Origin of the sequence: Microbacterium sp. Root280D1 (assembly GCF_001428975.1) — a bacterium.
GTDB lineage: Bacteria > Actinomycetota > Actinomycetes > Actinomycetales > Microbacteriaceae > Microbacterium.
The window spans coordinates 558679-726477 of sequence record NZ_LMJK01000001.1; the positions used below are offsets into that span (position 1 = coordinate 558679).

At 69.1% G+C, this 167799-nt stretch carries 156 protein-coding genes and 2 pseudogenes (1 of these 158 only partly in view); 91 read left to right on the top strand and 67 right to left on the bottom strand.

Going from position 1 to position 167799, the window contains the following annotated elements; genetic code table 11:
* Positions 1–589, bottom strand: partial view of a sensor histidine kinase gene (locus ASE34_RS02805; protein WP_053098513.1) — the 5' portion only. Its footprint begins 488 nt before the window's first position; the window shows 589 of its 1077 coding nt (coding positions 1–589); the start codon lies at positions 587–589; the stop codon falls past the left edge of the window.
* Between the two features lie 28 nt (positions 590–617).
* The gene (locus ASE34_RS02810) at positions 618–1289 is read right to left on the bottom strand and encodes a response regulator transcription factor (RefSeq protein ID WP_053098514.1); all 672 of its coding nucleotides are present in this window, start codon (positions 1287–1289) and stop codon (positions 618–620) included.
* 102 nt (positions 1290–1391) lie between these two features.
* Between ASE34_RS02810 and ASE34_RS02815 the strand changes: the two genes are divergently transcribed.
* From ASE34_RS02815 to ASE34_RS02825, 3 genes are read left to right on the top strand one after another with little or no spacing between them, the layout of a single operon-like run.
* A complete protein-coding gene (locus ASE34_RS02815; RefSeq protein WP_056276300.1) occupies positions 1392–2000 on the top strand; it encodes a M15 family metallopeptidase in 609 nt (202 codons plus the stop codon).
* Positions 1997–3145: an alanine racemase gene (gene alr / locus ASE34_RS02820; protein ID WP_082586483.1), complete on the top strand. Its 1149-nt coding sequence runs from the start codon at positions 1997–1999 to the stop codon at positions 3143–3145. Before ASE34_RS02815 ends, alr begins: the two co-directional genes overlap by 4 nt.
* Positions 3142–4137 carry a D-alanine--D-alanine ligase gene (locus ASE34_RS02825; protein ID WP_056276303.1) on the top strand — a complete coding sequence of 332 codons (996 nt, stop codon included), beginning with the start codon at positions 3142–3144 and terminating at the stop codon, positions 4135–4137. Before alr ends, ASE34_RS02825 begins: the two co-directional genes overlap by 4 nt.
* Here ASE34_RS02825 and ASE34_RS02830 read toward each other — a convergent pair.
* Together ASE34_RS02830 and deoD are read right to left on the bottom strand one after the other, a co-directional pair.
* Entirely contained in the window at positions 4134–6647 is a 2514-nt protein-coding gene (locus ASE34_RS02830; protein ID WP_056276305.1) for a DEAD/DEAH box helicase, read from the bottom strand. The two genes, ASE34_RS02825 and ASE34_RS02830, sit on opposite strands and share 4 nt — an antisense overlap.
* A gap of 206 nt (positions 6648–6853) precedes the next feature.
* Positions 6854–7567, bottom strand: a complete 714-nt coding sequence (deoD, locus tag ASE34_RS02835; RefSeq protein ID WP_056276307.1) for a purine-nucleoside phosphorylase — start codon at positions 7565–7567, stop codon at positions 6854–6856.
* A 106-nt stretch (positions 7568–7673) separates the two neighbouring features.
* Here deoD and putP point away from each other — a divergent pair, with 106 nt between their 5' ends.
* Positions 7674–9185: a sodium/proline symporter PutP gene (gene putP, locus ASE34_RS02840; RefSeq protein WP_056276310.1), complete on the top strand. Its 1512-nt coding sequence runs from the start codon at positions 7674–7676 to the stop codon at positions 9183–9185.
* Positions 9186–9256: 71 nt separating this feature from the next.
* Here putP and ASE34_RS02845 read toward each other — a convergent pair whose 3' ends face one another.
* Positions 9257–9925: a DNA alkylation repair protein gene (locus ASE34_RS02845; protein WP_056276312.1), complete on the bottom strand. Its 669-nt coding sequence runs from the start codon at positions 9923–9925 to the stop codon at positions 9257–9259.
* 100 nt (positions 9926–10025) lie between these two features.
* Between ASE34_RS02845 and ASE34_RS02850 the strand changes: the two genes are divergently transcribed.
* On the top strand, positions 10026–10223 hold the full coding sequence (locus tag ASE34_RS02850; RefSeq protein WP_053098521.1) for a hypothetical protein: 198 nt from the start codon (positions 10026–10028) through the stop codon (positions 10221–10223).
* A gap of 22 nt (positions 10224–10245) precedes the next feature.
* Here ASE34_RS02850 and ASE34_RS02855 read toward each other — a convergent pair whose 3' ends face one another.
* Positions 10246–11280 carry an FUSC family protein gene (locus ASE34_RS02855; RefSeq protein ID WP_056276315.1) on the bottom strand — a complete coding sequence of 345 codons (1035 nt, stop codon included), beginning with the start codon at positions 11278–11280 and terminating at the stop codon, positions 10246–10248.
* A 117-nt stretch (positions 11281–11397) separates the two neighbouring features.
* On the opposite strand from ASE34_RS02855, the gene ASE34_RS02860 reads away from it, so the two are divergent.
* From ASE34_RS02860 to ASE34_RS02905, 10 genes are all read left to right on the top strand, one after another.
* A complete protein-coding gene (locus ASE34_RS02860) occupies positions 11398–11853 on the top strand; it encodes an SRPBCC family protein (protein WP_056276318.1) in 456 nt (151 codons plus the stop codon).
* Positions 11854–12037: 184 nt separating this feature from the next.
* Positions 12038–12289, top strand: a complete 252-nt coding sequence (locus tag ASE34_RS02865; RefSeq protein WP_056276321.1) for a hypothetical protein — start codon at positions 12038–12040, stop codon at positions 12287–12289.
* Positions 12290–12357: 68 nt separating this feature from the next.
* Positions 12358–15270 carry a helix-turn-helix transcriptional regulator gene (locus tag ASE34_RS02870; protein WP_157538068.1) on the top strand — a complete coding sequence of 971 codons (2913 nt, stop codon included), beginning with the start codon at positions 12358–12360 and terminating at the stop codon, positions 15268–15270.
* Positions 15271–15347: 77 nt separating this feature from the next.
* Positions 15348–15551, top strand: coding sequence for a cold-shock protein (locus ASE34_RS02875; protein WP_042538190.1), 204 nt, complete (start codon positions 15348–15350; stop codon positions 15549–15551).
* Positions 15552–15853: 302 nt separating this feature from the next.
* On the top strand, positions 15854–16888 hold the full coding sequence (locus tag ASE34_RS02880; protein ID WP_056276328.1) for an iron-siderophore ABC transporter substrate-binding protein: 1035 nt from the start codon (positions 15854–15856) through the stop codon (positions 16886–16888).
* A 32-nt stretch (positions 16889–16920) separates the two neighbouring features.
* Positions 16921–17964: a FecCD family ABC transporter permease gene (locus tag ASE34_RS02885; protein ID WP_082586484.1), complete on the top strand. Its 1044-nt coding sequence runs from the start codon at positions 16921–16923 to the stop codon at positions 17962–17964.
* Complete coding sequence (locus ASE34_RS02890) at positions 17961–19043, top strand: iron chelate uptake ABC transporter family permease subunit (RefSeq protein ID WP_082586485.1); 1083 nt, start codon at positions 17961–17963, stop codon at positions 19041–19043. The genes ASE34_RS02885 and ASE34_RS02890 overlap by 4 nt, the downstream gene beginning before the upstream one ends.
* Positions 19040–19840 carry an ABC transporter ATP-binding protein gene (locus ASE34_RS02895; RefSeq protein ID WP_053098527.1) on the top strand — a complete coding sequence of 267 codons (801 nt, stop codon included), beginning with the start codon at positions 19040–19042 and terminating at the stop codon, positions 19838–19840. The genes ASE34_RS02890 and ASE34_RS02895 overlap by 4 nt, the downstream gene beginning before the upstream one ends.
* The gene (locus ASE34_RS02900) at positions 19830–20786 is read left to right on the top strand and encodes a siderophore-interacting protein (protein ID WP_056276330.1); all 957 of its coding nucleotides are present in this window, start codon (positions 19830–19832) and stop codon (positions 20784–20786) included. Before ASE34_RS02895 ends, ASE34_RS02900 begins: the two co-directional genes overlap by 11 nt.
* A 330-nt stretch (positions 20787–21116) precedes the next feature.
* The gene (locus ASE34_RS02905; protein ID WP_056276332.1) at positions 21117–21983 is read left to right on the top strand and encodes an alpha/beta fold hydrolase; all 867 of its coding nucleotides are present in this window, start codon (positions 21117–21119) and stop codon (positions 21981–21983) included.
* Between the two features lie 228 nt (positions 21984–22211).
* Here ASE34_RS02905 and ASE34_RS02910 read toward each other — a convergent pair whose 3' ends face one another.
* Positions 22212–23219: a LacI family DNA-binding transcriptional regulator gene (locus tag ASE34_RS02910; RefSeq protein WP_056276334.1), complete on the bottom strand. Its 1008-nt coding sequence runs from the start codon at positions 23217–23219 to the stop codon at positions 22212–22214.
* 215 nt (positions 23220–23434) lie between these two features.
* Between ASE34_RS02910 and ASE34_RS02915 the strand changes: the two genes are divergently transcribed.
* The 5 genes from ASE34_RS02915 (at position 23435) to ASE34_RS02935 (ending at position 32182) form a co-directional block, all read left to right on the top strand.
* On the top strand, positions 23435–25441 hold the full coding sequence (locus ASE34_RS02915; RefSeq protein ID WP_056276337.1) for a beta-galactosidase: 2007 nt from the start codon (positions 23435–23437) through the stop codon (positions 25439–25441).
* 115 nt (positions 25442–25556) lie between these two features.
* Positions 25557–26783: an extracellular solute-binding protein gene (locus ASE34_RS02920; protein WP_056276340.1), complete on the top strand. Its 1227-nt coding sequence runs from the start codon at positions 25557–25559 to the stop codon at positions 26781–26783.
* Positions 26784–26847: 64 nt separating this feature from the next.
* A complete protein-coding gene (locus ASE34_RS02925) occupies positions 26848–28470 on the top strand; it encodes an ABC transporter permease subunit (protein ID WP_056276343.1) in 1623 nt (540 codons plus the stop codon).
* Complete coding sequence (locus ASE34_RS02930) at positions 28470–29378, top strand: sugar ABC transporter permease (protein ID WP_056276346.1); 909 nt, start codon at positions 28470–28472, stop codon at positions 29376–29378. The genes ASE34_RS02925 and ASE34_RS02930 overlap by 1 nt, the downstream gene beginning before the upstream one ends.
* A 29-nt stretch (positions 29379–29407) precedes the next feature.
* The gene (locus ASE34_RS02935; protein ID WP_056276348.1) at positions 29408–32182 is read left to right on the top strand and encodes a glycosyl hydrolase 53 family protein; all 2775 of its coding nucleotides are present in this window, start codon (positions 29408–29410) and stop codon (positions 32180–32182) included.
* Positions 32183–32245: 63 nt separating this feature from the next.
* Here ASE34_RS02935 and ASE34_RS02940 read toward each other — a convergent pair whose 3' ends face one another.
* Positions 32246–33088 carry an alpha/beta fold hydrolase gene (locus ASE34_RS02940; RefSeq protein WP_056276350.1) on the bottom strand — a complete coding sequence of 281 codons (843 nt, stop codon included), beginning with the start codon at positions 33086–33088 and terminating at the stop codon, positions 32246–32248.
* Between the two features lie 94 nt (positions 33089–33182).
* On the opposite strand from ASE34_RS02940, the gene ASE34_RS02945 reads away from it, so the two are divergent.
* Both ASE34_RS02945 and ASE34_RS02950 read left to right on the top strand, forming a co-directional pair.
* Positions 33183–33746, top strand: coding sequence for a TetR/AcrR family transcriptional regulator (locus ASE34_RS02945; RefSeq protein ID WP_056277669.1), 564 nt, complete (start codon positions 33183–33185; stop codon positions 33744–33746).
* A gap of 98 nt (positions 33747–33844) precedes the next feature.
* A complete protein-coding gene (locus ASE34_RS02950; RefSeq protein WP_056276353.1) occupies positions 33845–34639 on the top strand; it encodes a TspO/MBR family protein in 795 nt (264 codons plus the stop codon).
* Between the two features lie 131 nt (positions 34640–34770).
* Here ASE34_RS02950 and ASE34_RS02955 read toward each other — a convergent pair whose 3' ends face one another.
* From ASE34_RS02955 to ASE34_RS02980, 6 genes are read right to left on the bottom strand one after another with little or no spacing between them, the layout of a single operon-like run.
* Positions 34771–35442: a response regulator gene (locus ASE34_RS02955; protein WP_053098537.1), complete on the bottom strand. Its 672-nt coding sequence runs from the start codon at positions 35440–35442 to the stop codon at positions 34771–34773.
* Positions 35439–37961: an ATP-binding protein gene (locus ASE34_RS02960; RefSeq protein WP_056277671.1), complete on the bottom strand. Its 2523-nt coding sequence runs from the start codon at positions 37959–37961 to the stop codon at positions 35439–35441. The genes ASE34_RS02955 and ASE34_RS02960 overlap by 4 nt, the downstream gene beginning before the upstream one ends.
* A gap of 14 nt (positions 37962–37975) precedes the next feature.
* Positions 37976–38575: a potassium-transporting ATPase subunit KdpC gene (gene kdpC, locus ASE34_RS02965; protein ID WP_056276356.1), complete on the bottom strand. Its 600-nt coding sequence runs from the start codon at positions 38573–38575 to the stop codon at positions 37976–37978.
* Between the two features lie 41 nt (positions 38576–38616).
* A complete protein-coding gene (kdpB, locus tag ASE34_RS02970) occupies positions 38617–40755 on the bottom strand; it encodes a potassium-transporting ATPase subunit KdpB (protein WP_056276359.1) in 2139 nt (712 codons plus the stop codon).
* A gap of 1 nt (position 40756) precedes the next feature.
* Positions 40757–42442, bottom strand: a complete 1686-nt coding sequence (gene kdpA, locus ASE34_RS02975; protein WP_056276362.1) for a potassium-transporting ATPase subunit KdpA — start codon at positions 42440–42442, stop codon at positions 40757–40759.
* On the bottom strand, positions 42442–42531 hold the full coding sequence (locus ASE34_RS02980) for a potassium-transporting ATPase subunit F (RefSeq protein WP_056276367.1): 90 nt from the start codon (positions 42529–42531) through the stop codon (positions 42442–42444). Before ASE34_RS02980 ends, kdpA begins: the two co-directional genes overlap by 1 nt.
* A 283-nt stretch (positions 42532–42814) precedes the next feature.
* Between ASE34_RS02980 and ASE34_RS02985 the strand changes: the two genes are divergently transcribed.
* From ASE34_RS02985 to ASE34_RS03010, 6 genes are all read left to right on the top strand, one after another.
* Positions 42815–43006 (top strand): hypothetical protein, encoded by a 192-nt coding sequence (locus ASE34_RS02985; protein WP_150115145.1) that lies wholly within the window; start codon positions 42815–42817, stop codon positions 43004–43006.
* 95 nt (positions 43007–43101) lie between these two features.
* A complete protein-coding gene (locus tag ASE34_RS02990; protein WP_056277673.1) occupies positions 43102–44376 on the top strand; it encodes an RNA polymerase sigma factor in 1275 nt (424 codons plus the stop codon).
* On the top strand, positions 44373–44729 hold the full coding sequence (locus tag ASE34_RS02995; RefSeq protein WP_053098543.1) for a YciI family protein: 357 nt from the start codon (positions 44373–44375) through the stop codon (positions 44727–44729). The genes ASE34_RS02990 and ASE34_RS02995 overlap by 4 nt, the downstream gene beginning before the upstream one ends.
* 33 nt (positions 44730–44762) lie before the next feature.
* Positions 44763–45941: an SLC13 family permease gene (locus tag ASE34_RS03000; protein ID WP_200955148.1), complete on the top strand. Its 1179-nt coding sequence runs from the start codon at positions 44763–44765 to the stop codon at positions 45939–45941.
* Positions 45942–46154: 213 nt separating this feature from the next.
* On the top strand, positions 46155–46895 hold the full coding sequence (locus ASE34_RS03005) for a GntR family transcriptional regulator (protein ID WP_056276371.1): 741 nt from the start codon (positions 46155–46157) through the stop codon (positions 46893–46895).
* A 1-nt stretch (position 46896) separates the two neighbouring features.
* Positions 46897–47598, top strand: a complete 702-nt coding sequence (locus ASE34_RS03010) for a GntR family transcriptional regulator (protein WP_056276375.1) — start codon at positions 46897–46899, stop codon at positions 47596–47598.
* On the opposite strand, the gene ASE34_RS03015 is transcribed toward ASE34_RS03010, so the two are convergent.
* From ASE34_RS03015 to ASE34_RS03025, 3 genes are read right to left on the bottom strand one after another with little or no spacing between them, the layout of a single operon-like run.
* Entirely contained in the window at positions 47562–48185 is a 624-nt protein-coding gene (locus tag ASE34_RS03015) for a GNAT family N-acetyltransferase (protein WP_056276377.1), read from the bottom strand. The genes ASE34_RS03010 and ASE34_RS03015 overlap by 37 nt on opposite strands.
* A 9-nt stretch (positions 48186–48194) precedes the next feature.
* Positions 48195–48806 (bottom strand): FMN-binding negative transcriptional regulator, encoded by a 612-nt coding sequence (locus ASE34_RS03020; RefSeq protein WP_056276380.1) that lies wholly within the window; start codon positions 48804–48806, stop codon positions 48195–48197.
* Entirely contained in the window at positions 48806–49753 is a 948-nt protein-coding gene (locus ASE34_RS03025) for a DMT family transporter (protein WP_056276382.1), read from the bottom strand. The genes ASE34_RS03020 and ASE34_RS03025 overlap by 1 nt, the downstream gene beginning before the upstream one ends.
* Here ASE34_RS03025 and ASE34_RS03030 point away from each other — a divergent pair.
* The gene (locus ASE34_RS03030; protein ID WP_056276385.1) at positions 49752–51158 is read left to right on the top strand and encodes a PLP-dependent aminotransferase family protein; all 1407 of its coding nucleotides are present in this window, start codon (positions 49752–49754) and stop codon (positions 51156–51158) included. The genes ASE34_RS03025 and ASE34_RS03030 overlap by 2 nt on opposite strands.
* A gap of 6 nt (positions 51159–51164) precedes the next feature.
* Here ASE34_RS03030 and ASE34_RS03035 read toward each other — a convergent pair whose 3' ends face one another.
* Together ASE34_RS03035 and ASE34_RS03040 are read right to left on the bottom strand one after the other, a co-directional pair.
* Positions 51165–53252, bottom strand: coding sequence for an APC family permease (locus tag ASE34_RS03035; protein WP_053098550.1), 2088 nt, complete (start codon positions 53250–53252; stop codon positions 51165–51167).
* A 91-nt stretch (positions 53253–53343) separates the two neighbouring features.
* Positions 53344–53703 (bottom strand): nuclear transport factor 2 family protein, encoded by a 360-nt coding sequence (locus ASE34_RS03040; RefSeq protein WP_056276387.1) that lies wholly within the window; start codon positions 53701–53703, stop codon positions 53344–53346.
* 108 nt (positions 53704–53811) lie between these two features.
* Here ASE34_RS03040 and ASE34_RS03045 point away from each other — a divergent pair, with 108 nt between their 5' ends.
* The 5 genes from ASE34_RS03045 to ASE34_RS03065 all read left to right on the top strand — a co-directional run bounded on the left by ASE34_RS03045 (position 53812) and on the right by ASE34_RS03065 (position 57555).
* Positions 53812–54510, top strand: a complete 699-nt coding sequence (locus ASE34_RS03045; RefSeq protein WP_053098552.1) for a GTP pyrophosphokinase family protein — start codon at positions 53812–53814, stop codon at positions 54508–54510.
* 83 nt (positions 54511–54593) lie between these two features.
* Positions 54594–54863: a hypothetical protein gene (locus ASE34_RS03050; protein WP_053098553.1), complete on the top strand. Its 270-nt coding sequence runs from the start codon at positions 54594–54596 to the stop codon at positions 54861–54863.
* Positions 54864–54947: 84 nt separating this feature from the next.
* Positions 54948–56588 carry a molybdopterin-dependent oxidoreductase gene (locus ASE34_RS03055; protein WP_056276389.1) on the top strand — a complete coding sequence of 547 codons (1641 nt, stop codon included), beginning with the start codon at positions 54948–54950 and terminating at the stop codon, positions 56586–56588.
* A 41-nt stretch (positions 56589–56629) separates the two neighbouring features.
* The gene (locus tag ASE34_RS03060; RefSeq protein ID WP_056276392.1) at positions 56630–57118 is read left to right on the top strand and encodes a molybdenum cofactor biosynthesis protein B; all 489 of its coding nucleotides are present in this window, start codon (positions 56630–56632) and stop codon (positions 57116–57118) included.
* The gene (locus ASE34_RS03065) at positions 57115–57555 is read left to right on the top strand and encodes a molybdenum cofactor biosynthesis protein MoaE (protein ID WP_056276396.1); all 441 of its coding nucleotides are present in this window, start codon (positions 57115–57117) and stop codon (positions 57553–57555) included. Before ASE34_RS03060 ends, ASE34_RS03065 begins: the two co-directional genes overlap by 4 nt.
* 125 nt (positions 57556–57680) lie before the next feature.
* Here ASE34_RS03065 and ASE34_RS03070 read toward each other — a convergent pair whose 3' ends face one another.
* The 4 genes from ASE34_RS03070 to ASE34_RS03085 are packed head-to-tail and all read right to left on the bottom strand — an operon-like array spanning position 57681 to position 60404.
* A complete protein-coding gene (locus tag ASE34_RS03070; protein WP_056276399.1) occupies positions 57681–57917 on the bottom strand; it encodes a MoaD/ThiS family protein in 237 nt (78 codons plus the stop codon).
* On the bottom strand, positions 57914–58393 hold the full coding sequence (gene moaC / locus ASE34_RS03075; RefSeq protein ID WP_056276402.1) for a cyclic pyranopterin monophosphate synthase MoaC: 480 nt from the start codon (positions 58391–58393) through the stop codon (positions 57914–57916). Before moaC ends, ASE34_RS03070 begins: the two co-directional genes overlap by 4 nt.
* The gene (glp, locus tag ASE34_RS03080) at positions 58390–59637 is read right to left on the bottom strand and encodes a gephyrin-like molybdotransferase Glp (RefSeq protein ID WP_056276404.1); all 1248 of its coding nucleotides are present in this window, start codon (positions 59635–59637) and stop codon (positions 58390–58392) included. Before glp ends, moaC begins: the two co-directional genes overlap by 4 nt.
* Positions 59634–60404 (bottom strand): HesA/MoeB/ThiF family protein, encoded by a 771-nt coding sequence (locus ASE34_RS03085; protein WP_056276408.1) that lies wholly within the window; start codon positions 60402–60404, stop codon positions 59634–59636. Before ASE34_RS03085 ends, glp begins: the two co-directional genes overlap by 4 nt.
* Positions 60405–60554: 150 nt before the next feature.
* Here ASE34_RS03085 and ASE34_RS03090 point away from each other — a divergent pair, with 150 nt between their 5' ends.
* The 5 genes from ASE34_RS03090 (at position 60555) to moaA (ending at position 64843) form a co-directional block, all read left to right on the top strand.
* Positions 60555–60947, top strand: coding sequence for a TOBE domain-containing protein (locus ASE34_RS03090; protein ID WP_056276411.1), 393 nt, complete (start codon positions 60555–60557; stop codon positions 60945–60947).
* Position 60948: 1 nt separating this feature from the next.
* Complete coding sequence (modA, locus tag ASE34_RS03095) at positions 60949–61728, top strand: molybdate ABC transporter substrate-binding protein (RefSeq protein ID WP_056276413.1); 780 nt, start codon at positions 60949–60951, stop codon at positions 61726–61728.
* On the top strand, positions 61725–62513 hold the full coding sequence (modB, locus tag ASE34_RS03100) for a molybdate ABC transporter permease subunit (protein ID WP_056276416.1): 789 nt from the start codon (positions 61725–61727) through the stop codon (positions 62511–62513). Before modA ends, modB begins: the two co-directional genes overlap by 4 nt.
* A complete protein-coding gene (locus ASE34_RS03105) occupies positions 62510–63571 on the top strand; it encodes a sulfate/molybdate ABC transporter ATP-binding protein (protein ID WP_056276419.1) in 1062 nt (353 codons plus the stop codon). Before modB ends, ASE34_RS03105 begins: the two co-directional genes overlap by 4 nt.
* 186 nt (positions 63572–63757) lie before the next feature.
* The gene (gene moaA / locus ASE34_RS03110; RefSeq protein ID WP_056276422.1) at positions 63758–64843 is read left to right on the top strand and encodes a GTP 3',8-cyclase MoaA; all 1086 of its coding nucleotides are present in this window, start codon (positions 63758–63760) and stop codon (positions 64841–64843) included.
* A gap of 117 nt (positions 64844–64960) precedes the next feature.
* Here moaA and ASE34_RS03115 read toward each other — a convergent pair whose 3' ends face one another.
* Together ASE34_RS03115 and ASE34_RS03120 are read right to left on the bottom strand one after the other, a co-directional pair.
* Positions 64961–66175, bottom strand: a complete 1215-nt coding sequence (locus ASE34_RS03115) for an amidohydrolase (RefSeq protein WP_053098565.1) — start codon at positions 66173–66175, stop codon at positions 64961–64963.
* 9 nt (positions 66176–66184) lie between these two features.
* On the bottom strand, positions 66185–66832 hold the full coding sequence (locus tag ASE34_RS03120; RefSeq protein WP_056276425.1) for a TetR/AcrR family transcriptional regulator: 648 nt from the start codon (positions 66830–66832) through the stop codon (positions 66185–66187).
* Positions 66833–66998: 166 nt separating this feature from the next.
* On the opposite strand from ASE34_RS03120, the gene ASE34_RS03125 reads away from it, so the two are divergent.
* From ASE34_RS03125 to ASE34_RS03150, 6 genes are all read left to right on the top strand, one after another.
* Positions 66999–68666, top strand: a complete 1668-nt coding sequence (locus tag ASE34_RS03125; protein WP_056276428.1) for an ABC transporter substrate-binding protein — start codon at positions 66999–67001, stop codon at positions 68664–68666.
* A gap of 71 nt (positions 68667–68737) precedes the next feature.
* Positions 68738–69562: an ABC transporter ATP-binding protein gene (locus ASE34_RS03130; protein WP_053098568.1), complete on the top strand. Its 825-nt coding sequence runs from the start codon at positions 68738–68740 to the stop codon at positions 69560–69562.
* Positions 69559–70365 carry an ABC transporter ATP-binding protein gene (locus ASE34_RS03135; RefSeq protein ID WP_056276431.1) on the top strand — a complete coding sequence of 269 codons (807 nt, stop codon included), beginning with the start codon at positions 69559–69561 and terminating at the stop codon, positions 70363–70365. The genes ASE34_RS03130 and ASE34_RS03135 overlap by 4 nt, the downstream gene beginning before the upstream one ends.
* A complete protein-coding gene (locus tag ASE34_RS03140; RefSeq protein WP_053098570.1) occupies positions 70362–71450 on the top strand; it encodes an ABC transporter permease in 1089 nt (362 codons plus the stop codon). The genes ASE34_RS03135 and ASE34_RS03140 overlap by 4 nt, the downstream gene beginning before the upstream one ends.
* A gap of 1 nt (position 71451) precedes the next feature.
* The gene (locus ASE34_RS03145) at positions 71452–72576 is read left to right on the top strand and encodes an ABC transporter permease (RefSeq protein WP_230100863.1); all 1125 of its coding nucleotides are present in this window, start codon (positions 71452–71454) and stop codon (positions 72574–72576) included.
* Positions 72576–74822 (top strand): glycoside hydrolase family 3 N-terminal domain-containing protein, encoded by a 2247-nt coding sequence (locus tag ASE34_RS03150; RefSeq protein ID WP_056276434.1) that lies wholly within the window; start codon positions 72576–72578, stop codon positions 74820–74822. Before ASE34_RS03145 ends, ASE34_RS03150 begins: the two co-directional genes overlap by 1 nt.
* A 17-nt stretch (positions 74823–74839) precedes the next feature.
* Here ASE34_RS03150 and soxR read toward each other — a convergent pair whose 3' ends face one another.
* Positions 74840–75316: a redox-sensitive transcriptional activator SoxR gene (gene soxR / locus ASE34_RS03155; protein WP_053098572.1), complete on the bottom strand. Its 477-nt coding sequence runs from the start codon at positions 75314–75316 to the stop codon at positions 74840–74842.
* 79 nt (positions 75317–75395) lie between these two features.
* Between soxR and fdxA the strand changes: the two are divergent.
* From fdxA to ASE34_RS03170, 3 genes and pseudogenes are all read left to right on the top strand, one after another.
* Positions 75396–75703, top strand: a pseudogene (fdxA, locus tag ASE34_RS03160) (ferredoxin).
* Positions 75700–76224, top strand: a complete 525-nt coding sequence (locus tag ASE34_RS03165) for a flavin reductase family protein (RefSeq protein WP_053098574.1) — start codon at positions 75700–75702, stop codon at positions 76222–76224. Before fdxA ends, ASE34_RS03165 begins: the two are co-directional and overlap by 4 nt.
* A gap of 10 nt (positions 76225–76234) precedes the next feature.
* Entirely contained in the window at positions 76235–76864 is a 630-nt protein-coding gene (locus ASE34_RS03170) for a superoxide dismutase (RefSeq protein ID WP_056276437.1), read from the top strand.
* Between the two features lie 173 nt (positions 76865–77037).
* Here ASE34_RS03170 and ASE34_RS03175 read toward each other — a convergent pair whose 3' ends face one another.
* Together ASE34_RS03175 and ASE34_RS03180 are read right to left on the bottom strand one after the other, a co-directional pair.
* Positions 77038–77442, bottom strand: coding sequence for an arsenate reductase ArsC (locus ASE34_RS03175; protein WP_053098576.1), 405 nt, complete (start codon positions 77440–77442; stop codon positions 77038–77040).
* A complete protein-coding gene (locus tag ASE34_RS03180) occupies positions 77439–78773 on the bottom strand; it encodes an NAD(P)-binding domain-containing protein (RefSeq protein ID WP_056276440.1) in 1335 nt (444 codons plus the stop codon). The genes ASE34_RS03175 and ASE34_RS03180 overlap by 4 nt, the downstream gene beginning before the upstream one ends.
* A gap of 83 nt (positions 78774–78856) precedes the next feature.
* Here ASE34_RS03180 and ASE34_RS03185 point away from each other — a divergent pair, with 83 nt between their 5' ends.
* The 3 genes from ASE34_RS03185 (at position 78857) to nhaA (ending at position 80768) form a co-directional block, all read left to right on the top strand.
* Complete coding sequence (locus ASE34_RS03185; RefSeq protein ID WP_053098578.1) at positions 78857–79198, top strand: ArsR/SmtB family transcription factor; 342 nt, start codon at positions 78857–78859, stop codon at positions 79196–79198.
* A 51-nt stretch (positions 79199–79249) separates the two neighbouring features.
* Positions 79250–79423, top strand: coding sequence for a hypothetical protein (locus ASE34_RS17965; protein ID WP_200955149.1), 174 nt, complete (start codon positions 79250–79252; stop codon positions 79421–79423).
* Positions 79424–79487: 64 nt separating this feature from the next.
* Positions 79488–80768, top strand: a complete 1281-nt coding sequence (nhaA, locus tag ASE34_RS03190; protein ID WP_056276443.1) for a Na+/H+ antiporter NhaA — start codon at positions 79488–79490, stop codon at positions 80766–80768.
* Positions 80769–81014: 246 nt separating this feature from the next.
* Here nhaA and ASE34_RS17975 read toward each other — a convergent pair.
* The 3 genes and pseudogenes from ASE34_RS17975 to ASE34_RS03205 form a co-directional block, all read right to left on the bottom strand.
* Positions 81015–81293 (bottom strand): annotated as a pseudogene (locus tag ASE34_RS17975) (SUMF1/EgtB/PvdO family nonheme iron enzyme); the annotation flags it as partial.
* 75 nt (positions 81294–81368) lie between these two features.
* Positions 81369–82379 carry a LacI family DNA-binding transcriptional regulator gene (locus ASE34_RS03200; protein ID WP_056276449.1) on the bottom strand — a complete coding sequence of 337 codons (1011 nt, stop codon included), beginning with the start codon at positions 82377–82379 and terminating at the stop codon, positions 81369–81371.
* 90 nt (positions 82380–82469) lie between these two features.
* A complete protein-coding gene (locus ASE34_RS03205) occupies positions 82470–84131 on the bottom strand; it encodes a glycoside hydrolase family 13 protein (protein ID WP_056276450.1) in 1662 nt (553 codons plus the stop codon).
* A gap of 139 nt (positions 84132–84270) precedes the next feature.
* On the opposite strand from ASE34_RS03205, the gene ASE34_RS03210 reads away from it, so the two are divergent.
* Positions 84271–84699, top strand: a complete 429-nt coding sequence (locus ASE34_RS03210) for a DUF1761 domain-containing protein (RefSeq protein WP_053098583.1) — start codon at positions 84271–84273, stop codon at positions 84697–84699.
* Here the strand turns inward: ASE34_RS03210 and ASE34_RS03215 are convergent.
* Complete coding sequence (locus ASE34_RS03215) at positions 84696–85145, bottom strand: VOC family protein (protein ID WP_056277679.1); 450 nt, start codon at positions 85143–85145, stop codon at positions 84696–84698. The genes ASE34_RS03210 and ASE34_RS03215 overlap by 4 nt on opposite strands.
* A gap of 155 nt (positions 85146–85300) precedes the next feature.
* On the opposite strand from ASE34_RS03215, the gene ASE34_RS03220 reads away from it, so the two are divergent.
* Positions 85301–86557, top strand: a complete 1257-nt coding sequence (locus ASE34_RS03220; RefSeq protein ID WP_056276453.1) for a hypothetical protein — start codon at positions 85301–85303, stop codon at positions 86555–86557.
* A 524-nt stretch (positions 86558–87081) separates the two neighbouring features.
* Here the strand turns inward: ASE34_RS03220 and purQ are convergent.
* The 3 genes from purQ to ASE34_RS03235 all read right to left on the bottom strand — a co-directional run bounded on the left by purQ (position 87082) and on the right by ASE34_RS03235 (position 88645).
* Positions 87082–87789, bottom strand: coding sequence for a phosphoribosylformylglycinamidine synthase subunit PurQ (gene purQ / locus ASE34_RS03225; RefSeq protein WP_053098585.1), 708 nt, complete (start codon positions 87787–87789; stop codon positions 87082–87084).
* Positions 87786–88034: a phosphoribosylformylglycinamidine synthase subunit PurS gene (gene purS / locus ASE34_RS03230; protein ID WP_053098586.1), complete on the bottom strand. Its 249-nt coding sequence runs from the start codon at positions 88032–88034 to the stop codon at positions 87786–87788. The genes purQ and purS overlap by 4 nt, the downstream gene beginning before the upstream one ends.
* Positions 88035–88114: 80 nt before the next feature.
* Entirely contained in the window at positions 88115–88645 is a 531-nt protein-coding gene (locus ASE34_RS03235; protein WP_056276456.1) for an adenine phosphoribosyltransferase, read from the bottom strand.
* Between the two features lie 181 nt (positions 88646–88826).
* On the opposite strand from ASE34_RS03235, the gene ASE34_RS03240 reads away from it, so the two are divergent.
* The 5 genes from ASE34_RS03240 (at position 88827) to ASE34_RS03260 (ending at position 94743) form a co-directional block, all read left to right on the top strand.
* A complete protein-coding gene (locus ASE34_RS03240; RefSeq protein ID WP_053098588.1) occupies positions 88827–90134 on the top strand; it encodes an ABC transporter substrate-binding protein in 1308 nt (435 codons plus the stop codon).
* Positions 90135–90246: 112 nt separating this feature from the next.
* The gene (locus ASE34_RS03245) at positions 90247–91362 is read left to right on the top strand and encodes a carbohydrate ABC transporter permease (RefSeq protein WP_056276459.1); all 1116 of its coding nucleotides are present in this window, start codon (positions 90247–90249) and stop codon (positions 91360–91362) included.
* Positions 91359–92249, top strand: coding sequence for a carbohydrate ABC transporter permease (locus ASE34_RS03250; protein WP_056276462.1), 891 nt, complete (start codon positions 91359–91361; stop codon positions 92247–92249). The genes ASE34_RS03245 and ASE34_RS03250 overlap by 4 nt, the downstream gene beginning before the upstream one ends.
* A 5-nt stretch (positions 92250–92254) precedes the next feature.
* Positions 92255–93691, top strand: a complete 1437-nt coding sequence (locus tag ASE34_RS03255; protein WP_200955150.1) for a GH1 family beta-glucosidase — start codon at positions 92255–92257, stop codon at positions 93689–93691.
* A gap of 56 nt (positions 93692–93747) precedes the next feature.
* Positions 93748–94743 carry a LacI family DNA-binding transcriptional regulator gene (locus ASE34_RS03260; protein WP_056276469.1) on the top strand — a complete coding sequence of 332 codons (996 nt, stop codon included), beginning with the start codon at positions 93748–93750 and terminating at the stop codon, positions 94741–94743.
* A gap of 97 nt (positions 94744–94840) precedes the next feature.
* Here ASE34_RS03260 and ASE34_RS03265 read toward each other — a convergent pair whose 3' ends face one another.
* Positions 94841–95644, bottom strand: coding sequence for a DUF1266 domain-containing protein (locus tag ASE34_RS03265; RefSeq protein WP_056276472.1), 804 nt, complete (start codon positions 95642–95644; stop codon positions 94841–94843).
* A 116-nt stretch (positions 95645–95760) separates the two neighbouring features.
* Between ASE34_RS03265 and ASE34_RS03270 the strand changes: the two genes are divergently transcribed.
* Entirely contained in the window at positions 95761–96426 is a 666-nt protein-coding gene (locus tag ASE34_RS03270) for a TetR/AcrR family transcriptional regulator (RefSeq protein WP_082297963.1), read from the top strand.
* Positions 96427–96460: 34 nt separating this feature from the next.
* On the opposite strand, the gene ASE34_RS03275 is transcribed toward ASE34_RS03270, so the two are convergent.
* Positions 96461–97117, bottom strand: a complete 657-nt coding sequence (locus tag ASE34_RS03275; protein WP_053098594.1) for a GntR family transcriptional regulator — start codon at positions 97115–97117, stop codon at positions 96461–96463.
* A 174-nt stretch (positions 97118–97291) separates the two neighbouring features.
* On the opposite strand from ASE34_RS03275, the gene ASE34_RS03280 reads away from it, so the two are divergent.
* From ASE34_RS03280 to ASE34_RS03300, 5 genes are read left to right on the top strand one after another with little or no spacing between them, the layout of a single operon-like run.
* A complete protein-coding gene (locus tag ASE34_RS03280; RefSeq protein WP_056276475.1) occupies positions 97292–98569 on the top strand; it encodes an NRAMP family divalent metal transporter in 1278 nt (425 codons plus the stop codon).
* 4 nt (positions 98570–98573) lie between these two features.
* The gene (locus tag ASE34_RS03285; RefSeq protein WP_053098596.1) at positions 98574–99338 is read left to right on the top strand and encodes a LamB/YcsF family protein; all 765 of its coding nucleotides are present in this window, start codon (positions 98574–98576) and stop codon (positions 99336–99338) included.
* Between the two features lies 1 nt (position 99339).
* A complete protein-coding gene (locus tag ASE34_RS03290) occupies positions 99340–100140 on the top strand; it encodes a putative hydro-lyase (protein WP_056276480.1) in 801 nt (266 codons plus the stop codon).
* Positions 100140–101729 carry an urea amidolyase family protein gene (locus ASE34_RS03295; RefSeq protein ID WP_056276483.1) on the top strand — a complete coding sequence of 530 codons (1590 nt, stop codon included), beginning with the start codon at positions 100140–100142 and terminating at the stop codon, positions 101727–101729. Before ASE34_RS03290 ends, ASE34_RS03295 begins: the two co-directional genes overlap by 1 nt.
* Positions 101726–103438 (top strand): acetyl/propionyl/methylcrotonyl-CoA carboxylase subunit alpha, encoded by a 1713-nt coding sequence (locus tag ASE34_RS03300; RefSeq protein WP_056276486.1) that lies wholly within the window; start codon positions 101726–101728, stop codon positions 103436–103438. The genes ASE34_RS03295 and ASE34_RS03300 overlap by 4 nt, the downstream gene beginning before the upstream one ends.
* An 81-nt stretch (positions 103439–103519) precedes the next feature.
* Here the strand turns inward: ASE34_RS03300 and ASE34_RS03305 are convergent, their stop codons facing one another.
* Both ASE34_RS03305 and ASE34_RS03310 read right to left on the bottom strand, forming a co-directional pair.
* Positions 103520–104875, bottom strand: a complete 1356-nt coding sequence (locus ASE34_RS03305; protein ID WP_056276489.1) for a uracil-xanthine permease family protein — start codon at positions 104873–104875, stop codon at positions 103520–103522.
* A gap of 222 nt (positions 104876–105097) precedes the next feature.
* The gene (locus ASE34_RS03310) at positions 105098–105976 is read right to left on the bottom strand and encodes a phosphoribosylaminoimidazolesuccinocarboxamide synthase (RefSeq protein WP_056276492.1); all 879 of its coding nucleotides are present in this window, start codon (positions 105974–105976) and stop codon (positions 105098–105100) included.
* A 99-nt stretch (positions 105977–106075) separates the two neighbouring features.
* On the opposite strand from ASE34_RS03310, the gene ASE34_RS03315 reads away from it, so the two are divergent.
* The 6 genes from ASE34_RS03315 to ASE34_RS03340 all read left to right on the top strand — a co-directional run bounded on the left by ASE34_RS03315 (position 106076) and on the right by ASE34_RS03340 (position 111515).
* On the top strand, positions 106076–106291 hold the full coding sequence (locus ASE34_RS03315) for a DUF2945 domain-containing protein (RefSeq protein WP_056276493.1): 216 nt from the start codon (positions 106076–106078) through the stop codon (positions 106289–106291).
* Between the two features lie 88 nt (positions 106292–106379).
* Positions 106380–106991, top strand: coding sequence for a PadR family transcriptional regulator (locus ASE34_RS03320; RefSeq protein WP_053098603.1), 612 nt, complete (start codon positions 106380–106382; stop codon positions 106989–106991).
* Positions 106988–108565, top strand: coding sequence for a DHA2 family efflux MFS transporter permease subunit (locus ASE34_RS03325; RefSeq protein WP_056276494.1), 1578 nt, complete (start codon positions 106988–106990; stop codon positions 108563–108565). The genes ASE34_RS03320 and ASE34_RS03325 overlap by 4 nt, the downstream gene beginning before the upstream one ends.
* 96 nt (positions 108566–108661) lie before the next feature.
* On the top strand, positions 108662–109192 hold the full coding sequence (locus ASE34_RS03330; RefSeq protein WP_056276495.1) for a GNAT family N-acetyltransferase: 531 nt from the start codon (positions 108662–108664) through the stop codon (positions 109190–109192).
* Positions 109193–109311: 119 nt separating this feature from the next.
* Entirely contained in the window at positions 109312–110790 is a 1479-nt protein-coding gene (locus tag ASE34_RS03335) for an amino acid ABC transporter substrate-binding protein/permease (protein WP_072590633.1), read from the top strand.
* The gene (locus tag ASE34_RS03340) at positions 110787–111515 is read left to right on the top strand and encodes an amino acid ABC transporter ATP-binding protein (protein WP_056276496.1); all 729 of its coding nucleotides are present in this window, start codon (positions 110787–110789) and stop codon (positions 111513–111515) included. The genes ASE34_RS03335 and ASE34_RS03340 overlap by 4 nt, the downstream gene beginning before the upstream one ends.
* A 61-nt stretch (positions 111516–111576) precedes the next feature.
* Here ASE34_RS03340 and ASE34_RS03345 read toward each other — a convergent pair whose 3' ends face one another.
* From ASE34_RS03345 to ASE34_RS03360, 4 genes are all read right to left on the bottom strand, one after another.
* A complete protein-coding gene (locus ASE34_RS03345; protein WP_056276500.1) occupies positions 111577–112896 on the bottom strand; it encodes an MFS transporter in 1320 nt (439 codons plus the stop codon).
* Complete coding sequence (locus ASE34_RS03350) at positions 112893–113357, bottom strand: winged helix-turn-helix transcriptional regulator (protein WP_056276503.1); 465 nt, start codon at positions 113355–113357, stop codon at positions 112893–112895. The genes ASE34_RS03345 and ASE34_RS03350 overlap by 4 nt, the downstream gene beginning before the upstream one ends.
* A 98-nt stretch (positions 113358–113455) precedes the next feature.
* The gene (gene purD, locus ASE34_RS03355; RefSeq protein WP_056276505.1) at positions 113456–114733 is read right to left on the bottom strand and encodes a phosphoribosylamine--glycine ligase; all 1278 of its coding nucleotides are present in this window, start codon (positions 114731–114733) and stop codon (positions 113456–113458) included.
* 47 nt (positions 114734–114780) lie between these two features.
* Positions 114781–115461 carry an NUDIX hydrolase gene (locus ASE34_RS03360; protein WP_056276510.1) on the bottom strand — a complete coding sequence of 227 codons (681 nt, stop codon included), beginning with the start codon at positions 115459–115461 and terminating at the stop codon, positions 114781–114783.
* Positions 115462–115658: 197 nt separating this feature from the next.
* Between ASE34_RS03360 and ASE34_RS03365 the strand changes: the two genes are divergently transcribed.
* Together ASE34_RS03365 and ASE34_RS03370 are read left to right on the top strand one after the other, a co-directional pair.
* On the top strand, positions 115659–116030 hold the full coding sequence (locus ASE34_RS03365) for a sterol carrier family protein (RefSeq protein ID WP_056276513.1): 372 nt from the start codon (positions 115659–115661) through the stop codon (positions 116028–116030).
* 65 nt (positions 116031–116095) lie between these two features.
* Entirely contained in the window at positions 116096–116410 is a 315-nt protein-coding gene (locus ASE34_RS03370; protein WP_053098612.1) for a hypothetical protein, read from the top strand.
* Positions 116411–116425: 15 nt separating this feature from the next.
* Here the strand turns inward: ASE34_RS03370 and ASE34_RS03375 are convergent, their stop codons facing one another.
* Positions 116426–117058 (bottom strand): hypothetical protein, encoded by a 633-nt coding sequence (locus ASE34_RS03375; RefSeq protein ID WP_053098613.1) that lies wholly within the window; start codon positions 117056–117058, stop codon positions 116426–116428.
* 62 nt (positions 117059–117120) lie between these two features.
* On the opposite strand from ASE34_RS03375, the gene purM reads away from it, so the two are divergent.
* Genes purM through ASE34_RS03390 form a run of 3 tightly spaced genes read left to right on the top strand, consistent with a single transcriptional unit; the run spans position 117121 to position 121034 of the window.
* The gene (purM, locus tag ASE34_RS03380; RefSeq protein ID WP_056276516.1) at positions 117121–118251 is read left to right on the top strand and encodes a phosphoribosylformylglycinamidine cyclo-ligase; all 1131 of its coding nucleotides are present in this window, start codon (positions 117121–117123) and stop codon (positions 118249–118251) included.
* A gap of 6 nt (positions 118252–118257) precedes the next feature.
* Positions 118258–119730: an amidophosphoribosyltransferase gene (gene purF, locus ASE34_RS03385; RefSeq protein WP_053098615.1), complete on the top strand. Its 1473-nt coding sequence runs from the start codon at positions 118258–118260 to the stop codon at positions 119728–119730.
* Positions 119727–121034: an MFS transporter gene (locus tag ASE34_RS03390; protein WP_056276518.1), complete on the top strand. Its 1308-nt coding sequence runs from the start codon at positions 119727–119729 to the stop codon at positions 121032–121034. Before purF ends, ASE34_RS03390 begins: the two co-directional genes overlap by 4 nt.
* A gap of 49 nt (positions 121035–121083) precedes the next feature.
* On the opposite strand, the gene ASE34_RS03395 is transcribed toward ASE34_RS03390, so the two are convergent.
* Both ASE34_RS03395 and ASE34_RS03400 read right to left on the bottom strand, forming a co-directional pair.
* Complete coding sequence (locus ASE34_RS03395) at positions 121084–121905, bottom strand: MOSC domain-containing protein (RefSeq protein ID WP_056276519.1); 822 nt, start codon at positions 121903–121905, stop codon at positions 121084–121086.
* A gap of 132 nt (positions 121906–122037) precedes the next feature.
* Complete coding sequence (locus tag ASE34_RS03400; RefSeq protein ID WP_042537993.1) at positions 122038–122226, bottom strand: DUF3073 domain-containing protein; 189 nt, start codon at positions 122224–122226, stop codon at positions 122038–122040.
* A 149-nt stretch (positions 122227–122375) separates the two neighbouring features.
* Here ASE34_RS03400 and ASE34_RS03405 point away from each other — a divergent pair, with 149 nt between their 5' ends.
* Positions 122376–122918, top strand: a complete 543-nt coding sequence (locus ASE34_RS03405) for a universal stress protein (protein WP_053098618.1) — start codon at positions 122376–122378, stop codon at positions 122916–122918.
* A 106-nt stretch (positions 122919–123024) separates the two neighbouring features.
* On the opposite strand, the gene ASE34_RS03410 is transcribed toward ASE34_RS03405, so the two are convergent.
* The 9 genes from ASE34_RS03410 to ASE34_RS03450 all read right to left on the bottom strand — a co-directional run bounded on the left by ASE34_RS03410 (position 123025) and on the right by ASE34_RS03450 (position 130543).
* Complete coding sequence (locus ASE34_RS03410) at positions 123025–123651, bottom strand: PadR family transcriptional regulator (RefSeq protein ID WP_053098619.1); 627 nt, start codon at positions 123649–123651, stop codon at positions 123025–123027.
* A complete protein-coding gene (locus tag ASE34_RS03415) occupies positions 123648–124487 on the bottom strand; it encodes a DUF4097 family beta strand repeat-containing protein (protein ID WP_053098620.1) in 840 nt (279 codons plus the stop codon). Before ASE34_RS03415 ends, ASE34_RS03410 begins: the two co-directional genes overlap by 4 nt.
* A gap of 272 nt (positions 124488–124759) precedes the next feature.
* Entirely contained in the window at positions 124760–127225 is a 2466-nt protein-coding gene (locus ASE34_RS03420; RefSeq protein WP_056276522.1) for a glycogen/starch/alpha-glucan phosphorylase, read from the bottom strand.
* Between the two features lie 85 nt (positions 127226–127310).
* Positions 127311–127832, bottom strand: a complete 522-nt coding sequence (locus ASE34_RS03425; protein WP_056276525.1) for a hypothetical protein — start codon at positions 127830–127832, stop codon at positions 127311–127313.
* A 1-nt stretch (position 127833) separates the two neighbouring features.
* The gene (locus tag ASE34_RS03430; RefSeq protein ID WP_056276528.1) at positions 127834–128148 is read right to left on the bottom strand and encodes a hypothetical protein; all 315 of its coding nucleotides are present in this window, start codon (positions 128146–128148) and stop codon (positions 127834–127836) included.
* A complete protein-coding gene (locus tag ASE34_RS03435) occupies positions 128132–128497 on the bottom strand; it encodes a hypothetical protein (RefSeq protein ID WP_056276531.1) in 366 nt (121 codons plus the stop codon). The genes ASE34_RS03430 and ASE34_RS03435 overlap by 17 nt, the downstream gene beginning before the upstream one ends.
* Positions 128494–129552 (bottom strand): hypothetical protein, encoded by a 1059-nt coding sequence (locus ASE34_RS03440; RefSeq protein ID WP_056276533.1) that lies wholly within the window; start codon positions 129550–129552, stop codon positions 128494–128496. Before ASE34_RS03440 ends, ASE34_RS03435 begins: the two co-directional genes overlap by 4 nt.
* A complete protein-coding gene (locus ASE34_RS03445) occupies positions 129549–130304 on the bottom strand; it encodes an ABC transporter ATP-binding protein (protein ID WP_056276537.1) in 756 nt (251 codons plus the stop codon). The genes ASE34_RS03440 and ASE34_RS03445 overlap by 4 nt, the downstream gene beginning before the upstream one ends.
* A gap of 29 nt (positions 130305–130333) precedes the next feature.
* Complete coding sequence (locus ASE34_RS03450) at positions 130334–130543, bottom strand: hypothetical protein (RefSeq protein ID WP_198032368.1); 210 nt, start codon at positions 130541–130543, stop codon at positions 130334–130336.
* A 196-nt stretch (positions 130544–130739) separates the two neighbouring features.
* Between ASE34_RS03450 and ASE34_RS03455 the strand changes: the two genes are divergently transcribed.
* The 3 genes from ASE34_RS03455 to ASE34_RS03465 all read left to right on the top strand — a co-directional run bounded on the left by ASE34_RS03455 (position 130740) and on the right by ASE34_RS03465 (position 132894).
* Entirely contained in the window at positions 130740–131528 is a 789-nt protein-coding gene (locus tag ASE34_RS03455; protein ID WP_056276545.1) for a MerR family transcriptional regulator, read from the top strand.
* A 162-nt stretch (positions 131529–131690) separates the two neighbouring features.
* Positions 131691–132065: a hypothetical protein gene (locus ASE34_RS03460; protein WP_056276548.1), complete on the top strand. Its 375-nt coding sequence runs from the start codon at positions 131691–131693 to the stop codon at positions 132063–132065.
* A gap of 4 nt (positions 132066–132069) precedes the next feature.
* Positions 132070–132894, top strand: coding sequence for a nitroreductase family protein (locus tag ASE34_RS03465; protein WP_053098629.1), 825 nt, complete (start codon positions 132070–132072; stop codon positions 132892–132894).
* A 3-nt stretch (positions 132895–132897) separates the two neighbouring features.
* On the opposite strand, the gene ASE34_RS03470 is transcribed toward ASE34_RS03465, so the two are convergent.
* On the bottom strand, positions 132898–134427 hold the full coding sequence (locus ASE34_RS03470) for an FAD-dependent oxidoreductase (RefSeq protein WP_056276551.1): 1530 nt from the start codon (positions 134425–134427) through the stop codon (positions 132898–132900).
* Positions 134428–134513: 86 nt separating this feature from the next.
* Here ASE34_RS03470 and ASE34_RS03475 point away from each other — a divergent pair, with 86 nt between their 5' ends.
* From ASE34_RS03475 to ASE34_RS03490, 4 genes are all read left to right on the top strand, one after another.
* Positions 134514–134903, top strand: a complete 390-nt coding sequence (locus ASE34_RS03475) for a fluoride efflux transporter FluC (RefSeq protein WP_056276554.1) — start codon at positions 134514–134516, stop codon at positions 134901–134903.
* Positions 134900–135259 (top strand): fluoride efflux transporter FluC, encoded by a 360-nt coding sequence (locus ASE34_RS03480; RefSeq protein WP_056276557.1) that lies wholly within the window; start codon positions 134900–134902, stop codon positions 135257–135259. The genes ASE34_RS03475 and ASE34_RS03480 overlap by 4 nt, the downstream gene beginning before the upstream one ends.
* A gap of 99 nt (positions 135260–135358) precedes the next feature.
* Positions 135359–135949: a TetR/AcrR family transcriptional regulator gene (locus ASE34_RS03485; RefSeq protein WP_056276561.1), complete on the top strand. Its 591-nt coding sequence runs from the start codon at positions 135359–135361 to the stop codon at positions 135947–135949.
* A 21-nt stretch (positions 135950–135970) separates the two neighbouring features.
* On the top strand, positions 135971–139201 hold the full coding sequence (locus ASE34_RS03490; RefSeq protein WP_056276564.1) for an efflux RND transporter permease subunit: 3231 nt from the start codon (positions 135971–135973) through the stop codon (positions 139199–139201).
* Positions 139202–139313: 112 nt separating this feature from the next.
* Here the strand turns inward: ASE34_RS03490 and ASE34_RS03495 are convergent, their stop codons facing one another.
* Positions 139314–140210, bottom strand: a complete 897-nt coding sequence (locus ASE34_RS03495) for an aldose 1-epimerase family protein (RefSeq protein ID WP_056276567.1) — start codon at positions 140208–140210, stop codon at positions 139314–139316.
* Between the two features lie 292 nt (positions 140211–140502).
* On the opposite strand from ASE34_RS03495, the gene ASE34_RS03500 reads away from it, so the two are divergent.
* The gene (locus ASE34_RS03500) at positions 140503–142794 is read left to right on the top strand and encodes a DEAD/DEAH box helicase (RefSeq protein WP_056276568.1); all 2292 of its coding nucleotides are present in this window, start codon (positions 140503–140505) and stop codon (positions 142792–142794) included.
* A gap of 190 nt (positions 142795–142984) precedes the next feature.
* On the opposite strand, the gene ASE34_RS03505 is transcribed toward ASE34_RS03500, so the two are convergent.
* Positions 142985–143524 (bottom strand): YaeQ family protein, encoded by a 540-nt coding sequence (locus ASE34_RS03505; protein ID WP_053098637.1) that lies wholly within the window; start codon positions 143522–143524, stop codon positions 142985–142987.
* A 64-nt stretch (positions 143525–143588) separates the two neighbouring features.
* Complete coding sequence (locus ASE34_RS03510; RefSeq protein WP_056277685.1) at positions 143589–144650, bottom strand: Rv2578c family radical SAM protein; 1062 nt, start codon at positions 144648–144650, stop codon at positions 143589–143591.
* Positions 144651–144733: 83 nt separating this feature from the next.
* On the opposite strand from ASE34_RS03510, the gene ASE34_RS03515 reads away from it, so the two are divergent.
* Together ASE34_RS03515 and ASE34_RS03520 are read left to right on the top strand one after the other, a co-directional pair.
* Entirely contained in the window at positions 144734–145666 is a 933-nt protein-coding gene (locus tag ASE34_RS03515) for a M15 family metallopeptidase (protein ID WP_056277687.1), read from the top strand.
* Positions 145667–145829: 163 nt separating this feature from the next.
* Positions 145830–146993, top strand: coding sequence for an acyl-CoA dehydrogenase family protein (locus ASE34_RS03520; protein WP_053098639.1), 1164 nt, complete (start codon positions 145830–145832; stop codon positions 146991–146993).
* Between the two features lie 118 nt (positions 146994–147111).
* Here the strand turns inward: ASE34_RS03520 and ASE34_RS03525 are convergent, their stop codons facing one another.
* The 5 genes from ASE34_RS03525 to ASE34_RS03545 all read right to left on the bottom strand — a co-directional run bounded on the left by ASE34_RS03525 (position 147112) and on the right by ASE34_RS03545 (position 151842).
* Positions 147112–147750: an ECF transporter S component gene (locus ASE34_RS03525; protein ID WP_082586489.1), complete on the bottom strand. Its 639-nt coding sequence runs from the start codon at positions 147748–147750 to the stop codon at positions 147112–147114.
* Positions 147747–148622, bottom strand: a complete 876-nt coding sequence (locus ASE34_RS03530) for a siderophore-interacting protein (protein ID WP_056276571.1) — start codon at positions 148620–148622, stop codon at positions 147747–147749. Before ASE34_RS03530 ends, ASE34_RS03525 begins: the two co-directional genes overlap by 4 nt.
* A gap of 11 nt (positions 148623–148633) precedes the next feature.
* Entirely contained in the window at positions 148634–149452 is an 819-nt protein-coding gene (locus ASE34_RS03535) for an energy-coupling factor transporter transmembrane component T (RefSeq protein ID WP_056276573.1), read from the bottom strand.
* Positions 149449–151200 (bottom strand): ABC transporter ATP-binding protein, encoded by a 1752-nt coding sequence (locus ASE34_RS03540; RefSeq protein WP_056276576.1) that lies wholly within the window; start codon positions 151198–151200, stop codon positions 149449–149451. Before ASE34_RS03540 ends, ASE34_RS03535 begins: the two co-directional genes overlap by 4 nt.
* Positions 151201–151299: 99 nt before the next feature.
* Positions 151300–151842, bottom strand: a complete 543-nt coding sequence (locus ASE34_RS03545) for an ECF transporter S component (protein WP_056276581.1) — start codon at positions 151840–151842, stop codon at positions 151300–151302.
* Between the two features lie 241 nt (positions 151843–152083).
* On the opposite strand from ASE34_RS03545, the gene ASE34_RS03550 reads away from it, so the two are divergent.
* Positions 152084–155044 carry a S8 family peptidase gene (locus ASE34_RS03550; RefSeq protein WP_162253844.1) on the top strand — a complete coding sequence of 987 codons (2961 nt, stop codon included), beginning with the start codon at positions 152084–152086 and terminating at the stop codon, positions 155042–155044.
* A 126-nt stretch (positions 155045–155170) separates the two neighbouring features.
* Here the strand turns inward: ASE34_RS03550 and ASE34_RS03555 are convergent, their stop codons facing one another.
* Together ASE34_RS03555 and ASE34_RS03560 are read right to left on the bottom strand one after the other, a co-directional pair.
* Entirely contained in the window at positions 155171–156088 is a 918-nt protein-coding gene (locus tag ASE34_RS03555; RefSeq protein ID WP_056276585.1) for a pirin family protein, read from the bottom strand.
* Positions 156088–156405, bottom strand: a complete 318-nt coding sequence (locus ASE34_RS03560; RefSeq protein WP_056276588.1) for a GNAT family N-acetyltransferase — start codon at positions 156403–156405, stop codon at positions 156088–156090. Before ASE34_RS03560 ends, ASE34_RS03555 begins: the two co-directional genes overlap by 1 nt.
* Before the next feature lie 90 nt (positions 156406–156495).
* Between ASE34_RS03560 and recQ the strand changes: the two genes are divergently transcribed.
* Positions 156496–158556 (top strand): DNA helicase RecQ, encoded by a 2061-nt coding sequence (recQ, locus tag ASE34_RS03565; protein ID WP_056276590.1) that lies wholly within the window; start codon positions 156496–156498, stop codon positions 158554–158556.
* A gap of 13 nt (positions 158557–158569) precedes the next feature.
* On the opposite strand, the gene ASE34_RS03570 is transcribed toward recQ, so the two are convergent.
* Positions 158570–159841 (bottom strand): TetR/AcrR family transcriptional regulator, encoded by a 1272-nt coding sequence (locus ASE34_RS03570; RefSeq protein WP_056276593.1) that lies wholly within the window; start codon positions 159839–159841, stop codon positions 158570–158572.
* Positions 159842–159978: 137 nt separating this feature from the next.
* Here ASE34_RS03570 and ASE34_RS03575 point away from each other — a divergent pair, with 137 nt between their 5' ends.
* The 3 genes from ASE34_RS03575 to ASE34_RS03585 form a co-directional block, all read left to right on the top strand.
* Positions 159979–161277 (top strand): MFS transporter, encoded by a 1299-nt coding sequence (locus ASE34_RS03575; protein WP_056276597.1) that lies wholly within the window; start codon positions 159979–159981, stop codon positions 161275–161277.
* A gap of 2 nt (positions 161278–161279) precedes the next feature.
* On the top strand, positions 161280–163040 hold the full coding sequence (locus ASE34_RS03580; RefSeq protein WP_056276601.1) for a glycoside hydrolase family 3 protein: 1761 nt from the start codon (positions 161280–161282) through the stop codon (positions 163038–163040).
* A 331-nt stretch (positions 163041–163371) separates the two neighbouring features.
* Positions 163372–167799 (top strand): choice-of-anchor G family protein (locus tag ASE34_RS03585; protein ID WP_200955151.1); only part of this gene is annotated, 4428 nt, incomplete at its 3' end.

A 167799-nucleotide genomic window follows, 5' to 3' on the forward strand; every position in this document is an offset into this window, starting at 1 on the left:
GGCGCTCGGCACGGCTCAGCATCAGCAGGGCCTCGGTCAGCTCGATCGCGCGCGCATTGACCTCGTGCAGTCGGTCGATCAGCGCGTCGACGTCGCGGTCGGGGTCGTTGCGGGCGACCTCCAGCATCGCCTGCGAGATCGCGAGCGGGGTACGCAGCTCGTGCGAGGCGTTGGCGGCGAACCGCTGCTGCTCGCCCATGTGCGCCTCGAGCTGCTCGAGCATCGAGTCGAAGACATCGGCCAGATCACGGAACTCGTCGCGCGGTCCCTCGAGGGCGACCCGGTGCGACAGCGACCCCTGCGCGGCGAGCTGCGCTGCCCGTCCGATGCGGTCGAGGGGGGCCAGCATCCGTCCGGCGATGATCCATCCGCCGCCGATTCCGATCGCGAGCAGCACGAGCATCATCACGATCGCAGCCGGAATGAATGCGCGGATCAGGTCCGAGCGGTTCGGCACGAAGCGGTCGGCGATGATCGCGGCATCCGGTACATACCGCAGCAGGTATACGGCGACGGCCGCGAGCAGACCGATGCCTGACACGACCACGACGCCCGCATAGCTCAGCGTGAGCTTCCAGCGGGCGCTCATGCCTCGGCGCCTCACGGGCCGAACGGGATCAGCCATCGGCATCCGTTCCGATGCGGTAGCCGACGCCGGGGACGGTGAGGATCAGCCACGGCTCGCCCAGTCGCTTGCGCAGCGACGAGACCGTGATGCGCACGGCGTTCGTGAACGGGTCGGCGTTCTCATCCCACGCGCGCTCGAGCAGCTGCTCGGCGCTCACGACTCCGCCGCCCGCATCGACGAGCACCTCGAGCACCGCGAACTGCTTGCGCGTCAGGGCCACGTACTTGCCGTCGCGGAAGACCTCGCGGCGGAACGGGTCGAGACGCAGCCCTGCGACTTCGAGCACGGGCGGCCTGGCGCGGTGGCGACGACGGTCGAGCGCCCGCAGGCGCAGCACGAGCTCGCGCAGCTCGAAGGGCTTGGTGAGATAGTCGTCGGCGCCGATCTCGAAACCCGACTCCTTGTCGTCGAGGCGATCGGCCGCGGTGAGCATGAGGATCGGGATGCCGCTGCCCGAGGCCACGATCGACCTCGCCACATCGTCTCCCGACGGGCCGGGGATGTCGCGGTCGAGTACCGCGAGATCGTAGGAGTTGATGCTGAGCAGCTCGAGGGCCGTGTCGCCGTCGCCGGCGATGTCCGCCGCGATCGCCTCGAGCCTCAGGCCGTCTCGCACAGCCTCCGCGAGATAGGGCTCGTCCTCGACGATCAGCACACGCACGACACAGCTCCCATGTGCTCAGAGCTTACGCACCCGGACATATCGGGAGCATATGAGAAATCGCATACGTCGTCGCAACACGCCTCCTTCTTGACTGAGGACATGAACACTCGCTCCACCTCCTCACGGCGACGCCTCACCGCGATCGTCGGTGCCGCCCTGCTCGCCGTCGCTCTCACGGTCTCGGTCGTGCTGATCGGTCAGCAGTCTCTGGCGTCGGCATCCGTCGTGCCGACCGTCGCGCCGTCGTCCCTCAGCGAGGCGGACGGGATGATCCGCGAGGAGGGCGCCGTCTCGGTGTTCGACGACACGCCCGCCGTGACGAATCTCGACTCCGACCTGCTCGCCGCCGTGCGCGCTGCCGCATCCGCTGCCGAGCACGACGGCGTGCGGATGCATGTGAACAGCGGCTGGCGGTCGGCCGACTACCAGCAGGTGCTGCGTCAGGATGCGGTCGTCGAGTACGGCTCCGAAGAGGAGGCCGCGCGCTGGGTCGCCACCCCCGAGAACTCCGAGCACGTATCGGGAGACGCGGTCGACCTCGGCCCTCTCGCCGCTCAGGACTGGCTGGCACGCCACGGCGCGGACTTCGGCCTCTGCCAGATCTACGCGAATGAGCGCTGGCACTTCGAGCTGCGGCCGGCGGCCCCGGCGAACGGGTGCCCGCTGATGTACGACGACCCGACCACCGATCCCAGGACGCAGCGATGACCACGGCGCTCACCACTCCACGCCTCACCCTCTCGCGCGTTCACCCGCCGACATTGCACACGATCCCTGACGCGATCGGAGCGAACGTCGAGCGGATCCGATCGGCCACGGATGCCCGCATCATGGCGGTCGTCAAGGCCGACGGCTACGGCCTCGGCGCCGTGACCGTCGCTCTCGCGGCGATCGGGGCCGGAGCCGAGTGGCTCGGGATCACGGATGCCGAGGATGCCGCCCCGCTGCGTGCGGCGGGGATCGAGGTGCCGATCCTCGCCTGGCTCAACCCCGCCGGGGTCGACGTCGCGCAGGTCGTCGCGGATCGCGTCGATCTGGCTGTCGGCTCGGTCGAGGAACTGCGGCAGCTGATCGCGGATGCGTCGGCGCTGCCGAACGGGTGCGTTCGCGTGCATCTGCACATGGACACGGGCATGTCGCGGGGCGGCGTACCGCTCGAGGACTGGGCCGAGCTGCTGCGGGTGGCTCGCACGGGCCGCGACTCGGGTCGTGCACGCATCGACGTCGTCGGGGTGATGGGGCACCTGCCAGACGCCGACGCCGCCGACCCGGCGAAGAACGCGCCCGCTGTGCTCCGGATGCGACAGGCGAGGGATGCCGTGCTGCGTGCCGGATGCGGTCCTCTGCTCGTGCATCTCGCGGCGACGTCCGGGACGCTGACGGATGCCGCCACGCACTTCGACATGGTCAGGGTCGGCGCCGGGCTGGTCGGCATCGATCCGTCGGAGACGGTGCCGCTGCAGGGGGCGGCGCGGCTGACGGCATCGGTCGTGCACAGCAGTGTCGTGCCGGCGGGCACCGCGATCGGCTACGGCGGCGCATATGCGACGACGCGCACCTCGCATCTGAGCGTGATCGGGGTCGGGTATGCCGACGGCATCCCGCGGGAGCTCGGTGCGGGCGCAGGGGTGGCGGTCGACGGCATCCGGTGCCCGATCGTCGGTCGTGTGTCGATGGATCAGATCGTGATCGACACGGGTGACGTCTCGATGCCGAGGGGCACCACGGTCGTGGTCTTCGGACCCGAGGGGGGCGCGGTGCCGAGTATGCAGGAGTGGGCGCGGTGGGCGGGGAGCATCCCGCACACCGTCGTGACGGGCATCGGCTCCCGCGTCGAGAGGGCCATCGCATGAGAGTGCTGGTGATCGGGGGAGGGCAGAACGCCGAGCACGAGGTGTCGCTCGCCTCGGCGGCAGCGGTCGCAGAGGCCCTGCGGCTCGGGGGATACGACGTGAGCACGGTGACGATCTCGCGGCAGGGCGTGTGGGAGGTGGCGGGCGTCTCGGAGGGTGCCACCGCCGCCGGATCCCTCGCTCTCGCGATGACGCTCCTCGCCGACTGCGACGTCGTATTCCCCGCCGTGCATGGACCCCTGGGAGAGGACGGAGCACTCGCGGCACTGTGCGGTCTCGCAGGGGTGCGCGTGGTCGGATCGGGTCCGCGGGCCGGCGCCATCGGCATGGACAAGTGGGCCACCAAGCTCGTCGCCGAAGCGGCAGGGCTGCGAACGGCACGGGGACGCGTCGTCGATGCGGCGGACTGCGGCGATGCCGAGTTCGAGGGGCCCGTGGTGGTGAAGCCGGTGTCGGCCGGTTCGAGCTACGGTGTCTCGCTCGTGCGGGGAGAGCATGAACTGGGGCCGGCGCTCCGCGAGGCGGCGCGGTTCGACCGCCGCATCCTCATCGAAGAGATCGTGCAGGGGAGGGAGATCGATGTCGCCGTCCTGCGCGAAGCCGGTGGCGTGCGCTGGGCGGCCCCGCCGCTCGAGATCCACGCCGCCGGCCTCTTCGACACCGCCACGAAGTACGACGGCAGCGCGCGATTCACCGTGCCCGCGCAGCTGTCGACGGCCGAGACGACCTCGCTCACGCGTGCGGCACTGACCATGTTCGACGCCCTCGGATGCGCCGGGGTCGCCAGGATGGACTTCTTCCTCTCCGCCGAGGGCCCGGTGCTGAACGAGGTCAACACGATGCCGGGGCTCACCGCGGCCTCGCAGGCGCCGCGCATGTTCGCGGCGGCCGATGTGTCGTACGTCGACCTCGTGTCGCGCCTCGTGCGAGCCGCTGAGGTGCCAGGCGGTGACGGTGCGCGCCGGAGCGCCGGCCTCGAGCGGGTCGCCTAGAGGCGGTCGACGCCCGTCACCGTGACCACGGCCGCGCCCTCTTCGTCGGAGGCTGCGAGGTCGACGGTGGCCGAGATGCCCCAGTCGTGGTCGCCTGCCGGGTCGTCGAGGATCTGACGGACGGTCCACTCCGTCGCACCCTCGGTCAGGAGCAGCAGCTGAGAACTGCGGGCGTTCGCGCCCGTGAGGATCTCGTCGTGATCGGCGAAGTATCCGTCGAGCGCATCCGACCAGGCGTCGGCGCCGAAGGTCGGGTCGAGTTCGGCGAGGGCGGCGACGTCCTCGCGGGCGGCCAGCTGCACCCGACGGAACAGCTCGTTGCGCACGAGAGTGCGGAAGGCGCGGACGTTCGATGTCAGTCTCTTCGGCGCCGGCGGAACGATCGGCTCGTCGTCCGGGCCGTGGAGCACGCCGTTGACCAGCTCCTCCCACTCGTCGAGCAGGCTCGAATCCACCTGGCGCACCAGCTCGCCCAACCACTCGATCAGGTCGCGGAGATCCTCGTCCTTCGCCTCTTCGGGGATGGTCTGCGAGGCCGCCCGATAGGCGTCGGAGAGGTAGCGCAGCACGACGCCCTCCGACCGCGCGATCTTGTAGTACGCGACATATTCCCCGAACGACATGGCTCGCTCGTACATGTCGCGGACGACGGATTTCGGATGCAGCTCGAAGTCGCGGATCCACGGCTGCGCGGCGCTGAACGTCTCGAATGCGGCGGTCAGCAGCTCGTCGAGAGGCTTCGGATATGTGATCTCCTCGAGCAGCTCCATGCGCTCGTCGTACTCGATGCCCTCGCGCTTCATGACGGCGACGGCCTCGCCCCGTGCCAGGAACTCCTGCTGTCCGAGGATCGCCCGCGGATCATCGAGCGTCGACTCGACGATCGAGATCATGTCCAGGGCGTACGACCCGGTTCCGGTGCCGGCAGCCGGGTCGCGGTCGAGCAGTTCGAAGGCGGCGAGAGCGAACGGAGACAGCGGCTGGTTCAGGGCGAAGTTCGGCTGCAGATCGACGGTCAGGCGGATCTCGCCGTCGGCCGTCTGCTCGACGACGCCCGATTCGAGCAGCGTGCGGTAGATGCCGATGGCGCGCAGAGCGAGTTCGCGCTGTCGTTTGCGAGGTTCGTGGTTGTCGTAGACGAGTGCACGCATGTTGCCGAAGACGTCGCCGCCGCGCCCGATCACGTTGAGCATCATGGCGCTCGTGATCTGCATGTGCGAGGTGAGGGTCTCGGGCTCGGCGTCGATCAGCTTGCGGAACGACGGCTCGCCCCACGAGACGAAGCCATCGGGAGCCTTCTTGCGCACGATCTTGCGCTTCTTCTTCGGGTCGTCGCCGGCCTTCTTGATCGCGGCGACGTTCTCGCTCTCGTGCTCCGGAGCCTGGGCGACGACGGTGCCGGCCGTGTCGAAGCCCGCGCGGCCCGCCCGCCCGGCGATCTGGTGGAACTCGCGGGCGCTGAGCTGCCGCATCCGGGTGCCGTCGAACTTGGTCAGAGCGGTCAGCAGCACCGTGCGGATCGGGACGTTGATGCCGACGCCGAGCGTGTCGGTGCCGCAGATCACGCGCAGCAGACCTCGCTGGGCGAGCTGCTCGACCAGGCGTCGGTACTTCGGGAGCATCCCGGCATGGTGCACGCCGATGCCGGCGCGGAGGAACCGGGAGAGGGTCTTGCCGAAGGCGGTCGTGAAGCGGAAACCGCCGATCAGGGCCGCGATCTCGTCGCGCTGCTCACGCGTGGCGACCTTCGTGCTCGACAAGGCCTGGGCCCGCTCCATCGCAGCGGCCTGCGAGAAGTGCACGACGTAGATCGGCGCCTGGCCCGTGCCCAGCAGGTCGTCGATCGTCTCGTGGATCGGCGTCGTCTCATAGAAGTAGTGCAGCGGAACCGGGCGCTCGACGCCGGTGACGGATGCCGTGTCACGGCCCGTCCTGCGGGTGAGGTCGCTCGACAGCTGCGACACGTCGCCCAGGGTGGCCGACATGAGGATGAACTGCGCCTGCGGCAGCTCGAGCAGCGGCACCTGCCAGGCCCATCCGCGGTCGGGGTCGGCATAGAAATGGAACTCGTCCATGACGACCTGATGCACCGCGGCATCCGTGCCCTGGCGCAGTGCGAGGTTCGCGAGGATCTCGGCCGTGCAGCAGATGATCGGGGCATCCGGGTTGACCGAGGAGTCGCCCGTGATCATGCCGACGTTCGAGGCGCCGAAGACGTCGACGAGGGAGAAGAACTTCTCGCTCACGAGCGCCTTGATCGGGGCGGTGTAGAACGAGCGGCGCCCCTCGACCAGCGCGGCGAAATGCGCGCCGACCGCGACGAGCGACTTGCCGGTGCCGGTGGGCGTCGACAGGATCAGGTTGTTGCCGGAGACGATCTCGATGACCGCCTCGTCCTGGGCGGGGTAGAGGCTGATGCCGGTCGACTCGGCCCATTCGACGAACGCCGTGTAGACGGCATCCGCATCGGATCCGTCGGTCAGCGTCGTGTGGTCGAGGATCGCAGGCATGGTCTGTCGATCATCCCACCTCCGGCGGGGCACCTCCTGCGAAGGGGAACACATGCTGTGCAGGAGCGGATGCTGGATGCGGTCCTTCGCAGCGTGAGATCTCCTTCGCTGCAAGGGAGCGAGCGAGCCTGCAAGCGAGCGAGCCTGCAAGGGAGCCTGCGAGGGAGCCAGCGAGCGAGCGAGCGCGCCGGCCGGACCGCAACGACTCAGACGGACGTCGCGGCGCGCAGCGCGATGCGGATCATGTCGCCGAAGGTCTGCTCGCGCTCCTGAGCGGTGGTCTGCTCGCCGGTGACGATGTGATCCGACACCGTGCAGATGGCCAGAGCGCGACGCCCGTGGTACGCGGCGAGGGTGTACAGCCCCGCGGCCTCCATCTCCACTCCGAGGGCGCCGTGCTGCACGAACGGCTCGGTCAGCTCGGGTCGGGTGCTGTAGAACTGGTCGCTCGAGAACAGCAGACCGACGTGGACGGCCGAGTCCAGGGGCTCGGCCTCGCTCGCCTCGACCGCCGCGCGCAGCAGTCCGAAGTCCGCGACAGGTGCGTAGTCGAGTCCGTGGAAGCGCACCCTGTTGATGCCCGAATCGGTGCAGGCGCCGTTCGCGATGATGATGTCCCTCACCTGCAGCTTCTTGGTCAGCGCCCCGCACGATCCGACGCGCACGATCGTCTGCACGTCGTACTCCTCGAACAGCTCGGTCGCATAGATGGCCATCGACGGCTGACCCATGCCCGAACCCTGCACCGAGACGCGGTGGCCCTCCCAGGTGCCGGTGAAGCCCAGCATCCCGCGGGTCTCGGAGTACAGCTCGGCGGCGTCGAGGAAGGTCTCGGCGATCCACTTCGCCCGCAGCGGATCGCCGGGGAACAGGACGATGGGGGCGATCTGACCGGGCTGTGCGGCGATGTGCGTGCTCATGGCTTCAGCGTAACCAGCGGTCTCTGCGTGGCGCGCCCGGACCACAGCGTCCGCCTTGAGATCATCGGTACCGAGCGGTGATCGGCACCGCGGAAAAGGGACGACGATGTCCGATCAGATCTTCTTGTACGGGGCGCTCGGGCTGTACTTCGCCGGCATGCTGCTCATCGGATACTTCGCCTACAAGCGCACCTCCGACCATGAGGACTACATGCTCGGCGGACGCAACCTGCCGTCGTGGGTCGCCGCGATCAGCGCCGGTGCGGCCGACATGTCGGGCTGGCTCGTGATGGGTCTTCCCGGCGCGATCTACGCCGCTGGACTGATCGAGGCCTGGATCGCGATCGGGCTGACGATCGGCGCCTACCTCAACTGGCTGCTGGTGGCCCCACGGCTTCGCGCCTACACCGAGGTGTCGCGCAACTCGATCACGATCCCGAGCTTCTTCGAGAACCGGCTCCGCGACACCAGCCGGTCGCTGCGCATCGCCTCGGGGCTCATCATCCTGGTGTTCTTCACGCTGTACATCTCGTCGGGCATGGTCGCCGCCGGCGTCTTCTTCGAGAGCTCGTTCAACGGCGACTACCTGTTCGGGATGCTGCTGGTCGGCGGCATCACGCTGCTGTACACGCTCTTCGGCGGATTCCTCGGGGCCTCCCTCACCGACGTCGTGCAGGGGCTGATGATGGTGATCGCGCTGATCGTCGTGCCGGTCGCCGCCGTCATCGCGATCGGCGGACTCGAGGAGACGTCGACGCTCATCACCGAGAACGCCGGAGAGGGATTCCTGTCGCTGCTCGGCGGAGGGGCCGTCACCGGCGGCACCTTCCTCGCCATCGCCTCGGCCCTGGCGTGGGGCCTCGGGTACTTCGGGCAGCCGCACATCATCGTGCGCTTCATGGCGCTGCGCTCGCCGCAGGAGGCGAAGAGCGCGCGTCGCATCGGCATCTCCTGGATGGTCGTCTCGATGTTCGGCGCGATCATCTCGGGCCTCGTCGGCATCGCCTACATGGCGCAGCAGGGCATCACCCTCGACAACCCCGAGACCGTGGTGCTGCTGATGTCGCAGACGCTGCTGCATCCGTTCGTCGCCGGACTCGTGCTGGCGGCCGTGCTCGCGGCGATCATGAGCACCGTGTCGAGCCAGCTGGTCGTGTGCTCGTCTGCGCTGGTCGAGGACCTCTACAAGGTGGTGCGCAAGACCCCGCCGTCCGACAAGCGGCTGGTGCTGCTGGGCCGCCTGGCGGTGCTCGTCGTCGCGATCATCGCGATCATCCTCGCGATCACGCCGAACGACTCGATCCTCGGGCTCGTGTCGTTCGCCTGGGCAGGATTCGGTGCCGCGTTCGGCCCGATCATCCTGCTCAGCCTGTTCTGGCGCAAGCTCACGAACTGGGGTGCTCTCGCGGGCATGTTCGTCGGAGCGGTCACGGTGTTCGTCTGGAAGGCCCTGGACACCGACCTGTACGAGCTGCTCCCCGCGTTCGTGTTCGCGTTCGTCGCGGCCGTCGTGGTGAGCCTCGTCACCTACACGCGCAACGACGACATCGAGAAGGAGTTCACCGACGCCGAAGCGATGCTGACGGCACCGCGGGCCGCAGTCGGCAGCGCTCGCTGACGGACGCAGGGCTGAGTCGCGGGACGCAGGGCTGAGTCGCCGGATGCGGGGATCAGCCCTCGCGTCGGGTCTCAGCCCTCGCGCCGCCGCACGATCTCGCCGATCCAGATCGGCGCGAACGGCGAGGTGCAGCCGGGCGCGGTGGGGTAGTCGGCGAGCACCTGCAGGCGCTCACCGATCTCGAGCGCCCTGGACCGCAGCGCCGGGTGGAAGATGCCGATGTTGGCGAGCGTCTCGTTCATCGCCCACTGCAACCGCGAGGGCGCGTTCTGCAGATCGCGCTCGATCAGATCGAGCAGGTGATCGAGGTCGAGGCCCTCGGCATCCTTCGCGACGCGCACCGTCGTGAGCGACCATGCGGCCGCGGCGACGGTCGGGTCGGAGTCGTCGAACCAGCGCAGCCGCAGCTCCTCCGCGAGGGGGGTCTTCTTCGCGACGTAGTTCACGAACCAGTCGTTGACCTTGGGGGCCTGAGTCTGTCGCAGCATCGCGTCGAGCTCGTCGGCGGTGAACGCGCGAGGCGTGCAGATCAGCAGCGCCAGCAGCCGGGCGGCGGTGTCGCCGGTCGCCCACAGCTCTTTCGCCAGGGGCTGGTCTGTCTTGATGCGCTTCGCGAGGGTGCGCATGCGGCTGAGATTGATGCCGTGGTCGTCGTCGCGCTTCTCGTTCGCGGCGCGCATCTTCGGATCCTCGAGGGCGGCGAGCTCGGCCAGAGCCTCGGGAACGGTCATGTCGGACATGTCACCAGGGTAGGCCCGGAGCGCTTGTCAAGGCCCGGGCTTCTGCGGGCATGCGGCCCTAACCTCGCAGGAGATCGAACTCCGACGAAGGGAGAATGCCATGACTCGCGACAGCGACGACATCAGCACCGACCGCAACGACATCAGCACGGAGCCGTCGCCCGGCCCCGAGGAGAACGACAACCTCGGCGCCGAGGACAACAAGGGAGAGCCGCCGACGGTCGTCCCCTCCGGCTCGGGCGACGAGAGCGACGACGACGACGGCGACGTGCTCGCCGACGACCCCGAGCAGGACTGACCGGCGCCGCCGCGTCGCCCTGTCATTCCTCGTCGACGAGCTCCGCCCGGATGCGCCTGAGGTCCTCCATCAGCGACCCGATGAGGATCCAGTGCGTCGACGAGGGCGGCCGGATGACGAGAGGCGCGGTCAGTGCCGGGATCGCCGAGGTCAGTGTCTCGGGCTCCGGGGACACGTCGGCGATCTGCACAGCCAGTCGCACATCGTGCCCTGCGCGCCGCAGCTGCTCCGCGATGGCCGTGACGGCCGGCTCCTCCCCGATGGAGTCGTCGTAGTGGTCGAAGTAGGCGCGCGTCATCCCGATGGTCTGCGTCACGATGGGCGTCAGCCGTTCGAGCAGTGCGCGCATCTCGACGAGCTCTTCACGGTGCGTCGACCGGCGCGGGTTCAGAGTGAGGGATTCCTCACCCGCAGCGATGGATGCCTCTGCCGCGTCCTTCATCGGGCGCAGCAGTCTGGCTTCGAGCATGAGCTGATGCAGCCTGGCGGGAGTCTGGGGTTCGGGCAGCGCATCGGCGAGCCGGTCGAGGCTCGAGGCGAGCTCGCTGCCCAGCAGCCCGAGATCGCGTCGGGCCGGGGCGACCAGCACGGGCGGCACGATCAGGGCGTTCACGACGATGCCGATGACCACGCCGATCAGGGTCTCGAAGATGCGCGCTATCGCATAGTCGGGAGTCGAGCCCAGCGCGAGCACGAGCATCGCCGAGATGGCCACCTGGTTGCCGGTGCCGGGCGTCGCCCGGAAGGCCCACGCGACGAGCATGGCCACCACGATGGCGAGCAGCACGATCCAGCTCGGTGACCCCAGGAGAAGGCCCAGGGCGACCGCGATCACCACGCCGACGATCACGCCGATGCTGCGTTCGAGCGCCTTCGACAGCGACTGGTTGACGCTGGGCTGCACGACGAGCAGAGCGGCGATCGCGGCGAAGACGGGGAGCTGTCCCGGAACCACCCATCCCGCGAGCATCCATGCGGCGATCGTCGCCGCGGCGGACTTCACCACCTGCAGCAGGGGTGAGCGCTTCGAGGCGCGGATCGCGGCGTGGATGCGCATGCCTGCAACGCTACTCGGCTAGCGAGTGCCGTCAGGGGAGATGTCAACCCCGTCGCCAAGAGTCGTCGAACGCCGCTGAATGGGATGACACGACCGACGAACAGTGAGGAGCATCACATGGTGCAGATCATCGAGACCATCGACGTACACGTTCCCATCGACGTGGCGTACAACCAGTGGACGCAGTTCGAGAGCTTCCCGCAGTTCCTCGACGAGGTGGAGTCGATCGTCCAGCTGGACGACACGCACACCCGCTGGAAGGTGAACGTGGGCGGCGCGACGCGCGAGTTCGACGCGGAGATCACCGAGCAGCACCCCGACGAGCGAGTCGCGTGGAACAGCATCGGCGGTGAGACCGAGCATGCGGGCGTCGTGACGTTCCACAAGCTCGAAGACCTCACGACCCGCGTGACCGTGCAGATCGACTGGGAGCCCGAGGGGCTTCTCGAGAAGGTCGGCTCGCTCGTGGGCGCGGGCTCGCACGCGGTGAAGAAGGATCTCCAGAACTTCAAGGAGTTCATGGAGAAGCGCGGCACCGAGACCGGTGCGTGGCGCGGCGACATCGACGCCTGATCGACCCCTGAGCTGAGGTCCGAGCGGTGGTGCCCCCATCACCGCTCGGACCTCTTTCGCTGCCCGGACGACGGCACGCCCGGCGTCGACTAGGGAACTCACGAACGGAAGATAGGGCATCCTCCCGATGTCGTCGGGGCGACTCAGAGCGGATTCTGAGGACATCGCACACCGAGGAGATGTCATGTTCGAGCACCCGTATCTCGCCTACAGATCGACCGAGTTCGACCAGGAGCAGCTCGCTCGCGCGGCAGAACGCCGTCGCGTCATCGAGGAGCGCAGCGATCAGCTGGTCCGCAGGCAGCCCGGCCCGATCCGGCGTCTGGCCGGCCGGCTGCTGCACACGACCGACGCATCGCGCGACGCGGCGACGGATGCTGCACGGCAGCCCGAGCGCCGCGCATCCGCGGGCCGCGAACCGGCACCCGCCCGGTGATCGTCGCTCCGCTGCGGGCAGACGGCAGCGCGACGCCGGATGTCGGAGGGGAGTGGCACGATGAATTCATGCCCCCGTCCGCTCCCAGCGCCGCGATGGTCGGCCGAGAGACCGAGCTCGCGACCATCCGCGAGCTGTTCCGGCGAGCGGTCGACGGGGTCCCGGTGGCCGCGCTCATCGAGGGCGAGGCGGGCATCGGCAAGTCGCGACTGCTGCGCGAGTTCAGTGCCGAGGTGGCGAACCGCGCAGACGTGCATGTCGGCTGGTGCCTCGATCTCGGGGCGTCGCGCACGCCCTTCGGGCCGCTCGCCGGCATCCTCCGGTCGATCGTCGCGAGCATGGGCGCCGACCGGGTGCGGGAGGAGATCGGCGTCGGCGTCGAGGCGCTGGGCATGCTGCTGCCCGAGCTCAACCCCACCGAGCGATCCCAGACGAGCCCTGACCGCCTGCGCGATGCGATCGCGGCGCTCATCGAGGCGGCCGCCGAACACGCGCCGCAGGTGCTCGTCGTCGAAGACCTGCACTGGGCTGACGAGTCGACCCTGGCGCTGCTCTCCTTCCTGCTGCGCACCCTCGGGCACGGCCGCATCCTCCTGATCCTGACCTGCCGCTCCGACGACGTGCGACGCGGCGATGCCGTGAGCCGCTTCATCGGCGAGTCCACCCGCGCGCGTCTGCTCGAGAGGGTCGCGATCGATCGGCTCGACACCTCGGCTGTCCGTGCGCTCGTCGAATCGCTCACCGGGCAGCCCGTGACAGACGCGGCGCTCGATCGCATCCACGATCGAGCCGAGGGCGTGCCCTTCTTCGTCGAAGAGCTCGCCGGGTGCTCGACCGGTCCCCTGCCCGGCAGTCTGCGCGACCTGCTGCTCGCCCGATTCGACCGTCTCAGCGATGACGCCCGGCGGGTGGTGCAGGTCGTCTCGGGAGCCGAGCGTCCGCTGACCCACCCGCTCGTCACCCGCCTCGCGGGTCTGCCCGAAGCCCGCCTCGACGAGGCGATCCGCGAGGCGACGCTCAGCGGCATCCTCGTCGTGGTCGACGACGACTACCGGTTCCGGCATGCGCTGCTGCGCGAAGCCGTGCACGACGATCTGCTCCCGGGCGAGAGAGCGCGGCTGCATCGGGCGTATGCCGAGGCGCTCGAGGAGAACTGCTCAGGGGCCGAAACCGCCGACTCCGCCGCGCTCGCCTATCACTGGCAGCTCGCGCAAGACGACCGGCGAGCGCTCGCCGCGGCCGTCACCGCGATGGCCGACGCCAAGTCGCGGTTCGCCTTCGCGAGCGCTGCCCGCTTCGGCGAGCTCGCTCTCGACCTGTGGATCCAGGTGCCGGATGCCGAGGCCGTCGTGGGTGTGGCGCGCCTCGAGGTGCTGCGCACTCTCGGTTCCGTGCTGCGCAACGCGGGAGACGGAGAACGGGCGCTCGCCGTGGTCGACCTCGCGCTCGCCGAGGTCGATCCGACGACGGTCGACCCCCGCATGCACGCCCGGCTGCTGCGCGACAAGGCGTACTACACGATGAACCTCGGCCGCGCCGGCGCGGTCCCGCTGCTGCAGCAGGCGCTCGAGATCCTCGAGGCGGGCGTCGACGACGACCGGCTGCGCGCCTCGGTGCTGAACCAGCTCGCCAGTCGCTACATGATCTCGGGGCGACTCGACGAGGCGATCGCGTTGGCCGCGGAGGCGGGCGAGCGGGCCGCGCGCGCCGGGTCGGACGACGAGGCATCGATCGCCGCGAACGTCCGGGGCGGAGCCCGCGCGCACCTCGGCGACCTCGACGCGGGGCACCGCGAGTACGCGCTCGCCCTGCAGCTCGCCAAAGGCACGAACGCCGAGATGAGATACCGGGTCAACTATTCGGATCTGCTCGGCCTGCTGGGGCGCTATCGCGATGCCGTCAGGGTCGCCGAAGAGGGGCTCGCGCCCGCGCGCGCTTTCGGCGTCGAGCGCACCACGGGCGCGCTGATGACGCAGAACATGGCCGTGCCACTGCTCGAGATGGGCGAGATCGAACGGGTCGAGGGGATGCTGGCGCGCGAGCTCGCTCAGCGGACCCTGCGCATCTCGCACATGTACTCCACGATGACGCGCGTGCGGGTGCTCTCCTGGCGAGGCAGACACGAGGAGGCGGCCGAGATCCTTCGCGAGTGGCACCCCGCATTCGAGGAGACCGGTCGGGTCGAACGTCAGATCTGGTACGACGAGGTCATGATGCGCGTGGCCGTCGCCGAGGGGCGGGGCGACCTCGCGGGTGCTCTCGGTGAAGTCAGGGCGATGCTCGCCGATCAGGGGCCGGTGTCCCTGCATCAGCGTCGACTGCTGCTCGAGGCGGCATGGTTCATCGCCGAGCTGCGGGCATCCGGCGTCGAGGTCGAGGCGGCGGTCGCAGACGTGCGCGACGCGTGGCGCGCCCAACCTTCGCAGCTGCGAGGCGACAGGTGGGAGACGATCCTCGAGGCATTCCTCTTCCCGTCCGTCGCAGCCCTGCGCCAGGCGGTCGAGCACGCAGACGACCGCGATGTGCCCGTGACGTTCGCGGTGACCACGCGTCTGGCTCTCGCTCGCGCACTCGTCGACGCAGGAGACCGAGGGGAGGCGAGCGCCGTGCTCTCGGCCGCGATGCGCCAGGCGGAGCGCCTCGGCCACGTTCCCCTGGGGCGGATCGTCGGTGGTTTCCAAGCGGCGGCTGGCCTCGCCGCAGCATCCGGCACCGCATCCGGCACCGCAGCATCCGGCACCGCCGGCGTCGAACCGGATGCCGACCCGCTCACCGCCCGCGAGCGGCAGGTGCTCGAGCTGATCGCCGAGGGTCTGAGCAACCGCCAGATCGGGGAGCGGCTCTTCATCAGCGTCAAGACGGTGAGCGTCCACGTGTCGGCCGTGCTGCGCAAACTCGGGGTGAGCACCCGCACCGAGGCGGCTGTTCTTCAGAAGAATCCGAACTTCCGGGACACCGGTCAGCCTGCCGTGGTACGTTGAGCAGGCGCGTATGTCGGACGTTCCGTCACGGCGCGGGCCGCGCAAGCGGCCGTTTGAAAACAGAAAGTAGAAAACACATGGCCACTGGCACTGTGAAATGGTTCAACGCGGAAAAGGGCTTCGGCTTCATCGCTCCCGATGACGGCACGGACGACCTCTTCGCCCACTACTCGGCAATCACCGGCTCCGGTTTCAAGGAGCTTCGTGAGAACCAGAAGGTCGAATTCGACGCTGAGCGTGGCCCCAAGGGCATGCAGGCTGCGAACATCCGCGCTCTCTGAGCGCGCATAGGCTTCCTGAAGCCGGTCGGATCCTCACGGATCCGGCCGGCTTTCTGCATGTCCGGGTACTTTCTGCCCGTGCCCGTGCCCGTGCCCGTGCCCGTGCCCGTGCCCGTGCCCGTGCCCCTCCACATCGGGCGGATGCGGTGCGATGTCGACCCCGCACGAGAGGCGAGGATGCCGCCCGGGCTAGGGACCCAAGATGAGGCTTGCCTAACTTTCTGTTAGATTAGGCCAGGCTTACCAAAGCCTTGGCGCCCCTCCGCGCCGCACCCCCTCATCCCAACCCGAAGGGAACGCCTGTGCGCACCTCTCGTCTCATCGCCGCCGGTGTCGCCGCGGCTCTGGCCGTCGGCCTCACGGCCTGCGCGACGTCGTCGACCGACTCGAACTCCGACTCCGCCGGCGGCAACCCCGCCGATGACGGTGCCTTCCCCGTCACGATCGAGCACGTGTTCGGCGAGACCACGATCGAGGAGAAGCCCGAGCGCGTCGCGACGATCGCGTGGGCGAACCACGAGGTTCCCCTCGCTCTCGGCATCGTCCCGGTCGGCATGAGCAAGGCCACGTGGGGCGACGACGACGACAACGGCATCCTCCCCTGGGTCGAGGACAAGCTCGACGAGCTCGGCGGCGAAGAGCCCGTGCTGTTCGACGAGTCCGACGGCATCGACTACGAGGCCGTCGCCGACACCCAGCCCGACGTCATCCTCGCGGCGTACTCGGGTCTGACGCAGGAGGAGTACGACCAGCTCTCGAAGATCGCACCGGTCGTCGCCTACCCCGAGGTCGCCTGGGGCACCCCGGTCGACGAGATGATCGAGATGAACTCGAAGGCGCTCGGCCTCGAGGAGGAGGGCGACGCCCTCATCGAAGAGCTGCACGCCGACGCCGAGGCCGCCCTCGAGGAGAACAGCGCCCTCAAGGACAAGAAGGTGCTGTTCGCGTACGTCGACCCGAGCGACCTGAGCCAGGTCGGCTACTACACCGCGATCGACACGCGCCCCGGCTACCTGCACGACGACCTGGGTCTCCCGCTTCCGTCGATCGTCGAGGAGAACGCAGACAGCAAGGAGTTCTACCTCTCGGTGAGCTCCGAAGAGGCTGACACCTTCGACGACGTCGATGTCTTCGTGACCTACGGCGACGACTCGCTCATCGCCACCATGCAGGCCGACCCGCTGCTGTCGAAGATCCCCGCGATCGCCGCCGGCAACATCGTGATCCTGCCCGACTCCACCCCGATCGCGGCCTCGGCGAACCCGTCGCCGCTGTCGATCCAGTGGGGCCTGTCCGACTACCTCGGCCTGCTGGCAGCACCGCTCGCCGCGAAGTGACCGTCGGCGTCACCTTCGCACACTGAATTCCCGTGACCGTTGTCACCGTTCCCCTGCCGGGCGTCGCAGATCTGCGACGCCCGGCATGGGCGCGCACGCTCTGGCTGCTCGTCGGCCTGGGAGTGCTGTTCGTGCTCTGCATCCTGTCGATCTGCTTCGGCGTGCGCTCCGTGAGCATCGACGACATCTTCGCCGCCCTCGCCGGGCAGGATGACACCCTCGCCCAGGCGGCGATCATCAAGCGCCTTCCGCGCACGGTGCTCGCGATCCTCGTCGGTGCAGCGCTCGCACTCTCCGGCGCGACGATGCAGGCGGTCACCCGCAACCCGATCGCCGACCCCGGCATCCTCGGCGTCTCGAACGGCGCTTCGCTCGCCGTCGTGTTCGGTCTCGCCTTCCTCGGTCTCACCGACGCTTACAGCCAGATGGCGCTCGCGATCATCGGCGCCGCCCTGGCCGCGGCGTTCGTCTACACCGTCGGCTCGCTCGGACGCGGCGGTGCCACGCCCCTCAAGCTCGCGCTCGCCGGTGCCGCCACCTCGGCCGCCTTCGCCTCGCTCATCAGCGCCGTCATGCTGCCGCGCGTCGACCTGCTGCAGGCGTTCCAGTCGTGGCAGATCGGCGGAGTGGGCGGTGCCGAGTGGCCGCGCATCGCGATCACCGCCCCGGTGCTCGCGCTCGGCGCACTGATCTGCTTCGCCAGCGCCCGGGGCATGAACTCCCTCGCTCTCGGCGACGACATGGCGAAGGGACTCGGCGAGCACGTCTTCCGCACGCGCCTCATGTCGGCGGTCGGCGCCGTGATCCTCGCCGGAGCAGCCACCGCGATCGCCGGGCCCATCGGATTCGTCGGTCTCGTGATCCCGCATGTCTGCCGGATGCTGATCGGCACCGACCACCGCTGGCTGCTGCCGTTCTCGGCCATGGCCGGCGCCGCCCTGCTGCTCGCGAGTGACATCGTCGGCCGTGTCATCGCGCCGACCTCGGAGGAGATCCAGGTCGGCATCATCACCGCCATCATCGGCGCCCCGTTCTTCATCTGGATCGTCCGTCGTCAGAAGGTGCGTGAACTGTGAGCACCATCGACCGGGCTGCCGCCCACACTCCCGCAGCATCCGACCGCACCCGCGACGAGGTCGCCGCGCTCGTCGCGGGCCGCCGTTCGCGCCACCGCCGCCACGCCACGGCCACGATCGTGCTCGGTGCGCTGCTGCTCGTGCTGTTCGCCGTGGCGCTCATGATCGGCAACACGTTCTATCCGCTCGACGAGGTGATCCGCGTGATCCTCGGCGAGACCGTGCCGGGGGCGTCGTTCACCGTCGGCGAGCTGCGCCTGCCCCGCGCGGTGCTCGCGATCCTCGCGGGTTTCGCGTTCGGCATCGCCGGCGTCTCGTTCCAGACGCTGCTGCGCAACCCGCTCGCCTCGCCCGACATCATCGGCATCTCGAACGGCGCCGGCGCCGCAGCGGTGTTCGGCATCATCGTGCTGTCGCTCAACGGGCCGATCGTCTCGCTGCTCGCGCTCGGCGGTGCGATCGTCACGGCAGGATTCATCTACCTGCTGTCGATCAAGAACGGCTTCGCGGGCACTCGACTGATCCTGATCGGCATCGGTGTCGCGGCGATGCTGCAGAGCATCATCTCGTACATGCTGTCGAGGGCGGCGAACTGGGACATCCAGACCGCGATGCAGTGGCTCACCGGAAGCCTGAACAACGCCTCGTGGGAACGCGTGATGCCGCTCGCGATCGCCGCCGTCATCATCGTGCCGCTGCTGCTCCTGCAGGGCAGGGCGCTCGGGGCGATGCAGCTCGGCGACGATTCGGCATCCGGTCTCGGGGTGCGGGTCAACACGACTCGTCTGCTCTTCATCCTCGGCGCAGTCGCACTGCTGGCGTTCGCCACCGCCGCGACCGGCCCCATCGCGTTCGTGGCGTTCATGGCGGGTCCGATCGCGGCCCGCATCACGGGGCCCGGAGCGAACCTGCTCGTCCCCAGCGCATTCATCGGCGCTGTGCTCGTGCTCGGAGGCGACCTGATCGGTCAGTTCGCGTTCGGCGAGCGCTACCCGGTCGGCGTGATCACCGGCGTGCTCGGCGCTCCGTACCTCATCTACCTGCTCATCCGCACGAACCGCTCGGGAGGCTCCCTGTGACCGAGGCGCACACTCTGACGGCGGAGTCCGTCACTCTCGCCTACGGCGACCGGACGATCATCGACGGCCTCGATCTCGCGATCGCGCCGGGCAAGATCACCACAATCGTCGGCGCGAACGGATGCGGCAAGTCGACCCTGCTGCGTTCGCTCGCGCGTCTGCTCTCGCCGACGGCGGGTCAGGTCGTGCTCGACGGCAAGTCGGTGCACGCGCGCCCCACCAAGGAGGTCGCGCGCATCCTCGGCCTGCTGCCACAGTCGCCCGTCGCTCCCGAGGGCATCGCCGTCGCGGATCTCGTCGGCCGCGGTCGGCATCCGCATCAGAAGATGCTGGCTCGCTGGAGCGCTCACGACTACGAGGTCGTCGCGGATGCTCTGGCCGCCACCGGCACCACCGAGCTCGCCGACCGCAGCGTGGACGAGCTCTCGGGCGGCCAGCGTCAGCGCGTGTGGATCGCCATGGCGCTCGCGCAGGAGACCGACATCCTGCTGCTCGACGAGCCGACCACGTTCCTCGACGTCGCTCACCAGGTCGAGGTCCTCGATCTGCTCACCGACCTCAGCGTCTCGCGCGGCACCACGATCGTGATGGTGCTGCATGACCTCAACCTCGCCGCGAGGTATTCCGACGAGCTCGTCGCGATGAAGGAGGGCAGGGTGCACGCCACCGGCGCTCCGCAGGATGTCGTGACCGCCCAGCTCGTCGAAGAGGTCTTCGACCTCGCGAACCAGATCACCATCGACCCGGTCTCCGGGAAGCCGATGGTCACCCCGATCGGAAGGCATCATGTCCGCTGAGACCACGACCGAACGCCCCACCTACGTGCTCGCTCGCGCCGAGGTGCGCGGGGTCGAACGGGTGTCGCCGAACTTCGTGCGGATCACGTTCGGCGGCGACGACCTTCTCGAGTTCGGCACGCCGGGTGACGTCTTCGACTCTCGGATCAAGATCGTGTTCCCGCCGGCATCCGGCATCCTCCCCGATCTCGATCGTGAGACCGACGACTGGTGGGGTTCCTTCCTCGCCGTCCCCGAGGAGGACCGCGGATCCATGCGCACCTACTCGGTGCGTGACCTGCGGGTGAGGGATGCGGGCACCGAGCTCGACGTCGACTTCGTACTGCACCTGGCGCCCGGTCTCACGGGGCCGGCGTCACGATGGGCCGATGCGGCCGCCGTCGGCAAGGAGCTCTTCATCGTCGGGCCTCGGCGGGGCGTGCCCGCATCCGCTCATGGTGGTGCCGAGTACGAGCCGGGCACGGCGACGTCCGTCGTGCTCGCCGGCGACGAGACCGCGGCCCCTGCGATCGCGCGCATCCTCGAGGACGCCCCGAGCGACCTGCGAGGCTGCGCGTTCATCGAGGTGCCCACACCTGCCGACATCCTGCGCATCGATGCGCCCGCAGGCGTCGAGGTGCACTGGCTGCCCCGCGATGCGGGCGAACCCCACGGCGTGCGGCTGATCCCCGCGGTGCTGGAGTACCTGGGCGACGCAGACGCCGCCGACGAGATCGACGTGAAGGACATCGACACGGAGGCCCTGCTCTGGGAGACCCCCGACTACTCGGGTCTCGGAGAGGAGATCGCGGCGGCGGATGCTCCCGCCGAGCGCTACTTCTGGATCGCCGGCGAAAGCGGCGTCGTCACGACGCTGCGCCGCCACCTGGTCAAGGATCTCGGCATCGACCGCTCGCAGGTCGCCTTCATGGGCTACTGGCGACGCGGCGTCGCCATGCGCGGCTGACGCCAGTCGGTTCGGGGGGCCGTTCTCGTTCGCGTTCGCGTTCGCGTTCTCGTTCGCGTTCGCGTTCTCGTTCGCGTTCTCGTTCGCGCTCGCGCATCGCAGGAGATCTCACGCAACGAAGGAGCGGATCCGGCATCCGATCCTTCGCCGAGCGAGATCTCCTTCACGGGATGCGGTCGGCTGACACGGGAGGCGGTCGGCTGAGACGGGATGCGGTCGGCTGAGACGGGGTGCGGTCGGCTGTCACGAAGAAGTGTCGAAGCGCTGGCGCCAGCGGATGCCGCGCCGTAGCATCCCAGTGGAATCGTTCGACGCCGAGGAGGCCACCCGATGACGCAGCACACCCTCGAGCTCCCGGACGTCGACCTCGTCTACGACGTGCATGGGCCACTCCCGACGAAGGATGGCCGCCCTCCGCTGATGATGATCGGCCAGCCGATGGATGCGAGCGGCTTCCAGGCGCAGGTGAAGCTGTTCGACGATCGCACCGTGGTGACCTACGACCCGCGAGGGTTGGGACGGAGCACGCGCAAGGACGGCGGCGTCACGAACGAGCCGGATGTCCAGGCCGAGGATGTCCACGCGATCATCGAGGCGCTCGGCGCCGGCCCGGTCGACATGCTCGCGAGCAGCGGCGGAGCCGTGAGTGCACTCGCTCTGGTCACCGCGCACCCGCACGATGTGGCGACTCTGGTCGCCCACGAGCCGCCGATCGACAGCGTGCTACCGGATGCTGAGGCTGTGCATCGTGCGCGGGTGGCCTATACGCGGGCGTATCAGGACAGGGGATGGGGAGCCGGAATGGCGGCGTTCGTCGCGATGACCTCGTGGGAGGGCGAAGTCACCGATGAATACCTTGCTCAGCCCGCACCTGACCCCGCTGCATTCGGGATGCCGACCGATGACGATGGCAAGCGAGACGACCCGTTGCTGTCCGAACTCTCCTGGGCGGTTCCTCTCTACGTTCCGGATATCGAGGCTCTGAAGGCGGCGCCCACGCGGATCGTGGTCGCTGTCGGGGAGGAGTCGCTGAAGGTCTACACCGGCCGCACCGCGATCGCCCTGGCCGAGCAGCTCGGCCAGCAGGCGACGGTCTTCCCCAGTCACCACGGCGGCTTCATGGGTGGCGAGTTCGGCTATGCCGGGCAGCCCGAGGCATTCGCCGCCACGCTCCGCGAGGTGCTCGACCGGTCGTAGGGGGCGAGCGAGACCTCGTCGACGCGTCCTGTCGTCAGCGTCGCACGCACCGAAGGAGATCTCGCGCTGCGAAGGGCCTCACGCGGCCTTCGGCCCTTCGCTGCGGGAGATCACCTTCGCAGCGCGCGCACGAGCGGGGGCGGCAGCGGGAGCGCGAGCGCGAGCGCGAGCGGGAGCGCGAGCGGGAGCGCGCGCACGAGCGGGGGCGGCAGCGGGAGCGAATGCCGCCTACGCGGTCGCGCGCACCACGAGCTCGGTGTCGAGGATGACCGAGCGGGGGGATGCCCCGGCGATGACCTCGAGCAGCACGGCGACCATCTTCGCGCTGATCTGATCCCACGGCTGGCGCATGGTCGTGATGGGCGGCTCATGGGTGGCGGCGAGGCCTGAGTCGTCGAAGCCGGCGATCGCGATGTCCTCGGGCACGCGGCGCCCTGCGCGGCGGGCGGCGGCGATGGCTCCGGCCGCCATCCGGTCGGATGCCGCGAACACCGCGTCGACGTCGTGCTCGAGCATCCGCGTCATGGCGGCGAGTCCTGACTCGTACGAGTAGTCGCCGCGCTCGACCAGCGATTCGTCGTAGAGGTCGCCGAGCTCTTCGCGGAAGCCGACCAGGCGATAGCGACCACCGGGGGTGTCGTCGGGGCCGGCGATCATGCCGATGCGGCGGTGTCCCTGCGTCACGAGGTGCGCGGCCATGGTGCGGGCGGAGGCGATCTCGTCGACGGAGATCGTCGAGAGCTCGCGTTCATGCCCGAGCGGCACGCCGCAGCACACAGTCGGGATGCCGACCTCGATCAGCTGATCGAGCAGCGGGTCGGACTCGTGCGACGAGATCAGCATGACGCCGTCGACGTGTCCCGCGCTGAGGAACTTGGCGACGCTCTCGCGCTCGGCGGGGGTTCCGGCGACGAGCAGCACGAGGGTCATGGCCCGCTGGGCGAGTGCTTCGGCGGCCCCGCGCAGCAGCAGCGCGAAGGTCGGATCGTCGAACAGCAGCTGCTGCGGCTCGGTCAGGAGGAAGGCGAGCGATCCGGCGCGGCCGGTGGCGAGGCTGCGGGCATGGTGGTTGGCGGTGTAGCCGGTGGCGAGGATCGCCTCTTCGACGGCCTGCCTGGCGTCGGGGGACACCCAGTGCCCGCCGTTGATCACTCGCGAGACCGTGCTGCGGGACACCCCCGCCTGCGCCGCGATCTGGCGGATCGTCGGCTTGCGCTTCGCGCTGACATCACTCATCGCCTGTGACTCTACCCACAGCATCCCGTCCAGCGGTAGTCCAACCTGGGACCGGTCTCAGTTCGGTAACGGCGGTTGTGGTCGACGCCGAACCTGGGGTAGAACTGAGACCGGTCCCAGTCATGTCCCCGTGACAACCTGAGACCGGTCCCAGTCGAATGAGCGACAGCACGTCGGGACCCGCACCACGACCACACCGACCCGATGGAGTGCCGATGACCTCGCCCCACGCCTGGCCCGACCTGCGCGGAATCGCCTACGGCGGCGACTACAACCCCGAGCAGTGGTCGCCCGAGACGTGGCGCGAAGACGTCATCCTGATGCGCGAGGCCGGGGTGAACCTGGTCAGTGTCGGCATCTTCTCGTGGGCGCTCATCGAGGTCTCCGAGGGCGAGTTCGACTTCGCCTGGCTCGACGAGCTGCTCGACCTCCTGCACGAGAACGACATCAGGGTCGACCTCGGCACACCGACGGCATCGCCGCCCGCCTGGTTCTTCGCGAGCAACCCCGACGCGCACGTCATCGACCGCGAGGGCCGCACGATGGGCTTCGGCTCGCGCGGCATGGCCTCGCACTCGTCGCCGGCCTACCGCGAGGCGATCGTGCGGATCGCGGATGCTCTCGCGGCGCGTTACGCACAGCATCCTTCCGTCGTGCTGTGGCACGTGCACAACGAGTACGGCGTTCCCGTCGGCGAGGACTATTCGCCCAACGCGGTCGCCGCCTTCCGGCTCTGGCTCCAGGAGAAGTACGGCTCGCTCGACGCACTGAACAGCGCGTGGGGCACCGCCTTCTGGGGCCAGCACTACTCGGCGTGGGAGCACGTCGGCGCCCCGGCTATCGCCCCGAGCGTCGTGAACCCCGCCCAGCGCCTGGACTTCGCGCGCTTCACCGATCACCAGCTGCGCGCGTGCTTCATCGCCGAGCGCGACGCGATCCGCGCGCACGCCGACCAGCCGATCACGACCAACTTCATGGCGAACCAGAGCTGGACCACGGACCTCTGGGCGTGGGGCCGCGAGGTCGACATCGTCTCGGACGACCACTACCTGTGGGCCGCCGATGAAGACGCTCACATCGGCCTGGCGATCGCCGCCGACCTCAGCCGCTCGGTGGGCGGCGGCAAGCCGTGGATCCTCATGGAGCACTCGACCTCGGCCGTGAACTGGCAGCCGCGCAACATCGCGAAGCGCCGGGGAGAGATGAAGCGCAACTCGCTCACGCACCTCGGTCGCGGGGCCGACGGCATCCTGTTCTTCCAGTGGCGCGCCGGGCGCTCCGGTGCGGAGAAGTTCCACTCGGCGATGCTGCCGCACGCCGGCACCGAGTCGCGGGTCTTCCGCGAGGTCGTCGATCTGGGTGCAGCACTCGGCCGCCTCGACGAGGTGCAGGGCAGCGTCGTGAAGGCTGACGTCGCGATCCTCTGGGACTTCGAATCGTTCTGGGCGCAGGACCTCGAGTGGCGCCCGTCCGAAGACGTCACGCACGCCGCCCAGGTGCGCCGCTTCTACGAGCAGCTCTGGCGTGACGGCATCACGGTCGACTTCGCCCTGCCCGGCCAGGACCTCTCGGGCTACCGCCTGGTCGTCGCTCCGGCGCAGTACCTGCTGAGCACGGCGGATGCCGCCAACCTCACCGCCTACGTCAACGACGGCGGCACCCTGCTCGTGTCGTTCTTCTCGGCGATCGTCGACGAGAACGACGCCGTGCACGCCGGTGGCTTCGTCGCGCCGTTGCGCGAGGCGCTCGGCCTCACGGTCGAGGAGTTCCTGCCGCTGCGCGAGGGCGAGAGCCACGGCCTCGACTGGGTCGACCACGAGGGCATCGTCGCCGACGTCTGGCAGGAGGACATCGCGCTCGAAGGCGCCGAGGTCGTCGCGAACTTCTCGGGCGGACCCGGCGAGGGCGAGCCGGCGATCACCCGCAACGCGCATGGCGCCGGGACCGGCTGGTACGTCGGCACCCGTCTGGATGCCGCGGGCATGCGCGCCCTTCTCCACGAGGTCTACGCGGATGCCGACATCACCCCGTCGGGTGTCGCCGACGGCCTCGAGGTCATCACGCGTCACGGCGCCGACGCGGTCTACCGGATCGCCGTGAACCACCGTGACGACGACGTCGAGCTCGATGCCTCGGGCATCGAGCTCCTCAGCGGCGCCGAGGTCTCGGGCGCCCTGACCATCGCGGCGGGCGGCGTCGCCGTCATCCGCACCTCCCACTGACCGCACGAACCGCACGAACCGCTTCACCCCGCACCACCCGCTTCACCCAGCACCACCCACTCACCGGTCGCGATGACGCGCAGCGCATCGTCGGCCACGACAGATAGGAAAACGCATGCGCAAGCACATCGGAGTCGGCGCACTCGCTCTGGCCGCGGCCGTGGTCCTCGCGGGCTGCTCCGCCGGCGCACCCGAAGGCGGCGACGACGCCGCATCCGGCGACGGCGCGGAACTCGTCATCTGGACGGACGCCGAGCGCGAAGCCGCGATCACCGCCGCCGCAGAGGCGTTCGAGGAGGAGACCGGCGCGAAGGTCACCCTCGTGCAGAAGAACTTCGAGGACCTCCGCAACGACTTCATCGCACAGGTCCCGACCGGAGAGGGCCCCGACATCACGGTCGGCGCCCACGACTGGCTCGGCGCGCTCGTCGCGGCCGGTGTCGTCGACACGATCGACCTGGGCGACAAGGCGTCGGAGTTCGAGCAGGTCGCGCTCGACGCCATGACGTACGACGGTCAGCTGTATGCGATGCCGTACTCGCTCGAGACCATCGCCCTCGTGCAGAACGTCGACCTGGTCGGCGCGGAGGCTCCCGCCAGCTGGGACGACATGATCGCCAAGGGCGTCGCCGCCGGCACCGAGCGCCCGTTCGTCATCAACACGGGTGGCGAGACCGGCGACGGATACACGATGTACGGACTGCAGACCTCGTTCGGCGCCCCCGTCTTCGTGCAGGACGACACCGGCTCGTACACGAGCGAGGTCGGCATGGGCGGCGCGCCCGGCGAGGCGTTCGCCACGTGGCTCGGAGCCAACGGCTCGAACGGCACCGGCTACATCTCGACCACGGTCGACTACGACATCAACAACGAGCTGTTCGCGTCGGGCAAGGCCCCGTACACGATCCAGGGCCCGTGGGCCATCAGCGCGTTCGAGGGCGTCAACGTCGCCGTGAACCCGATCCCGTCTGCGGGTGGCGAGACCGCTGCGCCGTTCGTCGGCGTGCAGGGCTTCTACCTCTCGAGCAAGAGCAAGAACGCGCTGCTCGCGCAGGAGTTCCTCGTGAACTACCTCGGCACCGAAGACGCGCAGCGCGCGCTGTACGAGGCCGACCCGCGCATCCCGGCGTGGACCACGCTCGCCGAAGAGGTGTCGTCCGACCCGATCACGGCCGGATTCGTGGCCTCGGCGCAGACCGGCGTCCCGATGCCGTCGATCCCCGAGATGGGCTCCGTCTGGGACCTGTGGAACGCCGCGCAGGCGCAGATCATCAACGGCGCCGACCCGGTGTCGACGTGGAACACCATGGTCGCCGACCTCGAGACGACCCTCGCCGGCTGACCCCGCCGGACGGGGAGGGGCCCGAACCCCTCCCCGTCCTGCGATCCTCAGACAGGACGCACACATGACGATCCAGGCACCGCCCGCCGAGGCGCCCACTCCAGTGGAGAAGCCCTCGCGCGAGTCCCACGCCCGCCGCTTCCGCGGCCTCGGCTGGGGCTTCCTCATCAAGCTCGCGCTCATGGCGCTGGTCAACGCCTTCGGCATCATGACGGCCATCTCGGCCTGGAGCGCCGAGTCGTGGATCGTGCTCGGCGTCGTCGTGCTGCTGGTGATCATCGCCGACTGGGTGTACTTCACCCGCAGGGCGCTGCCGTTGAAGTACCTGCTGCCCGGGCTGATCTTCCTGCTCGTCTTCCAGATCTTCATCTTCGGCTACACGGCCTACATCGCCTTCACGAACTACGGCACCGGTCACGTCGGCACCCAGGAGCAGGCGGTCGAGGCCGCACTGATCCAGGGCGAGCGCCGCATCGAGGGCTCGTCCGACTACCCGCTGTCGATCGTGCAGCGCGGCGCAGAGCTCGGCTTCGCGATCGTCGACGACGACGGCGACGTGCAGGTCGGCTCGGCCACCGAGCCGCTGACCACCGCATCCGGTGCCGAGATCGGCGCGACCGGCGCCCCCAGCGAGGTGCCCGGGTGGGAGGTCGTCCCGAGGGCGACCGTGCTGACCGATCCGGCACTCGGCGCGACCATCAAGGACCTCAGGGTGCCCGTGTCGGACGACCCGAACGACGGCTCCATCCGCACACGGGAGGGCTCGACCGGCTCGGTGTACGAACCGACGCTGGTGTGGGATGCCGAGGCGCAGACCATCACGGACACGCAGTCGGGCACGGTCTACACCGCCACAGAACTCGGCGCGTTCGTGGCCGAGGACGGCACGGCGCTGCCGACGGGCTGGTCGGTCAACGTCGGCTTCGCCAACTTCCTGAAGCTCTTCACCGACGCGAATCTCGCGGGCACTCTGCTGAGCGTGACCGTCTGGACCTTCGCGTTCGCGATCCTCTCGGTCGTCCTCAGCTTCGCCGTGGGGCTCGGCCTCGCGATCGTCTACAACGACCCGCGGGTCAAGGGTCGCCGGTTCCTGCGAGCGCTGTTCATCCTGCCCTACGCGTTCCCCGCGTTCATGGCCGCGTTGCTGTTCCGCGGCATGTTCAACGCCGAGTTCGGCGTCATCAACGACCTGTTCTTCTTCGGGTCGCAGATCAACTGGCTCGGCGACCCGTGGCTGACCCGTGCGGCGGTGATCTTCGTCAACGTCTGGCTGAGCTACCCCTACTGGTTCCTCGTCTGCACCGGAGCCCTGCAGTCGCTCCCCGGTGAGACGCTCGAGGCCGCCGAGATCGACGGGGCCAACAAGCTGCAGCGCTTCCGCGCCATCGTGCTGCCGCTGCTGCTCGTCTCGACCGCTCCGCTGCTGATCGCCTCGTTCGCGGTGGCGTTCAACAACTTCACCGTGATCTACACCTTCAACAACGGCGGGCCGGCGATCGCCGGAGCGCCCTACGCACTGGGTTCGACCGACATCCTCGTCTCGGCCATCTACGACGTCTCAGGCGTCTCGGGTGGTGCGGCCGACTACGGCCTCGCGAGTGCGCTGTCGATCATCGCCTTCATCGTGGTCGGTCTCATCTCAGCGCTGAGCTTCCGACAGACCCGCAAGCTCGAGGAGTACCAGTGATGAGTGAGACCAGAGTCATCGTGACCGGTTCATCGAAGGCCGAGGCCGCGCGCGCGGGTGCACGTCGGCGTCGCTGGTGGGGCGAGGTCGGCTGGAAGTACATCCTCGCCGCCGGCGTGCTGTTCTTCGCCGCGTTCCCGCTCGTCTACGTCCTCTCGGCCTCGCTCAACCCGAACGGCAGCCTTGCGGCATCCAGTGCGCTGTTCAGCGCGTTCGACCCGGCGAACTACATCGCTCTGGGTGAATCCCGCTACTGGGTCTGGTTCGGCAACACCCTGCTGATCGGCGGTGTCACCGCAGTCGGCTCGGTGCTCATGGGCGCCTGCGGCGCGTACGCGTTCTCCCGGTTCCGGTTCAGCGGACGACGCGCCAGCCTCACCACCCTGCTCGTGCTGCAGATGTTCCCGCAGGCGCTCGCGTTCATCGCGATCTTCCTGATGCTGCAGACGATCGGCGACGTCGTGCCGGCGCTCGGCATCAACTCGAAGATCGCTCTGATCTGCGTGTACCTCGGTGGCGCGCTCGGCGCGAACACCTTCCTGATGTACGGGTTCTTCAACACGATCCCGGTCGAGATCGACGAGTCGGCGAAGATCGACGGGGCCAGTCACGCGCAGATCTTCTGGCGGCTCATCATGCCGCTGGTCGTGCCGATCCTCGCGGTCGTCGCCCTGCTCGCGTTCCTCGCGGCGTTCGGCGACTTCATCCTGTCGAAGATCATCCTCACGTCCGAGGACAACTGGACCCTCGCCGTCGGCATGTACCAGTGGGTCTCGAACCAGCTGACCTCACGCTGGGGGCTCTTCGCCGCCGGCGTCGTGGTCGCCGCCGTGCCCGTGCTCGCGCTGTTCTTCTCGCTGCAGAAGTACATCGTGGGCGGGCTCACCCAGGGATCCGTCAAGGGCTGATCCGCACCTCCACCGCTCGAAAGGCCGTCATGCACCGTCGCACGCGTTCCCTTCTCTCCACCGCCCTGGCCACGGTCGCCGCCGTCGCCCTGATCGGCGTCGCGCTGCCGGCGTCGGCCGCCTCGCCGGCGGCATCCGCTCTCGCTCCTGCGGCTGTCTCGGTCGACGGGCCGGTGGAGGCCACCATCACCGTCCCCCGGGTCGAGAACCTGCCGGACGACTTCATCGGCGGCGTCGACGTCTCGTCGGTGCTGTCGCTCGAGGAGTCGGGGGTGGTGTTCCGCGACGCCCAGGGCGCGCCGGGCGACCTGTTCGAGATCCTCGCGGACGCCGGGGTCACCGACGTCCGCGTGCGCGTCTGGAACGACCCGTTCGACGCGAACGGCAACGGCTACGGCGGGGGCGATGTCGACGTCGATCGGGCGATCGAGATCTCGCAGCGAGCGACGGATGCCGGCCTCGGCGTGCTCGTCGACTTCCACTACTCCGACTTCTGGGCCGACCCCGCGAAGCAGCAGGCGCCCAAGGCGTGGGAGGGGATGACCGCCGACCAGGTGGCGACCGAGGTGGGTGCCTTCACGCGCGATGCGGTGCGTCGCCTGGTCGATGCGGGTGTCGACCTCCGCATGGTGCAGGTCGGCAACGAGACGAACGGCGGAGTCGCCGGAGTGCGCGGCTGGGATGACATGGCGAAGGTGTTCTCGGCCGGTTCCGCCGCCGTGCGGGCCGAGGCGCCGGACACGCTCGTCGCCCTGCACTTCACCAACCCCGAGCGCGCCGGGTTCTACGCCGACGTCGCCGCGCAGCTCGATCGCCGCGACGTCGACTACGACGTGTTCGCGTCGTCGTACTACCCGTTCTGGCACGGGACTCCCGAGAACCTCACGGCCGTGCTCTCGCACGTCGCCGAGACCTACGGCAAGAAGGTCATGGTCGCCGAGACCTCGTGGGCGTTCACGCTCGACGACGGAGACGGTCACGGCAACGTCGTCGACCTGGCGTCCGAGGCGACGCAGTACCCGGTGAGCGTGCAGGGTCAGGCCGATGCCGTGCGCGCGGTCGTGCAGGCCGTCGCCGACGTGGGTGAGGCGGGACTCGGCGTCTACTACTGGGAGCCCGCATGGCTGCCGGTGGGTCCGCCCGCACAGCTCGAGCAGAACAGAACGCGGTGGGAGCGCGACGGATCGGGCTGGGCGTCGAGCTTCGCCGGCGAGTACGAGCCCGAGGATGCGGGGCACTGGTTCGGCGGATCGGCGTGGGACAACCAGGCGCTGTTCGGCTTCGACGGCACGGCATCCGATGCGCTGAACATCTTCTCGTACGTGCGCACCGGCGCCCAGGCCCCGCGGGCCGTCGAGTCGGTGCAGGCGGTCGCGCTGCAGGTGACCGAGGGCGATGCCGTCGAGCTGCCCGACGAGGTCACGGTGCTCTACAACGACGGGTCGTCGGAGCAGCAGCCCGTCACCTGGTCGTCGGCGGCCGGATTCATCGAGGGCGCCGGCGAGTACGTGATCTCGGGCGCGACGGATGCCGGCCTCGCGGCGTCGGCCACCGTCACCGTCTCGGCGCGCAACTACCTGCGCAACCCCGGATTCGAGGACGCGGACACGAGCATGTGGAGCGTCACCGGATCGGGACTCACGCTGCGCGCGTGGGACGACCCTCGGAGCGGCACGCACTCGGCGCACTTCTATGCGGGTACCGGATACTCGTTCGATCTCTCGCAGACGGTCTCCGGACTGCCCGCGGGGTCGTATGTCGCACGGGCATCGCTGCAGGGCGACGGGGAGGGTGCCGACGGGCGTGCGTCGCTGTCGCTGTCGTCTGCGTCCGTCGCCGGCGCCGCTGCGGCGTTCGGCTTCGACGGCTGGCGCGTGTGGTCGACGCCGACGACCGAAGCGCTGCAGGTGGGCGCTGACGGCACGGCTGTCGTGCGGGTCTCCGCGGCGCTTCCGGCGGGGGCGTGGGGGACGATCGACGATCTCGAACTCGTGCGCGCACCGGTGCCCGGTGCCGACACCTCGCAGCTGCGAGAGCGGCGCGATGCGGCCGCGGCTCTCGACCTCGATGCCTATGTCGCGTCGTCGACGGTCGCGCTGCCCGGAGCGATCGCTCGCGCCGACATCGTGCTGGCTGCCGCGAGTCCGAGTGCGTCAGCGGTCACGGGGGCGCTGGACGCACTGGCTGCCGCAGTCGACGCGCTCCTGCTTCAGGATGCGGCGACCGCCGCGCCCGCTCGCGGAGTGCTGTCGCACGACAACGGTCACGATACGGGGCTGCTCGACGGCGACTTCACGCTCACCATGAACCTGTGGTGGGGGCAGAACGCCACGAAGCTGCGGGTGTTCGAGAACGGTGTGCTGATCAAGACCGTGCCCCTCGCCTTCGGGGGCACCTCCGCGCAGAGCGCGCAGATCGCCGTGACCGGCAAGGCGAATGGCTCGTACGTCTACAGTGGCGAGCTGGTCAATTCGCGCGGTGTGACGGCGGTGAAGCCCGTGACGGTGACGGTGAAGGATGCCGCGCCCGGCACGCCCGTGCTCTCGGCCGACAACTGGGACGGCGACGGCTCATACACTCTCACCGCCGACATGTGGTGGGGCACCAATGCGACCTCGTATCGCCTGTATGAGGACGGCATGCTGATCTCCGAGGGCGACATGGTCGCGAACAGCCCCGCCGCGCAGCGGGTGACGGTGCCGGTCGCTGATCGCGCGGTGGGGAAGCACACCTACCGCGTCGAGTTCGTGAACGCGGCCGGGAGCACCCGGAGCAAGACGCTCACGGTGGCGGTCAAGCGCTGACGTCAACACGTCCGAGAGCCCGACATCCTGAGGCGGATGCCGGGCTCTCGGGCCGTTCGCGGACTACTTGCTGAGGAAGTCCTTCAGCGCGGCGTTGACCTCGTCGGCGTGGGTCCAGAGCAGACCGTGGGGTGCGCCCTCGACCTCGACGTAGGTCGCGGCGGGCACGGCCTGGTGGAACCGGCGGGCGGTGGCGTCGATCGGAAGGATGTTGTCCTTCGTGCCGTGCAGGATCAGGGTGGGCTTGCCGGCGTCGCGCACGGCGTCGACGTCGCCGCGGAAGTCCTCGATCCAGCTCGGGACGACCGCGTAGGCCGCGACCGGGGCGCTGGTGACCGAGAGGTTCCAGTTGGCGTCGACGACCTGCTGGCTGATGCGGCTGCCGAGGTTCTCGTCGAGGTTGTAGAAGTTGTTGTAGAAGTCGGTGAACCACGCGTAGCGGTCGCCCTTGGCTGCAGCCTCGATGCCGTCGAAGACCTCCTGCGGCACGCCCTCGGGGTTGTCATCGCGCTGCACGAGGAACGGCTCGAGCGAGGCGAGGAAGGCGAGCTTGGCGACCCGCTCGTGACCGTAGGTGCCGACATAGCGGGCGAGCTCTCCAGTGCCCATCGAGAACCCGACGAGCACGACGTCGCGCAGGTCGAGGGTCTCGAGCACGGTGTTGAGGTCTGCGGCGAAGGTGTCGTAGTCGTATCCGGTGCCGACCTTCGAGGACTGGCCGAAACCGCGGCGGTCGTAGGTGATGACGCGGTAGCCCTGAGCGAGCAGCTCACGGGTCTGGCGCTCCCAGCTGTGGCCGTTCAGCGGGTACCCGTGGATCAGGACGACGGGCTGACCCGATCCCTGGTCTTCGTAGTAGAGCTCGATCGGCGTGCTGTTCTCGTTTCCGACGGTGATGTAGCCCATGGTCCTGATCCTTTTCGGTCCGGTGAGAACGGTCGTTCTCACTGATGTCTTCACTGTAGAGAACGCTCGTTCTCATGTCAAGTACACTGGGGTGATGACCGACGACACAGTGCGTGAACAGATCCTCGCGGCGGCCGACGAGCTCTACTACCGCAAGGGATACGCGGCCGTCGGCATGGATGAGCTGCGGGCTGCGGCCGGCGTGTCGCTGCGTCGCCTCTATGCCCTGTTTCCATCCAAGACCGACATCGTCACGGCCGTCCTCGCGCGCAAGCATCGGGAGTGGGAGTCGGGACTCACGGGAGCCGTGGCGGATGCCGGGGCAGACCCCCGCGAACGCCTGCTCGCCGTCTACGGGTACCTCGAGGACTGGTTCTGCACTGACGACTTCCGCGGCTGCGCGTTCATCAACGCGTTCGGCGAGCTCGGTGGCACGAACCCCGAGGTGGCCGAGATCGTGCGCGATCACAAGGCGTCGTTCCAGGCGTACATGGCCGACCTCGTCGTGGCGGCCGGAGCGCCGGCATCCCTCGCCGCGCAGCTGTCGATCCTCGCCGAGGGTGCGCAGAGCACCGCGGCGATCGCCGCCGACCCACAGGTCGCCGTGCAGGCGCGCAACGCCGCCGAAGTGCTGATCGACGCCGCCGTCGCCGCCTGACCGCAACGGGAGAGCAGATTTAGCTAGCTTGGCTAGCGTTTATGCATCCCGGTGTCAAGGCTGGTGCGTTTGCGCCCTCGCGCGCGTATGTTGCGAGCATGGACTCCCGGACGCAGGACATCGCCCGCCAGACGATCATCATCGCCTCGGCCACCTTCATGCTCATCGCAGCGGCCGTCGGATCCGGTGCCTTCGGTGGCACCTCGGTCAGCGAGCTGCAGGATGGAGCGCTCTCGGCGCAGGGCTCATACCTCGCGCCGGCCGGCCCCGCCTTCTCGATCTGGTCGCTGATCTACATCGGCCTCATCGCCTACACGGTGTGGCAGGCGCTTCCGGCGCAGCGGGCGGATGAGCGCCAGCGAGCTGTCGGCGGATGGATCGCCGCGTCGATGATCCTCAACGGGCTCTGGCTCGTGACGGCGCAGTTCCTGTCGCTGCCGCTGACGGTCATCGTGATCGCCTTGCTGCTCGCGACCCTCGCTCGCGTCATCGTGATCCTCGGCCGCAGCCGTGCCCGCACCTGGCCCGAGCGCATCGTCGTCGACGGCGCGAACGGCCTGCACTTCGGCTGGGTCACCATCGCGACCGTCGCGAACACCACTGCCTGGCTCACGCAGATCGCGCCCGAGAGCTGGGCTGATCAGGCCGAGATCTGGGCGGTCGCCGTGCTCACCGTCGTGCTCGTGCTCGGGGTTGCCAGCGCCCTCGTCACCAAGCGCATCGCCCCTGCCCTCGCGACCGCATGGGGTCTCGGATGGCTCGCCGTCGGTCGTCTGACCGGCGAACCCGAGAGCACCGTGACCGCGATCGCCGCGATCATCGTCGCGGTCGCCCTCGTCGCCGCGGGTGTCTGGGGAGTGCTGCGCCGCCCTCGCGCCGACATCGCCCTCTGACTCTGCGCTCGGTCGGCGTTCACAACTCAGCACAGATCGTGCGTGCGACGAGGTGAACCCGCCGATTCCGTCGGTTGACAGCAGCTCATGCTGAGTTGTGAACCGAGAATGACGAGAATGGCAGAGGTGGCTCAGAGGACGAGCCGGTAGCCCATGCCCGACTCGGTGAGCAGGTGCACCGGTGCGCTCGGCTCTGCCTCGAGCTTCTTGCGCAACTGCGACATGTACAGCCGCAGGTAGCCCGAGTCGGACACCTGTTCGCTGCCCCAGATCTCCTTGAGCAGGTCCTGCCGGGTGACCAGGGCTCCGGGATGCCGGGCGAGGTGCTCGAGCATGCGCCATTCGGTCGGTGTCAGGTGCACGCGCGCACCCGCCCGGGTGACCGTCTTCGTCGCGAGGTCGACCACCACATCGCCGAATCCGACGGTGGATTCCCCGCCCGCGGGCACCGCCCGACGAGACAGCGCCCGCAGCCGCGCGAGCAGCTCGTCGACCTGGAAGGGCTTGGTGACGAAGTCGTCGGCTCCGGCATCCAGGGCCTCGACCTTGTCGGCGGACCCGGTGCGACCCGACACGACGATGATCGGCACGGTCGTCCAGCCGCGCAGCGCCTGGATCACCTCGATGCCGTCGAGCCGCGGCATGCCGAGGTCGAGCATGATGAGGTCGGGGTGAGTCTGTGCGGCGACGGCCACGGCGGCCGCGCCGTCGGGGGCGACCACCACCTCGTACCCGTGGGCGGCGAGGGTGATGCGCAGTGCGCGCACCATCTGCGGATCGTCGTCGGCGATGAGGAGCTTCACTCCGTCTCCTCCTGCATGATGTCGGGCTCTGCTGCGAGGGGCAGCGAGATGACCATGGTGAGTCCACCGCCGGGGGTGTCCTCGGGTGTCAGGGTACCGCCCATGCCCTCGGCGAATCCGCGCGAGAGGGCGAGGCCGAGGCCGAGGCCGGTGGTGTTGTCGGTGTCGCCGAGGCGCTGGAACGGCTGGAAGATCTCGTCGCGCTTCTCGGCGGGAACGCCGGCACCGCGGTCGATGATGCGGATCTCGGCGTGGTCGCCGATCGTGCTCGTCGAGACGATCACCCGGCTGTCGGCGGGCGCGTGACGGTGGGCGTTCGCGATGACGTTGACGAGCACTCGCTGCAGCAGCACCGGGTCGGCCGACACGGCGGGCAGCCGGGCATCGAGCGCGAGCTCGACATCCGACGGCCCGAGGCCGAGCTCGTCGACGGCCGCGAGCACGGGGCCGGCGACATCGAGCCGCATGGTCGAGACGGCGAGCACTCCGGCCTGCACCCGGCTGACGTCGAGCAGGTCGGTCACGAGCGACGACAGGGTCGCGAGGCTCTCGTCGGCGGTCGCGAGCAGCTCTTCCCGATCGGATGCCGACAGCGCGTGCGCCCCGCGGAGTCCGCCGATCGCGGCGACGGCTGAGGCCAGAGGGCGGCGCAGGTCGTGGCTGACCGCCGAGAGCAGGGCGCTGCGCACCTGGTCGGTCTCGGCGAGGGCAGCGACCTCGCGCGCCGTGGCACGCAGGTCGGTGTGCTCGATGGCCGCCGCCAGCTGCGCGACGATCGCGTCGAGCAGGCGTCGGGCGGGGGTGTCGAGGGGTTCGCCGTGCAGCTCGAGCACGGCGGGTGCCGATCCTCCGGCACCGACCGGGATGGTCGTGGCGCGTCCGTCGGGCACGGGTTCGCCGTCGCTGGCCAGCACCTCGCCGTCGGCGGTGAGCAGGCGGACCCCGGTGAGTCCGAACGCCTCGCGCGTGCGGCTGACGAGGGCGAGCACCGCGTTGTCGCCGCGCAGCACGTTGCCGGCCACGGCCGCGAGCAGCTCTGCCTCAGCGGCGGCGCGCTGGGCGGTGCGGGCTCGCCGGGCGGCCTGGTCGACGATGATGCTGACGAGGATGGCGATGGTCACATACAGCGCGAGGGCGAGCACGTGCAGCGGGTGCGCGATCGTGATGGTGAAGAGCGGGGCGACGAACAGGAAGTCGAGGGTGACGCCCGACAGCACCGCCGCGAAGACGGCAGGCCGCACGCCTCCCACCAGGGCCACGATCACGACGAGCAGCTGGAAGGCGAGCACTTCGACCGTGATCGACTCGGGGCTGCGGAACGCGAACATCGCCCACGAGAGCAGCGGGCCGACGACGAGCGCCAGTGCGAACCCGAGCGCTTGACGTCGCCAGCCGAGGGCGCCGCCGGTGATGCGGGGGAGTGCGACGCGGCCGCCCGCGGCGGCGTGGGTGACGATGTGCACGTCGATGTCGCCGGAGCGGCGGATGACCTCCGAGCCGATGCCCGGTCCCGTCAGCGCCGCCGCGAGACGCCCACGCCGGCTGACACCGATCACGAGCTGAGTGGCATCCGCCCCGTGGGCGAACTCGACGAGCGTGCCGGGGATGTCGTCGCCGATGATCTGGTGGAAGCTGCCGCCGAGGGATTCGACGAGCGACCGCTGCGCGGCGAGGGCGCCGGGCGTCTCATCGCGCAGCCCGTCCTGCGCAGCCACATGTACGGCGAGCAGTTCGCCGCCGGCCGAGCGTGCGGCGATGCGGGCCCCTCGGCGCAGCAGCGTCTCGCCCTCGGGTCCGCCGGTGAGGGCGACGACCACGCGCTCGCGCGCCTGCCAGGTGCCCTCGATGCCGTGGTCGGCCCGGTAGCTGCGCAGCGCGCTGTCGACCTCGTCGGCGAGCCACAGCAGCGCGAGTTCACGCAGAGCCGTGAGGTTGCCCAGACGGAAGTAGTTGGACAGGGCCGCGTCGATCCGCTCCGCCGGATAGACGAGTCCGGCGGAGAGACGGTCGCGCAGCGACTGCGGCGCCAGGTCGACGACCTCGATCTCGTCGGCGGCGCGCACCACGGCATCCGGGATCGTCTCCTGCTGCGCGATGCCGGTGATCTTCTCGACCACCGCGTTCAGCGACTCGATGTGCTGCACGTTCACCGTCGTGACGACGTCGATACCCGCGTCGAGCAGCGCACCGACGTCCTGCCAGCGCTTCGGGTTCTGCGAGCCGGGGGTGTTGGTGTGCGCGAGTTCGTCGACCAGCGCGATCTCGGGTCGGCGTGCGAGAACGGCATCCAGGTCCATCTCGCTGAGCGGCACGCCCCGGTGCAGATCGGTGCGACGGGGGACCTCGGGGATGCCGATGGTCTGCGCGGCGGTCGCCGCGCGCTCATGCGTCTCGACGATCGCGATCACGACGTCGCGGCCCTCGTCGAGCAGCCGACGCCCTTCGACCAGCATCTCGAAGGTCTTGCCGACACCGGGGGCTGCGCCGAGCAGCACGCGGAGTCGGCCGCGCCGCGGCATCCGCTCTGCCGTCATCAGCCCTCCTGCTCATCGAGCGCGAGATTGAGTTCGGCGACGTTGATGCGTTCTTCGCCGAGGAATCCCAGATCCCGCCCTTGAATCCTAGACTCCACGAGGTCGCGCACCTGCTGCTCGGGCAGGTCGCGCTCGCCCGCCACCCGCGGCACCTGCAGCAGCGCGTACGCGACGCTGATGTGCGGGTCGAGGCCGGACCCGGATGCCGTCACAGCGTCGGCCGGCACGGCATCCGTGCTCACACCCTCGCGCTCGGCGATGGCCGCCTGGCGCTCGTCGATCGCCGCGACGAGGTCGGGGTTCTCCGGTCCCAGGTTGCTGCCGCCGGACGCGGCCCCGTCGTAGCCGTCACCGGCGGCCGACGGACGAGCCTGGAAGTACTCGGGCAGCGCGTCGCCGTCGGCATCCGTGAACGACTGACCGATCAGCGAGCTGCCCTTGTCATCGCCCAGCGGCGAGCCGTTCGCCTGGAACGGCAGGAGCAGCTGACCGATGCCGGTGACGACGAGCGTGTAGCCGACGCCGAGCACGAGGGTGAGCACGAGCATCGCGCGGATGGCGACGCCGGTGGTGCGGGCGACGGTGCGGGAGGAGGACATGGAGTGCCTTTCGATGAGAGAAGGACGAAGACGGACGCCGGTCAGAAACCGGGGATGAGGGTGATGACGAGGTCGATCAGCTTGATGCCGATGAACGGTGCGATCACTCCGCCGAGGCCGTAGACGAGCAGGTTGCGCTGCAGGATCTGTGAGGCGCTCGCCGGGCGGTACTTCACCCCGCGCAGCGCGAGCGGGATGAGGAAGACGATCACGATCGCGTTGAAGATGATCGCGCTGGTGACCGCGGACGCCGGCGAGTGCAGCTGCATGATGTTGAGCGCCGCGAGGCCCGGGAACACCCCCATGAACATCGCCGGGATGATGGCGAAGTACTTGGCGATGTCGTTCGCGAGCGAGAAGGTCGTGAGCGCGCCGCGAGTGATGAGCAGCTGCTTGCCGATGCGCACGATGTCGATGAGCTTGGTCGGGTCCGAGTCGAGGTCGACCATGTTGCCGGCCTCCTTCGCGGCCGACGTGCCCGTGTTCATCGCGACGCCGACGTCGGCCTGGGCGAGAGCGGGGGCGTCGTTCGTGCCGTCGCCCGTCATGGCGACGAGTCGCCCGCCCTCCTGCTCACGCTTGATCAGCTCGAGCTTCTGCTCGGGTGTCGCCTCGGCGAGGAAGTCGTCGACGCCCGCCTCCTTCGCGATCGCGGCGGCGGTCAGCGGGTTGTCGCCCGTGATCATGACCGTGCGGATGCCCATGCTGCGCAGTTCCTCGAACCGCTCGCGCAGGCCGTCTTTCACGATGTCCTTGAGGTGCACGACGCCGAGCACCTCGCCGGATCCCGCCGGACGCTTCACGGCGACCACCAGCGGGGTGCCGCCGCTCGAGGCCACGCCGTCGACGAGGCCGGCGAGTTCGGCATCCGTGTCGAGCCCGAGCCAGGCGTCGATCGCCGACCCTGCGCCCTTGCGGATCTGCGTCCCGTCGGCGAGGTCCAGTCCCGACATGCGGGTCTGCGCGGTGAACGGCACGACCACGGCATCCGCCGGCTCGTCGACCCGGATGCCGCGGCTCAGCGCCAGCTCGACGATCGAGGCGCCCTCGGGCGTGGGGTCGGCGAGGGATGAGAGGGCAGCGACACGCAGCAGCTCGTCGGGGTCGACGCCGCCGAGGCGAAGCACCTCGTGGGCGCGGCGGTTGCCGTAGGTGATGGTGCCGGTCTTGTCGAGCAGCAGCGTCGTGACGTCGCCTGCGGCCTCGACGGCGCGGCCCGACATCGCGAGCACGTTGCGCTGCACGAGACGGTCCATGCCGGCGATGCCGATGGCCGAGAGCAGGGCGCCGATCGTGGTCGGGATCAGGCACACGAGCAGGGCGATCAGCACCGGGATGCTGACGGGCGAGGCCGCATACGAGGCGATCGGGTTGAGCGCGAGAACCACTACGACGAACACGATCGACAGGCTCGCGAGCAGGATGTTGAGCGCGATCTCGTTGGGTGTGCGCTGACGGCTGGCGCCCTCGACGAGCGCGATCATGCGGTCGACGAACGTCTCGCCGGGCTTCGAGGTGATGCGCACGACGATGCGGTCCGACAGCACGCGCGTGCCACCGGTGACGGCGCTGCGGTCGCCACCGGACTCGCGGATGACCGGTGCGCTCTCGCCCGTGATCGCCGACTCGTCGACGGTCGCGATTCCCGCGACGATGTCGCCGTCACCGGGGATCAGCTCGCCCGCCGTGACGATCACGATGTCGTCGCGCTGCAGCTCGGCCGATGAGACGTCGACCGCCTCGGTGCGCTCGGCCGTGGCATCCGTCGCCGAGTCATAGCGGACGACCTTGCGGGCCATCGTGCTGGTGCGGGTCTTGCGCAGACTCGCGGCCTGGGCCTTGCCGCGGCCCTCGGCCACGGACTCGGCGACGTTGGCGAACAGCACGGTCAGCCACAGCCAGATCGCGATGCCCCAGGTGAAGGGTGCGGGCACGGGTGTTCCGCCGGAGTCGGCCGGGCCGCCGAGGAACGGCTCGGCGATCGCGAGCACGGTCGTGAATGCGGCACCGACCCAGACGAGGAGCATCACGGGGTTGCGCACGAGCGACGCGGGGTTGAGCTTGCGCAGGGCGCCGGGCAGGGCCTGCGTCAGCTGTGCCCAGCCGAATGAGCGGGGCGGTGCGGTCGGGGCGGATGCCGGAGCATCCTGCTGTTCCGAGGGCGTGGTGGTGAGGGTCATGTCAGACGAGTCCTTCAGCGAGGGGGCCCAGTGCGAGCACGGGGAAGTAGGTGAGTGCCGTGATGATGACCGTGACGGCGGTGAGGAGGCCGACGAACTGCGGTCGGTGCGTGGGCAGGGTTCCGGTGTTCTCGGGCACGCGCTGCTGTGCGGCGAAGGATCCGGCCAGGGCCAGCACGAGCACGATCGGAAGGAACCGGCCGAGCAGCATCGCGATGCCCAGTGCGGTGTTGAACCACGGGGTGTTCGCGGTGAGGCCGGCGAAGGCGGAGCCGTTGTTGTTCGACGCCGAGGTGAAGGCGTAGAGCACCTCGCTCATGCCGTGCACGCCGGGGTTGAGGATGCTGGTCGCCTCGACGTCGGCGCGGATGCCGGGGATCGCGAAGCTCAGGGCCGTGCCGACAAGAACGAGGGTGGGCGTCACGAGGATGTAGAGGCTCGCGAGCTTGATCTCCTTCGGGCCGATGCGCTTGCCGAGGTACTCGGGGGTGCGGCCGACGAGCAGTCCGCCGACGAACACCGCGATGATCGCGAGCACGAGCATGCCGTAGAGACCAGAGCCGACGCCGCCGGGCGCGACCTCGCCGAGCATCATGTTGAGCATCGGCATCATGCCGCCGAGTGCCGTGTACGAGTCGTGCATCGAGTTGACGGCGCCGGTCGACGTCAGGGTGCTGGCGCTGCCGAACAGGGTCGAGCCGAGGATGCCGAAGCGCACCTCCTTGCCCTCCATCGCCGCACCCGCGAGTTCCGGAGCGCTGCCGCGGCCGGCCAGCTCGAGGGCCGAGAGCGCGAAGGTCGAGATCAGGAAGATCGTTCCCATCACGGCGGCGATCGCGTAGCCCTGGCGGTTGTCGCCGATCATGCGACCGAACGTGCGGGGGAGTGAGAACGGGATCACGAGGATCAGCAGGATCTGCAGCAGGCTGGTCCAGCCGGTCGGGTTCTCGAACGGATGCGCCGAGTTGGCGTTGAAGAAGCCGCCGCCGTTCGTGCCGAGCAGCTTGATGGCCTCCTGCGAGGCGACCGGCCCGCCCGGGATGGTCTGCGTGCCGCCCGAGACCGTGGTCACATCGGTGAAGCCGGCGAAGTTCTGCACCACGCCGCCCGCGATCAGGGCGATCGCGCCGAGCAGGGCGATCGGAAGCAGGATGCGTCCGAGTCCGCGGATCAAGTCGACCCAGAAGTTGCCGATCGTCGTCGAGCCACGGCGAGCGAAGCCGCGGATCAGAGCGATCGCGACGGCGAGGCCCACGGCTGCCGAGACGAAGTTCTGCACCGTGAGGCCCGCGAGCTGCACGGTGTATCCCATTGTCTGCTCGGGCGAATACGACTGCCAGTTGGTGTTCGCGACGAACGACGCGGCGGTGTTGAACGCGAGCCCCTCCGGCACGGCCGGGAGCCCGAGCGACTCGGGCAGGAAGCCCTGCAGACGCTGCAGCCCGTAGACGAGCAGCAGACCGACGACCGAGAAAGCGAGCACGCTGCGGGCGTAGGCCCGCCACGTCTGCTCGGATGCCGGGTCGACGCCGATCAGGCGGTAGAGCCCGCGCTCGGCTTTCAGATCACGCGGCGTGCTGAAGACGTGCGCCATGTAGTCGCCCACTGGGCGATACAGCAGCACGAGGGCGATGATGAGGACCGCGGCCTGCAGGATGCCGAACCAGAGGTCGGCGCCGGCGCCCATCAGAACTTCTCCGGGGCGACGAGAGCCACCACGAGGTAGACGACGGCGGCCACGGCGAGGGCGGCGGCGATGATCTCGAAGACGATCACAGTCGTTCCACCCCCTTCGCGACAAGAGAGACGAGGGCGAACAGCGCGAGAGTCAGCGCGATGTAGATGATGTCGAGCACGAGACTCGATACAACTCCCGTGCGGACCGGCATATGGCGATCCTCACGCTTTGCCTACGGGGCCGTGCGGGATGCATGCGACTTGCTCACATCTCGGGGTCGATCCGACTTTCTCGCATCTCGTTGTCGCATCCGTCGTTCGTCGTTCGTGGTTCGGGTAGGAGGTCCCCGATCGGGGGGCCTCAGACGCGAGAGGTGCGGTGGTGACTGTGTACAACGACCCGATGGTGGCGAACCTCGTCTACCGGCTCGAGGCTGAGCACGCCGAGGAGCAGATCGTGCGACGTCGGACGGCGCTCGAGCATCCTGGTCTGATCCGTCGTCCTTCCCTCCGTGTGCGCGCTCGCCGCCTCTGGGCGCGCATCTCTTCCGGCGGAAGCGGGGAACCGGGATGATCGTCCTGACGGCAGGATCGGAGCGGAACCTGCTCGATCGAGCGGACGGAGAGAGTCTGAGTGATGCAGCGCCGGAATCGAATCGAGGGTTCTCGGTGAACACCGACGTCGCAGAGCACGTCGCGCAGGTCTATCGCGACGAGTGGGCGCGCATCGTGGGAGGTCTCACCCGACGATGCGGTGATCTCGACCTCGCCGAGGAGATGGCTGCTGAGGCGTTCGCGTCGGCCGCTGAGCGGTGGCCGAACGAGGGAGTGCCGCCCAACCCTGCTGGCTGGATCACCACCACGGCCTACCGCAAGGCCATCGATCGGCTCCGCCGGGAGTCGTTCCGCGACGCCAAGCAGCGGGAGGCTCTCATGCTGCACGATCCCGAACCACCGGAGCCGACGGGCGTCATCGACGACGATCGCCTCCGTCTGCTGTTCACCTGCTGCCACCCGGCGCTGTCGCTCGAAGCGCGCGTCGCCCTGACCCTGCGGATCGTGGGCGGGCTCACCGTCGAAGAGATCGCCCGGGCCTTCCTCATCCAGGAATCCACGGTGCGGCAGCGCATCACCCGAGCCAAGGCGAAGATCAAGACCGGCCGGATCCCGTATCGGATGCCGGCTGCCGACGACCTCCGCATCCGGATCGACGGAGTGCTCGCAGTGCTCTATCTGATCTTCAACGAAGGGTATTTCGCGTCCGGGGCCGGAGTGCCCGCACTGCGTCGCGAGCTGACGGGCGAGGCGATCCGGCTCACCGGACTGCTCCGCGAGCTGCTGCCCGCCGACGAGGAGGTCACGGGTCTGCTGGCGTTGATGCTGCTCAGCGAGGCGCGCGCCGCGGCACGCGTCACCGACGGCGGCGAGCTGGTGCGCCTAGATGAACAGGACCGTGGCTCGTGGGACCACGAGCTCATCGGTCGAGGCCTCGCACTGCTCGACGAGCCACCCACCGCGGCCCCCGGTCGTCACCGACTGCTGGCCGAGATCAACGCGGTGCATGTGCGGGCGACGGATGCCGAGCACACCGATTGGGCGCGCATCGTCGGACTCTACGAGCAGCTCGAGCGGATCGATTCCAGCCCGGTCGTGACCCTCAGCAGGGCGGTCGCCGTCGCAGAGCGGGACTCGCCCGAACGAGCACTGCTGATCGTGGAGACGCTGCGCGATGCGCTGGATCAGTTCCATGCCTTCCACGTGACGCGTGCAGAGCTGCTGCGCGCTGCGGATCGGTCGGACGATGCTCGGGCCGCCTACGAGCGCGCGATCGCCCTCGCCGACAACACCGCGGAGATCATCCACCTGACCCGACGCCGCGACGAGCTCGCGGCGCCCCTCGCACCCGGGGAGCCCGGGCGCACGACGAATGGAGAGAGCAGATGAGCAACAAGTACCTCGTGATCCACATGACCGACCCGACCGGCGGCACGATGCCGCAGGGAGAGGATCAGCGCCTTCTCGAAGACTGGGCGGATGAGGGCAGGGCGGCCGGCAGCCTGGGCGAGGGCGCACCCGTCGCCGGGGCGGACCAAGCCAAGTCGGTGGCCGTGCGAGACGGCAAGGTGCTCGTCACCGACGGCCCGTTCCCGGAGTTCAAGGAATGGTTCGCCGGCTACGACATCGTCACCGCCGAGTCGATCGACGAGGCGGCGAGCTTCATGGCGAAGCATCCCACCGCCGTCATGGGGAGGGTCTACATCCTGCCGGTGGTGAAGCTCCCCTGGGACGAGGACTGAGGAACACACCCCCACCGGATCTACACTCAGCGAGTGAGTGCGACGCGACGGCGGCTGGGAGCGGGGACGATCATCGTCCTGGCGCTCATCGCCGTCGCACTCGTCTGCATCGTCACGGGCATCCTTCCACCCGCGGATGCCGGGGCGCTCGGCGCTCGCATCGCACCGGTGCTGGGGTTCGTCATCGCGATCACGGTCGTCGCCGAGCTGGCCCGGGACGCTGCGGTGTTCGACGTCGTCGCGCAGCGTCTTGCTCGATGGGGCCACGGGCGGGTCATCCTGCTGTGGCTGTCGGTCGTGGTGCTCGCCGTCATCAGCACGGTGTTCCTGTCGCTCGACACCACGGCGGTGATCGTGACGCCGGTCGTGGTCGTGCTCGCGCAGAGCGTCGGCATCCCCCCGCTGCCGTTCGCCCTCGTCACCGTGTGGCTGGCGAACACGGCGTCCCTCGCCCTGCCCGTGTCGAACCTCACCAACCTGCTCGCGGCACGGTCGATCGGTGACGACCCGCTCGCGTTCCTCGCGCTGAGCTGGGCGCCGACTCTGGTCGGGGTGCTCGTGCCCGTCGTGATCCTCACGCTGCGACACCGGCGCACGCTTTTCGGCGGGTATCGCACTCCGACAGGCGGTGCCCCTTCCGACCGGATGCTCTTCTGGGCGGCGTCCGCCATCCTGCTGCTCCTGATGCCGCTGCTCGCAGTGACCCATGACGTGTGGATCCCCGCGACGGTCGCAGCGCTCGTGCTCATCGTCGTGTTCGGCATCCGGCGTCGCCATGTGCTGCGACTCTCGCTCGTGCCATGGCAGGCGATCGGCCTGGCGGCGGCCCTGTTCGTCGTGGTCGAGACCGCGCACGCGAACGGCATCCTCGACTTCCTGTCGGTCCTCGCGACCAGTGGCCACGCGCCCGCAGAACTGCTGCGACTCTCTGCGGCGGGCGCGCTCGCCGCGAACGGGGTCAACAACCTGCCCGCCTACCTGATCCTCGAACCCACAGCCGGCGATCCGGTCGCGCTCATGGCGCTGCTGATCGGCGTGAACCTCGGCCCCCTGATCACCCCGTGGGCATCGCTCGCCACCCTTCTCTGGCATCACAGGGTGGTGTCGCTGGGTGTCGAGATCCGCTGGGGCAGCCTGATGCTCTGGGGAGCGATCGTCGCCGTGCCGACGGTGCTGGTCGCCACGCTCGTGCTCGCCTTGGTCGCAGGCTGAGATCCGGCATCCCGATCCCGGCCGCAGGGGAGGGAAAAGGGCAGCGACTCGCGTCACGGGATCTGGGGGAGGTCCGCGGCACGACATGGGGAGTGTGTGCCGGGTGAGGGTCGCTGCCCTACTCCACAACGCTACGCACATGCCGTCGGATCCGGTGAAACTTCAGTGCCTGATGTATGGTGCGTCGGCATGACAGCGGCATAAAGTGTGCCCGTGGGCGACATCAGCGCATCTCTGCCGATCCGGCCGCGGCAGCTGATCCGCGACCAGGTCTTCGCCACGCTCGCCGAAGAGATCATCTCTGGGCGCATGCAACCCCTCGAAGAGATTCGCGACCAGGACTTGCAGGCCGAATACGGCGTCTCCCGCACGCCCATCCGCGAGGCTCTCAACCGTCTCGCCGACCTCGGACTCATCGAGGTCAGCACCAACCGGTTCACACGCGTCGCGCCGGTCGACCTCGAGGCACAGGCGGAACGTGTCGAGACCGCCGTCGCCATGATCGGATACTGCGCCGTCAGAGCAGTGCCGACCTACACCGACGAGCAGGTCGCCTCTCTGCACGAGAGGATCGACGGACTCCTGGTCGCCGAGCTCGCAGGAACCTCGAGTCGCGAGGGGCTCAGCCTCTGGTACGCGCTGTGGGGCGAGATCGTGCTCAACGCCCACAACCAGACGATGATCGACATCCTCGACGGTCAGCTGGTGCTGCACCTCACCCGAACAGTGCCCGCGCAACGCGTGCCCGACGAACTCCTCGACTACATGCGCGCGGCCCTCGATCAGCTGCGTGCCCTGCTCGATCGGCGCGACGGCGTCGGGGTACGCGACCTCATCGAACCGCTGTTCCTGAGATCGACGATCGAACCTCTCCGCGCGGCGGCGGCGCTCGCCGCGGCATCCGCCTCCGTCTCCGCCGGCTCGACGCCCGCCGTCCTCTTACCCGGGGACTGACATGCCCGACCGGCGGATCGACAGGCTGAACTCCACGCGACTGCTGGGAGGGATCGAGCAGCCACCGCCCGTCATCACCTCCCGCGCGGATGCCGTCGTCGACTCGCTCGCGCACTCGATCGAGTCGGGCGAACTGGCGCCCGGCGATCCCTTATCGGTCACCGCCCTCGCACAGCGGCTCACCGTCGCCGCGGCGACCGTGCGATCAGCCCTCGGCACCCTTGAAGCGATGCATCTGATCGAGCACCGTCTGAACAGGGCGTCGGTCGTCGTGACGCCGACCCCCGCGTGGTTCGTCGCTGTCGCCGCTGAGTGCTCCGGCCTGTCGATCGCGGCGGCCGACCTCGGCATCGCGGAGGCGACCGAGGCGCAGATCGCCGATCTCGCCGAGCGGGCGGCGACCGTCCGCGAACTCTGGGCGTCGGACGAGAGCGATCAGGTCATCGGAGCGGAGGGGCTGTGGGAACTGCTCGACCTGCTCGCGGTGTTCTCGCGCAACCGACACCTCAGCGCCCTGCACGCGTCGAAGCGCACGGCGCTGGTGCTCGGCATCCGCTCGCTCAGCCGGCCCCGCAACCCCGCCATGCTCCGATCGGTCGTCGACGCGCTCGTCGCCGCAGCGCGCGATCGCGACCGCCTCGAAGCGACGGATCTGGTGAGAGACCTCTACACGTTCGTGGTCGACGGGGTCACAGAACTCTGACGCGTCGGTGTCCACTCCTCCGCGAGGATGCCATAGTTGAGCCCGTCGAGCCACTCACCCGACCGATGCAGAGCGGTCTTGCGGCTGAACTCCTCCCGGCGCATGCCGAGCCGCTCCATCAGACGCGACGAGGGCTCGTTGTCGGCGAAGCATCCGGCGTGCACCCGGCGCAGCCCCAGCGGACCGAAGCAGACGTCGATCACGGCGCGGATGGCCTCGGTCGCATAGCCGCGACCGGTGTGCGCGGGGTCGAGCACCCAGCCGAGCTCGGCCTCGACGCCCCTCGCCTGATCGGCGACCTCGAGCTGCGCCCAGCCGTCACCGATCCTGATCATGATGTCGCCGATCGGCGTGGGCCCGTCGTTCTCCGTGATCAGCTCGACGAGGTACATCGACGTGAGCCGGCCGGGGTCGAGATACCGCTCGCGGAACTCCTCGAGTGTGGCCGGCGCGAGTCCGAGCCACCGGTTCACCTCCGGCCGTCGACGCCACTCCCACATGACGTCGACGTCGGGTGCCGTCATCGGCCGGATCTGCAGCCGCTCGGTACGGACAGGCCAGACGTCGGTGTGCGGCGAATCGGTCATCTCCCCAGCCTATTGAGGGGCGTGGCCGGACACTCGACGCATCTCGGCCGCGAGTGCCGCGTTCGTCTCGTCGAACCGCCCGGTGATGGTGTCTCGCACCTCGGGAGACTTGTTCTGGCTCAGCTTGGCGCGCGCGTCGAACCGGTCGACACGCATCCTCAGCCCGACGGTTCCCTTCGCCGCTCGCCGGGTGCCGGCCTCGTCCTCCGACAGGCTGCGCCCGTGCGGCGTTCCCTTCTCGAAGTGGTCGGTCAGCTGCGCGAGCATGGCGTAGTTCTCCTCCTCGGTGAGGATCTCGGGAGTGCCGTGGAGATGAGCGGTCACGTGGTTCCAGGTGGGCACGAGGTCGCCGGGCGCATAGAGGCTGGGCGACACGTAGTCGTGGGGGCCCTGGATGATCACGAGCACCTCGTGCGCGCCCAGTTCATGCAGCTGCTCGTCGGGGCGACCGAAGTGGCTCGCGATCACGATCTCGTGTTCGTCTTCGATCAGCAGCGCGGGGTAATGCGAAGCGACCAGCCCTGTGCTCGCGGGGGACACGAAGGTCGCCCACGGGTTGCCGCGGATCAGGCGCTTCACCTCGAGCGGGTCGGTCATCAGGTAACGGGGTGTGTGGCGCATCAGAACTCCTCGTTCAGGGGGCGGGTGGTGGGTCGGGGATGGATCAGTCGGGTGCGCACCGCGAGCGCGGCGCACACGATGACGGCCAGGCCGCCGAGCGCGGTGGGCCATCCGATCTGCTCATGAAGAAGCAGCGCGGCCCACGCGATGCTCATCACGGGTTGGACCAGTTGGATCTGGCTCACCGGGGCCATGGGCCCGATCGCGAGCCCGCGGTACCAGGCGAAGAATCCGAGGAACATGCTCACCACGGCGAGGTAGGCGAAGGCGAGCCACTGCACCGGCGATGCCGTCGGCGGGTCGGCGACCGCCGAGGCCAGGGTCAGCACGAGCATCAGCGGCGCGGCGAGCACGAGCGCCCACGACACGGTCTGCCAGGCTCCGAGCTCCCGAGCCAGCAGGCCGCCCTCCGCATAGCCGACAGCCGCAGCGAGCACCGCGGCGAACAGCAGCAGATCGGCCCAGTGGAGTGCGCCGAGATCCCCGTTCTGCAGTGACGCGAAGACCACCGCCGTGATGGCGCCGAGTGCGGCGAACCACCAGAACGCACGTCCCGGCCGTTCGCGCGTGCGGAGCACGACGATGACGGCCGTCGCTGCGGGGAGCAGGCCGATCACCACGGCGCCGTGGCTCGCCGGTGCGGCGGTCATGGCAAACGACGTCAAGAGGGGGAACCCGGCGACGACACCACCGGCCACGATCGCGAGTCGCCACCATTGCACCCTGGTCGGCGGATGCTGCCGGGTGGCCGCCAGAGCGATGGCAGCGAGCGCTGCGGCGACGACCGCGCGACCGGATCCGATGAACAGAGGCGAGAGGCCGCCGACCGCGATGCGGGTGAAGGGGAGGGTGAACGAGAAGGCGGCGACGCCGAGAAGCCCCCACCAGAGGCCCGCACGGGATAGCGCTGTGCGAGCAGGAGCGATAACGCTACTCTGTTCTTTCATGAGTCAGGATAGCAGTGACCGGATCGTAGGAGAACTGCGTCGGTGGATCGAGGCGGCGCCTCCGGGGTCTCGGGTTCCCTCGAATCGAGCGCTCGTCGCGCAGTACGGAGCGAGCCCTGTGACGGTGCAGAAGGCGATGGGACGCCTCGCCCGGCTGGGCCTGATCGAATCCCGACCAGGCGCGGGGACGTTCGTGCGCGCGCAGAAGACGCCGCGCCCCGCCGACTACGGCTGGCAGACATCCGCGCTCGGGGCTCCTCCCGCGCGACTCGCCGGGCTCACCTCGACGCAGCGCACTGTCGCTCCCGACGCGATCGGCATGCATTCGGGGTATCCGGCGGTCGACCTGCTTCCCGAGCGGCTGGTCCGTCAGGCGATCACCCGTGCGGCACGCACCTCGTCAGCGCTCACTCGCTCGCCCGCGGCCGGGCTGCCGGAGCTGCAGGCTTGGTTCGCGGCCGAGCTCGCGGCATCCGCCCCCGCAGACGTCACACCGGCATCCGCCAGGGATGCGCTCGTGATCGCGGGCAGCCAGAGCGGGCTGAGCTCCATCTTCCGAGCCGTGGTCGGGGCCGGGCAGCCTCTGCTGATCGAATCGCCCACCTACTGGGGTGCTCTTCTCGCCGCCGAGCAGGCCGGGGTGGTGCTGGTGCCGATCCCGTCGGGGCCGGACGGGCCCGATCCGGATGCCGTCGAGCGGGCGTTCGTCGAGACCGGCGCTCGTGCGTTCTACGCGCAGCCCACATTCGCCAACCCGACGGGCGCCAGGTGGCCCGCGTCGACCGGCCTCGCCGTCCTCGAGACCGTGCGGCGGCATGGGGCCTTCCTCATCGAAGACGACTGGGCGCACGATCTGGCCATCGACGGCGATCCGCGTCCGATCGCGGCGATGGACGATGACGGCCATGTCGTCTATCTCCGTTCGCTGACCAAGAGCGTCTCGCCCGCGCTGCGGATCGCCGCGGTGATCGTGCGGGGTCCGGCGCGCGAGCGCATCCTCGCCGACCGTGCCGCCGAGTCGATGTACGTGAGCGGGCTGCTGCAGGCTGCCGCGCTCGACGTCGTGACCCAGCCGGCGTGGAAGAGCCACCTGCGTGGCTTCCGCGACCACTTGAGGGCGCGACGCGATCTGCTGCTCGCGAGCCTCGCCGAGCACGCCCCGACCGCGACGGTCGAGACGGTGCCGGCCGGTGGCCTCAACCTCTGGGTGCGGCTTCCGGAGGGCACCGATGTCGTCGGCGTGGTCCGAGGATGCGAGACCCGCGGCCTCATCATCTCTCCCGGATCCGAATGGTTCCCCGCGGAGCCCTCCGGAGCCTATGTGCGACTCAACTACGCGAACGCCGACCCGACGCGATTCCCCGAGGCGGCGGAGATCCTCGGCGGTGTGCTCGCGGCATCCTGACCGGCGTCAGCTCTCGGGCGGACCCTCGGGGCGGTGCGCGCGGCGGCCGTTCACGACGACCGGTCGCCCTGCGCGCTCCTGCCCCGGCAGCGGGCGCGAGCGTCGGCCGTAGATCAGCTCCGACGAGTCGAGCAGCCACGGCACGAGCGTGATCGAGACCCCGTGCACGAGCATCAGCTGGTTGGCCAGGCGGCGGGAGCGGCGGTTGTGCAGGAACGTCTCCCACCAGTGCCCCACGATGTACTGCGGCAGATAGACCGTGACCACGGACGAGCCGTGCTTCTCGCGGTACTGCTTGATGAACTGCGTCACCGGCTGTGCGAACGACCGGAACGGCGACTCGACGATCACCAGCGGGATCGGCACCAGGTGGTCTGCCCAGTCCTTCTGCAGCTGCGCGGCATCGTCGGATGCGACGGCGACGTGCACCGCCAGAGTCTTGCCGTGCTTGGCGGCGATCGCATAGTCGATGGCCTTGATCACGGGCTTCTGCAGGCGGTTGACGAGCACGATCGCCAGGTCGCCGGTCGCGCCGAACTTCGTCGTGTCGTCGATCGCGATCTCATGCTCGACGTCGCGGTAGTACCGCTTCACACCCATCATCAGGAACGCCAGCACCGGGATCGCGAAGAACACCAGGTAGGCGCCGTGCGTGAACTTCGTGATCGTCACGATCAGCAGCACCGCCACCGTCATCGCGGCGCCCACCGAGTTGATGACCAGCCCGATCTTCGCAGAGCGGCGGTCGGATGCCGAGGCGCCGTCGACGCCCGACCCGGGAGTCGTCTCGAGCGGCCCGCGCAGCACGCGGCGCCAGTGCCGGACCATGCCGATCTGCCCGAGCGAGAACGACACGAAGACGCCGATGATGTAGAGCTGGATCAGCGTGGTGAGCTTCGCCTGGAACACCACGAGCACGATGATCGCCGCGATCCCCAGCACGATCATGCCGTTCGAGAACACGAGGCGGTCGCCGCGGGTGTTCAGTGACTTGGGGGCGTATCCGTCACGGGCGAGCACCGAGCCGAGCAGCGGGAATCCGTTGAAGGCGGTGTTGGCCGCCAGCAGCAGCACGCAGGCGGTCGCCGCCTGGATGATGAAGAACAGGATGCTGCCGCCGCCGAACGTCGCAGACGCGATCTGCGCCATCAGGCTCGGCTGCGGGTTCGAGCAGTCGAAGCCGATCAGGTCGCACGGGTTCTCGGCGTAGTGCACGCCGGTGATCAGGGCCAGGGCGGTGAGCCCGGCGAACAGGCACGCGGCGATGGAACCCATCAGCACGAGCGTGGTCTGGGCGTTGCGGACCTTCGGGGTGCGGAAGGCGGGCACGCCGTTCGACACCGCCTCGACGCCGGTGAGGGCCGAGCATCCGCTCGAGAACGCCCGCAGGATCAGAAGGATCACCGCGGCCTGGCCGAGGTCTTCGGAGTGCACGGCGAACTCGGCGCTCGAGGCGACCGGCGCATCGCCGAGGAAGGTGCGGAACAGCCCGGTCACGATCATGAAGCCGACGGAGGCGATGAACACGTAGGTCGGGATCGCGAAGACGAGCGAGGCCTCGCGCACTCCTCGCAGGTTCACCAGGATGATGAGGATCACGAATCCGACCGCCAGCTCGACGCGCAGCGGATCGAGGCCCGGCACCGCCGAGATGATGTTGTCGACGCCGGATGCCACCGACACGGCGACCGTCAGCACGTAGTCGACCAGCAGCGCGGCCGCGACGATGACGCCGGGGATCTCGCCGAGGTTCTTCGAGGCGACCTCGTAGTCGCCGCCGCCCGAGGGGTAGGCCTTGATGAGCTGCCGGTAGCTGAGCACGACGACGATCAGCAGCACGACGACCGCGACCGCGACGAGCGGCGTGAACGACAGGAACGTCAGTCCGCCGATGAGGAGGATCATCACGAGCTCCTGCGGCGCGTAGGCGACCGAGCTCAGGGCGTCCGACGCGAAGATCGGCAACGCCATCTTCTTCGGGAGCAGCTGATCGTCGACCTGTGCGCTCGTCAGCGGGTCGCCGATGAGGATGCGCTTCACGCGAGGAGGAGCGTCGAGGTTGTCCCGGGTTTCATCTGACACGTCGGGCGACATTACGCCCGCGAACGGCTTCCTCACGCGTTCCTCACGGAATCCCTACGGGTGCCCCGGTGTCCCTAACGGAATCCTTACGCGGCCGAGGCGGTCACTCGGAATGAGGGCGCGGCATGTACCACTCGGTGAACGCGGTCGCCCGGCCCTCGGCATCCAGTCGGACGATCCAGAGATTGAGATAGTCCCTTTCAGACGGGTACTGCGTGCGCCCCTCGATCGCCACGAAGTCGTCATCCTCGCGGACGATCCACCACTCGAACGACCACGTGCCCGGATCGTCGAGGTCCTCGAGCCAGCCGGCGACGATGTCGGCCCGACCGACCCGCGGCTCGGCGTCGGGGCTCGTGAGGTAGATCGCGTCTTCGCTGAAGAGCGCCGCGATCTGCTGCGGGTCGTTCGATCGCCACGCCTCGACGTACGCCTCTGTCCACTTCTCGCCTGCGGTAGCCATGTCGTCCGTTGTAGACCCGGCCTCCGACATCGTCAAGACCGCGCCGGACCGAATTTCTCATCGGCGATGCACAGCCTGCGCCGATCACGAACGCGTAACGTCGGATGCATGACGTCCCTTCAGCTCACCGACGATGCGATCCAGCAGACTCGGGAGCTCCGCGATGAGTTCCAGCGGTTCCTGCGCGAGTACGAGTTCGGGATGCGGGAGGTGGAGACGAAGATCTCGATCCTGCGTGACGAGTTCACCCATCACCACGCGTACAACCCGATCGAGCACGTCAAGAGCCGGTTGAAGACCCCCGACAGCATCGTCGAGAAGATCGCCCGCAAGGGCATCGTCGAGCCTGACTTCGAACGCATCCGCTCCGAGATCACCGACATCGCCGGCGTGCGAGTCACGTGCAGCTTCGTCGCCGATGTGTACCGCCTGTTCGACCTGCTCACCGCGCAGGACGACGTCACCGTGCGCACCGTCAAGGACTACATCGCCACGCCGAAGGAGAACGGCTACAAGAGCCTGCACGCGATCATCGAGGTGCCGGTGTTCCTGTCGACCGGGGCGCTCGCGGTGCCGGTCGAGGTGCAGTTCCGGACCATCGCGATGGACTTCTGGGCCAGCCTCGAGCACAAGATCTATTACAAGTTCTCGAACCAGGTGCCCTCGCACCTCGTCGACAGCCTGACCGATGCGGCCGAGGCCGCCGCCGAGCTCGACAGCCGCATGGAGCGTCTGCATCGCGAGGCGCACGGAGTGCCGCAGCGCCAGCTCGCGCCGCCGCCCCCGCCGCACGTCGTGCAGGTCTGACCCGACGCTCGTCGTCTCCGGTGCGCGGCGCACGCGAGCGGCGCGGTGTTGCGCGCGGCGGCGGGCTCCGGGAGCATGGGCAGGTGGTGAAGACGCAGCAGCCCCCGGTCGCCGACCTCGAGCGCACCCTCGTCGAGCTCCCCGGTCTCGACCGCGGACGCCAGCTGTGCGAGTGCGACCACGGCGACGACGAGGCCTATGCCGCCTGCGGACGCAAGGCCAAGTGGCGCGTCACGGTCGACTGCGTCTGCGGGGAGAACCACCCGCGTCGCGTCGAGATCCTGTGCTCCCGGTGCCTGCGCACTCTGCGCCAGCTGCAGGACCGCGACACCATCACCGCGCGGCGTCTCTGACGCACCGGCGCTCGCGACCATCCGTTCGCGCCTTCGCTCCGAACAACCGCTGACCACACCGTCGGCGGTGCGAAGGAGCAGATCATGGCACAGCGCAGCAAAGACCCACAGCGCAGCAAGGGCAGACGATTCATCCTCTGGGCAGCACTCTCGGGTGTGATCAGCGGTGCCGTCTTCCTCGCCACCGCAGAGCTGTTCGCGCTGATCTTCGCGCGCTCAGCGAGCCCGATCCTCGCGGTCGGCGGTTTCGTGATCGACATCGTGCCGCAGCCCTTCAAGGAATTCGCGATCGCGACCTTCGGCGAGTACGACAAGATCGCGCTGCTGGTCGGTCTCGGTCTCGCGGTGGTGATCGCGTCGGCGATCGCCGGAATCCTTCAGCTGCTCCGTCCCCCGCTCGGCGTGATCGCCCTGGTGGTCGCGGGCGCGCTCTCCACCGCGGCGATCGTGACGAGGGCGGGAGTCACGCCCCTCGCCTTCCTGCCACCCGTGCTCGGCACCATCGCAGGGTCGATCCTGATGGTGCTCCTGATCCGCCGTCTGAAGACGTGGAAGGCCTCGGCGGTTCCCGCCGTGATGACCGACCGCAAGGGTGAGGGTCTCGCCGCGACCGGCACCGGGACGGTGGGCCAGGATGCCGCGCAGCCGCCGAAGGATCTGGGGCGTCGGCAGTTCTTCATCCTCGCCGGGATCGCGAGCGTCTCGGCGGTCGTCGTCGGCATCGCGTCGCGCACGGTGAGCATGACGGTCGCCTCCGTGGCGTCGATCCGGGAGGCGCTGAAGCTCCCGGCGCCGAAGTCGACGGTCACGGTGCCGAAGGGCGCCGAGCTCGACATCCCGGGCCTGAGCAAGCTGTTCACCCCGAACAAGGACTTCTACCGCGTCGACACCGCGCTGACCGTGCCCACGATCGACCCCAGCACCTGGCGTCTCGTGATCGACGGCATGGTCGATCAGCGCGTCGAGATGAGCTTCCAGGACCTCCTCGACATGGGGCTCGACGAGTATGCGATCACCCTCACCTGCGTCTCGAACGAGGTGGGCGGCGACCTCGTCGGCAATGCGAAGTGGCTCGGCGTCCCGCTGCGCGATGTTCTCAAGAAGGCAGGGGTGAAGTCCGGAGCCGACATGGTGCTGTCGAAGAGCGTCGACGGATACACCGCGAGCACGCCGCTGTCGGCGCTGACCGACGACAACCTCGATGCGATCCTCGCGGTGGGCATGAACGGCGAGCCGCTGCCGCTCGAGCACGGGTTCCCGGTGCGCATGGTCGTTCCCGGTCTCTACGGCTACGTCTCGGCGACGAAGTGGCTGACCGAGCTCAAGGTGACGACGTTCGACAAGGACGAGGCCTACTGGACCCCGCGTGGATACAGCGCCGAGGCGCCGATCAAGTTCGCCTCGCGCGTCGACACTCCCAAGGTCGGCGAGGCGGTCAAGGCCGGCCGCATCCCGATCGCGGGCGTCGCGTGGGCGCAGTCGGTCGGCATCGAGCGGGTCGAGGTGCGCATCGACGAGGGCGACTGGATGCCGGCGACGCTGTCGGCACCGATCAACGAGGACACCTGGGTGCAGTGGTTCATGGAGTGGGATGCCACGCCGGGCACGCACTACGTGGCCGTGCGAGCCATCAACAAGAACGGCGACCTGCAGATCGAAGAGCGGGCGCCGATCGCGCCGAACGGTTCGTCGGGGTGGCAGCGGTCGCTGATCCGAGTCGCCTGATGCCGGTGCGTGACCCCGGGTCTCGCCCTAGTGTGGGAGCCATGACGTCGCTCCCCGCCTGCGTGATCACTGTCTCGGATCGATCCTTCACGGGTGAACGCGAAGACAGGGGAGGGCCGATCGCGGTCGGGCTGCTGCGGGATGCCGGGTGGCACTGCCCGGATGCCGAGGTCATCGCCGACGGCGCCACCTCGGTCGCGGATGCGCTGCGCCGAGCGGTGGCCCGCGGCGTGAGGCTGATCGTGACGACCGGGGGGACCGGCGTCAGTCCGCGCGATGAGACGCCGGAGGGCACCCGTCGGGTGATCACCCGCGAGGTGCCCGGCATCGCCGAGGAACTGCGCCGCAGCGGCCTCGCCGACACCCCGCTGTCCGTGCTCTCTCGTGGCGTGGCGGGCATCGTCGACCCGGCCGGATCGCTCGTGGTGAATCTTCCCGGGTCGCCCCGGGCCGTGGCATCCGGTGTTCCCGTCGTGCTCACCGTCGCCAGACACGTCGTCGACCAGGTCGAGGGCGGTGATCACTCGTGAACGAGGTGCGGATCGCAGCGATCTCGGAGGAGAAGCTCGACGTCGACGCGCATCTCGCTGCGGTGGACGACCCGGCCCTGGGCGGGGTCACGACCTTCATCGGGCGCGTGCGCGACAACGACCCCGATGCGGCGACCCCGGTGGTCGGGCTCGAATACAGCTCGCACCCCGATGCGGAGCCGACGCTGCGACGCATCGCCGAGGAGGCGGCAGCGGATGCCGTCGGCGACGCCAGGGTCGTGGTCGCCGTGAGCCACCGCATCGGTCGCCTCGACGTCGGGGATGCGGCTGTGGTCATCGCGGTCGCGGCAGAGCATCGTGCTGAGGCCTTCGAGGTGTGCCGCGCGGTCATCGAGGACATCAAGACGTCGCTGCCGGTGTGGAAGCGCCAGGTCGAGTCGGACGGCTCGACCTCGTGGAAGGGCATCGGCGGCTGAGCCGAGTCGCGGCTGCTTCACGCGGCCATTCGCGCTTCCGAAGGCCGTTTTCGGCATCCGCGTCCTTCTGACGCGCAGATCGCCGCACGAAGCGCACGCCCCGCGGGCATCGCTTCGCCCGCGGCCTATCCCCCGGCGAACGGGGGAAGCACGTCGATCAGCTGGGCGTCGTCGAGCGGACGGTCGTCATCGCTGCGCACACCGTCGACCATGACCGCGCACCGCGGAAGGATGTCGGCGAGCGCCGGATGGTCGGCGACGACGGCGGCGCGCAGCTGCTCGAGCGAGTGCTCGCCGCGGTCCTCGGCGTCGGTGCCCGCGGCCTCGGCGGCCGCAGCGAAATAGCGGACGCGGGTGGTCACTGCGTCTCTCCCTCGCGCACCCAGTCGCCCGAGCGCCCGCCCGACTTCGCGACGATGCGCACGTCTTCGATCACGACCGAGCGGTCGAGGCCCTTGACCATGTCGACGATCGCGAGGGCGCTCACCGAGACCGCTGTGAGGGCCTCCATCTCGACGCCGGTGCGGTCGGCGGTGCCCACGGTCGCCTCGACGTGCACGCCGTCGTCGACGATGTCGAGCTCGACCGACGCGCGGTGCACGCCGATCACGTGGGCGAGGGGCAGCAGAGCGGGTGTCGACTTGGCCGCCTGGATGCCGGCGATGCGGGCGACCGCGAGCACGTCGCCCTTGGGTGCGGTGCCGTCGCGCAGGGCAGCGATGACTTCGGTGCCGCAGCGCACGAATCCGCGCGCGGTGGCGGTGCGGACCGTCGGCTGCTTGCCGGTCACATCGACCATGTGGGCGTGGCCGGCCGAATCGAGATGCGTGAAGCTCATCCGACCAGCATGACATCGATCGCATCGCCCACGGCGACGGCCTCGACCTCAGCGGGCACGACGGCGAACGCGTGGGCGCGGGCGAGTCCGCCGGCCAGGTGCGATCCCGAGCCGCCCGAGGTCGCCGGGCGCACGGTCCTGTTCACGAGGTCGACGACGGCGGGCAGGTACTGACGGCGTCCCGGCGGGGTGGTCCACGCGGCATCCGCGGTGAAGGATGCGCGCGGGCGGTGGATCTCGGAGCGACCCTGCAGCGCCAGCAGCGCGGGGCGCACGAACACCTCGAACGACACCGCCACGCTCACGGGGTTTCCGGGAAGACCGAACACCAGAGTGCCGGCGTCGAGCACGCCGAACGCCTGCGGCTTGCCCGGCTGCATCGCGACGCTCGCGAACTCGACCTCGCCCTGTCCGTCGAACGCGCCGCGCACGGGTTCGTACGCACCGGCGCTCACGCCGCCGGTGAACACGATCACGTCAGCGCCGCGTTCTACGGCGGTCGCCGTGACGGTGCGCACGGCATCGGCGTCATCCGCGACGCGGGCGACGAGCACGACCTCGGCGTCGGCATCGGCGACGAGGAGCTCGAGCAGCGGACCGTTGGAATCGGGGATGCGGCCGCGCGCTGCGGGCTCGCCCGGCTCGAGCAGCTCGCTGCCGGTCGATACGACGGCCACCCGGGGTGCGCGTGTCACCGTCGCGCTCTCGACCCCGGCGGCGACGGCGGCGGACAGCTGGAACGCTCCGAGGCGCTCGCCGGCGAGCACCACTGCGTCACCGGCGCGCAGGTCGGCGCCGCGACGGCGGATGAACGCTCCTGCGGTCGACGGTGCGCGCAGCACCCGCACCTCGCCGAGCGAATCGGCGAGACCGCCGACGGTGTCCTCGAAAGGCACGATCGCGTCCGCCGCCGTCGGGGCGGGTGAGCCGGTCATGATGCGTGCCGCCTCGCCGGCTCCGAGTGCCGGGTCGTCCGACACCCCGGCGGGCAGATCTGCGACGACGCGGAGCACGACAGGGTTCTCGTCGGATGCCGAGGCGACATCCGCCGCTCGCACGGCGAAGCCGTCCATCGCGGAGTTGTCGAAGAGCGGGATGTCGTGCGCCGCCGTCGCAGGCTCTGCGAGCGTGCGCTGGGCCGCGTCCCGGATCGCCCGTGTCTCGGCGGGCAGTGCGCGTACGGCATCCAGCACCCGCGCGAGCTGATCCTCGACGGATCGGCGGCCGCCGTCCGCGGCGCTCATGCCGACACCGCCGAACGGATGGCGATCTCGTGCTGTCTCGAGGTGAGGGAGTCGATCATCGCGAGCCGGCCGAGCAGCGGCTCGCCCGCCCCGGTGATGAGCTTCACGACCTCGCCCGCCAGCATCCCGCCCACCTGCACGCACAGGGCCCCGAGCACGCCGACCTGCGCGCAGCTGGGCGGCTCGCCCTCGGTGCCGAGCGGGAAGAGATCGGTGAGCACCACGGGCGTGTGGCCTTCGGGGGGATTCGACCAGAACACGGTGGCCTGCGCGTGCCACTCCTGCACGGCACCCCACACGAGCGGGATGCCGAGGGTCTCGGTCGCAGCGGCGACGTCGCGGCGGGTCGCGAAGGAGTCGCTCGTGTCGACCACGATGTCGGCCCCGGCGAACAGGCGCTCGGCGTTCTCGGAGTAGAGTCGCTCGGAGGCCGTCATGACCTCCGCCCCCGGTGACAGTGCGCTGATCGCGCGCGCCGCCGAAACGGTCTTGGGGCGGCCGATGTCCTCGACACGGTGGGCGAGCTGGCGCTGCAGATTGGTCAGCTCCACGATGTCGTCGTCGATCACCGTGATGCTGCCGATTCCTGCCGCGGCCAGTGCGAGGAGCACGGGGGAGCCGATGCCGCCGGCGCCGACCACGGTGACGTGGGCCGCGGCGAGACGGCGCTGCCCCTTCTCTCCGATGCCCGTGAGTACCGCGTGCCTGGCGGTGCGGACGAGTTCGGCCGGGTCGAGGGCGGGCGCGGGAGCGACGAGCGGCTGCATGGCACCAGGCTATGCCCGGGGTGAGCGATTGCGGCGGGCGCGAGGGTATTCGTCCGGAGTTCGCCGCGGACGGATGCCGCGCGAGCGCGTTGCTTCCGCGAATGCGGTGATTTACTGTGTCAGCATCCGCGTCTGCGGTAGTGTGCCCCCATGCAGAGCTTTCGGATCGCCCGCGCAGCACAGCTGCTCGGAGTGAGCGATGACACGGTGCGGCGCTGGATCGATCAGGGCCTGCTGCCGACGACGGATGCCGTCCCTGCCGAGATCCCCGGTGACGCTCTCGCCGCCCGCGCTGTGGAGCTCGCCGAGGAGGCGCAGGCGTCGGATCATGCTCTCTCGAGCGCCCGCAACCGCTTCGTCGGCATCGTGACGCGCGTGCAGATCGACGGAGTCATGGCACAGGTAGATCTGCAGTCCGGACCCCACCGCGTCGTCTCGCTCATGTCGGCCGAGGCCGCCCGCGAGCTGAACCTGGAGGTCGGCTCGCTCGCCACCGCATCCGTCAAGGCGACCAACGTCGTCGTCGAAGTGCCGAAGGGCTGACATGAATCGCGCCCTGCGTCGCACCGTCGCGGTCGTCCTGGCCGCCGCCGCTCTCGCCCTCACAGGGTGCACCGCCGAAGCCCCGGCCCCTGCCAGCTCGGGAGATGCACCGGAGAGTGCCGTCAGCGGCGAGCTCACGGTGTACGCCGCCGCGTCGCTGTCGGGCGCCTTCGACGAGATCGGTGCGGCCTTCACCGACGAGAACCCCGATGTGACGTTCAGCGGCGTCTACGACGGATCGTCGACGCTGGTCACCCAGCTGCGCGAGGGCGCTCCGGCCGACGTCTTCGCCTCGGCCGACGAGGCGAACATGGACAAGCTCGAGGATGCCGCGGTCGACCCGACCCTGTTCGCCTCCAACACGCTCGTGATCGCCGTTCCCTCGGGCAATCCGGTTCGCGTCGAGACCCTCGCCGATCTGGCCGACGTCACCACCGTGCTGTGCGCCCCCGAGGTGCCGTGCGGCGCCGCCTCGGCGACGCTGCTCTCGAACGCCGGCGTCGTGGTCGACGCCGCGAGCCTCGAGCAGAACGTCACCGCCGTGCTCACCAAGGTCGCAGCCGGTGAGGCGGATGCGGGCCTCGTCTACGCCACCGACGTCGTCGGTCGCGACGATGTCGAGGTGATCGTGCCCGACGGTGCCGACGAGGTCGTCAACCACTATCCGATCGCGACGCTGTCGGAGGCATCGAACTCTGCGGCCGCCGACGCGTTCGTCGCGTTCGTGCTGTCGGATGATGGCCAGAGCATCCTGGCCGACTTCGGCTTCGGAGCGCCGTGACTGCGGCCGCTTCACACGGATACGCGCCGCGTGCCCTGGCCATCCCGGCCCTGATCGGTCTCGCGTTCCTCATCCTCCCGCTCGCGGCGCTCGTCGCCCGTGTCGAGTGGTCGACCTTCATCGCCGACGTGACGTCGGAGGCCGCGCGCTCGGCTCTGCTCCTGTCGCTCGGCACCGGGCTCGTCGCCACTCTTCTGTGCATCGTGATCGGTGTGCCGCTGGCGTTGACGATCGCCCGCTCCGGGCCCCGCCTGGCCGCCGTGCTGCGGGCCGCTGTCACGGTGCCGCTCGTGCTGCCGCCGATGGTCGGCGGTGTCGCCCTGCTCTACCTGTTCGGGCGGGCGGGGTGGTTCGGCGGTCTCGGGATCTCCTTCAGTACGCCGGCCGTCGTGCTCGCGCAGACTTTTGTGGCGCTGCCGTTCCTCGTGCTGGCGGTCGAAGGGGCTGTGCGCACCTCCGGCGTCGAGTACGAGCGGACCGCCGCCGCGCTCGGAGCCGGCCGCTGGACGATCCTGCGCCGCATCACGCTGCCGCTCGCGGCGCCCGGGATCGTCGCGGGCGTGGTGCTGTGCTTCGCCCGGGCCATCGGCGAGTTCGGCGCGACGGCACTCTTCGCGGGCAACCGCCCCGGCGTCACGCAGACCATGCCCCTGGCGATCTACACGGCCTTCAACGGCGCAGGCGTCACCCAGGGGGCCGCGGTCGCCCTCGCGCTCCTGCTGCTCGTCACGGCGATCCTCGTGCTGCTGCTCGTGCGCGGCTGGCGGCCGGGTGCCGCTCGATGAGCGCGCCTACTGTCGCCGGGCTGCGCGCCCGCGTGGTCGTGCCGCGAGAGCACTTCACCGTCGATGTCTCGCTGCAGGTCGAGACCGGCGAGACGGTCGCCGTGATGGGACCCAGCGGAGCGGGCAAGTCGACGCTGCTGCAGGCGCTCGCCGGACTCGAGCCGCTGGGCGGGGGCGAGATCGCCGTCGAGGGTCGGGTCGTCGACCGGTTAGCGAAGCCTCGGATGAGGACCGAGCCGATGCGCCGCGGGGTCGTGCTGCTCGGGCAGAAACCGCGGCTGTTCCCTCATCTCTCGGCGCGCGAGAACGTGGCGTTCGGGCCACGGGCGGCGGGCACTGACGCCCGCGCGGCGCGGGCGGGGGCCGACGATTGGCTCGCACGGGTCGGACTCCCCGGCTCCGGTGAACGGATGCCGCACGAGCTCTCCGGCGGTGAGCAGCAACGGGTCGCGGTCGCTCGCGCGCTCGCGGCATCCCCTCGCGTCGTGCTGCTCGATGAACCGCTCGTCGCCCTCGACCCCGAGACGGCCGGCGACATCCGGCGGATGCTGCGCGACCAGCTCATCTCGACCACGACCGTCGCGGTCACGCACGATGCGGCGGACGCCGTCGCGCTCGCCGACCGGCTGATCGTCGTCGAGGCAGGCCGCGTCACACAGTCGGGGCCGGTGCGCGAGGTGCTCGCCGCCCCGGCATCCGGTTTCGTCGCGTCGATCGCCGGGGTCAATCGCCTGGTCGGCGTCGCACGCGGGGGATCGTGGAGCTGCGGCGACGCACGGTTGACCAGCGCCCAGCCTGCGTCGCGTGCTCTCGCCGCGACCGACGGCGTTGCGCTCGCCGCGGTCTTCCGCCCGGGCGATGCGCGGGTCGCCGAGGCAGGCCCGGGGTCGTGGACCGCTGTGGTGGCGCGCATCGAGCCCACGCTGGGTGGCGTGCGCGTGCACACCGATGCAGGCGCGATCGACCTGTCGCTGGATGCTGCCGGAGGCGTGGCGGTCGGCGACCGGGTTCGGTTGCGGGTGGACCCGGCGCTGGTGCGGTTCGTCGCAGTTCCGTGAGCTGCAGCCGTGCGCTGAGCTCGCCCGATGACTGGTGAACTCCCGGCTGAATCTCCAGCCAGGTGGCCTGGGCGAGCGCCGCGCGTCCCGAGAGGACCTGGCAATATGCCGGTCGTCGCGCCCGCATGGGCCGCGCGACGCGGGGCGCGGGTAGTCTCGGAACATGTCGGGGAGAGGGAAACTGCGATGACGGCCGTGCCGGTCGTGATCGGTGTGCGCTCGCCGCATCCCGTGGTCGCCACAGACCCCGCGCCCGCGTCGCAGGGCCTCATCGACACCCACGGTCGCGTGCACCGCGACCTGCGCATCTCGCTGACCGACCGCTGCTCGCTGCGCTGCACCTACTGCATGCCCGAGCAGGGAAACGAATGGCTCGCGCGCACCAGCATCCTGTCGACCGACGAGATCGTCGAAGTGGCGCAGGTCGCCGCATCGCTCGGCATCCGCACCTTCCGGCTCACCGGCGGTGAGCCGCTGCTGCGTGCCGACATCGTCGACGTCGTGCGACGTGTCTCGGCGATCGAGGGGGACGAAGGCCCTGTCGAGGTCGCCATGACGACGAACGGCATCACGCTCGCGAAGCACCTGCCCGACCTGATCGACGCCGGCCTCACGCGACTGAACATCAGCATCGACACGGTCGATCGTCAGCGCTTCGCCGACCTCACGCGTCGAGACCGCATCGACGACGTGTTCGAGGGCATCGCGGCAGCGGCGGCATCCGAACTGCGCCCGCTCAAACTCAACACGGTCGCGATGCGCGGCGTGAACGACGACGAGTTGCCCGACCTGGTCGCGTTCGCGATGGAGGTCGGTGCGCAGCTGCGCTTCATCGAGCAGATGCCGCTCGACGCCGGGCACACCTGGGATCGCGATTCGATGGTCACGCGCGAGGAGATCCTCGAGAAGCTCAGCGCGCGGTGGGATCTGGAACCGGTTCCCGGCCGCGGCGGTGCGCCGGCGGAGAAGTGGCGCATCGACGGCGGACCGCACGAGGTCGGCGTCATCGCCTCGGTCACCGCCCCCTTCTGTGGCGCGTGCGACCGACTTCGACTGACCGCCGACGGACAGCTGCGCAACTGCCTCTTCTCGAATGCCGAGTACGACCTGATCGGCGTGCTGCGTGGCGACGGAGCATCCGACTCCGCCCGGCGTGCTGGCGGGATCGCCGACATGCTGCGCTCCTGCGTGCACGGCAAGCTGCCGGGGCACGCGATCAACGACCCGTCATTCCTGCAGCCCGCCCGAGGCATGAACGCCATCGGCGGCTGAGTCAGCCCCGCTTCGCGTTCACAATTCAGCAGAGAACGTGCGTTCCGCGTGCTCAGGGCCTGAATCCGGCCCGATCCCGACCGTTCATGCTGAATTGTGAACGGCGACAGCGCCGCGTCAGTCGAGGAACTCCCGCGCGGCGGCCGACAGTGCGGTGACGCCGACCTCGATCGTCGGGTGGATCTCGGGCGCGAAGAACGGCGAGTGGTTGGTCGGGATGTCCTTGTCGAGCGTGCCGGCGGCGGCGGATGCCGCGAACTTCGCCGCATCGATGCCGCCCCAGAACCAGAAGACCAGCGGCGCGCCGGTGTCGCGGGCGAACCACGACACGTCCTCGCTGCCGGTGAACATCCCGGGGTCGACGACCGACGCCTCGCCGAGCGCGCGCTGCAGGGCGGAGGTGACGCGCGCGGTGGCATCGGCGTCGTTGATCGTCGGCGGCAGGGTGTGGTCAGTGCGGATCTCGGGCTCGCGCTCGGCTCCGGATGCCGCCGCCTCGGCCCGCACGATGCGCTCGACGCTCGCGAGCACCTTGTCGCGCATCTCGTCGTTCGGATAGCGCAGGCTGAGCTCGAGCTTGGCCTCGGCCGGGATGATGTTGTTCTTGAGGCCCGCATGGATCGAGCCGACCGTCACCACCGCGACATCGCGCGGGTCGACCTCGCGCGATGCGATGGTCTGGAGGCGCATGACGGTCGCCGCGGCCATGACGACCGGGTCGATCGTGGAGTGCGGGCGTGAGCCGTGGCCGCCGCGTCCGTGCAGCACGACGGTGAGTCCGTCGGATGCCGCCATCTGCGTGCCGGGGCGCACGCCGATGGTTCCGGCGGGCAGGGGAGTGACGTGCTGGCCGAGCACGACGTCGGGGTGCGGCACGAGATCGCGCAGTCCGGCGTCGAGCATGGCACGGGATCCGGCGCCGTACTCCTCGGCGGGCTGAATGAGCACGACCACGGTTCCCGACCAGTCGGCCTTCTCGGCGACGAGCTTCTCGACGGCGCCGATCATCGCGGTGACGTGCATGTCGTGGCCGCAGGCGTGCATGACGGGCACGGTGTTGCCGGCCGGATCGATGCCGGTCGCGGTGCTCGCGTACGCCAGCCCGGTCTCCTCGCCGACGGGCAGCGCGTCCATGTCGGCGCGCGCCCACACGACCGGGCCGTCGCCGTTGCGCAGGATGCCGACCACGCCGGTGACGCCGATTCCCTCGTGCACCTCGAGGCCGAGATCCCGCAGGTGGCCCGCGGCGATGCCGGCGGTGCGCGTCTCCTGGAACGAGAGCTCGGGATGCTGGTGCAGGTCGGTGTAGAGCGCTTCGAGGTCGATCGTCATGGCCCGAGCCTAGTCGCGGCGGTACGACTCCAGTGCCGGTCCTGGATGCAGTACGCCGTTGACGATCGACCGGATCGCGAACTCGCTCGCCTCGCCGAGGTCGAACACGTCGCGATGCAGCAGCCATTGCAGCTGCAGGCCGTCCATCACGGCGAGGATGCTGGCGGCGGCCGTCGTGATCGTCGAGGGCTCGGTCACTCCCTCCTGCGCGCACAGGGCGTGGAAGGCCTCCGTCACCTCGCGTCGCAGCGTCGTGTATCGCTCTTCGAAGTACTCGCGGCCGGGGTGGTTGTCGGTCACGGACTCCGATGAGAGCACGGTGTACGCCTGAACGATCCCGGGGCGCCGCTCGTTGGCGATGGCGGTGCGCACGAGGTGCAGGAAGAGCTCGGGTCCGCCGGGGATGTGCTTCTCGGCGAGCTCGGCGACGTCGGCCTGGTCGCGGTAGGCGAGCACCTCGAGCAGCAGCTTCTGCTTCGACCCGAAATGGTGCAGCACGCCGGCGTGGGTGATGCCCACCTGCTCGGCGACATCGGCGAGGGTGCCGTTGGTCGATCCTTTGTTGCCGAAGATCTCGACGGCGGCTTTGAGGATCTGCTCGCGCTTCTCGCGGGTGGCAGGCCGGACGGACGTGTGGGCGACAGCATCCTTCGACATGGTCCATCCTCTTCTGCACGGAATCCTGCACTGGATCGTACTTGCCAACTCTACTTACCAACGAGTAACCTCGCACCAGCTTACTTTCTCGCCAGTAAGCGAATGCAGTCGGATGCCCGGGCACCGACAGCCACACAGCACAACGACCCGTGCCCAAGGAGAAGCAATGAAGCTCAGAAAGTCCATGATCGTCGTCGCGGCGATCTCCGCCCTCGGCGTCTCGGCCCTCGCCGGCTGCGCAGCCGGCGGATCGAACGACGGTGACGCCGGATCAGGCGGCGCAGCACTGACGATCGCCAAGCCCGACGGCGCGATCACCACCGAGTCGAACAACCCCTACGTCGGCGACTCGTCGGCGTCGAAGTACGGCTACGGCAAGGTCATCTTCGAGACCCTCGGTCTCGTCAACCAGACCGGCGACCGCGAGGTCACCCCCTGGCTCGCCGAGAGCATCGAGTGGAACGACGACTACACGGCCCTCACCGTCGTGCCCCGCAAGGACGTCACCTGGAGCGACGGCGAGCCGTTCACCGCCGACGACATCGTCTTCACCTACGAGCTCGTGTCGACCCCCGAGCTCGACACCGCCGGCCTCAAGTTCGAGGGGGCGACCGTCGAGGGCGACGCCGTCACCCTGAACTTCGGCGAATCGAAGTACGTGAACCAGGCGCGCGTCCTGCACGTGCCGATCGTGCCGAAGCACATCTGGGAGAACCTCGACGAGCCGGCCACCGACCCCGTCAAGGGCGACGACCTGGTCGGCACCGGCCCCTACGCCCTGTCGAACTGGTCGACCGAGTCGGTCACGCTCGAGGCCCGCGACGACTACTGGGGCGGCGATCTCGCGGTTCCCGAGCTGCACTACGTCTCGTACGGCGACAACACCGCTCTGACGACGGCTCTCGCGCAGGGCGAGGCCGACTGGGCGCAGGCGTTCATCCCGCAGATCCAGGAGCAGTTCCTCGACGCCGACCCCGAGCACAACAAGTTCTTCGTCGCGCCGACCACGGGTTCGGCGACGCTGTTCATGAACCTGCAGCAGAAGCCGTTCGACGATGTGGCGTTCCGCCAGGCGCTCGCCTGGGTCATCGACCGCGACGCCTACGTCGACATCGCCCGTGAGGGCGCGAGCGAGCCGGTCTGGTCGGTGACCGGTCTGTCGTCGATCCTCGAGGACGAGATCCAGCCCGAGTTCCAGGGCGAGGAGTACTCGGTCGACGCCGAGAAGGCGCGCGACCTGCTCGAGAGCGCCGGATACACGTGGAAGGACGACGCGCTGATCGACCCCGACGGCACGCCCGTCTCGTTCACGCTCTCGGTGCCCTCGGGCTGGAGCGACTGGAACACCGCGCAGGAGCTCATCGCCGAAGACGTCACCGAGGCCATCGGCGCCGAGGTCAAGATCGACATGCCCGACTGGGGCGGCTGGGCAGGCCCCCGCGACGACGGCTCGTTCTCGGCCATCATCCACTGGCTGGAAGACAGCGGCACGGCCTACGGCCTGTACACGTCGACGATGGACCCGCGCTGGATCTCGCCCGAGGGCATCGCCGGGTTCAACTTCGGACGCTTCGAAGACCCCACGGCCACCGAGGCGCTCAACACCTACGCGAACGCGTCGTCCGATGAGGAGCGCACTGCGGCGATCACCACCCTCGAGCAGATCTTCGTCGAGCAGGTCCCGGCGATCCCGCTGGGCGCGCACCCGCTTCTCGGCGAGTACAACACCCGCAACTACGTCGGGTGGCCCTCGGAGGACGACCCGTACGCCTCGGGCGACCCGACGCAGCAGAACATCGTGCAGATCCTCACGAAGCTGAAGCCGGCCGAGTAAGCAGTCCCGGAGGGGCGGATGCAGCGGCATCCGCCCCTCCCACCGACCTCCCGACCGACGAAGGACCCCTCATGTCAGAACCACTGCTCAGCGTGCGCGACTTCTCGGTCGTGTACGACGTCGACCCTCCCGTAGAGGCGGTGAAGAACGTCACGCTCGAACTGCAGAGAGGCGAGATCCTCGGTCTCGCCGGGGAGAGCGGATGCGGCAAGACCACGCTCGCCTACGGCGTGCAGCGTCTGCTCCGGGCCCCTGCGGTGATCGCGGGCGGCAGCGTGACCTTCCACGATGCATCCGGTGTCGACGTCGACATCAACGCGCTCGACGTCGAGGCGATGCAGAAGTTCCGCTGGGACAAGGTCTCGATGGTGTTCCAGGGTGCGATGAACGCACTGAACCCGGTGGCGACGATCGGCTCGCAGCTCGAGGACGTGTTCGAGATCCACCGCCCTGACATGACGCGACGGCAGCGCAGGGCCGAGGCCGAGGAACTGCTCGAGATCGTCAAGGTCGGGCGTCAGCGCACCCGGTCGTTCCCGCACGAGCTCTCCGGCGGCATGCGCCAGCGTGTCATGATCGCGATGGCCCTGGCGCTGCGCCCGCAGCTGATGGTCATGGACGAGCCGACCACGGCGCTCGACGTGCTCGTGCAGCGGGAGATCCTCAAGCAGATCTCGCAGCTGCGGCACGAGTTCGGCTTCTCGGTGATCTTCATCACCCACGACCTTCCGCTGCTGCTCGAGATCAGCGACCGCATCGCCATCATGCGCGAGGGCGAGATCGTCGAGCTGGCCTCCGCCGAGCAGATCTGGACCGACCCGCAGAACGACTACACGAAGACCCTGCTGTCGTCGTTCCCCCGACTCACCGGTGCGAGAGGAGTGCTGACCCGATGACCACTCTCGAGTTCGCCCACGTCAGCAAGATCTACAACGTCCGCGGAGCCGGCCAGCTCAAGGCGCTCGACGACATCAGCTTCACCCTGAACTCCGGCCAGACCATCGGTCTCGTCGGCCAGTCGGGCAGCGGCAAGTCGACCATCGCGAAGATCCTCACCCAGCTCGAGACGCCCACGTCCGGCGAGGTGCGGCTCGACGGCGCACCCATCCCGCGGCACGGCAGGGGACTGCGGAAGTACCGCCAGCAGCTGCGGATGGTGTTCCAGGACCCGTTCGCCTCGCTCAACCCGTACCACTCGATCCGCTATCACCTCGAGCGCCCGATCCGTCTCGACGACGTCGTCCCCAAGAAGGACACCGAGGCCGAGGTGCGCCGACTGCTCGAGCGTGTGCGCCTCGACGCGGATGCCGTGATCGACCGCCGCCCTCATGAGCTGTCGGGCGGCCAACGTCAGCGCGTCGCCATCGCCCGTGCGCTCGCCTCGCGGCCGTCGCTGCTCGTCGCCGATGAGCCGGTGTCGATGCTCGACGTGTCGATCCGTCTCGGAGTGCTGAACCTGCTCGCCGATCTCCAGCGCGAGGAGGGCCTCGGCGTGCTCTACATCACCCACGATCTCGCCACCGCCCGTCACTTCAGCGACAAGATCATGGTGCTGAACCAGGGTCGGGTCGTCGAGTACGGCGACGCCGACGACGTGATCCTCACCCCGCAGGACCCCTACACGCGCGAGCTGCGGGCGGCGTCGCCCGACCCCGACAAGCACTTCGCGACGACAGGCTCGCACGGAGGTGCACTGTGACCACCGCATCCCCCGATCTGGGTCAGATCGACCAGGAGAACCGCGACGCGCTCGAGGTCGGCACCACCGCGACCGTCGCGCAGAAGGGGCGAGCCGTCGTGCCCTGGCGGTTCTTCGCCGGTCGGGCCGGCTTCTACCTGTTCACGCTGTGGGCGGCCATCACGATCAACTTCTTCCTCCCGCGGTTCATGAAGGGCGACGCGGTCAGCTCGTACCTCGCGCGCAACCGCAACATCAGTCCCGAGGCGGCGGACTCGCTGCGGGCGCTGCTCGGCATCGACACCGACAAGTCGATGTGGCAGCAGTACATCGAGTACTGGGCGATGCTGTTCCGCGGCGACCTCGGCATCTCGACACTGCACGGCCTGCGTCCGGTGAGCGAGGTGCTGGCATCCGCTCTCCCGTGGACGCTCGGCCTCGTCGGTCTCGCCACGATCATCTCGTTCGCGCTCGGCACGGTCGGCGGCGCGATCGTCGGCTGGAAGCGCGGCAGCAGGCTCGACGCCCTCATCCCGATCACGACGTTCTTCAACACGATCCCGTACTTCTGGCTCGGTCTCATCGCGATCGCGATCTTCTCGTCGACCCTCAAGTGGTTCCCGTCGTCGCACGCCTATGACAAGGGGCAGTCACCCGAATGGAGCCTCGACTTCATCGGCCAGGTCATCGTGCACGGCACCCTGCCGGCGGTCACGATCATCATCGCCTCGCTCGGCGGATGGATGCTGGGCATGCGCAACATGATGCTCACGGTGCTCGACGAGGACTACATCACCGTCGCCCAGGCCAAGGGCATGCCGAACAGGCGGGTGCTGTGGGCGTATGCCGCTCGCAACGCGGTGCTGCCGCAGATCCAGAGCTTCGCCCTCTCGATCGGGTTCATCGTCGGCGGCACGATCGTCATGGAGATGGTCTTCAGCTACCCGGGCGTCGGCAAGCTGCTGCTCGACGCCACGAACGCGAAGGACTTCGCCCTCATGCAGGGCGTGTTCCTCGTGATCACGCTGTCGGTGCTGGTCGCCAACATCCTGGCGGACATCGTCTACGCATACCTCGACCCGCGCACGCGCCAGACGGAGGCCTGACATGAGCGTTCCCACCTCGACCGACACGACCGCGCCCGACGGCACCACGATCCCCACCGGGATGCCGGAGACTGCCACGTTCCGCACGGCCCGCGGCGACCAGCCGAGCCGCAAGACGTTCTGGTCGCAGCTCGCACAATCGTTCGCGATGTTCCGCAACCCCAAGTCGATCGCCGGCCTGATCATCCTCGGGGTGTTCGTGCTGATCGCGATCTTCGCCCCGCTTCTCGCGCCCTACGGGGCCACGCAGAAGGACCGCACCGCGCTGCGTCAGCCGCCCTCGTTCGACCACTGGCTCGGCACCACCCACATGGGCGAAGACGTGCTCAGCCAGCTCATCTTCGGCACGCGCGGTGTCGTCGTGGTCGGATTCCTGTCGGCGATCATCGCCACCGTCATCGCGATCACGATCGGCGTCATCGCCGGATACGTGCGCGGGTGGAAGAGCGAGTCGCTGTCGGCGCTCACGAACGTGTTCCTGGTGATCCCCGGCATCCCGCTGATCATCATCGTGGCGTCGCAGTTCGAGAACCCGCCGCTGATCGTGATCGCCGCAGTGCTGGGCCTCACGGGCTGGGCATGGGGCGCGCGCGTGCTGCGCGCGCAGACCATGTCACTGCGCAACCGCGACTTCATCCAGGCGGCGCGCGCCAACGGCGAACCGCTGCACCGCATCATCACCGTCGAGATGCTGCCGAACCTCATGGCGCTGATCGCGTCGAGCTTCGTCGGCACCGTCACCGCCGCCATCCTCGGTCTGACGACCCTCGCCTTCATCGGGGTGATCCCGGTGAGCAACCTCAACTGGGGCACCATCCTGTTCTGGGCGCAGCAGAACGGCGCCTTCCCGAGGCTGTGGTGGTGGTACGTGCCCGCAGGACTCTGCATCGCGATCATCGGCGTCGCCCTGTCGCTCATCAACTTCGGCATCGACGAGTACGTCAACCCGAGGCTGCGGTCGGCCGGTGAGCGTGCCCGCGCGATGAAGAAGAAGGGGCTCGACGTGAACGATCCGGTGACGGCGGTGCGCAGCGCGCCGACGACCGACTCGGGTACCGTGCAGAGCGCGGCGACAGCGACGACGACCCATACGAAGACCGACAAGAAGACACAGAACGCCGAGTGATGACCTCTCAGACCCTGACCGAATCCCTGCCCTACCTCGACCCAGAACTGCCGATCGCCGCGCGCGTCGCCGACCTCCTCGACCGCATGACGGTCGAGGAGAAGATCGGGCAGATGCTGCAGCTCGACGCTCGCGACGACCTCGACGATCACGTGCTGGGCAAGCACGTCGGCTCGATCCTGCACACCTCGCCGGAGCGCATCATCCGGGCGAACGAGCTGACCGCCCAGACGCGACTGCGCATCCCGCTGCTCGTCGCCGAGGACTGCATCCACGGCCACTCCTTCTGGCCGGGAGCGACGATCTATCCGACGCAGCTCGGCATGGCCGCCACGTGGGACGCCGAGCTGGTCGAGAAGGTGGCGAGGGCCACCGCGGTCGAGGTCGCGGCGACCGGCATCCACTGGACCTTCTCCCCGGTGCTCTGCATCGCACGCGACCTGCGCTGGGGCCGCATCGACGAGACGTTCGGCGAAGACCCGTTCCTCATCGGCGAGCTCGCCTCCGCCATGGTGCGCGGATACCAGGGCGAGGGCCTCGACGACCCCACCGCGATCCTCGCGACGGCGAAGCACTTCGCCGGCTACTCCGAGACGCAGGGCGGGCGCGACGCCAGCGAGGCCGACATCTCGCGGCGCAAGCTGCGGTCGTGGTTCCTGCCGCCGTTCGAGCGGGTGGCCCGTGAAGGATGCCGCACGTTCATGCTCGGCTACCAGACCACCGACGGGGTGCCGATCACGGTGAACGACTGGCTGCTCAGCGATGTGCTGCGCGGCGAGTGGGGTTACACCGGCACGCTCATCACCGACTGGGACAACGTCGGACGCATGGTCTGGGAGCAGCATGTGCAGCCCGACTACGCGCACGCCTCGGCCGCGGCGGTGAGCGCGGGCAACGACATGGTGATGAACACTCCGGGCTTCTTCGCCGGAGCTCTCGAGGCGGTGTCGAACGGCCTGCTCGCGGAGGACGCCTTCGATGACGCCGTGGCGCGCATCCTCACGCTCAAGTTCGAGCTGGGGCTGTTCGAAGACCCGCGACTTCCGCAGGCGGACCTGGATGCCGTGGTCGGCAGCGCCGCCCACGCCGAGCTCAACCTCGAGACGGCCCGCCGTTCGATCGTGCTGCTCGAGAACGACGGCGTGCTGCCGCTCGACGCGTCGGCGCCGCTGACGGTCGCGGTCGTCGGGCCCCTCGCCGACGACGCCCAGACGCAGCTCGGCGACTGGGCCGGCGGATCGGGTCAGGCCGGATGGCTCGACGGACAGCCGCGCGAGATGATCACCACCGTGCTCGACGGTCTCGCCGGTACCGACGGATGGTCGGTGACGCACACGCGCGGCGCCGAGATCCTCACGCTCGACGACGATCCGCGGGGCACGAAGTTCCCCGACGGGCAGCCCCGGCCCTCGGTCGTCGTCCCGAGCGCACCCGACGACACGATGATCGCCGAGGCCGTCGCTGCGGCCGAGGCGTCCGATGTCGTGGTCGCCGTCGTCGGCGACCGTATCGAGCTCGTGGGCGAGGGCCGCTCGACGGCGACGCTCGAGCTGATCGGCGGACAGAACGCGCTGCTCGACGCGCTCATCGCGACGGGGAAGCCCGTCGTCGTGGTGCTCCTGGCCTCGAAGCCGCTCGTGCTGCCGGCATCCGCATCGAAGGCCGCCGCCGTGATCTGGGCGGCGAACCCCGGCATGCAGGGCGGCCGCGCGCTCGCCGAGATCATCTCTGGTGCGGTCGAGCCGTCGGGGCGCCTGCCGATCTCGTTCGCGCGCCACGTCGGGCAGCAGCCGACGTACTACAACCAGATCCGCGGCCAGCACGGCGACCGCTACGCGGACCTCACGCAGTCTCCCGCGTGGGCGTTCGGCGAGGGGCTGTCGTACTCGACGGTCTCGTACGGCGAGCTCTCGCTCGACACCGACCGGCTCGGTCTCGCCGACACGATCGTCGCCGAGGTGACGGTGACGAACACCGGTTCGCGCCCGGTGCGCGAGACGGTTCAGGTCTACGTCCGCGACTCCGTCACGAGCGTGAGCTGGGCCGACAAGGAGCTCAAGACCTACCGCCAGGTCGACGTCGCGCCCGGAGAGTCGGCGCGCGTGCGGCTCGAGGTGCCGGTCGCCGAGTGCTCGATCGTGGATGCGGCCGGCAACCGTCGCGTCGAATCCGGCGCGTTCGAACTGCTGGTCGGTCCGAGCTCACGCGAAGAAGCCCTGCGGAGTGCTGCGTTCACCGTGGCATGAGTCTGCGACGAGGGCGCTCAGGCGTCCTCGTCGCGGAGGCGCTGCGGCCCCGCGCCCTGACTTCCCAGGGCATCGTCGGGGTTGAGCAGACCGCACGCCTTCATCGACAGGCATCCGCAGCCGATGCATCCCGTCAGCTCTCGTTCGAGTCGCTCGATGCCCTCGCGGCGCTTCTCGAGTTCGCGCTTCCAGCGCCGTGACGCCCGCTGCCAGTCGGCGTGACTCGGGGTCTGCGTGAGCGGGACGTCGGCGAACGCGTCCTGCACATCCGACAGCGGGATGCCGAGGCGCTTCGCCACGGTGATGAGCGAGACCCGGCGCAGCATGTGTCGGGCGTAGCGGCGCTGATTGCCGGCGGTGCGCGTCGACGCGATGAGACCGAGGCTCTCGTAGAAATGCAGGGCGGACGGGGCGACGCCGGTGCGCCTGCTCATCTCGCCGATCGTCAGCGGCTCGTCGGGTCCGTGCGCAATCCGGTCCGGATCGGTGCTCATCGCGGCCTCCTCGATTTGACCTCAAGTGTACTTGAGGTCATACGGTGGCAACCGTGACCCGAACGGAGACCGCCACCCGATGACCTACGTGATCGCCCTGCCCTGCGTCGATGTCAAGGACCGTGCGTGCATCGACGAATGCCCTGTTGACTGCATCTATGAGGGCGAACGCTCGCTGTACATCCACCCCGACGAATGCGTCGACTGCGGCGCGTGCGAACCCGTCTGCCCGGTCGAGGCGATCTACTACGAAGACGAGACTACTACAAGGCCAACGTGGAGTTCTTCGATGAGCTCGGGTCGCCCGGTGGCGCCGCGAAGCTCGGCATCATCGAGCGCGACCACCCGATCATCGCCGCACTTCCGCCCCAGGAGGCACCCGAATGAGCAGTCAGCAGCACCCCGCCGCGCCGGTTCCGTCCGAGGTCGGTGAAGGGCTCAAGGCCGCGTTCCGCGCGCATCCGGCAGGGGTCGCGATCATCACGGCGATGACCCCTGCCGGTCCCGTCGGTCTCACGGCGTCGAGCGTCGCATCCGTCGCGGTCGACCCCGCGGCGATCGTGTTCTCGGTCACCAGGGCCACCGGCAGCGCGGGCTCGATCCTCAACGCCGAGTCGTTCGTCGTGCACCTGATCGACGACGAGCACTCGGCCCTGGCGCAGAGCTTCGCGGTGAGCGGCGCCGACCGCTTCACCCCCGAGCAGGGGTGGGGCACCCTTCCGACCGGTGAGCCGTACCTCGCCGAGGCGCGCGCCGCGATGCGCGGTCACACGATGTCGACGGTCGCGGTCGGCTCATCGACCGTCGTGGTCGCCGAGATCGACGAGGTGCTGCTCGGGCGGGCGGGCCGACCGCTCGTCTACCTCGACCGCCGATTCCACTCACTCCCCACCGATCAGAACGACTGAAAGGAACAGCATGCCCACTCCGTACACCCTTCCCGAGCTACCGTACGACTACTCGGCGCTCGCCCCGCACATCTCCGGCAAGATCATGGAGCTGCACCACTCGAAGCACCACCAGGCCTACGTCACCGGTGCCAACACGGCGCTCGAGCAGCTCGGCGCGGCCCGCGAGTCCGGCGACTTCGCCGCCGTGAACAAGCTCGAGAAGGACCTCGCGTTCAACCTCGGCGGTCACATCAACCACTCGGTGTTCTGGGAGAACCTGTCGCCCGACGGCGGCGGCAACCCCGAGGGCGAGCTGGAGGCCGCGCTGACCGACGCGTTCGGTTCGATCGACGCCTTCCGCGCCCACTTCACCGCCACCGCGCTCGGTGTGCAGGGTTCGGGCTGGGCTGTGCTCGCGTGGGACAGCGTCGGTGCGCGTCCGGTCATCTTCCAGCTGTTCGACCAGCAGGGCAATGCCCCGCTCGGCGTCACGCCGCTGCTGCAGCTCGACGTCTGGGAGCACGCCTACTACCTCGACTACCTCAACGTGCGCGCCGACTACGTCAAGGCGTTCTGGGAGCTCGTCAACTGGTCCGACGTGCAGCGCCGGTTCCAGGCCGTGCAGGAGAAGGCCGCGGGCCTCATCGTCGCCCGCTGAATCTCACGGATCTCCTCCCGGCGCCAGCGCGTCGGGAGGAGATTCGCGCCGCATTGCCGCCAGCCCGCCGCATTGCGGCCAACGCGCCGCATCGGGAGGAGATCCGCGATCCGGAGGAGGATGCCGCGGCATCCGCCCTCCGGATCGCAGATCTCCTCCCGATTGAGCGAGCGTCAGGCGAGCAGTTCGCCCGCGAGCGCCTCGATGCGACGGCGGATGTCGTCGCGGATCGGGCGTACGGAGTCGATGCCCTGCCCGGCCGGGTCGTCGAGCTCCCAGTCCTCGTAGCGCTTGCCGGGGAAGAACGGGCAGGCGTCGCCGCATCCCATCGTGATCACGACATCAGAAGCCTGCACGGCCTCGGTCGTGAGCACCTTGGGCTGCTCGGCGGTGATGTCGATGCCGAGTTCGCTCATGGCCTCGACCGCGATCGGGTTGATCTGGTCGGCGGGCATGGATCCGGCGGAGCGCACCTCGATGCGGTCCCCGGCGACCTCTCGCAGAAAACCTGCGGCCATCTGCGAGCGTCCGGCGTTGTGCACGCACACGAAGAGGACGGAGGGCTTGGTGGTGGTCATGATGTCTCCAGGGTAGGCGAGCGTGCGGGGTCGAGGGTCGTCAACGGTGTCCTGCCGATCTGCAGCACCGCCGGAGCCGCGCAGCAGCTGCCCGCGTTGTCATCGAAGTCACCGGACCCCCCGCATACCCCGGTCGCGGGCAGGGTGAGTTCGTTGCGGGCCGCGCCCTCGTGATCGCCGGCGAGGTGGGCCGCGACGCTGCGCACCTGCTCGTAACCGGTGAGGGCGAGGAAGGTCGGAGCTCGACCGTAGGACTTCGCGCCGACGATGAAGAGGCCCTCCTCCGGCTGCGTGAGCTGTCGGGCACCGGTCGCGCCCACCGAACCGCAGGAGTGGATGTTGGGGTCGATCTCGGAGGCGATGCCGGCGACCGCATCGAGAGCGGGGTCGAGATCGATTCGGAGTTCGCGCAGGATGCCGGTGTCCGGCCGGAATCCGGTGAGCGCGAACACGTGCGCGATCTCTGCCATCTCGCGTCCGTCTTCGGCGACGATCACCAGGCCCCTCCCGTCCCGCCGGAACTCGGCGACTCGGAATCCTGTCACCACCTCGACGACACCGTCATGGACCACCTTCGACACCCGAGAGCCGAGCGCTGCGCGTTCGGGCAGCTGATCTCCGGCGCCGCCCCCGAGAACGTTCGCGGCGCTCCCTCGGCGGAGCAGCCAGGTGACGCGGGTCCCCGGCGACCGGCGGGCCAGTTCGCTCAGGCGCAGCACGGCGTGCGTGGCGGAGTGTCCCGCTCCGACGACGACCACATGCGAGCCGGCGAGCCCGGACACGTCGTCGGGGATGCGGTAGGAGATCAGATCGGATGCCGCGGCCTCGCCCACGGCGGGGAAGCCGTCTGCGCCCGCAGGGTGGGGGAGACCCCAGGTGCCGCTCGCGTCGATGACCGCCCGGGCGAGGATCCGCGACTCGGTGCCGTCCGTGTCGAGGGTGTGCACGACGAACGGCTGGTTCCTGCGTCCGGACTCGACGACCTTGTCGCGACCCTGGCGAGCGACGCCTGTGACGGCGGTGCCGTACCGGATCCGCTCACCGAGTGCGCCCGCGAGAGGCGCCAGGTAGTCGCTCACCCATTCCGCCCCGGTCGGACAGCCCGCGGTCGGTGCGGTCCACCCGGTCGGCTCGAGCAGGTGACGCGCGGCGGCATCCGTCAGCTCGGGCCACGCCGAGAACAGGCGCACGTGGCCCCATTCGGAGACCGCGGCGGCAGGGCCGCGCCCGCGTTCGAGGACGACGACGTCTTCGCGGCGTTCGACGAGATGCGCCGCCGCGGCGAGACCCTGCGGCCCCGCGCCGATGACGACGATGGGAAGCTCGGACACGACATCTCCTCAGATCGAAACACTTCAATATGAGAAGCGTCGCCCACGTATCGAAGATTGTCAATACGTGAGAGGATGAGCGTATGACGCTTCCGGTGACGATCGAGCAGACGGGCTGCTGCACGCCGCGCGCGGCATCCGCTCTTCCGCTCGCCGAGGCTGAACGGATCGCCCGCCTGTTCAAGGCGCTCGGCGACCCGACGCGCATCCGCCTGCTCTCGCTGATCTCGTCGGCCGCGGGTGGCGAAGCCTGCATCTGCGACCTCACCGATCCGGTCGGTCTGTCGCAGGGCACGGTCTCGCATCACATGAAGCTGCTGGCGGACGCCGGACTCGTCACGCGTGAGCAGCGCGGCAAGTGGGCGTACTTCTCCCTCGCCGAGGGCGCTCTCGACGCCGCCGGCGACGCGCTGCGAGCCGTCTGATCCTGCTGCGCTCCTCAGGTCGGCGTGCGGTCATCCCGATAGGCTGATTCCATGGCCCTCCTCTCGATCGCCGGTTTGGCGCGCGCTCCGCATGAGCTGCGCTCGGCGACTCCGATGAAGGAATGGATGCGCGTCGTGCTCCACCCGGGCACGAACGGGTGGACCAGCGTCTGGGGCACTCTCTCGCACGGCGAGATCGCGGGCTGCCCGCCGCCACGCGACTAGACCGCGCCTCTGTGGGGTGCGGTCTTCCGCGTCGTTCACCCCTTCTCTCGCGTGAGGTCTCGTCATGTCTGCTTCTCCTGTCCGCACCCGTCCCCGTCTCCGCCTGGCTCCCCATGAGCTGTGGCGAGGCATCCGCTCCAACGCCCGCAGCGAGGTGCTCGGGGGTTCGCTGTTGCTCGCCGCCACCGTCGCCGCGCTGATCCTCGCCAACACCCCCGCCGTGTCGTGGTACGAGTCGGTGCGCGACTTCACGTTCGGCATCCCCGAGCTGCATCTCGATCTGAGCATCGGGGCCTGGGCCGCGGACGGCCTGCTCGCGATCTTCTTCTTCGTCGTGGGTCTCGAGCTGAAGGAGGAGTTCGTCACCGGCCGACTGCGCGATCCGCGTCAGGCGGCGCTGCCGATCGCCGCAGCCGTCGGCGGGGTGATCGTGCCGGCGATCATCTTCGCCCTGATCAACGCGGGCGACGGCGACGCCCTGCGCGGCTGGGCCATCCCGACCGCCACGGACATCGCGTTCGCGGTCGCCGTGATCGCCGTGGTCGGGAAGTTCCTCCCACCGGCGCTCCGTGTCTTCCTGCTCACACTCGCGATCATCGACGACCTGATCGCCATCACGATCATCGCGACCTTCTACACCGACTCGATCAGCTTCCCCTGGCTGACTCTCGCGCTGCTGCCCCTCGCAGGATTCGCGCTGCTCGTGCAGAAGGGCGTGCGGGCGTGGTGGATCCTGATGCCTCTCGCGATCGCCGTGTGGGTCTGCATCCATGCCGCCGGCATCCACGCGACCGTCGCCGGAGTCCTCCTCGGTTTCGTCGTTCCTGTCATCCCGACCGAGCGCGCCCGGGTGCCGCGGGGGACGGATGCCGACGGCGAGCCCCTCTACGACGGCCTCGCCCCGCACTTCGCCGACCGGTGGGGTGTCGTGGCGACGCTGTTCGCCGTGCCCGTGTTCGCCTTCTTCGCGGCGGGCGTCACGATCGGCGGACTCGCGGGGCTCGCGTCGGCGCTGACCGATCCGATCGCGATCGGCATCATCGTCGGCCTCGTCCTGGGCAAGCCGATCGGGATCCTCGCGACCACGTTCCTGCTCAGCCGGGTGCCCGCTCTGCGTCTCGACGAGTCGCTGCGCTGGCCCGACCTCGCCGGCATGGCATTCCTCGCGGGAATCGGATTCACCGTCTCGCTGCTCGTCGGAGAGCTGGCCTACGGGTCGAGTTCGGTCGCCGACGAGCACGTCAAGATCGGCGTGCTCCTCGGCTCCCTGATCGCCGCGGTGATCGGCGGGCTGATGCTCGCGAGGCGCAACGCTCTCGCCCGCCGATCGCTGCTCGACGCCTGAGGGCGACGGTCAGGAGCTGCCGACCGTCGACTGCAGCTTCGCCATCACCTGGGTGATCGTGAACGATGCCGATTCCTGGCGAGCGGGGAACTCGGCAAGGGTGTGCAGCATGTTCGCCACATACGCCTGGGCCGGGATGAACAGGAAGATGTGGTCGAGCACCCAGTCCCAGTAGGTGTTCGAGGTGATGTCGGCGCGCTCGAACGGATCGGTGCGCAGATTGAAGAGCTTCGGGAACCGCAGCTTGCGCCAGTTGCGCAGGTCGGTCGGGCCGGCGGTCGGCGTGAAGACCGTGGAACCGGGCACGAGGTCTTTCGGATCCGCATCCGGAAAGGCAGCCGGGTCGAGAGGCCGCTCGGCCACGGTGATATATCCCGTGGCATCGACGAATTCCGCGTACTGCGCGTTGGTCACCTGGTAGCGGTCGATCTCGAACGAGGCGACCTCGCGCTCGTGCACCGGGCGCTCGTCGGGGTAGAAGTCCCCGGACCCCATCCGGAAGGTTCCGCCGGGGATCAGCACCATGTCGCGAATGTTCGTCACCCGCGTCAGCGTAGCGTCCGGGTCGTCGCGCGGGGCAGGATGCTCGCCCGCGTGGGGCTAGCCGACCAGGCGCGCGGTCGTGCCTCGGACGTTCAGCTCGTAGGGGAGCTCGGCCGGTATTCCCGCGGCTTCGCCGTCGGCGAGCTTCGCGAGCACGGCATCCGCCGCACGCTCGCCCTGCCCGAGGGGGAACTGGTCGACGGTGCTGAGTCGGAAGAACTCGCCGAGCTCGTGACCGTCGATGCCGACGATCGAGAGGTCGTCCGGCACGGCGAATCCGAGGTCGCGGGCGGCGAGGATCGCCCCGATCGCCATCTCGTCGGATGCCGCGAACACGGCGGTGGGTCGCGGGCCGGGGCGTCCGAGCAGCTGCTTCGCCGCGCGGTATCCGCCCTCGACCGTGAAGTCGGCGGGCTCGAGGAAGGCCGGATTCAGAGGGATGCCGGCCTTCGCCAGTGCCTTCTCGAAGCCCAGGCGACGATTCGTCGGGATGTGGAAGTCGATGTCGAACTCGGGGTTCGCGCCGATGTGGGCGATGTCGCGGTGTCCGAGACCGATCAGGTGCTCGGTCGCCAGCTGGGCCACGGCGACGTCGTCGACGGTGAGGGTGTCGAGCTTGGGGTTCGGCCCGCCGATCGCGATCACCGGCAGGCCGAGGTCGAGCAGGTACTGCGTCTCGTCGTCGTCGAGCTCGATCGACACCGCGATCACCGCATCCACTCGCTGCCGCCGCAGGAAGGTGTCGAACACGTGGCGGCGCACGTCCTTGTCGGCGGTGATGTTGTAGAGGGTGATGTCGTAGCCCTCGCGCATCAGCGCGGACGATACCCCCGACAGCACGGTGCTGAAGAACCATCGGTCGAGGAAGGGCACCACGACCCCGATGTTGCGGGTGCGGCCCGATGCCAGGCTCGACGCGCGGGAGGACACGACGTAGCCGAGCGCCGATGCCGCCTCCTGCACGCGCAGGCGGGCCGACTCCGACACATGGCCTCGGCCGCTCAGCGCGCGCGAGACCGTCGCGGTCGAGACGCCGGCGAGCCGGGCGACCTCATCGATGCTCGCCATGGGGGATCCTCTCTGAGCCGTTCCGGTCGCAGTTCGTGCCGTCGGGCGGAGCCGGGGGCGGCGCGAACTGCGACCGGAACGTCGTGCGGCTTACGCCGTGGTGTACCAGACCGCGGTGTCGACCGGCACGGCGCCACCGTCGAACGGCTGGCTCTGCAGGATCACGAACGCGTCGGTCGGCAGCGGCAGCGGCGCGGTGCCGAGGTTCGCGAGCACGTGCACGTCGCCGCGGCGGAACGCCACCGCATCTGCGCCGGCGTCTTCCCAGACGAGCGATCCGCTGCCGAAGCCGTGCTCACGCCGTCCGGCGAGCAGGCGCTTGTAGAGCGCCAGCGTCGAGGCGGGGTCGACCTCTTCGACGTCGCGCGAGTACGACGCCCAGTCGGCGGGCTGGGGCAGCCACGACGCACCGGTCTCGTTGAAGCCGAACGCCGGAGCATCCGCCTCCCACGGCAGCGGCACACGGCATCCGTCGCGACCGTAGCGCTCGCCGTTGGTGCGGAACCACGTCGGGTCCTGACGGAAGGCGTCGGGGATCTCCATCGCCTCGGGCAGGCCCAGCTCCTCGCCCTGGTAGAGGTATGCCGAACCCGGAAGCGCGAGCATCACGGTCGTCGCCGCGCGAGCGCGCGCGAGTCCGATGGCGGTGTCGGGCTTGTGCGGGGTGTTCGGGCCGATGCCCTCGCCCTGCGGGTTCTCGGCCGTGAGCGCGAGTCGCGACGCGTGGCGCACGACGTCGTGGTTCGACAGCACCCAGGTGCTGGGTGCGCCGACCTCGCCGAACGCGTCGAGGGATTCGCGGATGACAGACCCCAGAGCCTTCGCGTCCCACTCGGTCATGAGGTAGGGGAAGTTGAAGGTCTGGTGCATCTCGTCGGGGCGCACCCACAGGGCGGTCTGCTTGAGCGTCGGCATCCAGGCCTCACCGCACAGCGCGCGGTCGCCGTCGTACTCGGCCAGCACCTTGTGCCAGTCGCGGTAGATGTCGTGCACGCCGTCCTGGCCCCAGTACGGCACGTTCGCCTCGCCGCCGCCCATCGAGTCGGCGTCTGCCGGGGGCGTGTAGTCGGGCAGGCCGTCGGCCTTGATCATGCCGTGGGCCACGTCGACCCGGAAGCCGTCGACGCCGCGGTCGAGCCAGAAGCGCAGGATCGAGCGGAACTCCTCGCGCACCTCTTCGTTGTTCCAGTCGAAGTCGGGCTGCGTCGGGTCGAAGATGTGCAGGTACCACTGGCCCGGCGTGCCGTCGGCCTCGGTCACGCGCTCCCACATGCCGCCGCCGAAGACGGACTCCCAGTTGTTCGGGGGCAGCTCGCCGTTCTTGCCCTTGCCGTCGCGGAAGATGTACCGCGCGCGCTCGGGGCTGCCGGGAGCAGCCTTGAGGGCCTCCTGGAACCAGGCGTGCTGCGCCGACGAGTGGTTGGGGACCAGGTCGACGACGACGCGGATGCCGCGGGCATGCGCCTCGTTCAGCATCGTGTCGAAGTCGTCGAGGGTGCCGAACAGCGGGTCGACGTCGCGGTAGTCGGCGACGTCGTAGCCGGCGTCCCGCTGCGGGCTCGTCATGAACGGGCTCAGCCAGATCGCGTCGACGCCGAGCTCCTTCAGCGAGTCGAGCCGGCTGGTGATGCCGGGCAGGTCGCCGATGCCGTCGCCCGAGGCGTCGGCGAACGAACGGGGGTAGATCTGGTAGATGACCGCGCTGCGCCACCACTCGGAACCGGGGGCTGCGATCTGCTCAAGCTGTGCCATGGCAACAGATTAGTGCAAACGCTTACATGATTGCCAGAGCGAGCATCGAATCGATTCGGTGAGCCGATATTCTGCGCCGGTCCGCAGCCGCTTGCAGGCCCGGGAGTATGCTTCGGGCATCCGACCACAGGAGGCTGTCATGGTTCCCGAGATCAACTACTGGGCCGTTCTGCTCGCGACCGCCTCGAGCATGATCGTCGGCTCGATCTGGTACGCGCCGAAGGTGTTCGGCACCCGCTGGTCGAAGCTCGCGAACGTCGACATGGACCGTCCGGGGGCGAGCGCGACGATGGCGATCATCACCACCGTGATCGTGAGCTTCGCGACGGCGTGGGTGCTCGCCGGAGCATCCGCGATCGCCTGGCACTTCTACGACGGATCGTTCTTCTGGGCCGCCGTCGTCACCGGCGTGCTGCTGTGGGCCGGGTTCACGGCCGCGCGGTTCATCACGCACGACGCCTTCGAGGGCCGCCCGACGGCGTTGACCACCATGAACATCGCACACGAGATCGTCACGATCGTGGTCATGGCCGTGATCATCGGCGTCTGGCCGCCGGCTCTCGGCTAGCTCGCCGCGGCATCCGTCGTGAGGTCCTGCGCGAACATGACGAGGATCCCGCTCGGGCCGCGCAGATAGGTGAGCCGGTAGACGCCCTGGTAGTTCGCGACTCCTCGCAGCGGGTGATATCCGTGCCGGGCAGCAATCGCCAGGGACTCGTCGATGTCGTCGACGGAGAACGCCACCCGGTGCATCCCGATCTCGTTCGGCAGGGTCGGCTCGGTCTCGATCGCGTCGGGATGGATGTATTCGAACAGCTCGAGCTGACCGTGGCCGTCGGGTGTCTGCAGCACGGCGATCTTCGCGTGGTTGCCGTCGAGGCCGACGGCGGTGTCGGCCCATTCGCCGCTGACCTCGTCCCGACCGAGCACGGTGAGGCCGAGATCGGTGAAGAAGGCGATCGTCGCCTCGAGGTCGCGCACGGCGATGCCGACGTTCTCCAGTGTGATGGGCATGGCTCGCATGCTACTCGCGGGGCGCGACACGCCGGGCGCCTCGAAAGACTAGACCTTCGCCACTTCCGCCGAGACTTCCTGGTATGCCAGCATTTTGCACGTGACCTCCTGGTCGCCTGCGGTCGCCGACTGCGGTTCAGACCGAGGGGGTCTTCATGTCGGGTTCATCGCGCCGTTCAGCGCCATGGATGATCGCCGCCGCACTCATCGCCGCCGCGATGGTCGCGGGCGTGACCACCGCGGCCTCCGGTGATGCCCCCGCCGACGACCCGACCGCCGCACCGGATCCGACTCTGTCGGTCGCCCTCGCCTACGAGTTCCTCGATGCGCGCGTCGACGAGTTCTGCGACGGCGCGGGGCACTGCCTTCCCCGCAGCTATCAGGGAGGCTTCTTCACCGACCTGCCGACCTGGGACTTCACCCCGTCGTTCGTCTACGACGACGCCCTCGTCGTGATCGCGTACACGGCACGCGGGCTCCCCGACGACATCCGTCGGGCGCGGACCATCGGCGACACCCTGCTCTTCGTGCAGGCGAACGACCCGATCGGCGACGGCCGAGTGCGCACCTCGTACGAGCCGCACGGCATCCGTCAGGGGAGGGTCGAGATCACCGGCCCCGGCACGTTCACCGGCAACCAGGCCTGGACCGGTATGGCGCTCGCGCGTCTCTTCCACGCGACCGGCGACTCGACGTACCTCGCCGGGGCGGTGCAGATCGCCGAATGGATCCAGAACAACACCGCCGACATGGTGCGAGCGCCCTTCGGCTACACCGGCGGTCAGCTCGAGAACGGCTCGTCGCTGGAGTGGAAGTCCACCGAGCACAACAGCGATATCGCCGGCTTCTTCACGCAGCTCGCACAGCTCACCGGCGACTCCGTCTGGGCCGATCGGGCGGGCGTCGCGTCGGCCTTCGTGGCCGCGATGCAGAGCGCCGACGGCCATGTCGACACGGGCACCCTGCTGGACGGGTCGACGGTCAACACCCGCCCCATTCCCCTCGACGCGCAGACCTGGAGCTCGCTCGCCACGCGCGACCCCCGCTACGACACCTCGCTGGACTGGACGCTGACCCACCTCATCGCGACGGACGGGCAGTATCAGGGCGCGTCGATCAGCGACGCCGACGTGTCGAAGGTGTGGTTCGAGGGATCCGGCCACCTGGCGCTCGCTCTCACGCTGCGCGATGCGCCCGGTGACGCCGAACGCGTGGAGTCGCTGCTGAGCAGCATCCGCCTCGGTCAGCGCGATGCGCCCAACGGCGACGGCAAGGGGATCGTGGCGACGTCGACCGACGGCCTCGACTCGGGCTTCGGCGACCTCTACTACGCCAGCCTGCACACCGGTGCGACGGCCTGGTACCTGCTCGCCGCCGCGGGCGACAATCCCTTCGCGCTGCCCGTCGACTGACCCGTCGCGCGCCGTCACCACTGCCGCCACGTCGGGCGCGGTGCGGGGTCACTTTTGCACCGGCGGCGCGGTGCGGGGTCACCATTGCACCTCCGGCGCGGTGCGTGGTCACTATTGCACCGGAATCGCCAGTTTCGGGTGCGGAACTGGCCCCGGCTGCGGGCGCGGGTGCGGAACTGGCCCCGGCTGCGGGCGCGGATGCGGAACTGGCCCCGGCTGCGCGAGCGGGATCGGAACTGGCCCCGGCTGCGCGAGCGGGTGCGGAACCGACCCCCTCGGTGCTGGGGCCGGCGTCATCGCCCCGGTGCGGGGCCAAAAGCGCATCCTCCGCTGATGCGGGGCCAATAACGCATCCGAAACCGGCGATTCGGGTGCAGAACTGGCCCCGGCTGTGCGCGCGGGTGCAGAACTGGCCCCGGCTGCGGGCGGGGTGCAGAACTGGCCCCGGCTGTGCGCGCGGGTGCGGAACTGGCCCCGGCTGTGCGCGCGGTGCGGAACTGGCCGCGGCTGCGGGCGCCTACCGCTTACGCGGCGACGCGGGCGACGGCGGCGATCGCGCTGGTGAAGAAGTCGACGCCGTCGATGCCCGAGCGCATGGCGGCCGAGGTGTCGGGGCCGAAGCCGGCCTCGGTCGCGTGCTCGGGGTGCGGCATGAGCCCCACGACGTTGCCCGCCTCGTTGGTGAGTCCGGCGATGTCGCGCAGGGAGCCGTTCGGGTTCACGCCCGCATAGCGGAATGCCACGAGGTTCTCGCCCTCGAGACGGTCGAGCGTCTCCTCGTCGGCGATGTACCCGCCGTCGGCGTTCTTCAGCGGGATCGTGATCTCCTGGCCCGTGCGGAAGCGGTTGGTCCACGCGGTGTCGGAGTTCTCGACGATCAGCTTCTGATCGCGCCGCACGAAGTGCTGGTGGTCGTTGCGGATCAGCCCGCCGGGCAGCAGGTGCGCCTCGACCAGCATCTGGAAGCCGTTGCAGATGCCGAGGATCGGCATGCCCTTGGCCGCGGCGTCCTTGACCTCCGCCATGATCGGCGAGAGCGCGGCGATCGCACCGGCGCGCAGGTAGTCGCCGTAGCTGAAGCCGCCGGGCAGCACGAGGGCGTCGACGCCCTCGAGATCGTGCGAACCGTGCCAGAGGGCGACCGGCTCGGCGCCGGCGATGCGCACGGCGCGCTGGGCGTCGCGGTCGTCGAGCGAGCCCGGGAAGGTGATGACGCCGATGCGCGTGGTCACTCGGCGACCTCGATGCCGACGACGTCCTCGATCACGGAGTTGGAGAGCACCTCATCGGCGATGCGGCGGGCCTCGGCGAGGATCTCGTCGGTGACCTCGCCTTCGACGGTGAGCTCGAAGCGCTTGCCGATGCGGACATCGGAGAAGCCCTCGACGCCCAGACGGGAGAATGCGCCGGACACGGCCTTCCCCTGCGGGTCGAGCAGTTCGGGCTTGGGCATGACGTCGACGACGATGGTGGGCATGAACGGCTCCGGAAGTCGCGGGCGGACGGGCGTGTCCAGTCTACCGGCTCGGGACTCGCCCGATTCCCGGGTGACGGGGCTCAGGCGTGGAAGACGGTGTGCAGGTCGCCGATCGCCTCGCGGCCGCCGAGGCCGTCGATCTCGAACAGCACGGAGATGCCGACGACGTGGCTGCCCAGGCGCTCGACCAGTTCGCGTCCGGCGGCGAGCGTGCCCCCGGTGGCGAGCACGTCGTCGATGAGCAGCACGCGGGACCCGACGGGCAGATCGTCGTGCATCTCGATCGTCGCGGTGCCGTATTCGAGGGCGTAGTCGACGGATGCCGCGGGGCGGGGCAGCTTGCCGGCCTTGCGGATCGGGATGAGGCCGACGCCTGCGGCGATCGCGGCCGCTCCGGCGAGGATGAAGCCGCGTGCCTCGATGCCCGCCACGACGTCGAACTGTCCGGCGAACGGCGCGATGATCGCGTCGGTGGTCGCCTGCAGGGCCTCGGCGTCGGCGAGCAGCGGGGTGATGTCGCGGAAGATGATCCCCGCCTCGGGATAGTCGGGGATGCTGCGGATCAGGGATTCGGCGCGGACGAGGGCGGGGGAGAGATCGGTGTCGGGCACCGGTCAAGGCTACGCGAAAGGCTCGGGCTTGACACCGTGGGAGCGCTCCCATAGAGTCACTGGACAGTGCATGGGAGCGCTCCCACAGGAATCCTCACGGGAAGCCATCACGGAAAGCCCCCGCACGACCCCGAGCACCACCCGCACCACCACTGCACGACCCACCACAAAGGAGTGAACTGTGAACACACGTGCCCGCAAGCGGATCCTGACGACAGCAGCCGTCGCATCCGTCTCCGCCCTGGCCCTCGCCGGCTGCGCCTCCGCCGATGCCGGCGACAGCGCTTCCGGTGACGAGAAGGTCACACTGACCGTCACCACCTTCGGCACCTTCGGATACGACGACCTCTACGACGAGTACGAGAAGGCGAACCCGAACGTCACGATCGAGGCGACCAACATCGACACCGGCGGCAACGCCCGCACCGACGCGTTCACGAAGATCGCAGCCGGCTCGGGTCTCAGCGACGTCGTCGCGATCGAGGAGGGGTGGCTCGGCGCGATCATGGACGTCTCCGACACCTTCGTCGACCTGCGCGACTACGGCATCGAAGACCGCAAGTCCGACTGGGTCGACTGGAAGTACGGACAGGCGACCGACGCCGAGGGCCGCGTGATCGGCTACGGCACCGACATCGGCCCGAGCGGCATCTGCTACAACGGCGCCGCCTTCGAGGCGGCCGGCCTGCCCAGCGACCGCGAGTCCGTCGCCGAGCTGCTGAACGGCGACTGGGAGAACTACTTCGCGGTCGGCGCCGAGTACACGGCCAAGACCGGCAAGGCCTGGTACGACCACTCCGGCTTCGTCTGGAACGCCATGGTCAACCAGCTCGACGAGGGGTACTACACCTCTGACGGCGAGCTGAACGTCGAGGACAACGCCGAGCTGAAGGAGCGCTTCGAGCTGCTCGGGGCCGCGACCGAAGGCGGTCAGTCCGCTGCACAGACCGCGTGGGACTGGAACGGCGGCAAGTCGTTCGTCGACGGCACCTTCGCCACGTTCGTCTGCCCGGGCTGGATGCTCGGCGTCGTGCAGGGCCAGGTCGAGGCCGGCGGCGGCGACGCCTCCACCGGCTGGGACTTCGCCGACGTCTTCCCCGGCGGCGCAGCCAACTGGGGCGGCGCGTTCCTGTCGATCCCCGAGAGCTCGCAGCACAAGGAGGCCGCGGCCGACCTCGCAAACTGGCTGACGCAGCCCGAGCAGCAGGTCAAGCAGTCCGCCGCCGCGGGCAACTTCCCGTCGACGATCAAGGCGCAGGAGACGCTCTCGTCCGAGGCGACTCCGAACGCGTTCTTCAACGACGCACCCACCGGTGCCATCCTCGCCGAGCGTGCCAAGGGCGTCGTCGCCCAGTTCAAGGGCGCCGATGACTCGGTGATCCAGGAGAACGTCTTCGGTCCGGCCCTCAGCGGCCTCGACCGTGGCGAGACCGACACCCAGGGCGCCTGGGATGCCGCGGTCGAGCTCCTGAACGAGCTGGTCGACTGACCCAGCCACCGCATCCGTTCCGGTCGCAGTTCGTGCCGCGCCGCCTTCACCGGGGCGGCACGGGCTGCGACCGGAGCACCACGGAAGCCCGGAACAGGACCAAGGAAGAGTCATGACCCTCACGCATGAGCGCTCGGAGACGGCATCCGCGTCGTCGAACGACGCGAAGAGCCCGAAGACGGATGCCGCGGCTCGGCGTCCCTGGCGGCACCGCATCTCGCGGTTCGACCAGAACGCCTCCCCGTACTTCTACATCTCGCCGTTCTTCCTGCTCTTCGGGCTGGTCGGACTCTTCCCGCTGCTCTACACGGTGTGGGTGGCCGTGCACGAGTGGGACCTGCTCAAGGGGCAGGGCGAGTTCATCGGCGCCGGGAACTTCGTCGAGATCCTCGGCGACCCGATGTTCTGGAACTCGATCTTCAACACCCTGAGCATCTTCCTGCTGTCGGCGATCCCGCAGCTCGCGGTCGCCCTGGTGATCGCCTACCTCCTCGACCGCGGCCTGCGTGCCCCGACGTTCTGGCGCATGAGCGTTCTCATCCCGTTCGTCGTGACCCCCGTCGCCGTCGCCATCATCTTCTCGAGCATCTTCAACGAGGCCGACGGCCTCGCCAACAACCTGCTCAATCTGATCGGCATCGCCGACCAGGAGTGGAAGCACAACACGGCGCTGTCGCACCTCGCGATCGCCGTGATGGTGAACTTCCGCTGGACCGGCTACAACGCCCTCATCCTCCTCGCCGCCATGCAGGCGGTGCCGCGCGATCTCTACGAGTCGGCAGCCCTCGACGGAGCCGGCGCTGCTCGCCGGTTCTTCTCGATCACGATCCCCACGATCCGCCCGACGCTGATCTTCGTGATCATCACGGCGACGATCGGCGGTCTGCAGATCTTCGCCGAGCCCCGGCTGTTCGACGTCTCGACCGCGGGCGGCATCGGCGGCAGCGACCGGCAGTTCCAGACAACCGTGCTGTTCCTGTGGGAGCTCGCCTTCTTCCGCCGGGACCTCGGCGAAGCATCCGCCGTCGCCATCCTGCTGTTCCTGCTCATCGTCGGCATCGGCGTCATCAACTTCCTGATCTCCCGACGCATCTCGACCGGGGATGCTCCGAAGAGCCGCGCCGCGCGCCGACGAGCCCGCACCGCCGCTGCCGCCGCTGCCGCCGCAGCCGCGACGGCCGCCGCCGGCACGACGATCGCCACCACGACCGAGGAGAATGCGCGATGACCGCCACCCAGGCGCTGAGCGTCCCCGAGAAGATCCGCCGCCGTCGAGGCGCCGTGGGCGGCAACGCCGGGATCGGCAGCCGCCCCGGCTTCCTCACCTACGGCCTGCTCGCCGCGTTCATCATCGGCAGCGTCTACCCGCTGTGGTGGTCGGTCGTCGTGGCGAGCGGCACGAACGCCACGCGTGGCGAAACCCTGCCGCTGATCCCCGGCGGCAACTTCTTCACCAACGCCGCCAAGGTGTTCGACGCGATCCCGTTCTGGCTCGCTCTGGGCAACTCGTTCCTCATCTCGGCGATCATCACGGTCTCGGTCGTCACGTTCTCGACGCTGGCCGGCTATGCCTTCGCCAAGCTGCGCTTCACGGGCCGCGACGGACTGATGATCTTCGTGATCGCGACCATGGCGATCCCGACGCAGCTCGGCATCATCCCGCTGTTCATGCTGATGCGGGAGCTCGGCTGGACCGGATCGATCGGCGCGGTCATCGTGCCGACACTGGTCACCGCCTTCGGCGTCTTCTTCATGCGGCAGTACCTGGTCGACGTGATCCCGGACGAGCTGATCGAGGCGGCGCGGATGGACGGCGCGAACCAGTTCCGCACGTTCCTCACCGTCGGCATCCCGGCCGCTCGCCCTGCCATGGCGATCCTCGGCCTCTTCACCTTCATGACGGCGTGGACCGACTACCTCTGGCCGCTGATCGTGCTCTCCCCGCAGAACCCGACACTGCAGACGGCCCTCAGCCAGCTGCAGTCCGGCTATTACATCGACTACTCCATCGTGCTCGCCGGTGCGGTGCTCGCGACCCTTCCGCTGCTCGTCCTGTTCGTCGTGGCGGGCCGGCAGCTGGTCAGTGGCATCATGGCGGGCGCGGTGAAAGGATGACCCCTATGACCCGTGCCTTTCCCGAGAACTTCCTGTTCGGCGCCGCGACAGCGGCGTACCAGATCGAAGGGGCGGCTTTCGAAGACGGGCGCACCGCGTCGATCTGGGATGCCTTCAGCAGGGAGCCCGGCGCCGTGATCGGCGGCGACAACGGCGATGTGGCGTGCGACCACTACCACCGCTATCCGCAGGACGTCGCTCTCATGAAGAAGCTCGGGCTGCAGACCTACCGCTTCTCGACCTCGTGGTCGCGCGTCCAGCCCGACGGCGGCGCGGTCAACGCGAAGGGCGTCGACTTCTACGAGCGCCTGGTCGACGAGCTGCTCGCGAACGACATCCTGCCCTGGCTGACGCTCTATCACTGGGACATGCCGCAGGCGCTGCAGGAGACCGGCGGGTGGACCAACCGTGACACCGTCGGACGCTTCCTCGAGTACGCCGGCACGATGCACGACGCCCTGGGCGATCGGGTGAACGTGTGGACGACCCTGAACGAGCCGTGGTGCTCGTCGTTCCTCTCTTATACCGGCGGCGAGCACGCTCCGGGTCACACGAGCGTCGCCGAGGGTCTGCTCTCGGCGCACCACCTGCTGCTCGCCCACGGCGAGACGGTCCGCGAGCTGCGTGGCCGGGATGCGAGCCTGAATCTCGGCATCACGCTGAACCACACGGTCGCAGACCCCGCCGATCCGACCAACCCCGCAGACATCGACGCCGCGCGTCGCGTCGACGGCCAGTTCAACCGCTGGTTCCTCGACCCGATCTACCGGGGCGTGTACCCGGACGACATCATCCGGGACATCCGGTCGGTGGATGCCGATGCCGTCGCCCGCTTCACGGATGCCGTGCACGACGGCGACCTCGACGTCATCTCTCAGCGCATCGACACGCAGGGCGTCAACTACTACCACGGCGACTTCGTCTCGGGCACGGCTCCCACCCCTGAGCGGACCCCGCTCAGCGGCGGCCCCGCGACCGACCGGGTCGGTCGAAGCCCGTATCCGTCGAGCGAGGGCATCCACCCCGTCGAACGCGGACTGCCCCGCACGGCGCAGAACTGGGAGGTGCAGCCCGAGGGGCTCACCCGTCTGCTGCAGCGCGTGTGGACCGAGTACGCCGAGCCCGCCGGAACCGTGCTGTACATGACCGAGAACGGTGCCGCCTATGACGACGTCGCGGTCGTCGAAGACGGTGAGACCCGCGTGCACGACGAGGACCGCACCGAGTTCCTGCGCCTGCACCTGGCCGCCGTGCTCGATGCGGCGGATGCCGGCGTCGACGTGCGCGGCTACTTCTACTGGTCGATGTTCGACAACTTCGAGTGGGCCTGGGGCTACGACAAGCGGTTCGGCATCGTGCGCGTCGACTACGACACCCAGGAGCGGAGTCTGAAGGACTCCGGTCGGGAGTACGCTCGCATCATCGCCGCTCGCGCTCTCTGACGCCGGGCGGCGTCACCAGGGAGCATCCGGCCTCGCTGCCGGACGGAGGGAGAGTCGTGTCGTCACGAGCGACCATCGAAGAGGTGGCATCGGCCGCCGGAGTCTCACGGTCGACGGTGTCACGCGTCGTCAACGGGTCGACGGCGGTGAGTCCTGAAGCCCTCGAGTCGGTGAAGCGGGCCATCGAGGAGCTCAGCTACGTGCCCAACCGCGCGGCTCGCTCACTCGCGTCCCGACAGACCCACGCGATCGCCCTGATCGTCCCCGAGGACACCACGCGGTTCTTCGGAGATCCCTTCTTCGCGGCGATCGTCGCGGGCATCACGGGGGCGCTCCGGGGCTCGGACTACCTGCTCAACCTGCTGATCGCGAGCGACGACCCCGGCGACAAGATGACGAGCTTCGTGCGCAACGGCGGTGTGGACGGCGCGCTCATCGTCTCGCACCACACGAGCGACGCGTTCATCGACCGGGTCGCCGATGCCGTGCCCGTGGTCTGGGGCGGCAGGCCGGTGCGCATCCGCGAGGGCGACTACGTGGTCGACGTCGACAACGTCGCCGGCGCCCGCACCGCCACCCAGCACCTGATCGAGACCGGTCGTACGCGGATCGCCACGATCTCGGGGCCCATCACGATGGTCTCGTCCGTCGACCGCGTGCAGGGCTTCCGCGGGGCACTGGCCGATGCAGGGCTCTCGCCGTTCGCCGAGGAGGCCGGTGACTACAGCGAAGCCAGCGGAGCGGATGCGGCGCGCCGCATCCTCGCTGCGGGGCGTCCGGATGCGATCTTCGTCGCCAGCGACCTCATGGCCCGTGGCGCGCTCACGGCGCTGCGCTCGGCCGGCATCCGTGTTCCCGAGGACGTGGCGCTCGTCGGGTTCGACGACTCGTCGGTCGCGCTGAGCACAGACCCGCCGCTGACCACCATGCGGCAGCCCATGTACGCGCAGGGCGAGGCCATGGCCGGAGTGCTGCTCTCGCGCCTGGCCGGACGCGACCCGGCGCACACGACGATCCTGCCGACGGAACTGGTGGTGCGCGCCTCGTCGTGACCTCGCGCGGGCCGGGATCGAACGGGGGCGACCGAAGAACACGGATGCGGACCATACGCCCCTCCAGGTCGGTCCGCATCCGTGGGTCTTCGGGCGATCAGCCGATCCGGTCTCGTGACCGCTGATCGATCGTCGCGGGCCACCGCAGTGTCGCCCACGGGCCGTTGCGCTTGGGCATCACTGCCGTCGCGAAATCCGTCCACACCTCGCCGTACTTCTCGAACGACTCCGCGTCGAGGTTCCCGTCGCTCCAGTGCATGACCCGTCCGGCGATGTAGCTCAGGCCGAAATCGACCCATGACACTAACGACGGGCGGGTGTCGACGTTGATCCGGTGGATGATGCGTCGGGCCTCTGCGACGTCGGCGTATCCGAGCGCAACACCCCACGTCGTCATCGCCACGGCCTGACCGAGCGCATACGCGTCGAGAGTGCGCACATAGACATCGGGCGTCACGACATCTTTTCCGACTCGTCTGCGCACCTCGCGCTCGATGCGCTCGATGCCGGCCACGAACGGCAACGCGTCGCGCGCGTCTCCGCCTTCGGCGACGATTCCCGCGAGCCACTCCCGCGTGGTCGGCACACGCCCGAGGGCGGTGTCCAGGTCGTTGCGGACCGCCAGACGGAGCATCCAGGCCTGACGTCGACGTCGCACGGTGCTGAGATGGTCGATCATGCCGAGCCAGTCGTCACGGGAGCGGATGCCCCACGTCTCGGCGACGAGCGCCCTGTCGTCAGGTCCCAGAGAGGGGGCCGTCGGGTCGTTCCAGGGCCCGGACGGGAGGGAGCTGATCTGCAGCAGGCCCAGCGCGATCTCGTTCGCCTCGGTGTCGGTGGTGGAGAACCGCTCGGATGGCGCGAGCCTCTGGGGACGCGTGAACCATGATGTCGGGCTCATCACACTCCTGAGGGTGGGGCCTGGGGCCGCTCATAGCTTGAACAGCTATTCAGTCGCTAATATATAGCCTCCGGGGGGAAATCCGAAGTCGTCCGATGCTGGGGAGCGGGACACCGATGGCACGTTCAGACGAACACAACCGGGCCGCGCGGGAGCGCGCCCGCGAAGCCATTCTCGAATCGGCCATCATCCTGTTCGCCGAACGAGGCGTCTCCGGCGCGAGCATCGCCGAGATCACCCGCCGCGCCGGGGTCGCGCAGGGACTCGTGAGCTACCACTTCGGCGGCAAGGACCAGCTCGTGGCCGCCGTGATCGACCGCTGGTACGAGGCGCTCTTCGCGATCCCGCAGGTCGAGGGGCCCGCCGACGTCCGGCTCGCCGGGATCATCGACGGTGCTCTCGCCGCCACGGGTTTCGCCCTCCCGGTGCAGCGAGCGGTGTTCGCGATGCAGCAGCAGCCCAGCACCCACCGCATGTTCGCCGAGGCCGAGACCCGGTTCGCGGAGCAGGCGATCGCATCGGAGAACGCCGTCCGCGAGATCTTCCGCGAGAGGGGTGCCGCCGATCCTCCGCTCGAGGAGATCATGCTGCGCACCACCCTCGAGGGCGTCTTCATGAAGTACGCCGTCTACGGCGACACCTACCCGCTCGAAGACGCCCGACGCTGGGTGCGGCGTCTCTACGGCCTGCCCGAGCCCGAGGCGCCGCTTCCGCTGCAACTCGCGCCCCGGGATCCGGACGCGAGGACCAGGGCGGCGGGGGCTCTGCGGGACGAGGAGTGACCGAGCTGCGGCCGACCCTCCACCGCGGACGGCGTCAGCCCAGCTGCATCCGGGCGAAGGCCCCGAGCACCACGCGCTCGGACTGCACGAGGTAGCGCTCGAGCTCGGCCGCGCCGGCCGCCGCACCGCGGGCGAGGAAGGTGTCGAGCACCGCGCGGTTCTTGCGCACGAACGGCTCGTGCAGCGAGCGAGGATCGTCGATCTTCAGGAACGCGAGTCTCAGCTCTGCCGCGAGGTCACGGTAGGTGCGGGCCAGGCGGGGGCTGTCCGCGAGCGACACCAGGGCGACATGGAACGCCATGTTGGCGCTGCCCACCGCGCGCCACGTCTCGGCGTCGTCGAGGAGTGCGTCGTGCGCCGCGGCCTCGGCGGCGAGCACGGCCTCCTGCATCTGCTGGACCGCCGGATGCTCCGGCTCGGAGTGCAGGAGCGCGGTGCACTCGATGATGCGACGTGCGCGATAGATGTCGATCACGTCGGCGATCGACGGCGAGGCGACGGAGACGCCCCGGTGCGGCACGTGCTCGAGCAGACCCTGCTCGGAGAGGGCGCGGAACGCCTCGCGCAGCGTGTTGCGTGCCACGCCGAAGTGCTCCGCGATGGCCGATTCCGACAGTCGGGAACCGGGTGCGAAGGCGCCGTCGATGATCTGCTGTCGGAGCGCATCGGCGAGCATGCCCTGCTGGTTCATGCCTTCATCGTAGGCGGCGGCCGGAGCGGATCGTTCGAGGAAGCGTCTCCGCCATCACGCGAATGCAACTCCGCCGTAGCACAGCGGAAACAAAGTTGTTGAACAATATTGCTCGATCCGTTCTACACTGGGTGTCACTCGACACCCACCAACGACGATGGGAATCCCCCCGCAATGTCAGAGAACACCGCAGCCCCGCTGTCCGCCGAAGACGAAGTCCGGCTCTCCGCCGCCAAGAGACGCGCCGGCCGCAGCGCCGTGATCGGCGCCATCTTCCTGATGGCCACCAGCGCCATCGGTCCCGGGTTCATCACCCAGACGGCCACCTTCACCGCGACGATGGGGGCGGCCTTCGCGTTCGCGATCCTGGTCTCGATCCTCGTCGACATCGCCGTGCAGCTGAACGTGTGGCGCATGATCACCTCCTCCGGCATGCGCGCCGGGGAACTCGCCAACAGGGCAATCCCGTTCTCCGGGCACGTGATCGCCGTGCTCGTCGTCATCGGCGGCCTCGCGTTCAACATCGGCAACATCGCGGGTGGCGGCCTGGGCATGAACGCGCTGCTCGGCATCGATCCCAAGCTCGGCGGAGCGCTGACCGCCGCCCTCGCGATCATCATCTTCCTCATCAAGAAGGCCGGTCCGGTGATGGACATCGTGCTCGTCGTGCTCGGCATCGGCATGATCGTGATGACCGTGATCGTCGCGGTGATCGCCCAGCCGCCCATCGGCGAGGCGCTGCGCCAGACGTTCGCGCCGGACGAGCTCAACTTCGCCACGATCACCACGATCGTCGGCGGAACGGTCGGCGGATACATCACCTACTCGGGTGCCCACCGCTACCTCGACTCGGGTCACACCGGTCCCGAGCAGGCGGGTCCTGTCATGCGCGCCGCGGCGAACGGCATCCTCGTCACCGGCATCATGCGCTACGTGCTGTTCCTCGCGGTCCTCGGCGTGGTCGCCTCGGGCGTCTCGCTCGACCTGTCGAGCCAGGCCGCGAACCCCGCGGGACAGGCCTTCGGCGCCGTGCTCGGCGACGCGGGACTCCGCATCTTCGGCGCGATCTTCTGGGCCGCCGCGATCAGCTCGGTGATCGGCGCGGCATACACGTCAGCGACCTTCCTCTCGACCTTCACGAAGAAGCTCCGGGGCGGATGGCCGCTGCAGCTGGCCACCGTCGCCTTCATCGTCGTGTCGCTGATCGTCTACCTCTCGATCGGCACCGCGCCGGCCGCGATCCTCGTCTTCGTCGGCGGCTTCAACGGGCTCATCCTCCCCATCGGCCTCACGGTGTTCATGTACATCGGCTGGTTCCGCCGTGACCTGCTCGGCTCGAAGAAGTACCCGCTGTGGCTGCTCATCGCCGGCACGCTCGTGACGCTGCTGACCTGGTACATGGGCATCGTCTCGGTCGGCCCCATCTTCGCCTTCCTCGGAATCGGAGCGTGACCCCATGACATCGATCGACCTGAACTCCGACCTCGGCGAGAACGTCCCCGACCGGGTGGTCAGCGACGACGAGAGCATGCTGCGCCTCGTGACGAGCGCGAACGTGGCGTGCGGGTTCCACGCGGGCAGCCCCGAGGGCATCCGATCGACTCTCGAGAGCGCCGTGGCCGGAGGCGTCGTGATCGGCGCGCACCCCGGCTACCGCGACTACGAGAACTTCGGCCGCACGAAGGTCGAGATCGACTCGGCCACCCTGCAGGCGCACGTCGAGTACCAGCTCGGTGCCCTGATCGGTCTTGCCGCAGCCGTCGGTGGCACGGTCGCCTACGTCAAGCCGCACGGAGCGCTCTACAACACGATCGCCCGCGACGAGCGGCAGTCGAAGGACGTGGTGGCGGCGATCCGCGCGATCGACCCGAACCTCGTGCTGCTGGGTCTGGCCGGAGGCGTCGTGCTCGACGTCGCCGAGCGTGCGGGCCTGCAGATCGCGGCCGAGGCCTTCGCCGATCGGGCGTATCAGCCCGACGGCCAGCTCGTCTCACGAACCGAGGCGGGCTCGGTGCTGCACGACCCCGTCGCGGTCGCCGAGCGCATGGTGCGCCTCGCCGGCGAAGGAGTGATCCGCGCGATCGACGGCACCGACGTGCCCGTCAGCGCGCAGTCGATCTGCGTGCACGGCGACAGCCCCGGCTCGGTGGCCATGGCCGCCGAGACCAAGCGGATGCTGCAGGACGCCGGCATCACGATCGCACCGTTCGCGGGAGTCTGAGATGACCGTTCTCGCCACCCCCGACCAGCTCGCCGCCGCGCGGGCAGCGCGAGCCGCCATCCGGGCGGGGCACGCCGCGCCGACCAGCGGCGTCGCCGTCGGACTGACGCAGGCGAACCTCATCTCGGTGCCCGCGGACTGGGCCTTCGAGACGCTGCTCTTCGCGCAGCGCAACCCGAAGCCGTGCCCCGTGCTCGAGGTCATCGAACAGGGCGAGGTGGAATCGCGGCTCGCCCCGGGCAGCGACATCCGCACGGACATCGGCCGGTACCGCGTCTGGCGCGACGGCGAACTGGTCGACGAGGTCTCCGATGCGACCGAGGCGTGGGAGGAGCAACCCGACCTCGTCTCGTTCCTGATCGGATGCAGCTTCACGTTCGAGTCCGGGCTCGTGCAGGCGGGCATCCCGATCCGCCATCAGGAACTCGGACGCAACGTTTCGATGTACCGCACCGCAGTGCCCTGCACCCCCGCGGGCAGGCTGAGCGGCGAGATGGTCGTGTCGATGCGACCGATCCCCGCGGACCGCGTGGCCGATGCCGTGCAGATCTCCGGCCGCACCCCCGCCGTGCACGGAGCCCCGGTGCACATCGGCGACCCCGTATCGCTCGGCATCGCAGACCTCGCCCGCCCGGACTTCGGCGATGCCCCTGAGGTGCGCGAGGGCGAGGTGCCGGTGTTCTGGGCGTGCGGCGTCACGCCGCAGGCCGCCATCATGGCCTCGAAGCCGCCGTTCGCCATCACCCACGCGCCCGGCTACATGTTCATCACCGATGTCCCCGATGCGGAGTACCTGGTCTGATGCGCATCCTCACGGCATCCGACCACGCGCTTCTCGTCGAGGCGGCCGACCTCGACGAGGCGATGCGTCTGAACCTCGCGTGGGACGGCGTGCACGGCGTGGTCGAGCGCATCCCCGGCGCTCGCACGGTGCTCGTGCGGTTCGATCCGCTGGCGGTGTCGGCCGCCGATCTCGCCCGCGCGCTCGCCGCGACCGAGATCGACACCGCTCATCTGCCGGCCACCGGCGAGGTCACTGTTCCGGTGCGGTACGACGGGGAAGACCTCGACGAGGCGGCATCCCTGCTGGGCGTCTCGGCATCCGAGCTCGTGAACCGCCACCTCGCCGCCGAGTGGACGGTCGCCTTCTCCGGCTTCGCCCCCGGCTTCGGGTATGTGGTGAGCAGTGATCCGCTGTTCGATGTGCCCCGCCGCTCGTCGCCCCGCACCCGTGTGCCGGCCGGATCCGTGGCCCTGGCCGGCCCGTTCACCGGCGTGTACCCGCGCGAGAGCCCCGGCGGATGGCAGCTCATCGGACGCACGGATGCCCTGATGTGGGACATCGATCGCGACCCTCCTGCGCTGCTGTCGCCCGGCACGACGGTGCGGTTCGAGCAGGTGCGGGCGCAGGCCGTGATGTCGGACAACGCAGACGATCGTGCCGACGCGCGGCGCGTCACCGAGCGAGACGCCGCGGCGAGCGCGACGGACCCGGGTTCTCCGGCGTCCCCGGCCGTCGAGGTCGTGCGTCCGTCGATGCAGCTGCTGGTGCAGGATGCCGGTCGTCCGGGATTCGCGGCGCTCGGTGTCTCGGCGTCCGGTGTCGCCGATCGCCGCGCCATGCGCGAGGCGAACCGCGCAGTGGGCAATGCGAGCGGCGCGGCGGTGCTCGAGAGCGTCGGCGGTGCCGTGCTGCGATTCCGGGGCGCCGGGGTCGCCGCTGTCACGGGCGCTGTCGGGGCGCTCGACTTGATCGACGCGGACGGTGTGGCGCGTCGCATCGCCCATGGCGCGCCCTTCGCCACCGTCGAGGGCGACGAGCTCACGCTGGGGCATCCGACCAGCGGGCTGCGCTACGTCATCGCGGTCCGTGGCGGAGTGGCCGTCGACACGGCGCTCGACAGCCGCGCGAGCGACACCCTCGCCGGGCTCGGACCTGCTCCGCTGGCTGCCGGCGACGTGCTGCGCGTCGGCGATTCCGCACGGCATCCGGTCGAGCCGGATGTCACCCCGCGGACGCTGCCGGCATCCGGTGACGTCGTCGACCTCGAGATCACCCTCGGCCCTCGGGACGACTGGTTCACCTCCGCAGCGCTCTCGACGCTCGCCGGCCAGGAGTGGACCGTGACCCCGCGGTCCGACCGCGTCGGCATCCGGCTCGAGGGCGACAGGCCCCTCGCACGCTCCGTCGGGGGCGAGCTGCCCAGCGAAGGGGCGGTCACCGGGGCGATCCAGGTGCCGCCTGACGGTCAGCCCGTGCTGTTCCTCCCGGATCACCCGCTCACCGGCGGGTATCCGATCATCGGCGCCCTCACCGATCGCAGTCTCGACCTCGCCGCGCAGCTGCCGCCCGGCGTGCGCATCCGTTTCATCGTCAAGGAGACCTCATGACCAAGGTGCTGATCGCGAATCGCGGAGAGATCGCCGTGCGCGTCATCCGCGCCTGCGCCGAAGCCGGGTACACGTCGATCGCGGTCTACGCCGACCAGGATGCCGATGCTCTGCACGTGCGGCTCGCCGATGAGGCCGTCGGACTGGGGGGAGACACCGCTGCGACGACCTATCTCTCGATCGATGCGCTGCTGGACGCCGCCCGCACGAGCGGAGCGGATGCCGTGCACCCGGGCTACGGATTCCTCTCGGAGAGCGCGGAGTTCGCGCGGGCCGTCGAGGGTGCGGGCCTCATCTGGATCGGCCCGTCGCCCGACAGCATCGATGCGCTCGGCGACAAGATGACCGCGCGCCGGATCGCGCAGCGCGTCGGGGCCCCCCTGGCCGCCGGCACCGATCAGCCGCTCGCCGGCCCCGAGGAGGCCGTGGCCTTCGCCGAGGAGCACGGGCTTCCGATCGCGATCAAGGCGGCGTTCGGCGGAGGCGGCCGGGGGCTGAAGGTGGTGCATGAGCTGTCGGAGGTCGCGGATGCCTTCGAGGCCGCGACGCGCGAGGCCATCGCCGCCTTCGGGCGGGGGGAGTGCTTCGTCGAGCGCTTCCTCGAGAGCCCGCGCCACATCGAGGTCCAGGTGCTCGGTGACGGACTCGGCGGCGTCGTGGTCGTCGGCGATCGAGACTGCTCGATGCAGCGACGCAACCAGAAGCTCATCGAAGAGGCACCCGCGCCGGGCCTGTCGAGGGATCAGCGCACGCGGTTCCACGACGCGGCCAGGGCGATCTGCGCCGAGGTGCAGTACCGCGGCGCAGGGACCGTCGAGTTCCTCCTCGCTGCCGACGGCACGATCTCCTTCCTCGAGGTGAACACCCGACTCCAGGTGGAGCACCCCGTCACCGAGGAGGTCACCGGCACGGATCTCGTGCGCGAGCAGTTCCGCATCGCCTTCGGCGAGGGGATCTCGTTCACCGAGACGCCCGTGCCGACCGGGCACGCCTTCGAGTTCCGCATCAACGCCGAAGACCCGGGTCGCGGATTCCTGCCCAGCCCCGGTCGTGTCGAGGTACTGCGGATCCCCGGCGGGCCCGGTGTGCGCTGGGACAGCGGCATCGAGGCGGGCGACGTCGTTCAGCCCGCCTTCGACTCGATGATCGCGAAGCTCGTCGTGCATGCCGACGACCGCGACGCGGCCCTCGTGCGGGCGCGTCGGGCGCTGCGCGAGCTGGTCGTCGAGGGGCCGGCCACGGTCATCCCGTTCGATCTGCTCGCGCTCGACGACGAGGCGTTCGCCACCGAGACCTTCGCGGTGCACACCCAGTGGATCGAGAGCACCCTGCTGCCGCGCCTCGAGCCGCAACTGCGTCCCGCCCCCGCACCGGACGCCGCTCTCCAGCGCTTCCCCGTCGAGATCGACGGGCGCCGTGTCGTGCTCGGGCTCCCGATGGCGCTGCTCGCGGGGCTCGGCGGCCTGGCGGATGCCGGAGGTGCGCCGCCCGCATCCGATCCGACCGAGCTGCGTGCTCCGGCACCGGGAACGCTTGTGCGGTGGCTCGCAGACGACGGGGCGAGCGTCGCCGAGGGCGATCCGATCGCGGTGCTCGACGCCATGAAGATGGAGACCACGGTCACCGCCCATCGTGCCGGCACGCTGTCGCACCGCGTGGAGCTCTCGGCCTCGGTCGCGCCCGACGCGGTGCTCGCCGTCATCGCCTGAGAGCTACCGCGCCCTGACACAGAGATCCCGAATGCCGCCGCAGCGGCATCCGGGATCTTCGCGTTCGCGAGTCGAGTGTGATTACGCGGGGTCTCCGCCCAGCGGCCCCACGGCCTCGAGGGGGCGAGGGTCGTCGGCGCCGGTCTTGCGGGCGCGGGCGATGAGGTTGCCCACGTGGTAGATCAGCAGAGCCGCGACCGTGCCGAGCACGATGCCGCCGAAGGCGAAGTCGCCGAGCTGCATCGAGAAGCCGGCGACGCCGATCACGAGCGAGACGGCCGCGGTGTACTGGTTGACCGGTCGTGAGAAGTCGACCTTGCTGTCGACCCAGATCTTGATGCCGATGATGCCGATGAGACCGTAGAGCGCGGTGGTCGCACCGCCGAGCACACCGGCGGGGATCGAGTTGAAGACCTCGCCGACCTTCGGGGAGAACGCCAGCAGGATGGCGAAGAGACCGGCGACCCAGTAGACGGCGGTCGAGTAGACGCGGGTCGCGGCCATGACGCCGATGTTCTCGCCGTACGTCGTCGTGCCCGAGCCGCCGAAACCACCGGCGATGGTCGTGGCGACCCCGTCGGCGATCAGCGCGCGACCGGTGTGCTTGTTGATCGCGGGGTCTTCGGTCATCGTCGCGACGCCGCGCACGTGCCCGACGTTCTCAGCGACGAGCACCAGGACGACCGGCAGGAACATCGCGATGGTCGACCAGGTGCCGGGAGCGACGAAGTCGGGAAGCTGGAACTCGGGCAGACCGACCCAGGGGGCGTCGGCGATGAGCTCCGCCGGCGTCTTGCCTCCGCGCAGCGCGTTGGGGACCTCGAACGAGCCCGTGAAGGCGGCGTAGATGAAGCCGACGGCGACGCCGAGGAAGATCGAGATGCGTCCGAGGAATCCGCGGAACAGCACCGCGAACAGGATGATCGCGACGAGCGTGATGGTCGCGGTCACGGGGTCGATCCGGAAGTTGTTCCACGCGGTGGGGGCGAGGTTGAAGCCGATCAGGGCGACGATCGCGCCGGCGACCACCGGGGGCATCAGAGCGTCGACCCAGCGGAGGCCGGCGAACTGCACGACCAGGCCGACGACCGTGAGCAGGATGCCGACCGCGACCACGCCCGCGAGGGCGGATCCGGTGCCGCCGGCTGCGACCGCGGCGGTGATCGGCGCGATGAACGCGAACGACGAGCCGAGGTAGCTGGGCAGCTGGTTCTTCGTGATCAGCAGGAAGATCAGGGTGCCGAGGCCGCTGAACAGCAGCGTCGTCGAGACCGGGAAGCCGGTCAGCGTCGGCACCAGGAACGTGGCTCCGAACATGGCGACGACGTGCTGGGCACCGATCGCGATCGTGGCCGGCCAGTTCAGGCGCTCTTCGGGCTTGACGACGGCACCGGGTTCGACGGTGCGTCCGTTTCCGTGGGTCTTCCACAGGGGCATGCGGGCTCCTCAGGATCGGGGGGAGTGGGAGTGCTGGAGCAACACTACCGATTCCTGAGTGTTGGCTGGGTGCGCGGGGACGGAGGAGCGGCGGGGTCGCCGCGCGCTACGAAGGAGAACTCGCGCAATGAAGGGCCGCATCCGCAGATCGCCCCTTCGCTGGGTGAGATCTCCTTAGCAGCGAGTGGGAAATGGAGTGAGGGACGGGGGCGGTACCGGGCCTCAGGCCCCGAGGCGCTCGATGAGCTCGCGATACCGGGCGGCGGTGCGCTCGACGATGTCGTCGGGCAGCACGGGCGGTTCACCCTGCTTGTCCCAGTTCGCGGCCAGCCAGTCGCGCACGATCTGCTTGTCGAAGCTCGCCATGCGCTCGCTCGGCGTGGTTCCGGTGCGCCAGGCCTCGGCATCCCAGTACCGGGACGAGTCGCTCGTGAGCACCTCGTCGGCCAGGTGCAGGACGCCGTCGGCATCCGTCCCGAACTCGAACTTGGTGTCGGCGAGGATCAGGCCCTTCTCCTCGGCGATCGCGGCGGCCCGTGTGTAGAGCGAGATCGAGACGTCGCGCAGCTCGGCCGCGCGCTCTGCTCCGACGAGCTCGACGGTCTGCTCGAAGGTGATGTTCTCGTCGTGCTCGCCCATGGGCGCCTTGTAGGCCGGGGTGAACAGCGGTTCGGGCAGGCGGTCGCCGTTCTGCAGGCCGGCGGGCAGCGGGATGCCGCAGACGGTGCCGCTCTCGGTGTACTCGGCCCATCCGGATCCGGTGATGTAGCCGCGCACGACGCATTCGACCGGAAGCATCTCCAGCGACTGCGCGAGCATGGCGCGGTCGGCGACGCTCGCGGGGATCTCACCCTCGGCGAGGTGGTTGGGCACATCGTCGAGCTCGCTGAACCACCAGCGGCTGAGACGCGTGAGCAGCGCGCCCTTCTCGGGGATGCCGGGCGAGAGCACGAAGTCGAACGCGCTCACGCGATCGGACGCGACCACGAGGATGCGGGTGTCGGCGGCGTCATCCGAGGCGTACAGGTCACGGACCTTGCCCGAGTAGATGTGGCGCCAGCCGGGGATGGTCTGCGCGTTGCTGTCCGAAGGTGTGCTCACCCGCCCATTATCCCGGGTCGACGTCGCCGGTGTCGTGTCAAGCCCTGGTGCGACCTCCGATGCATCGGCGAGGCTCGACGGAAGACGAACGGAGGAGTCATGACGAAGGATCTCTCCACGGGGGACCGGGTGAGCTGGAACACGTCGGAGGGGCGCACGCACGGCACCGTCGAGGAGAAGCGGACGAAGGACTTCCGGTTCGCCGGGCAGAGCTTCACCGCCTCCGACGATGATCCCGCCTACATCGTGAAGTCGGAGAAGAGCGGCGACACCGCGGCGCACAAGGGATCGGCTCTGCGCAAGCTGAGCAGCTGATGCTCGCGGGCGCCGTCTTGTCGATGACGCGTGCCAGGCGTATAGTCCACATGGACTATTTCAAGCGGAACCATCTGGGGAGGGGCCGATGCAGCGATTGACCCCGATGGGCGTCATGGTGCTGGCGCTGCTGCGCGAAGGCGACATGCACCCCTACGAGATGGTGCGCCTGATGCGCGTGCGCCGCGACGAACGGCTGCTCGCCGTCACGAACGGGACGCTCTATCACACGGTCGGCCGACTCCAGCGGGCCGGTCTCATCGACGAGGTGGGCATCGACCGAGAGGGCAACCGCCCCGAGCGCACCACCTACACGCTCACGGATGCCGGACGGGACGCGCTGATCGCCTGGCTGCGTCGCGAGCTGTCGATCATCGAGCGCCCGGCCGAGTTCCGCATCGCACTCGCCGAGGCTCACAATCTCGAGCGTCCCGACGTCATCGACCGCCTCCGCGAGCGCCGCTCCGCGCTCGCCGAAGGCCACGCGCTGCACCGTGACGGGCTGGTCGGCGCTCGCAGAAGGGGCGCCCCCGAGCAGGTGCTCGTCGAGTTCGAGCGCCAGGAGGTGCTGCTCGACGCCGAGCTGCGCTGGCTCGACTCGCTCCTCGATCGTCTCGAGGCCGAGGAGTTCCCCTGGGGGCCCACGGCTTTCGAGAACACCGACCGCTACCTCGCTCAGCGAAAGGCTGCACAGCAATGACCGATTCCCCTTCGACCGGAGGCCGGCCCACGGCATCCGGGTCATCCGGTCCCTCGACCGGCACCTTCGCCGCCGGGCATCGACCCGCGAGCCCCTGGCCCGCGCTCTGGGCGCTCGTCATCGGCTTCTTCATGATCCTCGTCGACACGACGATCGTCTCGGTCGCGAACCCCGCGATCAAGGCGGCGCTCGACCCGACCACCAACAACCTCGACAACGTCGTGTGGGTCACCAGCGCCTACCTGCTCGCCTACGCGGTGCCGCTGCTGATCACGGGCCGTCTCGGCGATCGGTTCGGCCCGAAGAACATCTACCTCATCGGCCTCGCGATCTTCACGCTCGCCTCGCTCTGGTGCGGGCTGTCGAACTCGCTCGAGATGCTGATCGCCGCTCGCGCCGTGCAGGGGCTCGGCGCCGCCTTCATGACGCCGCAGACCATGGCCGTGATCACCCGCACGTTCCCGCCCGAGCGCCGCGGCGCCGCCATGGGGCTGTGGGGTGCGACGGCCGGCGTCGCGACCCTCGTGGGACCGCTCGTCGGGGGCCTGCTCGTCGATGGCTTCGGCTGGGAGTGGATCTTCTTCGTGAACATCCCCGTCGGGATCGTCGCCTTCGTGCTCGCGTGGAGGCTCGTCCCGAAGCTGCAGACCAGTGCGCACCGGTTCGACATCCTGGGCGTCATCCTCAGCGCGGTGGCGCTGTTCCTCATCGTCTTCGGACTCCAGGAGGGCGAGAAGTTCGACTGGGGCGTGATCTGGGGACCGATCTCGGTGTGGAGCATCATCATCACCGGCCTCGTCGTGCTCGCGCTCTTCATCGTGCAGCAGGCGCGCACGCGCAGCGAGGCCCTGGTGCCTCTCGCACTGTTCCGCGACCGCAACTTCTCGGGGGCGAACGTCGCGATCGCCGCGGTCGGCTTCACCGTGACGAGCATGTCGCTGCCGATGATGTTCTTCCTGCAGACGGCGCGAGGGCTCACCCCGACGCAGGCCGCGCTGCTGCTGATCCCGATGGCCGTGCTGTCGGGCGTGCTCGCCCCGTTCGCCGGCAAGCTGCTCGACCGCATCGACCCGCGGATCATCCTCATCCCCGGTCTGCTCTGCGTGGTCGTCGCGCTCGTCTGGTACTCGGCCCTGATCAACATGGATACCGAGATCTGGATGTTCCTGCTGCCCTCGGCGCTCATGGGCGTCGGCAACGCCGGAATGTGGGGACCGCTCGCCACCACCGCGACGCGCAAGCTGCCTCCCCGCCAGGCCGGTGCCGGCGCGGGCATCTACAACACGACCCGCACCATCGGATCGGTCATCGGCTCGGCATCCATCGCCGCGTTCATGCAGTCGCGTCTCGAAGCGAACCTGCCGGGTCTCGCCGACGCACCCGCGGGGATCGAAGGCGGAGGATCGCTTCCTCCGCAGGTCGCCGAGGGATTCGCCGCCGGCATGTCGCAGGCGATCCTGCTGCCGGCGTGCGTGATGGTCATCGCTCTCGTGGCGTCGCTCTTCCTCGGTCGCTACGACAAGGCGGATGCCGCGGCATCCGCCCCCGCGGAGGCGCCCGCCCCCGCAGCGTGACCGGTCCGTCGGCGAGCCGGGTCGACTGCGCGATCGTGCAGCGGGCCCGGCTCTCCCGGTTTGCGGCCGTGACCGCGGATGTGATCTCATCGGGCGATGACGATCCAGCTCACGAGGCCCACCACCGACCTGTTCGACTCCTGGGCGGCTGCGGTCGCCGAGTTCGGTGACGGGCACGTCGACGGGTCGGGTCTGCAGGCGCCGGTCACCCCGGATCGGGCGACGCTGGACGCGCTGATCGAGAAGTCGGCGGTTCTCTCCGACACCTCCGCGCAGCTGCCCGAGGATGCCGTGCACAACGATCTGTACTGGATCGTGGATGACGGCGAGGTCGTCGGGTTCCTGTCCTTCCGGCACGAGCTCAACGAATGGCTGCGTGAGGCGGGCGGTCACATCGGCTACTCGGTGCGCGCCTCCCGTCGTCGCCAGGGCTACGCATCGGCCGCGCTGCGGCTCGGACTCGAGCGTGCCCGCGAGATCGGACTCGAGCGCGTGCTGGTCACGTGCGACGACGACAACGTCGGCTCCTACCGAACGATCGAGGGCTCCGGTGGCGTGCTGCAGGACGTCAGCGACCAGTCGGAGCGTGGACACGCCCTGCTCCGGCGCTACTGGATCACGCTCTGACGCCGATCCGCGAAGCGCCTCCGGGACAGGGGTGCCGGTCGTCGCCGGTTAGGGTTGATGGTCGACGACCATCCCGGTGGCAGCATCCTGCCGCCCGTCCCCTCTGAGGAGCATCCGTCGTGATCCGAAATCCCACCTCTGCTTCCGCGCGCCTGCGCGCGCTCGGACGCACCGCCGGGGCGATGGCGCTCACGGCGTTCGTCGCCGTCGGAGCCCTGCTCGGCGGAGCCTCCGCCGCGACTGCGGCCGATGACTCCGAGACCTACGTCATCGGCACGGACACCACGTTCGCGCCGTTCGAGTTCACCTCTCCCGACGGTGAGCTCGTCGGCATCGACATGGACCTGCTGCGTGCGATCGCGAAGGACCAGGGCTTCGAGGTCGAGATCCGTCAGCTCGGATTCGACGCCGCCGTGCAGGCCTTGCAGGCGAACCAGGTCGACGCGGTCATGGCCGGGATGTCGATCACCGAGGAGCGCCAGGAGACGTTCGACTTCAGCGAGCCGTACTTCACCAGCGGCATCCAGCTCGGAGTGCTCGAGTCGAGCGACATCCAGTCGCTCGACGACCTCGACGGCGAGGCCGTGGCGGTCAAGACCGGCACGCAGGGCCAGACCTTCGCGGAGGAGAACCAGGACGAGTACGGCTTCCGCATCACGCCCTACCAGGACACCACCGACATGGTCGACGCTGTCAAGGCAGGCCAGGCCGTCGGCTACTTCGAGGACTTCCCGGTGCTCGCCTACGGGATCCAGCAGGGGTCGGGCTTCCGCCTGATCGGTGAGCCCGAGCTCGGCGGCGAGTACGGGTTCGCCGTCAACAAGGGGCAGAACCCCGAGCTGATCGAGATGTTCAACGAGGGTCTCGCGAATCTCCAGGCCTCCGGAGAGTACGACGAGATCGTCGACAGCTACCTCGCCGGCGGCGAGGAGACCACGCAGGCGACCGACATCTTCTCCGTCGCCGTGAAGTACTGGCCCGCTCTCATGGAGGGCCTCTGGCTCACGATCCTCGCGACGCTCGTCGCGATCGTGGCCGCGTTCATCCTCGGCCTCATCTTCGGCTTCGGCCGCGTCTCGGCCTTCGCGCCGTTCCGCTGGGTGGCCACGGCCTACGTCTACGTCTTCCGCGGCACACCGATCCTCGTGCAGGCGTTCTTCGTGTTCTTCGCCATCCCGCAGCTCTTTCCCGGGCTCACGTTCAACCCCTTCGTCGCCGGAGCCATCACGCTCTCGCTCAACACGGGCGCGTACATGACGGAGATCATCCGCGGTGGCATCCAGGCCGTCGATCCGGGCCAGGCCGAAGCGTCGCGTTCGCTCGGTCTCGGACACTGGAAGACGATGCAGAAGGTCGTGCTGCCTCAGGCGTTCCGCATCATGGTCCCCTCGTTCGTCAACCAGGGCATCATCACCCTCAAGGACACGTCGCTCATCAGCGTCATCGGCCTCGCAGAGCTGACCTTCGTGTCGCGTCAGATCATCGCCTCGACGTACTTGTCGGCGCAGGTGCTGACGATCGTCGCCATCATCTACTTCGTCGTGATCACGCTTCTGACGCTGCTCGCGAACCGCCTGGAGAGGAAGTTCACCGCATGAGCAAGATCGAGGTCAGAGACCTGCACAAGTCCTTCGGCGACAACCACGTGCTCAAGGGCATCGACCTCACGGTCGAGGACGGCGAAGTCGTCGCGGTCATCGGCCCGTCGGGGTCGGGGAAGTCGACCCTGCTGCGCTGCCTCAACAAGCTCGAGGAGCCCACGTCGGGCCATGTCATCGTCGACGGCGTCGACCTGACCGACAAGAGCGTCAAGCTCGACGAGGTGCGCCAGCGCATCGGCATGGTGTTCCAGCACTTCAACCTGTTCCCGCACATGACGGTGCTCGAGAACATCACCCTCGCTCCCGTCGAGCTCGGCAAGCTCTCGAAGGCCCAGGCGAAGGAGCGCGCTCTGGCTCTGCTCGACCGAGTGGGCCTGGCCGAGAAGGCCGATGCCAAGCCGGCATCCCTGTCGGGCGGTCAGAAGCAGCGCGTGGCGATCGCCCGCGCGCTCGCGATGGACCCCGAGATCATGCTGTTCGACGAGGCGACCAGCGCCCTCGACCCCGAGATGGTGGGCGAGGTGCTGCAGGTCATCCGCGACCTGGCGTCCGGCGGGATGACGATGGTGCTCGTGACGCACGAGATGGGCTTCGCCCGCGAGGTCTCGGGCCGCACGGTGTTCATGGACGCCGGAGTCGTCGTCGAGGAGGCGCCGCCCGCCGAGCTGTTCGGCGCGCCGAAGAACGAGCGGCTGAAGGACTTCCTCTCGAAGGTCCTCTGAGCGGCACTCCGTGACGAAGGCCCCCATCCGGTTCCGGACGGGGGCCTTCGTTCGTGTCGGGTCAGGGCGTCGGAGTCGGCGTCGGCGCCGGATGCCGGCGGATCGTCGCGCTGACCAGCGCCGCGACCGCGCAGAGCCCGGCGGCGGCGAACCAGGCGAACGTGTACTGGCCGGTGTGGTCGCGCACCATGCCCGCGAGGAGCGAGGCGATGCCGGCGCCGATCTGGTGCGCGGCGAACACCCAGCCGAACACCAGAGGCCCTCGGTCTCCGAAGACCTCGCGGCACAGCGCGATGGTCGGCGGAACAGTCGCCACCCAGTCGAGGCCGTAGATCACGATGAAGACGATGATGCTCGGCTGCACCTCGGCCGACAGCAGGCTCGGCAGGAAGAGCAGGCTCACGCCGCGCAGCGCGTAGTAAGCGGCCAGCAGGATGCGGGGGTTCACCCGGTCGGTCAGCCACCCGGAGAACACGGTGCCGGCGATGTCGAAGATCCCGACGACGGCGAGCAGTCCGGCCGCGGTCGTCGTCGGCATCCCGTGGTCGTGCGCGCTGGGGATGAAGTGGGTGCCGATCAGGCCGTTGGTCGTGGCGCCGCAGATCGCGAACCCGATCGCGAGGGCCCAGAACGTCTTGGTGCGGGCGGCGTCGCGCAACGTGGTGAGGGCGAGGCGAGCGGCGCCCCACGCGTTGCCCTTCGGCCGCGCGGCCACGGTGACGGGGCCGGTGTCGCCGTAGCGGGTGACGCCGAGGTCGCTCGGTCGGTTGCGCACGAAGATCCAGACCAGGGGGACGACCGCGAGAGCGCCGCCGGCGATGATGAGAGATGCTCCGCGCCATCCGATGTACTCGGCCGCCGCGGCGATCACGGGCAGGAAGATGAGCTGTCCGGTCGCGCTGCCGGCGGTGAGCACACCCGAGACCAGCCCGCGTCTGGTCGCGAACCAGGTGTCGGTGATCGTCGCAGCGAAGACCAGCGCCATGGACCCGGTGCCGAGTCCGATCAGCACACCCCACGTGAGTATGAGCTGCGCCGGGGTGGCGACGAAGACGCTCAGCGCGGCGCCGGCGCCGATCACGAACAGAGCGGTCACGGTCACCGCGCGGATGCCGAAGCGCTGCATCAGCGCGGCGGCGAAGGGAGCGGTGAGGCCGAACAGCAGCAGGTTGACCGTGACGGCGAGGGAGAGCTCTGCGGTGGTCCAGCCGAACTCGTCCTGCAGGGGCAGCATCAGCACCCCGGGCGCGGCGCGGAATCCGGCGGCTCCGATCAGGGCGATCAGGGCCACGAGTGCGACGATCCAGGCGGGATGGATGCGGCGCTGCCGGAGTGCGGGTGTCGGGGTGCCGGTCGGCTCCTCGACCGAGTCTTCGGTCACGCTGCGTCGCCCGACGTCAGGGCGAACGGCTCGCCGCCCATGCTGCGGCGGGTCCATCGCGTGCTGTCGGCGTCGAGTGGGGCGGCGCAGGTCGCGCACCAGTCGGCGGATGCCGTCGCCTCGCCGCAGCGACCGCAGCTGACGGTCAGGCCCCAGGACCCGTCAGGATCGGTCGTGCTCGTGAAGCGCGCGTAGGCGTGCAGGATCGGGAGGGTCTCGCGTCCGGCATCCGTGAGCCGATAGCCGGGGTCACCGTGTGCGACGAGACCCGCCTCGCCCATCGAGGCGAGGCGCCGGGCGAGCACGGAGTCGGCGGCGCCGGTCGCATCGCGCAGCTCGTCGAAGCGCGAGCGGCCGGAGAAGAGCTCCCGCAGGATCAGGAGGACCCACGGGTCGGCGAGCACATCGGCGGAGCGGGCGATCGGGCAGGTGGCTGTCGACCAGTCGGAGCGGAGCGGCATCCGCCAACTTTCTTGAAGAAAGCTGGTGGTGTCAACAGTTCTCGGCCGAGTTGGCGGAGTACCTGCGCGAATCGGCAGGAAAGCGACGACGGGTCGGACTACTCCGCGACGCGGGCAGCGATGTCCGTGCGGAAGTGCGAGCCCTCGAGGGTGATGAGACCGATGGCCTCGTATGCCCGGTCACGCGCGGTGCGGAAGTCCGATCCCACGGCGACGACATTGAGCACGCGGCCGCCGGTGGCGATCAGCGATCCGTCGGGTGCGTCGGGGCTCGCGGTCGCCGCGTGCACGAGACGCACGCCCTCGACCGCGGCCGCATCGGAGAGGCCCTCGATCGGGCGGCCGGTCTGCGGAGCCTCGGGGTAGCCCTCGCTCGCGAGCACCACGGTGATCGCGACGTCGTCGCTGAACACGGGCTCGGGCTGGTCCTCGAGCGTGCCCGATGCCGCGGCGAGCAGCAGCTCCGACAGCGGGGTCACGAGACGCGGCAGCACGATCTGGGTCTCGGGGTCGCCGAAGCGGGCGTTGAACTCGATGACGCGCACGCCTGCGGGAGTAAGGATGAGGCCGGCGTACAGCAGGCCGATGAACGGCGTGCCCTCTTCGTCGAGCTGACGGATCACGGGCAGGGCGACGTCGCGGGTGACCTCCTCGACGAAGGCCTGCTCGCTGCCGAACTGGTCGGCGAGCCAGGGCAGCGGCGAGTAGGCGCCCATGCCGCCGGTGTTGGGGCCTTCGTCGCCGTCGAGCGCGCGCTTGAAGTCCTGGGCCGGGCTGAGCGCTCGGACGGTGTCGCCGTCGCTCAGGAAGAACAGCGAGACCTCGGGGCCCGAGAGGAACTCCTCGATCAGCACGGGACCGGACGGCAGGTAGTGCTCGGCATGAGCGAGAGCCTCGGCACGATCGGATGTCACGATGACACCCTTGCCGGCAGCGAGGCCGTCGGCCTTCACGACGTGCGGGGCGCCGAGGTCGTCGAACGCGGCCTCGACCTCTGCGGTGGTGGTGGCGCGCACTGCGCGACCGGTGGGGACACCGGCGGCATCCATGATGCGCTTCGCGAACGACTTGGACCCCTCGAGCTGGGCCGCGGCCTTGCCCGGGCCGAACACGGGAATTCCGTGGGCCCGGAGGACATCGGCGACTCCGGCGACTAGAGGAGCCTCGGGGCCGACGACCACGAGATCGACCGCATGCTCGTTGGCGAAGGAGGTCACCGCGGCGCCGTCGAGCATGTCGAGGGCGACGGGGGTCGCATCCTGGGCGATGCCGGCGTTGCCGGGGGCGACGAAGATCTCGTGCTCCGCGGTCTCTGCTCGCAGAGCGAGGATGATCGCGTGCTCACGGGCACCGGAACCGAGGACGAGAATCTTCACCCGTCCAGACTACCGAGGCGGGGGCGCGGGTTTCGGCGGGTTCCCGGTCAGACGTCGATCGCCCGCTCGATCGACGGGTCCCACGGCAGAGTCCACCCGGCTGCATCGAACAGCGCATCGAGAACCATCGCCGTGAACCCCCACACGATCGTGCCGTCGATGTCGAACGCGGGCCCCTTCCACGTGCGTCCCATGCGGTGGATGGTCGACGTGTGCCGATTGGCGGGGTCGAGCAGCTGCGCCACGGGGACGCGGAAGACCTCGACCGTCTCGGCGTGATCGACGGCGGCGACGCGCGACGGAGTGCGCCACCACCCGAGCACGGGGGTGACGACGTGGTTGCTGGCGGCGAGAGGAAGCTCGGGCAGCGTCGCGAGGATCTCGACGCCGTCCGGGTCGAGTCCGGTCTCCTCCTCGGCTTCGCGCAGGGCGGTGGCGACGGCATCCGCATCCGTGTTCTCGGCCCGGCCGCCCGGGAAGGACACCTGGCCGGGATGCGACGAGAGGGTCGCTGCCCGACGCTGCAGCAGTACATCGAGGTCGGCGGCGACAGTCGCCTCGTCGGTCCCGGCCGCGATACTGTCCAACCGCCCGAACAGCACGAGCACGGATGCCGGATGCGCACCGTCACCGACCGCCGGGAACGGCTTCGCCCACGCATCACCGCGCCGCGTCGCCGCGATCAGCTCGGCTCGCGCGCCACGCAGGGTATCGGGATTCTGGCTCATCGCCTCGAGCCTATTCCTGTGCGCGCGGGCGCCGGGCGACTATCGGTCCGATCCAGGTCGCCGGCGAAGGAGATCTCCGCGTGCGAAGGAGGGATTCGGGTGATCTGTCCTTCGGAGGCGCAGATCTCCGTCCGAGGCGCCCGCGCCTACGAGGCACCCCCGCCTGCGCCACACACGCCTCGGCGTACCCTTTCTCCATGCCCTCCAGGAAGATCGACATCATCGACGGACGCGCCGCCCTCGACGAGGTCAGGCGCGCGGATGCCGCAGGTGAGAAGCCGCAACGCGCTCCCCTCGCGACCGCCGTGCGCTACCTGCTGCAGCTGCTCGACGAGAAGGCCCCGGGCAACAGCGTCGAGGTGCGGGTGCCCCCGTTCGGCGCCGTGCAGGTGATCCAGGGCCCCCGTCACACCCGCGGCACCCCTCCGAATGTCGTCGAGATGGACCCGGCGACCTGGATCGCAGTCGCGACGGGCGTGGAGCACTGGTCGGATGCGGCGGGCTCGGGGCGCGTGAGCGCTTCCGGAACCCGCGCCGATCTCTCGGACGTCCTGCCACTGCGCCCCTGACCCGTCGCACGGCTGAGTGCGCAGGAGGGGGAGCGACCCGCAGCCAACGGTGGGACAATGGATGCATGTCCTCCCACGATTCCTCCCAGACGGTCGAGGCGACCGTCCGCCGCGTGCCGCGCTTCGGCGTGTTCATGGGCATCGGCGTCGTGCTCGGCATCATCGCCGCCGGCATCCTGACGATGATGGGCAGCTACGAGCCGTCCGAAGCGGTCAACGTCGTCTACCCGCCAGGGCAGGTGTTCGGATTCCTGCTGCTGTGGACGGTGCCGATCGGCTTCGCCCTCGCGAGCGTCGTCGCGCTGATCCTCGAACGCGTCGCGCGTCGCCACGACCACGTCGTCAGGGTCGAGCACGAGACGATCATCGCGAACGACTGATCACGCCCCGGGGTGTCACGCCAGTTCGGCGATGATGGGCCGGATCGCCGCGTCGAACGAGACCACGTCGCGGCGCAGGCCGTCGGTCACCGCGACGGTGAGCGCGCCGATCCACCAGATCCCCCGCTGCGAGAACGGCAGCACCTGCACGTTGAGCTCGAACGAGTGGGCACGGCGACCGATCTCACGCTCGAACTCGGCGATCGCGCTGGCATAGGCGCGATACGACTCGCCCCCGATCGTCCCGCCACCCGACCGGTTGGCGATCGAGCTGTGGATCGACGACACGTAGCGATCGTGTGCGACGCGGGCGTAGTGCATCGCCGATGCGGCATGCGGCGCGATCGCCTCGGCGAGCTGTTCGGCACCGGTCGCCGGCAGCGCCACCAGCGTGTCGAACCCGTCGACGAGCTCGAGCGGCACGCCGGACGGATGCGCTCGGGGCTCGACGGTCATGTCCCAGTAGTCGCGCCACTGCTTCTCGAGCTCGGGCGTCACCTCGGCGGCATCCGGTGCCCGGACGGGCAGATCGCGCAGGCTCGGAAGATCTTCCGGTGCGCGGATGCCGAGCGATTGCCGCAGCGCGAGCGCGACGAGCACCGGAACGCTCGCGTCCTCGCGGATCAACCACTGCGGCTTGTCGGCCATGGCCCCATCGTAGGAGATGGAGGGAGGGGAGAGGAGGTCTCCGCGGGCGGTAGGCTGGAGGTGTGGCTGCCTCCCCCACCAATCCCTATTCCGAAGCCGGCGTCGATACCGCTGCAGGCGATCTCGCCGTCGAGCTGATGAAGTCTTCCGTGCGCGCGACGCACGGCCCTGAAGTGCTCGGCGGTGTCGGCGGATTCGCCGGACTGTTCGACGCGAGTGCGCTGCGCGACTTCCGTCGTCCGCTGCTCGCCACGAGCACAGACGGCGTCGGCACGAAGGTCGCCATCGCGCAGGCCATCGACAAGCACGACACGATCGGCCAGGACCTGGTCGGCATGGTCGTCGACGACATCGTCGTGGTGGGCGCCAAGCCGCTCTTCATGACCGACTACATCGCGTGCGGCAAGGTCTTCCCGCAGCGGATCGCCGACATCGTGCGCGGCATCGCCGAGGCGTGCACCGCGACGGGGACCGCGCTCATCGGCGGCGAGACCGCCGAGCACCCCGGTCTTCTCGGCCCGCGCGACTACGACGTCGCAGGAGCCGCGACCGGAGTCGTCGAGGCCGACGGCATCCTCGGGGCCGACCGCGTGCAGGACGGCGACGTCGTCATCGCCGTCGAGTCCAGCGGACTGCACTCCAACGGCTATTCGCTCGTGCGCCACATCGTCACGAACGCGGGCATCGGCTACGGCGACAACGCCGCCGACTTCGGCAAGACGTGGGGCGAGGCGCTGCTCGAGCCGACTCGTCTCTACACGCTCCCGCTGCTGCGCCTCATCGAGCAGCTCGGCGGCGGCACAGGCTCGGGCGGGGTCCACTCGCTCAGCCACGTCACCGGCGGCGGCATCGCGGCGAACCTCGCGCGCGTGCTCCCGCAGGGCAGCTGGGCCGAGGTCGACCGCAGCACCTGGTCGCCGAGCCCGGTCTTCCGCGTGCTCAGTGACATCGCCGGGTCCACGCTGGAGTCCGCCGAGGGCACCTGGAACCTCGGAATCGGGTTCCTCGCGATCGTCGCAGCCGACAAGAAGGATGCCGCGATAGCAGCGCTCGCGGCCGACGGCATGCCCGCGTGGCAGGTCGGAACCGTGGGCTTCGGCGCGCGGCCGGCAGGAGAGTTCGAACAGGGCGCCAAGGGCGTCGACGGTGGAGCGGTGCGCCTGGTCGGCGCCTACGCGGACGGAGCGAAGTAAGAGTCCATGTGCGGCATCGTCGGAATGGTGGGCTCTGCCCCGGTCAATCAGGACATCTACGACGCACTCCTGCTGTTGCAGCACCGCGGTCAGGATGCAACGGGAATCGCGACCGCCGAGGCGAACGGCGTGATGCACAACGCCAAGGCGCAGGGCATGGTCCGCGAGGCGTTCCGCACTCGTGACATGCGCGGACTCCTCGGCAACGTCGGCCTCGGTCATGTGCGCTACGCGACCAAGGGCACCGCGTCGAACGAAGAGGAGATGCAGCCGTTCTACGTGAACGCGCCCTACGGCATCATCCTCATCCACAACGGCAACCTGACGAACACGCGCGAGCTCACGGCCGACATGGCCAAGCGCGACCGCCGTCACCTCAACTCGTCGAGCGACACCGAGCTGCTGCTCAACGTCCTCGCCGGCGAGCTGCAGAACACGACGTCGACGGTCGACCTCGACGCCGAGCGCGTCTTCGAGGCCGTAGAGCGCACGCACGAGCGCATCGAGGGCGCGTACGCCGTGATCGCGGTGATCGCGGGCTACGGCCTGCTCGCGTTCCGCGACCCGTTCGGCATCCGTCCCCTGATCCTCGGCCGTCGTCCTTCGACCGTCCCCGGCGCAGAGGGCCGCGACGAATGGGTCGTGGCGAGCGAGTCGCTGGTGCTCGAGAACGCCGACTACGAGGTCGTGCGCGAGGTCGAGCCCGGTGAGGCGATCTTCATCACCAACGAGGGCGAGCTGCACAGCCGGCAGTGTGCGAAGGAGACCACTCTCGCGCCCTGCGCGTTCGAGTACGTCTACCTCGCCCGACCCGACTCGGTCATGAACGGCGTCTCGGTCTACGAGTCGCGCCTGCGCATGGGCGACCGTCTCGCCGACACGATCGCGAAGCACGTGCCGATGGACAAGATCGACGTCGTCATGCCGATCCCCGACTCCTCCCGGCCCGCCGCCATGGAGGTCGCCCGCAAGCTGGGCATCGAGTACCGCGAGGGCTTCTACAAGAACCGCTACGTCGGCCGCACCTTCATCATGCCCGGGCAGGCCGTGCGCAAGAAGAGCGTGCGTCAGAAGCTGAACGCGATGTCGACCGAGTTCCAGGGCAAGAACGTGCTGCTGATCGACGACTCGATCGTGCGCGGGACCACGTCGAAGGAGATCATCCAGATGGCCCGGGATGCCGGTGCCACCTCTGTGACGTTCGCCTCCGCGGCTCCGCCGGTGCGTCACCCGCATGTCTACGGCATCAACATGCCGTCGCGTCACGAGCTCATCGCCCACGGCCGGACGATCCCCGAGATCGCCGCCGAGCTGGGCTGTGATCACCTGGTCTATCAGGAGGTCGAAGACCTCAAGGCTGCGATCACCGAGGGATCCGTGCTGAGCGACCTCGACATGAGCTGCTTCGACGGCCGGTACGTCACCGGCACGGTCTCCGACGAGTACCTGGCCTGGGTGGAGGGGTCGCAGACCTCGTGACCTCGGGTGCGCAGCCGCTCTGGCGTGGCCGTGCGCTCGCGCTGGTCGGCATCGTGCTGGTCGCGTTCTCGCTGCGCTCGGCCGTGGCGTCGCTGTCGCCCGTGCTCGACCACGTCGCCGACGACTTCCCGGTCTCGTCGGTCGTCGTCGGCCTGATCGGAGCCGCGCCGCCGGTGTGCTTCGCGGTGTTCGGGCTGCTGACGCCGCTGTTCGAGCGGAGATTCGGACTCGAGCGCGTGGCTGTCGTGGCGATCGCCCTGATCGCCGCCGGGCTGCTGCTGCGCAGCCTCGCCGTCGACTCGACATCGCTGCTCGCCGCGACGGCAGTGGTGTTCGCGGGCGTCGGCTCGGGCAATGTGCTGCTGCCGCCGCTGGTGAAGAAGTACTTCCCCGATCGCCTCGGCCTGATGATGACGGTCTACTCGACCACGATGGCGGTGTCGACGTTCGTGCCGCCGCTGGTCGCAGTGCCGCTCGCCGACTCGGCCGGGTGGCGGGTGTCGCTGGGGCTGTGGGGCGTGTTCGCCGCGATCGCGCTCGTGCCCTGGGTGGCGATGCTCGTCACGAGCCGGGCGGATGCCGTCGCCTCGGCCCCCGCGCGTACGGAGTCCGCCGCGACCGAGATCGAGCGCGACGGCTACGACGCAGCATCCGTGGCGACCGGACCGATCGCGACGACGCCAGCCAATCCGCGGGTCTTCGGTCGGCTGTGGCGGCTGCCCATGGCCTGGTCGATCGCGCTGGTGTTCGCGTCGTCGTCGACGCTGGCCTACGTCTCCTTCGCATGGCTGCCGTCGATCATGATCGACGTGGGCGGGGTCTCGCCGGCGAACGCGGGGCTGCTGCTCTCGCTGTTCGGCCTGATGGGCCTGCCGTGCTCTCTGCTCGTGCCCATTCTCATCGTCCGGTTCCAGGCGACCCGTCCTGTGTTCTTCATCTCGATCGCGTGCGGGCTCATCGGGCTGTTCGGATTCCTGTTCCTGCCCACGGTGGCGCTGCCGCTGTGGGTGGTCTTCTACGGCCTCGCACCCGGGCTCTTCCCGCTCGCCCTCGTGCTGCTCAGCATCCGGGCCCGCACGCCCGAGAGCGCGGTGGCGCTCAGCGGTTTCGTGCAGAGCATCGGCTACGCGGTCGCCGCGGTGTTCCCGCTGCTGATCGGCCTGCTGCACGACATGACCGACAGCTGGGAGATTCCCCTGTGGGTGCTCGTGGGGGTTCTGATCGCGGTGATCCCCGCCGGATGGATCGCCGGTCGACGTCGCACCATCGAAGAGGACTGGGAGCGTCGCCACGGTCGCTGGTGACTCGCGGCGGTGAAGCGGCGCCGGTGGATCGGCGTGGGCCCGAGGCCCGTCAGTGCGCTCGCACCTCGTCGCCGACGCTGATCGTCCCGCCGACCCACGGCGCTGACGCATCGGCCGGGTCCTGCGGCGGCAGAAGGAGTCGGCCGAGAGTCGGCTCGTCCTGACCGTGGGCGCTCGTGAGGGTCGTGAGCACCTTCGCGTCGCGAACGCCGGTGTCGGGGTTGGCGTGTGTCGCGAGGCAGCGCACGATCGGCCCCGCGGTGCGGAACGTCACCTCGCCGATGCTCAGCTCGCCGGCCCAGTCGAGCTCCGACCAGGGGGCGACGTCGTCGATGACGACGTTGGAGCGGAACCGGCGGTCATCGATGCCGAAGCCGAGAGAGTCGCTCAGTGCGTCGACACTGCCACGACTGTGCACGGAGACGTAGCCGCGCTCACGATCCTGGAACCTCGACGTCACACCGTCGCCGACGAGTACGAGCGGCAGTCGTCCGGGGCGCCGGATCCGCCGGCCTTCCGGGCTCGCGAGCACGAACTCGGTCACCGCGTCCGCGAGCTCGCCACGACCGGACTCATCGAGTCCCGCCTCGACGAGCACCGAACCCTCGTGCTCTATCCGCACGCGCTGCCGATCGTCGTCGTAGTCGGTGCGCAACGCCGCGAGGCCCGGGAAGTCCTGCAGGGAGAGTCCCTTCGCCTTCGGCCAGTGGTCGAGTCCGTCACGAGACTCCGGCGCGATCGCGTCGGCGAAGCGGAACGCCAGCACCCGATCGCCGGCGATGCGCCCATCAGGCTGCACGGTGAGGGACTCGACCGACTCGGGCGTGAAGCCCTTGATCGGATGACGGAAGAGGGAGACGACGCGGGCCATGGGTCGATCCTCTCAGGGCACGCGGTGTCCGTCCGTCACGAGCCCGGCGTGGATGCCGAGAGTTCCGGGATTTCGGACACGACGAAACCCCCGTGCGGTGCACGGGGGAATCGATGACGAGCGAAGAGGCGGTCAGGCCTTTTCGAGTTCGTCCTCGTCTTCGTCTGCATACTCGTCGGCCCACTTGTCGACGTATGCGTCTTCAGCGTCGCTCGGGTGCGCGAGTTCGCGCTCGAGCGCCGAGTAGTTCACCGACGGACTGAACGACTTCAGTTCGCGGGCGATCTTGGTGTGTTTCGCCTTTTGACGGCCACGGCCCATGCCTGAGACCCCCTCACGAGTTAAGCTGCGGGCAACGACTGGCCCGAGTCATTCACGACACCGGCTGAGGGCCGGTAAGAGTAGCATTCAGAATAGCACGCGGCCAGACCGCACTGGCCCGTTGGCAGCTGGTGAAGGGAGCGATCCTCATGACCGACAACACCTCGACGCCCTCCGACGAGGCCGCGCAGAACGCGACACTGCAGAAGGCCGTGATCGTCGGGATGCAGCCGGGTCAGCCGAAACGGGTGATCGAAGAGGCGGCGCGATTCGCGCGGCTCCTCCGCGTGCCGCTGGTGGTCGCACACGTCGACGTCACGCGCTTCGTCACCTATGAGGACCCCGACGGCTACGTGCACTCGGCGCCCATCGACATCAACTTCGATGCCGGCACGGCCGAGTTCGAGGCCGTGCAGGCGGAGGCGGCTGCGGCCCTCGACGGAACGGGCCTGACATGGACGGCCCGGCAGCTCGTGGGCGATCCGGCCCTCGCCATCAAACAGCTGGCGAACAAGCTCGACGCCCAGCTGATCGTGGTCGGCACACGCAAGCGCGGCATCGGAGAGTCGATCCGCGAGTTCTTCACGGGGTCCGTCGCTGCCCGCCTCGCGCACCGCCAGCACCGGTCGGTGCTCGTCGTGCCGCTGCAGGAGCCCGTGCCCGACGAGCAGCCCGAGATCTGGACCGAGTAGGTCTCGGCATCCCTCGCTGAGCTCCTGGGGATGCGAACGGCCGAAGCCCCTCTCGTCGTGTGACGGGAGGGGCTTCGAGCGTCTCGGCAGGCGTCAGCCGCTGAGCTCAGCGGCCGAGTGACGCCAGCGCGGTGGTGATGCCTCGCGCCGCGGCGTCCAGGCCGTCCTCCAGCTGCGAGACGACGGATGCCGGCAGCGTGCCGCCCTTCGCCACATGCGTGCGGAGGTCGGTGCGCACGCGTGCGCGGAAGGCATTGATGACGGCATCCGCTCGGTGCAGCTCCTCACGGGTGACGATGCGCTCGTCGTCGCCTGCCGTCCGCGGACGGGACTTGGATGCGGCGCGGTCGTCCTTCTCCGCCGTGGCGAGGTCAGCGCGGAGGCTCTTCATGGCCTCCTTGACGCTCTGCCGCACCTCGTTGGCGATCAGTCGCACCGAGTCGGTCAGGCCCGCCTCGATTCCCGCGAGGTCGCCCTCGCGAGATGCCAGCTCGGCGCGTCCCGCATCCGTGATCGCGTAGATCGTGGTGCGACCGTCGACCGTCTTGGTGACCAGCCCCTCTTCCTCGAGCTTGGCGAGCCGAGGGTAGATGGTGCCGGCGCTCGGCGTGTAGGTGCCGCCCGTGCGATCGGTCAGTGCCTGGATGATCCCGTAACCGTGCTGCGGTGCCTCGGCGAGCAGCGAGAGCAGGTAGAGCCTGAGGTCGCCGTGCGAGAAGACTGCGGGGCTCATGCTTCCCACTCCGCATCGTCGGTGATCGACTCGGGCGTGCGCCGCAGCACGGTCACGCCGCCGGAGACCGAGTTGGCGCGCAGATCGACGAAGCGTCCTGCGAGCTCGCCCGTCGAGCCGGTGTAGTTGTTGATGCCGGAGGAGCCGCGTTCGACGCCGTCGATCAGCAGTCGCCCGCTCAGCGAGCGGATGACGTAGTTCGCAGCGAGCGACTCGTCGAGGCGCACCGTGGTGCCGCCCGAGACCGAGTTGACGTTGATCGTGTTCACGTCGCCTGCGGCGTCGACCAGTGTCGAGCCCGAGACGATGTCGACGGTCGCGCGACGGATGGTGCCCGTGACTGCGACATCGCCCGAGACGCTGTTCGCGCTGATCGATCCCGTGAGTCCGCGCACCTGCACGTCGCCGGAGACCGAGTTGACGGTCAGGTCGCCGATGAGGGTGTCGACGATGAGGTCGCCCGAGACGGTGTTGAGGCGGGCGTCGTTGCGGATGCCCGAGACGAGCGCTCCGGCGCTCACGACGCCGAGGTTGAGGGCGATCGAGCGGGGGACGGCGACGCTCACCTCGGCCTTGGGGCCGCCCGATCCGAAGTTGCGGAACACCTCGAGGAAGTTGTCCCAGCCGAGCTGCGGGTGGTCGATCTCGACCTCGCCGTTGTTCGCCTCGATGCGGAGGTCCTTGGTCGTGACGCCGTGCACCTCGATGCGGATGCCGGGTTCGTCGTGTGCGATGACATCGACCTGACCGCCGACCAGGCCGATCTTCAGTCGGGTGACGTTCTCGATGTCGATGACGCGTTCTTCGCCGGGGGCGATGAGCCACTTCTCGGTCATGTCTGCTTCTCCTGGTTCGAGGGATCACGATATATCGTGTCTGCACAGAGTAACACGATATATCTCGACTCTGTCAAGGGGGTGGTCCGAGCATCCCGTCTGCAGGATCGCGGCACGTCTGCAGGAGAATCCGTGTGGGATGTTCCTGCAGACGTGCTTCGGTCCTGCACGCGGTCTGGACGATCCGGCCTGCACACGGTCTGGACGATTCGGTCCTGCACACGGTCTGGACGACCGGGCCTGAAACACAGGAGACAGCCCGGGAGGACGCCTCAGACGAGAGGCGGGGTGTGCCAGATCCGGTCGATGTAATCACGGATCGAACGGTCGGACGAGAAGAAGCCGGTGCGGGCGACGTTGAGGATCGCTGAGCGGTTCCACGCGTCCTGGTCGGCGTACGCGGCATCCACTCTGCTCTGTGCCTCGATGTACGACGCATAGTCGGCGAGCACCATGAAGCGGTCTTCGTAGAGGAGATTCGAGACGACCGGCTCGAACACCGAGCGGTCGCCGCGGGAGAAGGCCCCGGATGCGATCAGGTCGATCGCCCGGCGGAGTCCCTCGTCGTGCTGGTAGAACTCCTGCGGCCGGTAACCGCGGATGCTGAGCGCCTCGACCTCGGGCTCGCTCATGCCGAACAGATAGAAATGGTCGTCTCCGACGAGCTCGCGGATCTCGACGTTCGCCCCGTCGTCCGTCCCGATCGTGAGCGCGCCGTTCAGCGCGAACTTCATGTTGCCGGTGCCCGACGCCTCCTTGCCTGCGAGCGAGATCTGCTCCGACAGGTCGGCGGCGGGGATGACCCGCTCGGCTAGCGTCACGTTGTAGTTCGGAGGGAAGACGACCGTGAGGCGGCCTTCCAGCCGAGGGTCGGTGTTCACGACCTCGCCGACCGCGTTGATGAGGTGGATGATGCGCTTCGCCATCGCGTAGCCGGGAGCCGCCTTCGCCCCGAAGATCGCGGTGCGCGGCACGACATCCGACACTGCGAGGCGTCCGGAGATCACCCCCTCGTAGGTGGTGACGATGTGCAGCACCTTGAGCAGCTGACGCTTGTACTCGTGCAGGCGCTTGACCATCACATCCAGCATGTGGCCGTCGCTGATCTCGACACCGTCGCGTTCGCGCAGCACGTCGCTCAGGCGGCGCTTGTTGGCGGCCTTCACCGAGGCGAACGCGGCGCGGAACTCGGCATCATCGGCGAAGGGCTCGAGTTCGCGCAGGCGTTCCAGATCGGTGGTCCAGCCCTCGCCGATCGCCGCGGTGATGAGCGACGAGAGCTCGGGATTGGCGAGGCGGAGGAAGCGCCGCGGCGTCACGCCGTTGGTCACGTTCGTGAACTTGTCGGGGAAGAACGCATCGAAGTCGCTCAGCACCTTGTCGCGCAGCAGCTGCGAGTGCAGTTCGGCGACGCCGTTGACCTTGGCGCCCGCGACGGTCGCCAGGTATGCCATGCGCACCGAGCGGACCGGGTGCTCCGCGATGATCGACATGTTGCGCACGAGCATCTCGTCATCGCCGAACCGCTCGCGCACCGCGACGAGGAACTCGTCGTTGATGCGATAGATGATCTCGAGGTGGCGGGGCAGCAGGCGTCCGAGCAGCTCGACCGGCCACACCTCCAGCGCCTCCGGAAGCAGTGTGTGGCACGTGTAGGCGAAGCACTGCTGCGTGATGGCCCACGCGGCATCCCACTCGAGATGCCTCTCGTCGACGAGCACCCGCATGAACTCGGGCACAGCGATCACCGGGTGCGTGTCGTTGAGCTGGAAGATCACGCGGTCGGGGAGGTTCGCGAGCTCGAAGCCGTCGGCGAGCATGTTGTCGAGGAAGTCGTGGATCGACGCGGCGACGAAGAAGTACTGCTGCTGCAGACGCAGTTCCTTGCCCTGCGGCGTGGAGTCCTCGGGGTAGAGCACCTTCGAGATGGTCTCGGCGTAGGTCTGCGCGCGCACCGCCTCTTCGTAGTCGCCGGAGTTGAAGATGCGCAGGTCGAACGCGCTGGTGGCGACGGCGCTCCACAGGCGCAGGGTGTTGACCCGCCCGTTGCGGAACCCAGGGACCATGTAGTTGTACGGCACCGCCTGCACGTTCCACGCCGGCACCCAGCGGCTGCGCGTGATGCCGTCGTCGTCGTACTTCTCGGTGTGGCCGCCGAACGCGATGGTCTGTGCGTCTTCGGGACGGGCGAACTCCCACGGCGAACCGAGCGTGAGCCAGGAGTCGGGCTGTTCGACCTGCTGGCCGTCGACGAACGTCTGTCGGAAGATCCCGTACTCGTAGCGGATGCCGTATCCGATGCTGGGCACGCCCATCGTGGCGAGCGAGTCGACGAAGCAGGCCGCGAGGCGCCCGAGCCCACCGTTGCCGAGACCGGGCTCGACCTCGTGCGCGCGCAGGTCGTCGAGCGAGACGCCGCACGCGGCGAGGGCCTCGTCGGCGATGTCGGTGAGGCCGGCCGCGAGCAGATTGTTGTCGAGCTGGCGACCGAGCAGGTACTCCGCCGAGAGATAGCAGACGCCCTTCGCCTGCGTCTCCTTCTGGTGACGCAGATCCTCGAGCCAGCGAGCCATCAGGTAGTCGCGCACCGTGTGCGCGAGCGCGAGATAGCGGTCGTTCGCGCTCGATGCCGACAGTGCGACGCCGCGCTCGAGATTGAGGTTGTGCAGAAATCGCTTCACGAATTCGTCGACGGTGCTCGGGGGAGCGATCACCGGAGCGAGGGCGAGCGGATGCATGGCGGAGTGTGATTCGGGCACGTGTCGACCGTAGCGATGGTGGGGCCACAACGTGTGACGAGCGGATGAAGAATATCGGTTGGCGTCACTCGACCGCCCGCGAGGAGGCGGTGCGGCGAGCCCGACTGACGGACCACAGGATCCGGCCGTCGTTGAAGACAGGAATGAGGAACACCGCATGCGCCAGGTACCACCCGTGCAGCTGGAGTCCCGGCGCGAGCAGCCACAGGGCGGCTCCGACGACGACGCACGCGCCAGGACCCGCGAGGGCGGCGAGCACGGCGTCCCGGTCGCCGACTCGGCCGTGCGGACTGATCGACGTCCTCCACAGCGAGCGCTCGAGCGTGATCGCCGTGACGCCGGTCGCCCGGGACAGCACGGCGAGGTGCCCGAGTTCATGCAGCGCGAACGACCCGCCGAGGCCGGCGGCGTAGTGGACTGCGATCATCAGTGCGGCCTCGACGATCGCGGACTGCCCGGTGATCGCGCCCAGAGCGACGGTCGCGGTCAGCAGAACCGCGAACACGGTGTTCATCGGCCAGGCGGCGAGCAGCAGCCATCGGCAGACCAGAACCCCATCGATGCGCGACGCACTGACCGACCACATGTCAGTCGGCCTCGGCGAGGAGCTGCCTCTTCCGTTCGAGAAGCCCGTCGTGCACGACGAACACGGCGAGGATGAACACGGCGACCACGATCACGCCGAGGATCAGCGGAAGGGGATCGTTGACGCCGGTGCCGAGCTGGACCGCGCCCTCGGCGCTCTGCCGGACGTCGACGAAGACCGAGTCGAAGAACCCCAGGCGTCGACCCTCGGCGGATCCTCCGGTGAACATCAGCCAGATCGCGGCGGTGACGGCGGATCCTGCGATGACGACGAGCGCTCCGACGACGCTGATGGCGGCCCTAAACAACCACTTCATGACGAGAGGTCCTTTCTATCCTGTCCATCCCTGCGATGGAGAGTGCGGCGGCGATCAGGGTGAGCGCGAGCATCACTCCGACCGTGAACAGTGGGGGAAGACCCAGGAGGTTGGTGCCGAGCATGATCGTGCCCGTCACGAGGCCGGCGACGGCGGCTCCCGCGATGACCGAGAAGGGGTTGCCCTTCTCGGGCGGGAAGGCGATGCCGGCGAGGGTGAGCACGATGACGTTCGACACCGCGAAGCCGACGACGGAGAGGATCTCGTCGAGCCTCGCCCCGGTGAGAGCGGACAGGATGCTGATCGGCGGTGCGATGATCGCGAGGGTCGCCAGCTGGGGTCCGATCACGAGCAGATACCGATGCCTGGACCATGGCGGCGAGGACCGCACGCCCGCAGGGGCTCCGTCGAGACGTAGGCGTACACGGACTGCACGGTGACGGCCAGCAGCAGGATCGGCGGGAGTCGGATGTCGGCGAGGAAGAGCGCGTAGGAGCCTGCGAGGGAGATGCCGCAGACCGTCACCGTCTCGATTCCCCTGATGTGGGCGGCGAAGTAGGCGCCGAACTCCGTGGGGCCGAACAGGCGGGGCACGATCGCGAAGCGACGGGTCGGATCGAACTGTCGCGGCGCGATCGCGAAGACGGCGCAGACCAGCAGCGCCAGCATGGCCAGCCAGATGCCCGTGGCCGCCATGGTCCCGTGACTCGCGGCGATGTCGGCGAAGAGCAGCTGCACCGCGAAGTAGTCGTCGCCCTGGCCGACCGCCGCGAAGAGCACGGATTCCGACTGCGTCGACACGCCGAGGTAGAGGGCGACGAGGGTCGCCGCCAGCACCACCGGCACGATGAACGCCCGGAGCCTCGCCAGCCGCAGGCGCAGCAGCAGTCGCTCGAGGCCCAGGTAGTAGACGCTCGCGACGAGATAGGCGACGGTCGAGGGCATGACCAGGCAGGTGATGACCTGATCGAGGATCCCGAATCCGCCGATCGAGATCGTGCCGGTGACCAATGCGCCGAGCATGAGCACCACGCCGAGGCCCACGACCAGCGACTCGAAGAGCATGAATCCCAGCGTTCGCGCCCGATTGGTCAGGGGGAACGAGAACGTGAGCTCGACCAGATCGCTCGCCTTCATGAAGAGCACGCGCACGACCGTGAAGACCGTCAGGATCCACAGCGGGGTGGACACGCCGACGACGCGCAGAAGCGGGGAGAGCTGCTCGGGCTCGCTGATCAGCTGGCGGAGGATCACCACCCCGAACGCGCAGAAGCCGACGAAAGCGGCGAGACCGGCGAGAGCGATCGTCCAGCGCACGGACGGCAGGCGCAGCACGCCCCGACGAGCGATGCGCCTCACGAGGAACACCGAGAGGAAGCCGGCGAGCTGCAGGGCGGGAGTCATTCCACCGCCCTCGACGGCTGCGCGATCGCGGTCTTGACGAGGGAGTCGACCGAGCCGAATTCGCGCAGGATGCGGGGGAGTGGGAGGTCGAAGGCGATCTCTCCGCGACGCAGCACGATGATGCGGTCGCACACGGCCTCGAGAAGACGGAAGTCATGGCTGCACAGCAGCAGCCCCTTCGCCCCTCCGATCCGGGATGCATCCGTCTCGAATTCGAAGAGCGCATCGACGTCGACGCCGTTGAGCGTCTCGTCGATGATCGTGAGCGGGCGCTCGAGCAGAAGCGTCGAGATGAGCTGGATCTTCTTGCGCATGCCGTGCGAGTAGTCCTCGATGAGGTCGAACTGACGCGCCTCCATCTGATAGCGGTTGAGGAGTTCGTCGGCCCTGGTCGGGTCGGCACGGTGGCGATAGAGGCGGAGCATCAGATCGAGGTACTCGCGCCCGGTCAGGAACTGCGGCAGGTAGTCGTTGCTCGCGATGAAAGCCAGCTGCTCGCGCGATGCGCGATCCTGATGAGGGCGCCCGGTGATGCGGATGCTCCCCTGGCCGAGCTGCAGCAGATCGGCGGTGAGGCGGATGAGCGTCGACTTGCCCGATCCGTTGGGTCCGACGAGACCCACCTTCTCGCCGCGCTCGATCGCGAACGACACATCACGGAGCGCCGGAGCGCGCTTCGAGTAGGCGAACGAGACCGATGAGACGTCGAGGAGGACGCGCGGGTCCGGTGCGAAGCCGCCGCTTCCGGACATCGGGGTCGATGTCCGGAAGCGACGAGGGGTTAGACGCATTCGATCCACACTGAGACGCCGCTCTTGCCCCACTGCCAGTTGCCGGTGAAGCGCCTGCCACCCGCCTTGAAGAAGCACCACAGCGCCAGCGCTGCCAGGAACGCGACGCCGAACACGAGAATCGCCGCGATCACCACCAGCCACCAGGCATCGAGACGCAGGATCGCCTCATCCAGTGCGTCCTGTGCGCGGCGCTTCATCAGCATCGGCTCCATTGCCGCCATTAGGGACATCTGTCCACCTCCGTTTTGTCGTTACACACGGAGGCTGTCATCGCTGCGTCACGAAAGCTAGTCATTCGAGTGCAGAATGCTGACATGCGTGGATTCACTTGACATTGACGCAGCGTCAACTTCTACCGTGGAGTCATCATCAGTTCCAGGGAAGGAGGACGAGATGGCCGGTCGCGAATGGTCGATCCAGGACATCGCCCGTCTCGCGGGCACCACGAGCAGAACCCTGCGTCACTACGACGACGTGGGCCTGCTGCCGCCCTCGCGCATCGCGCACAACGGCTACCGGCACTACGACGAGGCGGCGCTCGTGCGCCTGCAGCGCATTCTGCTGCTGCGCGAGCTCGGACTCGGTCTGCCGCAGATCGCCGAGGTGCTCGACCCGGTGAACGCACGGCAGAGCGAGGAATCCGCGCTGGAGACGCACCTCGAGCTGCTGCGCGAGGAACAGAACCGACTGGCGCGGCAGATCGCGTCGGTCGAGAACACCATCAACGCATTGAGAGGAGGTGAAGAACTCATGGCAGAGAACATGTTCGACGGTTTCGACCACACCCGTTACAAGGAGGAGGTCGAGCAGCGCTGGGGTCGGAAGACCTACGCCGACAGCGACCGCTGGTGGCGCGGGATGACCGACGCCGATCGCGCCGACTGGCAGCAGCGCGTCTCCGACCTCGGCCGGGACTGGACAGCTGCCGCCGAGAGCGGCATCGATCCGGCGTCCGCCGAGGCTCAGGACATCGCCCGCCGTCACGTCGAGTGGCTGACCGGCATCCCGGGCACTCCCGCGGCCGTGCCCGGCGGCGACGTCAAGGCGTACGTCATCGGCCTCGGCGAGATGTACGTCGCGGACCCGCGCTTCGGCGCGAACTACGCCACGTCCGCCGGCGGAACGCAGGGCGCCGAGTTCGTCCGCGACGCGCTCCGCATCTACGCGGACGGCAACCTGTAACCCGCTGCACCGCCTTCGCCGGTCGCCGCGGGGTCGAGAGCGCATCCGAATCACCCGATTCCGATGTGTTCTCGACCCCGCACGGGAGTCACGGCATTGCACAGGTGCGGACACCGGATCAAGGCCGGGAGCGGATGCCGGAGGTGGGCGTAGGGTCATGGCATGGGCCACCGACGCAGACGCACGGATGCCGCGCCGCTGTTCGCGGCGGCGGCCGTCGCCTACACCGCGAACGTCGCCCTCGGTTCGGCCGTCGCCGCGAGACTCATCGACACGAGCAGCTTCCGCTGGCTGCACCATGCGATCTACATAGCGACGTGCGCCACTTCGGCCGCCGCGTTCTCGGCGATCCTCTGGGGCCGGCCGAAGCACGCGAGCCGTCGCGCGGCCCTGGCCCTCGCGCCCGCCGCCGCGCCGCTCGCCGCCATCCCGTATCTCGGCACGCACAGCCGACGGCATCCGCTCGTCGCGCTCGCCGCAGCCCCTTTCATCGTCGCGGGCCTCGTCTGCTCGCGCCTCGCCACCGACCGGAAGTGAACGCATGGAACTGCTCGACGCCATCCGCCGCCGCAAGACCACGAACGGGCCCTTCCTGCCCGACCCGGTATCGGAGGAGCATCAGCGCATCCTGCTGGAGGCGGCAGGTCGGGCGCCGTCGCAGCTGAACAGCCAGCCGTGGCGGTTCGTGGTCGTCGAGAACCGCGACACGATCGACAAGATCGCACGCATCTCGGGCGACAGCATGACCGAGGCGATGTCGAACGGCACGTTCTTCGAACGCTACAAGCCGTACTTCCGTTTCAGCCAGGCCGAGATGGAGGAGAAGCGCAGCGGGATGCTGTTCGACAAGCTCCCCGCGGCCCTCCGCCCGTTCACGAGTCAGGTGTTCACCAAGCGCGGCCAGAAGCTGATGAACACGTTCGGGGTGCCGAAGACCCTCGGGGAGGAGAATCACAAGCTCGTCGCGGGATCGCCGCTGCTGCTCGGCGTGATGCTCGATCGCAGCGAATACCGACCGGGCCAGCTGTCGTCGTTCTACTCGGTGTTCAGCATGGGCGCGGCGATGGAGAACGTCTGGCTCACCACGGTCGAGCTCGGCATGGGCATCCAGTTCATCTCGTTCCCGATGGAGGTCCCTGGGCAGTGGGACGAGATCGTCAAGCTGCTGCGCGTGCCGGACGACCTCGAGCTCATGGCGGTGTACCGCCTCGGCTATCTGCCGCCCGAGCAGCGCCGCCCGGCCATCGACTGGTCGAGCCATCAGCGCAAGCTCGCCTCGCAGTACGTGTTCCGCGAGAACTGCGACCAGCCGCAGCAGGGATGGGACGCGCCGCCGCCGGGCGCCGGAGCGCCGACGGCGGGCTGAGCCTCAGCCGCCGACCTTGCGGGGCAGGGGCTTGAGGTCCTGCAGCGCCGGCCCCTCGATGCGCGTGCCGTCCGCCGTGAAGCGCGAGGCGTGCAGCGGGCAGTCCCACGTGCACTCGGCGTCGTTCCAGTCGAGCACGCCTCCGAGGTGCGGGCACACGGCCGAGACGGCCCGAGTGACGCCGTCGACCGTCGAGATGCCCACGGGTCGGCCGCTGCGGTTCGCGACCACGCCCTCGCCCTCTGCCGGCTTCGGGACCGGCACGGGGCGACGCTCGGCGTCGACCCACCCGGTCGTCGCGGCGGCGGCGACCTTGGCGCCCTCGATGGCCCCGCGGGCCAGATCGGCCGGCACGGTGAGCCTCGTGCCGATCTTGACCATCCACGACGGTCGGTCGTGCCAGTTCGCACCGAGGATCTCCGCGGTGAGACGCAGGGCGGCGGCGGGGGCGTTCGACAGGCCCCACTTGGCGTACCCGGTCGCGAAGCGGATGCGGCCGAGACCCCGGGGCATGGCGCCGACGAACGGGATCTGGTTGTTCGACTGATAGTCCTGGGCGGACCAGCGGTGGGTCTCCTCGGCATCCGGGAAGTACCGCCTCGTCCACTCGACCAGATCGTCGATCGCGGCGGTCTCGCCGTCCGAGCGGCCGACGGAATGGCCGTTTCCGCCGACCACCAGTCGCGCAGGACCGCCGGGGCCGTCCGCATCCGACACCGGGCGGATCGAGCGCGTGGGGCTGTCGACCGAGATGAACGTGCTGTCCGGCACGCCGCCGGGGAGGCGGAACGAGACGCAGTACGAGCGGAAGGCGCGCATCTTCGCGAAGTAGAGTCCCCGGTCGAGGATCGGGTACCCGGTCGCGATCACGATGTGATCGGCGAACATCGGGCCCAGCAGCGTCTCGACTCGAGGGTCGGGCAGCGCATGCGTCGCCGTGACCCGGACGCCGGTGTGCAGGGTTCCTCCGGCGGAGAGAAGCTCGTCCGCGAGCGCGTGGGTGACGAGTGCCGGATCGATGGTCACCTGGTCGTCGAGCGCCACGGCTCCCGCTGCGGGGAAGGCCGCACCGGCCAGCTCTCCTCGCGTGAGCATCCTGGTCTCGAGGCCCGCCTCCCGCGCCGCCTCGTGCACTTCGCGCACCGAGTCGATGCCGCCGGCGTCCTGCGCGTACGAGTGGTCGATCCGTCGCTCGTAGCTGACTCCCGCATGATCGGCGAAGCCGACCAGCCAGTCCATGCCCTCGCGATTTCCCTCGACGTAGGCCTGCACGAGCGCCGCGGAGTGGTGCTTGCGGATCTCGGCGAGACGCTTCCCCTGCAGCAGGGTGAGCTTGCCGGTGTTGCCGCCGGTCGCGAGCTCGGCGACGGATCCCGCCTCGATCACGGCGACGTCGAGACCGGCGCGCGTGAGCATGACCGCCGTGCTGAGGCCGGTGAGGCCCGCACCCACGATGATCACGTCGTGTCGTGCGCCGGGGTCGAACGGTGTGCCGATGGGCGGGGTCCGGTCGAGCTTCCACAGTGGCTTCATGGCCTCAGTCTTCGCCCGCCGACCGGCTTCGCCCAACGGGTTGACATTCGAGGGATGCGTTGCAACGGCGCGGATAGAGTTGCCGGGTGACCTTTCGCCGCCTGCTCCTCGTCTTCGTCGGCGGCAGCATCGGCACCGCCGCTCGGCTCGCGATCGGTCTGCTGATGCCGGATGTCGGGGGCGTGCCTGTCGCGACGATCGTCGTGAACGTGCTCGGATCGCTGCTGATCGGCCTTCTCGCCGCGCGCCTGCCCGGCGCCACGGAGCTCAGACTGCTGCTCGGCACGGGCGTGCTCGGCGGCTTCACGACCTACAGCGCGTTCATGACCGGAACGGTCGCGCTCTGGGGCGACGCCCCGGTGCTCGCATTCGCGTATGCGGCCGCCAGTCTGGTCCTGGGACTCGCTGCCGCCGCGGCGGGCCTGCGACTCGGACGCCCGCGTCGACCGACGCTCCCTGCGGGAGGGAGGGCATGACTCCGCTGCTGTTCGTCGCGGCCGCACTCGCCGGAGGGGTGGGAGCCCTCCTCCGGTACGTCATCGACCTCGGTGTGTCGAAGGTCGTCGGACGCCGCCTCCCTTGGGGCATCCTCGTCGTCAATCTCACCGGATCGTTCGCGTTGGGCCTGCTGACCACGGCACTGCCGTCCGAGTCGTTCGTGGTCGGGGCCGGTCTTCTCGGCGGATACACGACGTTCAGCACCGCCATGCTCGACACCGTGGTGCTGTGGCGAGACGGTCAGCGCAGAGCATCCGCTGTCAACGCCATCGGGATGCTTCTGCTCGGGCTGATCGCCGCTGGTCTCGGGCTGGCGCTCGGGTCGACGCTCTGACCGTCGACGCCGGGATCCGGGCGAACCCACAGCTTGGCGATGCAGAATGTACAAACGTACATGTACGCCCGTACAGGAATGATCGCGCTGGGGGTCAGGATGAGCGATGGCACGCGCCGCCGCCGCGATCCTGAAGCGCGCCGTCGCGAGATCATCACCGCGGCAGCCGAGCTGATCGTCGAGATCGGCGTCGACGCACTCACCCACCGCAAGGTCGCAGCCCGGGCCGGAGTGCCGCTGGGATCGACGACGCAGTACTTCGCCACGCTCGACGATCTGCGTGACGCGGCGATCGGAGCGCTGGCCGCCGAGATCGAGGCGCGCATCGACGCGACACGACGGGCCGTCGTGATCGAGGGAGTGACGCCAGAGGGGCTCGCGCGCCTCGTGCGCCGCGGGCTCGAGGACGCACGCGCAGTCCAGGCCGACCGCGCCGTCGTGACCGCCGCGGTGCATGACCCGCGCGTCCGGCAGTTCGCGCGACTGTGGTCCGACGAGATCGTCGGCTTCATCGCGCCCGTTCACGGGGTCGACAGAGCGAGGGCCGCAGCCGTCTTCATCGACGGCGTACTCTGGCACTCTCAGATCCACGACGAGCCGCTCGACGAAGAGCTCATCCGCGACGCCCTCGCCGGGATCCTCACTCCTCAGGCGTCCACCTCCGCACCCACCGCCGCAGCATCCGCCTGACCCGCAGAGAGAGAATCCGCCTTGTCGAACCTCGCCGTCCTGAGTCTGAAGAACCGCGCACTGATCGCGTTGATCACGATCGTCGCCGCCGTGTTCGGCGGGCTCGCTCTGACGAACCTCAAGCAGGAGCTCATCCCGTCGCTCGAGCTGCCCAACCTGATGGTCATGACGACCTACCCCGGCGCCTCGCCCGAGGTCGTCGAGAACGACGTCTCGACCCCCATCGAGTCGGCGATCCAGGGTGTCCCCGGCCTCGAGGGCACGACCGCCACGAGCACGACGAACGCCTCGATCGTGCAGGCCACCTTCGCCTACGGCACCAACCTCGCGACCGCCGAGCAGAAGATCCAGCAGGCGATCAACCGCATTTCGGGGCAGCTGCCGGAAGACGTGAGCCCGCAGGTGCTGACGGTGTCGATCGATGACTTCCCGGTGATCCAGGTCGCCGTGACCGGCTTCGAGGACGCCGAGAACGCACAGGCCGAGCTGCAGAGCGTCGCGATCCCCGAACTCGAAGACGTCGACGGGGTCAACGCCGCGGAGATCATCGGCGGCGTCGGCCAGCGCATCACGATCACACCCGACGTCTCGAAGCTGGCGGCGATCGGTCAGAGCACGCAGGCCATCACCACGGCGCTGCAGCAGAACGGCACGCTGTTCCCCGGCGGAGACATCACCGAGAACGGCCAGACGCTCACCGTCCAGACCGGTGCGAAGATCACCTCGGTCGATGAACTCGCGGCGCTGCCGCTCGTCGGCACCACCGAGAGCATCGGCGACGTCGCCACGGTGGTGCAGGAGAGCGACCCCATCTCGTCGATCTCGCGCGTCGACGGCAAGGACGCCCTCTCGATCTCGATCACCAAGCTGCCGGCCGCGAACACCGTCGAGGTGTCGCAGGGTGTCATCGCCGCGCTCGACACGATCGGCGAGGCCTTCCCCGACGCCGAGTTCACGATCATCTTCGACCAGGCTCCGTTCATCCAGCAGTCCATCGAGACGCTCGCCACCGAGGGCCTGCTCGGACTCGTCTTCGCCGTGATCGTCATCCTCGTGTTCCTGCTGTCGATCCGCTCGACGCTCGTCACGGCGATCTCGATCCCCACCAGCGTGCTCATCACCTTCATCGGGCTGCAGGCGTTCGGCTACTCGCTGAACATCCTCACCCTCGGCGCGCTCACGATCGCGATCGGCCGTGTGGTCGACGACTCGATCGTCGTGATCGAGAACATCAAACGCCATTACGTGGGGGATGCCGACAAGGGAGACGCCATCCGTCTGGCGGTGCGCGAGGTGGCGATGGCGGTCACATCCTCGACCATCACGACGGTCGCCGTCTTCCTGCCCATCGTGTTCGTCGGCGACATGGTCGGCGAGCTGTTCCGGCCGTTCGCCATGACCGTGTCGATCGCGATGGTCGCGTCACTGCTGGTCTCGCTGACCATCGTGCCGGTGCTCGCGTACTGGTTCCTCCGCCCGGGCAAGCCGCTGCTCGATGAGAACGGCGTGCAGATCGACCCGGAGGACCCGGACGCTCCGCCGACGCGACTGCAGAAGGGCTACCGTCCGATCCTCGGCTGGACGCTGAAGCACTCCGGCCTGACCGTCGTGCTCGCCGTCGTGGTGCTCGGTGCGACGCTCGCCGCCGCACCGCTCATGAAGATCAACTTCCTCAGCGACTCCGGTCAGAACACCATGACGGTGACGCAGGACCTCGGCCCGACCGCGAGCCTGGAGACCAAGTCGGAGGCGGCGATCGCCGTCGAGGACGCACTGCTCGACATCGACGGCATCACCCACGTGCAGGCCTCGATCGGCTCGAGCGGATCCGCCCTGCGTGACGCGTTCTCGGGCGGAGCGGGCGTGACCTACTCGGTGCTCACCGACGCGGATGCCGACCAGGAGAAGCTCCGAGCCGATGTCCAGGACGCGATCGAGGGGCTCACCGACGTCGGTGAGGTGTCGGTCGCCGCCTCCGCCGGACTCGGCTCGAGCGACATCGAGATCACCGTCTCGGCATCCGACTCCGAAGACCTGCAGACCGCCACCACCGCCGTGGTGGACGAGCTCGACGGTCGGGACGGCATCGGACAGGTCACCGACAACCTCGCCGCGGCTCTGCCGTACCTGGCCGTGGTCGTCGACCGCGACGCCGCCGCGCAGCGTGGACTGTCGGAGGTCGCCGTCGGATCCATCGTCTCGAACACGATGCGCCCCCAGCAGGTGGGCACGGTCGAGATCGACGACACCGCGCTGACGATCTACCTCGCCGCATCCGAGCCGCCCGCCACCGCGCAGGCGCTTCGTGAGCTCACCATCCCGAGTGCCACCGGTGTGGTGCAGCTGCAGGACATCGCGACCGTCGAGGAGCGCAACGGCCCGACCTCCATCACCACCGAGCAGGGACGCCGCACCGCCACGATCACGGTGCCCCCGGCATCCGACAACCTCGCCGTGGCGACCCAGTCGGTCACCGAGGCGCTGGCCGCGGTCGACCTGCCTGACGGCGCGTCGGCCGAGGTGGGCGGTGTCGCCTCGCAGCAGGCCGACTCGTTCTCGCAGCTCGGGCTCGCCATGCTCGCCGCGATCCTGATCGTCTACGTCGTGATGGTCGCGACGTTCAAGTCGCTGCGTCAGCCGCTGCTGCTGCTCGTCTCTGTGCCGTTCGCGGCCACGGGCGCGATCCTGCTGCAGATCGTCACGGGTGTGCCGCTCGGCGTCGCCTCGCTGATCGGTGTGCTGATGCTCATCGGCATCGTCGTGACCAACGCGATCGTGCTCATCGACCTCGTCAACCAGTATCGCGAGAAGGGGCTGTCGACGATCGATGCGGTGAAGGCCGGTGGCGAGAAGCGTCTGCGTCCGATCCTCATGACGGCGCTGGCGACGATCTTCGCGCTCACCCCGATGGCACTCGGCATCACCGGGCACGGCGGGTTCATCTCGCAGCCGCTCGCCATCGTCGTGATCGGTGGACTCATCTCATCGACCGTTCTGACGCTGATCGTTCTGCCGACGCTCTACAACCTGGTCGAGGGTGCGAAGGAGCGGCGACGCGCCCGCAAGGCGGGGTCGGGCGACGACGGCTCTGCACCGAACGGCGACTCGGACCCCTCGGACGGCCCTCGTCCTTCGGGCGATCTGGCGCTGGCCGGCGCGGGCACGTCGGAATCGGGCTCGGCGGAATCGGGTTCGTCGCTGCCGCACGCGAATCAGCTGACGCGCCGGGAGCTGCGCGAGCGCGGCGAGTAGTCGCCCTCGCCGTCCCGTCCTCCGCACGACGGAGTCTGACGCCCGCCCGGAACTTCATTCCGGGCGGGCGTCAGCCGTTTCCGGCGGAGTTGTGGAGCGGGCGCCGCCGAGCTCAGTCGAGCGTGATGCCCCAGTCGAGGGTCCAGGTCTCACCGGGGGCGAGGCGGCGCAGGCCGACACCGCTGTTCAGTGCATCGGCGGGCGCGGTCATGGGCTCGATCGCCACCGCGAGGGACTGGCCCGGGTACTTGTCGGTCGTGTAGACCTGCACGAAGTCGAACCCGGCGCCCTGCCAGAGGGTGAGTCGCCGACCGTCGGGGGCGGTCAGCGAGTGCCGGACCAGCCCGTCGGCATCACGGTGGAGGTCGGTGAATCCGGTGTCGAGGCTCACATCGCCGATGCGCACTCCGTCGCGCAGCGCGGCATCCGCCGGGTGCGTGCCCGTGGGGAGCATGCGCTCGTCGGTGTCGAACGCGGTCTGCGCCGGCACCCGCAGCACGAGCTCGTGCGGGTCGACGTCGCCGATCGTCACGAACGGATGCGTGCCGAGTGCCACCGGTGCCGCAGTGGCGGAACGGTTGGTCAGCGCGTGCGTGACGTCGATCCCGTCGGCACGCAGCACGTAGGTGACACTGGTCTCGACGAGATAGGGGTAGCCCGTCTGCGGCACGATCGTGGCGCTCAGCGTCGTCGCCGACGCCGTCTCCTCGATCGCGTAGGCCGTGAATCGCAGCAGCCCGTGGCTGGCGTTCATGAACTTCGGCTCGGTGATCGCGAGCTGCCGCTCGGTGCCCTCGTCGTTCCAGACTCCATCCCTGACGCGATTCGGCCAGGGCGTGAGCACGACGCCCGAGCAGGAAGGGGTCGGCGAGTCGAGTGGATACGGGGCGATCAGATCGACGGATCCGATGCGGAGCGAGCGGAGGGATGCGCCGACCTGCGCGATCTGAGCGCTGACGTCGCCGAGCTGGAGGTGCACCTGTGTGCCGGTGGGGGATGCGGAGTTCACTCCGCAATCGTATGGCGAGCAGCATCCGCGATGGGGCTGGGCGGTTTTTCAGGTGCGACCGCTACACTTGATGGGTCGGCTTCGGACACCCGCGCATGGCGCGGACGTTTTTGTGTAAGAAGTGTGAGTCCAGGGGCCGATGGTGAGCGTCGCTCGACGCTAATCAACCATCACATGAATGGCCCCGGCCGCTGACAGTCCGGAACCCCGTCCGATCGCATCCGATCCGGCGCTGGGTGCTCGCGCGTGTGCGCGGCGCTGTTCTCGTGCGAGAACTCAGAAGGACACACCCATGCCCAAGAACAAGAAGCCCCGCGGCGGACGCCCCTCCGCCAACTTCGAGCCGCGCTACGGCGCGAACAAGACCTCGTTCCACGACCGCCACGCCGGTGGGCGCGACAGCGCTCGCGGCACCCGCGATTCCCGCGACGTGCGGGGCGGACGAGCGGATGCCGGCGAGCGGCGCACCCCGGCGGCCGGCGTCGACCGTCGTCCCGGCAGCCGCAGCGCCAGCCACCGCGGCTACCGTCCCGCAGAAGAGGGCGCACCCAAGCAGCGCTGGTCCTCGCAGGAGCGCGCGGGTCGCGATGAGGCCCGTGGCATCCGCAACCGTGCGGAGTCGGGTCGCCGCGAGGCACCGCACCGTGGCGGTTCCGAGCGTCCGCGCTTCGACGATCGTGCCGAGCGCCCCCGCTACAACGACCGTTCCTCCACGGGCTTCGACCGTCCGCGTCGCGATGACCGCGGCGGCCAGCGTCCGACCGGTCCCGGTACGTACCGCGATGAGCGCGGCGGCCAGCGCGACGAGCGTCCGCGCCGCGACGACCGCGGTGCGGGCACGCAGCGCCAGGGCTTCCGCGACAACGATCACCGCGATGGCGGACGTCCGGGCCGTGACCAGCGCTCCGGCGGCTTCCGCGACGATCGCGGTGGTCAGCGCTTCTCCCGTGACGAGCGCCCGCAGCGCGACGACCGCGGCGCATCCGAGCGTCCGCGCTTCAACCGCGCGGCATCCGAGCGTCCCCGCTTCGACCGTGACGACCGCCCGCGTCGTGACGACCGTGGCGCGGGCCCGCGTCGCGATGACCGCGGCGCCGAGCGTTCCTACGACGCCGACCGCGCACGCCGTGCCTTCGACCGCGACCGCACGCAGCGGTCGATCGAGGGTGGGCGTGACGAGCGTTCGCGTCCCTCGACCGGTGGCGCGTACCGCACCGATCGTCCCCGCCCGCTGACGTCAGACACCCGCGGGCGGCCGTCGCGCAATGAGCGACCCAGCCGTAACGACTGGAACGCCACATCGAGCGCGGCACCCGCCAAGAAGTTCGAGCCGACGGACGACGTCGTGCACGAGCGCCTCGAGGCCAAGTCCGTCGCGGCGGTCGAGGTCGACGGTGTGACCTTCGGCGACCTGGGTCTCGGATCCAACATCGTCGAGACCCTCGTCGGCATGGGAGCGGCGACTCCGTTCCCCATCCAGGCGGCCAGCATCCCGGCCGTGCTCGAGGGGCGCGACGTCCTCGCCCGTGGCCGCACCGGCTCAGGCAAGACCATCGCCTTCGGCGCACCGCTCGTCGAGCGCGTGCTGCAGTCGCAGGCGGGCAAGCGCCGTGAGTTCGGCCGCTCGCCGCGCGCGATCATCCTCGCTCCCACGCGCGAGCTCGCACTGCAGATCGACCGGACCATCCAGCCGATCGCCCGCAGCGTCGGCCTGTTCACCACGCAGATCTACGGTGGCGTCCCGCAGGGCCGTCAGGTGGGTGCGCTGAAGAAGGGCGTCGACATCGTCATCGGCACCCCCGGTCGTGTCGAGGACCTCATCAACCAGGGCAAGCTCGACCTCTCCGACTGCCGCATCGCGGTGCTCGACGAGGCCGACCACATGTGCGAGCTCGGATTCGTCGAGCCCGTGCAGCGTATCCTGCGTCACACGGCCGACGGCAGCCAGAAGCTCCTCTTCTCGGCCACGCTCGACCGTGAGGTCGCGGCACTCGTCGACGAGTTCCTCGTCGACCCGGCCGTCTACGAGGTCGCCGGTGAAGATCAGGACTCGAGCACCATCGAGCACCGTGTGCTCGTGATCGAGCACCGCGACAAGGCCGAGATCCTCACCTCGCTCGTCGACCGCGACGGCAAGACCCTGGTCTTCGCCCGCACCCGCGCCTACGCCGACATGCTCGCCGAGCAGTTCGACGACGCCGGCATCCCCGCGGTCTCGCTGCACGGTGACCTCAACCAGGCCAAGCGCACGCGCAACCTGGAGCGCCTGACGTCGGGTCGCGTGAACGTGCTCGTCGCCACCGACGTCGCCGCCCGCGGAATCCACGTCGACGACATCGACCTGGTCGTGCAGGCCGACGCTCCTGACGAGTACAAGACGTACCTGCACCGTTCAGGCCGCACCGGCCGCGCCGGTCGCTCGGGACGCGTCGTCACGCTCATCACGCGTCAGCGCCAGCGTCGCATGACCGAGCTGCTGGAGCGTGCGGAGATCGACGCGCCATTCGAGAACGCGCGCATCGACGACGACCTGATCGAGGAGATCGCCGGTCGCGTGCCGACCGCCGCCGACCTCACGGCCTGATCCGTCACGTTCGAAGGCCTCGCTCCCGCATTCGCGGCGGCGGGGCCTTCGTCGTTTGCTCGGCCGATCTGCGGCACAGGGATGCGCGGTGCGGTCGGGTGCGCGTCCTGCGAAGGAGATCTCTCACTCCGAAGGGCTGACGCGTCGGATCGCTCCTACGGAGCGCGTGATCTCCTTCCGAGCGTGCGGCTCAGCCGAGCTGGTGCTCGTGGATGGCCGTGGTCAGTGTCGTGCCGTTGAGGTCGAGGTAGAGCACCTGCTCGGTCACGGTGAGCGTCATCGTGTTGCGGCGTGCGATGAGCGGTGCCGCGGAGTCGATGAAGCCGGGGTCGAAGCTGTAGACCCGGAGGTCCTCGGAGCGGTGGATGCGCTTGTCGGCCCACGGCGCCATGACCTTCGCGGGGTCGCGGTGCGTATAGACGACGGTGCGCTCGGCGAGGCGGCTGCCGTAGTGGAGGCGCTCTGCATCGGGGGCGCCGACTTCGATCCACGCCGTCGTCTTCCCGGTGAGGTCGCGCACCAGCACGGCGGGCTCATCGGTCTGCGAGATGCCGCCGCCGAATGCGATGCCCTCGGTGAACTCGAGTCCATAGGCGAGCACGCGGGTCAGCATGTAGGCGTCGGTCTCGGACGGATGCCGCGCCACGCGCAGCGAGTAGTCGTCGTAGACACCGCGATCCATGTCGGCCAACTGGACGTCGAACGTGTGCATCGTGGAGCCGGTAGCCATAACGCTCGAGCCTACGCGCCCCGGGGGTGGCTTCCCGACCTCCGACGCTCCACCGGACCGGCGTTCAGAACAGCATCGGCTGTGCGGGGGCGGGCGCTGGCGTGAATGCGGGCGCCGGCCTCCCGTGCGGTGCAGAAGCCCGGATGCCGCGCACGGGGTAGTCGTCCTCGTGCTGCCCATCGAGTCCGTGCAGTCTGATCAGCGGCCGTGCGCGCTTCGCGAGCCATTGGCGGTAGCCCTTCGGCGCCTCGGCGGAGACTCCGGGGTACAACCCGCGATACGACGACACGAGGTCGGGGCGGAAACCCTCGAGCCACAGCATGAACCAGGGCTTCACTCCGGCGCGCAGGTGCAGGGCGCCGTAGATCACGCGGCTCGCTCCGGCCTCCTTGATGCGCCGCAGGGCGGTGTCGATCGCCTCGACCGAGTCGGTCATGTGGGGCATGATCGGCATCAGGAAGACGGTGACGCGGAAGCCGGCATCCCGCAGTGCGCGTACCGTGTCGAGCCGTGCCTGGGTCGTCGGAGTCCCGGGTTCGATCGCCTTCTGCAGATCGTCGTCGTACATCGCGATGGACATCTGGATGTCGACGGGAACACGCTGCGCCGCCCGCACCAGCAGCGGGATGTCGCGCCTGATCAGGGTGCCTTTGGTGAGGATCGACATCGGTGTGCCCGACGTCGCGAGGGCATCGATGATCCCCGGCATCAGCTTGTACCGACCCTCGGCGCGCTGATACGGATCGGTGTTCGTGCCCAGAGCGACCGTCTCGTGCTCCCAGCTGCCGCGACGCAGCTCCTTCTGCAGCACCTCGACGACGTTGACCTTCACGACGATCTGCGAATCGAAGTCCGATCCGCCGTCGAGATCGAGATACTCGTGCGTTCCTCGGGCGAAGCAGTAGACGCAGGCATGGCTGCACCCGCGGTACGGGTTGATGGTCCAGGCGAACGGCATGCGCGATGCGCCGGGTACATGGTTGAGGGCCGACTTCGACAGCACCTCATGGAACGTCATGCCTGCGAACTCCGGCGTAGTCACCGTGCGGAGCACGCTGGAGCGATCTTCGAGGCCGGGCAGCGCAGCGGCGTCGACGTCACCGAGTTTCTGTCCTTGCCACCGCATGTCCTCCATTCGAACATAAAGACGATACTCCGTCAACCGAGCGTGTGAATTCTGTTCGAATGGACATGAGGGACAATGGAAGCATGTTCTTCCCGCCGCAGCCTCAGCATGCGGCGCCGCGCTCCCCGATCCGCGGACCCGCACTGCCCATCGGTCTCGCGGCGACGGCGATCGGCGTCCTGCTGTCGCTGGCCGGTGCGCCGGTGGCCGAGACGACCGACGAGCTGGCGATGCCGCAGCCGTCCGTCGTGCAGGAGGTGCCGGCGGTCGAGGTCGGTGCGACCACCGCTGCCGATCCGTGTTCGGAGCCGAGCGTGCTCGAGGCGATAGCCGTCGCCGACGATGCGGCGATCATCGCCGGCTTCGGGGGTGGCGAGAGCTTCCGTTCCGCTGTCGTGGCGGGCAACGCACCCTGCATCGCGCTCGACGACCCGGCTCACGTCTGGGTCGTCGTCAACAAGGCGCGTCCGCTCGCTCCGGTCTCCTTCGCGCCGTCGGCGCTCGCCGACCTTCCGCTGCAGATGACCACCCGCTCCGGTCAGGCGCGGACGGACGTCGCCGCGGCGGTCGGAGAGATGGCGGATGCGGCGGCCGCCGAGGGCGCGGGGCGCATCGGAGCGAACAACGGCTACCGATCGTATGAGCTGCAGGTCGTGACCCACGCCTCGCATGTGCGCAACAGCGGGCAGGCGGGAGCGGACGCCTCGTCGGCGCGTGCCGGTCACAGCGAGCATCAGACGGGGCTGGCGCTCGATCTCGTGGCGTGCGATTCGTCGTGCGGAGCCATCGAGTCGTTCGGCGCGACGGTGCAGGGGCAGTGGATCGCGGCGAACGCCTGGGAGTACGGCTTCATCGTGCGCTACGAGCAGGTCGGCTCCGGCATCACCGGATACAAGCCCGAGCCCTGGCACCTGCGATATCTCGGACGCGAGCTCGCGGCGGCGTATCACCACGGCGGTTATCACACGCTGGAGGAGTTCTTCGGGCTCCCCGCGGCCCCTGATTACGCCCACTGAGTGCAGTGACAGCGGCGCGTGTGCGACCGCATTGCGGCATCCGACAATCGCGGTACCGAGTCTCACGGATTGTGGGATGCATTCTCACAACGAGCTGTCGCGGTGTCGGCGACCCGGCATAGAATCGCCGGAGCAATGACGCACGAACGTTCGGGAGGACGCAATGGAACGCGACATCTACGAAGAGGATCACGAGGCCTTCCGCGACCTCGTCAAGGACTTCGTCAAGCGCCACGTGAACAACGAGGCCATCGAGCGGTGGGATGCCGCGGGTGAGATCGACCGGGCGACGATGCTGGCCGCAGGCGAGGCCGGTCTGATCGGACTGTCCGTCCCCGAGGAGTTCGGCGGTGCCGGCATGCTGCAGGACTACCGCTTCCGCACCATCGTCATGGAGGAGGTCATCGCTTCCGGAGCAGGGTCGCTCGCCGGTGCCTTCGGCATCCAGGACGACCTCGCCGTGCCCTACCTCGTACACATGGGCACGCAGGAGCAGAAGGAGAAGTGGCTGCCCCGCATGGCAACGGGCGAGGTGCTCGGTGCGCTCGCCATGACCGATCCCGGCGCGGGCTCTGACCTGCGCGGCATCAAGACCAACGCGAAGAAGGTCGACGGGGGCTACATCCTCAACGGCGCCAAGACGTTCATCTCGTCGGGCTCGACGGCCGACGTCGTGGTGACCTTCGTCAAGACCGGTGAGGGCAACCGTCCCGACGCGTTCAGCCTGCTGCTCGTCGAGAAGGGCATGGAGGGCTTCGATCAGGGCAAGAAGCTCAGCAAGATGGGCTTCCACGGCTGGGACACGGCCGAGCTCAGCTTCACCGACGTGTTCATCCCCGACGAGAACCTCATCAGCGGCAAGGAGGGGCAGGGCTTCATCCAACTGATGCTGAACCTGCCGCTCGAGCGGCTGTCGATCGGCGTGGCCGCGGCCGCTGCCGCCCAGGCCGCCCTCGACTGGACCGTCGCCTACACGAAGGACCGTGAGGCGTTCGGTGAGCGCATCGCCGACTTCCAGAACACCCGCTTCCGGCTCGCCGACATGGCGGCGACCACCGACGCGATGTGGGCGTACATCGACCGTGCGCTGCTCGCCTACAAGAACAGCACCCTCACCGCCGAGGACGCTGCGAAGGTCAAGTTCTGGGCGACCGAGCGCGAGTGGGAGGTGCTCGACACGGGTGTGCAGCTGCACGGCGGCTACGGCTACATCATGGAGTACCCGATCGCCCGCGCCTTCACCGACGCCCGTGTGCACCGCATCTACGGCGGCACGAACGAGATCATGCGCGACCTCGTCGGCCGCCAGATCGTCGGCAAGCGCTGACGAACCTCTCAGAGAAGGGCCTCGGATGCCGGCATCCGGGGCCCTTCTCCTGTCGATGGCACGGCTGCCCGCAGGAAACGGGCCTGCAGGCGCGCAGGCGGACAGGAGCCAGCGCGGGTCAGCGGGGCAGTCGGCCACCGACGCCGGCCTTGCGCAGCCGATCGGCGATGAGGATGCCGAGTGCGGTGGCGCCGAGGCAGCTGCCGAGGGTCACGGCGAAGAAGGTGATCTGGAGGGGAAGCCCGAAGCTGCCGAGATCGAACGAGGCCCAGGCGAGGATCGGGTAGACGATGCCGACGATCAGTGCCCCGAGGTAGTGCAGCCAGGTTCCCCAGTAGCGCCAGAGGACGAACAGGAACGGCAGCTCGGTGAACGCCGCCCACCAGAGGTTGGTGGCCACGCTGCTGAAGCCGTGGCCCGAGAACGGCACGATCACGAGACCGGCCAGCAGGCCCACCAGCAGGCCGACGAGTGGGCGCCGCAGCAGGCGGAGGGCGATCACCGAGGGGAGCAGCCAGAGGCCGGCCAGCGCCACGCTCACGAAGGGCAGGCCGGGGAAGAGGATCGTCGAGATCCAGTTCGCCGGGGCGAGGAGCGCGCCACCGGCGACTCCGAGTGCCGCGCACGTCAGCAGGATCGCCGTCGGGATGCGGAATCGCGAGCGTCCGCCGCCGGTGCGGGGTCGATTCTGCACCTCGGAGCCCGATTCGCGGTGCGTTTCCGACCCCGCACCGTTCACAGCATCCGCGCCGTTCATGCGAGGGGCTCCGCCGCAGCTTCGCGGGCCGCCTTCGAGGTGGGCGAGGCCGCGCCGATCTTCCAGTAGCCGCAGAAGCTCACGTCGTTCTTGTCGACACCGCGCTCGCCGACGAGATGCTTGCGTGCACCCGAGGCCAGCGACTGCTCGCCCGCGGCGTACGCGTGGAACGGCGCTGCCGGCAGCGTCAGCTCGCGCAGCCGGGCGAGGGCGAACGACCCCGGGTCGAACTCGTGCGGCCGCGCGAGCCAGATGATCTCGACGCCGGCGGGGTGCGGGAACTCCAGAGCGTCGGCCTCGGACGGCACCTCGATGATCGCCGTTCCCGTCGCGTCCGCAGGCAGTGACGCGCAGATCGAGGCGATCGCGGGGAGCGCCGTCTCATCGCCGACCAGCACCACGCGATCCGTTCCGCGCTGCGGGTTGAACGTGAGGCCCTCGTCGATGATGAGCACGTGCTCGCCGGGTTCGCAGGTCTCCGCCCAGCGCGACGCGGGGCCGGCCGTGCCGTCGGCCGCAGACCCGTGCAGCACGAAGTCGATGTCGATCTCGGCGCCCGACTCGGCGGTGGCCCCCCGGTACGCGCGCACGCTGTAGTTGCGCATGACCGGGCGCTCGCCGTCGGGGATCCGCAGGAACCTGAGGTATCCGAACATCTTGTTCGCCTTCGCGGGAACGCGGTCGAGCCCCGCATCGCCGCCGATCGGCAGGAACAGGCGGAACCACTGGTCGAAGCCCATCGGGCGGAACTTCTCGATCTCACCGCCTCCGAGCGTGACCCTCATCCAGTGCTCGGAGAGGCGCTCGGTGCGCAGCACGCTGAGATGGAGGAGTTCGGCGGTCTCGGGCTTGACCAGTCTGCTGTATGCCATGCGGGCGCCTTTCAGGGCAGCTGCCAGGGGAAGAAGAGCATGAAGATCGCGGCGGATGCGGCGATCGAGGCGACGATGAAGACGGTGTCTCGGATGCGGAACGGCACGAGGTGCCTCTCGGTGCGCGTCGAGTGCGCGCCGAAGGCCCGAGAGTCCATGGCCAGGGCCACGCGCTCGGCGTGGCGGATCGCACCCGCGAGCAGCGGAACGATGTATCCCCAGCCGCGAGCGATGCGCGCGAAGGGACTGCTGCCCCCATGGTGCCCTCGCACGCGATGCGCGGCTCTGATCACCGCGAGCTCGTGCCCGAAGCGCGGCACGAAGCGGAACGCGGCCAGGGCCGTGTAGCCGATGCGGTAGGGCACCCGCAGCTGCTGCACGCTGGCGCGCACGAGGTCGGGGCCGGTGGTGGTCAGGCCGCCGATGAGTGCGAGGGAGACGATCGCGCCGAGCCGCAGAGCCGTGGCGAAGCCGATCGCGAGGGCGCCCTGGCGCAGCGTCCAGTCGCCGAGCTGCACCACGGCAGCGGTGTCGCGCACGATCTCGGCGTCGACCCACAGCGAGAACCCGAGCCCGATGGCGATCATGCCGAGTGGGAGTGCGAGGAACAGCACCGCGGCGATGCGCCAGGTCACCCGCGATCCGAGGACGATCAGCGCGAGCGACAGTGCCAGGAAGGCGGCGGGCGTGGCGAGGTCGCGCACGAAGATCAGCAGCACCATGGCCGGGGCGACTCCCGCGACCTTCGCCAGCGGATTGAGCGCATACAGGAACTGGCGCCGAGACGATGCCGACATCGCGGCATACGGGTCGAAGGCGTGGGCGGTCATGCGATCGCCCGTCCCGCTGCGGCGAGCACGCGCTGCAGCGCCGGAAGGCGGAGCCCCGCCTCGACGAACGGCGTCTCGTCGGCGAAGAGCGCGTCGGTGCGGTCGGCGGCGTGCACGCGACCGTCTTTCAAGATCACCGTGTGCGACGTGTGCTCGGCGACGAGCTGCAGGTCATGGGTCACGATGACGATCGTCGTCCCCTCGTCACGCAGGTCGTGCAGCAGAGTGAGGAGCTCGGACGCCCGTGCACGATCCTGGCCGAATGTCGGTTCGTCGAGGGCGAGCACCCGCGGGCGGGTGATCAGGGCCGTGCCGACCGAGAGGCGGCGCTTCTCGCCGCCCGAGAGCAGGAACGGATGCACATCGGCCTTGGCCTCGAGGCCGAAGCGCATCAGCATGGCGTCGACGCGCTCGCGCGTCTCGGCATCCGGGGTGTGCCGCAGCCGAAGTCCGTGCGCGAGCTCGTCGAACACGGTGTGCGCGATGAACTGGTGCTCCGGGTTCTGGAACACGAACCCGATGCGGCTCGAGAGCTCGCGCGGCGAGGCCGACCCGGGGTCCATGCCGTCGACCGTGACCTGCCGCCGGGGCGGCGGGACGACACCGGCGAGCGCCTGCAGAAGGGTGGTCTTTCCGGCGCCGTTGGTCCCGACGATCGCCGTCAGGGTTCCCGCCTCGATGTCGAGGTCGATGCCGTGCAGGATCTCCGTGCGGTGACGACGAACCGTCAGCCCGCGGGCGCGGACGATCGGAGTGGCTGCACGGTCTGCCGCATCCGTCATTCCTTCGTGCGTCTGCAGGACCGACGCACGGATGCCGGAGGAGACAGCGGTATCCGGTCCTGCATCCGTGCCGTGGTCCTGCACACCGGACGGGTCAGGAGTGGCGGATGCCGCCGCCAGTGCCGCGGCGAGCTCCTCGGGTGTCAATGGAAGGTCGTCGAGATGCAGTGTTCCGGCATCCCGCATCCGCAGCGCCGCGAGTGTCGCCGCAGGCAGCCAGACACCCATCTCGACGAGCTCCGCCGCGTGCTCCCGGATGATCCGGGCCGGCGGTCCGTCGAAGACGACCCGCCCTGCGCGGTCGAGCACGATCGTGCGGGTCAGGAACCCCATCGCGGCGTCGAGATTGTGCTCGACGAGCAGGATGCCGCGGTCGCCCGCTGCGATCACGTCGGTCAGTGCGGCGTAGACGTCGTCGATGCCCTGCGGATCGAGGTTCGCGGTCGGTTCGTCGAGCACGATCAGGGGCGACCCCATCGCCAACGCGCACGCGATCGCGAGACGCTGACGCCCGCCGCCGGACAGGCGATCGGGGTTCTCATCGCGCCGCTCCCACAGGCCGACACGGCGCAGTGCGTCTTCGGTTCTCGTGCGCACCTCGTCGAGCGACAACAGCAGGTTCTCGGGGCCGAAGGCGACCTCGTCGTAGACCGTGCCGGTGACGATCTGGGCGTCCGGGTCCTGGAAGACCATCGCGACGTGGGTGCTCAGCGATGCGGTGTCGGCATCCGCCGTGCTGACTCCGCCGGCCTCGACCGATCCCGTCATGGTCGCGGGCACGGCGTGCGGGATCAGCCCGTTGAGCGCGAGCGTGAGCGTCGACTTGCCCGAACCCGAAGGGCCGAGCAGCAGCACCACCTCGCCGGCATCGATGTCGAAGGTGACGTCCCGCGGCGAGGGGTGCACAGCATCGGCGTGGGTGATCGAGAGGTCACGCACGCGGAGGAGAGGCGCAGATGAGCGCACGGCATAACCCCGGTTTCAGCGGATCGGTACCGTTCTAACTTAGCTGAGCCTTACCTGATCTGCACAGGTCGGACGGCTCGGAAGGTTCGGACGCCGTGATCAGCGCCGAGCGACGCCTGCGCGGCTGAGAGAAGATCCGATCGCGAGTCCTGCTGCGGTCCACGCGATCGGACCGAGCACCGCGATCACGAGGTAGGAGATCTCCGCCCACAGCGGGAAGGTCGCGAGGTCGACGGCGAAGAACACCACGACGGCCACGATGACCCCGATGATCGCTGCGGAGATGAAGAAGCGCCAAGGGCCCCAGGAGCGGTAGCGGGTGAGCGCGGCGATGCCCTCCTGGATCGCCCCGAACAGCAGTGCGGTGCCGATGAAGCGCAGCGTCCAGGCGGGATTGAACGCGCTCGAGATGAGGGCGGCGAACACGTGCGTGACGAGGGCCACGAAGGGGCGGCGCAGCACCTCCTGAGCGATGATCCCCGGCAGCACGTGCGAGCCGAGCACGAGTCCGTAGAGATACGGAGCGCCCACGATGACGACCGGCGTGATGAGCCCGGCGATCCCCCCGAGGATGCCCGTGGCGACGCCGATCGCGGCGCAGACCAGCAGCACGCGGGTCGTCAGAACGGGGGAGGGGGCCACCCCTCCAGCCTACTGTCGACCATTGTCGACACGGCTGGCCGTTCGTCCAGGAATAATCCCCGACCCTGGTGTGTGGACGGAAGCCGGGCGTAGCTTGAACGGCGGTGCGGCACCGCAGTCGCACCGTGATCATCGGGAGAAGCACATGGGTCGAACACCCCTCCGGATGGCAGCGGCCACCACCCTGGCAACGCTGTTCATCGCATCGACGGCAACCGCAGGCTACGCAGGCACGGAGGAGGTGACAAACCCCACTCCGGTCGACGGCACGCCCGGTCACTACATCGTCGTGCTGAAGTCCGATCCGCTCGCGAGCTACACCGGCGACGTCAACGGGCTCAAGGCCACCAAGCCCGCCGAAGGCGAGCAGCTCGAGACGCAGTCGCAGGATTCGCAGCGCTACGTGCAGCACCTCGAGGCCGAGCAGCAGACGGTCGCGCAGGAGGCGGGAGTCACTCCCGAGATCAGCTACCAGGTCGTGCTCAACGGCTTCAGCGCCGAGCTCACGGGCGCGCAGGTCGACAAGCTGCGGGCGTCGAAGGACGTGTACGACGTCTACCCCGACTTCATCCGTCACCCCGACGCGCAGACCTCGACGGACTTCCTCGGTCTCGGCGATGACAAGAAGGGGCGTGGCGGCGTCTGGCAGCAGACCGGCGGCGTCGACAAGGCCGGCGAGGGCGTGGTCGTGGGTGTCATCGACACGGGCATCGCTCCCGAGCACCCCTCCTTCGAGGGCAAGAAGCTCAAGAAGCAGCCGAAGCACGACAAGCGCCACAAGGGCGGTCAGCCGTACACCGACGGCACCTTCGTCTACTTCGACAAGTCCGACGGCGGCCAGTTCCGGAGCACGATGGTCGAGGCTCAGGAGTGGGACAAGGGCGACTACTCGTCGAAGCTCATCGGAGCCCAGTACTTCTACACCGGTGCCGAGGCGGCCGGATTCGACTTCCAGTACGACTACCTCTCGCCGCGCGACGGTGACGGCCACGGTTCGCACACCGCGAGCACGGCGGCCGGCAACTTCGGCGTGAAGGCCTCGATCGAGGACGTCGACTTCGGCAAGATCTCGGGGGTCGCCCCCGGAGCCAAGGTCGCCGCCTACAAGGCCTGCTACGTCGGGCCCGATGAGGCCGTCACCACCGACGACATCTGCGCGGGCAGCGACCTGATCGCCGCCATCGACCAGGCGGTCGCCGACGGCGTCGACGTGATCAACTACTCGATCGGCGGCGGAGCGGCATCCACCGTGCTCGCCCCCGAGGACATCGCGTTCTTCAACGCGGCGGCAGCCGGCGTCTTCGTCGCCACGAGCGCCGGCAACGACGGTCCCGACTCCGTCACCGCCGACCACGCCTCCCCCTGGTACACCACGGTCGCGGCATCGACGATCCCGACGTGGGAGGGCACCGTGCAGTTCGACGGCTTCGCCCAGGCCGGCGCATCGGTGAGCGTGCCGTTCGGCACGACCGTCACCGGGCCGTCGATCTACGCGGGTGACGCGCCGGCTGCCGGACAGGCTGCCGCCGATGCCGCGCTGTGCCTTCCGGGCACGCTGGATGCGGCGAAGGTCACGGGTCACATCGTGGTCTGCGACCGCGGGGGCAACGCCCGCGCCGAGAAGTCGCAGGTCGTGAAGGATGCCGGCGGCATGGGCGTCGTGCTCGTGAACGTGCCCGGTGGTGCGGACTCGCTCGACAACGACTTCCACGCGGTGCCCACCGTGCACCTCTCGTCCGTGCATCGCGCAGCCGTGCTCGCCTATGTGCAGGGCGGCGCCGATCGCCCGATCACGCTCGTCGGCGAGAACACGACCGGTGTCGTGACCCCGGTGCCGCAGATCGCCGGCTTCTCGAGCCGTGGCCCGATGCTCGCCGACGGCAGCGACATCATGAAGCCCGACATCGCAGCCCCCGGCGTCGCGATCCTCGCGGCCACGCAGAACGGGCCCGGAGAGGCGCCGACCTTCGGCATCCTGTCGGGCACGTCGATGGCGTCACCGCACATCGCCGGTCTCGCGGCGCTGTATCTCGGCGAGCGTCCCAACGCGAAGCCGGCTGAGGTCAAGTCGGCCATGATGACGACCGCCTACGACACGGTGAACCCCGACGGCTCGGCCAACAAGGACCCGTTCCAGCAGGGTGCGGGCCAGGTCGACCCGAAGCGCTACTTCAACCCGGGCCTGCTCTACCTGAACGACGTGCCCGACTGGGCCGCGTTCCTCGAGGGCAAGGGCCTGGCGGAGTTCGACGGCGTCGAGCCGATCGACGGCAGCGACCTGAACATCGCATCGTTCTCGATCGGATCGCTCGCGAGCGCGCAGAGCGTCACCCGCACGGTGACGGCGACCGAGAAGGGCACGTTCACGGCATCCGTCGATCTGCCCGGCGTCGACGTGACCGTCGAGCCCTCGACGCTGAAGTTCACCAAGCCCGGCCAGACCGCGACCTACACGGTCACGTTCGACAACCAGAGTGCTCCCGTCGAGCAGTGGGCGACCGGGTCGCTCACCTGGACGAGCAAGAGCAACTCGGTGCGCTCGCCGATCGCGGTCTTCCCCGTGACGGCCGACGCGCCGGCCGAGGTCGAGGGCACCGGGGTCGAGGGGGCGACCACGGTCGAGATCACCCCCGGCGTCGACGGTGCTCTGGCGCTCGGGCTCTCGGGACTCACGCCGTTCACCCTGCTGGAGGACCCCGACGGCCGTGTCGTCGGACACTCGGGCGATGAGGCGTCGGGCGATGAGAACAAGGACGTGTCGTGGATCGTCGACGTGCCGGAGGGCACGACGCTCTCGCGCTTCGACCTCGACTCGTCGGATGACGCGGGCAGCGACCTCGACCTGACCGTCTACCGGGTCGTGAGCGCCGACGACCTGCGCTACTACGAGCGCTGGCAGTCGGCGACCGGTTCGGCGGATGAGCAGGTCACACTCCCGGCTCCGACGGCGGGCACCTACCTGGTGGTCGCGAACGTCTACTCGACCTCGGCCCCGATGACGTGGGACATGACCTACGCCAACGTGCAGCCCGAGGGCGAAGGGGCGTTCACCGCGACCCCGAACCCGATCGAGGCCGTCCGCGGCCAGGCGACGAGCTACGAGCTGAGCTGGACCGGCCTCACCGCCGGCACCCGGTACCTCGGCCTCGTGCAGTACGGCGAGTCCGCCGTGCGCACGATCGTGACGGTCGACGCGCAGTAGCGATCAGCGCCGGCGCCCCGTGCTCTTCGGAGCGCGGGGCGCCGTCGCGTGCGGTCGCCGCATCGTCGGGGCCGCGTCGAGGCCGCGTCGCGTCGCGCGCGGGGCGCGGTGTCGCAGTCAGAGCCGTCAGATCTTGCGGCCGCGCGGCATCAGCCGCACGTCGGGAAGAGGCGGAGCGGGGATGCGGACATCGTGCCCTTCGACGACACCGAACCGCGCGGAGGCCGCCTCCCACTCGGTGCGAGCCTCGACGATCTCCTCGTGCGTGCGTCCGGCGAAGTTCCACCACATCACGATCTCGTCCTCGAAGGGCTCGCCGCCGATGAGGAACAGCAGCGCTCCCTGTGCGCTGGACACCTCGACCGAGTCCCTCGAGTCGCCGAGGTACAGCATGTCGTTCGACGACATCCCGTGCGTGGCGACGACGGCATCACCCTCGACGAGCATGAGGCCGTGCTCCCATCCCGAACGCAGGGGCAGGTGCAGACGAGCGCCCGCGGGGATCCGGATCTCCGCGCCGACGATCGGAGTGTGCACGGTGGCCGGCGATGAGGTGCCGGCGAACTCGCCGAGGACGACGGTGGCGGTGGCGTCCTGACCCTCGTCGGCAGGGAGCGGCAGCTGTGGCAGCTCGGTGTGCCGTTCGAAACCGGCAGCACCGTGCCGTGAGCTCTCGGGCAGCACCACCCAGAACTGCAGGGCGTCGAGGGGGATCGGATCATCGCCGATCGAGTACTCCGAATGCGAGATGCCGTTGCCGGCGGTCATGAGGTTCAGCTGGCCCCTGCGGAGGTCGGCGTCGCTGCCGACCGAGTCCCGGTGACGGATCTCTCCGACCAGCGGCCAGGTCACGGTCTGCAGCCCGATGTGCGGATGCGGTTCGACCCGCATCCTGGTGTCGGCGGGGCCGAACCGGTCGAGGAAGCACCACGCCCCGATGGTCGGGAGGTTGCGATGCGGCAGCACGCGCAGCACGTTCATCCCGCGCACCCCGCCGAGCGGCACCTCGCGTGGCTCGAGGACGATGCGTCGTTCGCCGATCATCACGCCTCCGTCGGAGCAGCGCCGGGCCGCTTCGGCCAGCGGATCTCGGCGCCCGGGATCTCATGCGTCGTCAGGTACTTCGCGATGTACGGGCAGAGCGGCACGATCGCGTCGCCGGATGCCGCGGCATCCGTCAGGGCGCGCTCAGCGAGGATCCCCGCGAGTCCCTGACCCTGGAACGCGGGGTCGATCTCGGTGTGGATGAAGCGGATCGCGCTCGGACGCAGCTCGAACTCGGCGAAGCCCGCGAGCGTCTCATCCGAGTGGATCTCGTAGCGGGAGGCGTCGTCGTTGCGGGTGACGGTGATGTCGGTCATCGGGGCTCCTTCGGGCGTCTGCCACAAACCTACGCCCGCTGAGCGTCCACAGGCGCGGCCGACGTCGGCGGGGGTCGTTACGCTGGAGGGATGCCGCAGACTCCCCGTGACCCGTACGAGGATCTGCCCTACGCCGACGAGCCGTGGGACGGCGCAGGGTGGGAGCCCTCCGAGCCGCCCGAGCCGATGGACTGGGAGCCGCAGGGCGCCGGGTACGAGCCGCCGCTCGACTGGGGCCAGGGCCCCGTGACACCGGTCGGACCGGCGTCCGCGCGGTCATCCGCACGCTCGTCTGCTCCCGGGGTGACGGCGACGGCCGCGCGACAGGCGGCCCCCAGCCGATACGCGACTGCGGCCGAGGCGCTGCACACGGTCTTCGGCTACGACGAGTTCCGCGGCGATCAGGCCGCGATCGTCGATCAGGTCATCTCGGGCGGTGACGCTGTCGTGCTCATGCCCACCGGCGGCGGCAAGAGCGTCACCTATCAGGTGCCCGCACTCGTGCGCGAGGGCACCGGCCTCGTGATCAGCCCGCTCATCGCTCTCATGCACGACCAGGTCGACGCGCTCCGGGCCAACGGCGTCAACGCCGCCTATCTCAACTCGACCCAGGCGATCGAAGAGCGGCGCGAGGTCGAACGGGCGTACGTCGCCGGCGAACTCGACCTCATCTACGTCGCCCCCGAGCGGCTGTCCTCGCCGCAGACGACCGCCCTGCTGCAGCGCGGCACGCTCAGCGTCATCGCGATCGACGAGGCGCACTGCGTGTCGCAGTGGGGTCATGACTTCCGCCCCGACTACCTCGCACTCGGCGATCTGGGCGAGCGGTTCCCCGGTGTACCGCGCATGGCGCTCACGGCCACCGCCACCCGGGCGACGCACAAGGAGCTCACCGAGCGACTGCGTCTCGACGCCGCCCAGCACTACGTGGCCAGCTTCGACCGGCCCAACATCCAGTATCGGATCGTGCCCAAGGTCGATCCGCGCAAGCAGCTCGTCTCGTTCATCCGCGCGCAGCCGGAGGGCTCAGTCGGCATCGTCTACGCGCTGAGCCGGAAGTCCGTCGAGCAGACCGCGACCTATCTCGCCGCTCAGGGCTTCGACGCGCTGCCGTATCACGCCGGTCTTCCGGCCGAGGTGCGCGCGAAGAACCAGTCCCGGTTCCTGCGCGAGGACGGCGTCGTGATGGTCGCGACGATCGCCTTCGGCATGGGAATCGACAAGCCCGATGTGCGCTTCGTCGCTCACATCGACCTGCCGAAGTCCGTCGAGGGCTACTACCAGGAGACCGGTCGCGCGGGCCGTGACGGCGAGCCGTCGATCGCCTGGATGGCTTATGGCCTGGGTGACGTGGTGCAGCAGCGTCGCATGATCGACCAGAGCCCGGGCGATCGCACGTTCAAGATGCGCCTGGGGCAGCACCTCGACGCGATGCTCGCGCTGTGCGAGACGGTCGAGTGCCGCCGCCAGAACCTTCTCGGCTACTTCGGGCAGGACTCGCAGCCGTGCGGCAACTGCGACACGTGCCTCGACGAGACCGAGACCTTCGACGGCCTGATCCCGGCACAGAAGCTGCTCTCGACGATCGTGCGGCTCAAGCGCGAGCGCAATCAGGCCTTCGGAGCCGGGCATCTGATCGACATCCTCCGCGGAGCCTCGACCGAGCGCATCCGTCAGCAGGGGCACGAGAAGCTCGCGACCTATGGAATCGGCGCCGACCTCTCCGACCAGGACTGGCGCAGCGTCGTCCGCCAGCTGCTCGCACGGGGGATCATCGTGGCGCAGGGCGACTACGGCACGCTCGCTCCGGGCGAGCAGTCGGCCGGCGTGCTGAAGGGCGAGACCCCGGTGCCGTTGCGCAAGGACACGATCGGACGCCCCGCTTCGTCGCCGCGGGCACGCAAGGCGAGTGCGGCGGACGCGCTCGATCAGTCCGACCGCCCGCTCTTCGAGGCGCTGCGGGCGTGGCGCGCCGAGACGGCGCGCGAGCAGGGCGTTCCGGCGTACATCGTCTTCGGCGATGCGACGCTGCGTGCGCTCGCCGAGCATCGTCCGGCTTCGCTGGCCGACCTCGACGGGATCACGGGGATCGGCGCCAAGAAGCGGGATGCCTACGGCGAGGGAGTGCTCACCGTCATCGCGGCCGGCTGACGCAGGGCGCCGTTCAGCTCGGCAGCACGTCTTCGAGATGCGCGCGCAGGTGGGCGCCGACGTCGACGGCCCCGCGGTCGTAGAGCCACTGGTACTGCAGGCCGTCCCACAGGGCGATCAGCCAGATCGCCTCGTGCTCGGGGTCGCGGTGCTCGGGCAGATCGCCGTCGATGCGGGCGAGACGGAACAGCTCGGTGAAGTAGTCGATCGCCTGGGAGAACCGCGTGGCGAAGTAGTCGTGCGCAGGGTGCATGGCCGGCACCGCTTCGCAGGAGAGCACCGCGTAGACCTCGATGAGGCCGGGCTCGTCGAGTGCGCTCACACGTGCTCCGAGCGGGATCGCGCGCAGCGCGTCGGCGGCTCGCTCGGCATGGGTGGACTCGCTGCGCACACGGATCGCGCTGTCGCGCTCGGAGAGCACCGCGCTGAGCAGCAGTTCCTTCGACGGGTAGTGGTGGAGCAGAGTGGACTTCGAGACGCCGACAGCCTGAGCGATGTCCCGAAGACTGGTGTCCCCGTAGCCGTCCTGGGAGAACAGGCGTGAGGCGTCGGCGAGGATCTGCGCGCGGCGGCGCCGTCCCACCTCGTATCCCGGGGAGTCGTCGACGGCGGGCTCTCCGAACACCGGCGGCAAGGGGCCGGTAGCGGTCGGAGAAGGGTCGGGGCTGTCGGCATCCCGCCACCCGTAGGGCAGTGCCCACAGGGATTCGCGCTCCTCGAGCATCTGCACGACGTCGACCCGGTCAGGCAGATACTGAGAGATCAGCTGCAGCCCGTCCCAGCCCGCGCTGTGACGCACGGACTCGTCCGCGACGTCGCGGTCGGCGCCGATCGTCCCATGCAGCGCCGCATCTTCGAGGACATCCGTGCTGAGGCGGTGCAGGCGTGCATACCGCTGGCGCATCCGCTCGTGCGCCGGGTGTCCGGAGGCGGATGCTTCCCCGGTGAGCGCGGCGAAGAGCTCGAGGTAGCCGGGGGTGCGCGCGTTGCGTCGAGCCACGTCCGCGAAGATCAGTTCACCGGAATCGGATGCCGCAGCGAGCAGGTCGAATGCCCGTTCGTTGTCGTCCTCGAAACCGGCGACGACCTCGGCGAGCAGGTCGTCCTTCGACGCGAAATGTCCGAGCAGCCCCGGATGGCTCACGGATGCCGCGGCGGCGATGTCGCGCAGGGACGTCGAACGGTATCCGTTCGAGACGAAGAGCTCTCGGGCCGCGTCCACGATCCGCTGACGCGTGGCCGCGGCGCGCGCCTGGCGCGAGCCCATCGTGGCTGCTGTCGTCATCCCGTCCACCCTTCCCTCTCATTCTCTCTCATTACCAATCGGTAGACATTCACTTACCAATCGGTCGATATTCCGGTATTGTCATCCTCACGTCGTGTCGCAGATGACCGGCGCACCTTGCCCGAAAGGATCCACCCGTGACAGAGCTGTCATCGGCCGCCACCGCGGCCGCCGTAGGAACGACCGGTTTCAAAGTTCCCGGCACCACCCCGCTGAAGACGCCCCGTGGCTACACCCCCGGACTCGCCGCCGTGAACTTCGGCGTCTACCTCGCCCTGCTCACCCCGGTGATGGTGTCGATGGCCTTCAAGATCCAGCGGCTCGACCCCACCAACACCGAGGCGAGCCTCGGACTGGTGATGGGTGTCGGTGCGGCCTTCGCGCTCGTCGCGAATCCCCTCGTCGGTCGCCTCTCCGACCGCACGACCTCGCGGTGGGGCATGCGTCGCCCCTGGATCCTCGGCGGTGCGATCGTCGGTCTCGGCGGCTTCGCGATCATCGGCGCCGCGACCTCGGTGCTCGTCGTTCTTCTCGCGTGGTGCCTCGTGCAGGCATCCATGAACGCCGTGCTCGCGGCGGCCAACGCGACCCTGCCCGATCAGGTGCCGGTCTCGAGCCGTGGCAAGGTGTCGGGCATCATCGGCATCACGACCCCCATCGGCATCCTCGCCGGCAGCTTCATCGTCAACTTCCTCCCCGGCGACTTCGAGCGCTTCTTCGTCCCCGGTGCCATCGCGCTGATCCTCGTCATCGTGTTCGTGCTCACCCTCAAGGACCGTCGTCTCACCGAGAAGCCCGCCACGCGCTTCACGGTCGGCACGTTCTTCGGCTCGTTCGTGTTCAACCCCCGCAAGCACCCCGACTTCGGATGGACCTGGCTCACGAAGTTCTTCGTGATGTTCGGCTACGCGGGCATCGCCACCTTCCTGCCGCTCTACCTGGTGACCAAGTTCCAGCTCGACGAGCAGGGCGCAGTCGGCACGATCCTGATCGCCAACCTCGCCTCCATGGCCGCGATGGCTATCTCCGCGCCGCTCGGCGGATTCCTCTCCGACAAGATCGGCAAGCGCCGGCCGTTCGTCGCGATCGCCGGCGTCATCATGGTCGTGGGCCTCGTGATCCTCGCGATCGCTCCGTCGATCGCCGTCGTCATCGTCGCTCAGGCCATCATCGGACTCGGTGCCGGGTCGTTCCTGTCGGTCGATCTCGCGCTGGCGACCGAAGTGCTGCCCAACCCCGACGACGTGGCGAAGGACCTCGGCGTGCTCAACATCGCCAACGCCCTTCCCCAGTCGATCGCCCCGGCCATCGCGCCGAGCATCATCGCTCTCGGCGCCGCGACGCCGCTGGGCGGCTACACGACCTGGTACCTCTTCGGAGCGCTCGTCGCACTCGCCGGCGCCGTTCTCGTCTACCGCATCAAGGGAGTCAAGTGACCATGACCGACACCGACGTGACCACTGCCCGACCGTGGCTCGACGCGGCCCTGCCGGTCGATGAGAGAGTGCAGCTCCTCCTCGACGAGATGACCGTCGAGGAGAAGGCCGGACTGTTCTTCCACACGATGATCGCGATCGGAGACCTCGATGAGGCGAACCCGATCTTCGGCACACCGAGCGCCCGCGAGTTCATCGACCTCAAGAACATGACGCACTTCAACCTGCTGGGGGCGGCGCCCACCGGGCGAGAGATAGCCGCCTGGCAGAACGAGCTGCAGCGGCTGGCGGCCTCGACCCGGCTCGGCATCCCGGTCACGCTGTCGACCGACCCGCGGCATTCGTTCAGCGAGAATCCCGGGGCGTCGATCCTCGCCGGACCGTTCTCGCAGTGGCCGGAGACCCTGGGTCTCGCAGCCACCCGTGACCCCGAGCTGGTCGAACGGTTCGCAGATATCGCTCGTCAGGAATATACGGCTGTCGGCCTGCGCGTCGCCCTTCACCCGCAGGTCGACCTCGCCACCGAACCGAGGTGGGCGCGGCAGACGGCGACGTTCGGAGAGGACCCCGAATTGACGGGCATTCTGGGAGCGGCATATATCCGCGGGTTCCAGGGCGACTCGTTCGGTCCCGGATCGGTCTCGACCATGACCAAGCACTTCCCCGGCGGCGGGCCGCAGCTCGACGGCGAGGACCCGCACTTCCCGTACGGGCGGGAGCAGGTGTATCCCGGGGGTGCGTTCGACCTGCACCTCAAGCCCTTCGAGGATGCACTGGCCGCCGGCACGCGTCAGATGATGCCGTACTACGGCATGCCCGTCGGCACCGAGTACGAGGAGGTCGGGTTCGGCTTCAACAGGTCGGTGATCACCGGGCTGCTGCGCGAGCGATTCGGGTTCGACGGCCTGGTGTGCACCGATTGGGGTCTGATCAACGATGCGGAGATCTTCGGCCAGCCGTTCCCTGCCCGCGCCTGGGGCGTGGAGGATCTGACGCCGCGAGAGCGGATGCTCAAGGTGCTCGATGCGGGTGTCGATCAGTTCGGTGGCGAGGACTGCCCCGAACTGCTGCTCGGGCTGGTCGCCGAGGGCTCGGTCTCGGAGGAGAGGCTCGACCTCTCCGCGCGACGGATCCTGCGGGAGAAGTTCGAGCTCGGGCTCTTCGAGAACCCGTTCGTCGACGAGGACGCGGCGGACGAGATCGTCGGCAGCGCGGAGTTCCGCGCCGCGGGAGAGGCGGCCCAGCGCGCCTCCGTGACCGTGCTGACGAACGATGGCTCGCTGCCCTTCGCCCCCGGGATCAAGCTCTACGTCGAGGGGATCGAACCATCCGTCGCAGCCGCGTACGGCGACGTCGTGGCGACCGTCGACGAGGCCGACCTGGCGATCCTCCGTCTCCAGGCGCCGTTCGAGCAGCGCGACACGACCTTCGAGAACTTCTTCCATGCGGGGTCGCTCGAGTTCTCCGACGAGGTGCTCGCGCATGTCGCCGCCATCGCCGGAGCCGTGCCGACCGTGGTCGATGTGCTCGCCGATCGACCGCCCATTCTCGAACCGATCGTGGCCGGTGCGGCGGCCGTCACCGTCAACTGGGGTGTCTCAGGGGCGGCGCTGCTCGATGTGCTGAGCGGCGTCGCGAGCGCGCAGGGCAGGCTCCCGTTCGACCTGCCGAGGTCGATGGCCGCGGTCGTCGCCTCGCGACCCGATGTGCCGTTCGACACCGCTGATCCGCTCTTCCGATTCGGCGACGGGCTCGCTCTGTAGCCCTCGCTTCACGCCCTGAACCGCCCCGCAGACCTCGGTCTGCGGGGCGGTTTCGTCGTGTGGCCGGAGTGCGTGTCGCGCCTGCGCGGAGTGCGCTGGACCCCTCCTATTCGTCCTGGCGAAAGCGTCCTCGCCAACAGACCTGTGGGCAGGTCTCAATGACCGATGACGAAATGTCTCACCGGATGACGTTTCCTGAAAGATCACTGGACAATCGCTGGACTTAACATTCTCGATCCGGCAATACTGTCTGGACATGCGCTCGGTCGGCACCTGTCGACGCCTGGGGAGGGCCTTGTGACGCGGAACATCTGCATCACGGGAGAGGCGAATGGAATTCTTGGAGGGGAAGACTCTGCGGCGACGCAGAGCCATCGGGGGAGGCATCGCCGGCGTGACCGTCGGCGCGATGATCCTTGCGGGTGCACTGGTACCGACGGCGGCGAATGCGCTCGATGACGCGAATCCGAACGATCCGTCGGTCGCGCAGGGACAGATCATCCAGTTGCCGGCCGACCTGCTCGGTGGATTGGACGTCGCCGCACTCGGGCACACGCTGACGAGCAACCCAGCCGCGGCCGGCCCTGAGCTCGGCGGTCTCGACCTCGACGTGCTCGAGGCGCTCAGCATCGACGTGGGCACGCTCAACGTGCCGCTGCTGACCGACGGCACGTCGCCCGGTCTGCTGCAGCTGGGCGATCTGGGGGGCGCGCAGAGCTTCAGCTCCTCACCCACGCAGACCCAGTCGATCGCGTCCTCCGGCGCGATCACCTCCGGTGGTGCGATCGATGCGGGGGCGATCGACGGAAGCGTCAACCCCGCCACCCTCGAACTCACCGATCTCTTCGACCAGCTCAGCGTCGCCGGTCTCACCGACGCCGTCCTCGACGAAGCGTCGGTCGGCATCGGAGCCCTCGCATCGCGGGCGGAGTCGAACGCCGGCGTCGCCGGCTCCGAATACCGCATCGCGGGCCTGGACCTCGACCTGCACAGCAACCTCGTCGCGGGGCTCGCGACCACTCTGGGCACGGCCATCCAGGGCACGGTGACCCCGGTCAGCGACCTCGCCGGTCCCGGCGGAGCGCTCACCGGGCTCGTCACGACCGTGGTCGACACGATCAACGCGATTCCGGATGTGCCGCTCGTCGCCGCCTTCGAGGCGACGGGCGGAACGGTCGCTATCGCCGGCCTCGACACAGTCGGGGCGACGGTCGTCACGGAGCTCCTGACGGAGCCGCTCGAGAACACCACGGGCTCGGTGCTCGTCGACCTGAGCGACGGGACGATCTCGGTCGACCTCGCTCAGATCCTCGTGGAGACGGGCGCAGGAGCCGACCTCAACTCGCTTCCCGCGAACACCCCTGCGCTGTCTGCGACGACGATCGCCGCCATCCAGCAGGGGATCACCTCTGCTCTGACGGGAACGCACCCGAACAGCCTCAACGGCAAGGTCGCGACCATCCTCGACTCCACCCTCGACTCGCTGGCGGTCACGCTCACCGTCGGGGTGGATCTCACCAACCCGCTCACCGGGATCGACCTGGTCTCCGGCGACGTCACGATCGCCGGCACGCTCGCTCAGTTCGCGGGCACGGCCACGCCGGTTCCGACGGTGACCACTGACATCTCGCTCGCCGGGCTCAACATCGGTGCGCTGCTCAACCCGGTGGTGAGCGCTGTGACCACGGCGGTCACCACGACCACCGGGCCGCTGGTGAACACCGCGCTGACCAGCGTCATCCCGCTCGTCCAGCCGGCCCTCGCAGCGGTCACCGGCCCCGTGCTCTCGACGCTGGACCCCGTGCTGCAGGGCGTGCTGTCCGGCATCGCGACCATCACGATCAACGAGCAGTCCGAGCCGGGAGACATCCCCGGTGACAGCTTCACCGTGCGGGCGCTCGCCATCGATCTGCTCCCGGCCGTGGGCGGAGGGGTCGAACTCGATCTCGCGTCGTCGACCGTCAAGGCAGCGGCGGCGGCAGTCGCGGCTATCGACGCCGCAACCACCGTGCAGGCCGGAACCGATCTTCCGGTCACCGGCTCCGGCTGGCCGGCCAACACCCAGGTGACGATCCAGGTGGCAGCACCGGACGGAACTCCGGTCAACGAATCAGCGCCGGTGACCACCGACGCGTCGGGCAACTTCACCGGCACGGTCTTCATCCCGGCCTCGACCGTGCCCGGCACCGGCTACATCGTCACGGCGACCGACGGCACCAGCACGGCGACGGACACCACCGAGGTGACCGCCGCGGCAGCGATCGATGCGGCACCTGCCGTGCAGGACGGAACCGACCTCGGCGTCTCGGGCACCAACTGGCCCGCGAACACACAGATCTCGGTGCAGCTGACCGCTCCCGGCGGCGGCGCGAACATCGGCGGCCCCGAGCTCGTCACGACGGACGGGTCGGGTGCCTTCGTGCTCGGCTACCCCGTTCCGGCCGGAACTCCTGCGGGAACCGGCTACACGGTCACCGCGACGCTGGGCGCGCAGACGGCGACGGACACCACCGAGGTGACGAACGCTCCGGTCGCCTCGATCGATGCGGCGCCGACCGTTCAGGCAGGCACCGATCTCGCGGTCTCCGGCTCCAACTGGCCGGCGAACACCGAGATCTCGGTGCAGCTGACGGCTCCGGGCGGAGGCGCGGATGTCGGTGGCCCCGAGACGGTCACGACGAACGGCGACGGTGAGTTCACGCTCTCCTACCCGGTGCCCGCATCGGCGACGCCCGGCACGGCCTACACGGTCACCGCGACCGCTGGCGCCGAGACGGCGATCGACACCACCGAGGTGACGGCCGCCGCTGCGGTGGATGCGGCCGACACGGTGCAGGCGGGAACCTCTCTCCCCATCACCGGTGCGAACTGGCCGGCCAACACCGTCGTCGAGGTGCAGCTGACGGACCCGGACGGCGCTGACGTCGGGGGTCCCGAGACGGTCACGACCGATGGCGACGGCGGGTTCACGCTGAACTACCCGGTTCCCGCGTCGGCGACCCCGGGCACGGGGTACACCGTGACCGCGACGGTCGGCGGCCAGACGGCTGAGGACACGACCGAGGTGACCGCCGCGGCAGCGGTGGATGCCGCGGACACGGTGCAGGCGGGCACGAGCCTTCCCGTCACCGGCACCGGCTGGCCGGCGAACACCGAGGTCTCGGTGCAGCTGACCGCTCCGGGCGGAGCGACCGTCGGCGGTCCTGAGACGGTCACGACCGATGGCGACGGCGGGTTCACGCTCGACTACCCGGTTCCCGCCTCGGCGTCGCCGGGCACGGGCTACACGATCACCGCGACCGTCGGCACCCAGACGGCGACCGACACGACGGAGGTGACCGCAGCGGCGACCGTCGACGCGGCCGCGACCGTCGAGGCCGGGGCGGACCTGGCGATCACCGGTGCTGAGTGGCCGGCCGACACCGAGGTCACCGTGCAGCTGACAGCCCCCGGTGGTGCGGTCATCGGCACGCCCCAGACGGTGACGACCGGTGCTCTCGGCGGCTTCGCGATCGACTATCCGGTGCCGGCGGGAACTCCCGCGGGCACGGGATACACGGTCACCGCGAGCGCGGGCACGCAGACAGCCACCGACACGACCGAGGTGACGGCTGCTCCGGTCGTCGTCGACGCGGCCTCGTCGGTTCCGGCAGGCACCAACCTCGCCGTCACCGGCACGGGTTGGCCGGTGAACTCCACCGTGTCGCTGCAGCTCACCGCGCCAGGCGGGGGAGCGGACATCGGAGGCCCGGTCATCGCGACCACTGACGAGTTCGGTGCGTTCACGGAGAACTACCCGGTTCCGGCTGATGCCGAGCCCGGCGCGGGCTACCTGCTCACCGCGACATCCGGCGCGTCCAGCGACTCGGACACCACCGAGGTGACCGCGGGCGACCCGGGTGACGTCAACACCAACGCGGCTGCATCGGCATCCGCTTCGGCTGACGCGACCGCAGACGGCGACCCGTCGGCGCAGGCGGCGGCTGAGGCCGCGGCCCTCGCAGACGCGACGTCGGCGGCCTCAGCGGCGGCGACCTCGGACGCCACCTCGGCGGCGGATGCGGCGGCGACGCCGGATGCCTCGTCGGCCGCGACGACCGATGTCACGTCGACGGCCAACGCCTCGGCGGCAGTTGCTGCGCAGGCGGCGGCTCAGGCCGACGCGTCGGATGACGTGAACGCGGATGCATCGACGGCGGCGGAGTCGAACTCGGCGGCGTCGTCGGAGTCGGCGGCCATCGCCGACTCGTCGACGGATGCCTCGTCCGAGGCTGCGGCCAACACGAACGCGGCGGCGTCGGCATCCGCGTCGGCGAACGCCGATGCATCGACCGACGCGATCGCTGAAGCGGCCGCGCAGGCGGCGGCATTCGCGGACGCCACGGCAGAGGGATCGGCTGCGGCTGACCCGACGGCTGAGGCTGCGGCGGAGTCGGCGGCGACGGCGACATCGTCCACGGCAGCCACGGCGGACGCCACCTCGGAGGCGAACGCCGGTGCGGCGGTAGCGGCTCAGGCTGCGGCGCTGGCCGACGCGACGACGGATACCGCGGCTGAGGCCTCGGCGACATCGGACGCCTCGACGAGCGCAGCATCGAACTCGAGCGCGGCGGCGATCGCCAGTGCATCGACCGACGCATCTTCCGATGCAGTCGCCACGGCCGATGCCTCGGCTGCGGCCGACCCGTCGGCTGAGGTCGACACCAACGCCTCGGCATCCGCTGCGGCGTCGGCTCAGGCTGATGACGACAGCAACGCG

What these genes read in the sequence shown, in the direction of transcription:
- ASE34_RS03395 (WP_056276519.1), bottom strand. Translation starts at nt 121,905, where the DNA reads ATGGCCCGCGTCGTCTCCCTCTTCCGTCATCCGATCAAGGGCTTCACG.
- putP (WP_056276310.1), top strand. Translation starts at nt 7,674, where the DNA reads ATGTCCGATCAGATCTTCTTGTACGGGGCGCTCGGGCTGTACTTCGCC.
- ASE34_RS03290 (WP_056276480.1), top strand. Translation starts at nt 99,340, where the DNA reads ATGACCGTTCTCGCCACCCCCGACCAGCTCGCCGCCGCGCGGGCAGCG.
- moaA (WP_056276422.1), top strand. Translation starts at nt 63,758, where the DNA reads ATGACGGCCGTGCCGGTCGTGATCGGTGTGCGCTCGCCGCATCCCGTG.
- ASE34_RS02825 (WP_056276303.1), top strand. Translation starts at nt 3,142, where the DNA reads ATGAGAGTGCTGGTGATCGGGGGAGGGCAGAACGCCGAGCACGAGGTG.
- ASE34_RS03245 (WP_056276459.1), top strand. Translation starts at nt 90,247, where the DNA reads ATGACCCTCACGCATGAGCGCTCGGAGACGGCATCCGCGTCGTCGAAC.
- ASE34_RS03325 (WP_056276494.1), top strand. Translation starts at nt 106,988, where the DNA reads ATGACCGATTCCCCTTCGACCGGAGGCCGGCCCACGGCATCCGGGTCA.
- ASE34_RS03305 (WP_056276489.1), bottom strand. Translation starts at nt 104,875, where the DNA reads ATGCCCCTGTGGAAGACCCACGGAAACGGACGCACCGTCGAACCCGGT.
- recQ (WP_056276590.1), top strand. Translation starts at nt 156,496, where the DNA reads ATGCCGCAGACTCCCCGTGACCCGTACGAGGATCTGCCCTACGCCGAC.
- ASE34_RS03450 (WP_198032368.1), bottom strand. Translation starts at nt 130,543, where the DNA reads ATGAAGCGCCGCGCACAGGACGCACTGGATGAGGCGATCCTGCGTCTC.
- ASE34_RS02855 (WP_056276315.1), bottom strand. Translation starts at nt 11,280, where the DNA reads ATGCGCATCCACGCCGCGATCCGCGCCTCGAAGCGCTCACCCCTGCTG.
- ASE34_RS03135 (WP_056276431.1), top strand. Translation starts at nt 69,559, where the DNA reads ATGACCACTCTCGAGTTCGCCCACGTCAGCAAGATCTACAACGTCCGC.
- ASE34_RS02925 (WP_056276343.1), top strand. Translation starts at nt 26,848, where the DNA reads ATGACGATCCAGGCACCGCCCGCCGAGGCGCCCACTCCAGTGGAGAAG.
- ASE34_RS03210 (WP_053098583.1), top strand. Translation starts at nt 84,271, where the DNA reads ATGGTTCCCGAGATCAACTACTGGGCCGTTCTGCTCGCGACCGCCTCG.
- ASE34_RS03375 (WP_053098613.1), bottom strand. Translation starts at nt 117,058, where the DNA reads ATGGCCGACAAGCCGCAGTGGTTGATCCGCGAGGACGCGAGCGTTCCG.
- ASE34_RS02935 (WP_056276348.1), top strand. Translation starts at nt 29,408, where the DNA reads ATGCACCGTCGCACGCGTTCCCTTCTCTCCACCGCCCTGGCCACGGTC.
- ASE34_RS03285 (WP_053098596.1), top strand. Translation starts at nt 98,574, where the DNA reads ATGACATCGATCGACCTGAACTCCGACCTCGGCGAGAACGTCCCCGAC.
- ASE34_RS03055 (WP_056276389.1), top strand. Translation starts at nt 54,948, where the DNA reads ATGGCACAGCGCAGCAAAGACCCACAGCGCAGCAAGGGCAGACGATTC.
- ASE34_RS03145 (WP_230100863.1), top strand. Translation starts at nt 71,452, where the DNA reads ATGAGCGTTCCCACCTCGACCGACACGACCGCGCCCGACGGCACCACG.
- ASE34_RS03170 (WP_056276437.1), top strand. Translation starts at nt 76,235, where the DNA reads ATGCCCACTCCGTACACCCTTCCCGAGCTACCGTACGACTACTCGGCG.
- ASE34_RS03510 (WP_056277685.1), bottom strand. Translation starts at nt 144,650, where the DNA reads ATGCGGTGGCAAGGACAGAAACTCGGTGACGTCGACGCCGCTGCGCTG.
- ASE34_RS03580 (WP_056276601.1), top strand. Translation starts at nt 161,280, where the DNA reads ATGACCGACACCGACGTGACCACTGCCCGACCGTGGCTCGACGCGGCC.
- moaC (WP_056276402.1), bottom strand. Translation starts at nt 58,393, where the DNA reads ATGAGCTTCACGCATCTCGATTCGGCCGGCCACGCCCACATGGTCGAT.
- ASE34_RS03200 (WP_056276449.1), bottom strand. Translation starts at nt 82,379, where the DNA reads ATGGCGAGCATCGATGAGGTCGCCCGGCTCGCCGGCGTCTCGACCGCG.
- ASE34_RS02905 (WP_056276332.1), top strand. Translation starts at nt 21,117, where the DNA reads ATGACGCAGCACACCCTCGAGCTCCCGGACGTCGACCTCGTCTACGAC.
- ASE34_RS03530 (WP_056276571.1), bottom strand. Translation starts at nt 148,622, where the DNA reads ATGGCATACAGCAGACTGGTCAAGCCCGAGACCGCCGAACTCCTCCAT.
- ASE34_RS03470 (WP_056276551.1), bottom strand. Translation starts at nt 134,427, where the DNA reads ATGAAGCCACTGTGGAAGCTCGACCGGACCCCGCCCATCGGCACACCG.
- ASE34_RS03030 (WP_056276385.1), top strand. Translation starts at nt 49,752, where the DNA reads ATGAGTCAGGATAGCAGTGACCGGATCGTAGGAGAACTGCGTCGGTGG.
- ASE34_RS03340 (WP_056276496.1), top strand. Translation starts at nt 110,787, where the DNA reads ATGAGCAAGATCGAGGTCAGAGACCTGCACAAGTCCTTCGGCGACAAC.
- purF (WP_053098615.1), top strand. Translation starts at nt 118,258, where the DNA reads ATGTGCGGCATCGTCGGAATGGTGGGCTCTGCCCCGGTCAATCAGGAC.
- ASE34_RS03430 (WP_056276528.1), bottom strand. Translation starts at nt 128,148, where the DNA reads ATGAAGTGGTTGTTTAGGGCCGCCATCAGCGTCGTCGGAGCGCTCGTC.
- ASE34_RS03090 (WP_056276411.1), top strand. Translation starts at nt 60,555, where the DNA reads ATGCAGAGCTTTCGGATCGCCCGCGCAGCACAGCTGCTCGGAGTGAGC.
- ASE34_RS03280 (WP_056276475.1), top strand. Translation starts at nt 97,292, where the DNA reads ATGTCAGAGAACACCGCAGCCCCGCTGTCCGCCGAAGACGAAGTCCGG.
- kdpC (WP_056276356.1), bottom strand. Translation starts at nt 38,575, where the DNA reads ATGTCCTCCTCCCGCACCGTCGCCCGCACCACCGGCGTCGCCATCCGC.
- ASE34_RS03120 (WP_056276425.1), bottom strand. Translation starts at nt 66,832, where the DNA reads ATGTCGAAGGATGCTGTCGCCCACACGTCCGTCCGGCCTGCCACCCGC.
- ASE34_RS03185 (WP_053098578.1), top strand. Translation starts at nt 78,857, where the DNA reads ATGACGCTTCCGGTGACGATCGAGCAGACGGGCTGCTGCACGCCGCGC.
- nhaA (WP_056276443.1), top strand. Translation starts at nt 79,488, where the DNA reads ATGTCTGCTTCTCCTGTCCGCACCCGTCCCCGTCTCCGCCTGGCTCCC.
- ASE34_RS03360 (WP_056276510.1), bottom strand. Translation starts at nt 115,461, where the DNA reads ATGAGCCAGAATCCCGATACCCTGCGTGGCGCGCGAGCCGAGCTGATC.
- ASE34_RS02915 (WP_056276337.1), top strand. Translation starts at nt 23,435, where the DNA reads ATGACCTCGCCCCACGCCTGGCCCGACCTGCGCGGAATCGCCTACGGC.
- ASE34_RS03255 (WP_200955150.1), top strand. Translation starts at nt 92,255, where the DNA reads ATGACCCGTGCCTTTCCCGAGAACTTCCTGTTCGGCGCCGCGACAGCG.
- ASE34_RS03555 (WP_056276585.1), bottom strand. Translation starts at nt 156,088, where the DNA reads ATGATCGGCGAACGACGCATCGTCCTCGAGCCACGCGAGGTGCCGCTC.
- ASE34_RS03410 (WP_053098619.1), bottom strand. Translation starts at nt 123,651, where the DNA reads ATGAGCCCCGCAGTCTTCTCGCACGGCGACCTCAGGCTCTACCTGCTC.
- ASE34_RS03220 (WP_056276453.1), top strand. Translation starts at nt 85,301, where the DNA reads ATGTCGGGTTCATCGCGCCGTTCAGCGCCATGGATGATCGCCGCCGCA.
- kdpA (WP_056276362.1), bottom strand. Translation starts at nt 42,442, where the DNA reads ATGGGCGCCGGCGCCGACCTCTGGTTCGGCATCCTGCAGGCCGCGGTC.
- ASE34_RS02945 (WP_056277669.1), top strand. Translation starts at nt 33,183, where the DNA reads ATGACCGACGACACAGTGCGTGAACAGATCCTCGCGGCGGCCGACGAG.
- ASE34_RS02950 (WP_056276353.1), top strand. Translation starts at nt 33,845, where the DNA reads ATGGACTCCCGGACGCAGGACATCGCCCGCCAGACGATCATCATCGCC.
- ASE34_RS17965 (WP_200955149.1), top strand. Translation starts at nt 79,250, where the DNA reads ATGGCCCTCCTCTCGATCGCCGGTTTGGCGCGCGCTCCGCATGAGCTG.
- kdpB (WP_056276359.1), bottom strand. Translation starts at nt 40,755, where the DNA reads ATGACCCTCACCACCACGCCCTCGGAACAGCAGGATGCTCCGGCATCC.
- ASE34_RS03315 (WP_056276493.1), top strand. Translation starts at nt 106,076, where the DNA reads ATGACGAAGGATCTCTCCACGGGGGACCGGGTGAGCTGGAACACGTCG.
- ASE34_RS02865 (WP_056276321.1), top strand. Translation starts at nt 12,038, where the DNA reads ATGTTCGAGCACCCGTATCTCGCCTACAGATCGACCGAGTTCGACCAG.
- ASE34_RS03275 (WP_053098594.1), bottom strand. Translation starts at nt 97,117, where the DNA reads ATGAACCAGCAGGGCATGCTCGCCGATGCGCTCCGACAGCAGATCATC.
- ASE34_RS03300 (WP_056276486.1), top strand. Translation starts at nt 101,726, where the DNA reads ATGACCAAGGTGCTGATCGCGAATCGCGGAGAGATCGCCGTGCGCGTC.
- ASE34_RS02995 (WP_053098543.1), top strand. Translation starts at nt 44,373, where the DNA reads ATGAGCAACAAGTACCTCGTGATCCACATGACCGACCCGACCGGCGGC.
- ASE34_RS03520 (WP_053098639.1), top strand. Translation starts at nt 145,830, where the DNA reads ATGGAACGCGACATCTACGAAGAGGATCACGAGGCCTTCCGCGACCTC.
- ASE34_RS03265 (WP_056276472.1), bottom strand. Translation starts at nt 95,644, where the DNA reads ATGAGCCCGACATCATGGTTCACGCGTCCCCAGAGGCTCGCGCCATCC.
- ASE34_RS03165 (WP_053098574.1), top strand. Translation starts at nt 75,700, where the DNA reads ATGAGCAGTCAGCAGCACCCCGCCGCGCCGGTTCCGTCCGAGGTCGGT.
- ASE34_RS03020 (WP_056276380.1), bottom strand. Translation starts at nt 48,806, where the DNA reads ATGCGCCACACACCCCGTTACCTGATGACCGACCCGCTCGAGGTGAAG.
- ASE34_RS02870 (WP_157538068.1), top strand. Translation starts at nt 12,358, where the DNA reads ATGCCCCCGTCCGCTCCCAGCGCCGCGATGGTCGGCCGAGAGACCGAG.
- alr (WP_082586483.1), top strand. Translation starts at nt 1,997, where the DNA reads ATGACCACGGCGCTCACCACTCCACGCCTCACCCTCTCGCGCGTTCAC.
- ASE34_RS03105 (WP_056276419.1), top strand. Translation starts at nt 62,510, where the DNA reads ATGAGCGCGCCTACTGTCGCCGGGCTGCGCGCCCGCGTGGTCGTGCCG.
- ASE34_RS03365 (WP_056276513.1), top strand. Translation starts at nt 115,659, where the DNA reads ATGCCCTCCAGGAAGATCGACATCATCGACGGACGCGCCGCCCTCGAC.
- ASE34_RS03485 (WP_056276561.1), top strand. Translation starts at nt 135,359, where the DNA reads ATGAGCGATGGCACGCGCCGCCGCCGCGATCCTGAAGCGCGCCGTCGC.
- ASE34_RS03035 (WP_053098550.1), bottom strand. Translation starts at nt 53,252, where the DNA reads ATGTCGCCCGACGTGTCAGATGAAACCCGGGACAACCTCGACGCTCCT.
- modA (WP_056276413.1), top strand. Translation starts at nt 60,949, where the DNA reads ATGAATCGCGCCCTGCGTCGCACCGTCGCGGTCGTCCTGGCCGCCGCC.
- ASE34_RS03455 (WP_056276545.1), top strand. Translation starts at nt 130,740, where the DNA reads ATGGCCGGTCGCGAATGGTCGATCCAGGACATCGCCCGTCTCGCGGGC.
- ASE34_RS03500 (WP_056276568.1), top strand. Translation starts at nt 140,503, where the DNA reads ATGCCCAAGAACAAGAAGCCCCGCGGCGGACGCCCCTCCGCCAACTTC.
- ASE34_RS02850 (WP_053098521.1), top strand. Translation starts at nt 10,026, where the DNA reads ATGACTCGCGACAGCGACGACATCAGCACCGACCGCAACGACATCAGC.
- ASE34_RS03465 (WP_053098629.1), top strand. Translation starts at nt 132,070, where the DNA reads ATGGAACTGCTCGACGCCATCCGCCGCCGCAAGACCACGAACGGGCCC.
- ASE34_RS03215 (WP_056277679.1), bottom strand. Translation starts at nt 85,145, where the DNA reads ATGCCCATCACACTGGAGAACGTCGGCATCGCCGTGCGCGACCTCGAG.
- ASE34_RS02940 (WP_056276350.1), bottom strand. Translation starts at nt 33,088, where the DNA reads ATGGGCTACATCACCGTCGGAAACGAGAACAGCACGCCGATCGAGCTC.
- ASE34_RS03085 (WP_056276408.1), bottom strand. Translation starts at nt 60,404, where the DNA reads ATGCAGCCGCTCGTCGCTCCCGCGCCCGCCCTCGACCCGGCCGAACTC.
- ASE34_RS03525 (WP_082586489.1), bottom strand. Translation starts at nt 147,750, where the DNA reads ATGAACGGCGCGGATGCTGTGAACGGTGCGGGGTCGGAAACGCACCGC.
- ASE34_RS02830 (WP_056276305.1), bottom strand. Translation starts at nt 6,647, where the DNA reads ATGCCTGCGATCCTCGACCACACGACGCTGACCGACGGATCCGATGCG.
- ASE34_RS03270 (WP_082297963.1), top strand. Translation starts at nt 95,761, where the DNA reads ATGGCACGTTCAGACGAACACAACCGGGCCGCGCGGGAGCGCGCCCGC.
- soxR (WP_053098572.1), bottom strand. Translation starts at nt 75,316, where the DNA reads ATGAGCACCGATCCGGACCGGATTGCGCACGGACCCGACGAGCCGCTG.
- ASE34_RS03320 (WP_053098603.1), top strand. Translation starts at nt 106,380, where the DNA reads ATGCAGCGATTGACCCCGATGGGCGTCATGGTGCTGGCGCTGCTGCGC.
- ASE34_RS03130 (WP_053098568.1), top strand. Translation starts at nt 68,738, where the DNA reads ATGTCAGAACCACTGCTCAGCGTGCGCGACTTCTCGGTCGTGTACGAC.
- ASE34_RS03405 (WP_053098618.1), top strand. Translation starts at nt 122,376, where the DNA reads ATGACCGACAACACCTCGACGCCCTCCGACGAGGCCGCGCAGAACGCG.
- ASE34_RS03480 (WP_056276557.1), top strand. Translation starts at nt 134,900, where the DNA reads ATGACTCCGCTGCTGTTCGTCGCGGCCGCACTCGCCGGAGGGGTGGGA.
- ASE34_RS03150 (WP_056276434.1), top strand. Translation starts at nt 72,576, where the DNA reads ATGACCTCTCAGACCCTGACCGAATCCCTGCCCTACCTCGACCCAGAA.
- glp (WP_056276404.1), bottom strand. Translation starts at nt 59,637, where the DNA reads ATGAGCGCCGCGGACGGCGGCCGCCGATCCGTCGAGGATCAGCTCGCG.
- ASE34_RS03125 (WP_056276428.1), top strand. Translation starts at nt 66,999, where the DNA reads ATGAAGCTCAGAAAGTCCATGATCGTCGTCGCGGCGATCTCCGCCCTC.
- ASE34_RS03175 (WP_053098576.1), bottom strand. Translation starts at nt 77,442, where the DNA reads ATGACCACCACCAAGCCCTCCGTCCTCTTCGTGTGCGTGCACAACGCC.
- ASE34_RS03570 (WP_056276593.1), bottom strand. Translation starts at nt 159,841, where the DNA reads ATGACGACAGCAGCCACGATGGGCTCGCGCCAGGCGCGCGCCGCGGCC.
- ASE34_RS02900 (WP_056276330.1), top strand. Translation starts at nt 19,830, where the DNA reads ATGTCCGCTGAGACCACGACCGAACGCCCCACCTACGTGCTCGCTCGC.
- ASE34_RS03295 (WP_056276483.1), top strand. Translation starts at nt 100,140, where the DNA reads ATGCGCATCCTCACGGCATCCGACCACGCGCTTCTCGTCGAGGCGGCC.
- purS (WP_053098586.1), bottom strand. Translation starts at nt 88,034, where the DNA reads ATGCCCACCATCGTCGTCGACGTCATGCCCAAGCCCGAACTGCTCGAC.
- ASE34_RS03010 (WP_056276375.1), top strand. Translation starts at nt 46,897, where the DNA reads ATGCCCGACCGGCGGATCGACAGGCTGAACTCCACGCGACTGCTGGGA.
- ASE34_RS02860 (WP_056276318.1), top strand. Translation starts at nt 11,398, where the DNA reads ATGGTGCAGATCATCGAGACCATCGACGTACACGTTCCCATCGACGTG.
- ASE34_RS02910 (WP_056276334.1), bottom strand. Translation starts at nt 23,219, where the DNA reads ATGAGTGATGTCAGCGCGAAGCGCAAGCCGACGATCCGCCAGATCGCG.
- ASE34_RS02845 (WP_056276312.1), bottom strand. Translation starts at nt 9,925, where the DNA reads ATGTCCGACATGACCGTTCCCGAGGCTCTGGCCGAGCTCGCCGCCCTC.
- ASE34_RS03350 (WP_056276503.1), bottom strand. Translation starts at nt 113,357, where the DNA reads ATGCCGCTCCGCTCCGACTGGTCGACAGCCACCTGCCCGATCGCCCGC.
- ASE34_RS03025 (WP_056276382.1), bottom strand. Translation starts at nt 49,753, where the DNA reads ATGAAAGAACAGAGTAGCGTTATCGCTCCTGCTCGCACAGCGCTATCC.
- ASE34_RS03440 (WP_056276533.1), bottom strand. Translation starts at nt 129,552, where the DNA reads ATGACTCCCGCCCTGCAGCTCGCCGGCTTCCTCTCGGTGTTCCTCGTG.
- ASE34_RS03445 (WP_056276537.1), bottom strand. Translation starts at nt 130,304, where the DNA reads ATGTCCGGAAGCGGCGGCTTCGCACCGGACCCGCGCGTCCTCCTCGAC.
- ASE34_RS03250 (WP_056276462.1), top strand. Translation starts at nt 91,359, where the DNA reads ATGACCGCCACCCAGGCGCTGAGCGTCCCCGAGAAGATCCGCCGCCGT.
- ASE34_RS03560 (WP_056276588.1), bottom strand. Translation starts at nt 156,405, where the DNA reads ATGACCGACATCACCGTCACCCGCAACGACGACGCCTCCCGCTACGAG.
- ASE34_RS03505 (WP_053098637.1), bottom strand. Translation starts at nt 143,524, where the DNA reads ATGGCTACCGGCTCCACGATGCACACGTTCGACGTCCAGTTGGCCGAC.
- ASE34_RS02815 (WP_056276300.1), top strand. Translation starts at nt 1,392, where the DNA reads ATGAACACTCGCTCCACCTCCTCACGGCGACGCCTCACCGCGATCGTC.
- ASE34_RS03115 (WP_053098565.1), bottom strand. Translation starts at nt 66,175, where the DNA reads ATGACGATCGACCTCGAAGCGCTCTACACCGACCTGCACCAGCATCCC.
- ASE34_RS03040 (WP_056276387.1), bottom strand. Translation starts at nt 53,703, where the DNA reads ATGGCTACCGCAGGCGAGAAGTGGACAGAGGCGTACGTCGAGGCGTGG.
- ASE34_RS03400 (WP_042537993.1), bottom strand. Translation starts at nt 122,226, where the DNA reads ATGGGCCGTGGCCGTCAAAAGGCGAAACACACCAAGATCGCCCGCGAA.
- ASE34_RS03515 (WP_056277687.1), top strand. Translation starts at nt 144,734, where the DNA reads ATGTTCTTCCCGCCGCAGCCTCAGCATGCGGCGCCGCGCTCCCCGATC.
- ASE34_RS03205 (WP_056276450.1), bottom strand. Translation starts at nt 84,131, where the DNA reads ATGGCACAGCTTGAGCAGATCGCAGCCCCCGGTTCCGAGTGGTGGCGC.
- ASE34_RS03535 (WP_056276573.1), bottom strand. Translation starts at nt 149,452, where the DNA reads ATGACCGCCCACGCCTTCGACCCGTATGCCGCGATGTCGGCATCGTCT.
- ASE34_RS02930 (WP_056276346.1), top strand. Translation starts at nt 28,470, where the DNA reads ATGAGTGAGACCAGAGTCATCGTGACCGGTTCATCGAAGGCCGAGGCC.
- ASE34_RS02875 (WP_042538190.1), top strand. Translation starts at nt 15,348, where the DNA reads ATGGCCACTGGCACTGTGAAATGGTTCAACGCGGAAAAGGGCTTCGGC.
- ASE34_RS03015 (WP_056276377.1), bottom strand. Translation starts at nt 48,185, where the DNA reads ATGACCGATTCGCCGCACACCGACGTCTGGCCTGTCCGTACCGAGCGG.
- ASE34_RS03460 (WP_056276548.1), top strand. Translation starts at nt 131,691, where the DNA reads ATGGGCCACCGACGCAGACGCACGGATGCCGCGCCGCTGTTCGCGGCG.
- ASE34_RS03060 (WP_056276392.1), top strand. Translation starts at nt 56,630, where the DNA reads ATGACGTCGCTCCCCGCCTGCGTGATCACTGTCTCGGATCGATCCTTC.
- ASE34_RS02920 (WP_056276340.1), top strand. Translation starts at nt 25,557, where the DNA reads ATGCGCAAGCACATCGGAGTCGGCGCACTCGCTCTGGCCGCGGCCGTG.
- deoD (WP_056276307.1), bottom strand. Translation starts at nt 7,567, where the DNA reads ATGAGCACGCACATCGCCGCACAGCCCGGTCAGATCGCCCCCATCGTC.
- ASE34_RS03045 (WP_053098552.1), top strand. Translation starts at nt 53,812, where the DNA reads ATGACGTCCCTTCAGCTCACCGACGATGCGATCCAGCAGACTCGGGAG.
- ASE34_RS03415 (WP_053098620.1), bottom strand. Translation starts at nt 124,487, where the DNA reads ATGACCGAGAAGTGGCTCATCGCCCCCGGCGAAGAACGCGTCATCGAC.
- ASE34_RS03425 (WP_056276525.1), bottom strand. Translation starts at nt 127,832, where the DNA reads ATGTGGTCGGTCAGTGCGTCGCGCATCGATGGGGTTCTGGTCTGCCGA.
- ASE34_RS02960 (WP_056277671.1), bottom strand. Translation starts at nt 37,961, where the DNA reads ATGCCGCGGCGCGGCCGACTCCGCGTGCTGCTCGGCGCAGCCCCCGGT.
- ASE34_RS03370 (WP_053098612.1), top strand. Translation starts at nt 116,096, where the DNA reads ATGTCCTCCCACGATTCCTCCCAGACGGTCGAGGCGACCGTCCGCCGC.
- ASE34_RS03330 (WP_056276495.1), top strand. Translation starts at nt 108,662, where the DNA reads ATGACGATCCAGCTCACGAGGCCCACCACCGACCTGTTCGACTCCTGG.
- ASE34_RS03420 (WP_056276522.1), bottom strand. Translation starts at nt 127,225, where the DNA reads ATGCATCCGCTCGCCCTCGCTCCGGTGATCGCTCCCCCGAGCACCGTC.